Here is a 225,850-nt window from a genome sequence, read left to right as displayed (position 1 = left end):
CAGGAGATGGCCGACCGTCTGCCCGGGATGGCGCCCGATGAAGTACAGCGCGCGATGATGGGCGCGGCCGAGCTGGCGGTCCTTGAGCTGCTGGTCGGATTCGAAGGTGAAGTCGCGATAGGCATAGAACATCAGCTCGATGCCCTGGCGCAGCTCTTCGTCGCGAAGGAAAAGGGGGTTGGCGGGGGCTCGTGATTCCACGCAGTCTTTATAGTGCGGGCGCGCCGCGTTGACACCCCGCGAGAGCGGATGTTACGGCGCGAGCCTCCTTCCAGAAATTTTCCGAAACCGTGCGAGGGCGCCATGCTGACCGTTCACCATCTCGGCATGTCGCAATCCGAGCGGATCGTCTGGCTGTGCGAGGAGCTGGGCCTTCCCTACGAGCTGAAGATCTACGGCCGCGACTCGGTCACGCGGCTCGCGCCGCCGGAATACAAGGCCCTGCATCCGCTCGGGGCGGCGCCGGTGATCGAGGACGGCGACGTGCTGCTGGCCGAATCGGGCGCCATCGTCGAGTACATCGTCGCGCGGTACGGCAAGGGCCGGCTGGTCCTGCCGGCCGACCATCCCGACTTCGCGCAGTTCCTCTACTGGTTCCATTTCGCCAATGGCACGCTCCAGCCGGCGACCGGGCGCAACATGATCCTGGGACGGCTCGATCTTCCGGCGGACAACCCCCTGATCAAGGCGATGAAGGGCCGTCTCGATCTCGCCCTCGGCCTGGTCGAGGCACGGCTCGGAAAGGCCGATTACCTGGCCGGGGCGCAGCTCACGACGGCCGACATCATGGCCGTCTTCTCGCTCACCACCATGCGCAACTTCCTGCCGTTCGACCTCGCGCCCTATCCGGCGATCCGCGCCTATTTGCAGCGCATTGCCGCCCGCCCCGCCTACCAGCAGGCGATGCAGAAGGGCGATCCCGGGATGCCTCTCCTCCTCACCTGAAAATCATGGGTGAAAAACGCGCAGGGTCAGTGTGATTGACAAGGTCAGTAATATTGACCTATTTAGACCAATAGTTGTTCTGGGGATGGCCTCAGAGACCTATTTGGAATCAATCGAGAGAGGATATCGCAATGTCCTTAACCATGGATGACCGGGACGGTGTGATCTGGCTGGACGGCAAGCTGGTGCCGTGGCGCGAGAGCCGCATGCATGTGCTGACCCACGCGCTCCACTACGGCTCGGCCGTCTTCGAGGGCGAGCGCATCTACGATGGCCGCGTCTTCCGCCTCTCCGCCCACAGCGCCCGCCTGATCCGTTCGGCCAACCTGCTCGACTACGACCTGCCCTGGTCGCGCGAGCAGATCGACGAGGCGACCCGCGCCGTCGTGAAGGCCAACGACCTCACCGCCGGCTATATCCGGCCCATCGCCTGGCGCGGCTCGGAGGTGCTGGGCGTGTCGGCGATCGGCACGACGGTCCATCTCGCCATCGCCCCGTGGGCCCAGGAAGGCCGCCTCTCGGTGCAGGCGCGCGATGCCGGCATCAACGTGACCATGGCCAGGTACCGCCGGCCCTCGCCGGAGACCGCGCCCGGCCACGCCAAGGTGGCGGGTCTCTACGTGATCTGCGGCATCGAGAAGGACCGCGCGCTGAAGGCCGGTTTCGACGATGCGCTGATGCTCGACTGGCAGGGCCGCATCGCCGAGACGACCGGCGCCAACATCTTCCTGGTGATCGACGGCAGGCTGGTCACGCCGACGCCGCACAACTTCCTCGATGGAATCACGCGCCGTGCGGTGATGGGCATGGCGCGGACGCGCGGCTGGACGGTCGAGGAACGCGACGTGATGCCGGAGGAACTGGGCAAGGCGAGCGAGGTCTTCCTGTGCGGCAGTGCCGCCGAGATCGTGCCGGTCGGTTCGATCGATCAGCATCACTTCCAGGCGGGTCCCGTCGCCAAGACCCTGATGGCCGACTTCCAGAAGCTGGTGCGCGCGCCCGACAGCGAAGGCTTCGGCGAAGCCACGCACCTGATGACGCCGGCGTCGTCGCTGGCGGCCTGACCTGCGCCGTTTAAGGATCGTAAACGGCGACGAAGAAAACGGCTTCCCACCCTTCGGCCCGCAAGGTCCGGCGTCGGGAGGCGAACCAGCAGTGGACGCGGCCATGGGCGATGCTTCGGCCTAGCTCATGGCCTCGCCGCAGATGGCCGATCCGCAGTGTGGATCGGTCGGGCAACTCGGCCTCGGCGCGGACCGCATCCTCGCGATCGGAATTGCCGGGTTCGGGGATGAGGCGGATCTCGGTACCGGGCGGCAGGTCGCCGATCGCTTCGGAGTCGCTGGAAATGGACGAATAGAAGCCACGCCAACCGCGGGGCAGCGCCGCGGCCGCTTCCTTGTCTGTCTGCAGGGCCGCCAGAATGCCGTCCCGCGCATCCGGAGGGAGTTCGCGCAGCTTGATCCCGGTCGGCACGGTCATGGGACGGTCTACCCCCAGGCCATTGCGAAGTGCGCGGACGACCGGCCGAAACAGCCAGCCGACGAAGCCAAGGACCAGTTGGAAGACAAGGCCGACGACGTTCCCGAAGACGGTAAAGATGGCCTCGAACAGCGTGCCGATACTACAATCTCCATAGGCAGCCATGAATCATAGGCTATGCCACTCCGCTTGACATCGGGGCCTGCGATCCCCTTTTCTCGATGACGTCCGAGGGGTGCCCGGTCTCCACGCGGGAGGAGGGCTGAGACGGCCACGCGGCCGAACCCTTTGAACCTGATCCGGGTCATGCCGGCGTAGGAACGGGAGCAAGCGTTGGATCGGCCTGTCGTAACAATCATCGGAGCTGGCGTCGCAGGTCTGGCCTGCGCGACGGAGCTTGCCGACCGTGGGGTCACCGTCGAGGTGCTGGAGCGCAGCGCCCGTCTGGGCGAAAGCGCCTGTTCCTGGATGGCCGGGGGCATGCTGGCACCGTGGTGCGAGCGGGCGACCACCGACGAGATCGTCGCCCGTCTGGGCGAACCATCGATCGACTGGTGGCGGCGCCACTATCCCGGCACCGTCAGCCAGGGCAGCCTGGTGCTCACGCCGCCGCGCGATGCCGCCGATCTGACGCGCTTCGCGGCGCGGACCGAACGCTACGAGTGGATCGACGGCGACCGCATCGCGGCTCTCGAACCCGATCTGGCGGGACGCTTCCGCCGTGCACTGTTCTTTGCCGATGAAGCCCATCTCGAACCGCGCAAGGCGCTGGCGTCGCTGGCGGCGGGTCTCAAGGCGCGAGGCGTTCCGATCCGCTTCGGCGTCGAGGGCACGCCTTCGGCGGGCGACTCGAGGTTCCTCGTCGATTGCCGCGGTCTGGCGGCGCGCGATGCACTGTCCGACCTGCGCGGCGTGCGCGGCGAGATGCTCGTGGTCCGCACCCGCGACGTGTCGCTGTCGCGTCCGGTGCGGCTGCTGCATCCGCGCATCCCACTCTATATCGTGCCGCGCGGCGACGGCGTTTTCATGATCGGCGCCACCATGATCGAGAGCGAGGAACGCCGCGCCGTCAGCGTGCGTTCGGCCATGGAGTTGCTGAACGCGGCCTATACGCTTCACCCGGCCTTCGGCGAGGCCGAGATCGTCGAGCTGGGCGCCGACCTGCGGCCGACCTTTCCCGACAACCTGCCGTGCCTCCGGCGCGATGGCCGCGTGCTGCACGCCAACGGTCTTTTCCGGCATGGTTTCCTGCTCGCGCCCTGGCTGGCGCGGCAGGTGGCCGACGCCGTTCTTCTGGAGACGAGAGATGCGGATATTCCTGAACGACGACATGCATGAGGTCTCGCCCGGCACGCTGGCCGCGGCGCTGGAAAGTCTCGGCTATGGCGGCCGCAAGATCGCGACGGCGGTGAACGGCCGCTTCGTCGCCGCCGCCGCGCGTCCGCGCACCGAGCTGGCCGACGGCGACAAGATCGAAGTCGTCGCGCCGATGCAGGGAGGATGACCATGTCGTCGTTCTACGGCGTCGAGCTGAAGTCGCGGCTGTTGCTCGGCACCTCGCGCTATCCCTCGCCGGCGGTGCTCGAACGTGCGGTCAAGGCGTCGGGTGCGGACGTCGTGACGGTGTCGCTGCGCCGCGAGAGCGGTGCGGGGCGGGCCGGTCAGGCCTTCTGGTCGCTCATCCAGTCGATGGGCGTGCGCGTGCTGCCCAACACGGCAGGCTGCCATTCGGTGAAGGAGGCGGTGACGACCGCCCACATGGCGCGCGAGCTGTTCGACACGCCCTGGATCAAGCTCGAGGTGATCGGCGAGGCCGACACGTTGCAGCCCGACGTGTTCGGCCTGGTCGAGGCCGCGCGCATCCTGTCCGAGGACGGGTTCGAAGTGTTCCCCTACACGACCGAGGATCTCGTGGTCGCCGAGCGGCTGGTCGAGGCGGGCTGCCGGGTGCTGATGCCGTGGGGCGCGCCGATCGGGTCGGCGCGCGGCCTGAACAATGTCTATGGGCTGCGTTCGATGCGGGCGCACTTCCCCGACATTCCGCTGGTGGTCGATGCCGGGCTGGGTGTGCCCTCGCATGCCGCGGCGGCGATGGAACTGGGCTACGACGCGGTGCTGCTCAACACGGCGGTCGCCGAAGCGGGCGATCCAGTCGAGATGGCGCGTGCTTTCGCGCTGGGCGTCGAAGCGGGTCGTGCCGCCTATCTTGCGCGCCCGATGGAGCCGCGCGACATGGCCGTGCCGTCGACGCCGGTGATCGGCAAAGCGGCGCTTGGAGACTGAAGAGATGCTCGATCCGTTCTATCCCGTGGTACCCGACTCCAGCTGGGTGTCGAAGCTGGTGCCCGTCGGCACCAGGCTCATCCAGCTGCGCATCAAGGACCAGCAAGAGGCCGAGATCCGCCGCCAGGTGCGCGAGGCGAAAGCCGTCTGCGCACAGCATGGGGCCGACCTGATCGTGAACGACTACTGGCAGGTCGCCATCGACGAAGGCTGCGCCTGGGTGCATCTCGGCCAGGAAGACCTGGTCGATGCCGACGTGAAAGCGCTGCGCCGTGCCGGCATCAAGATCGGCGTCAGCACGCACGACCATGCCGAGCTCGACAAGGGACTGGCCATCGATCCCGACTATGTCGCGCTGGGGCCGATCTGGCCGACCAAGCTGAAGCAGATGCCGTGGGCGCCGCAGGGCACCGAGCGTCTGGCCGAATGGAAGAAGATCATCGGCGACCGCCCGCTGGTCGCGATCGGCGGGCTGACGCTCGAACGTGCGCTGCTGTGCCTGAAGTCGGGCGCCGACATCGCCTCGGTGGTTGGCGACATCGTGAACCATGCCGATCCGATCGGTCAGGCCAAAGCCTGGATCGCGGCGACGAGAAGGCCGTGACCAACCGCTACGCCCGCCAAGCCGTGCTGCCGGAGATCGGCGACGCAGGACAGGCGCGCCTCGGCGCCGCTTCCGTGCTGGTGGTCGGGGCGGGCGGTCTCGGCTGCCCGGTGCTGCAGTATCTCGTGGGTGCCGGCGTCGGGCGTCTCACGATCGTCGATCACGACACGGTCGAGGAGACGAACCTGCATCGCCAGCCGCTCTACGGCATGGCCGATATCGGCAAGCTGAAGGCCGAGGCGGCGCGCGCGACGCTTCAGCGGTTCAATCCGCATGTTCGTATCGATGCCGTCGCGGAGCGCCTGACGCCGCAAAACGTGGCACGGCTGGTCGCCGATGCCGACATCGTGGTCGACGCCGCCGACAGTTTCGCCGTGACCTACATGCTGAGCGACGTCTGCTTCGCGGCGGCGAAGCCGCTGGTGAGCGCCTCGGTGATCGGCATGACCGGCTATGCCGGCGTCTTCTGCGGCGGCGGCCCCAGCTATCGCGCGGTGTTTCCCGAGGTCTCGGTCGACGGCGGCACCTGCGCTACGGTGGGCGTGATCGGCACCGCGGTGGCGATGATGGGCAGCCTGCAGGCGCACCTCACCCTGCATCATCTGCTCGGCCTCGAACCCGCCGTGCTGGGCCGGGTCGTCACCTTCGACGCAAAGCGCGTGGGCTTCGGCGGGTTCGGTTTTGCCGGCAGTCCCGAACCCGAGGATCAGGTGGCGTTCATCGCGCCCGATCAGGTGCGATCCGACGACATCGTGGTCGACCTGCGCGGCCTCGACGAAGCGCCGGTGTCGCCCTTCGCGGGTGCGCGGCGGCTGGTCGTCGACACGATCGACGAACTGGGCACGCCGTCGGGCCGGGTCGTGCTGGCGTGCCGCAGCGGCCAGCGCGCGCTGATGGCGGCGGACAGATTGCGCGAGCGCGGTGTCACGAATCTTGCTCTAGTTGCCTTGGGCTGAAGCGCCCAAGCCGATAGGAGTTTCGTGTGGCCGATCCCGTTCCACCGACCATGGAAGAAGCGCGCCGCCACCAGATGTATCCGGTGCTGACGGCCGCGGAGCTGCGGCGCATCGCGCGCTTCGGCAGGAAGCAGCATTTCAGGGCCGGCGAGTTCCTGGCACGGACGGGCGGGAGCAGCCCGGGCATGTCGGTCATCCTCTCTGGCAGGATCGCGATCCTGGGCCATGACGGGCTGGGTCACGTGTCGCCGATCGCCGACATGGGGCCCGGTGATTTCGCGGCCGAACTCGCCGAACTCGCGGGTCAGCCGGCGATGGTCGACGTCCGGGCCGAGGAAGATGTCGAGGCGCTGATCGTGCCGCACGATCAATTGCGCGCCCTGATGGTCGCCGATGCCGACCTCGGCGAACGCATCATGCGGGCGCTGATCCTGCGCCGCGTGCGCCTGATCGAGGCCAACGTGGTGGGGCCCATCCTGGTCGGCGAACTCACGCAGCCGGGGATGATTCGCCTGCAGGGATTCCTGACGCGCAACGGCCAGCCGCACACCATCCTCGATCCCGAGACCGATCCCGACGCGGCGAAGATGATCGAACGTCTGTCGCCCGACGCCGACGAGTATCCTCTCGTCGTCTGTCCCGACGGCACGATCCTGCGCAATCCCGGCGAACAGGAGCTGGCGCGCTGCATCGGCCTGCTTCGGGAAAGCGCCGAGCCGCGCGTCTACGACATCGCGATCGTGGGCTCCGGCCCGGCCGGCCTGTCGACCGCCGTCTATGCGGCGTCGGAGGGTCTGTCGGTGCTCGTCGTCGAGACCCGCGCCTTCGGCGGCCAGGCCGGCGCCAGCGCGCGGATCGAAAACTATCTCGGCTTCCCGACGGGAATCTCGGGTCAGGCGCTGACCGCGCGCGCGTTCGTGCAGGCGCAGAAATTCGGCGCGCAATTCGTCATCCCGCTCGAAGTCGCGCGACTGGAATGCGGCGGCGGGCTTTCGCGGCCGATGACGTTGGAAATGACCGACGGCTGGAAGGTGCAGGCGAAGACCGTCGTGATCGCCTCGGGCGCGCGCTATCGCAAGCTGTCGCTGCCCAACCTCGGGGACTTCCTCAATCGCGGCCTGTGGTACTGGGCCTCGCCCATCGAGGCCAAGCTCTGCGCCAATGCCGAGGTCGTCATCGTCGGGGGCGGCAACTCGGCCGGACAGGCGGCGGTCTTCCTGTCGGGCCATGCCGCGAAAGTGTGGATCCTGGTCCGCGGCAGCGGTCTCGCCGAAACCATGTCGCGCTACCTGATCGATCGCATCGCGTCGGCGCCGAACATCGAGGTGCTGGCCGAGACGGAGATCGTCGAACTCGTCGGGACCGAACAGAGCGGCTTGCGCGGCGTGACCTGGCGGCACCGTCCCAGCGGGACCGACACGCACCGGCCGATCCGTCACGTCTTCCAGTTCCTGGGCGCCGAGCCCGCGACCGAGTGGATGCAGGAGTGCGGCATCGATGTCGACAGGACCGGCTTCATCCGCACCGGGGCCGATGTCGAGGCCCCCTGTCCCAAGCGTCCGCCGCTCGCCTACGAGACGAACGTGCAGGGCGTCTTCGCGGTCGGCGACGTGCGCTACGGCTCGGTGAAGCGGGTGGGCGCGGCGATCGGCGAGGGCGCGAACGTGGTCGCCCAGATCCACGGCGTTCTGGAGGCGATGGGGGAGGCGGCAGAGAAGGCGCCATAGGAGGTAGATCCGTCGTCTCGACCGGAGCACCGAAGGTGCGGAGTGGAGCGCCGCACACAAGAGACCTTCTTCCCACCAAAGCAGGCCAGTCGTTGAGAGAAGCTCTCTCCACTCCGCCGCGCTTTGCGCGGCTTCGGTCGAGACCACGGGCTTTACAGTGCTACTTCTTCTCCCAGCGGGCGGCCGCCGCGTCGTCGCCTTCGTGGGCGCCGACCCATTGCTCGCCTTTCGGCGTGTCTTCCAGTTTCCAGAAGGGCGCCTTGGTCTTCAGCCAGTCGACCAGGAATTCGCAGGCCTCGAAGGCGGCCTCGCGATGCGGCGAACCGACGGCCACCAGCACGATCCGCTCGCCCGGCTCCATGCGGCCATAGCGGTGCACGATCAGGGTGGCCTCGAGCGGCCAGCGGCGGTTGGCCTCGGCTTCGATCTCCTGCAGCGCCGTCTCGGTCATGCCGGGATAGTGTTCGAGCGTCAGCGCATCGATCCTGTCGCGATGATAGCCCTCGCGCACATGCATCTCGCGCACGAGGCCGACGAAGACCGCGAGTCCGCCGATGCGCTTGTTGCCGTCGGTGAGGCGGGCCAGCTCGGCGCCGACGTCGAAGTCGGTTTCCTGGACTCGCACGCTCATGAAATCACCCGCCGGTGAAGGGCGGGAAGAAAGCGACTTCGCGCGCGCCGGCGAGCTTCACGTCGAAGGTCGCCGTGCGCTGGTCGACGGCGGCGCCGAACGCGGCGCCTTCGGCCAGCGCCTCGGCATGGCCCGCGCTGCGGCTGCGCAACCAGACGATCAGATCGCCCACCGTGTCGATCTCCGCGGGCGGCGTCACCTCTTCTTCGGGGACTCCGACGGTGCGCTTCATCCAGGCGAAATAGCGGATCTTCACTTCGGGCCGCCCGACGCGGGAGTGTCTTCCGCCATGTGGCGCAGGCCGGTGCGCAGATAGTCGTAACCGGTGATGAGGGTGAGGGCTGCGGCGATCCAGATGAGTACGATGCCGGCTTGAGTGACCCAGTGCGCGGCCGAGTCACCGACCAGCAATGCGGCGATCGCCACCATCTGCACGGCCGTCTTCCACTTGGCGAGGGCGCTGACCGGCAGGCCGACCCGCAGTTCGGCCAGGAACTCGCGCAGGCCTGAGACCAGGATCTCGCGGGCCAGGATGATGAGGGCGGCCAGCACGTTCAGACCGGCCAGCGTGCTGTTGTCGACCAGCATGACCAGGGCGGCGGCGACCAGCAGCTTGTCGGCGATCGGATCGAGGAAGCGGCCGAACCGCGAGATCTGGTGATAGCGTCGCGCGAAATATCCGTCGAACCAGTCGGTCACCGCCGCGGCCACGAACAGCGCCATCGACAACCACTGTGCCCAGCCACGATCGAGCCAGAAGCAGGCGACGACCAGCGGGATCGCGACGATGCGCGACAGGGTGAGCATGTTGGGCAGATTGAACAGCATCGCCCCGACCTTACCGGCCGCCTCGGAAGTGGTCATGGATTTTCTGGGCGAGTGCACTGGAGATTCCGGGCACCGACTTGATGTCTTCGAGGGTCGCGCCCGAGACCGCACGGGCGCTGCCGAAATGATTGAGCAACGCGCGCTTCCGCCCGGCGCCGATTCCCGGCACTTCGTCGAGCGCCGAACGCGTCAGGTCTGCCGCACGGCGCGTGCGGTGAGTCCCGATCGCGAAGCGATGCGCCTCATCGCGCAGTCGTTGCAGGAAGTAGAGGACGGGATCGCGCGGCTCGAGCGAGAAGGGCGGCTTGCCCACCATGAAGAACCGCTCGCGACCCGCGTCGCGGTCCGGGCCTTTGGCAATGCCGACCAATGCAATGTCCTCGAGGCCGAGTTCGCTCATCACGCCGCGCACGGCTTCGAGCTGGCCCTGGCCGCCGTCGATCAGCAGCAGGTCCGGCCAATGCTCGTCGTCGCGCTCGGGATTCTCCTTGAGCGCGCGTCCGAAGCGGCGGCTCATGACCTCGCGCATCATGGCGAAGTCGTCGCCCGCGGCGCCTTCGGTCTTGATGTTGAACTTCCGGTAGGCGTTCTTGTTGAAGCCCTCGGGGCCCGCGACGACCATCGCGCCGATCGCCGCCGTCCCCTGAATGTGACTGTTGTCATAAATCTCGATGCGTTCGGGCGGCGCGTCGAGCCCGAACACGCGGGCCACGCCCTCGAGCAGCGTGCGTTGCGTGCCGCGCTCGGCCATGCGGCGGCCCAGCGCTTCACGGGCATTGTTCACCGCCTGGTCGAGCGCATCCTTCTGGTCGCCGCGTTTGGGCTGTCGGATCTCGACCTTATGGCCGGCCGACAAGGCGAGCGCGCTCTCCATCAACTCGCGCTCGGGCACGTCGTGGCTGGTCAGGATCAGCTTCGGGGCCTGCCGTCCCTCGTAGAACTGGCCCATGAACGCTTCCAGCACCTGGCCCTCGTCGAGCTCCTTGCCGTGGCTCGGGAAGTAGGCGCGGTTGCCGAGATTCTGGCCGGCGCGCAGGAAGAAGACCTGGACGCAGACCTGACCGCCTTCGGCATGGGCGGCGAAGATGTCGGCCTCGTCGATCGACGGCAGGCTGATCGACTGGTGCGAGGTGATCTGGGCGAGGGCGCGGATGCGATCGCGCAGGATGGCGGCGCTCTCGAACTCGAGATTGGCGGAGGCCTGCTCCATCCGCTTCGACAGGGTCTGCTGGATCTCGCGGTTGCGGCCGCCGAGGAAGCCGCGAACGTCCTCGACGATGGCCTCGTATTGCGGCTTGTCGATGCGGCCGACGCAGGGCGCGGTGCAGCGCTTGATCTGGTACTGGAGGCAGGGCCGCGTGCGCGTCGAGAAGACGCCGTCCGAACAGGACCGCAGCGGGAAGGCGCGCTGCAGGGCGTAGAGCGTGCGGTTGACCGCGGTGGCCGAAGCAAACGGTCCGAAATACTCGTTGCCGGGTTCGCGCGTGCCGCGATGCTTGGCGAGCTGCGGCCATTCGGTGTCGCGGCGGATGACGATGTAGGGGAACGACTTGTCGTCGCGCAGCAGGACGTTGAAGCGCGGCCGGAAGCGCTTGATCAGGTTGTTCTCGAGGAGCAGCGCTTCGGCTTCGCTGTCGGTGACGGCGAACTCCATGGTCCGCGTCGCCGACACCATGCGGATCAGGCGCGCCGCGAGCCGGGTCGGCTGCGTGTAGGAGGCCACCCGGCTGCGCAGCGAGCGCGCTTTGCCGACGTACAGAACCTCCCCGTCGGCCGCGATCATGCGGTAGACGCCCGGCTTGCGCGGCAGGGTTCGCACGAACTCGGCGATGATCCGCATGCCATCGGCAAGCGAGCCTTCGCTGGGGGGCAGATCGATGTCGGGTTCGTCGGTCACGGGCGCGGAGAATGGTGTTGCCGGGGCCTCCGTACAAGGCAAACGCGCCATGTGGGAAAGTCTGTGAAGAAACCCAAGGACCTTCGGACGTTACCCAAGCGTCACCATATTGACTCAATGTGAGAGGGGTGACAGTCCCCCGTCACCCCTCCGGTAGTGTGTTGATCTGGTTAGAAATTCTACGTTCTGGCCTCACCGTAGAAAAAGCTGGTCATCCATTTCGTTCCCGGTTCGATCCAATCGGTCGGTCCGCTTCGATCTGTGGATAAATTCGGTGGTTTTACAGCACCGACAGCATGCGGCCGACCAGGGGATGACGGACCACGTCGCCCTGCGTCAGGCGGACCACGGCGACGTCCTCGAGCCCGTCCAGCTTGGTGGCGATCGCGGCCAGTCCGGACAGTTCCGGCAGCAGATCGGTCTGGTCCGGGTCGCCGGTCATCACCATCGTGGAGTGCCAGCCCAGCCGCGTCAGCAGCATCTTGAGCTGGCCGTAGGTGCAGTTCTGGGCCTCGTCGATCAGCACGAAGGCGTTGTTGAGCGTCCGCCCCCGCATGAAGGCGACGGGTGCAATCTCGATCGTGCCGTCGTCGAGATTCTGGGCGAGACGCTTGGCGCCCAGCCGGTCGTTGAGGGCGTCCCATAGCGGCCGCAGATAAGGGTCGAGCTTCTCGCGCATGTCGCCGGGCAGGAACCCGAGATTCTCTCCCGCTTCGACGGCCGGGCGCGACAGGACGATCCGCGAGACGGTACCGCTTTCGAGCGCCTCGACGGCGGCGGCGATTGCGAGATAGGTCTTGCCGGTGCCGGCGGGACCCAGCGCCACGGTGAGCGGTTTGGAGTCTATCGCCTCCATCAGCAGTCGTTGGTTGTCACTGCGCGGTCGGACTTTCTTGATGTAGCTCTGGTCGCGGTCGTTGGCCGGAGTGTGGTCGAAAACGACGTTGTGAATACGGGCACCATCGATGGCGTGCAGCTTGGCTCGGCGTGCGGCGCGTTTGGCCATATTCTTACTCCGGTGTCAGGGTCAAAGGAGCGTGATCGATCGCCCAGAACAAAAAACGCCCCCGGCGAGCGGAGGCGTTGGCGATCGGTGGTCTGGCTGCAAGGTGAGGCCGTCGGGCACGCGGTGGAAGTTCCACCGGTGAACCATTTTCCGTCGGGGGACATGTCCTCGAACGGATAAAAACCCTCCTTCAGCTACCTATGAAAACCTAACGCCGATCCGACCCCTCTTCCACCACATTTATGGTGCGACACGGAAAATTCACCCAAGGGAAAGCGTTGCGTCTTCAGCGGTCGTGAGCCAGCCGGCCTGCCACATAGGTCGCCCGGACGGCCCGGTCGTCGCCCAGGATCATCTGGATGAAGAGCTGTTCGGCGAAGTCGCGAGCCTCGTCCATGCGGAAGGCGATCAGGGGCGTCGAGCGCATGTCCAGCACCACGAGGTCGGCTTCCATCCCCGGCGCGATGCTGCCGACCCTGTCCTCGAGATGCATCGCCGCCGCCGAGCCGCGCGTCGCGAGATAATAGGCATGGGCGGCCGACAGAGGATGGCGGTTGAGCTGCGCGGCCTTGTAGGCCTCGTTCAGCGTCTGCAGGATCGAGAAGGACGTGCCGGCGCCGATATCGGTGCCGAGGCCGACACGGACCGGCCGGTCGGCCTGCTTGGCACGCGCGATGTCGAACATGCCGCTGCCCAGGAAGAAATTCGAGGTCGGGCAGTGGGAGATCGCGGCATCGGCGGCATGCAGGCGCTTCAACTCGTCCTCGCCCAGCCAGATCCCGTGCCCGAACACCGCGCCCGGGCCGCACAGACCGTGATGATCGTAGACGTCGAGATAGCTGGCGCGGTCGGGGAACAGTTCGCCGATCCAGGCGACTTCGGCCTGGGTCTCCGCGATATGGGTCTGCATCAGGCAGTCGGGATGGTCGCGCCACAGCGCCCCGGCGGCGGCGAGTTGTTCGGGGGAACTCGTGCCGGCGAAGCGCGGCGTGATGGCATAGAGGAGGCGCCCGCGGCCGTGCCATTTGCGGATCAGCGCCAGGGAGTCGTCGTAGCCCGTCTGGACGTCGTCGCGCAGCCCCTCCGGGGCGTTGCGGTCCATCAACACCTTGCCGGCGGCGAGCCGCAGGCCGAGCGCTTCGGCCTCCTCGAACAGGATATCGGCTGAATGGGCGTGCACGGTGCAGTAGACGCAGCTGGTGGTGACTCCGTTGCGCAGGTTCTCCTGCAGGAAGGCCCGGGCCACACGCCGCGTATAGGCGCGGTCGGCGAACTTCAGCTCGGTCGGAAAGGTGTAGCGGTCGAGCCAGTCGAGGAGCTGGGCGCCATGGCTCGCGATCATCGGCGTCTGCGGGAAATGCACATGGGTGTCGATGAAGCCCGCCGAGATCAACGAATCCTTGCCGAAGTCCCTGATCTCGATGCCGGCGGGCAGCAGCGGGGCGATGCGCGCGGCGGGGCCGAAATGGGTGATGCGCCCGTCCTGCATGGCCACGATCGCATCGGGCTCATGGACGAGGGTCCGTTCGAGGCCGTCGCGAAACGGATCGCCGGTGAAGGTGAGGGCGGGGCCACGGATGGCGGTCGGTCGGACAGGCGCAGGCATCGACGCGACGTTCGCACCGAACGGCAAAGCGGGAAAGGCCTGTGCTAGAGGAGACGTCTGCAACGGGAGATCGGCGATGAGTGAGATCGTGTGGCGCGGCATGACGCGGGCTGAACTCGACAAGGCTTACGACAACACCAATGCCGTGGCCGATTCCGGTCCGCGCCGCGACGGGTGGATCGAGCGCAGCGAGCGCTTCCGCGCGCTGCACGCCGAGGGGCTGGATCTCGCCTATGGCCCGCGGCCGCGCAACAAGCTCGACCTGTATCGCTGCGGCAGTGCAAAGGCGCCGCTGTTCGCCTTCATCCATGGCGGCTACTGGCAGCGCAACAGCAAGGAGATCTTCGCCTGCATGGCCGAGGGGCCGCTGGCGAACGGGATGGATGTCGCGTTCCTGGGCTACACCCTGGCGCCGGAAGTCACCTTGTCGGCCATCGTCGAGGAGATCGCCGAGGCGGTGCGCTGGCTGCGCCGCGACGGACCGCGTCACGGCGTGGCGCAGGACCGGCTGGTCGTTTCGGGCTGGTCGGCGGGCGGCCATCTGACGGCGACGACGCTGGCCATGGACGAGGTCGATGCGGGCCTCGCCATCAGCGGCATCTACGACGTCGAGCCCTGCCGCCTGAACTACCTCAATGAGAAACTGAATCTGACGGCGGAGGAAGCGGCGCGCACCAGTCCGCTCCTTCACCTGCCGAAGAAGAGCGCGCCGGTCGTGTTGGCCTATGGCACTGCCGAGCTTCCCGAACTGCAGCGCCAGTCCATCGCCTATCACGAAGCGCGGCGTGCCGCGGGTCTGCCGAGCGACGTGCTGCCGCTCGCCGGCCTCAATCACTTCTCGATCATGGACCAGCTGGAGGCCCGCGACGGGGCGCTCGCGACGGCGGCCGCGCGGTTGGCTTCTCCGTCTGATTCCTGACGAAAAAGAGGCGTTTTCCGGGCGTTTTCCGCCACTTGCGCGCGTGTCCTATGACGCGGCGTCACATCCCTTCCGGGCGCTCCAATGGTATTTTGGGCGCTCTGGGAGGTGAATAATGACCGTCGATCGAGAGGCAACCGTCGTTGCCCCGAAAGGCGAGCGGGAGCTCCGTTCAAAGACGACAGATTGGCTGGCGCGCATCGTCCTGGTGACGGTATCGGTCCTGGTGTCGCTGGCGCTTCTCGAAGCGGGATACCGGCTGGTGCTGTGGGGACCGGAAGGGCTCGTGCGTTGGCCGAACCTGGCTCACCAGCGCATGGGGACCGGCCCCGGCGGCGAGAGGTGCCAGTATGCCTACGATGCGGCGATCGGCTGGACGTCGCCCTCGAACTGCACGTCGCCGACCTACAATTCAGATGCCGAGGGCTTTCGGCATGCCTCTGCCCAGGCGTCTCTTGCCGAGCCACCCATCCTCGTCACCGGCTCGTCCTTCGCCAAGGGCGACGAGGTGAAGGATGACGAGGCGTGGCCCGCCTATCTGCAAGACATGATCGGCCGGAAAGTGGTGAACGCCGGCGTCAGCGGATATGCGTTCGACCAGACGGTGCTGGCCACCGAGAAGCTGGTGCCCAGGGTGAAGCCGCTCCTCGTCGTCGTGAGCTTCACGCCGGGCGATATCCAGCGCGCCGAGCTGCAGGTCGCCTGGAGCCGCGAGAAGCCCTATTTCACGGTGACCGACGGACAGCTGGATCTGCGAAATGTCCCGGTTCCGGGCAGGCCGGGCGCGCCGGTGCCCCTGCCTGCCGTAGCGGAATGGCTCGGATGGTCGGCGCTGGCCGACCTCGTGGTGCAGCGCCTCGGCATCCAGCAGGGCTGGTACTTCACCGAGGTCCGGGCCGTGCCGCGCGGCACCGGGGAGACGATCGCCTGCCGGCTGATGCCGAGACTTGCCGCCCTGGGCGTGCCGGTCGTCGTGATGGCGCAGTACAGTCGTGGCTACTGGAACAACGATGGCCCGCACGGAACGGCGCATCATCGATCCGTCCGGAAGGTGCTGGACTGCGCCGCTGCGGCCGGCCTCATTCCGTTCGACGTCTCCGATACGCTGAAGGCGGCGGTCGACGCCCACGGCACCGACGCGCTCTACCGCTCCGATCATCATTCGGCCGAGGGCAATCGCGTGATCGCGGACCTCGTGATGGGCGAACTCGTCAGTCGGCGGCTGCTCACGCAGGCGGCGGACCGCTGAAGCCTGTGACGAAGCTCGGCAACGCTCGACCGGTTGGCGGGTTAGCGAGGTCCTGACCTTTCAAGAAGGACCCGAGCCATGGATCACAGCAAGCATGTCCGCCTCGCGAGCAACGAACTGACGGCGGATACTCTCGTCGACGCCACCATCTACGGACCCGGCGACGAGAAGATCGGCACGGTCGCCCATCTCCATGGCGCCGGCGCGACGGCCCAGATCGTGATCGACGTGGGTGGCTTCCTGGGCATCGGCGCCAAGCCGGTGGGTGTTCCGGTGGGCGACCTCGAATTCATGCGCGACGAGGATGGCGACGTCCATGCCGTCACGAACTGGACGAAGGACCAGATGAAGGCGATGCCCGAGCATCGGGATCGCTGAGCCATCGGCCTGAAGAGCTTACAGGTCCTTTCACCCACAAAAGACCTGGAGCACGAAAGGCGTTTGAATGCAGTTCGGGATGGGGATTTGCGCCGGAAGCCGCCGCCTCTACCGTTGAGCTGAAGAGGTGGATCCGGCGCGAAGCGTGAGCACGAGCGCGCGAAGAAGTGCGAATGTCTCGGTCTGGGCCTCGCTCAGCTCGTGCTCATGCCATGCGCTCTGGATGACCACGACGATGCGTGTCCCCGGATGGATGTAGATGAACTGTCCAAAGGCGCCGAGAGCCATGAAAGCGCCGGCATGCAGCCCGGTCGGCAGATGGGGCAAAGACCACCACTGATAGCCGTAACCAAGAGGAGAAACAGGCAGAATACGGCCGAACGCAGTCGGGGCTCCGTCAGGTTGGCCTGCGCGGTCGCGCCAACCGGGTGGCAGCACGCGCCGACCGATGAACGACTCGCCGTCATCGAGAACGAGCTGTGCGAAGCGTCCGATGTCACGGAGTCGAGCCCGTACCCCGAACCCACCCAACTCCATGCCGTTTTCGCTGTCGAGAAGCCAAATTCCGTCGGCTTCCATGCCCGCTGGCTGCCAGATGGTCGCAGCGCAGTAGTCAGAGAGCGTCTGTCCCGTGGCGGCGACGATCAACGCTCCGAGGAGATAGCTCTCCAGGGTGGAATAATTGAACATGCGGCCCTGCGCATGGGCGCGCGGCAAGCCGCACGCGACCTCGAGGAGGGCACCCGCTCGACCGCTCGAAAGTGCCTGATGCAATTGTCCGTTCGTGTCGCGCGCGCCGGCATTCTCGTCCCACGCCACGCCTGAGCACATACGCAGCACGTTGCGCAGGGTGACCCCTTCATCGGCCGAACCGCGCAGGCGCGGCAGATACACGTCGCAGGGATCGTCGAGGCTGCCGATGGCGCCGTCGTGAAGCGCGGCGCCGCACAGCGTCGATGTGATAGACTTTGCCGTGGAGAAACTGCTCCAGAGGCTCTCCGGGGTACGTCCAAGGCCGTAGCGTTTCAGGGCGATCGAGCCGTCCTTTAGGACCAGAAGTCCGGATACCCGGCAACGATCCATGTAGTCGTCGACGCTGACGCGGTCGCCACCACTTTTCCAGCTCAATGCCGTGAGAGGGAGATCGTACCGAGGCAGGGGTCGCGCGCTATAGCCACCCCGGATGACGCGTCGAGGCAACTCGTCGCCAGGAAAACGGGCATCTGGAATCTGGTTCATGCCGGCGACGCTCCACATCCTGTCGATGTCTCGCCGTACCATTCGCTATCCCAGCGGCTGCCGCAACGTCGCCGAGGACAAGCTTCCAAGTCAAAAACGACTGCCGATCAATTGACGCGCTGCATACGCCTTTTCGGACTTGCACGAGTGTGGGTGCCCGACAAAACGAAGGGCCCAGCCGTTGCCGGCTGGGCCCTTGTTTTATTTGGTGGAGCCAAACGGGATCGAACCGTTGACCTCTACAATGCCATTGTAGCGCTCTCCCAGCTGAGCTATGGCCCCGAAATCCTTGGGAAGGCGCGAGGTTATAGTTCCAACCTCGCGCGCTGGCAACAGGCTCTAGCGGTCGCCTTCGCCCTTATCGTCGACCTCGACTTCGACCTCGACCTCCAGATCGTCCTCGTCGTCATCGAGATCGTCCGCCGACAGCGCCTCGTCGCCGTCGACATCCGGCAAATCGTCACCGTCCAGATCGTCGACCTTCTTCTTCGCCGCCGCTGCCTTGGCCGCCGCTGCGGCTGCCGCCGCTGCCGCCGCCGTCGCTGCGGCCGCGCCGCGGCCGCGGCGGACCTTCACGAAGTCCTCGCGATCGTGCTCACGCCCGCACTTGGGGCATTTGATCGGGCTCTTGCCCAGGTCGTAGAAGCGCGCTGCACAGCTCTGGCAGGTGCGTTTGGTGCCCCAGCTCGCTTTGACCACGCTCAATCTCCTGCAAATGTGCTGGAATCGGCCAAAAGGGCCGCGAGGGAGCGCGTATGTCACGCGTCTTTCACCCTGTCAAAACCAAATTCCGGCATGCTACGACGGCCGCGCGTTGCAGGTCCCCTGCCGCCCAACTCTGTCGTGGAGACTTCCCTGTCCGACCATGCCGCTCCCGCGAAGCTGATCGCCCGTCCCGTCGACCGGTTGCAAGGCCGTGTCCGGGCGCCCGGCGACAAGTCGGTCTCCCACCGCTCCCTGATGTTCGGCGCCCTGGCGCTGGGAGAAACGAACATCACCGGCCTGCTGGAGGGAGAGGATGTGCTCGCCACGGCCGCTGCCCTGCGCGCGCTCGGGGCGAAGGTCGATCACGAAGGCGGCGGCGCATGGCGCGTGCGTGGATTCGGCGTGGGCGGGGCGCGCGAGCCAGACAATGTGCTCGACCTCGGCAATTCCGGGACCTCGGCCCGTCTTCTGTCGGGCATCCTGGCCAGCCACCGCTTCACCAGCTTCATGACCGGCGATGCCTCGCTGCGCCGCCGGCCGATGCAGCGGGTCATCGCGCCGCTGACGCAGATGGGCGCCCGCTTCGAGGCGCGCGAGGGCGGCCGCATGCCGCTGGCGATCGTGGGCACCGACGAGATGGTGCCGATCGAATATCGCCTGCCGGTCGCTTCGGCCCAGGTGAAGAGCGCCATTCTCCTCGCCGGCCTCAATACGGCAGGCGAGACGACGGTGATCGAGCCCGAAGCCACGCGCGATCATACCGAGCGCATGCTGCGCCACTTTGGGGCCGAGGTGCGGGTGGTGCCGGCCGAGGGCGGCGGCAAGCGCATCACCGTCGTCGGCTGGCCCGAACTCAAGGCGCGCGACATCGTGGTGCCGGGCGATCCCTCGTCGGCGGCCTTCGCCGTCGTGGCGGCGGCGATCCGGCCGGGCAGCGACGTGACGGTCGAGAATGTCGGCCTGAACCCGCTGCGCGCCGGCCTCTACGACACGCTGCGCGAGATGGGGGCCGACATCACCGCCGAGAACGCCCGCGAAGTCGGCGGCGAGCCGGTGGCTGACCTGCGCGTGCGCGGCGGCGAACTGCGTGGCGTCGAGGTGCCCCCGGAGCGGGCGCCGTCGATGATCGACGAGTATCCGATCCTGGCGGTTGCCGCGTCCTGCGCCCGCGGCACCACGCGCATGCTGGGCCTGGCCGAGCTGCGCGCCAAGGAAAGCGACCGGCTGGCCAGCGTCTCCGCCGGGCTTGCGGTCAACGGCGTCCGCCACGAGATGGGCGCCGATACGCTGTTCGTGCACGGCACCGGAGAGGTGCCGGCCGGCGGCGGGACGGTGGTCACGCACCTCGATCACCGTATCGCCATGGCCTTCCTGGTGCTGGGCCTGGCCTCGCGCGACGGTGTCGCCGTCGATGACGGCTCGCCGATCGACACGAGTTTTCCGGGCTTCGCCAGGCTGATGGGCGATCTCGGTGCGAGGATCGAGGCGGCGTGACGAACGGGCCTGTCATCGCCATCGACGGGCCGGCAGGTGCCGGCAAGGGCACCCTCGCGCGACGGCTGGCGGACCATTTCGGCTTGCCCCATCTCGATACCGGGCTGCTCTACCGCGCGGTCGGGCTGAAGGCCGAAAGGACCGGGCGCCCGCCGGTCGAGATTGCCGGCAGTCTCGATCCGTCGGACCTCGCCGATCCCGAGTTGCGGACCGACGTGGCGGGCCAGGCCGCATCGAAAGTCGCCGCGATTCCGGAGGTTCGGGCCAACCTGCTGGATTTCCAGCGGAAGTTCGCGGCCCAGGCGACGGGGGCCGTGCTCGACGGGCGGGACGTCGGGACCGTCATTTGCCCCCACGCATCGGTGAAATTATTCGTGACCGCCAGCGTCGAGGCGCGGGCGGAGCGGCGGTTCCGGGAGTTGCGCGCCAAGGGGGTCGACACTATAAAGCCGCGCGTTCTTGCCGAGATGGCGGAGCGGGACCGTCGCGACAGCGAACGGGCGGCAGCACCACTCAAAGCCGCACCCGATGCTTACCACCTCGATACCAGCGACATGGATGCCGATGCGGCCTTCGCCGCCGCCTTGGCGTTCATGGAGAGCAAGGGCTTTCGATCCTCCGGGCCGTAAGTCGCCGCCGGCGGATCGAAGACTTTCAGCGGCGGCTGCGCCGGAACGTGTCGTTCCTGCGTCGGTGTTTCACAAGGCAGTGGATCCGCCGGACTTAACCGGTTGGCCGACGGGCGGCAGCGTTTCGCCCGGGATCGATGAAGGAGAGTTCTGAATGGCTAAGGGCAGCGCCCTGCGTACCCCGAACGACGCCGCCAGCGCGGAGTTCGCAGCACTACTCGAAGAATCGCTGGGCGGTTCGTCGAGCTTCGAAGGCACGGTCGTCAAGGGCCGCGTCATTCGCATTGCCAACGATTTCGTCGTGGTGGATGTCGGCCTCAAGTCCGAGGGCCGCGTCGCACTGCGTGAGTTCTCCAACGGTGGCGCCGGCGCCCCCGAGGTCAAGGAAGGCGACATCGTCGACATCTTCGTCGACCGTATGGAGAACAAGGAGGGCGAAGCCGTCCTCTCGCGCGACAAGGCTCGCCGCGAAGAGGCCTGGACCGTCCTCGAGAAGGCTTTCACCGATCAGGAACGTGTTATGGGCACGATCTTCGGCCGCGTGAAGGGTGGCTTCACGGTCGACCTCTCGGGCGCCGTGGCCTTCCTGCCGGGCAGCCAGGTCGACGTGCGCCCGGTGCGCGATGTCGGCCCGCTGATGGGCCAGGCCCAGCAGTTCGCCATCCTCAAGATGGACCGCCGCCGCGGCAACATCGTCGTGTCGCGCCGCGCCGTCATGGAAGAGACCCGCGCCGAGGACCGCACGCGCCTGATGGGCGCGCTGTCGGAGGGCCAGGTGCTCGACGGCGTCGTCAAGAACATCACCGACTACGGCGCGTTCGTGGATCTGGGCGGCGTCGACGGCCTGCTCCATGTCACCGACATCGCCTGGAAGCGCATCAACCATCCGTCGGAAGCCCTCACCATCGGCCAGCAGGTCAAGGTGCAGGTCGTCCGCTTCAACCCCGAGACGCAGCGTATCTCGCTCGGCATGAAGCAGCTGATGAGCGATCCGTGGGACGGCGCGGGTGCCAAGTACCCGGTCGGCCTCAAGCTCAAGGGCCGCGTCACCAACATCACCGACTACGGCGCGTTCGTCGAACTGGAGCCGGGCGTCGAGGGTCTGGTCCACGTCTCCGAAATGAGCTGGACCAAGAAGAACGTGCACCCCGGCAAGATCGTCTCGACCTCGCAGGAAGTCGAAGTGATGGTGCTGGACGTCGACATGTCCAAGCGTCGCATCTCGCTCGGCCTGAAGCAGTGCATGGCCAACCCGTGGGAGAGCTTCGCCGACAAGTTCCCGGCCGGTACCGAGATCGAAGGCGAGGTTCGCAACATCACCGAGTTCGGCCTGTTCGTGGGCCTGCCCGGCGACATCGACGGCATGGTCCATCTCAGCGACCTGAGCTGGGACAAGGCAGGCGAAGAGGCGATCCGCGACTTCAAGAAGGGCGACCAGGTCAAGGTCAAGGTCCTCGACGTCGACATGGACAAGGAGCGCATCTCGCTCGGCATCAAGCAGCTGGCCAACGATCCGTTCGAGAAGGTCGGCGCGGTCGCCAAGAAGGGCGACGTGGTCACCGTCATCGTTGCCGGCATCCAGGACAACGGCATCGACGTCACGGTGCAGGACGGCATCCCGGGCTTCATCCGCAAGACGGAGCTCAGCCGCGACCGCTCCGAGCAGCGTCCCGACCGTTACGCGATCGGCGACAAGCTCGATGCCAAGATCACCAACATCGACAAGGCCTCGCGCCGGGTCGTGCTGTCGGTCAAGGCGCGTGAACTCGACGAGGAGAAGAAGGCGATGGCCGACTTCGGTTCGTCCGACTCGGGCGCCAGCCTGGGCGACATCCTGGGCGCCGCTCTCAAGAAGCGGGCCGAGGCCGACGACGACGAAAAGTAAGCCGTTTTCATCATGGTTTACGGCAAGGCCGACCCGCAAGGGTCGGCCTTTTCTTTTGCTTTCAAGGACTTAGGCTTGACGACACCGTTATCCAGTTTAATATCAAGGACTTACCGGTATTTCTCTGGGCCTGAAGCGCCTGCCATGGAAACGCGATGACCAAGTCCGAGCTGATTGCGCGCCTGGCGGCCCGGAATCCGCATCTCTACCAGAGGGATGTCGAGCGGATCGTCGCGACCGTGTTCGACGAGATCTCCAAGGCTCTGGCATCCGGTCACCGGGTCGAGCTGCGCGGTTTCGGCGCGTTCTCCGTGAAGAAGCGCGATCCGCGCACCGGTCGCAATCCCCGTACGGGCGAGCAGGTCTCCGTCGCCTCCAAGCGCGTCCCTTATTTCAAGACCGGCAAGGATCTGCGCGACCGGCTGAACCGGGAGGCCGCGCGGGCCGCCGGCCTGCTGCCGCCCGAACCGGCGGATGACGACAAGAAATAGCCTCGTGAAATAGTCGCGGGCCGATCGTCTGCCTCGCGCCGTGGGGGCGCGGTGTGGCATGCTCCGGGCCGCATGAAAATCCTCTCCCGTGCCCTGTTCCTGCTCTTCATCCTGATCGGCGTCCTGGTCGCGGTCAGCAACGCGCAGCCCGTCCAGCTCGCGCTGTGGCCGTTGCCGCATATCATCGTGATGCCGGTCTATCTTCTGGTCATCGCCATGCTGATGCTGGGGGTCCTTGCAGGACTCAGCATGGGCTGGTGGGCCGGCCGGCATCACCGCCGTCGCGCCCGGGAGGCTGGTGGCGAGGCCGCGCGGCTCGATCGCGAAGTCGCCCGCCTGCGCGCCGCACAGTCGGCGGCACAGCCGGCTGCGCCCGTTGGCCCGGCGCCGCGCGACCAGCGCGCCCTGGAGCGCCAGAGCGCCCTCGTGGCCCCCGAACTCGGCACGCGGGCCACGCGCGGCCCGTTCTCGTGAAGGTTCTGTCGGCGGCCGAGATCGACGCCGCCCTGGACGACCTCGCCCTGATCGACCGGCTCGACGCCCTGTTCCGGGCGGGCTGCGAGATGCCGGTGCGGCATCATCATCCGATCCGGGAGCCCCTGGGCGCCGGATCGTCCGATGCGATGCTGCTGCTGATGCCGGCCTGGACGACTGCCCAGCCGGGAGGTGCCTCCGGCCGCGTCGGGGTCAAGATCGTCACCGTATTCCCCGACAACGGCAAACGCTCGCTGCCTTCGATCTACGGCCAGTATCTGCTGCTCGATGGCAGCACCGGCGCCACCCTGGCGCTGCTCGACGGCACGATGCTGACCAAGCGGCGCACCGCCTGTGCCTCGGGCCTCGCCTCGAGCTACCTGTCGCGGCCCGATGCCGAGCGGCTGCTGATGATCGGGACCGGCGCCCTGGCGCCCGAACTGATCCGCGTGCATGCCAAGGTGCGGCCGATCCGCGAGGTGATGATCTGGGGCCGTACGCCGACTCAAGCCGAGTTCCTCGCGGCTAGACTGTCGGCATCGCTGCCGGTCGCGGTCGGCCGACCGGTCAGCGTGCGGGCCGTCGGCGACCGACGCGCCGCAGTCCAGGACGCCGACATCATCTCCTGCGCCACGCTCTCGAAGGAGCCCCTGGTCGAGGGCGACTGGCTGCGCGCGGGCCAGCATGTCGACCTGGTGGGCGCCTACACGCCGCAGATGCGGGAAAGCGACGATCGGGCCGTACAGCGCGCCCGCCTCTACGTCGACACTCGTGGCGGGGCGTTGAAGGAAGGCGGCGATGTCGTGCAGGCGATCGCCAGCGGTTCGATCACCGGCGAGGCCGTGCTCGCCGATCTGTTCGAACTGGCGCGCGGCGAACGAAGCGGCCGCGCCGCCGGCGACGCCACGTCGATCACCCTGTTCAAGTCGGTCGGCGCCGCGCTCGAGGATCTAGCCGCCGCCGAGCTTGCCGTGGAAATGGCGGTCGACGCTACGGCTCGATAAGCGCGCCCGACTTCTTCAGCGCCTCGATCTCCTCGGCACCGACACCGGCCTCCGCGAGAACCGCGCGCGAGTCCTGTCCCTGCAGCGGGGCCATGGTGCGGATGGACGGCGGTGTCCTGCTCATGGTCATCGGCGGTTCGACCATCATGATCTCGCCCTCCGACGGATGCGGATACTTCTTGAAGAGCTTGCGCCAGACGAGGTGCGGGTCCTCGAACAGGTCGGCCGGCTTCGACACCGGGGCATTGGGAATCTGCGCCTGGTCGAGCAGCTTCACCCACTCGCCGGTGGTCTTCGAGGGCGCGATCGCCTCGACCATCGCGTACATGTCGCCGATATGCATCGAGCGGGCATTGATGGTCGAGTAGCGCGGGTCCTGCAGCACCTCGGACCGGCCGACCAGCTCGAAGAAGTTGCGCCAGTGCTTGTCGTTGTAAGGCAGGATCGCCATCCAGCCGTCCAGGGTGCGATAGGGCTTGCGGGTGCGGGCAAGCAGGCGGGTGTAGCCGACCTCGCCCTCGTCGCTGAAGGTCCGCTCCCACAGATGCTCGACCATCAGCCAGGCCGACATGGTCTCGAACATCGGGACCTCGACGAACTGGCCCTCGCCGGTGCGTTGACGATGCATCAAGGCCGAAAGAGTCGAGAAGGCGAAGGTGAGGCCCACCGTCTTGTCGGCGATGATGGTCGGCGGATAGCGCGGGACGTCGTCGCCCGCCGCGCGGCCCATCAGGTCGGCGATGCCGAAGCGGGCCTGGATGGCATCGTCGTAAGCCGGCAGTTTTCCGTAAGGACCGTCCGCCGAATAGCCATAGGCGCCGACATAGACGATGTCGGGCTTCACCTTGCGGATCTCTTCGTAGCCCAGGCCCAGAGCTTCGATGGCCTGAGGCCGCAACGCGTGGACGAAGGCATCGGCCGTCGCGACCACCTTGAGCAGGGCAGCGCGCGCGTCCTTGTTCTTGAGATCGAGGCAGAGCGAGCGCTTGTTGCGATTGACGTAGAGATAGGTCGGCCCCATGCCGGGTGTCTTGCCGGGCTTGCCGATGTGACGCACCGCATCGCCTTCCGGTGCCTCGACCTTGATGACGTCGGCGCCCTGGTCGGCCAGCAGCATCGTGCCGTAGGGGCCGAGGATGATGTTGGTGAGGTCGACGATCCTGATGCCTTCGAGCGCGCCGGGCATTTTTACTTCCTTGTTGTGAATGGTGTGCGGTCACACTGCCACCGCCTCGCCCGCGCGTCATCGTTGCTGCCATTGCGCCGCAGAATGCGGACGGAAATCATTGAAGCCGTTGGGATAATGCCCGGTGACCGTGAAGGACTCCTCGTTCACGGGAACATCCGGTTGCAGGCGGCGCGGAAATTCCCCCATTTCCACACTCGGACAAAGAGGCACATGTGACCGTTGTGCGACGAGCCGCGGCAGTGTAGCCAAGGGACAGCGAGCCGGGGGGGCGATGCGAAGCAACGTTGCAAAGAAGCAGCACGAGCCTAAGGCGGCCTCGAGCAGCGCGGCCTCCAGGCCTTATCGCATCGAAGACCAGATCGGCTACCTGCTGAGGCGCGCCCACCAGCGTGCCAGCGCGATCTTCCAGGTCGGTATCGGCGATCCCAACATCACGCCGACCCAGTATTCGAGCCTGGCGAAGCTCGACGAATACACCGAGCTGTCGCAGAATCTTCTCGGCCGTCTCGTCGGCATGGACAAGGCCACCATGCAGGGCGTGGTGCGGCGGCTGAAGGAACGCGGTCTCGTCGATTCGCGGCCCGACCCCGGCGACGCGCGCCGTACCCTGCTCAGCCTGACGACGGAAGGCCAGAAGCTGGTGAACAGGCTGCTGCTCAACGGGCCGGCCGTCTCGCGCGAGACGCTGAAGCCGCTCAATCCTCAGGAACAGAAGCAGCTTCTCGATCTTCTGTCGCGAATCATCTGAATCCGACTCATTCGTTTGACTCGCACGTGGCCTGTGTCATCGTACGTACACGAACGATATGGGCGCCTATCTCCGACCCCGAGGCCTTGAAGAGGCACTCCAGGCACTGACCCGGCCTTTCACTGTGCTGGCCGGCGGTACCGACTTCTATCCCGCGCGCGTTGGACGCGCCGTCACCGAAGACATTCTCGACATTGCAGGAATCGCGACCCTGCGCGGGATTTCCGAGACCGAGACCGGCTGGCGGCTGGGCGCCACGACGACCTGGAGCGAGCTGGTCGAAGCGCCGTTGCCGCCCCTGTTCGACGGTCTGAAACAGGCGGCGCGCGAGGTCGGCGGCCGGCAGATTCAGAACAGCGGTACGATCGCGGGAAATATCTGCAACGCCTCGCCGGCCGCCGATGGCGTGCCGGCCTTGCTGGCGCTCGATGCCGAAGTGGAGCTGGCGAGCCGGGATGGCACACGCCGCCTGCCGCTCGCGTCCTTCATCACCGGCGTGCGCAAGACGGCGCGGCAGCCCGGCGAACTTGTGGTGGCGCTGCACGTGCCGCGTCCGAAGCATGCCGCGCGGAGTGCGTTCCTGAAGCTGGGCGCACGGCGCTACCTCGTGATCTCGATCGCCATGGCCTCGACCTTGGTCGAAGTCGAGGACGGTAAGGTCAGCGCGGCCCGCGTCGCCGTCGGCGCCTGTTCGCCGGTGGCGCAGCGTCTGCCGCTGCTGGAGCAAGCGCTGATCGGTGCCTCGTTCGACGCGACGCTCGGCGAACGGGTCGAGCCGTCCCATCTCGCGCCCTTGTCGCCGATCGACGATATCAGGGGCAGCGCGGCGTATCGCGGCGATGTGTCTTTGGTCCTGCTGCGGCGGCTCTTGGCGAAGGTCTCGGCATGAAGCTCGATTTCACCCTCAACGGTCGCGAGGTGAGCTGGGACGGCGCGCCGGTCACGCGACTCGCGGCGGCTTTGCGCGACGATCTCGGTCTCACCGGCACGAAGATCGGCTGCGACGCCGGCGATTGCGGCGCCTGCACCGTGCTGTTGGACGGACGCCAGGTCTGTTCCTGCCTCGTCGCCATGGGGCAGGTCGAGGGCCGCAGCGTCGAGACCGTCGAAGGTCTGTCGGCCGGCGAAGATTCGATGGCCGCGCTCCAGCAATCGTTTCTCGATCATGGCGCGGCCCAGTGCGGCATCTGCACGCCCGGCATGCTGATGGCGGCGCAGGAGCTGGTGCGACGGAACAGCAAGCCGACCCGTGCAGAGGTCGAGGATTTCCTGGGCGGCGTGCTCTGCCGCTGCACCGGCTACGGCAAGATCGTCGATGCGGTAATGGATGTCGTCGCCCCGGCGCCGGCGACCGCGCCGCTCGCCGGCGAGGCCGTCGGCGCCCGTATCGTCCGGGTCGATGGTCCGGCCAAGGTGACGGGGCGCGACGTGTTCGGCGCCGATGGCATTCCCGCTGACGCGCTGTGGATCCGCGTGGTGCGCTCGCCGCACGCGCGGGCGCGCTTCGAGCTGGGCGATCTCGAGCCGCTGCGGCGCCGCCTCACCGCAGTGCTGACGGCCGCGGACGTGCCGTTCAACGGCTACGGCATCTATCCCGACATCAAGGATCAGCCGGTGCTGGCGGACGGGCATGTCCGCTATCGCGGCGAGGCGGTCGTCGCATTGGTCGGCGAGCGCGCCGAGGTGCTGGCGATCCGCGACGACGAGGTGCCGATCACCTGGAGGCCCGAGCCGCCTTTGTTCGGCGTCGATGCCGCGATGGCGGAAGATGCGCCGCTGGTGCAGGCCGACAGGCCGGGCAACCTGCTGCTGAAGGGCGGGGTGAAGCGCGGCGACGTGGCCGCCGGATTCGAAGCCTGTGCGGCCGCGGCCGAAGGCACGTTCGAGACGGCGTTCGTCGAGCACGCCTATGTCGAGCCCGAGGCCGGCTGGGCGCGCCGGGTCGGCGACCGGATCGAGATCCACGCCACCACCCAGACGCCCTACATGGACCGTGACGAGATCGCCAACCTGATGCGGCTGAAGCCCGAGGCGGTGCGCATCGTGCCGACCGCCTGCGGCGGCGGCTTCGGCGGCAAGCTCGACCTTTCTGTTCAGCCGCTGATTTGCATCGCGGCGTGGAAGCTGAAGCGGCCCGTGGCTTTGGCCTACACGCGGCCCGAAAGCATGGCTGCCAGCACCAAGCGTCACCCGGCGCGGGTGACGGCGCGGTTCGGCTGCGATGCCGAGGGCAAATTGCTGGCCTGCGACGTGACCGCCCTGTTCGACACCGGCGCCTATGCCTCCTGGGGCCCAACCGTCGCCAACCGCGTGCCGGTGCATGCGATGGGGCCCTATGCCATTCCCAACGTGCGGACCTGGGGCGAAGCCTATTTCACCAACGGACCGCCGGCCGGCGCCTTCCGCGGCTTCGGCGTACCGCAGGCGGCCATCGCCCATGAAGCGATGATGGACGAACTCGCCGACAGGCTCGGCATCGATCGGCTGGAGTTCCGACATCGCAATGCCTTGCGCGCCGGCGACACGACCGCGACCGGCCAGACGCTCGCCCATTCCGCCGGCCTCGCACAGTGTCTCGACGCGCTGCGGCCGCATTGGCGAAAGGCGCACGAGGAAATCGCCGCTTTCAACGAGAGGGGCGGCTCGTACCGCCGCGGCATCGGCATCGGCTGCATGTGGTACGGAATCGGCAACACCTCGATGTCGAACCCCTCGCGCATGCGCGTGGGTCTGTCGCCCGGCGGCACCTTGACGCTCTACAGCGGCGCGCTCGACATCGGCCAGGGCAGCAACACCATCATGGTGCAGATCGCCGCCGATGCGGTCGGTCTCCCCGCCGAGCAATTCAAGCTGGTGACGGGCGACACCGATCTCACCGCCGATGCCGGCAAGACCTCGGCCTCGCGCCAGACCTTCGTGTCGGGCAAGGCCGCCGAAAAAGCCGGGCAGGATCTGCGCCAGCAGATCCTGCGGCTGGCCAATGCCGGTCCCGACGCGGTCCTGTCGCTTGAGGGCGCGACGCTCTCGGTGCGCGATGGCGACGAGGTGCGGACGATCGATCTCGCCACGACAGGGGCGCTGATGGGCGAGGGCACCTTCGATCCGCCGACCACGCCGCTCGATGCCGACGGGCAGGGCGTGCCCTATGCGACCTATGCCTTCGCCGCGCAGCTGGCCGAGGTCGAAGTCGATATCGAGCTGGGCACGGTCAAGGTCCTGCGCATCGTGGCGGCGCACGATGTCGGTTGCGCCATCAATCCGACCCTGGTCGAAGGACAGATCCAGGGCGGCGTGGCGCAGGGGCTGGGCCTCGCGCTGATGGAGGAATATCTGCCCGGCCGCACCGAGAACCTGCACGACTATCTCATCCCGACCGTGGGCGACGTGCCCGAGATCGAGTGCCTGCTGATCGAGGATCGCGAGCCGCTCGGTCCCTCGGGCGCCAAGGGAATCGGCGAGCCGGCGCTGGTGCCGACGCCTCCGGCCATCCTCGGCGCGGTCCATCACGCGACCGGCGTGCGCGCCCGCCGCGTCCCGCTGCTGCCGCACCGCCTGCGCGAGGCCATCGTCTCACTCAAGGGAAAGCTGCCATGAGCGACGATATCTCGCTCTCGGAGGCCGAACGCAGCGCCGGCATCGTGCGCTGCGACGCCTGTCCCGTCCTATGCCGCATCCGTCCCGGCCGCGCCGGCGCCTGCGATCGTTATGCCAACGAGAACGGCGCGCTGGTGCGGGTCGATCCGCTGGTCCTGCTGGCCAAGCCCGATCTCGCGCGCGTCGCCTTCATCGAAGGCAGCGAAGGCTGGCGTGGCGAGCTGGGCAAAGGGGAAGGCGCCTTCGTCACCGGCATCGGCGCCACCACCACCTATCCCGACTACAAGCCCGCGCCCTTCATCGTCTCCTCGAAGCAGGACGGCGTCGACATGGTCACGGTCGTGACCGAGGGGATCTTCAGCTACTGCGGCGTCAAGGTGAAGATCGACACCGACCGCTATCTCGGGCCCGAGCAGGCCGCGGTGCGGGTGAAGGGCGAGGCCGTGGGCCACGTCACAACGGCCGAGTACGGCTCGCAGATGCTGTCGCTGGGCGGCGTCCACCATCTCACCGGCGGCAGCAAGAAAGAAGGCGTCGTCACCTGCGACACGCTGCTGGCGCTGTGCAATCGCGAAGCCGTCGAACTCACCATCGACGGCGGCTCGACCGTGATCGTGCAGGCCGACCGGCCGCCGGTGGTGAACGGCACCCTCGAGGAGCGCATGCGGGTCGGCTGCGGCTCGGCGGCGATCGGCATGTTCGCGCCGCAATGGAAGGACCATGTCGACGAGGTGATCGTGGTCGACGACCACATCACCGGCGTGCTGAGCGAGCACCAGGGCGGCGTCTTCCTCGACATGAAGCCGGCCGGCATCCGCGTGCGCGGCCGGCGTTCGACGCCGGGCCGCTACTTCCAGGTGGCCGAGCCGGGGATGGGCTGGGGCGGCACGAATGTCAGCGACCCGCTCGAGATCATCGAGAAGATCGATCCCAAGCAGGCCTGGCCTGGGCTCAAGCTGCTGATGGTCTCCACGACCGGCGAGCATTCGGCCTGGTTCACGCTGGACGGTGACTTGAAACCGCAGCCCGCCGAGATGCCCGCGCCGGTGCGTCACGTCGTGGAACGCATCGCCGAGAATTGCGAGCCCGCGCTCTGCACCGTCCTGTTCATGGCCGGCGCCGGCGGTTCGCTGCGCGCCGGCGTCACCGAGAACCCGGTGCGGCTCACACGCTCGGTGCGCGACACGCTCACCAAGGTCACGCTGGGCGGCGTGCCGGCCTTCATCTGGCCGGGTGGTGGCATCACTCTGATGGTCGACGTGGCGCGCATGCCGGAGAAATCCTTCGGTTATGTGCCGACGCCGGCGCTGGTCGCGCCCATCGAATTCACCCTGCGCGCCGACGATTATGCGGCGCTGGGGGGCTACGCGTCGCGCGCGGTCACGCTGGAAGACGTGCTGGCCCACCACAAGGTGCGGATCGAATGAGCGCCGTCGCCGCCCGTTTCGCCGACGGACGGCTGCATCTGCAGCACGGGCCGATCGATCTCATCGTCGAAGCCTTCGGCGCGGCGGACGAAGTCGAGCGGGCTTATGCGCAGGCCATCGATCGCTTCGGCGACATCCTGCCGACCCTGGTCGGCGAGCTGACCTTGCTGCGCCGGCCGGTCGGGGAGGCTTATCCGCTGCTGCAGGGGCCGGTGGCGCGCCGCATGGCCGAGGCCGTGTGGCCGCATCGCGCTCGCTACATCACGCCGATGGCCGCCGTTGCCGGCGCCGTCGCCGACGAGATGCTGCAGGCGCTGGTCTGGAGCCGCACGCTCGACAAGGCCTATGTGAACGATGGCGGCGACATCGCGATCCATCTGGCGCCGGGCCAGTCCCTGCGCGCCGGCATTTTCGCGCAAGCCCTCGACGGTGTGGCACTTTTGACGCACGAACGGCCGGTGCGTGGCATCGCGACCTCGGGCCGGGGCGGACGCTCCTTCTCGCTGGGCATCGCAGAGTCCGTGACCGTGCTCGCCGCCACGGCGGCGGCGGCCGATGCCGCGGCGACCATGATCGCCAACGAAGTGAATGCCGATCATTCTTCCATCGAGCGCCGGCCCGCCCGTGAGCTCGATCCGGACAGCGATCTCGGCGAGCTGCCCGTGACGGTCGCGGTCGGCGACGTGCCGCCGGAGATCGTCGAGGCAGCCCTTGCCCGCGGCCTGATGGAAGCGCGGCGGCTCAGGCTGTGCGGCCTGATCGATAGCGCGGCGCTGTCACTCGAAGGACAATGGCGAATCGAGACAGGCGGCACGCCGCTTGCTCTGTCGGAGGCGGGATGAGCGATCTGGTGAAAGTGCGGAAATACGTGGCGACGGTCGAGGAGACGCTCCACGACTTCGGGCCGGCGCTGGCGCGCCCGGCGACCAAGGCGGTGGTCGGCGGCGTCATTGCCAATCCCTATGCCGGCCGCCACGTGGCCGACATCCAGCCGATGATGAAGGCGCTGGAGCCGCTCGCGGTCGATCTCACCGAGCGGGTGATGAAGATCCTTGGCGCCAAGGGCTCCGAGCTGGAAGCCTATGGCAAGGGCGCCATCGTCGGCCTGAACGGCGAGCTGGAACATGCCGCCCTGTGGCACCAGCCCAGCGGCTTCGGCATCCGCCATGCGATGGGCGGCGCCAAGTCGATCGTGCCCTCGACCGTGAAGGTCGCGACCGCCGGGGCGCGCATCGACATTCCGCTGCATCACGTCACGGCGGCCTATGTGCGCAGCCATTTCGACGCCATCGAATTCTGCGTGCCCGACGGGCCGCGTCCGGACGAGATCGTGTTCATCGTCGCCGCCGCGATCGGCGGTCGGCCCCATGCCAGGGTCGGCGGGCTGACGCCGGACGGAATCAAGCTCGGGGACGGCCAGCGATGAATGAGGACGCCCTGTCGTCGGCCCTGAAGGTGATGGACGACTATATCGGCGGCCTCAATCGCCATGACGAGCCGGCGGTCAACGCCGCCTGCAACTTCCCGCATGTCCGGCTGGCCGGCGGCAAGGTCGTCGTCTGGCCGAACCGTGGCGACTACAAGCTGGGCGATTTCGTCGCCCGCGCCGGCGACGGCTGGCATCACAGCACGTGGGACGAGCGCACGCCGATCCATGTCGGCCGCGACAAGGTCCATCTCAAGGTGAAGTTCAGCCGCTGGCGCGAGGACGGTTCGCTGCTCGGCGTCTTCGAGACGATCTACATCGTGACGCTTCAGGATGGGCATTGGGGAATACAGGCACGGTCGAGCTTTGCCGACTGAGCGCTTGTGGGAGAGGGGCCGGCCTCGCTAGGGTCGGTTCACAGGGAATGTTTCACTTATTCAGGAGGGGGATGTCATGCTGACCCGCAATCGCCTGCTCGCCGGCACCGCCGCGCTCGTGGCGCTGTCGCTCGTCGGACCGGCCGCCGCGCAGGCGCCGATCAAGATCGGCGAGCTCAACAGCTACAAGGTCTTCCCGGCCTTCCTCGAACCCTACAAGAAGGGCATCGAGCTGGCGGTCGAGGAGGTCAATGCCGCCGGCGGCGTGCTGGGCCGCAAGATCGAGGTGGTGAGCCGCGACGACAACGGCAATCCCGGAGATGCCGTGCGCGTCGCCGAGGAACTGCTGAGCCGCGAGGGTGCGTCGTTCCTGATCGGCACCTTCCCGTCGAACGTTGGCCTGGCGGTCGCCGATTTCGCCAAGCAGCGCAAGGTTCTGTTCATCGCCGCCGAGCCGCTGACCGACAAGATCGTCTGGGACCAGGGCAACGCCTATACGTTCCGCCTGCGCACCTCGACCTACATGCAGACGGCGATGCTCATTCCCGACGCCGTCAAGCTGAACAAGAAGCGCTGGGCGATCGTCTATCCGAACTATGAGTACGGTCAGTCGGCGACCGCCGCCTTCAAGAAGCTGCTGAAGGAGAAGCAGCCCGACGTCGAGTTCGTGGCCGAGCAGGCGCCGCCGCTGGGCAAGATCGATGCCGGCGCCGTGGCGCAGGCCCTGGCCGACGCCAAGCCCGATGCGATCTTCTCCTCGCTGTTCGGTCCCGACCTCGCGAAGTTCGTCCGCGAAGGCCAGACCCGCGGCCTGTTCAAGGGCGTCGAGGTCTTCAACCTGCTGGCCGGCGAGCCGGAATATCTCGATCCGCTGAAGGAGGAATCGCCCGAGGGCTGGTACGTCACCGGCTATCCGTGGAGCGAGCTCAAGACGCCCGAGCACACCAAGTTCCTCAACGCCTACCAGGCCAAGTTCAAGGACTATCCGCGGCTGGGTTCGGTGGTCGGCTATGCGACGGTGATGTCAGCGGCCGAGGCGATCAAGAAGGCGGGCTCGCTCGACCAGGAGAAGCTGGTCGCGGCGATGAGCGGCCTGAAGCTGATCACGCCGTTCGGCATGATCGAGTACCGGCCCATCGATCATCAGTCGACCATGGGCGCCTATGTCGGTCAGATCGGCGTGAAGGACGGCAAGGGCTATATGAAGAACTGGCGCTTCGTCGACGGCAAGGACGCCCTACCGAGCGACGCCGACGTCCAGAAGATGCGGCCGAAGAACTGACGGTGACGCAGTCACCGTCATCCCGAGCGAAGTCGAGGGATCTCGCCTGATGCAGGCGAGGTCTCTCCGCTCCGCGCTTCGCGCTTCGGTCGAGACGACGATCTAAGCCGTGACACTCGCTTCCATCCTCATCCAGCTGCTGAACGGGCTGGCGGCGGCGGCGTCGCTGTTCCTGGTGTCGGCCGGCCTGTCGCTGATCTTCGGCGTCACGCGGATCGTGAATTTCGCGCACGGCTCGCTCTACATGCTGGGGCTCTACGGCGCCTATTCGCTGATCGAGTTCTTTGGCCGCACGCCGCTCGGCTTCTGGGGCGCCGTCGTGCTGTCGGCGCTGGCGGTCGGCCTTGTCGGCATCCTGATCGAGGTGCTGGTCCTGCGGCGTATCTATCGCGCGCCCGAGCTGTTCCAGTTGCTGGCGACCTTCGCGGTCGTGCTGGTCATCAAGGACATCGCGCTCTTCACCTGGGGCGCCGAGGATCTGGTCGGCCCGCGCGCGCCGGGCCTGTCGATGGCGGTCGAGATCATGGGGCGGCGGATTCCGGCCTACGACCTGCTGCTGATCGCCATCGGCCCCATTGTGCTGGGGCTCGTCTGGCTGCTGCTGACGCGCACGCGCTGGGGCGCGCTGGTGCGGGCGGCGACCCAGGATCGCGAGATGGTGGGGGCGCTGGGTGTCGACCAGGCCAAGCTCTTCACCTCGGTCTTCTTCGTGGGCTCGGTGCTGGCGGGCCTGGGCGGCGCGCTGCAGATCCCGCGCGAGCCGGCCAATCTCGAACTCGACCTCGCCATCATCGCCGACGCCTTCGTGGTGACGGTGGTGGGCGGGCTGGGCAGCATCGGCGGCGCCTTCCTGGCCGCCATCATCATCGGCGTCGCCAAGGCCTTCTGCATCGGCATCGGCACGATGACCTGGTTCGGCTTCGAGGTGTCCTTCTCCAAGCTCACCCTGGTGGTCGAGTTCCTGATCATGGCTTTGGTGCTGGTCGTGCGGCCCTACGGGCTGCTGGGCAAGCCGCAGGCCGCGCAGCGGGCGGCCGAGCCGGCGCCCCGGCTGCAGGTGCCGTCCTGGACCTTCGCGCTGGTCTGGCTGGGGCTGCTCGCCCTCGTGCCGTTGGTCGCCGACCGCTACACCACGATCCTGCTGACCGACATCGTCTGCTTCGCACTGTTCTCGGTCTCGCTGCATTTCATCATGGGGCCGGCCGGCATGGTCTCGTTCGGCCACGCCGCCTATTTCGGCATCGGCGCCTATGCGGCGGGCCTGCTGATGAAGCGCTTCGGCCTGCCGATGGAAGCCGCGCTCCTGCTGGCGCCGCTGGTCGCCGGCCTGTTCGCCATCGTCTACGGCTGGTTCTGCGTGCGCCTGTCGGGCGTCTATCTCGCCATGCTGACCTTGGCCTTCGCGCAGATCAGCTGGTCGATCGTGTATCAGTGGGATTCCGTCACCGGCGGCAGCAACGGCGTGTTCGGCATCTGGCCGCCCGCCTGGCTGGCCGGCAAGACCGCCTACTACTATCTGGCGCTCGTCCTGTGCGGCGCCGGCATCGTGTTCCTGTGGCGCGTGCTGTTCTCGCCCTTCGGCTATGCCCTGCGGGCCGGCCGCGATTCGCCGCTGCGCGCCGAGGCGATCGGCATCGACCTGCGCGGATTCCAATGGGCGGCCTTCGTGCTGGTCGGTGCGCTGGCCGGCCTCGCGGGCGCGGTCTACGCCTTCTCGAAGGGCAGCATCTCGCCCTCCAGCATCTCGATCGCGCAGTCGACCGACGGGTTGATCATGGTGCTGCTGGGTGGCGTCGAGACGCTCACCGGCCCGGTGGTCGGCGCGGCGATCTTCACCTGGCTGCGCGACGTGGTGGCCCGCAACACCGAATTCTGGCGCGCCGTGATGGGCGGCGTGATCCTGCTGATCGTGCTGCTGTTCCCGCAAGGACTCGTGGGCGGCCTGAAGGCGCTGGTCGCGCGCTGGCGGGAGCAGCGGGCATGAGCCACGCGATTCTCCAGGTCGAAGGGCTGCACAAGGCGTTCGGCGGTGTCCAGGCCGTGGCCGACGTGTCCTTCGCCGTGTCGGCCGGCGAGATGCTGGCGCTGATCGGGCCGAACGGGGCGGGCAAGAGCACCTGCTTCAACATGCTGAACGGCCAGCTCACGCCCGACTCCGGAATCGTACGCCTCGAAGGCCGCGACATCGTCGGCCTGCGTCCGCGCGCCATCTGGCGGCTGGGCGTCGGCCGCACCTTCCAGATCACCGCCACCTTCGCCTCGCTCAGTGTCCGCGAGAACGTGCAGATGGCGCTCTATTCGCATGCCGGCCGGCTGCGTTCGCTGCTGTCGCGCTTTGGTGCGGCGTTCGCTGCCGAAGCCGATGCGCTGCTCGACCAAGTCGGCATGCTCGACCAGGCGGAGCGGACCTGCGGCGTGCTGGCCTATGGCGACCTGAAGCGGGTCGAACTCGCCATCGCGCTGGCCAACCAACCGCGCCTGCTGCTGATGGACGAGCCGACCGCCGGCATGGCGCCCAAGGAGCGCGTCGCTCTGATGGAGCTGACGGCACGGCTGGCGAAGGCTCGCAACATTGCGGTCCTGTTCACCGAGCACGACATGGACGTGGTCTTCACCCAGGCCGATCGCATCATCGTGCTCGACCGCGGCGTCCTCATCGCCGGCGGCACGCCGCCGGAAGTCCGGGCCAACCCCAACGTGCGCGCGGTCTATCTCGGGAGCGCGCATTGACCGCGTCGCCGATGCTCGAGGTCAAGGACCTGCATGCCTTCTATGGCCGCGCCCATATCCTGCACGGAATCTCGCTGGAGGTGCGCGCCGGCGAGGTCGTGGCGCTGCTCGGCCGCAACGGCGCGGGCAAGTCGACGGCGATGAAGGCGATCATGGGGCTGGTGCCGCCGGCGCGCGGCGAGGTGAGCTTCGCCGGCCAGCGCATCGAGCGCCTGGCGCCCTACCGGATCGCGAGGCTCGGCCTGGGGTACGTGCCCGAGGAGCGGCGCATCTTCACCGAACTGTCGGTGATGGAGAATCTCGAAGTCGGCCGCCAGGCGGCGCGGGCTGGTGTCCCCACCTGGACGGAAGACAAGCTCTTCGCGCTGTTTCCCAACCTCGCCCGCATGCGCGAGCGGCCGGGCGGGCGCATGTCCGGCGGCGAGCAACAGATGCTCACCATCGCCCGTACCCTGATGGGCAATCCCAGCTGCGTCCTGCTCGACGAGCCGTCGGAAGGGCTGGCCCCGATCATCATCGAGGAGATGGCCAATTCCATCCGGGCGCTGAAGGGCGAGGGCGTGTCGGTGATCCTGTGCGAGCAGAACCTGCATTTCGCGCTGGGCGTGGCCGACCGCGCCTACATCATCGAGAAGGGCCAGATCCGCTTCGGCGGCTCGATGGCCGAGCTGGCCGCCAACGACTCCCTCCGTGAACAATATCTTTCGGTTTGACCCCATGGCGTCCAAGAGCAGTTTCACCGTCGGCATCGATGTCGGCGGCACCTTCACCGACCTGCTGGCGATCGATCCGGCCACCAACGAGGTGAAGCTCGCCAAGGTGCCGACCACCGTCGACAACCAGGCGATCGGCTTCATGGCGGCGCTGGCGGCGGCGGGGCTCGATCCCGCGCTGCTGCAGGCCGTAGTGCACGGCACGACGACGACCACCAATGCGGTGCTCGAACGCAAGATCGCCAAGGTCGGGCTGATCACAACGAAGGGCTTCCGCGACGTGCTGGAGCTGGGCCGTCGCACGCGCCCTCAGGCTTACGGCTTGCGCGGCACCTTCACGCCGCTGATCGACCGCGAGGTGCGGCTCGAAGTGCCCGAGCGCATGGACGCCGACGGCAAGGTGCTGACGGCACTCGACGAGGCTGCGGTCGCCGGGGCCGCGAAGGCGCTGCTGGCGGCGGGCTGCGAGGCCGTCGTCATCCATTTCCTGCACAGCTACATCAACCCGGCGCACGAGCGCCGCGCCGCCGAGATCGTGCGCGGCCTGTGGCCGAATGCCTATGTCACGGCGGGCCACGCCATCCTGTCGGAGTATCGCGAGTACGAGCGCGGCGTGACGGCGGCAGTGAATGCTTCGGTGCAGCCGGTGCTCGACCGTTACCTGTCGCGTCTGCGCACGGAGCTGAAGGCCAAGGGCTACGACCGCGACCTGCTGGTGATGCAGGGCAATGGCGGCACGATTTCCTCGCAGCTCATCGCCGAGGCGGCGGTGAACACGGTGATGTCCGGCCCGGCCTCGGGCGTGATGGCAGCCGCCTATACCGGCCGCGCTTCGGGCCATCCCAACCTGATCACCTACGACATGGGCGGCACCTCGACCGATGTCGGGCTGATCGAGAATGCCGTGCCGCAGGTCTCGGGCGAGCTCGAACTCGAATATGCGATGCCGATCCACGTGCCGATGGTCGACGTGCACACGATTGGTGCCGGCGGTGGCTCCATCGCCTCGGTCGATGCGGCGGGCATGCTGCGGGTCGGACCGGAGAGCGCCGGTGCGCGGCCCGGTCCGATCTGTTACGGCCGCGGCGGTTCAGAGCCCACGATCACCGACGCCAACCTGGTGCTGGGCCGGCTCAATCCCGACAAGCTTCTGGGCGTCGATCATCCCGTAACGCTCGATCATGTGCGCGGGCTGGTTCTGGAAAAGGTGGGGAAGCGACTCGGCCTCGATGCCGAGTCAGCGGCCGCCGCGATCCTGCGCATCGCCAACGACCGCATGGCCGGCGCGGTGCGCCTCGTGTCGCTGTCGCGCGGCCACGATCCGCGCGACTTCGCACTGTTCGCCTTCGGTGGCGCCGGTCCGCTGCACGCGACCGCGCTGGCGCGCGAACTCGGCATTCCGACCGTGCTGGTGCCGGTGCGACCCGGTATCACCAATGCGCTGGGCTGCGTCGTGGCCGACCTGCGCCACGACTATGTGCGCACGGTGAACAAGCCGCTGTCCGCGGTCGACGACGCCACGGTGGCGCGCATCTATGCCGAGCAGGCGAGCGAAGGCGAGGCCACGATCGCGCGCGAGGGCGTGCCGGTGCGCGAGCTGCGCCGCGTGCTCTCGGCCGACATGCAGTTCCAGGGGCAGAGCCATATCCTGTCGGTCGGCGTCGACAGTGCCGACATCGGAGTCGCCGGTCTGAACAAGGCTTTTGCGGCGGCCTACTTCCGCCGCTTCGGCATCGAGCTGCCGGAGATTCCGCCGGTGCTCGTCAACCTGCACACCGCCGTGATCGGCGTGCGGCCGGAAATCTCGCTGGCCGCGCTGGCCGCCACCGAGCGCGCGCCGACGCTCGCGGCCGCGAAGCTCGGCACCCGCCGCGTCTGGTTCAGCGACGGCTGGCACGAGACGCCGGTCTATGCCCGCGAGAAGCTGCCGCTCGATGCCACGTTGGAGGGCCCGGCAATCCTCGAACAGCTCGATTGCACAACCGTCGTCGAACCGGGCGACACGGTCCGGCAGGACGGGCTCGGCAATCTGTTGATCTCGGTGAGCCGCCACGACACGATCCAGACCTCTGCAGGGTAGGAATATCGATGGCGTTTCGCTTCGTGCATGCGGCCGATATTCATCTGGATTCACCGCTTCGATCGCTGGCGCTCCGCAATCCCGAGCTTGCCGATCTGATCGGAAACGCGACGCGCCAGGCCTTCACCGGCATCATCGATCTGTGCCTCGCCGAGGAGGTCGATGCGCTCTTCCTTGCGGGCGATCTCTACGATGGCGATCAGACGTCGATGAAGACGGCGCGCTATTTCGCCAATCAGCTTCATCGCCTGGACCAGGCGGGTATCCGGGTCTTCATCGTTCGCGGCAATCACGATGCGCTGTCGCGCATCACCAAGGAACTGGTCCTCCCCGAGTCGGTCAAGGTCTTCAGCGGCCGCGCCGAGGCCATTGCCATCGAGGGTGCGGCCGGCAAGCCTCGCGTGGTGATCCACGGTATGAGTTTCGCGCAGCCTCACGCCCCGGACAGCCTGCTGCCGCGCTACAAGTCGCCCGTCGAGGGGGCGGTGAACGTCGGAATCCTGCACACGAGTCTGGCCGGGGCGCCCGGCCACGATCCCTATGCGCCATGTAGTGTTGCCGAGCTGCGCGCGACGGACTTCCGCTACTGGGCGCTCGGCCATGTTCACAAGCGCTTCGTCGCGGACGGTCCCTGTACCATCGTGATGCCCGGCAATCCGCAGGGCCGCGATATCAACGAGGCCGGCGCCAGGTCCGTCACCCTGGGCACGATCGCCGATGACGGTTCGATCCGCATCGAGGAGCGGTACACGAGCGTCGCGCAGTTCGAGAGGGCCGTCGTCGACGCGAGCGGCATAGCCGAATGGCGTGACCTGATCGGGGCGATCGCCAAGGCGATGGAAGGAACCCGGGCAAGTGTCGCGGCGGGTCACCTGGTGGTCCGGTTGAAGATCGTCGGAAAGACCCCGCTGGCGTGGCGGATCCGCAGCGATCTCGATCTCCTGAGGGCCGAGGTGGAGCACCGCGCCGCCGCGATGGGCGCGTGCAGCGTGGAGAAGCTGGAGATCGAGTGCCAGCCTTCGGGCACGCTCCCGGTGTCATCGGGCGATCCGATCGCGGAATTGCGCCGGCTGATCGAGAGCGAGATCGTCCGCTCCGATGCGTTCCAGCGAGAGGCCCTCGAGATCGGCGAGGAGCTGAGGGGGCAACTGCCCCAGGAATGCAGGCATCTCCTCGGCGCCGACGAGGCGGGTCTCAGGGACTTCGTCCTGTCGCTGGCCCAGGACGGCGCCGACGATGTGCTTGCCCGGCTTCATGCCCAGGCCAAAGCCGGAGAGGGCTGATGCGCCTGAGGCGACTCGACCTCACGCGCTACGGCAGGTTCACCGGGCGCAGTATCGATTTCGGGCCGGCGGAGGAGGGCGCGCCCGATCTGCACGTCATCTACGGTCCGAACGAGGCGGGGAAGTCGACGGCGTTGGCGGCTTTCCTGGATTTTCTGTTCGGGATCGAGCCGCGGTCGCGCTTCAACTTCCTTCATCCCTATCCGACGATGCGCATCGGCGCAGCGCTCGAACTCGCGCGCGGCCCCCGGGAACTGGTCAGGGTGAAGCGAGCCCAGAACAGCCTCCTCGACGCCGGCGACCAGCCGGTCCCGGAGGCGCTCATCCAGGCCGAGCTGGGCAACATCGATCGCGACTCCTACCGGACGATGTTCTCGCTCGACGACGACACGCTGGAAAAGGGCGGCGAAAGCATCCTCGCGAGCAAGGGCGATCTCGGGCAGCTGCTGTTTTCGGCCAGCGCCGGCCTGTCCGATCTGGGCCGCAACCTCGAGGAGATCCGCGGCGAAGCCGACAGGTTCTACAAATACCGCGCCCGGAGCGGAGAGCTGGCCGATCTCAAGGCCCGGCTGGCGACGTTGCGGGCCGAACGAGAGAAGATCGACACCTTCGCCGCGCAATATGCCCAGCTGGTCGCGACGCGGGACAAGGCCTTCAGCCTGTACAACGACGTCCTGGGAGAACGCGCCGGGATCGCTGCCCGATGCGGCGAGATCGAGCGACTGCTGCTCGCCCTGCCGCGCCTTGGAGCATTGCGAGACATCCGCCAACGTCTCCTGCCGCTCGCCGATCTTCCGGAGATTCCGCGCGACTGGGCGGAGCAGCTGCCCGGGATGCAGAAGGATGAGATCGCCCTGGAGACGCGGGCTCAGGCCGCCGAGGATGAAGTCGCGAGGCTGGAAGGTGAGCTGGCGGCGATCGTCGTTGATCAGGCCGCTCTCGCCCTGACCCAACGGTTCAGCGGCCTCTCCGATCTCCGGGCCCGATACGTCACGGCGACCAAGGACATTCCGGAGCGTCGGCTGCAGTCGCGGGAGGTCGATCTCGTCATCTCCGGCATCCTCGAACGGATCGAACGCAAGGACGAGCCTGAGCCGGGCAGGCTGTTGCTGGGTGCGTCCATCGCGGCGTCCTTGCGAGCGTTGATCGAGAGCTGGTCGGGAATCGAGGTCGCCCTGAAAGCCGCCGAGAACGAACTCGACGCTGCCAGAGACCGCGTGGAGGAAGCGCGGGTCCAGCTCGAGGAGGTTGGAGGCGCCGGCGAGAGGGAACGCAACCCGTCGAGCCTTGCCGCCACGCTCGGTCCGGTCGTGGCGGCCCTGCGGGCCGACGATCACCTGGCCCGGCGGCGGCTTGCCGACCGCGCGCATGCCACGCATCTGCGAGCGCTGGACGAGCGACTGCGGGACCTGCACCCCTGGTCGGGCGATGTCGAGCAGCTGGCGGCGTTGAAACTGCCGGACGTCAGCAGCATCGAGCGCTGGAAGAAGGAGACCGCGGCCGCGCAACGGCAGGTCGACCGGCACGAGGACGATATCGAGCGCCTGACCGCCGAGCGCGACAGGATCAAGGCGGAGCGCGACGCGCTGGGTGTCACCGGCGTCGTCGGCGATCAGGAAGCAAGCGAGGTCCGCATGGCGCGGGAGCGCGCCTGGGCCAGCCATCGACGGACCCTCGACGAAGCCTCGGCCGACACGTTCGAGGCGGCTCTGCGTCAGGACGACATCGTGACGACGACCCGGCTCGGACACACGACCGACCTGGTCAAGCTGCAGGAGGCGAGTCGCGCGTTCGTGGTGGCGGAGCAGGCCCTTGGGCGCGCCGTGGGGCTGCGCGATGCGGCGGCGGCGGTCTTGCAGCGTGTGGCCGACGAGATCGCGGCGGCGCTCGGCGCTGCCTCCCCGGCGCTGCCGGTCACGATGACCTTGCCGCAGCTGGAGGCCTGGCTGTCGCGGCGCGCCTCGGCCCTGGACGTGCGAGCGAACCTTCTCTCCGCGCAACACGACAGGGAACAGGCGGACTCGGACGCGAGGGTGGCGCGCGACAGGCTCACGGTGGCCCTCGTCGCCAGAGGCATTGCGGTCGAAGCGGAGACAAGCTTCGAGGGGCTTCTCGAAACGGCGCAGGGTGCGATCGATCGGGAGGGTGAACTCGAGAACCTGCGGACGGCGCTGGCCGCGCGCCAGCGCGAGCTGCAGCGGCGCGAGCGCGAGGTGGAGAAAGTTGCTGCCTCGAGGAACGAGTGGACGGATGCCTGGCAGGCTGCATGCAAGCGATGCTGGTTGGGCGATGCCGAGCCGATGCCGTCGATGGGCGCGGTTCGCGAGATCCTGGCGGCCTTGGTCGAGTTGCGCCCCGCTCTCGAAAAGCGCGCGGGGTTCGCTGACCGGATCGAGAAGATGGAGAACGACCAGGCGGCGTTTGCCGTGGAACTCGAGGCCATGGCCGGGGAGCTGGGCGTTGCCTCGGCGGGGCTCTCACCCCTCGATCTCGCCCGCGAGATCCAGCGCCGCGTCGATGCGGCGCGCGCGGCCGAGGCGGAGCGTATCGGCAAGAAGCGCGACCTAGAGGCGGCGCTGGCAAAGCAACGCGCTCTGGCCGAGGACGTCGCCATCCACGCGCGGCTCAAGGCCGAACGGACCGGGTTCTTCGGCGTCCAGTCGCTCGGCGAGGTGGCTGTGAAACTGCAGGCCATCGAAAGAAGGAGCGGGCTGCAGGAACAGTACGATGCGGCGGTCCGCGACATTGTCGCGATGCTGCAGGTGGCGACGATCGACGAGGCGGAACGGCTGCTCGATGGTCTGGAGCGAGGCGCCCTCGAAGCCGAGCTGGCCGCGTTGAAGCCGCGGTCTGCCGATCTGGATCAGCGCAGCCGCGATCTCTTCTCCGAGCACAGCAAAGCCGTGGACGCCGTCGAAGCCGTCGGAGGCGACGACGCGGTCGCTCGCATCGAGGAGCAGCGACGGACGACGCAGCTCGATGTCGAGGACAAGGCGTTGCATTACCTGCGGTTGAGGCTGGGCTCTGCCGCGGCCGAGCATGCCCTGCGGGCCTATCGCGAACAGCACCGCAGCTCGATGATGGCGCGCGCGTCGGATGCTTTCAGGACGATCAGCCGCGGGACCTATGAGGGCCTGGCCACGCAGCCGGACAAGGACGGAGAGACGCTGATCGCCGTTGGCGCGGACGGTCGTTCGAAGATGGCGATGGAGTTGTCGAGAGGCGCCCGCTTCCAGCTCTACCTGGCGCTCCGGGTCGCCGGCTATCACGAGTTTGCCCGGTCACGCCCGTCGGTGCCGTTCGTCGCCGACGACATCATGGAGTCGTTCGACGATTTCCGCGCGGAGGAGGCCTTCCGCCTGTTCGCCGACATGGCCGGGGTGGGGCAGGTGATCTACCTCACCCATCATCGCCACCTGGCGGAAATCGCCCTGCGCGTCTGTCCGACGGCCCGCCTTCACCACATGGAAGCGTGACCGCCGGGTTTGGCCGCTTGCTGATTCCCCCTTCCTGCTCAAGAGTGACGCCGCTGAGTTTGGGAGGAAAAGAAAAGTGAAAATTACCGACGTCGTCTGCCACATCCTGAGCTGCAAGGTCGACAAGCCGTTCGTCTCGGCGCGCGGCTGGGTCTATGGCACGCGCTCGACCTGCCTGGTCGAGATCTCGACCGACGAGGGCATCACCGGCTGGGGCGAGTGCTACGGGCCGGCGGCCGTCGCCAAGACCTTCGTCGAGACACAGTACAAGGCGCGCGTGGTCGGTCGAGATCCGTTCGACGTCGAGGCGATCTGGGAAGACCTCTACAACAGGATCAAGGACTACGGCACGACCGGCATGGCGATCTCGGCCATCTCCGGCATCGACATCGCGCTGTGGGACATCATGGGCCGCGCCGTGAACAAGCCGGTGCACAAGCTGATCGGCGGCGCCTATCGTACCGAGGTCATTCCCTACGCGACCGGACTCTACTTCATCGACATGAACCGCCTGATCGACGAGGCGGTCGAGGAAGCGCTGGAGTTCAAGAACGACGGCTTCCAGGCCATCAAGATGAAGATCGGGCTGGGCGACCTGAAGCTCGATGCCAAGCGGGTCACGGCGGTGCGCGAGGCGATCGGCCCGGACGTGAAGCTCGCGGTCGATGCCAACCACTGCTTCTCGGTGCCCAACGCCATCAAGCTCGGCCGCATGCTCGAGGATCAGGACATATTGTGGTTCGAGGAGCCGATCAGCCCCGAGGATCATGACGGATACATCGAGGTGACGCGCGCGCTCGACATGGCGGTGGCCGGCGGCGAGAACGATTTCACGCGCTGGGGTTTCCGCGACGTCATTGCCCGGAAGGCGATGGACATCGTGCAGCCCGACCTCTGTGCCGCCGGCGGCTTCTCGGAATGCCGCAAGATCGCGACCCTGGCCTCGGCCTTCGGCGTCGAATGCGTGCCGCACGCCTGGGGGTCGGCCATCGGGCTGGCCGCCACGGTTCAGTTCCTCGCCGCGCTGCCGGACCAGCCGCCGGCCTTCCGCCCGATGCCGCCAATGCTAGAGTTCGAGCAGACGCCCAACCCGCTGCGCGATCACCTGGCGCAGGAGCCGATCGAGCAGAAGAAGGGCATCGTCAAGGTCCCGACGGGCCCCGGCCTCGGCATCGAGATCGATCGCGAGGTGCTGAAGAAATACAAGGTCGCGTAGCTGGGGGCGCGTCACTCCCGTGACGCGTCTTCGCTTGCTGCAACAATGACGCGCCACTGGAGTGGCGCGCCCCCAGCGGGGAGGACATCCATGAAAATCGTCGACGTAAAGGCCTATCCGACCAGCTATCGCGTGCCCAAGGAGCTGCAGGTGTCGCTCGGCATCGGCACAATGACCAAGCGCGACTGCGTGATGGTCAAGGTGACGACCGAGGACGGGATCGTGGGCTGGGGCGAGAGCCATCATGCGCGCTCACCGGGCAGCATCGGGCACCTGATCAACACGACCCTGAAGGGCTTCGTGGTCGGCATGGACGCGACCGACACGGTCGGCATCTGGGCCAGGATCTACAAGTTCCAGCTCGGCAGCCACGGCATGGGCGCGGCCACCGCCATGGCGATGAGCGGCCTCGACCAGGCGCTGTGGGACATCAAGGGCAAGGCCGTGGGCTGGCCGCTCTACAAGCTGCTGGGCGGTGCCAACCGGCCGGTACCGGCCTATGCCGGCGGCATTTCGCTGGGCTACCAGGCGCCGGAGTCGCTGGCCGACGAAGCCGAACCCATGGTCGCTGCGGGCTACAGGGCGCTGAAGCTCAGGGTCGGCGACAGTGTCAGGAACGACGTCGCGCGCATGACCGCGGTGCGCAAGCGCTTCGGCGACGACATGGTCCTGCTCACCGACGCCAACACCGGCTACACGGTCGAAGACGTGCGGCGCGTGATGCCGGCGATGGACGAGCTGGGTATTTCATGGCTGGAGGAGCCGTTCCCCGCGCACGACCACCGCTCCTATGCGATGGCCAAGGGCTGGGGCGTGACTCCGCTGGCGGCCGGCGAGAACCACTACACGCGCTTCGAGTTCCACCGCCTCATCGAGGACGGCAACATCTCGATCCTGCAGCCCGATCTTTCCAAGAGCGGCGGCATCACCGAGGTCCAGCGCATCGCGGCCGCCGCCTCGATGTGGAAGCTGCCGATCCATCCGCACAGCTCGATGACCGGCCTCAATCACGCCGTGTCGATCCACTTTCTGGCGTCGATCGACAATGGCGGCTACTTCGAGGCCGACCTCTCGGTGGCCAACAAGTTCCGCGACGAGCTGGGCAGCGCGCCCTGGGAGATCGGCCAGGACGGCACCGTCCGCCCGCTCGACAGACCCGGCATCGGCGTCGAGATCGACGAGGACTTCCTGATCGCCCACCCCGTCATCGAGGGGCCGGGTTACGTCTGAACTCATCGGAGCGCGCCACTCCAGTGGCGCTCATGATCATGATTGCGCCACTGGAGTGGCGCGCTCCGCTGAAGGGTTACGTCACAGGAATTAAATCCGACGCCTTCTCCGCGATGGCGTTGGTCGCGGCGTAGGTGTTGCCCGAGACCATCGTGGGCATGCAGGAAGCGTCGGCGATCCTCAGCCCCTCCAAGCCTATCACGCGCATGCTGAGCGGATCGACGACCGCCATCGGATCGGTGCCGAGCTTGGCCGTGCCCACGGGGTGATAAGTCGTCGAGCCGGTGGCGCGGGCATGGGCCATCCATTGCTCGTCAGTCTGCACCGCCGGTCCCGGCAGGTTCTCCTCGATCACATACTCCTTGAGCGGCGAGGTGTTGATCAGCTTGCGCAGATACTTCATCGCCGCCAGCAGAGCGTCGCGATCGTGCTGGACCGCCAGATAGTTCGGCTGGATCTCGGGCTTGGCTGCGGGATCCGAACTCAGCGCCTTCACGTGCCCGGTGCTCTCAGGGCGCAGCTGTGAGCAGCCCAAGGTCATGCCGGGCACGGAATCGAGCACCGAGGTGCCGTAGCTGCCGGGCGCGTAGCTCGCCGGCGCGAAGTAGAGCTGCATGTCGGGCGTCTCGAGGCCCGGCCGCGTCTTGAAGTAGCCGCCGGCATGGCTGGGGCTCGCCGCCAGCAGGCCCTTTCGCGTGAAGGCATAGCGGATCACTTCGCCGACCAGCCGCAGCCCGTGGCTGCGCTCGTTCAGCGAGCCCGCGCCCTTCACCAGCGCCGAGACACGCACGGCATAGTGGTCGCGCAGGTTGCGGCCGACGCCGGGCAGAGCGTGCTCCACCGCGACTCCGATAGTCGTGAGGTCCTCGGGATGGCCGATGCCGGAGATCTGCAGGAGCTGCGGCGTGTTGATGGCGCCGCCGCTCAGGATCACGTCGCGACGCGCGCGGATCGTTTTGGTCTTGCCGTCCTGCCGATAGGTGACGCCGACGGCCTTCCGGCCCTCCAGGTCAATTCGCTCGACGAGCGCGTGGGTAATGACCTTCAGGTTCTGCCGGACCATGGCGGGCCGCAGATAGGCATCGACGGGGCTCCAGCGCCGGCCGCGCTTCATCATCTGCTGATAGAGCATCGTGCCTTCCTGGTTGCCGCCATTATAGTCGGGCGAGCGCTTCAGCCCGAGCGCCTCGTTGGCCGCCATGAAGGCATCGGATAGGTCGTGCGGATCGCCCTGGTCCTCGATGCTGAGGGGACCAGCGCGGCCACGCACGGCGTCGCTGCCGCCGACGCGGCTTTCGGCGCGCTTGAAGTAGGGCAGCAGGTCGTCCCACGACCAGCCGCGACAGCCGAGCTGCGCCCAGGTGTCGTAGTCCGCCGACTGGCCGCGCACATAGAGATGGCCGTTGATCGAGCCCGAGCCGCCCAGCACTTTTCCGCGCGGAAACCTGATCTTCCGGCCATCGATATACGGGCCGGGTGCGGTCTCGTAGCCCCAGTTGAGATTGTCGTTGTAAACTGTCTTGTTGAAGCCGGCCGGCACCTTGATCCAGATATGGTTGTCCTTGCCGCCGGCCTCGATCACCGCGACCGTATGCTTGCCCGACGCGGACAGGCGATTGGCCAACACGCAGCCCGCGGCGCCGGCGCCCACGATGACATAGTCGAATTCTTCCATTTTTATTCTCCCTCTTGTCGTCCTGAGGTGGTGTGATTGCAGGCGAAGGGCGGCTTGAGCGGCTGCTCTCCAAGAGGGAACTAATACGGGGTCACGGCGAGGTGCCCCAAGGGCCCACTTTAAGAGGAGAGCAGCCATGGAGAGCGTAGCCGGTCTGGACGTTGGGGTGAAGAAGAGCGCGCTTTGTTTGGTGACGAGGGATGCGGCGTCGATGAGGCCGGTGTGTCGTCACCGGACGGCGACGGATCCGTCGTCGATCGGGACCTGGCTGGCCTCGCAAGGTGTGGTCCGGGTCGGGCTGGAGGCGGGAGCGCAGTCGTCGTGGCTGGCCCGCGAGCTTGAGCATCGCGGCTTCGAGGTGACGGTGATGGAAGCGCGCCGTCAGCGGGCCTTCGGAGCCTACAGCAAGGTCAAGACCGACGAACGCGACGCCCGTTTGATCGGCGAGGCGCTTGCGACGGGTCTGTACACGCGGGTGCATGTTCGGTCGGTGTGGTCGCAGGAGGCGCGGGCGCTGCTGGGGGCGCGCCTGCAGCTGAAGCGCCAGGTCCAGCAGGCGCGGCAGTTCGTGCGCGGTCATCTTCGGGCAATCGGCAGGTGACCGGCAAGAAGTGGTTGGTGGCGGCGGAAGCGGCCGTGACGGCGCGCGGTGGCGTGCTGGGGCTTTCGCTGACGGCGATGCTGGAGGCCTGCCACGCTCTGGGCAAACAGGTGTCGGTTCTCGACAAGGAGATCCGGCGCCTGGTCCGCCAGGATGCGCCGTGTCGGCGGATGATGACGGCGCCGGGCGTCGGGCTGCTGTCGGCGCTGGCCTTGCGCGCCAGCCTCGACGATGCCGAACGCTTTGGCCGCTCGGCGGAGGTTTGCCCTTATCTCGGCCTGACGCCATCGCGCTGGCAAACCGGCAAGACCGATCACCGAGGGCCCATCACCAAGCAGGGCGACAGCCTCGTTCGGGCCTATCTCTACGAGGCGGCGACCTCGCTACTGGAGCGCCAGAAGCGCGACTGTCCGCTACGCCGCTGGGGCCTTGCGCAACAGGAACGTCTGGGCAAGCGCCGCACCCGGGTCGCGGTGGCGCGCAAGCTGGCGGTGCTGATGCACAGGCTCTGGCGCTCCGGCGAAACCTTCGACTGGAACCGCGGCATGGAGGCCAGCAAGATCCACTGATCAGAGTTCAACCCTTCGGCGGCTCTCCAAAGAGGGTCGCCGGTCGAATGGGCTGCGCGAGCGGCCCGCGCTGGAGGGCCCAACCCGTGCTGCGCTCTGTCGAGACCTTCACCGGTCATCACGCTCCTGAGCTCGGACCCTTCCACGCACTTACCATCTTGCTGGCACAGACCGCGTACAGAAGCTTGTAGCCGCAAGCGTGGCCCGTTCGACGATCTTCCTCTTGACCGCAATCACAGAAGCGCAGCGAAGGACCTAGCGGAGCGGCCAGGCACAGTTGGCGATAGCTCAGTCCCGGTCGAACGCGAGATCCTTCGCTGCGCTCAGGAAGTCATGAAGGTCGCTCTTCCTAGGCAGCCACCACGAGGGTCGATGCCAGCTGGCGCACCGATTTCACCATTGCCATGGCGACCAGCTTGCCGGTCTTGCGGTTCTCCTCGCTGACGGCCACGTCCTCCATGAAGGTGAAGCGACCGAAGGCGCCCTTCGCTTCCAGCTCGACGATGTGTGTGGTGATCGTGGGATCGGCCACGATGACCACACGCGTCCTGTCGAGACCGAGGCCGGCAAGGGCGGCGGCGGCCGAGATGTTCACGTTCTGCGGATAGAGCCGCGCGCCCTCCCGCACCGGCCCGTCGAACACGGTGTGCGGCGCCTTCAACGCGTCGAGATCGACCAGCGTCTCGGCGATCGTGCCCTTCCAGGCCGACGGGTCCTTGCGCACCGTGACCGTGACACTGTCGATTCCGCCGACCGCGGCACTGCTCAGTATGTCGAGCGCACCGATGCCGCCCGAGGGCAGGATGAGCCTTGCACCGTTGGCCTTCGCCGCCGCCAGCAGCCGGTCGAACAGCGCCGTATCTGTGAAGGCCCCGACCGACGTCACCAAGAAGTCCGCGCCGCTCTCGAGCACGCGCTGTCCGTGCATGCGGACCGCCTCGTGCCCGGCGCATTCCGCCACCGCATCGAAATCATGGGCAAAGAATCGGTCGGGCTCGTGCGTCAGCACACCTTCCTGTCGTGGCCGGCGCACCAGGACGGAGACCAGCTCGATGTTCTCGAGGCCGGCGGCCTCGACATGCTTGCCGATGGCGCCGTAGCCGATCAGACCCAGTTTCATTGGCCGAGCTTCACGAGAGGCGCGCCTCCACCCAGCGGGCCCAGGCGATGAGCTGATCGTCGTCGCGCAGCGGCGCGATCAACTGCACAGACAGCGGCAGGCCGAACGGGCCGGCATTGAACGGCAAGGCAATGCAGGGTGTGCCTAACAGGGTCCAGAAGCGATTGAAGATCGGATCGCCGGTGTAGCCGAGGCCTGCCGGGGCCTCGCCACGGGCGGCCGGCGCCAGCAGGAAGTCGAAGCGCTCCCATACCTGGGCGAGATCGGCCAGCGCCCGGCGCTTGCGCTTCATGGCATCGGCGAACTGGGCCGAGGTGACGCTGTCGCCCACCTCGAGGCTCGCGGTCAGGCTGGGCGACAAAAGGTTGGGGAAGCGGGCGCGTTCCGGCCCGTAGTGCCGGGTCGCTTCCTTGGTCATCACCCGGTTGTGCGCGGTGATCAGCGGTCCCCAGCTCTCGGGCATTTCCCAGTCGCGCACCTTGGCGCCGCCGGCCCGCAGGGTGCGGGCGGCGAGCTCGATACTCTTCCTGTTGTACGGCTCGGCCTGGTCCCACCACAGGGTGCGGCAGAAGCCGATGCGTGGCGCATGCAGCGGCGGATCGGCCGGGGCATGGCCGTAGGCGGCGCGGATCAGCGCCAGGTCGTTGGCCGTGCGGGTGAAGAAGCCCAGCGTGTCGAGGCTCTTTGCATAGGTCTTGATGCCGGTCGTGTCGGCCCAACCGTAGGTCCCCTTGTAGGCCACGACACCGTTGAAGGCGCCGGGACGGATTACCGAACCCGAGGTCTGCGTGCCGTACCCGATGGGCACCATCGTGTCGGCGACCGAGGCGGCCGAGCCCGAGGAGGAACCGCCCGGCGTATGGCGCAGGTTGTGCGGATTGTGCGTCTTGCCGGCATGGGCGCCGGCGAATTCCGTCGTCACCGACTTTCCGAGCACGATGGCGCCGGCGTTCACGAGCTGTGTCACGCAGGCGGCGTCACGGCCCGCGACATGGTCGCGATAGATCGGCGAGCCGCAGGTGGTGGGCATCGTCTTCGTCGAGATGATGTCCTTCACGGCGAGCGGGATGCCGTGCAGCGGTCCCACAGGCCTCGCCCGCTTGTCGAGCATGTCGGCGCGCTTCCGCGCTCCCTCGGCGTCGAGCGCCTCCCAGGCGTGGACCTGGCCTTCGCGCAGCTCGATGCGGTCGAGGCAGGCTTCGACGAGATCGCGCGCGTTGAGGCGCTTCTGCGACATGCGCAGGACCGCTTCGCTCGCCGACAGCCTGTTGGGCGATTTTGCCATTCGCTCGTTCCCCATCTTTATCAGCTCGTTCCGGGCATGATGACCGAGCGGCCGGCGGATGGGTAGCCCATGCGGGCTCGCAGGCTGGCATGCCGATTGCTGCCGGGAGTCCATATCCCAGGAGGGCTCCATGGACATCGGTGTATTCATTCCGATCGGAAACAATGGCTGGCTGATCTCCAAGACGTCTCCCCAGTACATGCCGAGCTTCGATCTCAACCGGCAGATCGTGCAGAAGGCCGAGGGCTACGGGCTCGATTTTGCCCTGTCGATGATCAAGCTGCGCGGCTTCGGCGGCGAGAGCGAGTTCTGGGATCACAACCTGGAATCCTTCACCCTGATGGCGGGGCTCGCCGCAGTCACCGAGCGCATCCGGCTCTATGCCTCGGTCGCGGTGCTCACCATCCCGCCCGCCATCGTCGCGCGCATGGCCTCGACCATCGATTCGATTTCGCACGGAAGGTTCGGCGTCAACATCGTGTCCGGCTGGGCCAAGGACGAATACGAGCAGATGGGCCTGTGGCCGGGCGCGGCCTATTTCGGCTACCGCTACGATTACTCCACCGAGTTCGTGACGGTGATGAAGGAGCTCTGGGAAACCGGCACGTCCGACTTCAAGGGCAAGTACTTTCAGATGTCGGACTGCAAGCTCAGCCCTCGGCCGAAGGAGCCGATCAAGATCGTCAGCGCCGGCCAGAGCCCGCGCGGCATGGAGTTCGGGGCGACCTACTGCAACTACAACTTCACCCTGGGCAAGGGCGTCAACACGCCCACCGCCCATGCGCCGACCAACCAGCTGATGGTCGAGGCGGCCGCGAAGACCGGCCGCGACGTCGGCAACTATGTGCTGATGATGGTGATCGCCGACGAGACCGACGAGAAGGCGATGGCCAAGTGGAAGCTCTACAACGAGGGGGCCGACATGGGCGCGATGGCCTGGATGTCGGGCCAGGCCGACGCGGATCCCAATGCCGCCGAGGGCGGCACCGCCAAGGCGATCTCCGCGCCCGAGGGCGCCATCAACTTCAACATGGGAACGCTGGTCGGCTCCTATGCCAGCGTGGCGAAGATGCTCGACGAATGCGCCACCGTGCCCGGCACCAAGGGCATCATGCTGACCTTCGACGACTTCCTGGCGGGCATGGACCAGTTCGGCCAGCACATCCAGCCGCTGATGAAGTGCCGCAGCGACCGCCTGGTCAAGGCCGCCGCCTGAGGACGGCTCCTCCGCACACCTGCTACCATGGTCGCCATGACGACCATGGAAAGTTCTCAGCGCTGGCGACAGCACGGCCCGATGTCGGCCCCCGGCGCCGGATCATTGACCTTCGACGGATTGCCCGTCGATGTCGCAGCCCTCTGCCGGATCGTGCAGGGCGTGCTGATCCATTCCGACTGGCTCACGGCTTACGGCGTGAGCGAGGCCCAGTTCCGCACGGTCTCGCGCGAGACCTTGCCGCTGTCCGGCCGGCTCAGGCAGATCGCCGATCTCGATGGGTCCTCCCTGACGGTGGAGCGGGCGCCGGACCGGCGCGCGGTCGGCACCTGCCGCGACTACGCGTTGATGCTGTGCGGCATGCTGCGCCAGCAGGGCGTACCGGCACGCGTCCGATGTGGCTTCGCGGCCTACTTCAAGAGGGCGTGGGAGGATCACTGGATCTGCGAGTATCGGTGCGAGGGGCACTGGCACCGTGCGGATGCCCAGCTCGATTCCATCATCGCGCCGAGTCTGGGCATCGGCTTCGATTTAGCGGACCTGCCGGACGATATGTTCATCACCGCCGGTGAAGCGTGGGGGCGTTGTCGTGCGGGCAGGGCCGATCCCATGGATTTCGGACATGGCGCGCAGGCGAGCGGCCTGTGGTTCGTGCGAGTGAACGTCGTGCGCGACCATCATTCGGTGAACGGGCGCGAGACGTCGGATTGGGACACGTGGCGGCAGGCGACGGCGGCGCACCACTTCCTATCCGAGGCCGAGTGCGCCGCAGCCGACGCATTGGCCGCCCATCCGGAGACGCCGACGGCCGAACCGCTTCCCCCGTGGCTCGGCCGCTGAGCTGACCGGGATCAGTGCTCCTTCGTCGTCGGCGGCAGTGCCGCTGTCGGCGCTGCCGGCTTGACGCCCATCCAGCCCTTCACGGTCTCGCGGAAGCGCTGGAAGGCCACGTAGAGGCCCGGGATCACGAAGATGCCGAGGAACGAGGCCGCGATCATGCCGCCGAACACCGCGGTGCCGACGGCGCGCTGGGTGGCGGCGCCGGCGCCTGAGGAGATGACCAGCGGCACCAGGCCCAGGATGAAGGCGAACGAGGTCATCATGACGGCGCGGAACCGCAGGCTGGCAGCCGTCGTCGCCGCGGTGACGACGTCGGCCCCCTTTTCGCGTTCCGCCATCGCGAACTCGATGATCAGGATGGCGTTCTTGGCGGCGAGCGCGATCAGCACCACGATGCCGATCTGGGCGAAGATGTTGTTGTCGAGCCCGGCGATCAGCAGCGCCGTCACGGCGCCGAACAGGCCGACGATGACCGACAGCAGCGCCGCCACCGGGATCGCGGTGCTCTCGTAGAGGCCGACCAGGAACAGGTAGGCGAAGACGACGGCGAGGCCCAGGATGAAGCCGGTCTGACCGCTGGCCGCCTTTTCCTGCAGCGCCGTGCCCGTCCATTCGAAGCCGTAGCCGGCGGGCAGGGTGCGGGTCGCGAGCTTCTCCATGGCGGCGATGGCGTCGCCCGAGGAGTAGCCGGGCGCGGGCGCTCCGTTCACCACGACCGAGCGCAGGTTGTTGTAGCGCACGACCGAGGAAGGCGCGGTGACCATCTCGATGTTCGCCACCGCCTGCAGCGGCACGAGTTCGCCGCTGGCCGCGCGCACCCGCACGCGGAACACGTCGTTCACCTTGCTGCGGTCGGTGGCGTCGGCCTGGACCTTCACCTGCCAGGTGCGACCGAACAGGTTGAAGTCGTTGGTGTAGGCGCCGCCCAGCGAGGTCTGCATCGCCGAGAAGATGTCGGCGATCGATATGCCCAGCGCCTGGGCGCGTTCACGGTCGAGCTTCAGGTTGATCTGCGGCGTCGAGGCGCTGTAGGTCGTGTAGACGCCGGCCAGTTCCGGCACTTCCTGCGCCGAGATCATCACGCCGCGCGCCACGGCGGCGAGGTCGGTGGGCGCGGCGCCGGAGAGCGACTGCACCACGAACTCGAAGCCCGACGAATTGCCGAGACCCATGATGGGCGGCAGGTTGAAGGCGAAGACGTTGGCGGAGGCGATCTGGCTGAAGGCGATGTTCAGCTCCTTCAGGGCCTGGAACACCGAGAGCGAGGCGTCCTTTCTCTGGTCGAACGGCTTCAGTTCGACCACGACCAGCGCCCGGTTGGGCAGGGCCAGGCCGTCGATCATGCTGTAGCCCGAGACGGTGAAGACGCTCTGCTTCCAGGGCTTGTCCGCGATGGTCTTCTCGACCTCGGCGACGGCCGCGAGGGTGCGGTTGGTCGAGGCCGCGTCGGGGAGCTGCACTTCGGCCATGAAGGCGCCCTGGTCCTCGTCGGGCAGGAAGCCCGAGGGCACCATGGAGCCGATGCCGCCGGTCGCGGCGGCGAAGCCCACGACCAGCAGGAGGGCCACGATGCCGCGCCGCGCCAGCGGCGTCACGAGCTTGGTGTAGCCGTCGCGCGTCCTGTCGATACGGCCCTGCATCCAGCCCATCACGCCCGTCGGCTTCTTGCGGTGGCGCAGGATCAGCGAGCACAGCGCCGGCGACAGCGACAGCGCGTTGATCGCCGAGATGATCATCGAGACCGACACGGCCACGGCGAACTGGGCGTAGAGCTGGCCCGAGATGCCGGGGATGAAGGCGGTCGGGATGAACACCGACAGCAGCACCAGGGTGATGGCGATGATCGGGCCTGTGACTTGGCCCATGGCCTTTTCGGTCGCCTGGGCGACCGTGAGCTCGGGCTCGTGCTCCAGGATGTGCTCGACCGCCTCGACGACCACGATGGCGTCGTCGACCACGATGCCGATCGCCAGCACCAGCGCCAGCAGCGAGATCGTGTTGGCCGAGTAGCCCAGCGCCAGCATGACGGCGAAGGTGCCGATCAGCGCCACCGGCACCGCGATGATCGGGATCAGGGTGGCGCGCAGGTTGCCGAGGAAGATGAAGACGACGATGCCGACCAGCACGAAGGCCTCGACCAGCGTCTTGATCACGCTCTTGATCGTGGCCTGCACGAAGACCGTCGTGTCGTACATGACGTTGTACGCGACATCCTCGGGAAAGCGCGGCTCCATCGCCTTGATCGCCTCGCGCACGCCCTGGGCGGTGGCCAGCGCGTTGGCGCCGGGGAGCTGGTAGATCTGGATGCCGGCCGCGGCCTGGCCGTTGTAGCGGCCGAGCTGGTCGCTGGTCTTGGCGCCGAGTTCGACGCGGGCGATGTCCTTGACGCGGACCAGCGCGCCGTCGGACTTGGCGCGCACGACGATGTTCTCGAACTCCTCGACGGTGACGAGGCGGCCCTGGGTGGTGATGTTGAGCTGGAAGCTGACATCGTCGAGCAGCGGCGCCGCGCCCACCAGGCCGACCGCGGCCTGGACGTTCTGGGCCTGAACCGCCTGCACCACCTCGTTGGGGGTGATGTCGAGGCTGGCCATGCGTTCGAGGTTCAGCCAGATGCGCATGGAATAGTCGAGCGCGCCGAACAGCGTGGCGTCGCCGACGCCGGGCACGCGCCGCAGCGTGTCGAGCAGGGTGATGGTCGTGAAGTTCGACAGGAAGAGCGCGTCGCGCGAGCCGTTGGGCGAGTAGACCGCCACGACCTGCAGCAGCGCCGAGGACTGCTTCTTGGTCGTGACGCCCAGCCGCTGCACCTCGGGCGGCAGCAAAGCGAGCGCCTGGTTGACCCGGTTGGTGACGTTGACGGTGTTGAGGTCGGGATTGGAGCCGACCTCGAAGCTGATGGTGAGCTGGTAACTGCCGTCGCCGCCCGACGTCGACTTCATGTAGATCATGCGCTCGACGCCGTTGACCTGCGCCTCGATGACCTGCGCCACGCTTTCCTCGACCGCCTGCGCCGACGCGCCGGGATAGGTCGCGGTGACGCGGACCTGCGGCGGCACGATGTCGGGGAACTGCGCCACCGGCATCGCCGTCATGGCGATGATGCCGGCGATGGTGATGACGGTCGAGATGACGAACGCCAGCCGCGGCCGGCGGATGAACAGCGACGAGATCGTCATGGCTTACTGCTTCTGCGTCGAGGCAGAGGGAGGCGCCACGCTGGGATTGACCGTCATGCCCGGCCGCACGCGCTGCTGGCCCTGCACGATCACCCGCTCGCCGGCCTTGAGACCCGAGGTGACGGCGATCATGCCGTCGCGCGAGACGCCCGTCTTGACGCGCTTCTGCTCGACCACGTTCTTGTCGTTGACGACGAAGAGATAGGCGCCGGTCTGGTCCTGGGCGATGGCGGCCTGCGGCACGGCCACCGAGGTCGGCACCTGCTCGCCCTCGATGATGACGCGCAGGGTCTGGCCGTCGGTCAGCATGCCGTCCGGGTTGGGGAAGGTGGCGCGGACGATCTGCCCGTCGGTCTTGGCATCGACCGTGTTGTCGATGAAGTCGATCTTGCCTTTTTCCTTGTAGATCGAGCCGTCGGCCAGGCGGATGCGCACCACGATGCCGTTGGGATCGGTCGCCTGGTCGCGCCGTGCGTCGAGCAGCTCGCGCTGCGTCACCGGGAAGAGCACCCGGATCGGGTTTTCGCTGACGACCGTCGCCAGCACGCCCGATTCGGGGCTCACCAGATTACCCGGCGAGAAGGCGGCGCGACCGATGCGGCCGTCGATCGGCGACTTGATGTCGGTGTAGGAGAGCTGGAGTTCGACGTCGCGGAGCTGGGCGCTGGCATCCTCGACCTGCGCCTTGGCCTGCAGCTGCTCGGAGAGCCGCTGGTCGTAGGTGACCTGGGTGCCGGTGTTGGTGCGCAGCAGCTCGGCGGCGCGCTTCAGCTGAAGCTCGGCATTCGCCAGCGCCGCGCGCGCGGCATCGAGCTGGGCCTTCTTCTGGTCGACGGCCGCCTGGTAGGTCTCGGGTTCGATGGTGAAGACGACCTGGTCCTTCTTGACCTGATCGCCATCCGCGAACTTGCGCGGGCCGAGGAAGCCCTTCACCCGGGCGCGCAGCTCGACCTTGTCGACGGCGGCGGCGCGGCCGATGAACTCCGCCTGGTCGGCGATCGGCTTCAGTTCGGCGGCCTGGACGAGAACGGCGGGGGGCGGGGCGCCCGGCTGCTGAGCGAGGGCCGGCGCCATGCTGCAGGCAGCCCAAAACGCCGCAGCGACGAGCATCGAAGCCGTCGAACGTCGGTCTCTCATCTTGAAGTCCCCGCTCAAAACTTTCGGCGGAACAGTGCCTTAATTCGCCCAAATCGTCACGGCAATTCAGGTCGAGATGGGCCTTGCAACACAGCGCGTGATCGGAGAGGAGTCGGGAATGGCGGCATGGCGGTGGTTGGGTATCGTTCTGGCGGCGGCATGTGCCGTCGCGTCGTTCAACGCTGCCGCACAGACGCCGTCGCAGACGCCCGCCCCCTCAAACGGCAGTCAGGCGCAACGCGGTTCCTTCACGAACCCCGCCGAATACGACAGCTACATGGCGGCGCTCAACACCAAGGACCCGGCGCGCCGGGCGCAGGCGATGGAGGTCTTCATCGCCTGGTATCCGGGCAGCACCCTCCGGCTGGACGCCCATGAGCAGGCGATCTCGGCCTGGCAGGCGGCCAACCAGCCGGCCAAGGCCGATGTGCTGGTCGCGCGCCTGCTGCAGGTCGATCCGGACAATGTGCGCGCGCTGGCCAACCGGGCCTATGTCGGGCGCCTCAAGGCCGCGGGCGGGGACACCTCGGCGCTGGCCGCGGCTGTCACGGCGGCGGAGCGCGGTCTTGCCGTGATGCCCAAGTGGCAGAAGCCTGCTTTGCTGGACGATGCCGGCTTCGCGCAGGTCAAGGAGCAGATGGCCGGCGTCTTCAACGGCGTCCTGGGCTTCGCGGCGCTGCAGGCCAAGGATTACGACAAGGCGCGTGAATACTATCGCCTGGCTGTAGAAGCCGATCCGGCCAATCTGCAGGACGTCTATCAGTATGCGGTGGCCCAGCTCGAGGGGTCGCCGGTCGATGCGCTGGGCTTCTGGTACGGCGCCCGCTCGATCGCCATCGCCAGGGCCGCGAAGAACGATCCCGCCGCGCAGGACATCGATCGCTACGTTCGCTCGCGCTACAGCGTCTATCGCGGCAGCGAGGAGGGGTGGGATGGGATCGTCTCGCGCGTCGCCAACGAGACGGCGCCGCCCGCCAACTTCAAGAAGTCGATTCCGCGGGCCATGACGCCGCCGGATCGGGCGTTGGAGATCCTCGAAGACAACGAACCCGCCAAGCTCTCGCCCGCGCAATGGGTGCTCGTGCTGCGCCATCGCGACGTCAGCCCGGCCAACAAGCGGGCCGCCGAGGCGGTCTGGAAGGCGCTTGGCGACAAGCAGCAGGGCGGCCAGCGGCTGAAGCTTCCGTTCAAGGTGATCACGGCCACGCCCGAGCGCATCGAAGGCGCCATCACCGACGAGGCTCAGGCCGGCGATGTCGTCGAAGTCGACGTGACGATGATGCGTCCGCTCAGTCCCCTGCCTGCCGTGGGGTCGAAGATCTTCATGTTCGGCACGCTGAGCGACTACAGTACCCAGCCGTTCCTGTTCCGCCTGACCCGCGCCGAACTGGCGCCAGAATCGCTGCCGGTCGCCGGCGGTCCCTGCGCCGATCCGCGGCCGCAAATGTGCACCAAGGACTATCGTCCGGCGTGCGGCCAGCTGCGCGACGGGACGCGCAAGACCTACGGCAACGCCTGTACCGCCTGCAGCGATCCGCAAGTCGTGACCCAGGGCGCCGGCGCCTGCCCCTGACATTCTTTCACCTCCCCCGTCGTACGGGGGAGGCTGGCAGGGGAAAGCAACGCAAAGAATTTGGATGTGGGCGAGGTCAGGATCTGTGGCCTTTCCCCTCCGGCGCTTCGCGCCACCTCCCCCGTGTCACGGGGGAGGAAAGCTGCTGATCGAGGACGACCTTAGTGAGCCATCAGCAGCGGCACGCGGCAGGACGAGATCACCTTGCCGGTGGCGCCGCCCAGGCCCAGGAAGCTCATGACCTGGCCGCGGCCATAGGCGCCCATGACGAGCAGGTCCGAGCCCTTGCCATGCGTGTAATCGAGCAGGGCGCGGCCGCGTGCGCGGCCCGACACGGCGCCGGGATCGATCGCGTCGATGGTGGTGTTGATGCCATGGCGGCCGAGATTGCGCGCGAGATACGAGGCGCCGACATCCTCCGCCTTCGAGCCGACGATCAGCAGCGTCACGTTGCTCGCCTTTGCCAGGAACGGCAGGGCGTATTCGACGGCGCGGGCCGCCTGGAAGCTGCCGTTCCAAGCCACGATGATCGACGCGAAGGCGCCGGTGCCGGCATTCGGCGGTGCGATCATGACGGGCCGGGCGCATTCGTGGATGGCGGCCTCGACGGTGGCGGGCGCCACGTTCTCGGGGTCGGAACCCGGACGGCCCAGGACCAGCAGGTCCGAGCAGCGGCCCATCGCGACCAGCGTGTCGAGCGTCGCGGTCTCCGCGGCGGTGTAGGTCGAGCCCGCACGGGCGGCGAGAAGTTCCTTGTAGGCGCGGTCCGATTCCTTGGCCCGCTCCTCGAGGCGCTCGTCGTCGAGATTCATGATCAGCGGCATCGCCTCGCCACTCATGGCAAGGCCGCCGATCGCGCCGCCCGCCGGTCCGACCGGCAGATGCAGCGCGTCCACGCTGGCGTCGAACAGGGCGGCGACCCGGGCGGCCAGCCGGAACGACATCGCGGCATCGGGACCGCCTTCGGACACGGCCAGAATCGACTTCAACATGGAATACTCCCCCAAGGATCTTCAGGACGCGCGATTAAGGAGCGGCGGCGCCCCTGGTGCAAGCCAAGTCTTTCGGTCGGCGGCTCAGCTTCGCGCCGCCTGCGCGAGGCTCGTCATCAGCTCTGCAACACCGCCCAGTTCCTGGCCGGCATTGCGTGCGCCCCGGAGGACCTCGTCGATCGATCGTCCGTTGGCCAGCGACGCGGCGCCCCAGAGCAGCGCAGATCGCATGCCGCTCTTGCAGAACGCCACGACCCTTGTGTCGCCTTCTGCCAGCAGGTCGGCGAAGGCGCGAACCTGATCGGGCGTCGCGCGTGGGCCGGAAAAGGGCAGGTCGAGAAATTTCAGCCCGGCTGATTGGGCGGCCGTACGCAGGTCGTCCGTCTTGGGCTGGCCGAAGAAAGCCTCGCCGTCGGGCCGATTGTTCACGACGGCGGTGAAGCCTGCCGCGGCGATGTCCTTCATGTCCTTTGGATCGAGCTGACCGGAAACGGATACCCGGTCGTCGACCGGCAACAGGGAGAGGCTCATGTCGATAATTCCCGCTTACGGATCCAATGGATGAACGGCAGGGCCAGAAGGACCATCCAGAGCTTGCCCAGGACCTGACCGGCCAGATACTCGAGGCTGCCGAAGGCGAGCCAGAGGAAGAGGATGCTGTCGGCGATCAATCCGACGACGCTGGACGCCAGCACGGCAAGGACCAGGCCGCGCGATTGCAGCGGCGTGTAGACCGCGAAGTCGGCCAGTTCGGACAAGAGGAAGGCCGTGGCCGAGGCAACGAGAAGCTGCGGCGGCGCGACGGCTCCCGAAAGGGCGGCACCTGCCACGATGGCGGTGACGGCGACGCCACGGCCGAGCCGGCGCTGCACGAGATCGCGCAGCACCAGCGCCAGCCCGATCATCAATACCCCCGATGGCGCCATCAGCGGCTTGTCGCCCGGGCCCCAGGGCCATACCGGCACGAGGCAGGGGCCCTGCGGCACGCAGACGGCGCCGACATTGCCGATCATCCAGTTGGCGAGCGGAATGCAGGCGATGAAACCCAGGAAGTAGGACAGGCCTTCGAGCTTGGCCCGCTTGGACGAATTCATGCCCGCGCTCCTAGCAGGTCCGCACCACCACTGGAACCCTGGGGAACCTGCCCTCAATGGTTGCGTTAGAGCGCACACAATCCAGGAGACACTCATGCAGCCCCTCGCCCGCCGCTCGGTTTTGTTCGGCGTCGCCGCCTTTTCGGCCCTCCCTGCCACCGCCGCGTTCGCCGTCAACGCGCTGCCGGACGCCCGCTTCGTGGGCTTTGCCCAGGAATTCAACGACTTCGAAATCGCCTCGGGCCGTCTCGCGCTCGCCAAGTCGACGAACGAGAACATCCGCGGCTTCGCGGCCCGCATGGTGGCCGACCAGACCGAGGCGGCGCAGTACCTGAGCAAGTCGCGTCAGGAAGCGGGCGTTTCCTACGCGCCCGATCCCGCCAACGCGCCGGGCTGGACCGCCACGCTGCAGCGCCTGAACGTGCTGCAAGGTGTCGAATTCGACACCGCCTATGCCAACGCCCAGCTCGCGGCCCATATCGATGCCAACGCGCAGTACGGCGCCTACTCGCAGGACGGCGGCAACGGCGCTCTCCGCCGCTATGCCCAGGGCCAGCTCCCGAAGATCCAGCAGAACCTGACCGGCGCGCGTCAGCTGGCGGGCGGCCGCTAGCACTTCGCTAGATCGAGGGCGTGCCCTCGCGCCACGCTACGAAGCCCCGCTTGCGCAAGGCGCAGGCGGGGCATTCGCCGCAGCCGTATCCCCATTCATGCCGGGGCCCCCGCACGCTGTCGTAGCAGGTGTGGGTGTGTTCCAGGATCAGGTCGACCAACGGCTGGCCGCCCAGTTCGTTTGCAAGTCCCCACGTCTCGGCCTTGTCCAGCCACATCAGCGGCGTATGCAGGACGAAGGCGCGATCCATGCCGAGATTGAGCGTGACCTGAAGTGCCTTGATCGTGTTGTCGCGGCAGTCGGGATAGCCAGAGAAATCGGTCTCGCACATGCCGCCCACCAGGTTGCGGATGTTGCGCCGCCAGGCGACGGCCGCGGCGAAGGTGAAGAACAGCAGATTGCGGCCGGGCACGAAGCTGTTGGGCAAGCCGTCCTTCTCCATCGCGAAGGCGACGTCCCGCGTCAGTGACGTGTCACTGATCTGTCCGAGCACGCCCATGTCGATGAAATGGTCTTCGCCCAGCCGGTCCGCCCAGTGCGGAAAGCGGCGCCGGACCTGCTCAAGGACGATAAGTCTTTGATCGAGCTCGATTCGGTGCCTCTGACGGTAGTCGAAAGCGACCGTCTCAACATGCGTGAATCGTTCTAGCGCCCAGGCCAGACACGTGGTGGAGTCCTGTCCACCGGAGAAGAGGACGAGGGCAGATCGGGCATCGTTCATGAGGGGCTTTATCGCCCGCCACCTCTCTCCGCGCTACAGCGTAGGCTTGTGTACCGGACCCATCACCACGGAAGGGGGGAACCCATGTTCGTCTCCGATATCCTGTCGCTCAAGGGCGGTCTCGTTTACACGGTCACACCGGGCACCTCGGTCGGCCAGATTTCCCAGCAGCTCAGCACGCGTCACATCGGCTCGGTGCTGATCCTCGATGCCGACGATTCGATCGCCGGCATCGTTTCCGAACGCGACCTCGTGCGGGCCTTCGCCACGCACGGCGCCGCTGCCCTCGACCTCGAGGCACGCTCGGTCATGACCCGCGATGTCGTGACCTGCGATCCCGACGATTCGATCGAGCATGTCATGCAGCTCATGACACGCGGTCGCTTCCGTCACCTGCCGGTCGTCCGGCACGGCGAACTGCTGGGCCTCGTCTCGATCGGCGACGTGGTGAAGGCCCGTCTCGAAGAGGCGCAGCACGAGACCGAGGCGCTGCGGGCCTATATCGTCGCGGGCTAGCGCCGCGCTTAAGTTCGCAATCGATCTCCGCTAGGGTCCCGGCCGGACCCTGGGCGGAGAAGGCATGTCATTACCCCTGCAAGGCAAGGTCGCGCTGGTAACGGGCGCGGGCAAGAATATCGGCCGCACGATTGCGCTGACCCTGGCGCGCGACGGTGCGGCGCTCGTGGTCAATGGACGCTCGGACAAGGCGGCGGTCGACGCCGTCGTGGCCGAGATCGAGGCCGCCGGCGGCAAGGCGCTGGCCGCGATGGGCGACGTCTCCGATCCGTCCGTGCCGCCGCGCCTCGCGGCCGAGGCGGCTGCGAAGTTCGGCGGCGTCGACATTCTCGTCAGCAACGCCGGCCTGCGCCGCCAGACCTCCTTCCTCGACATGTCGTTCGACGAGTGGCGCGAGATCATGTCGGTCGCGCTCGACGGCGCCTTCCTGCTGGGCAAGGCGATCGTGCCGCAGATGGTGGCGCGCGGTGGTGGTGCCTTCGTGGCGCTGTCCGGCATCTCCACCCATGTCGGCACGCCCAACCGCTGTCACGTATCGGCCTCGAAGTCGGGTCTCGAAGGCCTGATGCGGGCGCTGGCGGTCGAGCTGGCGCCGCACAGGATCACCTGCAATGCGCTGGCGCCGGGCGCCATCGACACGACGCGCGGTGCTGCGGCGGGCGCGCGTCCGGCCGTGAACCGTCCGATTCCGCTGAAGCGCTTCGGCACGGTCGAGGAGATCGCGGCCATGGTCCGGCTGCTGGTCGGGCCGGAAGGCACCTTCATCACCGGCCAGACGATCCACGTGAACGGCGGCGAGTTCCTGACATGAGAAACCTGATCACCGACGTGCCGGGTGTGCTGGTCGGCAACGCCCAGGACATGCGCGCCGCCACGGGCGCCACGGTCGCGATCTTCGAACAGGGCGCCGTCGCCAGCATCTCGACCTTGGGCGGGGCGCCGGGCGACCGGATGGGCACATCGCTCGAGCCCGAGATGGTGGGCCAGGCGATCGATGCCGTCGTGCTGTCGGGCGGCTCGGTCTACGGCCTCGACGCCGCGGGCGGCGCCTCGGCCGTGCTCTGCCAGCGCGGGCAGGGCCGGACCTTCGGCGGGCTGGCCATTCCCGTGGCGGTGCAGGCCATCCTGTTCGACCTGATCAATGGCGGCGAGAAGGACTGGATGCGCGAGCCGGTGAAGCACGAGCCGCCATACTGGAACCTGGGCCGCGACGCGGCGCTGGTGGCGGCGCATGACTTTGCGCTCGGTACGGCGGGTGCCGGTGTCGGCGCCACCACGGCGGGACTGAAGGGCGGCCTGGGTTCCACCAGTGCGAAGACCAGCCAGGGCTTCACCGTCGGCGCGCTGGTTGCGGTCAATGCGGTGGGCTCGGCCACGATCGGCAGCGGTCCGCATTTCTGGGCGGGCGCCTACGAGCAGGGAAACGAGTTCGGCGGCCTCGGCTGGCCGGCCCGGCTGCCCGACGATGCGCTGAAGCTGCGCTTCAAGGGACAGCCTTTGCCCGTCACGGCGACCACCATCGCGCTGGTGGCGACGGATGCGACGCTCACCAAGGCGGAGTGCAAGCGGCTTGCCATCATGGCGAACGACGGACTTTCCAGGTCGCTGCGCCCCGTGCATGCGCCGAACGACGGCGACACGGTGTTTGCCGCCGCGACCGGCAAGGCGGGCCGGGGCGGTGAGCCGCCGGTCCTCACGGAACTCGGCACGGTGGCGGCCGATTGCCTGGCGCGGGCCGTGGCGCGCGGCGTTTACGAGGCGACGGCGCTGCCTTTCGCGAATGCCGTGCCCGACTGGAAGACGAAGTTCGGAGGGCGTGGGACATGAGCTACCTGATCGTTTTCGTCGGCGCCGGCATCGGTGGCGCCGCGCGACACGGGATGAACATCTGGGTGGCGCGCCTTCTGGGCTCGCACTTTCCCTGGCACACGCTGGTGATCAACATCTTGGGGTCCATCGTGATGGGCCTGATCACCGGCTGGTTCGCCGAACGGGTCGGTGCGGCCGGCCACCTTCGCCTGTTCCTCGCGACGGGTGTGATGGGCGGCTTCACGACCTTCTCCGCCTTCTCGCTCGACGCCGTGCTCCTGTGGGAGCGGCATGAATACCTGATGGCGGGCCTGTATGTCGGCAGTTCGGTCGCCGGCGCCATCGCGGGCCTCGCCGCCGCGCTGTGGATCATGGGCAAGGCGCTGGCGTGAGCCAGCCGCAGGGGTTCGACGTCGTCGTCCTGGGCGGCGGCGCCGCGGGATTGATGTGTGCGATGCGGGCGGGCCAGCGCGGCCGCAAGGTCCTGCTGCTCGACCATGCCGAGAAGGTCGGCAAGAAGATCCTGATCTCGGGCGGTGGGCGTTGCAATTTCACCAACCTCGACGCGCGGCCCGAGGCCTTCCTGTCGGCCAATCCGCACTTCTGCAAATCGGCGCTGGCGCGCTACACGCAGCACGACTTCATCGATCTGGTGAACAAGCACCGTATCGCCTGGCACGAGAAGACGCTGGGCCAGCTCTTCTGCGACGGCTCGGCGCGCCAGATCGTGGCGATGCTTCTGGACGAATGCGCGGCGGTCGGCGTCGACGTGCGGGTGGCGCACACGATCACGCGCGTCGAGAAGTCCGACCGCTTCACGGTGATGACGGACCACGGCGATTTCACCGCGGCCTCCGTCGTGCTGGCGACCGGCGGCCTGTCGATCCCGAAGATGGGCGCGACCGGCTTCGCGCACGAGGTGGCGCGCCACTTCAAGCTGCGTGTCACCGACACGCGGCCGGGCCTCGTGCCCTTCACGGCGCGCGTACCGGACATCGCCGGCGTATCGCTCGACGTGGTGGCGAGCGTCGGCCGCACGCGCTTCCGCGAGGCCATGCTGTTCACCCATCGCGGCCTCTCGGGGCCCGCGATCCTGCAGATTTCCTCGTACTGGCAGCCGCGCCAGGAGATCACGGTCGATCTGCTGCCCGACAGCGACGCGGCCACCTTCCTCAAGGGCCGCAAGCGGCTCAGGCCCAAGGCCGAGCTGCGCAATATCGTGGGCGACCTGATGCCCGATCGCCTCGCGCAGGCGCTGGCGCCGGAAGGCGTGATCGGCGAGCGGCGCGACAAGGACCTCGAAGCCCTGGCGGCCGAACTGAAGGCCTGGCACGTCACGCCCACCGGCACCGAGGGCTACGCCAAGGCCGAGGTGACCGTGGGCGGCATCGACACCAACGAGCTTTCTTCGAGGACGATGGAAGCGAAGAAGGTGCCGGGCCTGTTCGCGATCGGCGAGGCGGTCGACGTCACCGGCTGGCTGGGCGGCTACAATTTCCAGTGGGCCTGGTCGTCGGGCTGGGTCGCAGGCGAGGCAGCCTGACTCATCCCTTGTAGGCGACGAGCAGCGCGCCCGCGGCGATCAGCGCGACGCCGGCCCAGTTTGCACCCGAAAGCTTCTCGCCGAGGAAGAGCACGCCGAACACGGCCACCAGCACGATGCTCAGCTTGTCGATCGGCGCGACCCGGGCAGCATCACCGATCTTGAGGGCGCGGAAGTAGCAGATCCACGAGCCACCGGTCGCCAACCCGGACAGGATCAGGAACAGGTAGGTCCGCTGCGACACCGAGGCGAGCGGCTGCCACTGGCCGGTGCCGACGAGGATCACGCCCAGCACGCCCAGGATCACGATCGTGCGGATGAAGGTCGCGAAATCGGAATTGACGTTCTCGATGCCGACCTTGGCGAAGATGGCGGTCAGGGCGGCGAAGGCCGCCGACAACAGCGCCCAGAATTGCCAGGAGTTGAGGAGATTGGATTGCATGTTCGACTCCTGCAGCGTTGCGTCAGTGACCGAGATAGCTGCGCCGCAGATCGGGATCGCGGGCGAGGTCGGCGGCGCTGCCGGACAGCGCGATGCGGCCGTTCTCCAGCACATAGGCGCGATGGGCGATCGCGAGCGACTGCACGACGTTCTGCTCGACCAGGAGGATCGCGAGGCCTTGGCCGTTGAGACGGCCGATCAGGCCGAACATCTCCTCGACCAGGAGCGGCGACAGGCCGAGCGAGGGCTCGTCGAGGATCAGCAGCCGGGGCTCGCCCATCAGACCGCGGCCGATCGCCAGCATCTGCTGCTCGCCGCCCGAGAGAGTGCCGGCGGATTGGGTGAGGCGCTCGCGCAGACGCGGAAAGGTCTCCAGCACCCGCTCCAGGTTGGCGGCACGGTGGGGCTTGCCGCGGCGATAGCTGCCGAGTTCGAGATTGTCGCGCACCGATAGGGTCGGGAAGACGCGGCGGCCTTCCGGCACCTGCACGAGGCCCGCTTCGACGATGCGCATGGAGGAGACGCCCGTGATCTCCTCGCCGTCGAAGCGGATCGAGCCGCCGCGCGGCCGGTAGAGGCCGGACACGTTGTTGTTGAGCGTCGACTTGCCGGCGCCGTTGCTGCCCAGCAGCGCCACGATCTCGCCCGCGCCGACCGTGAGGTCGACGCCGCGCAGCACCTCGATGGCGCCGTAACCCGCGCGCAGGGCCGCGACCTCAAGCACGCAGCACCTTGGCGGCGCCGTGGCCGAGATAGGCTTCGATGACGGCTTCGTCGTCGGCGATGGCCGCCGGCGTGCCTTCCGCGATCATGCGGCCCTGGTTCAGCACGTAGACGCGCTCGGCCAGCGAGGTCACCGCCTGCATGACATGCTCGATCAGCAGGATGGTGACGCCGGAGGCGCGGATGTTGCGGATGACGCCCACGATCTCGACGATCTCCGTCGGGTTGAGCCCGGCCATCACCTCGTCGAGCAGCAGGAGCCGCGGCCCGGTCGCCAGGGCGCGCGCGAGTTCGAGACGCTTGCGGCCGGCGACGGTGAGGTCGGCGCCGCGCTGGTCGAGCTGGTCCCTCATGCCGACCAGGGCCGCCACCGCCTCGGCTTCACGCGCTGCGAGACGGCGGTCGGCGGTGTGGAGATAGGCGCCGACCATGATGTTCTCGCGCACGCTGATGCCCGCGAAGGGCTGCGTGATCTGGAAGGTGCGGACCATGCCGGCGGCGCAGATGCGATGCGGCGCGAGCCCGCCGATCGGCTTGCCTTCGAAGGAAACCGTGCCCGCGTCGGGCCGGTGAAAGCCGGCAATGGTCGCGAAAAGCGTCGTCTTGCCCGCGCCATTGGGCCCGATCAGGCCCACGATCTCGCCGCGCGCTACATCGAGCGAGGCGCTGTCGACAGCCTTGAGGCCGCCGAAGGATTTCGAGATCTCGCGCACCTCAAGCATGGCGCAGCTTTCTGCGGAACAGGCTCATCAGCCCGTCGGGCAGTCGCGCCACGATCAGGATCAGCATGATGCCATAGACGACGAGGCTGAGCGGCTGGACGTTCTTGAGGGCCGGTACGACACTGGCCAGCCAGCGCGTCACCTCGTTGATGCCCATCAGGGTGAAGGAGCCGATCAGCGGCCCGAAGATCGTGCCGGCGCCGCCCACCATGCTGACCAGCAGCATCTCGACCGACTTGTCGACGCCGAAGGCAATGCCGGGATCGATGTAGAGGTATTTCTGCGCATAGAAGGTCCCGCCGGCCGCGCACATCGCGCCCGACAGAGTGAGCACCTTCACCTTCTCGGCGAAGACATCGATGCCCAGTGCCCGCGCCGCATCCTCGTTCTCGCGGATCGCCACCAGCCGTGCGCCGAAGCGGCTGCGCGTGAGCTGCCAGGCGATCAGCAGCGAAACGACGCAGAGCAGCAGGGCGAGGTAGTAGATCCAGATCGGATCCTTGAACTGGAAGTTGATGGGCCGCGGGTCGGCCTTGATCAGCATGCCCAGCCCGCCCTTGGTGAAGGGCACCGAGTTGGCGAGGATGCGGAAGACTTCGGCGAAGGCCAGCGTGATCAGCGCGAAGTAGGAACCGCGCAGCCCGGCCCGGAAGGAAAGCACGGCGATCATCCAGCCGACCGCGCCGCCCGCGGCCATGGCGGCGAGCCAGGCGACCCAGGGATTCCAGCCGTAGCTCACCTGCAGGATGGTCGAGGTATAGGCGCCGGTGCCGAAGAACACGACATGGCCGAACGAGGTCTGGCCCGCGAAGCCGCCGGCGATGTTCCACGACTGGCCGATGAAGGCGGTGAACAGGATCAGCATGCCCAGGGTGACGAGGTAGTTCGGCACCAGCAGCGGCCAGGCCAGCGCCGTCGCGAGGCCCAGAACGCACAGGAGGGCCGCGCGGCTCACGCCTTGCTCCCGAACAGGCCGGTGGGCTTCAGCAGCAGGATCAGGATGAAGATCAGGGAGATGCCGATCTGGCCGAGCTGCTCGCCCAGGAACAGGCCGCCCAGCGATTCGGTGATGCCGATGATGAAGCCGCCGACCGCCGCGCCGGCGAAGCTGCCCATGCCGCCCAGCACGACGATGGTGAAGGCCACGAGCACGAAGGCATGGCCCGACGAGGGCGTCACGTAATAGGTCGGCATCAGCAGGCAGGCCGCGGCGCCGAGGCAGGCGATGCCGATGCCGTAGGAGACGGCGAAGACGTTGTCGACATCGATGCCGACCAGGCGCGCGCCCTGCCTCTCTTTGGCGACGGCGCGGATCGCCTTGCCCATGTCGCTCTTCGCCATGTAGAGGCCGAGCGCCGCGCAGATCACCAGCGAGGCGCCGAACGAGATGATCTTGGGCAGCGGCAGGAAGGCGGCACCGATCTCGACGAAAGTGCCGGCGTAGGGAACGTCGATGGTCTGCGTGTCGCCGCCGAAGAACAGCAGCGCGACATTGTCGATCACGATCGAGAGGCCCAGCGTGATCAGCAGGATGTTCTCGTCCCGGCCGTGATTGTAGCGGCCGATCAGCAGGCGGTAGAGCACGAAGCCGAAGCCGAAGGCGCCGGCGATCACCACCGGCAGGGCGGCATAGGGATCGATGCCGATGAGGCGCCAGAGATAGAAGACGGCATACATGGCCAGCATCAGCAGGCTGCCATGGGCGAAGTTGATGATGTGCAGCACGCCGTAGATCAGCGTGAGGCCGACGGCGACCAGAACATAGATGCCGCCGGCCAGAAGGCCGTTCAGGACGCCCGCGAGGAGAAAGGCGGGGTCGAACACGTCCCTTAGCTTCTTTCGGTTACAGGTTTACTCCTCATCCTGAGGAGGCCCGAAGGGCCGTCTCGAAGGATGGGTAGCAGACGCGGTGCTCGTGCCCACCCTTCGAGACGCTCACTGCGTTCGCTCCTCAGGGTGAGGTCTTTCTTGGGGAGTCCGATACGATTCGATATCACCCGGAAGCCTTCAGAGCTTCGGCTTGGGAAACACCGCCTTGGCCGAGGCGAATTCCTCGGGGGCGATCACCTCGATGTCGCCCTTGAGCGACTGCATGGTGGCCGGCCGCCCGCCCTGGTTCTGGCCGTCGACGAACTTGGTCGGCCCATAAGGCATCAGCTCGGCCTTGAAGGTCGAGGCGGCCAGCGCCGCGATCAGCTTCTCCTTGTCGGCCGAACCCGCATGCTCCAGCGCATCGGCCAGCAGCATGACGTTGGTGTAGGTGAGATAGACCTCGAAGGTGAACAGCGCGCCCGTGGCCTCGACGCGCTTCTTCAGCGCCTGGGCCTGCGGGCTCTTCGGGTTGTACCAGTGGTTCACGTCCATCATGTACTGGGAGACGTCGGGCATCTCCTTGACGAACTTGTAGTTGAAGCCGCCGCCCAGGATCGAGAAGAAGCCCGCGACGTTCACCTTCTGCTGGTAGAGGGTGCGCGCCAGCAGCATGTATTCGTTGCCGTAATTCGACATCATGACGATGTCGGGTGCCAGCGAGCGGATGCGCAGCGCGATATTGTCGAAGTTGCGCGTCGGATTGTCGTGGGCGATCAGCTCCTTCGCCGCGATGCCGATCGAGGGCAGCTTGCCGGCCAGCAGCTTGGCCGTGCCGGTGCCGAATTCGCCCGATTCGTGGACGATCACCGCCGTCTTGGCGACGTTGTTGGCGGCCTTGTTCAGCGCCCCCAGCGAGGCGATGCCGTCGTCGACGCAGACGCCGAAGCCCGGCTTCAGGCGGAACACGTTCTTGAGGCCGCGACTCATCAGCAGGTCGGAGGCGCCGACATCGACCAGGAAGGGCGTGCCGTATTTCGCGGCGGCCTGGCTGGCGGCGATGCCGACCGGGCTCTGGAAGCAGCCGATATAGGCGGCCACGCCCTGCTCGTTCATCTTCTCGACTTCGCTGACGCCGACCTCGACCTTGGACTGGCTGTCGCCCAGCAGCGCTTCGAGCTTCGCGCCGCCCATCGACTTGATGCCGCCCGCCTTGTTCACGTCCTCGATGGCCATCGTGCCGCCCAGCCGGCTCTGCTGGCCGTTATAGGCGACGAAGCCGGTGACGGGATGGATCAGGCCCACCTTCACGGCGGCGGGCTGGGCGCCGGCCACGCCGGGGGCGCCGATGGCGCCCGCCAGGGCCGTGCTGCCGGCCAGGAAGGTCCGGCGTGAAAGCGCCTGCGTCCGTTGCGTGGTCATCAAACCCTCCCGGCAGATCAACGAGCGAAGATCGAGCGTATGTCGGCGATGCTATCCAGAACCAGAATCTTCTTGCGTATGTCGTCGGCGACTTCGTGAGGCAACATCCGTGCCGCGAGCGAGAAGTACTTCCCGGTCAACTCGTCCCGCGAGTAGGGATCCTGATCGTCGCCGCGATTGGCCTCGACGGAGGCCGAGAGCGTGCGGCCGTCGCGCAGCCGGACGTCGACCCGCGCCGGGCGGAACTGCGGCAGCTTCGCCGTCATCGCCTTGTCCTCTGTCACGAAGACGCGCCTAGCGAGAGTCTGCACCCGCTCGTCGCGCAGGGCATCCCAGGTGAAGTTCTCGACCCGCGAGGAGCCGCGCACCAGGCGCGTGGCGACCGCGAAGGGCACGGAGAATTTGCCGGCCAGCGTGTTGCGCGGCGCCTGGTCGTCGAGCTCGGCGGCGTAGAGATAGCTCGCCACATCCACACGCTCGACCGCATCCGCCGCGACGGCTTCCTTGGCGAGCAGGAGGTCGAGCGCATCGAGCGCGCCGTGATTGTAGCGGCAGCAGGAATGAAGCTTGAAATAGTTCTGGTCGATCTGCCAGTCGCGGCCCAGCCCGTCGATCATGCGCGCCGTGTCGAAGCGCTCGGAGACAACCTTGCCGAACACGCTGGACAGGCCGTCGCGCTCGCCGATGAAGCCCGCCTCGACGAGATCGATCGCCATCAGCGCCATGCGGTTCGATATGCCGGCATAGGCGTTCCGCACCGTGCCGCCCTCCAGCATCGTGCGCTTGGAGCTGGCGAGGGTCAGCGAGGAGGCGACGTTGATGGTCTCGCGGATTCGCGCCGCGTCGTAGCCCAGCAGCTTGGCGACGGCGGCCGCGGCGCCCACCGTGCCCCAGGTGCCATGCGGGTGCATGTCGGGCCGCAGCGAGGCCGCGATGCCGATGCGCGCGCCGACTTCGTAGCCCAGGACCAGCGCCTCCATCGCGGCCTTGCCGGAGAGACCCTTGATCTCGGCCATCGCCCAGACGGCGGGCAGGGCGTGGATCGAGGGATGGCCCTTGGCGAAGCGGTTGCCCTCGTCCATTTCGAGGAAGGTGCCGGCGGTGCCGTTCAGGAAGGCGGCGGCGGCCGACACGGCCGTCCTGCCGGTGCCCATCACCGCAGCCTCGCCGACCGGGCTGACGGTCAGCTTCGCCGTCAGCGCCTGCATCTCGGGTTCGGCCGCGCCGCCCACGATGGCGCCGATCGTGTCGAGGATGACGTAGGAACTCTGCTCGACCGTGGCGGCCGGAAGCTGGTCGAAGCGGAAGTCCGCGATGAACGCCGCGAGCGTATCGAGCCAGAAGGCGGTCACGCGCTCAGCCCATCATCGTTTCGCGATAGTGCTTGGCCACGTCGCCCGGCGTTGCCTGCCAGACATTGCCGAAGCGCTCGACGCGGCGCAGCGCTTCGTCGAGATATTTGATGCGATGCGCCATGCCCATCAGCCAGGGATGGATCGACAGATTGAACACCTGGCCGCCCTCGCGATGCAGCAGCTCGAAAGCGTCGCCCACGATGTCGGGATAGCGCGTGGTGTTGATGCGCCGCAGCCAGAGCTGCTGCACGTCGTCCCATTCCGGCTGGTTCGGCAGCGAGACGAACTTCCGGCCGTCGCCGACATGCATCGCATAGGGCTGGTCGTCGTTGGGCCAGTCCAGAACGTAGTCGAGGCCGGCATCGGCCAGCAGCTTCGGCGTGCGCTGGCTCTCGCCGAATTCCTGGCCGAGCCAGCCCTTGGGCGCCGCGCCGGTCGCCTGCTCGATCGCGGCGATCGAGGTTGCGATCTCCTGCTTCTCCTCGGCCTCGCTCATCTTCGAGCTGATCATGCGGTTGGCCGACACGCCGTGACCGATGATCTCGTAGTTCCGCTTGCGGAACTGCTCCATCAGGAAGGGATAGCGTTCGGCCGCCATCGCATTGACGGCGACGCCGGCGCGGATCTGGTAGCGATCCAGCACGTCGAGGACGCGGAAGATGCCGGTACGGTTGCCGTATTCGCGCTGCGTCCAGGTGCGGTAATCGGGATGGTAGGTGCCGAACTCGCCGGTGAAGCGGCTGTCCTTCACGACGCCGTCCGGCGGCAGCAGCTCGTAGTATTCGAGATGGAGCACGACGTAGAAGGCGACGCGGGCGTTGCGCGGCCAGTTGAGCTTGGGCCGCTTCGGATAGGGAGCGTAGTCGTACCAGGGATTGTCCATCCCGGCGGGCAGCGGCGGCGGGTTCTTGGGAACGGTGGTCATGTCACGCCTCCTTCCCGAGATGCTGCTGATAGGGTTTCAGCCCGTTGGCGACATACCAGTCGAGGATCTCCTCGGCGGTGCAGACCCAGGCATCCTTGTGCTGGCGGATATAGGACAGCGCGCGGTCGAGATGCTTCAGCCGGTGCGGGGCGCCCATCATGTAGGGATGCAGCGCGAGGCACATGACGCGGCCATTCTCGCCGCCCTCGCGATAGACCGTGTCGAAATGGTCGATGATCATCTGGGCAAATTCTTCCGCCTCGACCGGCTGGCGGTAGATCATCGCGTCGTTGAGATCCATCGAGTAGGGCACGTGGATCAGCGGCCCGTGCTTGGTCGCGAGCGGCGTCGGCTGGTCGTCGTGATAGAAGTCGCAGAAATACTCGAGGCCGGCCTCCTTCACGAGGTCCGGCGTGTTCAGCGTGTTGGAGACGGCCGGCGAGAACCAGCCGCGCAGCTTGCGGCCGGTGAGTCGCAGATGGGTCGCCTTGCTGTGCTCGATGACCTCGCGCTCTTCCTGCTCCTCGTAGCCCCAGTGATAGCGCGTGTTGAAGTAGCCGTGGCTCATATATTCCCAGCGGCGCGCTTCCATGGCCTCGAGGATCTCGGGATACATCTCGATCACCGACATCGAGAGCGAGACGGTGCAGCGGATGCTGTGCTTGTCCAGCACCTCGAACATGCGCCACAGGCCGACTCGGTTGCCGTAGTCGCGGCCGCCATAGCCCAGCACGTCGGGATGCGGCATGCGCGGCCACGGATTGCGCACGCGCACCTCGGCCGGAATATATTCGTAATGCTCGATGTTGGGGCAGACCCAGACCGCGACGCGGGCATTGTTGGGCCAGGAGAGCTTCGGTCGTTCGACGATGGGGGAATAGCCGAATCGATAGGGGTCCATCCGGGCACTTTCTTTCTTGGGTTGGCATGACGAGTGCAACACGTGTTGCGTTGCACTTCAACGCCCAGCATCCTGTTCGCATGGCGGATAACGTTCGGTTCACCCTCAATGACAAGCATGTGGAGATCGTCGGCGTTTCGCCGGTGACGACCCTGCTCGACTGGCTGCGCGACCATCGCGGCCTGCGCGGCACCAAGGAGGGCTGCGCCGAAGGCGATTGCGGCGCCTGCACCGTGGTGCTGGAACGCGAGGGCCGGCGCGACGCGGTCAATTCCTGCATCGTCCTGCTGGGTCAGCTCGACGGCCAGTCGGTGCGTACGGTCGAAGGGCTGCGCGGCGTCGACGGTGGGCCGCACCCGGTCCAGACGGCGATGGCCGAGGCCGATGCCACGCAATGCGGCTTCTGCACGCCGGGTTTCGTGATGTCGGCGCTGGCCCATGCGAGCAACGGCGGCACGGCCGACCCTGAAGCGATCCACGAAGCCCTGGCCGGCAATCTCTGCCGCTGCACCGGCTACCGGCCGATCGTCGAGGCGATGACCCGGATCGCCGGACTTGCCGTCGAGCCGCCGCCGGCGCCTCTCCTGTCGCCGAGAACGACGTCGACCGCCTTCGATGGCGCCTTCTTCGCGCCGCGCAGCCTCGACGAACTTCTGGCCCTGCGTGCCGCCCATCCCGAGGCGTTTCTGCTGGCTGGCGGCACCGATCTCGGCCTGCTGGCCAGCCGCGAGCGCAAGCCGCCGAAGGCGGTGATCCATCTGATGCACGTGCCCGAGCTGGCGGCGATCTCTGCGACCGCGGACAAGATCACGATCGGCGCCGCCGCCACCTATGAAGCCGCCGCGCCGACCCTGATCGAGGCCTTTCCCGCCCTCCGACCCTATCTCTCGCGGCTGGGGTCGCGGCAGATCCGCAACATGGGCACGATCGGCGGCAATATCGGTACGGCCTCGCCGATCGGCGACATGCCGCCGGTTCTGCTGGCGCTGGAAGCCAGCCTGACCCTGGTGTCGAAGCGGGGTACCCGCGAAATCCCGCTCGACGCGTTCTTCCTCGACTATCGCAAGACCGAACTGGCGGCGGACGAGATCATCCAGAGTCTTTCGATGCCGCGCCTGTGGGCGGGCGAGACCTTCCACTGTGACAAGGTGAGCAAGCGCCGCGACCAGGACATCTCGACCGTCGCCGGCGCCTACCGCGTGCGCATCCGCAACGGCAGGATCGAGGATGCGCGGCTGGCCTTCGGCGGCATGGCGGCGACGCCGCGCCGGGCGCGGGCGGCCGAGGCGGCCCTGCTGAAGGACGGGTTTGCGGCCGCGATCGAAGCGATCGAGACCGACTTCAAGCCGCTCGACGACTGGCGCGGCTCGGCCGCCTATCGCCGGCAGGTCGCGGCCAACCTGCTGCGGCGGCTGGAGCTGCGCCTCGCCGAGCCGGGACGGGTGCTGGAGGTCGAGGCGCTATGAGCGGCAAGGTCCACGTCGCGCGCCGCCACGACAGCGCGTTGAAGCATGTCACCGGGCAGGCCCTCTATATCGACGACATGCCCGAACCGCCGGGCACACTGCATGGGGCCCTGGTCTTGAGCCGGGTGGCGTGCGGACGACTCGTGACGACCGATTTCTCCGCAGCGTCGGCAATGCCGGGCGTGGTGGCAGTGCTCGGCCCCCACGACATTCCCGGCCGCAACGACATCGCGGCCATCGGCAAGAACGAGCCGCTGTTCGCCGTCGACCGGGTCGAGTTCGCGGGCCAGACGCTGGCGATGGTCGTTGCCGAGAGCCTCGACGCCGCGCGGGCGGCCGCCGAAAAGGTCGTCGTGGAGATCGAAGCCGAGGAGCCGGTCCTCGACATTGCGACGGCGCTCGCCCGCGAATCCTACGTGCAGGCACCGGCCACGATCGTGCGCGGCGATCCGGAGGCGACTCTGGCCGGCGCGCCGCATCGGCTCACCGCCGAATTCAGCGTCGGCGGGCAGGAGCATTTCTATCTCGAGGGCCAGATCGCCTTTGCGTTGCCCGGCGAGGACGGCGACATCACCGTCCATTCCTCGACCCAGCATCCGACCGAGGTCCAGCATGTCTGCGCCCGGCTGCTGGGCTGGGACTTCAATCGCGTGACGGCGGTGGTGCGCCGTCTGGGCGGCGGCTTCGGCGGCAAGGAGAGCAATGCGTCGTGGGTCGCGGCGGCGGCGGCGGTCGCGGCCAACCATACCGGGCGGCCGGTGAAGCTTCGCCTGCCGCGCGAGGTCGACATGCTGACGACCGGCAAGCGCCATGGCTTCGACTATCGCTATACGGTGGGCTTCGACGGCGAAGGCCGCGTCCTGGCGCTCGACGCCGTGCTGGCGGCCGATGCCGGCTGGAGTCTCGACATGACTCCCGGCGTGGTGACGCGGGCGCTCACCCATACCGACAACGCCTACTGGATCCCGCACTTCCGGGCTGTCGGCTATGCCTGCCGCACCAACAAGCAGTCGAACACGGCGTTCCGCGGCTTCGGCGGGCCGCAGGGCGTGGTGGTGATGGAGGATGCGCTCGACCGCATCGCGCACCATCTTGGCCGCGATCCGGTCGAGGTGCGCGCGCTCAACTTCTATGCCGAGGGCCGGGACGAAACGCCCTACGGCCAGACGGTCGACGAGAATCATCTGGAGCGCTGCTGGGCCGAAGTGAAGGCCGGCGGCGAACTGGAGCGGCGGCGCGCCGAGATCGATGCCTTCAACGCGGCCAACCCGGTGCTGAAGCGCGGGCTGGGATTCTTCCCGCTGAAGTTCGGCATCTCCTTCAACCTGCCGCACATGAACCAGGCGGGCGCGCTGGTGCATGTCTATACCGACGGCTCGATCCGCCTGAACCATGGCGGTACGGAGATGGGGCAGGGGCTTTTCATCAAGGTGGCCCAGGTGGTGGCCGAGGTGTTCAAGGTCGATGTCGACCGCATCCGGCCCTCCGCCACCTCGACCGCCGAGGTGCCCAACACTTCGCCGACCGCGGCCTCGACGGGGTCCGACCTCAACGGCTGGGCGGCGTGGGACGCGGCGAACACGATCCGCGAACGCATGGTGGCCTATGCCGCCGAGCATTTCGGTGTGGCCGAAGCCGACATCGAATTCGCCGAGGGCAACGTGCGCATCGCCAGGCCCGGCAGCAATCAAGTGCTGAGCTTCGGCGAGCTCGCCAAGCTCTGCTGGCTCGGTCGCGTCTCGCTCTCCGCGACCGGCTACTACAAGACGCCGAAGATCCATTGGGATCCCGTCGCGATGCACGGCCGGCCGTTCTTCTATTTCTCCTTCGGCGCGGCCATGGCGGAAGTCGCGATCGACACGCTGACCGGCGAGAGCCGCGTGCTGCGCGCCGACCTCGTCCAGGATTGCGGGCAGTCGCTCAATCCCGCCATCGATCTCGGCCAGATCGAGGGCGCCTTCGTGCAGGGCCAGGGCTGGCTCACCTGCGAGGAACTGTGGTGGGACGCCAAGGGCCGGCTGCGTACGGCAGGGCCGTCCACCTACAAGATTCCCGGCAGCCGCGACGTGCCGCCGGTGTTCAACGTGAAGCTGCTCGCGAACGCCCCCTCGCGCGAGTCCACGATCTTCCGCTCCAAGGCTGTCGGCGAGCCGCCGCTGATGCTGGCGACCGCGGTCTGGACCGCGCTCAAGGACGCGATCGGCGCGGTGGGGAACCGCAGGACGCCCGTGAGGCTCGACGCGCCGGCTACGCCCGAGCGCGTGCTCGCGGCGGTCGAGCGGGTTCGGCAGGGGGCGTAAACAGCCGCTCCATGAGCTGGACCAGGGTGCGGTCCATCTCGCGCCTGGCGGCTTTCTCGTCCCTGGCTTCGGCGATCCAGAGGGCCGCTTCGTTGAAGGCACCGGACAGCAGGAAGGTGATGGGCTCGACGTTGAGGCTGTGGTCGGGCCGTGCGGCGAGGACAGCGGCAACGCCCTCGCGCAGCGAGCGCAGGCCGTGCGGCGCATCGATCTCGCGCCAGCGATGCCAGCCCAGCACGGCGGGCGCATCGATCAGATAGATGCGGCGCACGGCGGGATCGAGACAGGCATCGAGGAAGGCGCGCGTGCCCTCGATCAGTGCCTGCAGGGGATCGCCAGCGGGCTCGGCCCTCTTGTCGATCGCCGCTGCGATTTCGCTCGCGACTTCCTCGACGATGGCCTCGAACACGGCGCGCTTGTCCTTGAAGTGATAGTAGAGCGCGCCGCGCGTCACCTTGGCCCGCTGCACGATCTCCTCGGTCGCCGCAGCGTCGTAGCCGGAGGCGGCGAAGATCAGCCGCGCCTCGCGCATCAATGTCGCGCGCGTGACGGCCAGCCGCTCCGCCTGGGTCCGGGGTCTTGACATACATACAACCTGTATCTAAATCGCCAACATACCGATTGTAGGTAAATGGCCACAGAGGAGAGGGCAATGCAGCTCAGGGAGTTCTACACCGTGCTCTGCACCGACGACGTCGCCGGCACCGCCGCCTTCTGGGAGAAGCATTTCGGCTTTCGCCGCGCCTTCGAGGCCGACTGGTACGTCCATCTGACCGGCACGGTCCCCGACAAGGCGAACCTCGCGATCCTCGACTATCGCCACGAGACGATTCCTCCGCCGTTCCGCAAGAAGGCGTCGGGTGTGCTTGTGAACGTCGAGGTGGACGATGTCGATGCGCTCTACGCAAGGGCGCAGGCAGAGGGGCTCAAGATCCATCTGCCGCTGCGCGACGAGCCTTTCGGCCAGCGGCACTTCGTCACCGAGGATCCCAACGGCATCGCCATCGACGTCATCAAGCCGATTCCGCCCAGCGCCGAGTTCGCCCGGCAATACGCGCCGGACTCGCTGCCCCGCTGATCGATGGATATGGTGTCGCCCGATTTCTGAGCATTCGGGAGGACAAGATGGACGTACGTATGGATGGCCGCGTGGCGGTGATCACCGGCGCGAGCACCGGCCTGGGCCTCGCCATGGCCAAGGAATTCGCCGCGTCGGGCGCGTCGGTCGCGCTGCTGGCGCGCAAGCAGGACGCGCTGACCGCCGCCAAGGCCGAGGTGCAGAAGGCGGCCGGCAAGGCCAACATCAAGATCGAGGCCTATTCCTGCGACGTCGCGAAGGCCGGGCCCATCGCCGACACCTTCAAGAAGATCGAGGCCGAATTCGGCAAGGTCGACATCGTCGTGAACAATGCCGGCATCAGCCACGCCAAGTCGTTCGAGACGGTGACCGACGAGGACTGGCAGGGCGACCTAGACCTCAAGCTGTTCGCCGCCATCCGTCTCAGCCGCGCGGCGATCCCCGGCATGCGCGAGCGCAAGTGGGGCCGCATCGTCAACGTGCTGAACATCGGCGCCAAGGCGCCAACCGCCAACTCGACGCCGACCAGCGTCAGCCGCGCCGCGGGCCTGGCGCTCACCAAGGCGATGAGTCAGGAGCTGGCCAAGGACAATATCCTCGTCAACGCGATGCTGGTGGGCCTGATCGAAAGCGACCAGTGGGCGCGCCGTCACAAGGGGCCGGCCGGCGAGGGCAAGACCTACGAGGAGTTCCTGGCCGGCATGGCCAAGGGCCGCATCCCGCTCGGCCGCATGGGCAAGGCCGAGGAATTCGCCCGCATGGCCTGCTTCCTCTGCTCCGATGCCGGCTCCTTCATCACCGGCGTCGCCATCAACGTCGACGGCGGCGCAAGCCCGGTGGTCTAGGAAGCGACAATCAGCACCAACCTCATGCTGAGGAGGCTGCGCAGCAGCCATCTCGAAGCATGGGCACGAGCACTGCGCCTGTTGCCCATCCTTCGAGACGCACGCCTACGGCGTGCTCCTCAGAGTCTGGCCGGAAATGAATTGAATCGATTCAAGCACTTACCTCATCCTTATATGAGCGCTGAACGGTCAAGGGGCGGGTTGGATTTTTTGTCCCTCAATCATCGGACCGTCTCGGGGATGGAAGCTTGAGAGTGCCGCGCGCGAGCGCGGCGCTGGAAGGGGTGCGTGGAGGGGCGGCCTTCGGCGCGTTGCGTTGGAAGTCTGGGCGTCTGGCCAATGCACGTTGTGTCGACGGCATCACCTTATATCCGGTCGGGCGTCGCTGCGCCCCGCACCCAAATCCCTCATGCACGGTCGAGGTCTTGCCCAGGAAACGATGAGACCCTTCTGAGACAGCGGTACCGCATGGTCCATGGATGAGGACGGTCATCATCAGCTTCCTGCGCAACACACCGGGCCGCCGCCGTTCAGCGGCCGGCCGGTGCGGCAGCTCGCAGCCTGGCGCCCTCGGGCACCAGGCCCTGGGTGAGGAAGCGCCACAGCGCCACCATCAGCTTGCGCGCCAGGGCCACAATGGCGATGCGTCTGACACGGCCTTTTTGATCGCCGACGCGGCTCGTGAACCACAGGCTCAAGGTGCTGGCGGGCTGGTAGCGCAGCCATAGCCATGAAAGCTCGATGGCCAAGGTCCGGGCGCGGGCGTTGCCGGCCTTGCTGATGCCCTGCTCGCGCGAGCTCTGGCCGCTGTCGAACGGCGTCCCGGCCAGGCCAAAATAGCCTCCGACCTGGCGCCGGTTCTGGAAGTCGCGCCAGAATACCTCGTTGACCAGCGTCTCGCCGCCGACCGGCCCGACGCTCTTCAGGCTGATCAGCTGGTTGACCTGGCTGGCCCGACTGTCCGGCGCCGCGGCGGCACGCTCCGCCGTCATCTGGCTCTCGACTTCGGCAATCTGCTCGCCGACCTGCACCAGACGGGCGTGCTCGCGCTGGATCTCGGCCGCCAGGTTGGCCGGCACGGCGCGGCCGTCGCCGGTCCGAAGCTGGGCAAGCTGCTCGAGGAAGCCTTTGCGGCGCGGATGCACGTCGCGGATCCCCTGGCCATGCAACAGACCCTTGATGCGGTTGACATGGGCGGTGCGCTCGCCGATCAGCCGGTCCCGCTCGCGCGACACCCGACGGGCGTCTTCCTGCTCGGGGGTCGGCGGATGAACCACGCTGCAGACCTTCGGCTCGCCACCCTCGTGGCGGATCAGCACCCGCATCAGACGCTCGAGGTCCAGACGGTCCGTCTTGGCCTGCCGCGCGCGCCGCGGCATCTCGATGCTCGACGGATCGAGCACCCGATTGGCGACGCCCTGCCCGGCCAGCCAACGATCGAACCAGAAGCCGTCATAGCCGGCCTCGTAGCAGCTCACCACACGCACCGGCCGGCCATGCTTCTCCGCATGGGCGCGCTTCTTCGAGATCAGCTGCCACACCGCCGCCGTATCGCCGCCAGCCACTTGGTGGCGGCTCATCTTGCTCTCGCCGGACATCACCATACCGATCAGCCACTTCGACTTGCTCAGTTCAAACGCCACGTACAACGTGGCATCCTTCTCGCCGGCGGCGGGGGTGTCTATGGGATGTGAAGACGTCATAACTTCTCCGTAGGTTCGGTTCTCGCAACTCCAAACCTACCTCTCGACCTCTCGTCGCCACATAGAATCTGAGGAGGTCGCGCAGCGACCGTCTCGAAGGATGGGCAACAAACGTGGTGCGTGTGCCCACCCTTCGAGACACATCGCTGCGCGATGCTCCTCAGGGTGAGGTCATTGGGGCTATTCATAGCCTCTTGTTTTAGCTGCATTCACTTCCGGCCAGACTCTCAGGTTGAGGTGGTGCGGGTGAACTCGCAGCGCAAAGTTTAGCGCCTGTTCCCCGCTGGCGTCACGTTCCAGTGGCGGCGCAGCTCGTCGAGGTCGTGCTCGACCCAGTCCCAGACACTCCATTTCGGATCGAACAGGTCGGTCGTCATCTCGGCGCCGCGCGCCCAGGCATGCCAGAATTCGTCGGGATCGAGGCCGCCCTTGCCGGCATGGCCCACGTCGTTCAGCTGCTCGCCGAAGTGAAAGAAGAAGATCACCGGCAGGATGTGGCCGCTCATCGGATTGATCGGGTGCATGCCGGCGGTGAAGGTCGAGACGAGCAGCTCGCCGCGCGCGCTGGTGTCGTAGCCCGAGATCACATGCGTCGAATCGTGCGCCGTGCCGAAGGCGGCGTTGAGCGCCGCCGGATCGCCGGGGAACGGGTAGCCGTTCGTCTTGTCGAAATCCCAAAGCGCTTTGCCGAAACTGTTCTGCGGCAGCCGGCCCAGCGCCTCGTAGCGCGCGAGCAGGGCGGGATCGGCGTTGGCGCCGGCATAGGGCCGGATCCACAGGTTCGGATCTAGGCCTTCGGACGAACGGCTGAGGACGCTGTCGAAGTTCTTGCGCCACATGTCGGCGGCGGCCCAGGCGAGATGACCCGAGGCCGCCTCGACGAGGTCGGTGAGATAGTCGGCCTCGATGTCGAGGGCGCGGGAATATTCGAGCACGCGCCGGAGCTTGCCGCGTTCGAGCGTGCCGTCGACCATCGCCATGATGGCGAGATACTTCACCGCCTCTTCCGCCAGCGCGCGATCCTTCAGCGTCGCGACGAGGTCGGCCGGTTCGACCGGCGGCAGGGTGCCGAGGTCGACGAGATCGCGGCGGCGCAGCAGATAGTGGCCGGCCGCCAGGATGCTGGCCGTGTCGGCGTAGCTGAGCGCCCGCCCGCCGGCCAGCGCCACCTGGCGCATGGCGCCCAGGATGGCGTCGCTCTCGCGATGGCCGACGGCGCGCACGCTCTCTAGCGCAGCGGCTCGAGGATGCTCACATAGTTAGCGACGGCGGCGCCGCCCATGTTGAACACGCCGCCGAGTTTGGTCTTCGGCAGTTGCAGCCCTTCCGGCGCGGTGCCCGAGAGCTGCATCGCCGACATCACGTGCATGCTGACGCCGGTGGCGCCGACCGGATGGCCCTTGGCCTTGAGGCCGCCCGAGACGTTGACCGGCAGCTTGCCGTCGCGCTCGACCCAGCCTTCGTGGATGGCGCGCTCGCCTTCGCCCGGCGCCGTCAGCCCCATCGCCTCGTATTCGATCAGCTCGGCCGAGGTGAAGCAGTCGTGGCTCTCGACGAAGGAGAGGTCGAGCAGGTCGAGATGGGCGGACTTGAGCGCCCGCTGCCAGGCGAGCTGGGGCCCCTCGAACTTGATGATGTCGCGGCGGCTCATCGGCAGGAAGTCGTTGACGTGCTCGGCGGCGCGGAAGGCGATCGCCTGCTTCATGCCGAGCGCCGTGCCGACGTCGGTCAGGATCACCGCCGCCGCGCCGTCGGTGACGGGCGAGCAATCGGTGCGCTTCAGCGGGCCGGCAACGAACGGGTTCTTGTCCGACGGCGTGCGGCAGAACTCGTAGGCGAACTCCTTCTGGAAGTGCGCATAAGGGTTCTTGGCTCCGTTCTTGTGGGCCTTGACCGCGATCTTGGCGAGCGCGTCGGACTTGTCGCCGTAGCGCTGGAAGTAGGCCGAGGTGATCTTGCCGAAGATACCGGCAAAGCCCGCCTCGATGGTCGCTTCCTCGGCTACATAGGAAGCCTTGATCAGCACTTCGCCGGCCTGCGTGGAATTGAGTTCGGTCATCTTCTCGACGCCGACCACCAGCACGAAGCGCGCCTTGCCGGCCGCCAGCGTGTTCAGACCCATATGGATCGCGGCCGAGCCGGTGGCGCAGGCATTTTCCACGCGGGTCGAAGGCTTGAAGCGCAGGTCGGGATGGGCCTGCAGCGCCAGGGAGGAGTGGAACTCCTGTCGCACGAAGCCGCCGTTCATGTTGCCGACGTAGATCACGTCGACGTCCTTCGGCTCGATGCCGGCATGGGCGATCGCCTCGGAGGCCGCCTTGACGATCAGCGACTCGCTGGTCTCGCCGTCGAGCTTGCCGAATTTGCCGTGGGACCAGCCAACGATGCACGCGGTCATGGGATGTCTCCTTGGTTCGTGGCGGCGACCCTAGACGCGGCCGTAGGGCCGGTCGAGAGGGTGCCATTATGTGCATATACACTTATACGCCGGACCGGATCGCGCAAGAGGGCGATGCAGGAGCCTCCGCGCGGTCAGCGCGGCGCCCAAATTCCGCCGCGCGGCGGGTATTGACTGCACCCCTCAACCGGAGCCTCACTGGTACATGGCCGACCTTCCGCCTCCCGAGCGTTCGACCCCCGCGCAATCCACGCCGCGCTGGCCCTGGATCATGGGCGGGCTGCTGGGCGGGTTCTTCCTGCTCGCGGCGGGGCTGGGACTGGGCTGGTACCTGTTCTACCGTCCGATCGTGAACGTAGCGGTCCAATTGCCCGCGCCGCCGGCGCCCCCCGCACCGGCCGGCCCCGATGCGGCGCAGGTCAAGGCGCTCGAGGAGCAGATCGAGAAGCAGAAGCTCGCGAACAAGCAGATCGAAGACCAGATCGCGACCCTGAAGGACCGTCTGCGCGCCGATGTCTGCACGGCCAAGGACCCCGCGGGCAAGGCGCCCCCGGCCGCGACGCCCGCGCCGGCCGGGCAGAAGACATGATTTGAAGACCAGAACGTAACAAAAGAACGGTTGCTCATCACAGGAGCTGGCCTCAATCTGCCTTTGAGATGAAAAATCGGGGCGGGAGAGCGTGAGGCTGGCTGTAACTCGATGGCGGGGAGCGGCGTCGGCGGCCACCTTGGCCCTGTTGACGGCCGCCTGCGACCTTAAGCAAGCAGCCGTGCTCGACCCGAAGGGGCCGGTCGCGCTCGCCGAGCGGAATCTCCTCTTCGACGCCTTCTGCGTGATGATGCTCGTGATCGTTCCGATCATCGTGCTGACCCTGTGGTTCGCCTGGAGGTATCGCGCCTCCAACACCAAGGCGGTCTACACGCCCACCTGGGCCAACTCGGTCAGGATCGACGCGCTCACCTGGCTGATCCCCGCCGTCATCGTGATTGCCGTGGCCGTCCTGCTATGGCGCAGCACCCATCGGCTCGATCCCTACCGCCCGCTCGAATCCAAGGAGCCGCCGATCGACATCCAGGTCGTGGCCCAGGACTGGAAGTGGCTGTTCATCTATCCCGAGCAGGGGATCGCCGTGGTGAACCAGCTCGCCTTCCCGGCGGGCCGGCCGGTCAGCCTGCGCATCACCTCCGACACGGTGATGAATTCCTTCTACGTGCCGCAGCTCGCCGGCCAGATCTACGCCATGGCCGGCATGCAGACGCGGCTGCAGATGCTGGCCGATCAGCCCGGCACCTTCGTCGGCCGCAACAGCCAGTACAGTGGCGGCGGTTACTCGGACCAGCATTTCGAGGTCCAGGCGATGAGCCAGGCCGATTTCGACGCCTGGGTGGCGCGCGCCAAGCAGGGCGGCACGCGGCTGGACGACACGACCTACCCGGCGCTGGCCGCCAAGAGCCGTGCCAACCCCATCACCTACTATTCGGCGATCGAGCCCAAGCTGTTCGATTCGATCATCGACAAATACAGGCACAGCGGCCACGCGCACTCCGCGCCGGTCCGGAGATAGCGGATGTTCGGCAAACTGACGATCGAGGCCCTGCCGTTCTACAGCCCCATCGCCGCGGGCGGCGCCCTCGTCACCGTGGGCGGCGCGCTGCTGGTGGCCATCGTGCTGACCTGGCTCAAGGCCTGGAAGTATCTGTGGACCGACTGGCTGACCAGCGTCGACCACAAGCGCATCGGCGTCATGTACGTCGTGCTGGCGCTGATCATGCTGCTGCGCGGTTTCGTCGACGCCATCATGATGCGCACCCAGCAGGCGATGGCGCTGAACGGCGGCGGCTACCTGCCGCCCGAGCATTTCGACCAGATCTTCAGCTCGCACGGCACCATCATGATCTTCTTCATGGCGATGCCGTTCATGACGGGGCTGATCAACATCATCGTGCCGCTGCAGATCGGCACGCGGGACGTGGCCTTCCCGTGGCTCAACGCCGTCAGCCTGTGGCTCAGCGCGGCCGGTGCTGCACTGGTCATGGTTTCGCTGGTGATCGGCAAGTTCTCGACCGCGGGCTGGACCGGTTATCCGCCCTATTCGGGCATCGAGTACAATCCCGGCGTCGGCGTCGACTACTGGATCTGGGCCATCCTGATCAGCGGCGTCGGCTCGACCATGTCGGGCATCAACTTCATCGTGACGATCCTGAAGCGCCGCGCGCCGGGCATGACCCTGATGCGCATGACGCCCTTCGTCTGGACGGCGCTGGTCGCCTCGGTGCTGATGGCCTTCGCCTTCCCGGCCATCACCGTGGCCAGCGGCCTGCTCGCCCTCGACCGCCTCGCCGGCATGCACTTCTTCACGAATGCGCATGGCGGCAACATGATGAACTACGTCAACCTGTTCTGGATCTGGGGCCATCCGGAAGTCTACATCCTGATCCTGCCGGCCTTCGGCATCTTCTCCGAGGTGGTGTCGACCTTCTCGCGCAAGCGCCTGTTCGGCTACGAATCGCTGGTCTATGCGACGGCGGCGATCGGCGTCCTGTCCTTCACCGTCTGGCTGCACCATTTCTTCACCATGGGCTCCAGCGCCGGCGTCAACGCCTTCTTCGGCGTCATGACGATGATCATCGCCGTGCCGACCGGCGTGAAGGTGTTCAACTGGCTGCTGACCATGTATCGCGGCCGCATCGACTTCCACCCGTCGATGATGTGGAGCATCGGCTTCATGGTGACCTTCGTGATCGGCGGCATGACCGGCGTGCTGCTGGCCATCCCGCCGGCCGACTTCCTGATGCACAACACGACCTTCCTGGTCGCGCACTTCCACAACATGATCATCCCGGGCGTGCTGTTCGGCTACCTCGCCGGCTACATGTACTGGTTCCCCAAGGTCTTCGGCTTCGCCTTCCACCGCGGCTGGGGCCTCGGCGCCTTCTGGTGCTGGATCATCGGCTTCTATCTCGCCTTCATGCCGCTCTACCTGCTCGGCCTGAAGGGCATGCCGCGCCGCATGGAGACCTACAACGACCCGACCTGGCAGCCCTACCTGCTGGTCGCCATGTCGGGCGCCGTGATCGTCCTGTGCGGCATCGGCTGCATGGTGATGCAGCTCTACGTCTCGATCCGCGACCGCAACAAGACGCGCGACCTGACCGGCGATCCGTTCAACGGCCGCACCCTGGAATGGTCCACGTCCTCGCCGCCGCCGCCGTACAATTTCGCGGTGCTCCCGACGGTGAGTGACCGCGAGGCCTTCCTCGAGATGAAGGAGAAGGGCACCGCCTACCAGCGGCCGGCCGCCTACGACGCGATCCGCATTCCCTCGAATACGCCGATCGGCGTGATCCTGGGCGCCTTCGGCTTCGTCCTGGGCTTCGCCATGGTCTGGCACATCTGGTGGCTGGTCCTGGCGTCCGGCCTCGTCATGTTCGCCGCCGTGATCGTGCGCTCCTCCAACGACGATCAGGAGTTCACCATGTCGGCGGCCGAGGTGAAGGCCATCGAGGACGAGCGCTTTCGGGCCATGGGGAGCCGGCCATGAGCGTCGCCCCCATGACTGAGCACGAGCGGGAAGAGATCGAGGTTCACGAGCAGCGGGCGCTGGGCTTCTGGCTCTACCTGATGGGCGATGCCGTGATCTTCGCCCTGCTGTTCGCGACCTACGCCATCATGATCCCCGGCACCGCCGGCGGTCCCACGGGCAAGCAGTTGTTCGAGCTGGACAACGCCGCCATCGAGACCGCCCTGCTGCTGATCTCCAGCATGACCTTCGGCTTCGCCAGCCTCCAGGTGAAGGCCGGCAATCGCGGCGCCGTGCTGGCATGGCTGGCGATCACCTTCGTGCTGGGCGCGGGCTTCGTGTTTCTGGAGGTGCGCGAGTTCGCCGGCATGATCGCCAGGGGCGCCGGTCCCGACCGCAGCGGCTTCCTCTCGGCCTTCTTCACGCTGGTGGGCACGCACGGCGTCCACGTCACCATGGGCCTGATCTGGATCGTGGTCCTGGGTGCCCAGGTCGCGCTCAAGGGGCTCTCGATGCAGGTCGCCTCGCGACTGCATCGGCTCGGCCTCTTCTGGCACTTCCTCGACATCGCCTGGGTCGGCATCTTCTCCATCGTCTACCTGCCGGGATTGCTGTGATGGAACGTCCGGAAACCTCGCACGGGCTGCGCTCCTACCTGATCGGCTTCGTGCTGGCGGTCGTCCTGAGCGCCGTTCCGTTCTGGCTGGTCTACACGCACGCTCTGCCGCCGCAGCGCACGCTGCTCGTCATCGGCATCGCCGCGGTGCTGCAGGTGCTGGTCCATCTGCGCTTCTTCCTGCACATCAACTTCACCACGACGCCGCGCGAGAACATCCTGGCGCTGGTCTTCACCTGCATCCTGCTGTTCATCATGGTGGGCGGCAGCTTCTGGATCATGTTCGACCTGCACAGCCGCATGCTGCTCTAGCCGGCGGCGCCCGCCATGGCACAAGTCAAATCGAAGATGACGCCGATTCTGGTGTGGGAGTGGATTCTGGTCCTGTCCCCCATACCGGTGATGGTGCTCGCCTATGTCGTCCTGGCGAATACGGCGCTGGCGGAGGGGGCGGTCGGCTTCACCGAGAAGTCGCTCGACGGTCTGTGTGCCGCGGGCCTGCCGGCCTTCTGGTGCCGTCTCGCCAAGCCCGCGACCCTGCTGACGGCCGTCCAGTTCCTGAGCTTCCTCTGGTTCGTGGCGATGTCCGTCTACCTCTTCTGGAGGGTGCGCTTTGCGCCCTACGCCAAGCCGGCGAACTACGTGCCCGGCGCCGCCTCGCTCTTCGAGATGGCGAGCTGGGCTGTGATCTGGCTGTTCATGCTGATCGGCGGCCAGGTCTTTCCCTATCGCGGCACGACCCTGGCGGAGCCCAGCCTGCTCTTCGGCATGCTGGGCCTCAGCCTCGGGCTGCTGTCGCTGCGCATGCTGGCGGTCAGCTTGCGGTTCCGGCACTAGGGCCGTCGGTTCGTCCGGCGCTAGAACGACTTTGCGATGCCGAGGATGACGCGGCTGGCGCAGTTCTGGGTGCCGAGGCAGTCCTGAACGCTGAGGTTGGTGCCGGTGTAGACGGCGGAGAGGTCGAAGCCGTAGACGGAGAGGACGAGGCCGAGCTGCCAGTCCCAGTAGTTGTCGTTGGGGATGCCGTAGTTGGCGAAGCGCTCGACATACTGGTTGCCGATGGTGCCGAAGGCCTTGAAGGCCACGTTGTCGTTGACGTGGAGGAACGGCATGGGAACGGTGAGCGAGGCCCACTTGTACCAGGCGTTGCCGGAGTTGGCGAAGAAGTTGGGGCTGTAGCGGACGGCGGCGCTGAGCTGGGCGACACCGAAGTCGTAGCCGGCGACGAGGCCGAACTCGTTGAAGTCGTAGAACAGGCTCGAGGGGGCGCTGAGGTAGTTGTAGCGGATGTAGCCCAGGTCGAAGGTGAGCTTGTCGTCCATGAGCTTGAGCCTGAGACCCGTGACCAGGTCGATCTCGGCGGTGGTGCCGGTGCCGGGGAAGTTCACGTTGGAGCCCCAGCCGCCGACATAGGCGCTGAGCGGGACCTTTTCGCTGACGGTGGGGGTCTCGTAGCCGAGCGACGCCTGGACGGCGATCTGGCGCTGGGTCTGCGAGATGCCGCGATAGGAGTAGTCGTTGAGGACGGCGAAGCCGGCGGTGAAGTTGCCGCCGAACGGAGCCTTCCAGGTCTCCTTCTCGGGCGCCGCCGGCGTGGCTGCCGCATCGGGCGTGCCCTGAGCCGTTTGTCGATCCTGCGTGACCGTCACGCCCTGCGGATCTGTCGTGCTCTGCGCGTATGAAGCGCTCGACACGAACATCGCAATCATCGAGATCAAGCTTCTGCCGATCATCTTTTGTCTCCCCTGATGTCGGCCGCACAGAACGCCTTCCAGGCCTAGGAAATCCAGAAGAGTGGCAAGGGAAACCCATAGGATTCCCATAAAGACCGAAGCGACTGCCGGCGGCGGAGGGGCCTCTTCATGAAGCTGTTCAGGGACCCGGGCGTCACGCGCCGCAAATTCCTATGAATTTCCTATGCGAGCGGCGCGCCCGCCGGCTCGAAATCCTATGCCTGGAATGCCTTCTATGCTGCCGAAGGAGACTTCCATGCTCGACATCCTGTTCTTCGGCGGCGGACTCGTCCTGTTCTGCCTCCTGATCGCCTACGAACGCCTGTGCCACAGGCTGTGAGGCGATCATGACGTTCGATTACCTGCTCGGCGGCGGCCTTGCCGCCCTTTTGCTCGTCTATCTGACGGTCGCGCTGGCGCGGCCGGAGAAGTTCTGAGGCGGTCATGACTCTCAACGGCTGGGCGCAGATCGCGCTCTTCTGCGGCCTCGTGCTGCTGCTCACGCGGCCACTTGGCGGCTATCTCGACAATGTCATGGCGGGGCGGCGTACCCTGCTGTCGCCGGTGCTGCGGCCGGTCGAGCGCGGCTTCTATCGTCTGGCCGGTATTGATCCGGCGGAGGAACAGAGCTGGTGGGTCTATGCCCGCGCCATGGTGGTCTTCCATATCGTGGGCTTCGCCTTCCTTTACCTGCTGCTGCGCCTGCAGGACCTGCTGCCGCTCAATCCGCAGGGCATGTCCGCCGTGCCGCCCGACCTCGCGGGCAACACGGCCGTGAGCTTCCTGACCAACACCAACTGGCAGAGCTACGGCGGCGAGACGACGATGAGCTATCTCTCGCAGATGGCGGGCCTCTCGGTGCAGAACTTCCTGAGCGCCGCCACCGGCATCGCGCTGGCCGTGGCCCTGGTGCGTGGCTTCGCGCGCGCCGAGTCCAAGGGCATCGGCAACTTCTGGGCCGACATGGTGCGCGCCACGCTCTACGTGCTGCTGCCCTTCTGCCTGCTGCTGACGGTCTTCTATGTCTGGCAGGGCGTGCCGCAGAACCTGTCGTCCTATGTCGAGGCGACCACGCTCGAGGGCGCCAAGCAGACCATCGCGCAGGGGCCGGTGGCCTCGCAGCTTGCCATCAAGATGCTGGGCACCAATGGCGGCGGTTTCTTCAACGCCAACTCCGCGCATCCCTATGAGAATCCGACGGCGCTCTCGAACCTGGTGCAGATGCTGTCGATCTTCGTGATCGGTGCGGCGCTCACCAACCTGTTCGGCCGTGCCGTCGGCGACGAGCGCCAGGGCTGGGCGATCCTGGCCGCCATGAGCGTGCTGTTCCTGGCCGGCGTGGTCGTCTGCTACTGGGCCGAGGCCGGCGGCAATCCGCTGATCGGGGCGCTCGGTGTCGACAATGCCGCCGGCAACATGGAAGGCAAGGAGGTGCGCTTCGGCGTGTCCCTGTCGGCCCTGTTCACGGTGATCACCACCGCCGCCTCGTGCGGCGCGGTGAACGCCATGATCGACAGTTTCATGCCGCTGGGCGGCATGATCCCGCTGATCAACATGCTGCTGGGCGAGATCATCATCGGCGGCGTCGGCGCGGGCCTCTACGGCATGCTGCTGTTCGCCATCCTGGCGATCTTCCTGGCCGGCCTGATGGTCGGCCGCACGCCCGAGTATGTCGGCAAGAAGATCGAGGCGCGCGAGGTGAAGTTCACCATGCTGGCCATCCTCTGCGTCCCGCTGGCGGTGCTGGGCTTCACGGCGCTGGCCGCCGTCGTGCCGGCCGGCCTGGCCGGTCCGGCCAATGCGGGCCCGCACGGCTTCAGCGAGATCTTCTATGCCTATACGTCGGCGGCGGCGAACAACGGCAGCGCCTTCGGCGGCCTGACCGCCAACACCGTCTTCTACAACGGCACGCTCGCCGTCGCGATGATGGTCGGCCGCTTCGCCATCATCATTCCGATGCTCGCGGTCGCGGGGTCGCTCGCGTCCAAGCGCAAGGCCGCGATCTCGGCCGGTACCTTCCCGACCCATGGCGGTCTGTTCGTCGGCCTGCTGGTCGGCGCCGTGCTGATCGTGGGCGGTCTTACCTTCCTGCCGGCCCTGGCCCTTGGCCCCATCGCAGAGCATTTCGCTCTGCTGGCCGGCTCGCTGTTCTAACGAGGCGTCATCATGAGTAAACGTGACAAGTCGCAGTCGCTCCTCGACCCCGCGATCCTGAAACCGGCCCTGCTGGACAGCTTCGCCAAGCTCGACCCGCGAGAGCTGGTGAAGAACCCGGTGATGTTCACCGTCGAAATGGTGGCGCTGGCCGCCACCGTCCTCACCGTGCGCGACGTCGCGACCGGCGTGGCCGGGAGCGGCTTCCAGATCCAGATCGTGGTCTGGCTGTGGATCACCGTCCTGTTCGCCACCTTCGCCGAGGCGGTCGCGGAAGGCCGCGGCAAGGCGCAGGCCGACACGCTGCGCCGCATGCGCAGCGAGACCATGGCCAAGGTGCTGCTGGGCGTCGGCGACACGTTCGAGCCGCGGCGCGCGCATACCTTGAAGGTCGGTGAGAAGGTGCTGGTCGAAGCCGGCGACCTGGTGCCGGGCGACGGCGAGATCATCGAAGGCGTGGCGACGATCGACGAATCGGCCATCACCGGCGAGTCCGCGCCGGTAATTCGCGAAGCCGGCGGCGACCGCTCGGCCGTCACCGGCGGCACGCGCGTTCTGTCCGACCGGATCAAGGTCCGCATTACCGCGGAAGAGGGATCGAGCTTCCTCGATCGCATGATCGCCCTGGTCGAAGGCGCCGCGCGCCAGAAGACTCCCAACGAGCTGGCGCTCAGCGTCCTGCTGGCCGGTCTCACGTTGATCTTCGTGCTGGCGGTCGTGACCATCCCGAGCTTCGCCACCTATGCCGGCGGCGCGGTCTCCGTCGTCGTGCTGATCGCGCTGTTCGTCACCTTGATCCCGACGACCATCGGCGCCTTGCTGTCGGCCATCGGCATCGCCGGCATGAACCGGCTGGTGCGCTTCAACGTGCTGGCGACCTCCGGCCGTGCCGTCGAGGCGGCGGGCGACGTCGACACGCTGCTGCTCGACAAGACCGGCACCATCACGCTCGGCAACCGCCACGCCACGCAGTTCATCCCGGTGACCGGCGTCACCGAGGACGAGGTGGCGCGGGTGGCGCAGCTGGCCAGCCTGGCCGACGAGACCCCGGAAGGCCGCTCGATCGTCGTGCTGGCCAAGGAGAAATACGGTCTGCGCGGCGTCGACGTGGCCGAGCTGCACGGCCAGTTCGTGCCCTTCACGGCGCAGACCCGCATGAGCGGCGTCGACCATGAAGGCGCGGTCATCCGCAAGGGCGCCGTCGATTCCGTGATCGAGCATGCGCGCTCGCTCGGCATCACGCCGCCGGTCGAGGAGGTGAACCGAATCGCCACGACCATCGCCAAGGAGGGCGGCACGCCGCTCGGCGTGTCGCGCAACGGCCGCATCCTGGGCGTCGTCTACCTGAAGGACATCGTGAAGGGCGGCATCCGCGAGCGCTTCGCCGAGTTGCGCGCCATGGGCATCCGCACCGTGATGATCACCGGCGACAATCCGCAGACGGCGGCCGCGATCGCAGCCGAAGCCGGCGTCGACGATTTCCTCGCGCAGGCCACGCCCGAGGCCAAGCTGCGCCTGATCCGCGAGGAGCAGGCCAAGGGCAAGCTGGTGGCGATGTGCGGCGACGGCACCAACGATGCGCCGGCGCTCGCCCAGGCCGATGTCGGCGTCGCCATGCAGACCGGCACCAACGCCGCGCGCGAGGCCGGCAACATGGTCGACCTCGACAGCGACCCGACCAAGCTCATCGAGATCGTGGCCATCGGCAAGCAGCTGCTGATGACGCGCGGCGCGCTCACCACCTTCTCGATCGCCAACGACGTGGCGAAGTACTTCGCCATCATCCCGGCGATGTTCATCGCCTTCTACCCGCAGCTCGGCGTGTTGAACGTCATGGGACTGGCGACGCCGCAGAGCGCCATTCTCTCGGCGATCATCTTCAATGCGCTGATCATCGTGGCGCTGATCCCGCTGGCGCTGCGCGGCGTGCAGTACCGCCCGAGCGGCGCCGCCGCACTGCTGCGGCGCAATCTGCTGATCTATGGCATCGGCGGCCTGGTCGTCCCCTTCGTCGGCATCAAGCTGATCGACGTCGTGGTCGCGGCCACCGGCCTCGCCTGAGGCGAGCTTGTCAGATGCATTTGCCCACCCTTCGAGACGCGGTCCTTCGGACCGCTCCTCAGGGTGAGGTGGTTTGTAGTGTCAGAGAAAACCTCATCCTGAGGAGGCCGCGAAGCGGCCGTCTCGAAGGATGGGCCAGGAGAAGAACATGCTTCGTCATTTCCGTGCTTCGCTCGTCATGCTGGTCCTCATGACCGTCCTGCTGGGCATCGCCTATCCGCTCGCCATGGTGGGTGTTGCCGGTGCGGCCTTTCCGGGCCAGGCCGGCGGCTCGCTCGTCCAGAAGGACGGCAAGATCGTGGGCTCGAACCTGATCGGCCAGTCCTTCACCGGCGAGACCTATTTCCACGGCCGACCCTCGGCGACGACCGATACCGATCCCGCCGATTCGACCAAGACCGTTGCGGCGCCCTACAACGCGGCCAACTCGGCCGGCTCGAACCTCGGCCCGACCTCCAAGGCGCTGATCGAGCGCGTCAAGGAAGACGCCGACAAACTCGGCAAGGGCGTGCCGGTGGATCTGGTCACCACTTCGGGCAGCGGCCTCGATCCGCACCTCTCGCCCGAGGCGGCCGCCTGGCAGGTGGCGCGCGTCGCCAAGGCGCGGGGCCTGCCGGAAGCCCAGGTGCAGGCGCTGGTGGCGCAGCAGACCGAGGGCCGCATGTACGGGCTGCTGGGGGAGCCGCGGGTCAACGTGCTGCAGCTCAACCTCGCCCTCGACGCGCTGCCCAAGCGGTGACATTGATTCGGCTGCATGGCCAACGCCGTTGACGATCTGCGGCCCTCGCCCGACGCGCTCCTGAAGGCGGCGGAGAAGGAGTCGCGCGGCAAGCACAAGATCTTCCTCGGCGCCGCCCCCGGCGTCGGCAAGACCTGGGAGATGCTGTCGGCTGCCCATCGCCGCCTGCGCGAGGGTTGCGACGTGGTGGTCGGCGTCGTCGAGACGCATGGCCGGGCGGAGACCGAGGCGCAGCTCAAGGGGCTCGAGATCCTGCCGCGCCGCTCCGTCGACTATCGCGGCCGCACCATCGGGGAGATGGATCTCGACGCCATCCTGAAGCGACGGCCGGCCCTGGTCCTGGTCGACGAGCTCGCCCACACCAATGCCGAAGGCAGCCGGCACCCCAAGCGCTACCTCGACGTCGAGGAGCTGCTGGCGGCCGGCATCGATGTCTATTCGACCCTGAACGTCCAGCATATCGAGAGCCTGAACGACGTGGTGGCCCGCATCACGCGCATCCGCGTGCGCGAGACGGTGCCGGACCATGTCGTCGATGCCGCCGACGAGGTCGAGCTGATCGACCTGACGCCGGCCGACCTGATCGCGCGCCTGGCCGAGGGCAAGGTCTATGTCCGCGATCAGGCGCAGCGCGCGCTGCGCCACTATTTCTCGCCCGGCAACCTGACGGCGCTGCGCGAACTGGCGCTGCGTCGCACCGCGTTGCGCGTCGACGAGCAGATGCGCAGCTACATGCGCGAACATGCCATCGCCGGCCCCTGGGCGGCGGGCGAGCGGGTGATCGTCTGCCTCGATCCGGGGCCGGGGGCTGCCAACGCCGTGCGGGCGGCGAAGCGTAGCGCCGATGCGCTGGATGCCGAGTTGATCGCGCTCTATGTCGAGACCGACCGTCACGCCACGCTCTCGGAAGCCGAACATGCGCGCCTCGCCGAGGCCCAGCGTCTGGCGGCCCGGCTGGGGGCCGAGATCGTCACCTTGCCCGGCCGGTCGGTCGTCGAGGAGATCGTGGCCTTCGCGCGCTCGCGCAATGCCACGCGCGTGGTGGTCGGCAAGTCGCGACGCTCGCGCTGGTTCGAGTTGCGCCACGGCTCGGTGGTCGACGAGCTGATACGCTCGGGGTCGGGCCTTGCCGTCGAGGTGGCGCCCTCGGCCGATGGTGAGCAGAAGGCCGGCCCGCGCGATTGGCTGCGCGACGTGCCGCTGACCCCAGGACCCTATCTCGAGGGCAGCCTGGCGACCGCCGTGGCGACCGTCGCCGGCGTGCTGATCGATCGCCTGATCGTGCTGCCCAACATCTCGCTGGTCTACGTGCTGCCGGTGCTGTTTTCCGCCGCACGCCACGGGTTGGTGCCGTCGCTCTGGGTGTCGGCGCTGAGCGTGGCCTGTTTCAACTTCTTCTTCCTGCCGCCGCTCTACCAGTTCACGATCGCCGACCCGGCGAACGTGATGGCGCTCTTCCTGTTCGTCGTCGTGGCGGTGATCGCGAGCGCGCTGGCGGCCCGGACGCGCACGCAGACGGAGTCGGCGCGCCGCGAAGCGCGCACCACCGCCGGGCTCTACGCCTTCAGCCGCAAGATCGCGGGTGTCGTCGAACTGTACGATCTCCTCTGGATCGTGGTTTCGCACCTCGCTCGCCTGCTGCAGGCCGAGATCGTGGTGCTGATGCCGGAGGAGGGCCAGCTCACCACCCGCGCCGCCTTCCCCCCCGACGGGGCGCTGAGCGACGCCGATCTCGCGGCGGCGCGTTGGTCCTGGGATGCCGACCGGCCGGCGGGCCGCGGCACCGACACCTTGCCGGGCGGGCGCTGGCTGTTCGTGCCCATCCGCACCAGCCGTTCGGCGATTGCCGTGATCGGCGTGCTGCCGAACAAGGAGGGCCACGAACTCTCATCCGGCGAACGCCGCCTGCTCGAGGCTGTCGGCAACCAGGCGGCCGTCGCGATCGAGCGCGTGACGCTGGCCGGGGACATCGACCAGGCGCGGCTGGGAGCCGAGCGCGAGCGGCTGCGCTCGGCGATGCTCACCTCGGTCTCGCACGATCTGCGCACACCGCTGGCTTCGATCATCGGATCCCTGTCGAGCCTGCGCAGCTTCGGGCAGCGTTACGATGCGGCAGCGCGCGAGGAGCTGCTGGCGACGGCGCAAGGCGAGGCCGAGCGGCTCGACCGGTTCGTCGGCAATCTGCTCGACATGACGCGCCTCGATGCTGGCGCCATCGTTCCCAAGCGGGAGGCCGTCGAAGTGGGCGACCTGATCTCGACCGCGCTGCGCCGCGCCGCGCCGCTGTTGGCCGGCCACGAGGTCGCCAGCACCGTGCCGCCGGCGCTGCCTTCCTTGCCGCTCGACTTCGTGCTGGCCGAGCAGGCCCTGTTCAACCTGCTCGACAATGCCGCCAAGTACTCCCCGCCCGGCGGCCATCTCTCGGTGGAGGCAAGGCTCGCCGGATCGAGGGTCGAGATCATCGTGCGCGACGAGGGGCCGGGTATCGCCGAGGCCGACCTCGAACGCATCTTCGAGAAGTTCTATCGTGCCGAGTCGGGAGATCGGCGCCGTGCCGGCACGGGACTGGGGCTTGCCATCGCCCGCGGTTTGGTCGAAGCCATGGGCGGCACGCTCACGGCGCGCAATCGAAATGATCGAAACGAGCCCGGCGGGGCGGAATTCGTGATGGAATTTCCGGTTTCTCAAAATGACGGCTGACGGCGCCACCATCCTGATCGTCGAGGACGAGCCGCCGATCCGTCGGCTGCTGCGCACGACACTGGTGGCGCACGACTACCGCATCCTCGAAGCCGGAACGGGCGCCGAGGCCCTGCAGGCGATGCGGCATCACCGGCCGGATCTGGTGCTGCTCGATCTCGGCCTGCCCGATCGCGACGGGCTCGAGCTGATCGCCGACATCCGCAGGCTGGCGCCGGTGCCCATCGTCGTATTGTCGGGCCGCGGCGACGAGTCGGCCAAGGTGGCCGCCCTCGATTCCGGCGCCGACGATTACGTAACCAAGCCGTTCGGCGCGGAGGAGTTGATGGCACGCCTGCGCGCGGCGTTGCGTCACCGGCTGCAGCAGCAGGGGGCCGATCGCGGCTTTGCGAGCGGCACGCTGAAGGTCGATCTGGTGCGCCGGCTGGTCGAGCGGGACGGCGAGGCGGTGAAGCTGTCGCCCAAGGAATACGACATCCTCGAACAGCTCGCGATCCATGCCGGCAAGGTGCTGACCCATCGTCACCTGCTGCGCGAAGTGTGGCGCGACGAGGCGGTCGATCCGCAGTACCTGCGAGTCTATATCCGCCAGCTTCGCCAGAAGATCGAGACCGATCCGGCCTCGCCGCAACACGTGCTCACCGAGCCTGGGGTCGGCTACCGGTTGGTCTGAAGACGAGCCGGCCCGCCGTGTGATCGAACGAAACCACGTCGAGACCCGCGCTGGCCGCGCGGTCGCGGACGGTGGCAAGTCCCGTGCGGCAGGCGCACTCCGTGCCTTCGACGATCACGCGACCGCTTGCTCCGGTGCGGCGGCGCGCGGCCTGCAGCGCCTCGCAGAGTTCGTCCTCGCTGGCGACGTCGACGATCCAGGCGAGGTCGGCGGCTTCGCCATCCGGTGCGACCGTGTCCGGACGCAGGCTCCGGACGCATTCGCAGCCGCGCCGCATGAGAGCCAGAAGGAGCGGCAGTGTGTGATGGCCGATGACGGCGACGCTCGCCGTGGGCGGCAGGTGTGCGACCGCCATGATCTGATCGACGAGAGCTTCCGACGGGTCGTCGGGAGCGGAAGACGGGATGTCGAGCATATGAATTCCTCCGGGACGCCTCCGATATGGCGGAGGGACCCGTAGGAATTCGAGAGGGCCGGACGGCGGCCGGCATAGCCCCGGCATATAGACGGGACCGTCCGCGGCGGGACTACTTCGCGACCTTGGCGCCCGTCGCGACGTTGATCACGGAGCCGTCTTCCAGGCTCAGGCGATAGATCTCGCGCAGGACGTTGCCGGCGAAGCCCAGCTCCACGATCGACACCGTCTTGAATGCGGTGGGGATGCCGTCGGGCAGGATCTGGTTGAACTCGGCCGCCGTCTGGTTGAAGGCCGCCTGGATCTCGGGCGTGAACTTCGCCATCGAGTAGACCAGCGTGTTGTGCGGATTGTGCGGGCGCAATTCCTTGCCGTCCTTGACGGTATTGAGGCCGCTCACGCCGACCGTCTGCACCAGTTCCTTGGCGGCGTCGCCCATCACGCCATAGACCGGGCCGGTGACTCGCGGCAGCGGACCGTCGCGCAGCGGCGTCAGCGCGGTCGTGGCGATGGTGTTGAAGGCCATCATCGCTTCGAAGCTCGCGCCTTCCTTCACGATGCCGAGGTCGAGCCACCAGGGATGGCCGGCGCCCTTGGCGGCTTCGGTCGTATAGAAGGTCTTGAGCGTGACGTTGAGGACCGGCGGCAGCTTCGGCACTGCCTTCAGCATCTTCTCCGGCGTCGTCGGATCGGCGCTGTGGATGTGCAGCACCGTGACGTGCGGGATGTTGAAACGCAGCGCCTCGTCGATGAGGTTGGCGTTCAGCAGCTTCTCGCGCAGCAGCCCGCCGATCGTGAGGGACAGGAGATCGTTCACGTCCTTCGGCAGCGTGTAGACCAGCCCGAAAGTACGCTTGTGCTCGCGAAAGGCCGGGGAGGCGAGCGAGCTGTTGTCGATCGCCCCCTGGGCCAGGGCGGGTTGAGCGGCCAGCAGGGCGGAGCCCGTCAGGACAAGGGCGGTCAGCCCGCCGGCAATCTTGATCTTCATCGTTTTTCCCCAAGTTACGCAGACGCACACTAAGTGCAATTTGCGTGCCTGCTGACAAGGGGAATTCAGAAAGCGCACTCCGCGCGCATGGCCGGGGAGATCGGATCGGCCGGCATGTTGAGCTTGCAATGATAGTCGAAGGCCGCCCGGTAGGGCGCGGCGATGCGGGCCTTGGCCTGGATCGGCAGGACGAAGCGCGATCCGCGGCGGTCGATCTGCTGGCGGCCGTAGCCGATGTTGGTGCCGTCGGGGAAATAGGCGTCGAAGAAGGAGTGCCCGGCCGTCGACGTGAATTCGACGGTCAGCACGGCCCCGTCGAGACAGTCGAAGCGCGGCCCGCTCTTCAGCACGCCGGTTTCGGTGTTCTTTCCGGCCGGGCCGGAAACGGTCCAGTTCGAGGTCGAGCCCGTCTTCGAGGTCTCGGCCTTCAGCACGCCGCAGGTCAGATTGCTCGGCGGAGGCGGGCTTGCGGGCTTACCTGCGGTTTGCGCGTGCGCAGGTCCGGCAAGCAACACCGCCGTCACCGGCAGCAATAGGTTCAACTTCATTTGGGAAGACCGTCCAGCGCCTTCTTTGCATCGGCATCGTTCTGGGCCGCTGCCTGTTGCAGCCAGACCTTGGCCTTTGTCGCATCGGCGGTAAGCCCCGCACCACCCTTGGCCAGCAGGAGGCCGAGCTTGCGCTGGGCTTCTGCAAGACCGGCCAGTGCGGCGCGCTCGTACCAGTCCGCCGCCTGCACGCCGTCATGCGGGAAGCCCGCCTTGGCCGGACTCATCGGGTCGTAGAAGGATGCAAGCTCGAGCTGGGCGGCGGCGTTGCCCTGTTCGGCGGCCTGACGGAACACCAGGAAGGCCGATGCAAAGTCGTCTGCCTTGGCAAAGTCCCGCGCCTTGGCCAGCATCGCCTCAGGCGTGGGCTTGGTCGCGAGATATTCGGCGACCGTCTCGCGCACCGACTTCGAGGGAGGTTGCGGGGCCGGCGGTTGCAGGGGCGTCGGTGTGGGCGGCGTTGCGGCGACGACGACGGGCTCCGGCGGATGGAGGTGATTGGTCCAGTAGTAATAGCCACCGCCCACCGCGAGCAGGATCGCGACGGCGGCGATCATCCAGCCGGTCGCACTCGAGCGCTTCGGGAGATCGGCCAGCGGGTCGCGCGCGGCCCTCAGTTCGGGGCGAGGCGGCGGTGGCGGCGGCGGTTCGGGTGCCACCTCCAGGGGCGGCGGCAGGTCCGGTTCGGGCTCCGGCGGCGGCGGCTGCCGGCGACGCAGCCGCACCGTGTCGTCGTAGGCGCCCGAGGCGCCGGCGGCGCCGGACGTCAGCATCGTGGGCCAGGCCACGACGGTCGTGCCGACGACGCCGATGTCGGGCTCGCGCACGCGCAGCCGGACGGTCGCGATTCCCGCCAGCCGGTCGCAGATCTCGGGACCGAGATGGAATTCCAGGGTCTCGCCGTTGCGCCTCACCTCGTCGGGCATCAGCCAGGTCTCGGTGCGCCGCCAGCCATCGTCGGCCAGGTGCGTATCCGGCCCCTGCTGGCGCTGGATCGAGAGGGTGAGGCCGTCGGGCGCGGCGTCGAGTTCGCTCACGCGCAACAGCGCGTGGCCGGGTTCCGGCATCGGGGTGATGGTCGCGCGAACGGGCATCGAGATGCTCTACGCCGCCACGGTGCGCAGGATGGCGCCCAGCCGGTCGTTCTGCTCCGGCGTGATCTCGCGTCCGCCTTCGTAACCGACATTGTCCATCGCGAGCTGCAGGAAGGCGCTCATCCAGTCCTTGCAGTAGTCGGCATAGATCGGCGCCGGGTTCTCGCTGAGCTGCGGGATTCCGTCGATCGTGATCGTCGGCTGCTCGAACACGCGGCGCACCGGCGCGTTCGGCGGCAGGCCGGGCCGCTGGTCGAGCGGCAGCTTGTCGAAGCCCAGAGCGCTCACATAGCCGTTGAGCGCCGAGGAGGCGGTGCGCACCTGGCGCTCGGCGATCTCCTCCCACTTGGCGTTGGCGGCATTCTCCAGCTCGCGCACTTCGTGGGAGAGCTGGTCGATCAGCTTGAGACGATGGGCGCCCACGATCAGCTCGTCGATCAGCCAGCCGAGATGCTGGCGGTCGACGCCGAAATGCGAGAGCGCCTTCTCGTCGGCGCCGACGCGGCGCATGTTCTCGAGCCAGTATTCGGCGGCCTCGCGGGCGAAGCGCTCCGCGCGATCCTCGATCACCCCGGAAGGCGGCGGCGCGCGACCGGGCTCCTCGCCGAACACATCGGCAAAGATGGCGCCGATGTCGACCGCGGCGCCGGTCGACTGCGCGGCGGCGGCCGGGTTCTTGCCGTTCTTGCCCGTACCCTCGTCGGACGGCCGTGCCGTGGCGATGCGGAAGTAGATCTCGCGCAAGGCCGTGTCGGCGACCTGAAGGGCGCCGACGAGTTCGCCGAAGAGCTGCTGCTGGATGACGTTCGCCAGGCCGCGCAGCACCGTGCGGACGAGGTCGCGCTTCTTGGCTCGCGCGTCGCCGTCGGAGGCGCTGTGGAAGCCCGCGAGACGGTCGACCAGCCGGCGCAGCTGGATCTCGAGCTGTCCGCGCACCTGGGCGCGTTTGATCGCGGGGTCGCACACCGGGATCAGACTCTTCACCAGGTGCGCCACACCGCCGTCGTTGGCACGGAATGCCTCGTCCCAGGCGAGCGCAGGGTCGGCGAAGTGGCGGCGCACATCCTCGTTCTCGACGAAATGGCGACGCAGCTCGCCCGCACGCTGGGCGAAGGAATCGGCGATGCCGATCTCGCGGCCGCCGTCATAGTCCATCAGCCGCTCGTCGATGACGGTCGGATTGCGCAGCCAGAAGCTGTTGTCGAACGGCTTGCCGTTCCAGTTGAGCGGCCACTCGCCGCGGAAGTTGTTGACCAGGGAGTTGCCGAGGCGCGCGCTCCAGCGCAGGCGGCGCGATTCCTCGGTCTCGCCGGCCTTCTGCTCGAACTCGCGGTCCATCTTGGTCAGCACGAGGAACAGCGCGTTCTTCTGCTTGGCGCGGTCCGCCGGCGTGGCGCCGATCGTCTGGTCGATCCACGCCGTCATCATGTCGGAGAGGTCGCGGACCTCCTGATTGCCGTCGGGGATGCACAGCAGGATGGCGCTGAGCTCGCGCTCGGCCGAATAGCGCTGGAAGAGATAGGCGACCTTGCCGCGCAGCAACAGTTCGCGCAGCGGGTTGGCGCCCTCGGCGACGCCCTTGGTCTTGGCGACGTCGTCCAGGTTGGCGAGCTTCAGCCGCGACCGCGCACCCGGGAAATCGAGCAGGTCGGTATGATCGAAGAAGTCCCACGGCTTCTCGTCGATCGCCACGTTCAGCTCGGCGGTGAGCGCGCAGACCAGCGAACGCGGCAGGCGGGCGTCGGGCGAGGACCGGCCGTCGGCCTGCTTCGGTCGCACCAGCAGCGGATCGTCGGCATCGGTGCCCAGGCGATCGAGCGTCAGCACGTCGACGATGCTCTTCTCGCGCGGGATCAGCGCGTCCATGCCGAGCAGCGCTTCGGGCGCATGGCCGAGCTTCTGCAGGCCGTCATAAAGCGTGAGGTAGAGGTCGGTGAAGGGCTGGAAGTCGTACCACAGCACCGACCACAGCCGGGCGCGGTCGGGGCCCGACAGGCGCGGCGCGAGATCAATCGCCTCGCGCCAGTAGTCGGTCCGCAGCTCGGCGGTGACGCCGGCGAAGAAGGTGTCGAAATACTCGATCAGGTCGAGCACGTCGTCGGAATCGAGATCGCCGACCGGCTGCGGCTGCGCCTTGGCGCGCAGTTCCGACAGGCGCTTGCGGATCGCCGCGCCGTCGGGACCGACGAACTCGGCCTTCTGATGATCGAAGTCGAGCAGGAAGGAGTTGCCCAGGATCTTCACGATGTCGGTCTGCGTGAGCAGCCGCACCCTCACCGGGAACTCGGGCGAGCCGTCGCTGAGGCCGAGGCCGAAGCGCGTGACCAGGCCGGTCGACTCGCGATTGCCCGGCGGGTTGATCTCGCGCAGGAAGTCGTAGGTCTTGTCCGCGAAGCGCGCCTGAAGCGGACGGCCGTCGCGGCTCGCCAGGATCGACACGAGATACGACTTGCCGGCCTGGCTGGGACCGAACACGCCCACGCACATGCGGCGACGCGCGGCGCGCGCCAGCTTGCGGCTCTGGTTGCGAACCTTCTGCAGCTCGCTCACCAGCGACGGCGCCTGTTGTGCCACCGTCGGCGACTGTTCCGACGCGCTCCTGAGCCACGCCACGCCCTCGTTCGCGGCGACGGCCAGCGCCTCGCAGTCCTGGGCCAGCTTGAGATCGACTGTGTCCATGTCCTCTAACCGGTCTTGAGCATGCCCGTGTCGAGCCAGTAGCCCTCACGGCGCGGCAATGTCTGAAGGCGGAGCGTCAGGCGGTCGAGTGCGACGGCACGTCCGTCGCGGTTCGTCACCTGGCGCAGGCGGAAACGTTCGACATCCCCCGAGTCCTTGTCTTTGGGCTTCACCCTGGCGAGCGCGATCCGGAACGGCGTCTCGCGCGCATGGCGCTCGGCATATTCAGGCTTCGCGAACTCCAGCGCGTAGAGCCGCGCCGCCGGCCAGCGCACCAGGTCGAGCTGTCGCGCGCCCAGCCACATGGGCCCGCGAAACTCGAAGGCGACTTCCGGCAGTTCGAACTCGCGATTGTCGAGATCGACGTCGCGATAGATGAGATCTTCCTTCTGCAGGCGGCCGCCGCCATCGAGCTTGCCGATGAACCGGGCGATGCTCTTGGAACGCAGGAGGTCGGAGCGGAAGGAGAAATCCGGAAGCTGCGACTGCGCCAGCGCCGCGATCATCGCGCCGACCGCAACCGTGGTCTTGGGATCCTCGACCCGCAGGCGCGCGTCGCGGAACGGATACCAGGCACCGACGCGATACTCGTGCAGCGAGATCACGCGCTCCGGCGGCAGCGGCAGAAGCTCCATCACCAAAGCGCGGATGCCGGGCAGGCGCGAGGGCCGGCCCGACAGCAGCAGCACGTCGCAATCGTAGGCGTGGACGATCTCGGCGAGCGGCGCCAGCACGCGGCCCATCTCCGCCCGGACCGTCTTGTCGAGGCCCGGCAGGTCGACCGGGAAGATCACTTCGCGCAGATCGAAGTTCTGGGCGCCGCGCTTGCGCGCCGCCTCGTTCACGAAGGTGACGACTTCCTCGGACGGCCTTGCGCCCCCCGGAAAGAAGGTTTCGTAGGCGCGCGGCTCGGCCGCGACCACACCCGACGTCGGATCGTAGGTTTCGGCCGCGCGCAGGAACTCGAGCGCGAGCGGATGGGCGATCTGCAGCGCGAACTGCTGGCGCAGGTTGCGCTGGATCACGTCCTCGCCACCGCGGTCGCCGCCCACCAGCTCGGCCATCAGGTCGCCGGGATTGCCGATGCCGGCGGCACGCAAGGCCGCCTCGATCGGCGGCAGGACATGACCCTGGACCACGCGCAGCAGGATGTCGTCGCCGGCGACGTTGAAGCCCTCGCGGAACTTCTGCTCCGGCAACAGCGTGACGGAGGTGCCGGCACCTTCCAAGCGGTAGGAGTTGATGATCAGGTCGGTCGTGCCGCCGCCCACGTCGATGCTCGCGATGTTGAGCACGTCCTCGGGCGGCTTGCCGCGCGGCTTGCGCGTGATTTGGAAGAAGCGCCGCGCGTCGCCGCCGAAATTGCGCGCGACCTCGGTGTAGAGATAGACGAGCTGCGTGCAGCTCGCTTCGTCCCAATCGGTGAGCACGCGCGGCGCCGGCGCCGCCGGATCGTCGAGCTTCCAGCCCATCATCATCCAGACGAGGTCACGCGCGGCTTCGGCGCGCTTGCGGAAGATCAGGCGTTCGGCCAGCGGCATGCCGGTCGGCAGGGTGAGCACGATGCGGCGCAGGCGGCGCGGCGTCTCGGCATGGGCGCGCCGGCCGCGTTGCTGCGGCGAATTCATCAGCATCAGTGCCTGCAGCAGAACCTCGGTCAGCACGAAGGTCATCACCGAGGAGCGCGAATACAGCGGCTCGAACACCGGCAGGTGGTCGGCCGAATCGGCGTCGGGATCGACCAGGTGCAACGGCTCGCCCTTCTGGTTCACCAGTTGGGCCATCGGCCCGGCGGCGGCCGGCATGGGCGTCTGGTCCTGCGCATAGGCCACGTTGAAGCGCCATTCGCGGGTCTGCGGCTCCTCGTCCCACAGATAGCGCTTGGGGCTCGACATCCCGGTGTTGCCCTCGGTGCCGCGACGGCGCGCGGCCAGCCGCGTCGCCTCGGGACCGACCCGCGTCATGGTCGGCCAGACGAAGGCATCGGCGCGACCGCCGAGACGCGAGAGATGGTTCTTGCCGAACCAGGCCTGCGCGAACTCGACGCGCGATTCGAAGGGGCGCGTATGGACGACCTCGGGATGCGAGAGGTCGCGCAGCGCGAGCTCGTAGGAATCGTTCAGGTTGACGCCCAGTTCGCCCGCCGCCTCGATCAAGAGGCCGCAGGTCCGGGAGTTGCCGACGTCGAGCACGAGATCCACTTCGATCGCGCCGCGGCCCGGCCGTTCGGCATCGCCCACCAGCTTGACCGGCGGAAAGTGCGCCGCGGCGGCGAGCAGGCCGAGGAAGGCGAGATAGCGCGCGGTTGCCTCTTGCGGCTTCTGCTTGATGTCGCTCTCGATCTCTTCCGCGGTCGCGCGCGGATGCAATTCATGGAACAGCTCGTCGAGCCACTGCACCATCCAGCCCTGGCGCAGCAGCCAGTGGTTGGCGCGCTGCTGCGGCGCCAGCGCGAACAACGCGCCGGCGGTCACGTCCTTGGGCGAGGGGGCGAGATAGGCGCGGCCCTCGGCTTCGGCGATCAGGCCGGTGTCGAAGGCCAGCACCGCGCGATAGCGGTTGCCCTGCTCGTCGCGATAGCCCGAGCCGTAGCGCGCCTCGAGATCGACCACGCGCACGCGCGCCCAGTCGGCCGGGCCCTCGCGGAACTGGCTGTTGGGCCGCACCTGGAGGAACGGGACCGGCACCCACTTGTCGAGAAAGGGCGCGAGCGCATCCTTGGCGGTGATGACGAGGTTCGGATCGGCGGCGCGACGGCGCCCGTTCTCCACCACCTCGTACTGGCCGCGGCCCTCGTCGAAATCGAGTTGCACCAGATCGTCGACCGCGTTCGTGGCCGCGGCGTCATGGAAACCCCATTCGCGCACCTTGAGGCGCACGGGATCGAAGCCGAAGTCGAGGAACTGGATGCCGGAGCGGGCAATCAGCGTCGTCGGGCTGGGATAGCTCGGCAGGCGGGCGAGGTCGCTCATGTCAATCCAGTACGGCCATCATCATGCACATGTATGTAGGGTCTCAGCGCCCGATCTGCACCTTGTAGCTGCGCGGGTCGCCGGGCTGGCTGCCTTTGCATTGTGCCGCGCCGTCGGCGCCGATCTCGCAGTTCACGGTGTTGCGGGCGTAGGTCTTGCCGTCGCTGCAGCGCGGGTTGCTCTTTTCCTCGATCACCAGCTTGGTGCCGTCCCAGCGCGCCTCGGCGGGCGCCTCGCAGGTGGCGCCGTTCTTCTGGGTGAACGACACCTTGCCCTTGCCCTTGTCGTCGAGCGTGTAGGAGGGACGCAGATCCTTTTCGCCGCTCGCGGTCGCAAGGCCGGTGCGCGAACGCCAGTCGCCCTTCAGGAAGGCAAGGTCCTGCTTCTGCTTGGCCTCGGGCGGCACGACCATCGGCTTGGGCTCGTCCTTCTTGGTGTTGGCGGCCTCGTTCTTCGGATCGTTGGGCGCCGCGGCGTTCTTGTCCTTGTTCTGCTCGTCGGGTCCCTTCGCGTCGGCCCCCTTGGGCTCCGGCTTGTTCGGATCCTTGGCGTCGTGGGCCGGATCGTTGGCGGCCATGGCGGGATCGGGCCCGGCGCCGCGCTCGATCGGCAGTCCGCCGGCCGACCCGGCGATCACACCGCCCGGTCCGAGGACGCCGGCGGCGCAATCGCCGCCGCGGCGTGACAGCTCGTCGGTGAGGCGCGCCAGTTCGAGACGCAGATCTTCGTTGTCCTGCACCAGGGTCGCGACGCGGACCTGCTGCAGCTCCGTGGGCTGGCGAACGGCAAATCCCAGCGCCTCTTCGCGCGCCTTGGCCTCGATATAGGGTTCGATGCGCGGCAGATAGGGCCGCACCAGCCAGGCGAGCAACGCCAGGATCAGCATCAGCACGACGCCCAGCAGCAGCCACTGCCACCAGACGGTCCGTGGGCCTGCGACGGTGGCAATCGCCGGGGCCGAGGCCATCACCGCCTCCGGCCGTCCGGACGAAACGGCGGCGGCGCGGGCCGTGGCCGTTGCCGCCATCATGGGAGGCGGGCTCGCCAGGAATACGCCCGGCAGGGCCGCATCGGCGGTAAATCCCCAGAAGGTCATCACCGGGCGTCCGTTGACGACGTAGAGCGTTTCCTCGCCCGGCGCGGTGAGGGCGTGACGCAGCAGGCGCGCGAAATTGCGCTCGGCGTTCGAGCGCTCCATCGCTTCCATCTGGGTCGCGAGGCCGGCGATCTCGCCGTGCAGCCGCTGCACCTCGTCGAGAATCTGGCGGCGCTCGGCCTCGCCGAGATCGCTGAGGCGCTTCACCTCTCCGTCGAACGGCGCGTACCAGTCGATGGTGCGACCGCTCGGCTCGGCCTCAGGCAATGCCAGGAGATCGGCATGCTCGCGCGACAGGCGCGCGGCGATGGCGGCACGCAGCTGTCCCGCCGCGCGCCAGACCGGATCGCCGGCGAGCCCGAGCGCGCGATAGCGTTGCAGCGGCTCACGGGCGAGGAGAGGACCTGCGGCCATCTCAGCTCCTCACCGTCTGCTGCCGCGCGGGCAGGAAATGGCATAGTTCCAGCGCGTACCCCATTGCTCACCCGTTACGATCACATCGACGGAATAATCCCCGGCCACCGGATTCCAATCGAACCCGAAGCCGCCGCGGCCGCTGCGCGGGCCACCGGTTCCGGCGATGTTCTGACCACGATACATGACCTTGATGTCGTCGGGCCGCACGAAGAGCTGGTAGTTCAGCGCGACGAAGCCCGGCTTGTCGCCCAGATAATGTTTATTGCGTGTTACGCCCTCGCCGCCGGAATCACCCGACCAGTCGCAGGGCAGCTGGCCCGGCGGCGGCCGATTGACCGGCGGGGCGGAGGCCTGCTGCGGCGGCTGAGGCTTGGGAGCGGGCGGCGGCGGCTTCGGCGGCTCGACCTTGGCCACGGGCGGCGGCGCCGGCGGCGGCTTGGGCGGCTCGATCGGCTTGCACTGTTCCAGCTTGTCCTTGAGCTGGGCTTCGAGCGAGGCCAGTTCGGCCTTGAGCTTGCCTTCCTCGTCGGCGGCCGATTCGAGAGCGGCTTTCAGCAGCGGCGTCGGATCGGGCGGCGCTTCGGGAGCCGGCGGCGCCGGCGTCTCGAACGTGGCCACATTCAGGGACGGATCGACCGGCACGCAGGTTCGCAGCAGCCACGACGTCAACAGCAGGAGCAGGAGGAGCAGCAATCCGAACAGCAGGGCCCTGACCCAGGGTGCCCAGCCGACGATTTGCGTGGCCGGCAACATCGCCGCGCCCGGTGCGCTGCCGAACACGGCCTGGGCGCGTGCCTGCGGCGGGGCCGCTGCGGGAACCGTCGCCAGCTGGAAGGCCTGCAGGCTTGCGGCGGCATCTTCTTCGTAGCCCCAGGCGACGATCACCGGCTGTCCGTCGACGACGAACACGAAATCATCCGAGGGACGCGACGTCGACAGTTCGAGGGAGCGGCCGATCAGTCGGGCTTCCTCGCTGGTCTGCGAGCCCATGAGCTGCGTGCCCAGCGACCGGATGGCGGCGAGCCGCTCCTCGACAAGGCGCAGGACCTCGGCGCGTTGGTCGTCGCTCAGGTCCGCGAGGCGCTGCACGGTCCCGCCGCGCGTCGCGTACCAGTCGATGCCGTCACCCGACTCGCGAAGCTGCGGATCGGCCAGCAGGTCGGCCGGACCGTCGCCCAGGCGACGCCGTATGACGGACAGCAACTGGCTGGCGACCGCATGCAGCGGTTCGCCCCGCACGCCCAGAGGGCGCACGCCCAATCGCGTCGTCATCAACAGAGTGGGGCGTTCGCCCATGGAGGCCTGAGGTCGGACTTATGATTGCTGGCTGAGGCATCATAACATCGTTCGAATCCGGCGGGTTTATGTCGGATTGAACACCGAACCACGGTGAATCAGCCGGGACTGAGGAAGGCCGCTCCGCCGGCTGCCTCGATTCGCACAATCGGTGTCGCGAAAACGGCCGAAAGCCTCTCCGGGTCCAGCGTCTCCCGGGTCGGTCCCAGATTTGTCACACGGCCATTCTCGACGATGCCGACACGATCGGCATAGCGGGCCGCCATGTTGAGGTCGTGCAGGACCGCCAGCACGCCCAATCCGCGGTCGGCGCGCCGCCGCGCGCTGGCAAGGGCTGCATGCTGGTGCGAGAGATCGAGGCCGGTGATCGGCTCGTCGAGCAGCAGGAACGGCATGGCAGTGGGGTCGGCGTCGCACTGGGCGAGCACGCGGGCGAGCTGGATGCGCTGGCGTTCGCCGCCGGACAGAACGGTGTAGGGACGATCGGCGAAGGGAAGCGCCTCGGTTTCGGCAAGAGCCCGTTCGGCGAGCGCCTGCATCTGTCGTTCCGACAGGCTGCCGCGAAAGGCGAGCAGGCCCAACATGGCGATCTGCAGGCCGGTGAAGTCGAAGGCCACCGACGAATGCTGCGGCAGCACGGCGCGGCGGCGCGCCAGCTCCATTTTGTTCCAGTGCGGCAAGGACCGTCCGTCGAGCAGGATCTTGCCCGCGCTCAGGACGCGATCGCCGGCGAGAGCATTCAGCAGGGTGCTCTTGCCCGCGCCGTTCGGTCCGATGATCGCCACGAACTCGCCGGGAGCGACGTCGAGCGACACCTCGCACAACAGCGTCTTGGCGCGCGCGCGCACCTCTATGCCGATGGCCTGCAGCAGCTTCATAGCCCGCCTCGCGCGGCGCGGCTGGCGAGCAGCCACAGGAAGAACGGACCGCCCACCAGGGCCGTGAGCACGCCGATCGGCAGCTCGGCCGGCGAGACCAGGGTGCGGGCCAGCGCATCGGCCAGCACCAGGAAGGCGCCGCCGAACAAGGCGGCCGCCGGCAGCAGGGTACGATGCGAGGGGCCGAGCAACAGGCGGACGATGTGCGGCGCGATCAGGCCGACGAAGCCCACGATGCCGGAAATCGCCACGCCGGCGCCGACGGCCAGCGCGACCTGCGCCACGAGTCGCCGCTTCAGCCGCTCGACATCGACGCCGACATGGCCGGCCTCGCGTTCGCCCAGCGCCAGAGCGTCGAGCAGGTGCGCTGTCGGCAGCAGCGTCGGCACGCTGACGAGGAGGATCAGCAGAGCGGGCATGATCGCCACCCAGGTGACGGAGCCGAAGCCGCCCATCGTCCAGAAAATCAATGTGCGCAGCTGCTGGTCGTCGGCCACGAACACCAGCATGCCGATGCCCGCCGAGGTGAGCGCATTGATGGCGATCCCCGCCAGCAGCAGCGTGCCGACCAGTGTCACGCCTTCGCGCGCGGCAATGCGATAGACGACGATCGTGGCGGCAAGGCCGCCAAGGAACGCGGCGAGCGGCAAGCACCAGGGCCGCAGGTCGGGCGGCACGATGTGCATCACCCTCTCGCCCAGCACGATCGTCGATACGGCCGCGAGCGCGGCGCCGCTCGACACGCCCAGCAGGCCGGGATCGGCCAGGGGGTTGCGGAACAGGCTCTGCATCGCCGCACCTCCGGCCGCCAGCGCGGCGCCGACGGCGAAGGCCGCGAACACGCGTGGCGCGCGAATGGCGTAGAGGACGGCCGCCGTCGTGTCGTCGAGCGGTGCGCTCGACAGGCCGACGGCCGACAGGATCTGGCCGAAGCCCACGGGGAAGGCGCCGATGCAGAGGCTGGCCACCACGCTCGCCAGGGCAGCGAGCGCGAACAGCGGGATCGGACGGCGCAAGGCGAGTGCCGTCACGGTGCCCGGGCGAGGTCTGGATGCAGCGCCACCGCCAGTTCGGTGGCCGCTTCGGGCGTGCGTGGACCGAAGCCCAGCAGGAGCAGGGTATCGAACTCGATGATCCTGCCGGCCTTGCCGGCCGGCGTACGGTTGAGCGACGGCTGGTCGAGAATGGCCTGCTTGCCGCCCATCGCCTCGACGGTCTGGCGCGTCACCAGCACGAAGTCGGCGCGGGACGCGATGACCGATTCGGGCGTGAGCGGCCGGTAGCCGGAATAGCCGTCGACTGCGTTGGTGCCGCCCGCCAGCTTGATGATGCCGGCGGCGGCGGTGTCGCGGCCGGCGGCCTGCGGCGCGCCGCCGGTCATCGACAGCAGGAACAGCACGCGCGGGCGATCGGCCGTCTTCGCGAGCGCCGCGGCCAGCGACGCCATGGCCTGTCGACCCTTGCCGATCATCGCGTCGGCTTGCGCCGCCTTGCCGGTCACCTTGCCGACGGCGGCGATCTTGGCGATCACGCTGTCATAGTCGTAGAGGTCGGGCAGGATCATGATCTCGATGCCCGTCGCCTTGAGCTGGTCGAGGGCGCCGGCCGGTCCGGCCGCGGTCGTCGCGATGATCAGGGTCGGCTTCAGCGACAGCAGGCCCTCGGCCGACAGCGCGCGCATGTAACCGACCTGCGGCAGCTTCCGGGCGGCCTCGGGGTACAGGCTCGTCGTATCCACGCCGACCAGCAGCTCCTCGGCGCCGAGCGCATAGACGATCTCGGTGATGGAGCTGCCGACTGCCACGATGCGCGGCGGCTGCTGTGCGGCCGCCGGCAGAGTGGCAGCCGTTGCCGCGCCGAGGGCCAGGCCAAGGGCGGTGCGCCGCTTCATCACGAGGCCGCCTGCTTCTCGACCCGCGCGACGATGGCGCGCCACGCCTCGAGTTCCGGAGCGCCCGGCTTTCGCGCACCGAACATCAGCAGGATGTTGCGGTTGTGGGCGTCGAACGCCTCGATCGAGGTGACGATGCCGTCCTCGGTGGGCTTGCGCACCGAGAAGACGCGGGCGATGCCGCCTTCGCGCAGGTGCAGGTTGAAGTCCGGATCGAGGACGTTGAACCAGCCGTGCGCCTCGACCAGGCGCTTCACCGGACCGGTGTGGATCTGGATGCAGCCATGGCTGCCGACGAAGACCATGATCGGCGTGCCGTCGGCGGCGGCCGCTTCGAAGGCGGCACGCAGCGCGCGCACCGGCAATTCGCGGGCGAGATCCTCGCCGACCAGACGCAGCGCCTGCACGCGACCGACCTTGAACTTGCCCAGCATGCCGAAGAACTCGTGCGTGTCCTTCATGGCGAGCCAGGCGGCGCGCAGACCCTCGACATCGATCTCTGCGTCAGGACGGTCGATCGTGTCGGCCGTGCGTGCGACGATCTTCATGTCGTCCGGTGTTGCCGTGTAGCGCGCGATCAGCGCGTCGAAGGCCGGACGGTCGGTTTCTTCGGTCGCGTAGATCTTGTGCACCGCGTCGCCGGCGCCGTCGAAGAACTGCAGGCTGAGACGTTCGCCCTGCTTCAGCGGTTCACGCACGGCAAAGCCGTGCTTCCACGAGCCGAGGAACAGGCGCAGGTCGATGTCGGGTCCGAGCACGATCCCATGAGGGCCCTTGACGTCCACGCCCTCGAAGCGGCCATGGCGTTCGTGCACGCAATGCTCGTTGCGCGTCAGGCACATCACGCGGCCGACTTCGGGCATGTCGTTCAGGATGCCGCGCCAGTCGGCCTTCAGCGGCGTCGCGGTCCTGCCGACACCCAGGGCCACCAGTTCGGCTTCGCTGACGCCCAGGGTCGCGGCCGCGTCGCGAATTCGCAAGGCCGGCTTCTCGCCGCGCAAGGCGTTCCAACGGGCGGCAAGGTCTGAATTGGCGGGTGAGAGCATGGGCTGTCCTTTCAACGAAGATGAAAACGAACGGGGATTTCCACCCAGGCGGCGACCGGACGGCCGTCGCGGATGGCGGGAAGAAAATGCCAGCCGCGAACGGCGGCGAGCGCGGCGCGGTCGAGCAGGGGAAAGCTGCTGCTGCGCCACAGCACGATCTCGGCGGCGGCGCCGTCGGGTTCGAGGCGAACCCGCACCAGCACCTCGCCTTGCTGGCCCAGCTCGATGGAGCGCGGCGGATAGACGGCCGGCGTGGGAGGGATCCGGTAGCGCGGCCTGCCCTCGAACACGATGAGCGACGACGAGGAGGCGGCCTGCTGCTGCGTGATGCTGGCATTGCCCGCGTCGGGCGAGGGCGCCTTCGTGACCGCGGCCTGTGTCGCCGGACGCGGTGCAGCCGCCGGCTTGGATTGCGGCGGCTTGGGCTTGGGCGGCTCGACGGGTTTCATCTCCGCGGCGGTCGGCGGTGGCGGTTCGTCCGGCGGAGGGAGCTCGAGCTTGATCTCGGGTTCCGCGGCGGCGACCTCCTGTGGCGGAGGCGGCGGTTCCGGCTCGGGGGCCGGTGTCGCTTCTGCGTGGTCCACCGGCGGCGTGGGAAGATCGGGTTGCTGCTGCGGTTCGGTGGTGTCGGGTTGGTCGGCTTCCGCCGCAGGCCCGGCCATGGGTGCCGCCAGCGAGAGTTCGACCATCAGCGCCGGTTGATCGTCGTTGGCGCTGCTGCCGGACGTGCCGGCGAGAAGAAGGGGGACGATGGCCAGCCCATGCAAGGCAAGCGACAACGCCACCGGCACGCGGGGACCGCGTGCCGGTGGCGCCGGCAGTCGCTCGGCAGAGAGGGCTGCCGGGACTACCATTTCGCCAGGAGGTTGACGCCGAAGTACCGGCCGGGCTGGGCGTAGAGATCGAGCTGCTGATTGGTCGACGAGAGGCCGATCGTGTCAGGCGCGTTCCAGTACTTGGCGTTGGTGATGTTGAACGCGCCGGCATTGATCTTGAAGTGGTCGTTGAAGACGTAGCCGACGGTGGCGTCGAGATTGAAATAGGCCGGCGCCTGGAAGTAGGTCGGATTGCTGACCTGGGTGTGCGCCGCTGCAACGGTGCCGATCAGCTGGGCAACGACGCCTTTGTCGAAGCCGTAGCGGATGCGGGCCTGCGTGGTCCACGGGGATACCGAATCGACCGGCAGGCCTGTCTTCGTGTCGGTGCCCTGCGCGAAAGCCGTCCAGCCGGCGACCGCCCATTCCGGCGCGAAGCGGTATTCGCCGCGCGCCTCGATGCCCCATATCGTCACGTTGGTGAGGTTGACGTACTGGTATTGCGTGACCGCGCCCACCATGCCGACGACGGTGGTTTCGATGAAGTTGTTGTAGAGGTTGTAGAAGCCGGTGAGCTGCCAGCTCGATCCGTCCTCGTACTTGCCGCGGAAGCCGACCTCGAAGGAGTTGGCCGTTTCCGGCTTCAGGTTGGCGTTGGGCAGGATCTGGTAGAACGACGCGGCATTGGTGAAGCCGAAGTTCGCATTGTCGTACGGCGGGGCGCGGAAGCCAGTCGCGTACTGGAAGTAGCCGGAATAGGTATCGTTGAAGTGATACAGCAGGCCGAGCTTGGGCGAGGCCGAGACATAGGTGGTGGCCGAGGGCACGGCGTCGAGCGTGGCGCCCGTCGAGTTCCAGAAGTACTTATCGGGATTGGGCGTCATGCTGTAGTAGTCGAGGCGCACCGCCGGCGTGATCTTCAGGCGCCCGCCCAGGGCGCTGATCTCGTCCTGGACGTAGATGCCGGCCTGGACCGTGTCGGTGTCGGGGAAATTCTTGTTGGGATAGGTCTCGCCGCCCACCGAGTTCGTGGTCGCCCCGGTCGCCAGCGTGATCTGCGTGCGGTTGCGCGGCCGGGTCGTCGTCGTCCAGGAGAAGCTCGCCCCGTAGGTGAAGAAATTGTCGAGGCCGCCGATCTCGCGATCGGTGTGCATCTGCAGTTCGCCGCCGGCGACGTTCTGCGTGTAGTAGAACTGCGAGGTGCGGGCATTGGTCGGAACGACGCCGGTGGTCCCGCTGCGCAATGTATAGGTGTCGGCCTGCGAGTAGACCGAGTTGAAGTAGGCGAGGAAGCTCAGCCGGTCGACGAAGCCGATCGGTGCGTTGTGCTCCCACTGGGCGCTTATCCGGTAGGTGTTGGTATAGTCCCGGCCCCACTCGTCGTAGACCCTTGCGAACAGGCTGGGGAAGGTGCCGATGGCGGAGAGGACGTTGGTGCTCTGGATGCTCTGGTTGTAGGATCCGGTGAGCCGGATCGTGTCGACCTCGGTGGGCTTGATCACCAGCTTTGCGAAGAAGTTGTTGTTGGACCAGGTCGTCGGGTTCGGGCTGACCGTCGTCTGCGCCGGCTGGAACTCATGGCCGTCGCGCCTCGTATAGATGCCCATGAACTCGACGTTGCCCGAGCGTACCGCGCCGGTGAACGACTCGGAGAATTGCTGGTTGGCGCCGCTATAGGCGGCCTTGGCGCTGGCATAGACGTCCTTGCCGTCGCGCATGTAGTCGCCGGGATCCTTCGTCGTGTAGGCCACCACGCCGCCGATCGCGTCGGAACCATAGAGGGCGGAGGCGGGACCGCGGATGATCTCGACCCGCTTGATGTCCTCGAGGTCGGGCTGCTCGCGCGAGTAGGTGCCCGCGCCCTGGTTGCTGTCGGGGAAGTCGGGCGTGCGCATGCCGTCGACCATCAGCAGCACACGGTTGCCGCCGATGCCGCGGATCACGAAGTTCTGGAAGCCGGCGCGTCCGGGATTGTTGCCGACGGTGACACCGGGCTCGTTGCGAACGAGGTCGCGGACGTCCTGCATGTTCTCGCGATCGATGTTCTCCGTCGTGATCACCGAGACGGTGGCCGGCACGTCGTCGAGCGGTCGCCGGCTGCGCATCGCGGCCGTCGTCACGGCGTCGAGCTGCGTGGGCACGGCCTGGGTGGCCGGCGGCGCCTGCGTCGGATCCGAGGCGGGAGGTGTGGTGGGTGTCTGTGCCCAGGCGGGCGTGGACAGAGGCGCGCAGATGGCGGTTGTCGCCATCAGCGCGTAGACGATGCGCAGCTTCATTGGAACCAGGTCCCCCAGGAAAAGGACGCCTGGCTCGCGGGATCCTTTTCGGGACCGGCTGGCTGGGCAGTTTGACCGAGGAGGGATGGCCCCTCGGGGTCTTCGAATCTATTTCGTCAGGATGAGTTTGTTCGAGGCGGTGAGGCGCAGCCGATAGAGTTCGGCGCCGTGGCGAATCATGAGTTCACGCCGTCCCTGCAGGAGCGCGGCGCTCTCAACGGCGGGAAGCGTGACCTCCAGCCTGTCGCTCTGCGCCTCCGACACCCGAAGGGGACGGGTCATCTGGTTCATGTCGCCTCTCGCTTCCTCTTTTTGTATTGCGAACGACTCTTAATTGCATAGACTGACCGAACAGTCAAGGTCCTTCAACACGGGTGAGACCATGGAAATCGTTCAGGAACAGAGGCTTGGCGCCGTGCATCGCAAGCCCAGAGAGGGCTGCGGCAGGACCGATTGTGCCTGCGCGCTGCCCGTGAGCGAGCGGTTCGTGCTGTGGGCGCTGCGCCAGTGGCAGCAGGACCGCGCGCTGCCCCACGAAGGCTCGATCCTTCATCGCGGTTTCAAGGTCGCGGGCGTGCTCGACGCCCTGCCGGATTTTGCGATCGCCATGGACGCCTTCCTGTTCGGCGCACGGCGCGCCATGGAAATCCACCGGCCGACCTGCTCGAGCGTGAGCCGCGACGAAGCGGTGCTGGTGGCGCTCTGCGGTCTCGCCCAGGCCGATCACGACCGTCCGCTGCTGGCGTCGCTCGACATCATGATGGCGCCCACCGCGTCGCGCGTGGCTGCGATCCGTCTGAAGGCCTTTGCCGTCGCCCTCGCCGGCGCAGGCCTCAGGATCGCTCCGGCCGCCGGCGCCGCTGGCGGCCGTCTCAATTGAAGGCCCCTGCCATGACCGCGCCCATGCCCGATCGCCTCTGCGATCTCCAGCACGCCATGCGCGTGATCGCCGAAGCCGTCGACGGCCTGCCCGCCGAGTGCCGCGACCTCGCCGGCAATGCGTTGCTCAATGTCGCGGCCGAGGCCGTGGCCCAGGATGTCGGCTGCACCGAAGCCGGCCGCATCTTCGCGCGCCTGGGCGACCTCCTGGCGCGCGGTCTGCAGCCGCCGGCCCGCGAGGCGGTTTCGCTGTCCGGCTTCGATGCATGACGACGGACTTCGCCCGCACCATCCCGATCCTCGCCTCCCTCGACATCGCCGCGACCAGCGCCTTCTATGTCGACTGGCTGGGCTTCACGGTCGGCCATCAGGACGACAACTACCTGATCGTCAAACGCGACGACATGGAACTGCATTTCTGGAAGACCGAGGATCGCCGGTTTTCCGAGAACACCTCCTGCTACATTCGCGGCGGCCAGGTCGCCGCGCTCCACGCGGAATACTCGGCGCGCGGCGTGCCCGGCCTGTCGCCCTTCCTGGTGCGGCCCTGGAACATGAAGGAGTTCCACATCCATGACCCGCACGGCAACCTGCTGAAGTTCGGTTGCGGCGAATGGTGAGGGCCAGGGTCCTTCGCCCTTACAGCGACCTGCCCGCCTCATCCTGAGAAGCCGGGCGCAGCACGGCGTCGGTAAACGAAACAAACGAAATAAACGAATCATTCGAAGCCAGAGTCGCACCCTCGGAACAGGTATCCGGGTACCGCATGCAGGCCGTGTTTTTCGGCCGGTGCCTGCAAAAACCCGTTTCCACAGCCGCTAGATCTCGATGCGGCTGCCCAGTTCGACGACGCGGTTGGTGGGCAGGCCGAAGAAGTCGCCGGCGCTGGCGGCAAACCGCGAGAGAGCGAGGAACAGCTTCTCCTGCCAGCGCGGCAGCAGCGGCTTGCTCGCCTCCATGTAGGTGTTGCGGCCGATGAAATAGGACGTTCGCATCGGGTCGAACGGTATGCCCTTGTCCTCGAGGAGCACGAGCGCGCTCGGCACGTCGGGCTGCTCCATGAAGCCGTAATGCAGCACGACGCGATGCACGCCCTTGCCGAGATGGGTCACCTGGCTTCGGCCTTCGGGCGACACGAAGGGGATATCGGGAACCTCGATGCTCAGCAGCACGACGTGCTCATGCAGCACCTCGTTGTGCTTCAGATTGTGCATCAGCGACCGCGGCGCATTGGTCGACGTGGCGGTCAGGTAGACCGCGGTGCCCTGCGGCCGGTGCACGCGCGCCGGATTGATGCTTTCGAGCAGTGTTTCCAGCGGGAGTGCCTCCGCTTGCTCGTGTCTGGCCACGGCCGCCCGGCCGGTCAGCCAGGTCCACATGCAGAGGAAGATCACCGCGGCGATCGCCAGCGGCACCCAGCCGCCGTCGAGGAACTTCAACATGTTCGAGGACAGCAGGGCGAGGTCGAGCGTCATGAAGCTGCCGAACACCAGGATGCTGAGCGGCCAGCCCCAGTTCCAGCAGCGCACGGCCAGCACGAAGACGAGGGTGCTGGTGATCAGCATCGTGCCGGTAACGGCGATGCCGTAGGCCGAGGCGAGGTTGGTTGACGACTTGAACGCCATGATCAGGATCACGACGCCCAGCATCTGCAGCCAGTTGACCACCGGCAGATAGACCTGCCCGAATTCGCTGGCCGAGGTGTGCCGGATGTGAACGCGGGGGCTGAGGCCCAGCAGGGCCGCCTGCTTGGCCATCGAGAAGGCGCCCGAAATGGTGGCCTGCGAGGCGATCACGGTGGCGGCCGTGGCCAGACCGACCAGCGGATAGAGCGCCCAGTCGGGAGCGAGATTGAAGAACGGATTGGCCAGCGCGCTCGGGTCGCTCAGGATCAAGGCGCCCTGCCCATAATAGTTGAGGAGCAGGGACGGCAGCACGAGGCCCAGCCAGGCGAGCCGGATGGGCTTGGCGCCGAAATGGCCCATGTCGGCGTACAGCGCCTCGGCGCCAGTAATGGCCAGCGTGATTGCGCCCAATGCGATGAAGGCCACGATCTTCTGGCGCAGCGCGAAGGCCACCGCATGGTGCGGCGACAGTGCTGCCAGAACTTCCGGCCGCTGCACGATCTGGTGCGCGCCCAGCACTGCCAGCAGGATGAACCAGATCAGCGTCACCGGGCCGAACCATTTGCCGATGCCGCTGGTGCCGAAATGCTGGACCGAGAACAGCGCGACGATGACGCCGATTGCAATCGGTATGACCATGGGCTGGAAGGCCGGGGTGGCGACGGTCAGGCCCTCGACGGCGCTCAGCACCGAGATGGCGGGTGTCAGCAGGCAGTCGCCGTAGAACAGCGCGGCGCCGGCAATCCCCAGCATGAGATAGAGGCGGCGGCGCCAGGGCGAGGAGATGTTCGCCTGGCTGGAGACCAGCGCCATCAGCGCCAGTACGCCACCCTCGCCCTTGTTGTCGGCGCGCATGACCACGGCCACGTATTTCAGCGTGACGACGACGATCAGCGCCCAGGTGATGAGCGACAGCATGCCCAGCACGTTTTCGGGCGTGGGCTGTATGCCCGTGTATTCGCTGAAGCACTCCTTGACCGTGTAGAGCGGGCTGGTGCCGATATCGCCGAATACGACTCCCAGGGCGGCCAGGGTCAGCGCCGCCCGGCGCCGCCGGCCGGCGGGTTCGATCACAGTGCCGCTGGCGGCCATTGTTTGGTCAAGTCTCCCCTTGGACAATTGATCCTAGCCGCGAATTCCGGGACGCTGCAGCCCAGAAATCGTAACAAAGGAGGAATCCATGACGGACAGCGAGAATTACAGGAAGGGCAGCGCAATGCGCGCCAGCCTGATGGGGGAGAAATTCGCCGCCGACATGAACAAGTCGGTCTACGACGACCCGATGATGCAGAAATTCGGCGATTACGCCCGCGAGGCGGTCTTCGGGATGCTGTGGTCGCGCCCCGGCCTCGACCTCAAGACCAAGACGCTGATCTGCGTCATTTCCGACACCGCCCAGGCGCGATGGCCCGAACTCGCCATCCATCTGCGGATGGCCCGCCGGCAGGGCTGGACGGAGGATGAATTGTCCGAGGCGCTGATGCATCTTTGCGGCTATATCGGCCTGCCGTCGGTGCGCGAGGCGCTGCTCACCGCCAAGGAAGTGTTCGAGGAACTGCGCAAGGAAGGCTGAGGCCGATGATGCTGATGACGGTGAGCGATCTGCCGCTCGAGAGGATCGCGCGCGGCAAGGTGCGCGATGTCTATGCGGTGGATGCAGACCGGCTGCTGCTGGTCGCGACCGACCGGGTGAGCGCCTATGACGTGGTGATGGCCGAGCCCATCCCGCAAAAGGGCGCCGTGCTGACCCAGGTCAGCGCCTGGTGGTTCCGCCAGCTGGGCGATCTCGTCGATCATCACATGATCTCGGCCGACGCCGACGAGATCGTCGCCGCGGTGCCCGCCCTGAAGGGCCATCGTGCCGAGATCGCCGGGCGCGCCATGCTCTGTCGGCGCGGCACGGTGTTCCCGATCGAATGCGTGGTCCGCGGCTACATCACCGGTTCGGCCTGGCGCGAGTATGCCAAGGCGGGGACCCTAGCCGGGGAAACGCTGCCGAAGGGGTTGAAGGAGAGCGGCCGCCTCGATCCGCCGATCTTCAGTCCGGCGACCAAGGCCGAGAGCGGCCACGACGAAAACATCACCATTACCGAGATGCGCAAGGCGCTGGGGGCCGAGGTCACTGCCGAGCTCGAACGGCTGACCCGCCTCGTCTACACGCGCGGCCGTGACGTCGCCCTGAAGCAGGGCATCATCATCGCCGACACCAAGTTCGAGTTCGGTCGCACCGCCGATGGCAGGATCCTGCTGATCGACGAAGTGATGACTCCGGATTCCTCGCGCTTCTGGCCGCTCGACGGCTATGCCGAAGGAAAGCCGCAACCCAGCTTCGACAAGCAGCCGCTGCGCGACTGGCTCGACGTCGAGCGCCATGCCGGCCGCTGGAACGGCGAGGCGCCGCCACCCAGGCTTCCGGCGGAAGTCGTGGAGGCGACCAGCAAACGGTACCTCGAAGCCTACCGCCGGCTGACCGGCGCCGAACTGTCGGTTTCGTAAAGAAGGAAGCCGTCGTCTCGACCGAAGCACCGAAGGTGCGGAGCAGAGAGACCTTAGCTTCCCCGTAAAGCCGTAAAATCGTGGAGAGAAGATATCTCCACTCCGCGGCGGAGCCTGCCCCGAGGCTTCCGAGGGGCGCTCCGGTCGAGATGACGGAGCATTGGGGATCAATGCGAATGGGCAAGAGCTTGCGGGGCAGGGCCGCCCCGCAAGCATTGCCTTCCGACTACTGCGCGCTGCGCGCCAGACGCGCGCTGCGCACGACGATCCGCTCGCGCACCCACAGGAAGAGCGCGGCCAGCGGCAGCCAGCCGATCCAGCGCAGGCCTTCCATCAGGTATTCGCCCTGGGTGGTCGCCGTCAGATAGTCGGCCTGAACCTTCCAGACGCTGGCAGCGACTTCGAAGCCCAGCATCCAGATCAGGATGGCCGGCAGCAGCACCGTCAGCGGCTTCATCTGCTCGCTGAGACGTTCGGCGTACCAGGGCGCCAGCGCGATCGAGAAGGCCAGCACGGCGAGGATCAGCTTGGCGGCCGGATGGGCCTCGAACCAGCTCGCCAGCATCGGCTCGCGGGTGATCATGCCGTAGGCGGTCCAGCACAGCACCGCGCCGCCCACCAGGATCACCGACGGATAGCGGTCGACCAGCTTGATCACCAGCTGGCTGCCCCAGACGATGATCGGCACGCTGATGGCGAGGCCGATCAGGATCAGCAGGATCGAGCCGTGCGAGGCGCCGCCGATGGCCAGCACGTTGTCGATGCCCATCACCGCATCGGCGATGATGATCGTGCGCACCGCCGCGGCGAAGCTCGCGACGGGCGCTTTGACGAGGTGGTTCTCCTCGGCATTCTCCTGGGGGGTCAGCAGCTTGCGGGCGATCCAGACCAGCGCGAGGCCGCCGGCCAGCATGAAGCCCGGCACGGCCAGGATATAGACGACGAGGATGGCCATCAGGGCGCGGATCGCGATGGCGCCGAAGGTGCCCCAGAAGATGACCTTCTTCTGGCTTTCCTTGGGAAGATTGCGTGCGACGAGGCCGATGATGAGGGCGTTGTCGCCCGCCAGCACGAGGTCGATCAGAATGATGGCCAGGAGCGCGGAAAAGAATGCGCCCGAAAACAGTTCGAGTTCCATGAAAGTCTCCAACAACACGTGAATGCGTGCCGACACCGCGTTCTTCCGTGGAAGAGCGGTCGACGGCGTTTTCAACCAGTCGTCAGAGTTTGATCGGCACCTTCTCGACGCCGCCGGAGGGGGCGGGCTCGAGCGGCCGGAAGTAGGCGCCGGCCAAGATGCGCAGCACCATGATTCCCACGGCCATCACGCCGCCGGCCAACAAGAGTTCCAGCAGATGCCAGTGGCGCATCGCCAGAATCGAGAACTCTCCGCCGAAATCGAAGAACGCGAATTCCAGTCCCGCCTCGCCGAACCAGGTCGGGTCGACCGCATCGCCGAACGAAGCCAGGATCATGCAGACCACGATCGACGCAACGAACAGTTCGCCGCTCGGAGACACGGTCCGGACGGCGTTGGCGGCGCGGTGCGATCGATGGATCAGGCGCATGATCAGCGCAATTTCGAGCGTGGCCGGCCGCAGATCAAGGGCAAAGCGACAGGGAAGTCCGAAATTTCGCAGACCGGCTCAGAACTTCAGGCGTTGCAGCCTCAGGGCGTTGCCGATCACGCTGACAGAACTCAGCGCCATGGCGGCGGCCGCGAAGACCGGGCTCAGCATGACTCCCAGGACCGGATAGAGCACGCCTGCCGCAATCGGCACGCCGGCCGCGTTGTAGACGAAGGCGAAGAACAGGTTCTGGCGAATGTTGGCCATGGTGGCCCGGGAAAGCTGGCGGGCGCGGGCGATGCCCAGCAGGTCGCCCTTCACCAGGGTGATGCCGGCACTCTCGATGGCGATGTCGGTGCCGGTGCCCATGGCGATGCCGACATCGGCGGCGGCCAGCGCCGGCGCGTCGTTGATGCCGTCTCCGGCCATCGCGACGACGCGGCCCTCGGCTTTCAGCCGCTGGACGATCCGCGCCTTGTCCTCGGGCAGAACCTCGGCCTCGATGTCGTCGATGCCCAGCCGGGCGGCCACTGCGGCGGCGCTGCGCCGGTTGTCACCGGTCAGCATGACGATGCGCAGGCCGGCGGCGCGCAGGCGCTCGAGCGCTTCCGGGGTCGTTTCCTTGAGCGGATCGCTCACCGACAGCAGCCCTGCCGCGACGCCGTTTACGGCGAGCAGCACGACGGTGGCGCCATCCTGGCGCAGCGCATCGGCCTTCGCGTCGGCGGCGGCAACATCGATGCCGGCTTCGCGCAGGAAAGCGGCGTTACCCAGCAGCACGCCGCGGCCCTCGACCGTCCCCGACACGCCCTTGCCGGCGGGCGAGGCAAATCCTTCGACGTTTGCCGTCTCCAGTCCGCGCGCGCGCGCGCCTGCCAGGATCGCGGCGGCGATAGGATGCTCGCTGCCACGCTCGAGGCTGGCGGCCAACCGCAGGATCTCGTCTTGCGACAGAGGGCCGAGCGACTCCACCGTTGCCAGTGTCGGCTTGCCCAGCGTCAAGGTGCCGGTCTTGTCGATCACCAGCGTATCGACCTTCTCCAGCCGTTCGAGCGCCTCGGCGCTGCGGATCAGGATACCGGCGGCGGCGCCTCTTCCGACGCCGACCATGATCGACATCGGCGTGGCAAGGCCAAGTGCGCAGGGGCAGGCGATGATCAGCACCGAGACCGCCGCCACCAGCGCATAAGAAAAGGCCGGCGCCGGGCCCCAGATCGACCAGGCGGCGAAGGCGATGACGGACACGGCAATCACCGTCGGCACGAACCAGCCCGCGACGACGTCGGCCAGGCGCTGGATCGGCGCGCGGCTGCGCTGCGCCTCGGCCACCATCTTGACGATGCGCGACAGCATCGTGTCGCTGCCGACAAGCTCGGCCTTCATGACGAAGGTGCCGCTGGCGTTCACCGTGCCGCCGATCACCCGGGCGCCGGGCGCCTTGGAGACCGGCATGGGCTCGCCGGTGATGCTCGATTCGTCGACCGATCCGGTCCCCTCGATCACCGCGCCATCGACAGGGACCTTCTCGCCGGGCCGCACGCGCAGCCGGTCGCCGACTGCGATCCGGTCGATCGCCACTTCGGCGTCGTTGCCCGCCGCGTCGATGCGCAGGGCGGTGCGCGGCGCCAGTCCCAGCAGGGCCTTGATGGCGCCGCCGGTCGCGTCGCGCGCGCGCAGTTCGAGGACCTGTCCGACCAGCACCAGCACGACGATGACCGCGGCCGGTTCGAAATAGACCGGCACCGATCCGTCGGCGCCGCGCAAGCCGGCGGGGAACAGTCCGGGTGCCACGGTCGCCACGACGCTGTAGATCCAGGCGACGCCGGTGCCCAGCGCGATCAGGGTGAACATGTTGAGGTGGCCGGTCCGCACCGACTGCCAGCCGCGCACAAAGAACGGCCAGCCGGCCCACAGGACCACCGGCGTCGCGAGCGCCATCAGCAGCCACGGCAGGACGCCGTGCGGCAACAGCCCGTGCAGGCCGAACACATGCCCGCCCATGTCGAGCGCCACCAGCGGAGCGGCCAGGGCGCCGCCGATCCACAGGCGGCGAGTCATGTCCGCGAGCTCTTCGTTCGGCCCGTCGTCGAGCGAGATCTCGGCAGGCTCCAGCGCCATGCCGCAGATCGGGCAGCTTCCCGGGCCGACCTGTCGGATCTCGGGATGCATCGGGCAGGTGAAGATCGCGCCCGGGGCCACCGGCGCCGCGGGCGGTGCTTCCTCGGGCTTCAGGTAACGCGCGGGCTCGGCGGTGAACTTCTGCAGGCACTTGGGATTGCAGAAGTAATAGGTCTGCCCCTCGTGCACGGTCGTGTTCTTCGCCCCCTCGATCTTCACCTTCATCCCGCAGACGGGGTCGATGGCGATGGCCGGGTCGGCGGCGGGAGCGGTGCCATGGGAGGCGTGGCAGCAGGCGTGGGTCATGCTTGCCATGTATACCCTACGGGGGTATGGTTCAAGGATGGACGAAAAGCTCAAGAAGTCGCAGCTCGCCCGCCTCAGCCGGATCGAGGGCCAGGTGCGCGGCGTGGCGCGCATGATCGAGGAGGAGCGGTACTGCATCGACGTGCTGACGCAGATCCGCGCGGTGCGCGCCGCGCTGGACAAGGTCGAGCAGGAGACGCTGGGCGATCACCTGCAGCATTGCGTGGCGCATGCCTTCCATGCCGGCTCGGAGAAGGACCGGCAGATCAAGATCGACGAGATCCTCGAAGTGCTGGACAGCCGGCGTCGCTGACATGACCGGGCTTCGCTCTTTCCTCTGGTTGCTCGCGCTGGTCGCCTTCGCCGTTCCCTCTCTGGGAACGCGCACGGCACCGGTGCAGGCGGCTGCGGAGCGGGGAGCGGACCACGCGGCCATGACGGATTGCGGCGAGCACAAGCCACCGCCACCGGACGAGTGCCCGTCGAAGGGCACGGCCAAGCATGTCACCGGCGATTGCTGCCCGGCCATGGGCGGCGCCGTCGCTCTGCTGCCCGCCGACGCACCGGCGGCCATCGGTCCGATGCCCGAACTGCATCGCGTCGCGGCAACTCGTAACCTGACCGGCCTCGCGCCGGCGAGGGAGCCGCCGCCACCCCGAGCCTGAACCGAAGCTCTGTTCGCTTCCTTTCAGTTTCGGGAGATTTCCATGTCGTTTCGACGATCGTTCGCCAGTCTCGCGCTGCTGGCCTTCTGTCTTGCTGCGCCGCCGGTATTCGCCGGCACCTACGATCTCGTCATCGATCGCACGACTGTCGCGATCGACGGCCAGACGCGCCGCGTGTTTTCCATCAATGGCGAGATCGCCGGTCCGACGCTGCGCTGGACCGAAGGCGAGGACGTGACGGTGAACGTCACCAACCGCCTGCAGGAGGATACGTCGATCCACTGGCACGGCATCCTCGTGCCGTACCAGATGGACGGGGTGCCGATGGTGAGCTTTCGCGGCATCCGGCCGGGCGAGACCTTCACCTATCGCTTCAAGGTCCGGCAGGCCGGCACCTACTGGTATCACAGCCATTCCGGCGGACAGGAGCAGGAGGGCCTGTACGCGCCCATCGTGATCGCTCCGGCGAAGGGCGAACGCGAGAAGGCGGTGCGCGACTATGTCGTGATGCTCTCGGATCAACATCCGATGTCGCCGGGCGCGATCCTGCGCAAGCTGAAGCAGGAGCCCGGCTACTTCAACGACCGCAGGCGCACCTTGCCCGGCCTGATGCGCGACCTCGCGGCGGCGAAGACGACCGAGGAGAAACAAGCCGTCATCTCGAGCCGCCTGATGTGGGGCGAGATGCGGATGGACCCGACCGATCTCGCCGACGTGACGGGCTACACCTTCCTGGTGAACGGCCGCGGTCCCACCGACAGCTGGACCGGCCTGTTCAGGCCGGGCGAGAAGGTGCGGCTGCGCTTCGTCAACGGCTCGGCAATGACCCTGTTCGACGCGCGCATCCCCGGCCTGCGGATGACGGTCGTGCAGGCTGATGGCCAGGATGTGAAGCCGGTCGAGGTCGACGAGTTCCGCATCGGCGTCGGCGAGACCTACGACGTCATCGTCGAGCCGAAGGACGATCGCGCCTACACGATCGAGGCGCAGTCGATCGACCGCCGGGGCTTTGCCCGCGGCACGCTCGCACCGCGCGACGGCATGATCGGACCGGCGCCGGTGCCGCGGCCGCCGGCGCTGCTCGGCGAGGCCGACATGGGGCACGGCACCGTGTCGGGCATGGACCATTCGAAGATGGATCACGCGAAGATGGGCCATGCTGCATCGGCATCGTCCGATCTGTCGGGCCTCGTCCACGTGCCGCCGGTCGATGCGCCGGCCGGGTCCAAGGTTCTGTCCTACGCCGACCTGCGCCGCGTTGACCGCTCGTACCGGCTGCGGCCCCCCGACCGCACGATCGACATAAGACTGACCGGCAACATGGAGAAGTACTTCTGGTCGTTCGACGACAAGAAGTACTCCGAGAACCCGGTGATGAGCTTCACGCAGGGCGAGACGGTGCGTCTGGTCTTCCGCAACGAGACCATGATGAATCATCCGATCCATCTGCACGGGCTCTGGATGGACCTGGAGAACGGCGCCGGCGAGGACCGGCCGCGCAAGCATGTGGTGATCGTCCCGCCCGGCCGCACGGTGAGCGTCACGGTGCGTATGACGGAGGCCGGCCGCTGGCCCTTCCATTGCCATTTCCTCTATCACATGATGACCGGCATGTTCCGCGAGTTCGTCGTGGCGCCGTCGGCAGTGCCGGTGGTCGACGACGTCGCGCCCGCGGATGAACCGGTGGCGCGACCCTCGAGACCGGTGCCGCGGCCGGCGACACCTGCGCCAGCTCCGGCACCCGCACCCGCGATGGGAGGTGGCCATGGCCAGCACCATCACTAGGCTGCTGAGCGCCTCGGCCCTCCTGCTTGCGGCCGCACCCGTGCAGGCGATGGACGACCAGGACATCTTCTGGCGTTTCGACGGCCGTGCCGAGAAGCGTGTCTCCTCGATCGCGCCGGCGACCGAATGGGCGGCGTCGGCGTGGATCGGCGAGGACCGCAACAAGCTGCGCCTGTCGAACACCGGCATCGTCGGAGACAACGGTCACATCGACAACGAAGGCGGCACCCGGGGCATCGACAGCCGCTTCTTCTACAGCAGGCTCATCTCCGACTTCTGGGACGCCAAGGCGGGCGTACAGTTCACGGTATTCGACGAGGGTGTTACCCGCTCCGGGTTCCTCGCGGGTGTCGAAGGGCTCGCGCCCTTCGGCGTCCATGTCGATCTGGTGGCCGGTGTCAGCCAGACCGGTGTGGTGAGTGCGCGGCTCGAAGCATCCTACGACGCGTTGTTGTCGCAGAAGCTGATCGCCACGCCCTATCTCGAGGCGATGGTCGCCTCCAAGGACGATCCTGTCATCCAGTTCGGCAGCGGATTGGCGCGCTTCGAACTGGGGTTGCGGCTGCGCTACGAGATCACGAAGGAGGTGGCGCCCTATATCGGCGTCGCCTTCGAGCAGTTCACCGGCAACACCGCGAACTTCGTCGCGGCATCCGGCGAGCCGACATCGCTCGTTCGGGCGCTCGTTGGCCTGAAGGTCTGGTTCTGACACCAACGCGTGGCATGCAAATTGCTGCGTCGTTCCCGGGAAATTCGGGGACGACCCAGGGGGTTCGCATGTTCCATCGTTTGGTGTCCGGTCTGGCTCTCGCGGCCGCTTTCGTCTCCGTCGCCGCGGCGCAAGACCTTCCGAAGAGCCAGTTCAAGGTGATCGGGCTCAACAGCCCGACACCGGTCTCGATCCACGACGAGCTGCCGTTCTGGCGCAAGACGATCCCCGAGGCGTCGAAGGGCGCGATCACCGTCGACGTCACGCCGCTCGACCAGATGGGCATCGACGACAAGACCATGCTGCGGCTGCTGAAGCTCGGTGTCATGGACTTCGCCGCCATGGACATCTCCAAGATGGCCGGCGACGACCCGCGTTTCGAGGCGTGCGATCTCGCCGGCCTTACGCTCACGCCGGCCAAGGCGCGCGAGGCCTGCAACGCCTATCGTGCCGTGATCGATCGCCAGATGCAGAAGAACTGGAATGCCAAACTGCTCGCCTTCGGCGGCAACACGCCCCAGGTCTTCTGGTGCCGCGACGTACTGGCCGGCCTCGAGGGCCTCAAGGGCAAGAAGATTCGTGTTTTCAACAACACGATGCGCGACTTCCTGAGCGGTGTTGGCGGGACCGCCGTCAGCATGGCCTTCGCCGAGGTCGTGCCGGCGCTCAACAACGGCGTGGTCGATTGCGGTGTGACCGGCAGCCTGTCGGGCAACACCGCGGGTTGGGCGGAGGTCACCAAGTCGATCTACCCGATGTCGCTAGGCTGGAGCATCAACGTGCTGGCGGTCAACCTCGACACCTGGAAGCGGCTCGATCCCAAGATGCAGGCCTTCCTGACCGAGCAGTTCAAGTCCTACGAAGACAAGATGTGGAAGACGATCGAGACCACGACTGCCGAGGCCGACAACTGCAACACCGGCAAGCAGCCCTGCACCATGGGCAAGCTTGCCAAGACCACCATCGTCCCGGTCAAGCCCGAGGAGATGGAGGCCCACAAGAAGCTGGTCGAGGGCGCAGTCCTCGCCGGCTGGGCCAAGCGCTGCGGGGCGGCGTGCGCGAAGGAATGGAACGAGACCGTCGGCAAGACGCTCGACCTCAAGGCGCCCGCGCCTTAACCGGCGGCTTCTCACATGATCGGTGTCAGGCGCTTCGCCCAGTGGGGCCTGTGGTTCGGCGGCGCGCTGGTTCTCCTGGCCGCGGTGCTGATCGGCATCGACGTGCTGATGCGCAAGTTTCTCGCGCTGTCGATCGGCGGCGCCGACGAGCTGGCCGGTTACTCGCTCGCGATCGGGACGACGTGGGGGCTGGGCGCCGCCCTGCTCGATCGCGCCCACATCCGCATCGACTCCTTGTATGTCCTGTTCCCGCAGAAGCTGCGGTTAGCGCTCGATCTCGTGGCCCTCGTGCTGTTCACGGGGTTCTTCGCGCTGACCCTGTGGCACGGGTACGGGGTCATGGCTCAATCCTGGACGTCGGAATCGCGCAGCCAATCCGCCCTCGAGACGCCCACCATCATCCCGCAGTTCCTCTGGCTCGCCGGACTGGTGGCCTTCGTCGCTGTGGCGTTGATCCTGCTGGTGCAGGCCCTCCGGTTGGGCGCCGCGGGCGACCTGAACGGCATGGCCCGTCTGATCAGCACGCGCTCGGCCGAGGAGGAGGTGGAGGAGGAGATCCGCGACCTCAAGGATCGCCAGGTTCGCGAGGGGAGAAATTGACGTGCTGATTGTCACGCTGCTCATCCTCATCGGCCTGCTCGCGCTGGCCATCCCCGTCGCAGCCGGTCTCGGCATCCTCGGCCTGTCGCTGTCGGGCCTCTACTCGAAGCTGCCGCTGTCGCTGGCGATGGGTGAGATCGCCTGGGGCACGTCGAACAACTTCCTGCTCGTCGCCATCCCCTTCTTCGTGTTGCTGGGCGAGATTCTGCTGCGTTCCGGCATGGCGGAACGCATGTACAATGCTCTCGTGCTCTGGGTGCCCTGGCTGCCGGGCGGCCTCATGCACTCCAACATCGCCGCCTGTGCGATGTTCGCGGCGACCTCGGGTTCGAGCGTGGCGACGGCGGCGACCATCGGCACCGTGGCGCTGGGTGAGGTCGAGAAGCGCGGCTATTCGGAGCGCCTCTTTCTCGGCACCATCGCAGCCGGCGGGACGCTGGGAATCCTGATCCCGCCCTCGATCAATATGATTGTCTATGGCGTGCTGACCGAAACGTCGATCCCGAAGCTCTACCTTGCAGGCTTCATTCCCGGTCTTGTGCTGGCCGCGCTGTTCAGTCTGACGGTGCTGGTGATCTGCCTCATCCGTCCCGCACTGGGTGGCAAACCGACCTCGACGAGCTGGGCTCAGCGCATCGCCGCGTTGCCCGACCTGATCCCGCCCCTGGTCATCTTTCTTGCCGTGATCGGCTCCATCTACGCCGGCTGGGCGACGGCCACCGAGTCGGCGGCGCTGGGCGTGATCGCCTCGATCGGTATTGCCGCGGCCTATCGGCGTTTGACGTTTCGCACGCTCCTCAACGCCTTCGAGGGAACCATGCGCACGACCGCCATGATCATGGCGATCCTGCTTGCGGCCTATTTCCTCAACTTCGTCATCACCTCGATCGGCCTCACCGGGCAGGTGAACCGGTTCATCACCAGTCTCGGCCTCTCGAAGGTCCAGCTCCTGATCGTCGTGGTGCTCTTCTACTTCGTGCTCGGCATGTTCATGGAGACGCTGTCGATGATGGTGGCGACGGTGCCGATCATCGCGCCGGTCATGATCGGGGCCGGCTACGATCCGATCTGGTTCGGCATCATGATCATCATCCTGATGGAGCTGGCCATGATCACGCCGCCGGTCGGCATCAACCTCTATGTCGTCCAGGGCCTGCGCAAGAAGGGCCGGATCGACGACGTGATCATCGGCACGTCGCCCTTCGTGATCACCATGCTGCTGATGCTGGTGGTCCTGTCGATCTGGCCGCAGATTGCGCTGTGGCTGCCGCAGATGGCGGCGACCTAAGTCGCCGCCGCCAGCGTAATCACGATGTTGCCCGCGCTGTCGCGCTCGGCGCGGGCGCCGGGCGGGACGACGCAGGTCGTGTCGTATTCGTCGATGATCAGCGGCCCGGTCTGCGCCACGGAGAGATCGAGGCGACTCACGACCGGTGTCTCCCTCCAGCCGTGACGGTCGCCGAACCAGGCGCGGCGCGAGGCCTGGCCCTTCGCCTCGACCCGGCTCGGTCGCACGTTCTGCGGCACGCCGCTGCCCTCGCGCAGGCCTGCACCCACCAGCTGGATGGAGACAAGCTCGACCGGCTCGTCGGGGCCGGCGCGGTGGCCGTAGGTGCGCTGGTGCTCCTGGCCGAAGGCTTCCTCGAGATGCGTCACCATGCGGGCGTCGATCGGCCCATCGGGCACCGGCACGGTGAGCTCGTAGCTCTGTCCCTTGTAATGCAGCGCGGCGGAACGCTTCAGCCGGGCGCTCGTGCCTGTGAAGCCTTCCTCGGCGAGTTGCCGGTCGGCCTGTTGGGCCATCGCCGTCCAGGCGCGGTCGATCTCGCCGAGATCGGCCTGGCGCAACAGGCGCCGGAAGGTCCGCGCATAGTGATGCTCGACATCGGCGTAGAGCAAGCCGAAGGACGAGAAGAGGCCGGCCGACGGCGGCACGATCACGCGAGCAATGCCCAGTGCGGCGGCCATGCCCGCCGCGAACAGGGGCCCGTTGCCGCCGAAGGCGAACAGCGAAAACTCACGCGGATCGCGGCCGCGCTCGGTCGACACCGCCTTGATGGCGCGGATCATGTTGGACGCCGCGATCAGGTGCGCGCCGTAGGCCGCGCGCTCGACCGTCATGCCGAGGGGCTTGGCGATCTTCTCCTCGAACACCGCGCGCGCCTTCTCGGCATTGAGCTTCACCGCGCCGCCCACCAGATGGCCGGGATTGATATAGCCCAGCAGGACGTTGGCGTCGGTGATGGTCGGCGCCTCGCCGCCCTTGTCGTAGCAGACCGGGCCGGGGAAGGCGCCGGCGCTCTCCGGTCCCGCCTGCAGCGCGCCGCCGGGATCTATCCAGACGTGGCTGCCGCCGCCCGCGCCCACTTCGGCGAGGTCGATGGCAGGAACCTTGAGCGTGTAGCCCGCGCCGGTGAGCAGGCGCGAGCCGATCATGATGCCGGCGCCGACGGCATATTCCTGGGCACGCGCGACCTCGCCATCCTCCACCATCGAGGCCTTGGCGGTGGTGCCGCCCATGTCGAAGGTGATGATCTTCTCAAGCTTCTTGGCGCGGGCCAGCGCCTGCGCACCGACCACGCCGCCGGCCGGACCCGATTCGATGATATTCATCGGCCGTTCGGCGGCGGCGGCGTCGGTGGTCAATCCGCCGTTCGACTGCATCAGCAGCAGGCGAGCGGGAATGCCGGCACTGTCGAGTCCGCGGCGGAGCGCGTGCAGGTAGGTCGCCACGATCGGCATCACGTATGCGTTGATGACGGTGGTCGACGTCCGCTCGTATTCCTTGATCTCGGGCAGCACCTCGCACGACACGCTGAGCGGCAGGTGCGGCGCCTTCCGGAGGACGATGTCGCGCAGCATCAGCTCGTGCGCCGGATTGGCGAAGGAGTTGAGCAGGCAGATCGCGATCGCCTCGACCTTTTCGGCCAGCAGTTCATCGACAGCGCGCTCGGCATCCGCCGGATCGAGTGCCCGGTCGACGCGGCCGGCATGGTCGACCCGCTCGTCCACCACGCGGCGCAGATAGCGCTCGACCAGCGGCTCGGGCTTGGTCCAGGCAAGGTCGTAGAGCTTGGGCATGCGCAGGGTGCGGATCTCCAGCACGTCGCGGAAGCCCTTGGTCGTGATCAGCCCGACCCTCGCGCCCTTGTGTTCGAGGATCGCATTGGACGCGACCGTGGTGCCGTGGCGGATCTCTTCGATGGCGCCGCCGTCGAGCCCGGTCTCGCGGAAGACCTCGCTCAAGCCGTCGACGATCGCCTGGGCATAGTTGCCGACGCTCGACGAGATCTTCTTGGTATGGATGGTGCCGTCGGAGCCCAGCAGCACGATGTCGGTGAAGGTGCCGCCGATGTCGACACCGACGCGATAGGAAACGGTCATTGGCTTGGCTCATGGCTGGGAGCGCGCCACTCCAGTGGCGCATCTTTCTCCCGTTGCAAAACTTGAGCACCACTGGAGTGGCGCGCTCCCCGCAAAGACATGAGAGCTATTCGGCGGCCCGGGCCAGCGGGGCCGGGTCGTGCCATTGCACCTTGGGCGTCTCGGTCCAGCCGCGCGCCTTCGCGATCCCGGCGCGGCGTTGCTCCGTTGCGGCCGTGTCGACCGTCCATGCGGTGGTGTCGATCACGACGCCGTAGTCGGCGAGTGCCTTCGCCGGCGAGAGCAGTTCGTTGCGCACGTCGCGCAGCACGGCGGCAGCATCGCGCTCCAGCGGATCGCCCCAGCCACCGGCCCCGGCCAGAACGTGGCGGAAGATGTCGCCGCCCTTGACCGTCATGGTGAGCTTGGACGGCAGCAGCCGGTTCTCGCCGTCGGGATTGAGGTAGTTCTCGGACGGACCCCCGGGACTGCCGCCATAGAGGCCGAACGGCCGGTGGTCGCGTCGGTCGGAGCGGACCTGCAGCATGCCTTCGGCTTCGAGGAACTTGTAGTCGCGCCGGAACGGCACGCCGCCGCGATATTTCCCGGCGCCCGCCTTGTCGGCCACGAACTCGTAGGCCAGCAGCTGGATCGGCTGCTCGGCCTCGGTGACCTCGATGGAATGCGAGGCCATGTTGGCGAACATGTGCGAGTTGCCGTCGAGCCCGTCGGCGAAGGGGCGGGCGCCCCAGGCGCCGCAGGTGAAGTCGACATAGACGAAGGGCTTGCGCGCCGCATCGTAGCCACCGATCGAGATGCCGGTGTTGCCGCCGTCGCCCGCCGCCTTCACGCGATCGGGCAGCATCATGGCCAGCGCGCCGAACATGCAGTCGGTCATGCGGAAGCCGGTCAGGCCGCGCGCGGCGCAGGCCGCCGGCAGGACGCCGTTGCCCACGGTGCCCGGCGGGCAGATGACTTCGATCGCGCGGAACACGCCCTCGTTGTTGGGGATGCCCGGCGGCAGCACCGATCGCACGCCGGTATAGGAGGCGGCCTTGGTGAAGGAGAGCGTGTTGTTGATCGCACCCTTGACCTGCGGATTGGTGCCGGTCCAGTCGACCACCATGTGGCCGCCCTTCTTGGTGATGGTGACGAACAGGCGGATCGGCTTGCCGTAGTCGACGCCGTCATCGTCGATCCAGTCCTCGAAGCTCCATTCGCCATCGGGCAGCTCCTGGATCGCCGCCCGCGTCAGGCGCTCGGCATAGTCGATGACCTCGTTCAGATAGAATTTCGTTTCTTCTGCCCCATGGCGTGAGACCAGTTCGGCGAACTGCTTCTCGCCGATATGGCAGGCCGCGAGCTGGGCCCGCAGGTCGCCGAACAGCTGGACGGGCAGGCGGACGTTCTTCTCGATGAACGTCATGATGGTCTTGTTGAGGACGCCCCTGTCGTAGAGCTTCATCGGCGCGATGCGCAGGCCCTCGGCGTAGATCTCCGTCGAATCCGACGCGTTAGAGCCGGCGACGCGGCCGCCGACATCGATGTGGTGGCAGACGGTGCAGGCGAAGGCCAGCCGCTCGCCCTCATGGAACAGCGGCTTGATCACGAAGATGTCGGGCAGGTGCATGCCGCCATCGAACGGATCGTTCATGATGAAGACGTCGCCCTCGGCCATGTCATCCTTGAAATGGCGCATGATCGATTCCATGGCGGTCGGCACCGAGCCGAGATGGCCCGGCAGGGTCAGGCCCTGGGCCGCGAGCTTGCCGTTGGCATCGGCGAAGCCCGTCGAATAGTCCATGTTGTCCTTGAGCACGCCGGAATAGGTCGTCCGGAAAACGGTGAGTGCCATCTCGTCGGCGATCGAGAAGATGGCGTTCTTGAAGAGCTCCAAGGCGATCGGATCGGACACCGGCACGTCGTCTTCCTCCCGAAATCTGCTGCCTTCATTTGGCGAGCCTCGCCATGCAATTTGCAAGCCGCTTTGCCTGCCGAAATCCGGCTATGCATCCCAGGGGTCCGACCGGTCGCATGGGCGAAGTCGCTCGCGCCGCGCTAGACTGCGCACCCCTCCGAAGGAAACGCTCGATGCCCAAGACCAAGATTGCCCTCGCCTGCCAGGGAGGCGGCAGCCAGACCGCCTTCACCGCCGGCGCGCTGAAGGCGCTCTGTCACGCCCAGGGCCAAGGCCGGCTGAAGGACGAGTTCGAGTTCGTCGGCATCAGCGGCACCTCGGGCGGCGCCGTCTGTGCCACGCTGCTGTGGTACTCGTTCATGAGGGGCGAGCGGCCGGTCTGGAAGCGCATGATGGATTTCTGGGCGGAAAACACCGCCCAGGGCCCGATCGAACACGCGATCAACAGCTTCATCGTCGAATCGGTCCGGTTGGTGAACGCGGGGGTGATGCCGACGCTTCAACTCAGCCCGTCGTCGCCGCTCATGCAGTCGATGATGGAATTCATGACGACGGGACAGCGGACGGGCTTCTCCGACTTCCGTGGGCTTCTGGAGAAGCACATCGACTTCGCCGAGATTGCCTCGTGGGGACCGCGGCCACAGCGGCCGATCCTCATGCTGGGCGCCGCCAACGTCACCAGCGGCGCACTGGCAAAGTTCGTGTCTTCACGCGAGCCCATCCGGGTCGAGCATATCCTGGCCTCCTGCGCGGTTCCGAACATCTTTCCCGCCGTGCAGATCGGACAGGATGCCTTCTGGGACGGGCTCTTCTCCGACAATCCGCCGGTCGAGGAGCTGATCCGGCCGCGCTCGGTCGGCGAGGCCAACATTCCCGACGAGATCTGGCTGATCAAGATCAACCCGACCGCCAGCCGGCGGGTGCCTTTGAAGCCCGGCGAGATCGTCGACCGGCGCAATCAGCTCGAGGGCAACATCTCGCTGTTCCAGCAGCTCGGGCACCTCGAATTCATGAACGACCTGATCCTTGCCGACGCCTTCCGGCCCGAGTTCCTGAGCCGATTCGACATCAAGGCGCCGGTCCGCATTCCGAAGTCGTTCCACACGGACGGTGCCAAGCCCTACCACATTCCCTGCATCGAAATGCCGGCCGAGCTTCAGGACATGCTCGACTTCGAGGGCAAGATCGATCGTGGCTCCGAGAATATCGGTCGCCTGATCGCCGAGGGCGAAAAGGCGGCGGAAGTCTTCCTGAAGGCTCGTGCAGAAGCCGTCGCCGCATCTTCCCTCGGCGAGAACCAAACCGCCGGGCAGGCGGCCCCGAACGGCGACGGATTCAATGAGCTTCCGATATCGCGCTGGCGCGATCCGCCGGCCCGGTCTGAATAAGGGCTTGCTTACTGGGGCTCGATTTTCGCGATCTTCACGTACTCGGCCCACTTGGCGCGCTCCTCGCGGTCCTGCGCCGCACATTGTTCGAGCGTCAGCGGCTTGGCGGTGAGGGCGAATTCCTCGGTCAGGCGCTTGTTGTTCTCGGGCGCGGTGATGGCCTCGTTGATCAGTGTGTTCAGCCGCTGCTGGATCGGCAGCGGCGTCGCCTTCGGCACGGCGATCGCCAGGAAGCCGGAGCTCGTAAAGCCGGGGTAGGTCTCCGCGAGGGTCGGCACGTCGGGATAGAGCGGGCTGCGCTGGGGCAGCGAAACGGCGAGTGCCCGCGCCTTCTTGTCGACGACCTGGCCGCGCCCGGCGGTCAGGTCGACGAACATGAAATTGATGGCGCCGCCGTAGAGGTCGTTCCAGGCATTGCCGATCGCCTTGTAACCCACTCCCTGCCAGTCGACGCCGGCGCGCTTGCCCAGCACCTCGGCCGGCACTTGTGAGCTCGCGTTGAAGTAGCCGAAGTTGAGCTTGCCGGGTCGCGCCTTGGCATCGGCAACCAGTTCCGCGAGCGTCTTGTAGGGACTGTCGGCCGGCACCACGAGGAAAGTGCCGGAGGAGCCGATGATGCCGACGACCGAGAAATCCTTCTCCGGATCGTAGCCCGGATTTTTGTACATGTGGACGTTGGCAGCGTTGGTCGAGGTCGTGGCCAGCATCAGCGTGTAGCCGTCCGGCGGCGCGACCTTCACCGACATCGCGCCGACGATTCCATTGGCGCCCGGCTTGTTCTCGACGACGAAGGGTTGGCCGGTTTTTTCCTCGATGTACTTGCCGACGAGACGCGCCGTGATGTCGCCCGAGCCGCCGGGCGCAAAGGGCACGATGATTCGGATGGGCTTGTTCGGATAAGTTTCGGTCTGCGCAGCGGCGGGCAGGGCGGCGAGAAGCGGGAGGGCGAAGAGGCTGCGGCGAGACAGCGACGTGCGAAATGTGTCCATGGGAGTGGAGTTTAGCGCATGCGCTCCGGATGGACAGCGCGGCGCTTGCAGCCCTACTTTGCGCCCATGTCAAAATCAGGTCGGCCGCCGCTCGACGGCATTCGCGTCATCGATTTCTCCCGTGTGATCGCGGGGCCCATGTGCACCCAGATGCTCTCCGACATGGGGGCCGAGGTGATCAAGATCGAGAATCCCGACGGCGGCGACGACACGCGCAAAGGCGCTGGCCCGCGCGCCGGTGGCGCCGATGGCGAGAGCCACTTCTTCATGACCTACAACAGGGGCAAGAAGAGCGTCGCGCTGGACTTCACCAAGCCTGACGGCCAGGCGATCGTGCACAAGCTGCTCGCCAATGCCGATGTGCTGGTCGAGAACTTCCGGCCGGGTGTGCTGAAGAAGTACGGCTTGGACTATGCCAGCCTCGCGGCCAAGTATCCGAAGCTGATCTATCTTTCGATCTCGGCCTACGGACAGACCGGGCCGCTGTCGGACCGGCCGGGCTACGATCCCGTGCTGCAGGCCGAGTCGGGCATGATGAGCGTCAACGGCGAGGCCAATGGCGAGGGTCTGCGTCACGCCATCGCCATCGTCGACACGATGACGGCGATCCACTCGGTGGCTGCCGTCAACGCCGCGCTCTATGCGCGCCGCGACACCGGCAAGGGCCAGCAGATCGACCTCGCGCTCTACGACACCGCGCTCGTCTCGCTGGGCAATATGGGCTCCTACTATCTGATCGGCGGCGAGCAGCCGCGGCGTGCGGGCAACGGCCATTTCGCGTCGGCGCCCAACAGCTCGTTCGAGACGGCAAACGGCAAGATCTACATGGCGGTCGCCAACCAGAAGCTGTTCGCCGACACGGCCAAGGCGCTGGGCCATCCCGAATGGGTGAGCGATCCGCGCTTCGACACGGTCGCCAACCGCGTGGCCAACAAGCCCGAGCTGACGCGCCTCATGGAAGAAGTGCTGACGACCGACACCAAGGAGAACTGGGCGCAGAAGCTGCGTCACCTGCCGGCCGGCCCGATCCGCACCATGAAGGAGGCGCTGGACGAACCGGAAGTGAAGCGCCGCGGCATGCTGAAGACCTACAAGCACAGCCGGGTCGGTGACGTGCCGCTGATCGGCTCGAACTTCCACTTCTCCGACACGCCGGTCGACGACACGCGACCGCCGCCGGCACTGGGCGAACACACCGATCAGGTGCTCAAGGAACTGGCGGGCCTCGGCGCGGCGGAGATCGCGACGCTGCGCGAGAAGAAGATCGTCGGCTGAAATCCCATGTCGTCCCGGGCGAAGTGAAGGACCTCACAGAACGACCAGATGCCCCCTGGCTGGCGTGAGATCCTCTGCCTTCAAATCAGGATGACGGGAATCCTCACCTGTCGAGCCAGGTCTTCAGGATCAGGTTGGTCTCCTCGGGCTTCTCCATCGTGACGAGATGGCCGCACTGGTCGACGACCACGAGCGCGGCGGCCGGGATGGCCTTGGCCATTTCTTCCGACAGGAACAGAGGCGTCGCCGCATCGTCGCGGCCGCAGACGACGATGGTCTGGCACTTGATGCGCGGCACGTCGGGTCGCCGGTCGGTGCGGATCGCCGCCAGCTCTTCCTGGCGCTTGTAGATCTCCACGCCGATCTCGCCGCACATCGTCATCACCTCGTCGACCAGCGGCTTGTCGGGCAGACGATAGGCCGGGATGAAGCGCGTCATCTGCATGCCGAGCACCAGATCGAAATGACCTTCATTCGCGAGGCGGATGCGGGCGCGACGGATCGCGCGCTCGGCCTCGCTCTGGCTCCTCATGCCGGTGTCGAGCAGAGCCAGCTTCGTCACGCGGTCGGCGGCGAACTGCATGATCTCGACCGCGAGCATGCCGCCCAGCGACAGGCCGGCCAGCGCGAACTTCTCCGCCGGCATCTGGTCGACGACCCAACGGGCGGCGCTTTCCCAACTGTCCCAGATGGAGAGCGGCGCCTTGCGCCAATCCGGCACGACGATCTCGGCCTGCCCTGAAAGGGCTGCGACCTGGGCGGCGAACAGGCGCGGCGAGCACAGCACACCGGGGACAAGCAGCAAGGGTGTCTTGGTCATTCGTTTCCTCCGACGTGAAGCGTAGCGCAGACGATTCGTCTGCGGTACCAATAGGCCATGGCCGCCGCCTCCGTTCGCGACATCCGTCTCGACCTGTTCCGCGGGCTCGCACTGTGGTTCATCTTCCTCGACCACATTCCGACCAATATCGTGAGCTGGCTGACCGTCCGCAATTACGGCTTCAGCGACGCGACCGAGATCTTCGTCTTCATCTCCGGCTACACCGCCGTCATCGCCTACAGCCGCATGCTGGAGGAGGAAGGATGGCCACGCACCGCCGCGCGCATCTATCGCCGCGTCTGGCAGCTCTACGTCGCCCATATCCTGTTGTTCGTGGCCTTCTCCGCCCAGATCGCCTGGGTCTCGATCGCTCGCGACACGCCGGCGCTGATCGAGGAGATGGAACTGCTGGGCCTCGGCCAGAACCCATATCGCGCCATCCTCGAAGCAGCCCTGCTCAAGTTTCGGCCCGTCAATCTCGACGTGCTGCCGCTCTACATCGTGTTGCTGGCCGTCTTCCCCCTGGTCCTGCCGGTGGTGGTGCGCTGGCCCTGGGTCGTGATCGGGGTTTCCTTCGCCTTTTATGCGGCGACCTGTCACCTGAACTGGAATCTGCCGGCCTACCCCGACGAGAAGGTCTGGTACTTCAACCCCTTGGCCTGGCAGGTCGTCTTCCATGTCGGGGCGGCCTGCGCGGTATTCGGCCCGGGACTGTCCCGGCTCGACCGGTATCGCGGCCCGCTGACCACCCTGGTGGTCGCTTTCCTGCTGTTCGCGGCCTTCATAGCCCTGTCCTGGCAATATAATCCGCTGGAACGGCTGGTGCCGGTCTGGGTCGCCCGGGTCATTTATCCGATCGACAAGACGAACATCGACATCCTGAGGTTTCTGCATTTCCTGGCGATCGCCTGGCTGGTCCGGATCGCCGTGCCGATCGATGCCCCGGCCCTGAAATGGCGAATCTGGGAGCCACTTCGCAGATGCGGCGAGGCTTCCTTGCTTATATTCTGCATCGGGACCTTCCTGGCGCTGAGCGGCCAGGTGATCGTTAGCCAGTATGAAGATTCGATCTTGTCGCAGATTCTTGTGAGCATCGGGGGGATCGCCATCATGTGCGTGGCCGCCTACATCGCCGCCTGGTTCAAGCGCGGGAATGCGCGTGCGGCGGCGGCTCGCGCGCGGGTGGCGACCGGGGCTTCCAGGTGAAACACACAATCGCCGTCCTGATCGCGACTCTCATGCTCGCACTGGGCGGAACGGCTCACGCGAACTCGATGACGCTGTGCCGCGCCCAGCCGGCCATGCTGGCGCTCGGCACGACGCTGCCGGTCTCGCGCAAGGCGATCGCCGAGCGCAAGCAGCTCCGCATCATTGCCCTGGGATCGTCCACCACCGCAGGCTATGGGGTGTCGAACCCCGCCTTCGCCTATCCGACGCAGCTCCGCATCGGACTGGAGAAGGCGCTGCCCGGGATCGACATCGAGGTGATCAACCGTGGCATCGGCGGCCAGGACGTCGAGGAGATGGCCGCCCGGATGCGCACCGAGATGGAGGACAACCCGGCCTCCCTGGTGATCTGGCAGACCGGGACCAACGCCGCCATCCGCCACATGCCGCTCGACAAGTTCGACAAGACGCTGCGTGAGGGTCTGAAGCTCGGCACGTCGTTGGGCGCGGATTTCATCCTGATGAATCTGCAGTACGTGCCCGCCGTTGTCGCTGTCGCCGACAAGGAGGCCTACGAGAAGGTCATGGCGGGTGCAGCCAAGCAATACTCCGCCGGCCTGTTCCGCCGTTACGACATCATGCGCGGCTGGTACGATGACGGTATGCCTTATGCCCAGTTCGTGCAGCTCGACGGGCTCCATCTCAACGATTTCGGCCAGAAGTGCATCGGCAGGCTGCTGACCCGCTCGATCGTGGATGCGCTGAAGGGGCCCTGACAAGAGGACGCAAGATGCCTCGTCGCTTCGTCGATCTTTCGATCTACCTCGAGAACGATGTGATCTCCGATCCGCCGCCGTTCGGCCCGAAGATCCAGTATCACAAGCATGCCGATACGGCCGGCCAGATCGCCGGCTTCTTCCCCGGCTTGAAAAAGGAAGACCTGCCGGACGGCGCCGGTTGGGCGGTCGAGAACGTCAACCTCTCGACCCACAACGGCACCCATCTCGACGCGCCCTATCATTTCCATCCGACGATGAACAAGGGCGAGCGCGCCATCACCATCGACGAGGTGCCGCTCGAATGGTGCTTCCAGCCCGGCGTGAAGCTCGACTTCCGCGACAAGCCCGATGGCCACGTCATCACGGCCGCCGAGGTCGAGCGGGAGTTGCAGCGGATCGGCCACGAGCTGAAGCCGCTGGAGATCGTCGTCGTCAATACGCGCGCGGGCTCGCGCTACGGCAACGACGACTACGTCAATTCCGGTTGCGGCATGGGCTACGACGCCACGATCTACCTGCTGGAGAAGGGTGTGCGGCTGACCGGCACCGACGCCTGGAGCTGGGACGCGCCGTTCTATTTCACCGCCCAGAAATGGGCGAAGGACCACGACCCGTCGATCATCTGGGAAGGCCACAAGGCCGGTCGCGACATCGGCTACTGCCATCTCGAGAAGCTGCACAATCTCGAGGCCTTGCCCGGCGACGGATTCACCATCGCCTGCTTCCCGCACAAGATCCGCGGCGCCTCCGCCGGCTGGACCCGCGCGGTCGCGATCTTCGAGGAGTGACGCGCCGTGCGCGTCATCCCGAGCCTTTGCGACGGATCTTAGCTACCCAAGAGTCGCCGGCCGGCGCGCGAAGAGAAGGGCGAGGCCGAGAGCCGCGATGAGACCGCCCGCGGCCGTGCGCAGGCGGCGCAGCATCGTCGGTCGGCCCATCGCGACCGAACGGGCGCGCGACACCAGCGTCGCGACAACGACATCGACCGTTGTGTTGAGGGCCACGGAGATCAGGCCCAGCATCATGAATTGCAGCCATACGGGGCCAGTCGACGGATCGACGAACTGAGGCAGCAACGCGAGGAAAAAGGCCGCTGTCTTGGGATTGAGCGCTTCGACGAGGATGCCCTCGCGGAAGGCTCTGGCCGCGCCCGTCGTCGCGACCCGGACCTCGAAGGGAAGGCGTGCCTCCCGGATCGCCTTGATCCCGATCCATACGAGATAGAGGGCGCCGGCAAGCTTCAGGATCGCGAAGGCCTCGGCGCTCGCCATGACAAGCGCCGATACGCCGGCCGCACCGGCTGCGACATGGACCAGTCCGCCCACCCCCGTCCCGAAGCTGGAGGCCAGGCCCTCGGCTCGGCCACCGGCCAGCGTACGCGCCGCGACGTAGAATATGCCGGGCCCCGGCGACATCGCGATCGCCGCGGCCGTTGCGAAGAAGAGTGCGAGGGTCGCGAAATCCCTTGCCGCTTACGGCAGCGGGTCGGGCTCGCCCGGCGGCAGCGGCACTTCGAAGACGTTGAGGGTCATCGACACCAGCATGTAGTAGCCGCACACGCCCACGAGATCGACGACACCCTTCTCGCCGAACGCGTCGATGGCGCGCTTGTAGTTCGTCGGCGCGACCCGGTTGGTCTCGAGATACTCGGTGACGAAGTCGTAGACCACCTTCTCGATGTCGCGCTTGAAGGGCGGCGTGGCGCGCAGGCGGACCGCCTCGATGATGTCTTCCGGCAGACCGGCTTCCTTGGCGAGACGCGCATGCGCATAGAACTCGAACTGCGCCTTGAAGTGCCGTCCGACCAGGCAGATCGCGAGTTCCGACAGGTCGCGGGGCAGCGAATTGTTGAAACGGCAGTATTCGCCGAGCTTCTGGGCGCGGTCGGCCAGCACCGGGCTGCGCAGCCAGGGCTCGAAGGGGCCGCGCAGGCCGCCGCGGGGGCCGGACATGATCGCGTCGGCGACCTTCTTCTGTTCGGGATCGAGCTTGTTCGTGTCGAGCGGAGCCAGACGCGGCATGGCGTTTCCTCTGTTCTGTCTTTTTCGAAGGGTTAGAGCGGACAACCGGCGTCGGCGACGCGGTTGGCATCGGCATTGTCGAAAATGTGGTTCACGATCGACAGGCCGGCCTGCATTGCGGCGCTGGAGCGGACGCTGCAGGACGCGGTGGCGGTCCACAGCACCTTGCCGCTGTTGGATTCGTAGAGCGTGAGCGACACCCGCAGCGTCGAGCCGGAGGGCACCGCCGGAATCGTGTCGCGCGGACCGATCCGGTTTGCCGGCAGCGCGAGACGCGGATTGGCGCCGGTCTCGTAGTCCTGGCTCTGGAGCATCGGTATCTCGCGGTCGGCGCCGCCGGACAGGTCGAAATAGCTGACGTCCATGCGCATAATGTTGCCGCCGCTGAAGCCCACCTGGTTGCCGCGCTGGGTGAGGCGGACCATGACCTGGCGGCGCAGCTCGCGCGCCAGGTGAGTGTCGGAGGTGAGCTGCACGGCGATCTTGGCCTTGGGAATCTTCTGGAACGCCTTGATCTCCAGCTCGCCCAGCTTCGGCCCGGCGCCCACGCCATATCCCTGGGCGGAGGCCGGTGCGGCAAAGCAGAGCGCCGAGAGCGCGACAAAGGTGGCGGCGATACGCATTCGTCTTTCCCCTAACGTCCCTCGACCGCCGTCAGCCTGCTCCAGCCGGCTTCGTCCCGGTCGAGCATGCGCTTCAGCGATTCGAAATGCAGGAAGGCCTGCTGCGCCTCGCCCGCGATCTGCCTGGCCGTATGTTCGGCCATCGCCTCGTCGATATTGTGCAGCTCCCGGCCGGTCTGCATGGCCAGCACCTGCACCATCGCCGCACGTTCGAGGTAATAAAGGTCGTCGTAGGCTTGGGCAACGGTCGGCCCCGAAACGATGACGCCGTGGTTTCGCAGGAACAGGATGTCCTTGTCGCCCATGGCCCGGCACATGCGTTCGCCCTCGTCGTTGGACAGCGCGACGCCGCCATAGGCCTCGTCGTAGGCGATGCGTCCCCAGTAGCGGAAGGCGTTCTGCGTGCACATCTCGATGCGGCCATCGCGGATCGAGGTCAGCGCGGTCGCATAGGGCATGTGGGTATGCAGCACGACCTTGGCGCGCGGGTTGCCGGCATGGATGCGCGCGTGGATGTAGAACGCCGTCGGCTCGACCGGGTACTTGCCCTCGATGATGTTTCCGTCGCCGTCGGCTATGACGATGTCCGACGGGGTAATCTCGGACCAGTGCAGGCCCTGCGGATTGACGAGGAACAGCTCCTCGCGGCCGGGCACGGTCATGCTGAAATGGTTGCAGACGCCCTCGTTCAGCCCGTGCCGCGCGGCGGCCCGCAGCGCCGTCGTCAGGTCGATCCGCGCCTGGGTGACCGGGTCGTTCGCCAGCATTAAAAAGGCTCCATCGAAGAAGGGCTCGGCTGCGGGCGATGATGCGGCTAAGCGCATATGTGGCCAAGCAAAATCGCGCCTGCCGGGAGACGCCTGGATGAACGTTCTGTTCGGTTCGCCGGTGGGAGCCTTGCTGGCGCGGCCATGGGTCGATCCGGTGGGGCTGTACGGACTGCAACGCTGGTATCTGCCGCTCTCGCGATTGTGGGCCGCGGCCAATCTCGCCGGGATGGATGTCGCCCGATTCCGCGAGGAAATCGGGCTGGCCCTGCCGGGTTTCTGGTCGGAGGCCCGATTGCGGAGCCTGCTGGCGCGCCATGGACGGGCGCAGGCCCGTGCAGACGAGACGCGCGCGGCGTGGGAGACCGGCCTCTTCGATCCGGCGGGCGAGGGCGATCCGGAGCGGTTGGAGGGTCAAAGGCGTGCTGCCGCCACGACTCATCTCGCGACCCGGGCACTCTTCTATCCGCTGCTGTTTCCCCGGCGGCCGCCTCTTGCGCGCTGGCGGATCGACGCGCCGGAGCAGGTCGAATGCGAGCTCGGTCCCGTGCTGGACGACGCTTCCGCCCTCTATGTCGCGCCGATCGCTGTCGAAACCCTGGCGATATCGCGCGACTTCGTGCGGGACGGCATTCGCGAATACTGGTTGCGTGCGCCGACGCCGTCGGCCCGGCTCCAACGGCGTGACGGCAGTGAAATACTCTATGCCCGCGTCGCCGAACCTGTCGGTGGGACAGGCGACACCTTGATTTTCGGCAACGGCCTCTGTGTCGAGTCCGAGCTGATGTCGATGGACCGAGGCCCTGGCCCCCAACTCGCCGCGATGGGGTGGAGGGTCATCGAGCCGGTTTCGCCCTATCACGGTCTGCGGGCGATGCCGGGTTTCTATGGTGGCGAGCCGTTCTTCGCGGCAAGCCCGACGAGTTCGATGGATCTCATTGCCGGGCAGGCGATCGAGTCGGCGCTCCTGGCCGCGTGGGCCCGTGAGCGGTTCGGCGGCAAGGTGGCACTGGCGGGCATATCGATGTCGTCGTTCGTGGCGCAGTTGGCCGCCAGCCACTGTCATCTCTGGCCGGTCGAAGCGCGCCCCGACGCGGCGATCCTGATCAGCCATTCGGGACGTGTCGAGGACGTGACATTCGGCGGCGCACTGGCTGCCATGCTGGGCCTTGATCGGGCATTGGTCGAGGCTGGCTGGTCACGCGACAGCCTGGCGCGGTTGTCGCGGGCGATCGATCCTGCGGAAACCCCGGCGTTGCCGCCGTCGCGTATCGTTTCAGTGTTGGGCGAGACCGACCGCTGGGTCCCCTATGACGACGGTCTCGCGCTCGCGCGACGCTGGCGGCTGCCGGAGGAGAATGTCTTCCGCTACCGGCTGGGCCATCTCGGCATGCCCATTCAGCTCACGCGAGACCACGCTGCCTTCGCGAGGCTCAGACAGGTGCTGAAGGAAGGGTAGGCACGGTCTCCGAGATCTCGCGCACCAGCTTGGAGCGGACGGCGCGGCCGAAATGGTCGAAATTGTCGGCCACGATCAGGAACGAGCCCGGACCGCCGATCACGCTTTCCTCGTAGTATTTGTCGAGGGTGAGGTCGGGTGGGCGGCCGAAATTGTTGCGGTTCATCATCACCGGCAGGCCGTTCACGACGATGCCCTGCGACACGAGCTTGTCGCGCACGATCTCGGCCGGCGGCCCGTCGTTCGTGCGGCCGTCGCCCGAAACGTCGATCACGCGGCGCCGGGCGGAGAAGGGCGAATTCTCGAAACGCTGACCGGCATGGGCGAGGGCGGCGCCGACGGCGGTCCAGCTCTGCGAGGTGCGCGGCGCTTCGGCGAGCTTGTCGGCAAATCGGCGGGCAGCCCCCGGACTGTCGATCACCGTCCAGTCGAGCACGACGGTCTGGAAGTGCGCGCCCGCCCACTCGGTGTAGCAGATCGCGATCCGCCGGTTCTCGCCCGAGAGGATGGCATCGACGACGCGGTCGTTGGTGAGCGCCTCGATATAACCGCGGCGCTGGAGCTCGGCTTCGACCTCGTCGATCGATCGCGAGACATCGACGGCCAGCACGAGCTGCAGGTCGACCGGCGTCTGGGCACGCGCCGAGCTCGCCGTCGCCAGCGCCGCCATGGAGCCTACGAGCGCCGACCGTCGCCTCATGCCCACCTCCGTCGAAGGCGGGAAGCATAACACCGTCGCGTCCGGCGCAAACAAAAACGCCGGAGGAAATCCCCCGGCGTTCAGGTCGACCCTCAGGTCTATTGCCAGAAAGGCCTATTGATCGTCGTCGAAGCCGCGCTTGCGCGGTTCGTAGTCGCGCTCGCGACGCGGACGGTCCGGAGCGCCGCCGGTGTAGCGACGGACAGGCTTGCCGAACTCGCCGCCGGGAGCGCCCTCGGCCGGAGGAGGAGGAGCGCTGGAGAAATCGGCGCGGCGATCCCGCATCGGGCCGCCATCGCCGGCGCCAGGGCCGGCGCCGCGGTAACCACCGCCACCGCCGCCGCCATAACCACCACCGCCGCCTTCACGACCGCCGCCGCCGTAGCCGCCACCGCCGCCGCCGCGATAACCACCGCCGCCGCCGCCTTCACGGCCGCCGCCACCACCGTAGCCGCCGCCACCACCGCCACCGCCGTAGCCGCCACCGCCGCCACCACCGCCGTAGGGCGGACGCGGGCCGCGCGGACGGAAGCCGCCGCCATCGCGGCCGCCACCGCCGCCGCCGCCGCCAAATCCACCACCGCCGCCGCCACCGGGCTGACGCTCGACGGCTTCACGGACCGCGATCGAGCGGCCATCCAGCAACGCGCCGTTCATGGCCTGCATGGCCGAGGCGCCTTGGTCATCGGTTTCCATCTCGAGGAACGCGAAGCCGCGGCTGCGGCCGGTCTCGCGATCCACGATCACTTTCGAAGATGTAACGGTGCCGAACTGAGAGAAGGCTTCAGACAGACGCTCAGACGTGACCGAATAGGGCAGGTTGCCCACAAACAATTTGCGACTCATTCAAGGCTCTGGGCTAGAGGAAGGATCGAGCGGAGTCCGGCGCGCGCTTGCTGGACGGATGCGTCCAAGCGTTTCGATGACCTTTGACAGATGACCAAGTAGCTCACGGGAAGACGTTGACCGGTATCGCGCTCCGCGACTGGGTGCCGAGACTCTTGATGATGCTCGTCGGCGGGTGTCGCAATGCAGCACTTATGCGCTGATTCAAGCTTTGAGTCCACCGCGTCGCGGGGTTGAGACGCAACGAAGCACGGCACACAATCGACGGGAATTCGGGAGGGATTTGAAGTGATCGTCGACCATCGAACCTATGAACTGCAGCCGGGCCGCCTGCGCGACTTTCTCGCGCTCTACGAAAAGGAGGGCCTGCCGGTCCAGCTCAAGCATCTCGGCAACCTCGTCGGCTACTACACGACCGAGGTCGGCAACGTGAACGAGATCGTTCACATGTGGGGCTATACCGACCTTGCCGACCGCACGAAGCGCCGCGCGGCGATGGCGGCCGATCCCGCCTGGCAGGCCTATTTGCAGAAGAGCCGAGATTATATGAAGCACATGAATAACAAGATATTGGTGCCCACCACCTTCTCACCCACGAAGTAAGGGAAAGATCTCCAACATGGCTACCGCATACCCGCGCCGCAGCGGCGCGCAGGTTCTGATCGACCAACTGCGTATCCACGGCACCGACACGATCTTCGGCGTGCCCGGCGAAAGCTACCTGGCCGCCCTCGATGCGCTTTACGCGCAACGCAATTCCATTCGCTATGTAATTTGCCGCCAGGAAGGCGGCGCCTCCTACATGGCGGAAGCCTATGGCAAGCTGACCGGCAAGCCCGGCGTCTGTTTCGTCACGCGCGGCCCCGGCGCCACCAATGCCAGCGTCGGAATGCATACCGGCTTCCAGGATTCGACGCCCATGATCCTGCTGGTCGGGCAGGTCGCGCGCGAACAGGCCGAGCGCGAGGCGTTCCAGGAAATCGACTATCGCCGCATGTACGGCCAGATGGCCAAGTGGGTGACCCAGATCGAGGACGCCCGCCGCATCCCGGAGATCGTGAGCCAGGCCTTCCATCGCGCCATGAACGGCCGGCCCGGTCCGGTCGTCATCGCGCTGCCCGAGGACATGTTGGTCGACGAGGTCGAAGTCGCCGATGCCGGTCCCTACAAGGTCGCGCGCGGCGCGCCGGCGCCGGAGGACATGGCGACGTTCCGCGAGCTGCTGGCCGCGGCGAAACAGCCGCTCGTGATCCTGGGCGGCGGCGGCTGGGACGCCAAGGCCTGCGACGACATCCGCGCCTTCGTCGAGGCCAACCACCTGCCGGTGACGACGGCCTTCCGCAACCAGGACCTGATCGACAACCGCCACGACAATTTCGTCGGCGATCTCGGCCTCGGCGTGAACCCGCCGCTCGGCAAGCGCATCAAGGAAAGCGATCTCATCATCGCCATCGGTCCGCGTCTCGGCGAGGCCACCACCGGCGGCTACACCATGTTCGACCTGCCCGTGCCGGCGCAGAAGATGGTGCATGTGCATGCCGGCGCCGAGGAGCTGGGCCGCGTCTATCAGGCGACCCTGCCGATCAACTCGGGCATGTCGCAGTTCGCCGCCGCGGCCAAGGCGATGAAGCCGGTCGATGCGTCCGCGTGGAAGGCGGGCGTCGCCGCCGCGCGCGCCGACTATCTGAAGAACATCGAGCCGACGCCGCAGCCCGGTTCCGCCAACCTTGCGGAGATCGTGGGCTGGCTGAACAAGCGTCTGCCCGACGACGTCATCGTCACCAATGGCGCCGGCAACTATGCCGGCTACGTCCACCGCTTCTTCCAGTATCGCGGCTTCCGCACCCAGCTCGCGCCGACTAACGGCTCGATGGGCTACGGCGTGCCGTCGGCCGTGGCGGCCAAGATCGCCGCGCCCGGCCGCACCGTCGTGTCGTTCAGCGGCGACGGCTGCTTCCTGATGAACGGGCAGGAGTTCGCGACCGCCGTCCAGCATGGAGCGAACATCGTGTTCATCGTGGTCGACAACGGCATGTACGGGACGATCCGCATGCACCAGGAGCGCGAGTATCCGACGCGTGTGCATGGCACCGAGTTGAAGAACCCGGACTTCGCCGCCTATGCCCGGGCCTTCGGTGGCCACGGCGAGACGGTCGAGCGCACCGCGGACTTCGAGGCGGCGTTCGAGCGCGCGCTCGCTGCCGGCAAGCCCTCGATCATCCATGTGAAGACGGATGCCGAGGCGATTACGTCGCGCATCACCATGAGCAAGCTCCGCGAGCAGGCGCTGGCGAAGCAGAAGCACTGACTTGAGAAAGCGAAGCGGCCGGACGCAAACCCGATCGACGGGCTTGCGTCCGGCCGTCGCCGCCCTTATAGAGGCGGTCCGTGGAGATTTGAGCCGACCGGCTTGCGACCACGTTAAACATCGCTAAAAGGTCGGAGGTGCTCGCAAAGCCCCCGTCCTTCCAGGTCGGGGGCTTTTCGTTTGCGTTGCCGGAGGGGCGCGCGGCGAGACAGGAGAGTGAGATGGACGGTTCGATTCCCGTGAAGAAGGCGCAAGCCGACGTTTCGAAGTGGCGTACCCAGACCCAAGCGGTGCGCGGCGGTCAGATCCGCAGCAACTTCGACGAGACGTCCGAAGCGCTCTTCCTGACCTCGGGCTATGCCTATTCGAGCGCCGAGCAGGCCGAGGCCACCTTCAAGGGCGAGGCCGAGCACTATCAGTATTCGCGCTTCGGCAATCCGACCGTCACCATGTTCGAGAACCGGCTGGCCGCGCTGGAAGGCGCCGAGGCCTGTCGCGCCACCTCGACCGGCATGTCCGCTGTGTTCTTTGCGCTGCTGGCGCTGCTCAAGTCGGGCGACCGCATCGTCGCGGCCCGCCAGCTCTTCGGATCCTGCCACTACATCGTGACCGACCTGCTTCCGAAATACGGCATCCAGAGCGAGCTGGTCGACGGTGGCGATCTCGCCCAGTGGGAGAAGGCGCTGGCCAAGCCGACGCAGGCCGTCCTGTTCGAATCGCCGTCCAATCCGATGCTCGACATCGTCGACGTGAAGGCGGTGTGCGACCTCGCCCACAAGGCCGGCGCCAAGGTCGTGCTCGACAACGCCTTCGCCACGCCGATCCTGCAGCGGCCGCTCGAGTTCGGCGCCGACGTCGTGGTCCACTCCGCCACCAAGTACATGGACGGCCAGGGCCGCACCCTGGGCGGCGCCGTGCTGGGCTCGAAGGAGTTCATCATCGACAAGCTGCAGCCGATCATCCGCAACACCGGCCCGTCGCTCAGCCCGTTCAATGCCTGGGTCCTGGTGAAGGGCCTGGAGACGCTGGGCCTGCGCGTCGAGCGCCACTGCGCCAATGCCCGCCGCGTCGCCGATGCGCTGGCCGCCCATCCGGCGATCGGCCGCGTGCTCTATCCCGGCCGTCCCGACCATCCGCAGCATGCGCTGGCAGCCAAGCAGATGTCCGACTTCGGCGGCGTCGTGACGTTCGACGTCAAGGCCGGCAAGCCGGCGGCGTTCGCCGCGCTGAACCGCCTGCAGATCGTCGACATCTCCAACAATCTCGGCGACGCCAAGAGCCTGATCACCCATCCGGCGACCACGACTCACATGCGCATCGGCGCCGAGGAGCGCGCGAAGCTCGGCATCACCGACGGCACGGTTCGCCTCTCGGTCGGCCTCGAGGATGTCGAGGACATCGTCGCCGACCTCGTGCAGGCGCTGGACGCCTGACGCCGGCAGTCGGGGCAAGGAATGTCGCTTTCGTCCGACCTGTGGGCGGCAAATTCCGACCTGGCCTCACGCATCCTGTCGCACGGTTTCGTGCGCGGGCTGCGTGACGGCTCGCTGCCGATCGAATGCTTCAAGGGCTATGTCGCGCAGGACGCCTATTTCCTCGAAGCCTTCGCGCGCGCCTACGCCTTCTGCCTCGCCAATTCGCGCTCGCGCGAGGATCTCTACGGGTTCGCCGGCCTGATCGCCGGCGTCCTGCAGGAGCTCAAGCTCCACAAGGGCTATGCCGAACGCTGGCGGGTCGACCTCGACGGTGTCGCTCCGATCGAGTCGACACGCGCCTATGTCGACTTTCTTCTCGAGACGGCGCGGCACGGCAATCTCGGCGAGACGATCGCGGCGATGACGCCGTGCATGCGGCTCTACGCCTTCCTGGGCCGTTCGCTGTCCGCGAACAGCGTGGCCAAGCTCTATTCGGAATGGGTGAAGACCTATGCCGATCCGGGCTTTGAGGCGCTGGCCGCCCAGCTCGAAGCCCTGCTCGATCTCCATGCTCAGGACACCGAGGCCGTGCGTGCCAACTACCGCCGCGCCATGGAATTGGAGCTCGGCTTCTTCGCCGCCCACGTCTAGCGGGCGTTGGCAAGACCCGCCGGGAAATATCCGCGGTACCAGGGTACCTGTGAGAGGGGGTGCGACTCTCGTTTCGACTGTTTCGTTTATTTCGTTTGTTTCGTTTATTGGCGCAGGATCCGGCTTGGTCGACGGCCTGTCAGAGCGGCGCCAGTCTCTCCATCGAGCGGTCGAGGGCGCCGTGCAGGTCGGCGGTCAGCTTCGCGCCCATCGCCGTCCGCACTTCCTGCTCGGCCTCGGCCCACAGCGGCAGCGCGCGCTTGAACAGGGCGCGGCCGGCCGGCGTCGCGACCAGCTCGTGCCGGCGCTTGTCGCCCGCGGCCGCCCGCTCGATCACGCCCGAGGCCAGCAGTGGGCGCAGGTTGCGCGTCAGGGTGGTGCGATCGGTCGCCAGGAGATCGGACAGTTCGGTGATGCTGACGGGACCGCGCGCGATCACATGCCCCAGGAGCGAGAACTGCGAGATGCGCAGGCCGGTCGGCGCCAGGTGCCGGCTGTAGATCTGCGTCACCCGCCGCGCCGCGCTGCGCACGCGAAAGCAGGTGCACTCGGCGGGCGACAGGCGGACCGGAGAAGAATCGGCTGTCATGGACCCCAGACTATCGCCGCTTCTTGCATCGGCAAAGCCTCAATGTGTATATGCACATAAATTCGCAATGGAGACGGGCATGGCGGCAGAGGCGGGATATGGCGTGGTGCCGATCGAGCAGGCGCGTACCCTGGACGGTCTGGACCTGTTCAAGGGCCTGCTGGAGGGCCGCTATCCGGCGCCGCCGATCTCACGGGCCCTGGGTTTCAACCTGCTGGAAGTCGAAGCCGGGCGGGTCCTGTTCGGCTACACGCCGGTGTTCGACCATTACAACCCCCTGGGCACCGTCCATGGCGGCATCGCCGCCACCCTGCTCGACTCGGTGATGGGCTGCTGCATCCACACGATGCTGAAGGCCGGCAGCGGCTACACGACCGTCGAAATCAAGGTGAACTACGTGCGTGCCATGACCGACAAGACCGGTCCCGTCCGGGCCGAGGGCAAGGTGATCAACGTCGGCTCGCGCATCGCCACGTCGGAAGGCCGCCTGACCGACGCCGCCGGCAAGCTGCTGGCCCACGGCACGACCACCTGCCTGATCTTCCCGATTTAGCCTATTCTGGCGGCATGCAGAATGCCGCCGCCGAACAGAGACTCCTGAAACTCTCCATCGCCGTCACCGTCGTGGTGGCGACGTTCGGCGTGCTGTTCGGCCTGCTGTCGGGATCGATGTCGATCCTGTTCGACGGCGTCTTCTCCGCCATCGACGCTGCCATGTCGGGGCTGGCGCTGTTCGTGTCGCGCCTCGTCACCCGCGTCGCCGAGAACCGGCGCTTCCAGTTCGGCTACTGGCATATCGAGCCGATGGTTCTGGCCTTCAACGGCGGCACCCTGATGCTGCTCTGCTTCTATGCCTTCCTGAACTCCATCGACAGCCTGCTGGCCGGCGGCCGACAACTCGATTTCGACTGGGCCATGGCCTATGCCGTCCTGGTCTGCGCCGCGTGCTTTGCCATGTTCTTCTACGAGCGCCGCCTCAATCGCCGCATCGGCTCCGATTTCGTGCGGCTCGACGCGCAGAGCTGGCTGATGACGGGGTCGATCACCTCGGCGCTGTTCGTGGCCTTTGCCCTCGGCGATTGGTTGAAGGGTACGGCCTACGGCCATCTCGCCCCCTACGCCGATCCGGCGGTGCTGGCGCTGCTGACGATGGTTCTGGTGTTCGTGCCCATCCAGACGGTGCGCCGGGCGCTGCAGGAAATCCTGCTGATCACGCCGCCGGAACTCGACGCGCGGGTTCGTCAGGTGATGGACGAGGTGATCGCCCGTCACGAATTCAAGACCTACACCTCCTACGTCGCCAAGGTCGGGCGTGCCCAGTTCATCGAGATCCATATCGCCGTGCCGCCGGAGTCGCCGATCGACAGCGTGGGCGAGGCCGACGGCATCCGGCGCGAGATCGCCGAGGCGATCGGCGGCGCAGGTCCGAACCGCTGGCTCACGATCGACTTCACCGCCGACCCGAACTGGCTGTAGACGGGTTTGACCTTTTGCCCGGAAACTCCCATGTCAGAGGCCGGAAGGATTCGCCCGAGCATGTATAAAGCCACAACCCGTGCCATCCAGGTGACGGTCGAACCGCAATATCTGCCCGACCAGTCGGAGCCGGCGAAGTCGCAATATGTCTGGTCCTACACGGTGCGCATCGAGAACAAGGGCGATGTCGCCGTCCAATTGCGCAGCCGGCACTGGAAGATCACCGACGGGCTTGGCCGTCTCCAGGAGGTCAAGGGCCCCGGTGTCGTGGGCAAGACGCCGTTGCTGCGCCCCGGCGAGGTGTTCGAGTACACTTCCGGAACACCTCTTTCCACGCCATCCGGTATCATGGGCGGTACGTATCAGATGGTGGACGAGGCGGGCGTGAAGTTCGACATCGAAGTTCCGACCTTCTCGCTGGACACGCCGACAGCGCAGCGCAGCCTCAACTAGGCTGTGCGAATCAAGGGGAGTAAGACGATGAACAAGATGGCGAAGCCGCGCGAGATCGTTTCGCTCGCCACCGGCCTGTCACGGCCTTCGCGCGAGGAAGCGGAGGCCGCCGTCCGCACGCTGATCCGCTGGGCCGGCGACGACCCCGGCCGCGAGGGCCTGGCCGGTACGCCCGACCGCGTCGTGCGCTCCTACGAGGAGTTCTTCGCGGGCTACGACCAGGATCCGCGCGACATGCTGCAGCGGACCTTCGAGGAGGTCGAGGGCTACGACGAAGTCGTGGCGCTGCGCGACATCCGGCTCGAGTCGCACTGCGAGCATCACATGGTGCCGATCATCGGCAGGGTCCATGTCGGCTACCTGCCGGACAAGCGCGTGGTCGGCATCAGCAAGCTCGCCCGCGTGGTCGATGCCTATGCCCATCGCCTGCAGATCCAGGAGAAGCTCACGGCTCAGATCGCCAATACGCTGCAGGAAGTGCTCCAGCCGCGCGGTGTCGCCGTCGTCATCGAGGCGGCGCACCAGTGCATGACGACGCGCGGCGTCCACAAGTCCGACGTCACCATGGTCACCAGCCGGATGCTGGGCGCCTTCCGGAACAATGGAGAGACACGGCGCGAATTCCTGAGCATGATCGGTCGCACGTCCATTTAACCGCAACGCGCCCCGAGTAAGACAAGGACACCATGGCCGGAGAGACCGTCAGTTCCATCGACATGCTGCGAAAGCTCGTGGCATTCGATACCACCTCGCGCAATTCCAACCTCGCGCTGATCGAGTACGTGCAGGGCTACCTCAAGGGCCACGGCGTCGAGTCGAAGCTGGTGCCCAACGAGGACGGCTCGAAGGCCAATCTGTTCGCAACGGTCGGTCCCAACGTGCCGGGCGGCGTCGTGCTGTCGGGCCACACCGACGTCGTGCCGGTCGACGGCCAGCCCTGGGTCACCGATCCGTGGACGCTCACGCTGAAGGACGGCAAGTATTACGGCCGCGGCACCTGCGACATGAAGGCGTTCTATGCCATCGGCCTCGCCATGCTGCCGGAGATGCTGAAGGCCCCGCTCAAGAAGCCGATCCACTTCGCTCTCTCCTACGACGAGGAGATCGGCTGCTTCGGCGCGCATTCGCTGGCCGCCCGCATGGCGACCGAGGTGCCGAAGCCCCGGGTCATCATCATCGGCGAGCCGACCATGATGACCGTGGTGCATGCCCACAAGGGCAGCCAGAGCTACGTCACCAAGTTCACCGGCTTCGAGGCCCATTCCTCGATGACCCATCTCGGCGTCAGCGCCATCCATTTCGCCGGCGAGTTCATTCACTACCTCAACACGGTGCAGGAGGAGCTCGAGGCCGCCGCTCCGAAGGACAGCGAGTTCATGCCGGCCGCCGCGACCTTCAACGTCGGCACCATCATCGGCGGCACCGCGGGCAACATCCTGGCGCGCGAGTGCGAGGTCCTTTGGGGCTATCGCGAGCTGCCGACCCGGCCGATCGAGGAACTGGGCGAACGCGCCAAGAAGTGGCTGAAGGAAGAGCTGCTGCCGAAGATGAAGGCCAAGCATCCCGCGGCCGGCATCGAGACCGAGTTGCGCGCCTCGACCCCCGCCTTCTCGCCCGAGGGCAATGACGACGCCAAGGCCCTGGCCGGCAGCTGGTCGGGCTCCAACACGGTCGGCGCGGTGGTCTATGCCACCGAGGCCGGCATCTTCCGCAAGGTGCTGGGCGTGCCGACGGTCGTGTGCGGCCCCGGCGACATCGCCCAGGCGCACCAGCCGAACGAATTCATCCTGGCCTCGCAGATCGACGCCGGCGAGGAGTTCATGAAGCGCATGCTGGAGTGGTCCTGCCGGGACTGACTGTGAGGAGGTCGTGCCGCACCTGATCGCCGTCGACTGGGGCACGAGTTCGCTGCGCGGCGCCCGTCTCGACGAGGCGGGCCGCGTGCTGGAGGAGAAGAGCGCGCCGCTCGGGATTCTCAACGTCCCGAACGGCGATTTTGCCGGCGTGTTCAACTCCCTGTTCTCGGACTGGATGAAGCCGGCGGGGAGCGTCTGTCTGATCTCCGGCATGGCCGGCAGTCGGCAGGGCTGGGCCGAGGCCCCCTATGTCGCCTGTCCGGCCGGACCCGAAGACCTCAAACGCCACCTGCACTGGATCGAGCCGGGGCGCATCGCCCTGGTGCCCGGCCTCAGCGTCGAGCAGGGCGCGGTCCCCGATGTGATGCGCGGCGAAGAGGTGCAGATCTTCGGCGCCCTGCGGCTGGCCGGCCTCGCGGATGGGCTGTTCGTCCTGCCGGGCACGCACAGCAAATGGGCCACCGTGCGGGACGGGCAAGTCACCGGCTTCCGAACCTACATGACCGGCGAGGTCTACGGGCTGCTCGGCCAGCATTCGATCCTCGCCCGAACCCTCGATGCGGAGGCGCCGCTCGACGAGGCTATGTTCCGGCGCGGCGTGACACGCGCCGCCGAGGACGAAGGCCTCCTGCACAACGCGTTCGGTGTACGCGCGCTGGCCTTGTTCGACCGCCTGTCGCCGGCCCAATCGGCAAGCTACCTCTCCGGCCTGCTGATCGGCGAGGAGCTGCGCGCGCAGCGGCTGCCGGCCGGCCGCGAGGTCGTCGTCATCGGCGCACCGGCGCTCACGGCGCGCTATGCTCTGGCGCTGGGACAGAAGGGCGCGACGGTGCGCCGCTTCGGCGCCGAGGCGACATGGGCGGGCTTGAGGGCTTTGCAGGGATGACCATCATCGACAGGTTCGAGGCGGCGATGCGCGAGCTGCCGCTCGTCGCCATCCTGCGCGGGGTGAAGCCCGCCGAAGCACCGGCGATCGGTGAGGTGCTGGTGGAGGCAGGGTTTCGTCTCATCGAGGTACCGCTCAACTCGCCGCAACCCCTCGACAGTATCGCGGCGTTGCGCAGGCGCTTTCCCGACGCCGTCATCGGCGCCGGTACCGTTCTGACGGCCGTGGAGGTGAGGGATGTCGCGTCCGCGGGCGGCGAACTCGTCGTCGCGCCGAACTTCGATCGCGAAGTCGTCGAGGAGACGGTTCGCCTCGGTCTGGCGAGCCTGCCGGGCATCCTGACGCCCACGGAAGCCTTTGCCGCGTTGAAGGCGGGCGCGCACGGGCTGAAGCTCTTTCCCGCCGAACTGGCATCGCCTGCCGCCGTCAAGGCCCTGCTGGCGGTCCTGCCGAAAGGCACGCCGTTGATCCCGGTCGGCGGCGTCGGCGCGGACAACATGGCTGTCTGGCGCGCAGCCGGCGCCGCGGGCTTCGGCCTCGGCTCGTCGCTCTACAGACCGGGCGACGATGCGGCGACGGTGCGCGTCAAGGCGACCACCATCGTGTCGGCCTGGAGCAACCCTGGAAAGCCCGCGAAGGCATGAAGGGTAACTCGCGACGCAATAGTTGTTGCACGACAATCTCCGCTCCTCTGTTGCAAATGCACAGGCTCTGAGGCCACTTTCGCATCGCCTGGAGGTGGGGAGAGGCTGCATTGAACGCGTCGCGTTGCGGGAGGCGCCGGAGGAGCGCGAGAGGGAAGGCCAGCAGAGCCCGGCTGTCGGCCCTGGCCCTGGCCGGGGTCGTATCGTCGATCACGACGGCGTCCGCGCAGGACACGCGCTGGGACTCGATTCTCTCCAACACGAACTGGTACGTGCCGATTCCCAACCTTGTCGCTTACGCCAGCGGCAACCGAAGTGACATCACCAATCCCTTCGCGATCGGAGACCAGACCCTGTGGTCTCTGGGAACCGTCACCAACGGCTCATTCACAGGGATTAGCGCGGCAAGGTTTGCCATAGGTTCGACGGTCACGCCGCCCACGTTCGCTTCCATGCACGGCCTGGTTACCGAGGCGGGGCAGATCCGGATCGAATTCACGTCTCCGGACAGCGCGACCATCGTGGGCATCGGGCAGATGCGCGAGATCGGCGGCGTGCCGCTGATGGAAATGCAGATGATCACCGGCACCTCGCTGCTGGTCACCCATTGGGCCTACATGGCGCCCTACAATCCGGCCGTGTTCACACCGCCCTCGCCGACGCAGTTTGTGAGCGCAGACGTCACCTCGCCGGAATGGCGCTGGACCGCCGGCACGACCTGGCAGGTGTCGAGCCCCACGGTGTTCGGCACGGCTGCGCCCGGCACTTTCAAGATCAAGGGCTACAGCAACGGATACTATTGGGGCGTGGGGGCGGCACCGCCCGACAGTGTCGTCGGCAACTTCACGGTGCTGGGCTCGATGACGCCCGAGGGAAACGTCCTGTTCAGCCTGCTGTTCGGGGCGTCGTTCGACAGTCTTTCGGGCCAGATCACCGGCGATGCCACGACCGGCATTATGGCCCTTCGGGCGTATACCCTGTCCGGCCCGGTCGGCGCTCCGACGACGGCCAGCATCATGCCGGTTTCGACCATTGCCGCGGGTCAGACCTACTTCCTGAGCAATGTCGGTTCGACGGTCATCCCGGCCTTCACCGGCGGCACGCTCCAGATCGATGACGCCAGTGGCGTCTACACCCAGAGTTTCCTGGTCGACGGATCGGCGACCAATCGCCTCGACCTGCGCGGCAACTCTGCCGTCCTGAGCGGCGTGCTCTCCGATGCCGTGCCGGGTACACCGGGCAACCTCATCGTCGCCAATAGCGGCATCGGGGGAATCGTCACCTTCGCCGGGCACAACACCTATACGGGGCTCACGACGATCGATCCCGGCGCCACCCTGTCGGTCGACGGCTCGATCGTCTCGCCGGTCTCGGTCAAGGGCACACTGCGGGGCACCGGCGCGATCTGGGGAGCCACCACGGTGCAGAGCGGCGGCACGCTGGCGCCGGGCAACAGCCCGGGGACGCTCACCTTCGGCGCGCCGGTCACCATGGCGGCGGGCAGCACGCTGTCCCTCGACATCGACGGTCCGGGGAGCGGCACCGGGGCCGGTAATTTCAGCCGCGTGGTGGTGATGGGCGCGGGCAATGGCTTCACCGCCGGCGGCACGTTGCAGCCCGTCCTGCGCGGCATCACCGGCGCCGCGACGAACAGTTTCACGCCGGCCATCGGGCAGCAGTTCATGGTCGTCGTGGCTGAAGGCGGCGTGCAGGGAAGTTTCGCGGGGCTCACCCAGCCAGCGGGCCTGGCGGCGGGAACGCGGTTCGACGCCCTCTATGCGCCGTCTTCCGTAACGCTGGTGGCGACGCCCGCGGCCTACGGCAATCTCGGTGCCGCCGGCCTGCCTCAGACCTCCAACCAGGTCTCGGTCGGACAGGCGCTCGACATCCTGCGTCCCGCCGCGGGCGTTCGTATGTACGGCCTGGCACAGTCGCTTTTCGCGCCGCTCTACAGCCTGCCCGCCGCGTCGATCTCGCAGGCGCTCGATCAGCTTTCGCCCAGCCTCTATGGCGACTTGATGCTGTCGGCGCGCCAGGGCTTTTATGGATTTGCCGATCAGGTGACCCAGCGGCTGGGCACCCGTCGGGCCGGGCAGGGCGGCCTGCAGAACGTTGCCATGGCCTGTGGCGATGCCTGTGGGGGGCTGCCCAACGCTGCGCCCAATACGGTGGCCGGGCCGCTCGGCACGACAGCGTGGCTGTCAGGCTTCGGCCAATGGACGCAGGTCGCGGCGGCCGCCGCCCCCGGCTTCCAGTCTTCACTCGCCGGCGTGATGGCCGGTCTCGACATTGAACTGGCGCCCGGCTTCGTCGGAGGTGTTGCCGTCGGGGGCGGTAGCGCCAACAGCTTCGCCGGCAATGGCGCGACCGCTCTCGGATCGGCCCTGCAGGCGACGGTCTATGGCGAATACGCCACGGGGGCGTTGTTCGTCCGCGGTCTGGCGTCCTACCTGCGCTTCGACCAGACGACGACCCGTCCACTGGGGGCCTGGAGCAGCGTGTCGCGGGACAGCCTCGTCACGACCGGCGTGGGGGGTGAGATCGCGGCCGGTTTGCGAATGGCGTGGGAGGGGTGGGCGGTGGAGCCCACGTTGGGGCTCGCCGCAGCCGGGTTTTCCTCGCCGGCGACGGTCGAACAGAACGCCAGCGGCCTCGCCCAACAGATCGATGGGCAGTCGCTGACCAGCGTGCGCGGAGCCCTGACGCTGCCGGTGAATCGGACCCTCTCGTTGGCCGACCAGCGTTCTCTAGCCTTGCGGGGAGTGCTGGGTTGGGCGCACGAATTCGCGGACGTATCGGCGACGACCCAGGCGGCCTTCGCCGCCGCGCCGGGCGTGCCTTTTTCGACGACCACGGCCCCGATCTCACGCGATTCGGTGCTGGTCGGGCTCTCCGCCGATTACGCCTTCGGCGACGGCATGGCCTTCTTTGCAGGCTGGCAGGCCGCGATCGGCTCGTCCTCGATCGCGCAGACACTTCGCGCGGGGCTGCGTGTGACGTGGTAGAGCGTGGCCCTCGAACACGATGACCCGATACCGGGAGTAAATCATGATCCGCACAATCGTCTGCACGTCTCTGGCGCTGGCTTTGATGGCCACTACGGCTCAGGCCGAAGTGTATTGCCGGGCGGAGGGCATTCCGCGCGGTTGCGTCTGGGCGCCCCATGGCGCCGGTGCGCCGGGTGTCGGCGTGGCCCCGGGTGTCGGTGCCGGGGCTCCAGGAGTGGGCGTTGCGCCGGGTGTCGGCGTCGGCGCCCCCGGTGTGGGCGTCACGCCCGGCGTCGGCGCGGGGGCTCCCGGCGTCGGCGTGGCCCCGGGAAATGGGGTCGACGGAGAAGTGAACCGGGGTGGTCCGGTCAATCGCGCGGGCCGTCGCTGACGCGGCCGGCCATCCTGTGAGGGGTGGCCGCCTCGTTACCTTCGGGTAACTCAAATGCCAAAATCAGAAGGCTGGCTGAATAGCTCTTGTATTTTAGAACATTCAAGATATATCTTGAATATGTTCAAACATACAAAGAGTGAAACAATGCGATCTTCTCATCATCATCATCACCATCACGCGCATGGCGAGGCCCATCGGCATCATTTCGGTCGGCGCGGCTTTGGCCGGCCGGGCCATGGCTGGGACGGCGACACCAGCGACAGAGGCGGCGGCCGCGGCCGCCACCGGGTCTTCGATTCGAGCGAGCTGCGGCTGGTGCTCCTGAAGCTGATCGCCGACGAGCCGCGGCACGGCTACGAGCTGATCCGCGCCATCGAGGAGCTGACCGGCGGCAGATACGTGCCGAGCCCCGGCATGATCTACCCGACGCTCACGATGCTCGACGAAATGGGCCACATCGCCGCGACCAAGTCGGAAGGCGCGCGCAAATCCTTCGCGGTGACGCCGGACGGCACCGCCCATCTCGTGGAGCGCAAGGCGGAGGTCGACGCATTGTTCGCGCGGCTCGCGGAACTTGCCGGGCTCCAGGAGCGCACCGACTCGGCGCCGGTGCGCCGGGCGATGAACAACCTGCGGGAAGCGCTGATCCATCGCCTGGGCCGCGAGGGCGTGCAGAAACAGACGGTCCACGACGCGGTCGCCATCATCGACGAGGCCGCGCAGAGGATCGAACGTCTATGAGTACCGCCAGTATCGCGCGCGTGCCGACGGCGAACGGCAGCCGCTACCTCCAGCAGCTTTGCAAGCACTGGAGCCATAATCTCGAAGTCGAGTTCACGCCGGACCAGGGCAGGGTCGTCTTTCCGCGCAACGCCCGCGGCGCCGACTGGCCGGGGGACGCCACCCTCCAACTGGTCGCTCATGCCGATGTGCTGGAATGCCGCCTCGAGGCCAGTGCCGAGGGTCAGCTCGAAGCGCTCAAGGGGGCGGTCGCGAGCCACATCGATCGCTTTGCCTTCCGCGAGGCGCCCCTCGCCTTCGAGTGGCGCGATGCGTGACAAGCCGCGCGCTTGTTAAGGCCGGGACGGGCTTGCACATTCCGCGCGAGTGCAGCCCGAGGACCCCATGTCGACCCTTCCTGAAGACGTCTTTACCGAACCCGAGGATTTTTCAGCCGACACGCTGGCCAACCTGGGGCCGCTGGCCCGCCTGGCCGGCGAATGGGAGTCCGACAAGGGCATCGACATCGCGCCCAAGGCACCGGGCCCCGAACAGCGCGGCTTCCGCGAGCATATCCGGATGGAGCCGATCGACCCGCAGCCCAATGGACCCCAGCTCCTCTACGGGCTGCGCTACCACATCCACATCAACACCGACGAGGAAGCCATCACCTTCCACGACCAGGTCGGCTACTGGCTCTGGGAGCCGGCCACCGGCCTGATCATGCAGTCGATCGCCATCCCGCGCGGCCAGGTCGTGCTGGCGGGGGGAACCGCGAAGCCCGACGACAAGACCATTTCGGTCGAGGCCAAGCGCGGCGATACCCGCTTCGGCATCTGCTCGACCACCTTCCTCGAGCAGGCGTTCCGCACCGACTATTACCGCATCGACATCACCTTCAACGATGATGGCAGCTGGTCCTACGTGACGCGCACCGACCTCGCGGTCCGCGGCAAGACGCCGGCCTTCAACCACCGCGACACGAACACGCTGCGGCGGGTCTCGGCGCCGGCCCAGAACCCGATGGTCGACCGGCTGAAGAGCGGCAAGTTCGACTGACGGGCGGCTACTTCAGCTTCAGGCCGACCACGCGCACCAGGCCGTCCGGCATGGGCTTGTAGCCCTCCAGCCGGTCGATGTGCGCGATCAGGATCTGCGGGTGATAGAGGTAGAAGATCCAGCCCTCGGCCAGGAATTTGGCGGCGATCTTCTCGTAGATCGCCTTGCGAGCGGCGGGATCGGTGACGGCGCGCGCTTCCTGGTGCCAGGCGTCGATCTCTTTGTCGCAGTACTTGCCCATGTTCTGCGGCGCGCCGCAGGTCTGGTAGATCACCGAATTGCCGTCGGGGTCGCTGCGGCCGCTCCAGGTGTTCATGTAGATCTGGAAGTTGCCGTCCTCGCCCTGCTTCAGCGCGGTCGCGACCTCGGTGACGCGGATCTTGAGGTCGAAGCCGGCCTCGGCCGCCATCGATTGCACCACCTCGGCCACCGCCCGCGTCTCGGGCGTATTGCTGACCATGAAGTCGAGCACGAGCGGTGTCGTTACGCCCGCTTCCTTCAACAGCGCCCTGGCCTTGGCGAGGTCGCGCTTCGGCACCGGGAATTTCTGCTGATAGTAGGAATTCTGCGGACTGACCCACTGGTTGCCCGGCACGAACTCACCGTTGAACACGACCTGGTTGATGGTGTCGCGGTCGAGCGCCAACTCGAAGGCGTGACGCACCCTCGGGTCCTTGCCCAGGGGGTTGTCGGCCTTGGGACCGTTGGCGACATTGGCGAACAAAGCGAACCAGCCCAGCGACACCGCCTTGCTGAGCTTGAGCTTCGGCGCGTCGCGCACCGTCTTGATGTCGGTGGCCAGCACGCGCTCGATCAGGTCGAGGCCACCGGAACGCAGGTTGGCCAGTCGCACGGTCGCATCGACGATCGGCAGGTAGGTGATCCTGTCGATGAAGACCTGGTCCTTGTTCCAGTAGTCGGGGAACTTCTCGACGACGATGCGGTCCTGTTGCACCCGCTCGACGAGCTTGTAGGGACCGGCGCACACCGGCCTGAGACCGAATTTGTCGCCCGCCGCCTCGGCGGCCTTGGGCGACATCATCATGCCGGCGCGATCGGTGAGCTGGGCCAGCAGCGGCGAGAAGGGCTGCTTCAGGTTCAGCTTGATCGTGAGTGGATCGACGACCTCGACGGTGTCGATCGTGCCGATCTCGGGCTTGCGGAACGAACTCTTCATGTTGAGATGGCGGTCGAGACTGTACTTGGCCGCCGTCGCGTCGAAGAGTTCGCCGTCGTGGAATTTCACGCCGGGCCGGAGCTTGATGATGACGGTCTTGCCGTCGGCTGAGGTCTCATGGCCGAGCGCGAGCTGCGGCACGATCGCCAGCTTCTCGTCGATGTCGAACAGCTTGTCGCAGATCGAGGCGAAGACGATGCGCGCGGTGTAGGTCCGCGAGAGGGTGGGGTCGAGAACGTCAGGATCGTCGCCCAGCCCGATGCGCAGATGGCCCTGCGCCGAAGCGGCGGTCGCCGCCAGACAGAGTGTGGAAGCAACGACGAAGCAGCGAGCGATCTGTCCCATGATCCCCTCCGGTCTGTTCCGGAGCGGGAGGGTGCATACGCCGTGCCAGATTCTCCCGGCCCGCTATTTCAGTTTGAGGCCGACCACCCGCAGCAGCCCATCCGGTACGGGGCGGAATCCTTCGAGCCGGACCGTGTGGGTGGCCAGGTTCTGCGGGTGGAAGAGGTAGAAGATCCAGCCCTTGTCGAGGAAGCGTTCCGTGACCTTGCGGTAGATCGCCTTGCGCGCCTCGAACTCGGTGGCGGCCCGCGCTTCCTGATGCCAGCCGTCGAGTTCCTTGTCGCAGTATTTCCCCATGTTCTGCGGCGCGCCGCAGGTCTGGAAGACCACCGAATTGCCGTCGGGATCGCTGCGACCGCTCCAGGTCAGTGCATAGACTTGGAAGTCGCCATCCTCGCCCGCCTTCAGGGCGGTCGCTACTTCGACGACGCGCAGCTTCAGGTCGAAGCCCGCTTCCGCGACCAGCGACTGCACGACCTCGGCGATGGCGCGCGACTCCGGCGCGTTGTTCACCATGTAGTCGAGGCTGAGCCGGCCGGTGATGCCGGCTTCCTTCATCAGCGCCTTGGCCTTGGCGATGTCGCGCTTGGGGATCGGGAAGTCTTTTTGATAGTAGGGGCTCTGCGGGCTGACCCACTGGTTGCCCGGCACGAACTCGCCGTTGAACACGACCTGGTTGATGGCATCGCGGTCGAGCGCCAGCTCGAAGGCGCGGCGCACCCGCGGGTCCTTGCCCAGCGGATTGTTCGACTTGGGCCCGTTGTCCTGGTTGATCATCAGACCGAACCAAGCGAGCGAGACCGAGTTGGCGAGCTTCAGCTTGGGATCGGCGCGCACCGTCGGGATGTCGGTCGCCAGGATGCGCTCGGTGAGGTCGATGCCGCCGGAGCGCAGGTTGGCCAGGCGCACGGTCGTATCGATGATCGGCAGGTAGGTGATCTTGTCGATGAAGACCTGGTCCTTGTTCCAGTAGTCGGCGAACTTCTCGACGACGATGCGATCCTGCTGGACTCGCTCGACGAATCTGTAGGGGCCGGCGCAGACCGGCTTGAGGCCGAACTTGTCGCGCGCCGCCTCCGCCGCCTTGGGCGAGACCATCATGCCCGACCGGTCGGTGAGCTGGGCCAGCAGCGGCGAGAAGGGCTGCTTCAGGTTGAGCTTGACGGTCAGCGGATCGACCACATCGACGCTTTCGACGATGCCGATCTCGGGCTTGCGGAACGAGCCCTTCATGTTGAGGTGGCGTTCGAGACTATACTTGGCCGCGGCCGCGTCGAGCGGCTCGCCGTCATGGAACTTCACGCCGGGGCGAAGCTTGATGAGAACCGTCTTGCCGTCGGCCGACGTCTCGTGCCCGAGCGCGAGCTGCGGCACGATCGCCAGCTTCTCGTCGATGTCGAACAGCTTGTCGCAGATCGAGGCGAAGACGATGCGCCCCGTGTAGGTGCGCGACAGGGTGGGATCGAGCACGTCGGGATCGTCGCCGATGCCGATCCTGAGATGCCCCTGCGCCGAGGCGGTGCTTGCCGCCGCACAGAGCGCCAGTGTCATGAGAAAGCGATGAGCCGTCCGCCGCATGTTGCCCTCCGTCCTGACCGTCCCGGGACTCCAGCACGCGCCGTGCCATGCGGCCGAGCGAAGCTCGGCCGTTGGTGTTTCAAAGAAGGCGAAAGGTCCCTCACTTCGTTCGGGATGACACCATTTTTTTGATCGGCGGACCGCGCAAGTCCAAATAAAATTGTCATCCTGAACGAAGTGAGGGACCCGTAGGGTTTCTCTACCGAACCTCGAATCCCATCTTCGCCAGCGCGGCGCGCAGCGTTTCGCGGCCGTTCATCGCCTTGATCGGGCCCAGCCGGTTCAGCACCCGCTGCGTCCAGGTCGCGGCCTGCAGCTCGTGGCGGGCCGAGAACTTGCTCATCTCGGCGTCATAGGCGACGCGCAGCGCCTCTTCCTTGCTCGCGTCGTAACGCTCGGTGTGGAGCACGACCGCCTGCGGCAGGCGCGGCTTCACCTCGCCCTCGCCCTTTTCCGTGGCATATCCGACGCAGAGGCCGAACACGACGACGGCCTGGGGCGGCAGGCCCAGCAGCTCGGCAACGCGGATCGGGTCGTTGCGCATGGCGCCGATATAGACCGTGCGCAGGCCCATCGACTCTGCCGCAACGACCGCGTTCTGGGCCGCCAGTGCCGCGTCGATCGAGGCGACCATGAAGGTTTCCAGCCAGGGCATGGTCTCGAACGGTGTCTTGGTCGCGTTCGAGATGCGCTGATTGCGCGACATGTCGGCGATCCAGGCGATGAACAGCGGGCACTGCTCGATATGCTTCTGGCCGCCGGCGATCTCGGCCAGCACCTTCTTCTTGGCGGGATCGGTGACGGCGAGCGCCGACCACCACTGCATGTTGGAGCTGGTGGCAGCCGACTGGGCGGCGGCGATCATGCTCTCGAGCGCGCCGGCCGGCACGGGATCGGGCTTGTAGCTGCGCACCGAGCGATGATCGAGCATCGTGGCGATGGTCTCGTTCCACGGTCCGGCCGCGGGCAGGGTGTCCGCGCCATAGCGGCGGGCGAGGGCTTCCGTCTTGGGAGGCGTGGCGGGCGTCAGGGAATCCATCAGGCAATGCTCTCGGGTTTGCGGCGGGTGATCGCGGTGATCAGCGCCAGGAAAATGAAGCCGGTGACGATCATGAAGATGGCGCGCGGCTCGCCATGGTCCATCAGGGACCCGTAGAGCAACGGGGCGATCATGCCGCCCAGGTTGAAGCCGGTGCTGACGAAGCCGAACACCTTGCCGAACGAGCCGGGCGGCGTGACGGCGCGCACCATCATGTCGCGCGACGGCTGGATGATACCGTTGAGCAGGCCGCCGACCGACATCAGAGCGATCAGCGCGAAGCCCGGCATGTTCACCCAGGCCATCAGGATCGCCATGGTCGAAGTGCAGGCGAAGCCGATGGCCGCCACGCGCTCATGGTGCGGGGTACGGTCGGCGATGATGCCGCCCAGCAACACGCCACCGGCGCTGCACAGCAGGAAGCCCGACAGCGCCACGCTGGCCACCGAGAAGGGCGTGCCATGGATCTGCGCCATGCCGACGACGGTGAAGGTCTGGATGCCGCCATTGGCCATGGCGAGGCAGAAGAAGAACAGCAGGTTGCGCAGGATCGGCGCGCTCAGCAGGAGGTCGAGCCCGACCTTCTGGCCGCTGTCCTTGGCCGGCTGCTGCCCGGGCTTGTGCACGACGCGCGGCAGGATGCTGCCCGCGACGATCAACACGAGGGCCGTCGCGATCGACAGGCCGCCCACGAACAGGAAGGCGCCGCGCCAGCCCCACAGGGCCGCACAGGCCAGCGCCAGCGCCGGCGTCACCCCCGAGCCGAGATAGCCCGCGAAGGTATGGATCGAGAAGGCCTTGCCGATGCGCTTGTGATCGATGGTGGCCGACAGGATCGAATAATCGGCCGGGTGATAGACGGTGTTGGCGAGCCCCAGGAAGCCGTAGGCGATGACGAAGAACCAGTAGCCGGGCAGCAGCGCGGCCGCCGCGACGGCGACGCCGCCCAGGATCAGACCTCCGGTCAGCATGGCGCGCGGGCCGACCCGGTCGACCAGGAAGCCGGCCGGCGTCTGCAGCAGGGCGGAAGCGGCGTTGAACGCCGTGAGCGCGAAGCCGATCTCGACGTAGCTGACGCCGAACGCCTCGCGGACTTCGCCGAACAGCGGCGGCAGCAGCATGATGTGCACGTGGCTCACGAAATGCGCCAGGGCGATCAGCGCGATCACCTTGTATTCGCGCACCTTCTTCGCATCGGTGCCGGCCTCGCTGGCCGGCAGGTCGAAAGAGTTACTCGTCGACGACATTGACGCCCAAAGTCCCTATGTCTGAGATCTCGACCTCCAGCCGGTCGCCGGCCTTCATCCACAGTGGCGGCTTGCGGCCGGTGCCGACGCCGTCGGGCGTGCCGGTCGCGATGATGTCGCCCGGCTCCAGCCCGGTCACGGTCGAGAGATATTCGATGATGGTCGCGACATCGAAGATCATGTGATCGGTCGTGTCGTGCTGCACCACGCTGCCGTTCAGCCGCGTGGTGAGTTCGAGCCGCTGCGGATCGGCGATCACATCGGACGTGACCATCCACGGTCCCAGCGGCCCGGTGGCCGGGAAGTTCTTGCCGGCGAAGACCGAATGCTTCTGGAAGTCGCGCACGCTGCCGTCGATGAAGCAGGTATAGCCCGCGATCACCGAGAGGGCGCCGGCGCGCGGGACGTGCCGGCAGCGCTCGCCGATCACGATAGCCAGCTCGCCCTCATAGTCGAAGTGGGTCGAAGCACGCGGCCGCACGATGTCGCCGCCGTGAGCCACGAGCGTATTGTGAAGTCGCGAGAAGACGCTGGGCACGGTCGGCATCTGGCGTCCGACCTCGCCGACATGGCTGGCATAGTTGAGGCCGACGCAGAGGATCTTGCCGGGATCGGGGATCACCGGCAGCAGCTCGACGTCCTCGAACGCGAGAGTGGGCGCGGCGCCTTTCAGGGCGGTGCGAAGTTCGTCGAGTGCTTTCGCCGCGATGACGTCGCGCAAGCCGGACCAGCGCCCGTTCGTGCGCGCCGACAGATCGACGATGCCGCCGTCGACGGCCGCGCCGAATTTGTTCGCGCCCGCATGGCGAAAGCTGACCAACCGCATAGGGACGGACCCTAGGGTGATTGCAGCAGCTTCGAAAGACCTTTGGAGAGTTTGAGGCTGTCCACGGCGCCGGGCTTCGCAAGTGCACCATTGGCGGCTTTCGCCAGCTTCTGCAGCGCGAGCCCCTCGGCCATCGAGATGGCGCAGGCCACACCGTCGAGAAGAGGGGCATCGACCATGTGCTTCAGCTTTGCTGCAAGCCCGGCCAGCCCCGCGCCGCCCAGGATGACCACGTCCGCGCCATCCTCTTTGACGCAAGCGCTGCAGCCTTTTGCCAGCAATTCCATGGCGGCAGTGGGGTTACGCGCGATGTCGGCACCGGTCGGCGCCACGGTGCGCACCGAGGCGAGGCGCGAGGAGAGACCATGGCCCGCCACGAATTCCTCGAGCATCGACTTCCAGCGCTCGCCGCCGGTGACGATGGAGAAGCGGTTGCCCATGGCGCAGGCCTGCAGGATCGACGCATCAGCCATGCCCACGACCGGCACCGGACTGACCTCCTTCAGGGCGGCGAGGCCGGGATCGCCGAAGCAGGCCAGCACGACCACGTCCTTGGGCCCGCGATCGTTGGCATAGGCATCGAGTGCGGCGTGGCTCGCGATGGCATAGGCCGCGCGCGAGGCGATGTAGCGCGGACCGAAGGAGCCGGTGAGCGCCCGCAGGCGCGTGCCCTTGGAGGCAAAGCCCTTCGCCGTCTTGAGGACGAGGTCGGTGATCGACTTCGTCGTGTTGGGATTGATCAGCAGGATGTTCGTCATGGTCACGTCCGCATGGTTTCCGCGAGGCGCGCGGCATCGTGGTTCTCGCCGATCGACAGGGCGCAGATGCGCGAGATGTGGGTGAGCGGCAGGCCGCTCTCTTCGGCCCAGGCATTGATCTGCGCCTGGGCGAGCTTCTGGTCCTTCTTGGACGTCCCCTTCTCGCTGATCGGCACGCCCGCGTCGCGCAGGCACATCAGGAGATCGCCGGTCAGGATGAAGGAATCGCGCCCGAGGAAACGCAGCAGGTATTGTCCGGAGAAGCCGCCGAGGCGGGAGCCGCGCTTGGCGAAGACTTCCAGCAGGCCGATCTGGTCGTCGGCCGGCCAGGCGGCGAGGAACTTGCCGAAGCTGCCATGCTCCGCCGCGATGTCGGTGACGAACTTCGCATTGTCGCGCACCGAGCGGATGCTGGTCGGATTGCGCACGATGCGGGTGTCCCGCGTCAGGCCCTCCCAGAATTCGGCCGGCTGGAACAGGAGCCGCTTGGGATTGAAGCCGAGGAAGGCCTCCTCGAAGCCCGGCCACTTCTTGTCGATCACGCTCCACACGAAGCCGGCGCAGAACACGCGGCGCGCCATCTCGGCCAGCACGCGATCGTCCGTCAGCTTGGCCAAAGCCTTGTTGTCGCGTTTCTTCGGCAGCAGGGCCGCCAGCGCCTTCTCGCCGCCCTTGCGCCGGGCGGCGCGCGCCTGGATCGACTTGAAGCTGACCCTTGCCACCACAGCTACTCGAGCCAGCCGTCGAAGAAGTCGAACACGGTGGCCTTGAACATCGGATGGCCGATACACGAGAAGTGATCGCAGCCCGGCAGGGTCACTGCCTTGGCGCCGGGAATGGCGTCGGCCAGGCCCTGCGGCGGGCCGGCCAGCTGGTCGCGGGCGCCGGCGACGACGAGGGTCGGACGCCGGATCGCCATCAACGAGTCGCGGGTGAGCGGCAGGCGCGGTCCGCGCGAGCAGGCGGCCAGCGCCAGCCGGTCCTCCTTCTGCTCGTCGGCGAAGTGGCGGAAGCTCTTGAGCATGGGGTCGGCGATCTCGTCGGGGCTGGCGGCTTCCATGGCCTCGGCCATCGCGCCTTCCGCGCGCGGCGGATCGAACAGTTTGCCGCCGACGCCCGCCACCACCAGATGATCGATGCGGCCGGGATCGAGCAGGGCGGCTGTCAGCGCGATGTGCGAGCCCATCGAGAAGCCCAGCACGTGCGCGCGCTCGACGCCGGCATGGTCCATCAATGCAAAAACATCGCGGGCCATCGCCTCGCGATCGTACAGGGCCGGATCGTGCGGCTTGGCGCTCTCGCCGTGGCCGCGATTGTCAAACGCGAAACCGCGGAGTCCCTTGGCGGCGAGGGCGTCGTACCAGCCCATGCGCTTCCAGTTCTCGGAACGGTTGGCGGAGAAGCCGTGCACCAGCACGATCGCCTTGCGGTCATCGGCGGAACCGAATTCGTCGTAGGCGAGGTCGAGCCCATCGGAGGTGAAGTGAGCCATGACTTTCCCTAACAAGTGCCATGAACTGCGACAAGGTTGATCGATCTGCCCAAGTGTCGGACAACCGCGACAACGAAAGAGGAAACGCATGACGGGACATCACGGGAAGATCGGCAAGACTGTTCAGGAGTCACAGCCCCACTGGCCGGAAGCCCCGAAGCGGCCGAAAGGCGCCCCGAACATCCTCGTCATCCTGTTCGACGATGTCGGCTTCTCCGACTTGGGCTGCTACGGCTCACCGATCGAGACACCCGTGATCGACGCCCTCGCCAAGCGCGGGCTGCGCTACACCGGCTTTCATACGACGGCGATGTGCTCGACCACGCGGGCCGCCCTGCTGACCGGCCGCAACCATCATTCGGTCGGCGTCGGCTGCCTCGCCAACTTCGATTCGGGCTATCCCGGCTATCGCGGCAAGATCAGCCGCGAGGCCGGCACCATCGCCGAGATGCTGCGCCCGCACGGCTATCGCAACTACATGCTGGGCAAGTGGCACGTGACGCCGCTCACGGAGTCCGGCGCGACCGGCCCGTTCGATGGCTGGCCGCTGGGCCGCGGCTTCGACCGCTATTACGGCTTCATGGACGCCGAGACCGATCAGTTCGCCCCCGAGCTGGTGCGCGACAACACGCCGGTCGATCCGCCGGGCACTTTCGCCACCGGCTATCATCTCACCTCCGACCTGGTCGACCAGGCGATCCGCTATCTCGCCGACCATACCGCCGACAATGCCGAAACGCCGTGGCTCACCTGGCTGGCCTTCGGCGCCTGTCACGCGCCGCACCAGGCGCCGTTCAACCTCGTCTCCAAATACGATTCGATCTTTGCCGAAGGCTGGGACGCCGAGCGTGAAAAGCGCCTCGCGCGCCAGATCGAGATGGGCATCGTGCCGAAGGGCACGCAGCTGCCGCCGCGCAACGATTCCGTGCGGCCATGGGCCGAGATTGCCGAGCCCGAGCGCCGCCTGTTCACCCGGCTGCAGGCCGCCTACGCCGCCATGCTCGACCATGCCGACCAGCATATCGGCCGCCTGATGGCCTTCCTCGAGAGCAGCGGCCAGCTCGACGACACGCTGGTCATCGTCATGTCCGACAACGGCGCCAGCCAGGAGGGCGGCCCGTTCGGCATGATCAACGCCATGGGTCCCTACAATCTCCGTCGCGAATCGCTCGAGGAGAAGATCGCGCGCATCGAGGATATCGGCGGCCCCGACACGCACTCGAACTTCCCGTGGGGCTGGGCGATGGCGGCCAACACGCCGCTGCGCCGCTACAAGCAGAACACCCATGGCGGCGGCATCCGCGATCCGCTGGTCATGGCCTGGGACAAGGGCATCCCCGCGCGCGGCGAACTGCGCCATCAGTTCTGCCATGCCAGCGACCTGGTCCCGACCCTGCTCGACGTCGTCGGCATCAAGCCGCCCAAGGCGATCAACGGCGTGAAACAGATGCCGCTCGAAGGCACCAGCTTCGCCAGGAGCCTCAAGAATGCGAAGGCCAAGTCGAAGGCCAAGCCGCAATATTTCGAGATGTTCGGCCATCGCGGCCTGGTGCAGGACGGCTGGAAGGCCGTCTCCTACCATCCGCCGGGCGCCGACTTCGCCAACGACAAGTGGGAACTCTACCATCTCGACCAGGACTTCAACGAGACCAACGATCTCGCCGAGAAGGAGCCGGAGCGGCTGAAGGCGATGATCGACGAATGGTGGCGGCAGGCCGAGGCGCACAAGGTGCTGCCGCTCGACGACCGCTTCGCGCCGCGCTTCGCCGACAATGCCAAGCGTTTCCACGGCCCGCGCAACCGCTTCGTCTTCCACGCCGGCATGGGCCATGTGCCGACCGACGTGGCGCCCGACGTGCGCAACCGGACCTACACGATCGAGGCCGACGTGCAGGTCGACGGGGCGATGACCGAGGGCGTGCTGATCGCCCATGGCGACGCCACCACCGGCTATTCGCTCTACATGAAGGACGGCAAGCTCGCCTACGACATGAACATCGGCGGAGAGCATCACCTGATCGTCTCCGACCGGCCGGTACCGGCGGGCAACCGCAAGCTCGCGGTCCAGATGCGGCGCAACAAGGGGCGCAACCTCGCCACCCTCCTGATCGACGGCGAGCCGGCGGGCAGCTTCGACACGCAGAACGGCTTCGTCAGCTTCATCTCCTGGTCGGGCCTCGACATCGGCCGCGACCGGTCGAGCCCGGTGTCGCATTACGAGGCGCCGTTCGCCTTCACCGGCAAGCTGCGCAAGGTCACCGTACTCATGGACGACGACCAGGTGCTCGACGCCGAGCAGGCAGCCGCGGCGGCGCTGGCGCGCGAGTGAGCGTCGCCTCGCCGGGGAGGGGTGTCGACAGCGCCTATGCGTGGCGGCTGGCGCTGGTCTCGATGGCCTGCGTCGCGCTGGGCGGCGGCGGCATCTACCTGCCCATGGTCGGCCTCAAGGAGATGGCGGCCGATTTCGGCGACCAGCGCGCCGTGCCGTCCTTCGCCTACATGGTGGGCTTCTTCGGCATGGGCGTGGGTGGCGTCTTCATGGGCTGGCTGGCCGATCGTACCAGCCCGCGCGTACCGCTCGTCATTGCCGGTGTCTGCATCGCACTGGGCGGCTGGGTCGCCTCGCGCGGTGGAGAGCTTGCCCTCTATGCCGGCTATGCGGTGCTGCTGGGATTCCTGGGTAATGCCGGCACCTTCACGCCGGCGATGAACAACGTGCAGGGTTGGTTCGACAAGCGGCGCAACATGGCCGTCGCGCTCATTTCCATCGGACCGGCGGTGGCCGGCTCGGTCTGGCCGCAGGTCTATCGTCTGCTGCTGCCGGAGATCGGCTGGCGCGACACGCTGCTGGTCTACGGCCTGTCGGCCGGCGGGCTGTTGCTGCTGGGCGCACTCTACGTTCGGGCGGCGCCGACCCTGCGCGGTCCGGGCGGACGGCGGCGCGAGGAGAAGGTGCACCTGCCGCTGCCCTCTTCGACGATCATGCTGCTGCTGTCGGCGGCGGGCTTCTGCTGCTGCACCGCCATGGCGATTCCCTTCGTTCACATGGTCGCCTTCTGCGGCGACCTGGGCTACCCGGCGGCACGCGGCACCGAGGCGGTGTCGCTGGTGCTGCTGTCGGCGATCGTCGCCACCTTCGTCATGGCGCGGCTGGCCCAGCGCATCGGTCCCTTGCCTGTCAGCCTGCTCTGCTCGGTGATCCAGATCGGCTCGCTGGTCGGCTTCCTCTATGTCCGCGACATCAACGGCATCTATGCGCTGTCCCTGCTGCACGGCATTCCCTTCATCGCCATCGTGCAGGGTTATGCGCTGAACCTGCGCTTCCTCTACGGCCCGACGATCGCCGGCTGGCGACTGGGCGTGGTGATGCTGTTCGCGATGGCCGGCATGGCGTCGGGCGGCTGGCTGGGCGGCTTCATCTTCGACGCGACGCTGTCCTACACGTCGGCCTTCCAGTCGGCGCTCGCCTTCAACCTGCTCAACCTGATGCTGCTGGGCATCCTCTATACGGCCCAGCGACGTCGGCACATTGTGGGCTTGCCTTAGCTTTCATCTCCTCCCCCGTAAGACGGGGGAGGAATAGAGAGTTAGATGACCTTGCGGGCCTTGAGGCCCTCTATCTGCGCAGGAGTCAGGCCCAGGCCGCCATACACCTCGTCATTGTGCTGGCCGATCGCCGGGCCGGCATGGCGTACGGCGCCCGGCGTTTCGGAGAAGCGCGGCACCACGCCCTGCATGCGCACCGAACCCAGCTCCGCGTCAGGCACGCTCACGATCGCCTGACGCGCCGCGAACTGCGGATCGGCGAACACGTCGGCGATGTCGTAGATCGGCGAGAAGCCGACCTCGTGACGGGTGAACGTCTCGCGCAATTCGGCGAGGGTCAGCTTGCCGATGGCAGCACCGACAATCTCGTCGAGCTCGCGGTAGTTCTTCACCCGCGCCGGATTGAGGGCAAATCGCGGATCCTCCAGCAGGTGCTTCAGGTCCAGCGCCGCGCACAGCCGCACGAAGATGCTCTGGGTCGAGGCCGCGATCGACGCCCACTTGTCGTCGGCCGTGCGATAGACATTGCCCGGCGCGGCATACTGGCTGCGGTTGCCCGACCGCGTGCGCACGGCGCCGAGCTGGTCGTATTCGATGGCCAGGAATTCGAGCGTGCGCATCATCGCCTCGGTGGCCGAGCAATCGATCTCCTGGCCGCGCCGCTCGGGATGCTGCGTGAGATCGTGCAGGGCGGCCAGGATTCCCACCGCGCCGAACAGGCCGGCGACGGCATCGGAGATCGGATAGCCGAGATGCAACGGCCGGCCGTCCTCCTCGCCGCAGATCTGCGTGAAGCCGCTCATCGCCTCGAAGATCCGGGCGAACCCCGGCCGCCCCGCATAGGGACCGTCCTGGCCGAAGCCGGTGACCCTGAGGATCGTGAGGCGCGGATTGAGCCCCTGCAGCCAGGCCCGCGTGATCCCCCAGCCGTCGAGCGTGCCCGGGCGGAAGTTCTCCACCAGCACGTCGGCGTCGGCCACCAGCTTGGCAAAGAGATCGCGGCCTTCGGGCAGGCGAAGGTCGAGCGTGATGCCCTTCTTGTTGCGGTTGGTGACCTTCCACCACAGCGGCACGCCGTCCTTGTGCGGCGCCAGCGCGCGCAGCGAATCGCCGACGCCCGGTATCTCGACCTTGACGATCTCGGCGCCATAGTCGCCCAGCAGACCCGCCGCGAAAGGGCCGGCCACGACCGTCGAGATATCGAGGATGCGCAGCCCTTTGAGCGGGCCGGCGGCTTCGGGGCGATCGGTTTTCATCGGGCGTTTCCTCGTGGGCGAATATCGGGCCGGCGCGCATGCGGAGCCGTCAAGGCAGCTAAACCGGCTTTGCGCGACAGGGAAGGCAGACAGGACGCAGCGAAGGCTGGCACAGTGGTGACTGGAGGCAATGCATGAGCAACGAACTTTGGCGTCTTACCGCAGTCGAGGCCGTTTCGCGTCTCAAGAAGAAGGAGATTTCGCCCCTCGACCTGGTGGAGGCTTCGGCCGCGCGCATGGCCGACGTCGAGCCGGCGGTGAACGCCATGCCGACGCTCTGCCTCGATCGCGCGCGCGACCATGCGAAGCGGATCATGGAAGGCACCGCCAACGAGGCCGAAGGCGAGGCGGGCTGGCTGGCCGGTCTTCCGGTCTCGATCAAGGACCTGACCGATGTGGCCGGCGTGCGCACCACCTACGGCTCGCCGATCTTCGCCGACCATGTGCCGGAGAAATCGAACCCGCTGGTCGAGCGCATCGAGCGCAAGGGCGGCATCGTGATGGGCAAGTCGAACACGCCGGAGTTCGGCGCCGGCGGCAGCACCTTCAACGAGGTCTTTGGCCGCACGCGCAATCCCTGGAACACCTCGCTCACCTGCGGCGGCTCCACCGGCGGCGGCTCGGTCTCGGTGGCGACCGGCGAGGTCTGGCTGGCACACGGCTCCGACCATGGTGGCTCGCTGCGGCGGCCGGGCACCTACTGCTCGACGGTCGGCCTCCGCCCGTCGGCGGGTCGCGTGACTCGCGGCACCTCGAACAACCTCTATTCGCCGCAGTCGGTGCAGGGGCCGATGGCGCGCAACGTCGCCGACCTGGCGCTGTTCCTCGACACGATGTCGGGCTTCTGCCCCCTGGATGCCATGACCTTCGACGCCCCGGCCGTGTCGTTCAGCGCAGCCGTGGCCAGTCCGGTCTTGCCGAAGCGCGTCGCCTTCACCATCGACTTCGGCGGCCGGTTCGAGGTCGACCGCGAGATCCGCGAGATCTGCACGAAGATGGCGCAACGTTTCGAGGAGCTGGGCTGCATCGTCGAGGAGGTTTCGCCCGATTTCGGTCCGGTCGACGAAGTGTTCATGGCCTTCCGCAGCCAGCAGTTCCTCGTCGATCGCGAGCTGCAGATCCAGCAGTACCGCGACAAGTTCAAGCCCGACATCATCTGGAACACAGAGCTTGGCCAGAAGCAGACGACGAGCCGGCTCGCCTGGGCCGAACGCGAGCGCGCGGCGCTGTACCGGCGCATGTTCGCCTTCTTCCAGACCTACGACCTGCTGGTGACGCCGGGCGCGCCGACCGCCGCCTTCGACGTCAACCTGCGCGCGCCGGAAACCATCGCCGGCAAGAAGCTCGAGAACTACATGTCGGGCTCGACCCTCAACTCCGCGATCACCGTGACCGGCAGCCCGGCGATCGCCGTGCCCTGCGGCTTCGACAGTTTCGGGCGGCCGGTGGGCCTGCAGCTGGTCGGCAAGCCGCGCGGCGAGGCGGCGCTCCTGCAGGCCGCGGCGCTTTACGAGAAACTGGTCGGATTCGATCGGCTGCTCCCCATCGACCCCAGGCCGGGAACCGTGCCACCCTCCTCCCCATAAAACGGGAGAAGGGGGAGAAACGATGCGGGTCGTCATTACCGGCGCGAGCCGTGGAATCGGTCGAGCGACCGCGTTGAAACTGGCCGCCGACGGCGCCGAAGCCATGACGCTGTGCGACGTGGCCTATCTCGACGAGCTCGAGGCGCTGGCCACCAACCTGCGCACCTCGGGCTGCACGGTGCGCACGCTCAAGGCCGACATGGCCAAACCCACGGAGCCTGCCAAGGTGATCGCCGCGGCGGTCAAGGCGATGGGCGGCATCGATGCGCTGGTGGGCAATGCCGGCATCACCGCGCCCGCGAAGCTGGTCGATCTCGACCTCGCGACCTGGGATCGGGTCTTCAACATCAACCTGCGCGCCAACTGGCTGCTGGCAAAGGCGGCCCATCCGCATCTCAAGCGCTCCAAGGGCGCCATCGTGATGCTGGCTTCGATGGCCGGCGTCGTGCCGCAGCTTCCGACCGGCGCCTACAGCCCGACCAAGGCGGCGCTGATCATGCTGACCGAGATGATGGCCCAGGAATGGGCGCCCGACGGCATCCGCGCCAACGCCGTCTGCCCGGGCTTCGTCCATACCTCGATGACGGACGCGATCTACAGCAAGCCGGCGCTGGCGCGCGGGAGGGCCAGGATGGTGCCGCTCGGCCGGGTCGCCAAGCCGGGCGACATCGCCGACGCCATCGCCTTCCTGCTGGGACCGCAGGCCAGTTACATCACCGGCCAGTCGCTGCTGGTCGACGGTGGCCTCGTCCATTCGGTCCTCAACCATGTGCCCGGAGTCGCGGCGACACCGAAGTCGAAGTAGAGGGCTGCCGACGTTGACAGCGGAAGCGGCAGCCTTCTTGCTTACGGTTCCGGCAGAGCGCGTCGCAGCGGTGCCGCGCTTCCGTTAGATCCCTAGCTCCCGCGAGGACCGCCATGGGCATGTTGAGCGACGAGGAACATGACGGGTTGCTGCCGGCCCGGCTGGCCGGCAAGGCGACCCCGGTGCCGACCCAGGTCGTTTCCAGCGACGAATTCCTGCCGGTGCCGCAGACCGAACAGCAGAAGAAGGTCGAAGCGCGCATGAATGCGCTCGGCGACGAGTTTGGCCGGAAGAACGGCCTGTCGCGCCGGCGCTTCTTCCAGACCGCCGCAGGCATGGCGACGGCCTTCGTCGCCATGAACGAAATCTACGGGCCGCTCTATGGCGCCTCGCCGGCCGAGGCGAAGAGCGTCGACCTCGCGCAAGCACGGGCCGATGGGCTGAAGGATCAGTTCGTCATGGACGTGCACACGCACTTCCTGCGCGACGACACGCGGCTCGAAGGCTTCGTGCGCGGCCGCGAGGCCGTAGGCAAGGCGGGATGGAATCCCGGACTCGTCGACAGGCCGCAGACGATCGACGATCTCAAGTATCCGAACTGGTTCAAGGAGATCTATCTCGACAGCGACACCAAGGTGGCGCTGATCAGCGGTTCGGCGTCGGAAGATCCGCGCGACTGGTTCCTGACCAACGAGATGAAGGCCGAGGCGCGCGAGAAGGTGAACAAGGCGGCCGGCTCCAAGCGCTGCCTGTCGCACGCCATCTTCACGCCCGGTTACGACGGCTGGATGGACGAGGTCGACAAGTGCATCGCGACGCTGAAGCCGGATTCCTGGAAGGGCTACACGGTCGGCGACAACACCAACAAGGACCTGGCGCGCCATCCCTGGCGCATGGACGACGAGAAGCTCGTCTATCCCTTCTATGAAAAGATGCTGAAGGCCGGCAACGACATCGTCTGCGTGCACAAGGGCCTCTATCCGCCGTCGGTCTCGCAGCGCTGGCCGCATCTCACGCAATACGCAACGGTCGACGATGTCGGGAAGGCGGCCAAGGACTGGCCGCAGATCCGCTTCGTCATTTACCACTCGGCCTTCCGCTGGACCGGCGCCCCGGGCGCTGCGGCGAGTGGCTACGACCAGTTCGAGAAGACCGGCCGGGTCGACTGGACGACCGACCTGGCGGAAATTCCCGCGAAGTACGGCGTCGGCAACGTCTACGCCGACCTCGGCCAGATCTTCGCCCAGACGACGGTGACGGAGCCGCGCCTGTGCGCGGCGCTGATGGGCATGCTGATCAAGGGCATGGGCGTCGATCATGTCGTCTGGGGCACCGACGCGGTTTGGACCGGCGCGCCGCAATGGCAGATCGAGGCGCTGCGTCGCCTCGAGATTCCCGAGGACATGCAGAAGAAGTTCGGCTTCGCGCCGCTGGGCGGCGCCGACGGCGCGGTCAAGCGCGCGATCTTCGGTGAGAATTCGGCCAAAATGTACAAGTACGACATCAAGAAAGCCGCCTGGCGCGACGACCGCTTCGCCGCGATCAAGTCGGACTATGAGCGTGCGGGCCGCGAACCGTCGAACCTGCGATATGGGTTCGTGGTTCCCTCGTGACGCGATACGGCATCGTCGGTTTCGGACGGATCGGTCGACGGTTGGCGGTACGCATGCCGGGCGTCGCCGCGATTCTGGTGCGGCCCGCGCACGTGCAGGAGGCCTCTGCGATCGTGGGCAGCGCGGCGGTTTGCACGTCGCTCGACCAGTTCATCGCGCGCCGGCCCGCGGTTGCGATCGAGTGTGCCTCCGCATCGATGCTGGCCGAGACGGGATCCCTGTTGCTGGCCCAGGGCATCGACCTGATCCCCCTTTCGCTCACGGCCTTCGCCGATCAGCGGATCGAGGACGGGTTGATCGAGGCTGCCGAAGCGGGGCCGGGCCGCCTGGAGATCGCGCCCGGTGCGATCGGGACGCTCGACCTGCTGGCGACGGCGCGCGAGGAGGGGCTGAGCCGCGTGATCTATCGTCAGCTCAAGTCACCCGCCATGTGGCGATTGACGCCGGCCGAACGGCTGGCCGATCTGGCATCGATCGAGACGCGCCGCGTCTTCTTCAAGGGCAGCGTGCGCGAGGTCGCGCGTCACTTCCCCAACAACTTGAACACATCGGTCGGCGTCGCGCTGGCCGGGCTCGGGCTCGATCGAACGGAAGCCGAGCTGGTGGCTGATCCGGCGATCAGCGAGACCGGCCATGAACTGGAGATCCAGGCGGCACCGGGTAATGTCGTTCTGAAAGTCGGGGGACGCGACGTGCCGCCCGACGGCGACCCGATCGACTACACGACGTTCAGCCTGATGAGGCTGCTGAAACGCCGGGAAGCGCGGATGGCGATCTGATGGAAGACTCCGTTTCCTTTCTGCGCCAGCTCATTGGCGCCCAGACGGGCGGCGAAGCCGCCGTTCAGAGCGTCGTTGCCGACGCGGCACGCGCTCTGGGCTGCACCGTCGAGACGGTGCGCTACAAGCCCGGCGACGTGCCCATGGTCGGGGAGTTCGCGGCGAGCCGCGCCATGGTCGAGGGCGAGCGCGAGAGTGTCGTCGCGACCTTCGAGGGTGCCGGGGAGGGGCGCAGCGTCATCTTCTTTGCCCATCCCGATGGCGAGCCCCTCGCCGGGCTCGACGCATGGCGCCGCGATCCCTTTGGCGGCGTCGTCGACGGCGGCCGGATCCACGGCTGGGGCGTGGCGGACGATCTGTCCGGCGTGGCGATGATGATCGACGGGTTGCGCGCACTGCTCGCCTCCGGTCGCCGGCCAGCCGGAGACGTGATCCTGGCCAGTACGCCCAGCAAGCGTCACGCGCGCGGTGTGTCGGCCCTGCTCCATGGCGGACTGAGAGCGGATGCGGCCGTCTATTGTCATCCCGCCGAATCGGGTGTGGGCATGCGGGAGATCAAGGCCTTCTGCCTGGGCCAGCTCGACTTCCGCATCACCGTCGAGGGAAGGCCGCCCGCGACCCAGGAGATCAGCCATCTCGCCTTCGCCCATCAGGCCGATAATCCGGCCGACACGCTGATGGAAATCCATTCGCGTCTGAAGGCGCTGGCGGACCGACGGGCCGAGACCGCTCGCCATCCGCTGCTGGAACAGGCGGTCGGCCGCTCCTCCAACCTGCTCATCTCTTACATGGCTGTCGGTACGCCCGGCACTCACACGCGGATCGCGTCGCACGGCCTCATCGAGGGGGCGCTTTCATTGCTGCCGGGCGAGGACATGAACCGTGTCCAGGCGTCCGTCGAAGAGGCCGTGAAGGGCCTGGCGCGCATCGACTGGGTGTCGGGCATATCGGGCGCCGAAGTGCCGACGGACAGCCCGCTCTATCGCATCGTCGCCGACGCCATCGTGGCGACCACCGGCGAACGGCCGCACGTCAATCCGCTGCACACCGCGAGCGACATCCGCAATCCGATCGTCCAGGCTGGCATCCCGACGATCGGGCTGGGGCCTCTCGGTGGCGATCTCACGCAGAACGGCCTGCACGATGAATGGGTCGACGTCGAAGACTATCGGCGGGCGGTCGAGGTCGTGTCGGACATCATTGTCGGCTGGTGCGGTACGGTCTGAAACATCCCGGGACAAGGGGGGATTTCGGCGTCAAAATTGCATGCGATCGTGGGGATCGTGTTCCGGGGGAAATCATGAACAATTTCAATGACATCAAGCTGCAGCGCCGCGGCCTTCTCGGCGCCGCTGCCGCCGCATCGGCAATGACTCTGGTTCCGGGCGCGCTGCGCGCCCAGCCGAAGATCGCGCCGCCCACCCTCATCAAGGCCGGTACGCTGATCATGTCGATCAATCCGACATTGCCGCCCCTGCAATATGTCGACGACAAGGGCCAGCTGAAGGGTATGCGGGTCGAACTCGCCGACGAATGCTGCAAGCGGCTGGGCCTTGCGCCGGAATATATCCGCACCGAATTCGCGACCATGATCCCCGGCCTCGCCGCCAAGCGCTGGGACATGATCAACACCGGCATCTTCTGGACCGAAGAGCGGTCCAAGCTGATGTACATGGTGCCGACCGAGCAGGCGGCCATCAGCTTCCTCGCCGCCAAGGGCAATCCGCTGGGCCTCAAGACGGTGGACGATCTTGCCGGCAAGCGCATCTCGGTCGAGCTGGGCGGCATCGAGGAGCGGCGCACCCGCGAAGTCGCCGAGATGGTGGCCAAGAAGGGCCTGAAGCCCATCACCGTCATGACCTTCAACAACTTCGCCGAGGCCTTCCAGGCGCTCAAGGCCGGTCAATCCGACGCCGCCACCAGCATCGATGCCACGGCGATGTTCATGCAGCAGCGCGGCGACTTCACGCGCGCGATCAGCGGCGTGTTCCCGCAGATTGCCTGCTTTGCCTTCGCCAGCAAGGCGCTGGCCGATGCCGTCGTCGGCGCGCTGAACGACCTGAAGAAGGACGGGTTCTACGACAAGCTGCTCGACCAGTACGGCGTGCTGAAGATCGACGAGGCGACCTTCTCCATCAAGGGGCCGGGGCCCGCCTAGCGCCCCGCGGTGCCGGCATGAAAGTCTGGAACTGGGAAGGCTTCTGGGGGTACTTCACCAACCTCTACCTTCTCGAGGGGGCGCTGTGGACGATCGGCCTCACGATCAGCACGCTCATCCTGGGCGGAATCCTCGGCCTCGTGCTCGCGGTGATGCGGCTCAGCAAGCACAAGGGGCTGGTCCGCGCGGCGCAGACCTATATCTGGATCTTCCGCGGCACGCCGTTGCTGGTGCAACTCATCATCATCTACACCGGCCTGCCGCAGCTCGGGCTGGTGCGCTTCTCGGTGCTCGAATCGGCGATCCTCGGCCTGGCGCTGAACGAGGCGGCCTATCTTTCGGAGATCCTGCGCGGCGGCATCCTGTCCGTCGCCAAGGGGCAGACCGAGGCGGCCAGGGCTATGGGGTTGAAGCCGCACCAGATCTTCCGGCTGGTCGTGTTGCCTCAGGCCTTGCGCGTCATCATCCCGCCGCTCGGCAATTCGGTGAACGGCCTGCTCAAGACCACGTCGATCGCTTCGGTGATCTCGATGGAAGAGGTCCTGCGGCGCGGTCAGATCCTGATGCAGCAGAAATTCCAGGTGCTCGAGGTCTTCATCGTCGTGGCCATCATCTACCTGGCGATGACCACCTGCTGGGACTTCGTGCAGCGCCGCATCGAGGCCTATTACGGCAAAGCCTATGGGGCCGCGGTCGATGGCCAGCTGGCACGTGACGATCGCTGATCTTGGCGCTGACTCTTCTCCTCGATTTCCTCCCCCGACTTACGGGGGAGGGCAGGGAGGGGGAGGGCAACCCGATGATGGTCGATTGGAGAGCGTTCGGACCCGTGGCTTTCCCCCACCGGCCTTCGGCCACCTCCCCCGTATGACGGGGGAGGAAAGTTGCGCTCGGAGTGGCGCGCTCCATCCCGCACTAGGCGCGGGCGCGCGCCGCCTCTTGGGGCAGCACGCCCATCTGGTGCAGCACGTCGCGCAGCGCGGGGAGTTGCGCCTCGGGCAGCGGCAGGCGCGGCGCGCGCGGCGGGCCCATCGGCATGCCCATCATCTCGAAGGCGGCCTTGGTGCCGGAGACGTAGCGCGGGCCGCCGACCCACCAGAGCAGCGGCGTCATCTTCATGTAGAGCGCGAGGGCGGCATCCATGTCGCGCTTGTCGGCGACCAGCTCGAACAGCTCGGCCGACCAGCGCGGAATCACGTTGGAGCAGACCGCGACCCAGCCTTCCGCGCCCAGCCAGAAGGATTCGTAGCCAAGGACGCCGGCAAAGACCGTCATCTTGTCGCCGGCGAGGCGGATGATGTCGCGCACGCGCGTCGGATCGAGCGTCGATTCCTTGACGTAGAGGCAGTTCGGGATCTCGGCGATGCGCGCGATCAGCTCCGGCTGCATGTCGACGTTGGCCGTCGCCGGATTGTTGTAGACCATGATCGGCAGCGAGATCGCGTCCGCCACCTTCTTGTAGTGGGTGAAGAGTTCGTCGTCGGTCGGCACGCTGTAGAAGGGCGGGATGATCATCACGCCGTCGGCGCCCATGGATTCGGCCTCGCGGCTGGTGCGGATGACCTCGTCGGTCCATTCCGCGCCGGTGCCGATCAGCACCGGGACCCGCCCGGCCGCCTGCTTCACCACGATCTCCACGATCTGGCGGCGCTCGTCCGGCGTGACGCTCAGGAACTCACCGGTGCTGCCCAGCGGGATCAGGCCGTGGATGCCCTCGGCGATCTGGAAGTCGACCAGCCGGCGCAACGCCGCCTCGTCGACCTTCCGGCCGTCGGCGGTGAAGGGCGTGATCAGGACGGTGTAGGTGCCGCGGAACTTCTTCATGCTGTGCCTCCGGCAACATTGTAGACCTTTTGCATGCGCCTGAAACATCCCGACATGCGGCCCACGGGCGCGCCCATTCGACTCTCCTTCGACGGGCGCGAGATCGCGGCGTTCCAGGGAGAGACGATCGCCGCGGCGCTGGCGGCGTCGGATGTCGTCGCCGTCCGGGAGGCCCGCTCCGGTGCGCCGCGCGGGCCCTTCTGCGGCATGGGCGTCTGCTTCGACTGCCTCGTCACTGTGGATGGCCGCCCGAGCCAGCGGGCCTGCCTCACCAAGGTCGAGCCCGGCATGAAGGTGTGCTCCTCGCCGCTGGCGGACTTGCCGACAGAGACGAGGACGGAAGCCGCAGCGGCCGAAGAGGTAACCTGCGACGTGCTGGTGGTCGGCGCCGGTCCGGCCGGGCTGGTCGCGGCCCGCGCGTTGGCCGTGGCGGGGGCCTCCGTCGTGGTTCTCGACGAGCGCCTTCATCCGGGCGGGCAGTACTTCAAGCCGTTGGCGCCGTCGCACGAGGCTGATCTCGCAACCCTCGATCGCCAGTTCCGGGATGGCGCGGTGCTGCGCCAATCGACGCTGGCGGCGGGCGCTCGGATCCTGAACGACGCGACTGTCTGGGCGGCCTTCTCGGTCCAGGAAATCGCCGCCGTCGTGGCGGGCCAGGCAATGCTGTTTCGGCCCAAACGCCTGGTGCTGGCGACCGGCGCCTACGAACAATCGCTGCCCGTTCCGGGATGGACCTTGCCGGGCGTGATGACGGTCGGCGGCTTGCAGACGCTCGCGCGTTCCTATCGCGTGGCGCCGGGCCAGCGCATCGTGATTGCGGGCAACGGCCCGCTGTGCCTGCAGACCGCGGCGGAGCTGATCGACGGCGGCGCGAATGTCGTTGCGGTGCTCGAGGCGGCGCGGCGGCCTGGTCTCGCGCAGTGGCGCGCGGTGGCGCGAGCCGCCGCGGCCGATCCCTTTCTCATCGCGCAGGGAGCGCGCCTTGCGGGGCGGCTGGGCAATCTCCTCCATTGGGAGGCCAGGGTGACGCGGCTGTTGGGCGAGGATCGCGTGCGTCGAGTCGAAGCCGGCGCCTTCGCGATCGACGCCGACATCGTGGCGCTGGGTTACGGCTTTGCCTCCTCTTCGGAGATTGCGCGCTCGCTGGGCTGTGCCCATCGATTCGTGGCGCGTGGCACCGGGTCGATGGAAACGCTGACGGATGGTGAGGGCCGTTCGAGTCTGCGGGAAGTGTTCGCGATCGGCGACGGCGCGCGGTTCGGCGGCGCGCAGGCGGCGATGGCGCAGGCAACCATTGCCGCTGCTTCCATTGCCCGGGATCTTGGTCTTGAGGGCATCAGGAGCGACGAAGCCCGACGGACGTTGAGCCGGTCCCGTCGCTTCCAAGCGGCCTTGTGGCAGCTGTTCGACGCACCGCCGCTCGATCCCGCAACGATCGAAGACGCCGCCATCATCTGTCGTTGCGAAGAGGTGACGGCGGGCGACCTGCGGACCCTGATCGCGGCCGGCCACGATTCGCCCGCTGTCCTGAAACGCAAATGCCGCGTCGGCATGGGTCGATGCCAAGGGCGCTATTGCGCGTCGCTGGTGGCCCGCCTGACGACGAGCGAGGTCGGGGAGTTCGACCTGTTCGCGCCGCGGCCGCCGGTCAAGCCCGTGCCGATCCGCGCGCTGACGGTGGAGCAGGGTGAGTGGGGCGGCCACAAGGAATTCGTGCCGCCGGACATGTCGCGGCCGCGCGAGAGCGAACCTCTGGCGCCCGAGACGGTCGACACGCTGGTGATCGGCGGTGGCGTGGTGGGCTCGTGTCTTGCCTACTGGCTGGCGCGCGAGGGCATCGAGACGCTGGTCGTCGAGCGCGACGAGGTGAATCTCCAGGCCTCGGGCGCCAATGCCGGCAGCCTGCATGTCCAGCTCCTGTCGTTCGACTTCGGAGCCAAGGCCCAGGCCGGCGGCGGTCCGGCAGCGGCCACCTTGCCCTTGGGCCCGGCCTCCGTGGCGCTGTGGCGCGAGATCGCGACCGATACCGGTCAGGACCTTGAAATGAAGGTCATGGGCGGGCTGATGCTGGCCGAGACCGCGCGCGACGTGGAATTCCTCAAGGCCAAGATCGCGATCGAGCGGCAGCATGGTGTCGAGGCCGAGTTGATCGGCGCCAACGAGCTGCGCCGCCTCGAGCCGGGCGTGAGCGACGTGGCGATCGCCGCCGAATGGTGCCCCGGCGAGGGCAAGATCAATCCGCTGCTGGCCACCTATGCCGTGGCCGAACGGGCGCGTGCCCTGGGCGCCCGCTTCCGCCGCGGCAGCGACGTGCAGTCGATCGAGCGCACCGGGCGCGGCTACCGTGTCGTCACCAGCCGCGGCGAGATCGCCTGCCGGCGCATCGTGAACGCCGCCGGCGCGTGGACGCCGCAGGTTGCCGCGCATCTCGGCGTGACGGTCCCGGTCAAGGGCGCGCCCCTGCAGATGATCGTGACCGAGCCGGCGCCGCCCACCATCGAAAAGCTGATCGCCCATGCCGACCGCCATCTCACCCTGAAGCAGATGGCGTCGGGCGCCTTCCTGATCGGCGGCGGCTGGACGGCGGGTCTCGACGAAGGCCAACGCCTGTCGCGCGCGCTGCGCTCGAGCGTCGAGGGCAATCTCTGGATCGCCAGCCGCGTCATCCCCGCGCTCGCCGATCTCCACGTCGTGCGCATCTGGGCCGGCATGAACGTCAACGTCGACGGCGCGCCGATCCTGGGCGAAGTGCCGGGCCTGCCGGGCTTCTACAACTGCGTCGGTTCGAACGGCTACACGCTGGCGCCGGTGCTCGCACGCCTGACCGCCGAGATGCTGGCCGGCCGCAGCACGAGCCTGTCCGTGGCGCCCTATTCGATCCAGCGCTTTCACTGAGGAGGCCTTCGCATGGAAACCTCGACCAGGACGGCGCGCCAGCTCTACGAGGCGCTGAAAGCCCATCCGCAGCGGCGCCGCTTCGGCTTTGGCGTCAAGCCCGCCTTGGTGAACGTCGATCTTCAGAACGCCTACACGCGGCCGTCCGAATTCGCGACGGCCTACGAGACCGATCCGCGCCAGATCGAGCATGTGAACCGGCTGGCACGGTTGCTGCGCTCTCGCGGCTGTCCGGTGATCTGGACTTACGTCGCCTATCTCGAGTCGGGCGAGGATTGCGGCGTGTGGGGAACGCGGGCCGACATGTCGGCGTCGTTGCGAAGCATCACGGCCGGCGACCGGCGGGCTCAACTCGACGATCGCTGCGAAATCGACCGAGACCACGACATCGTCATGAACAAGCGCATGGCGTCCGCGTTCTTCGAGACCAACCTCGGATCACTATTGACCTTCCACAAGGTCGATACGCTGATCGTCACCGGTGGTTCGACGTCGGGCTGCGTGCGCGCCACGGTGGTCGACAGCCTGTCGCGCAGCTTCCGCACGATCGTTCCGGAGGAATGCGTCTCCGACAAGCACGAGAGCCCGCACTTCGCCAATCTCTACGACATGATGGCCAAATACGCCGATGTCCTGCCTGTGGCCGACGTGATCGATTTTTTGGAGCGCTATGAGTCGGTGACCTAGAGTCTTGGCGTCTCAGATTGACCAAACCCACCTCATCCTGAGGAGCCACGCGCAGCGTGGCGTCTCGAAGGATGGGCAACAGGCGTGGTGTGTGTAGCCCATGCTTCGAGACGGCTGCTGCGCAGCCTCCTCAGCATGAGGTCGGTCTTGGGCGAAGCGATTCTTTTCTGCAGAGAATGCGTCAATTGAAGATCGACGGATCGATCAGCGGCCGGCCGCGCGGGCGGGCGGCTTCGGGGCGGTCGCATTTCTGGAACTGGCCGCGGCCGGCGGAGCCGCTCATGCGGCCTTCTTCCATCACGACTTCGCCGCGCGACAGGGTCATCACCGGATAGCCGGTGAGTTCGCGTCCCTCGTAGGGCGTGTAGTCGCAATTGTGGTGGAGGATCGAGTTGGTGAGGCTCACCCGGCGCTCGGGATCCCACAGCACGATGTCGGCATCCGAGCCGACCGCGATCGTGCCCTTGCGCGGGTGCAGGCCGTAGATCTTGGCGGCGTTGGTCGAGCTCAGCGCCACGAACTGCTGCAGGGTGATACGGCCCTTGTTGACGCCTTCGGAGAAGAGCAGCGGCAGCCGGGTCTCGACACCGGGCACGCCGTTGGGAATCTTGCGGAAGCTCTGGGCCGCGCCCGGCAGCTTCTTGCCGCGCACATCGTCGAACTTGAAGGCGGCATGATCGGACGACAGGACCTGGAAGGTGTTGGCCGAGAGGCCGGTCCAGATGTGCTCCTGGTTGTCGGTGCCGCGCGGCGGCGGCGAGCAGACGCACTTGGCGCCTTCCTCGCCCGGCTTCTCGAAATCCTCTTCACTCAGGAACAGGTATTGCGGGCAGGTCTCGCCATAGACACGCAGGCCGCGCGCCTGGGCGCGCTGGATCTCGTGCATGGCTTCCTTGGCCGAGACATGGACCAGCAGCATCGGCACGTCGAGCAGCTCGGCCAGCGAGATGGCGCGGTGCGTGGCCTCGCGCTCGACCACGAAGGGGCGCGAGGTCGCGTGGAACTTGGCGGCCGTCATGCCCTTCAGCTCGAGCCGCTCGGTCAGCCAGGTGATGCAGTCGGAGTTTTCCGCATGGATCATGAGCATCGCCTGCTCGCGGCGCGCCGCGGCCAGGGCGTCCAGCATCTCGCGGTCGGTCAGCTTCACGTCGTCATAGGTCATGTAGACCTTGAACGAGGTGTAGCCGTCGGCGACCAGGGCGGTGAAATCCTGCCCCATGATCTTCTCGCTGGCATCCGACAGGATCACGTGGAACGCGTAGTCGATCAGCGACTTGCCTTCGGCGCGCTTATGATACTTGTTCACGGCGTCGCGCAGCGGCTGGCCCTTGTTCTGGTAGGCGAAGGGAATGATGGTCGTCGTTCCGCCTGCCGCGGCGGCGCGGCTGCCGCTCTCAAAATCGTCGCAGAAGACCGAACCGTCGGCCGTGTCCTGGTCGAAATGGACATGCGCATCGATGCCGCCCGGGACCGCGATCAGGCCGGTGGCGTCGATCTCGCGGCGGCCCTTGTCGAGCCGTTCGCCCAGTGCCACCACGCGCCCACCGACGACACCGATGTCGCCTTTCACCACGTCCGAAGCCGTGGCAATCGTCGTATTGCGGATGACGAGATCGTACTCGGCCATGTGTCCTCCCAGGGCGCCTTTGCGCTGTAGTATAGCAAGTCCCGTGCCCGCTCCTGGTCGTCCAGTCTCCGCCTAGACCGGGGGCGCGGCCCGGTCCAAACTCGCGCCAACAACATGGGAATGGCAATGAAACGTTGGGTTGGCCCCCTGATCTCCGTGCTGGCCGCCGTCGGCCTCGGCGCGCTGGCGCAGGCACAGACCGTCGCCATCAAGCCGGCGATCGTCTTCAGCACCGGCGGCAAGTTCGACAAATCCTTCAACGAGGGGGTCTGGCAGGGCGCCGAGCGCTTCAAGAAAGAGACGAACATCGCCATCTCGGAGTTCGAGCCCAGCAACGAGACCCAGTTCGAGCAGGCACTGCGGCGCTTTGCCCAAAGGGGGCAAGACCCGATCATTGCCGTCGGCTTCGCGCAGGCGGTCGCCCTCGACAAGGTCGCCCGGGAATTCCCCAACATCCACTTCACCGTCATCGACAGCGTGGTGGACCTGCCCAACGTCCAATCGGTCGTGTTCAAGGAGCAGGAAGGCTCGTTCCTCGTCGGCGTGCTGGCGGCAATGGCCTCCAAGACCGGCAAAATCGGCTTCGTGGGCGGCATGGACATCCCGCTGGTGCGCCGCTTCCAGTGCGGCTTCGAGCAGGGCATCAAATACGCCAGCCCCAATGCCGAGCTGATCACCAACATGACGGGCACGACGCCCGCCGCCTGGAACGACCCGGGTCGTGGCGCCGAGCTGGCCAAGGGCCAGTTCGATCGTGGCGTCGACGTCGTCTATGCCGCCGCCGGCAGCACCGGGCTCGGCATCCTCCAGGCGACCAAGGATCGCGGCAAGCTGGGCATCGGTGTCGATTCCAACCAGAACCATCTGCATCCCGGCAACATGCTGACCTCGATGCTGAAGCGCGTCGATCTCGCGGCCTATGACAGCTTCAAGGCCGCCCGGAACAACGAGTGGAAGGGCGGCGTGCAGGTGCTGGGCCTCAAGGAAGGCGGCGTCGACTGGGCGCTCGACAAGGACAACGAAAAGCTCATCACGCCGCAGATGAAGGCCGCGGTCGATGCCGCGAAAGCCGCGATCATCTCGGGCCAGATCGTCGTCCACGACTATATGAGCAACAATTCGTGCAAGAGCTGACGGCCGACGCTGCCATCGAGCTTCGGCGGATCGACAAGTCGTTCGGCAGCGTGCAGGCGGTGCGCGGCGCCTCGCTGCGGATCGAACGCGGCAGCATCACCGGCATCGTGGGCGAGAACGGCGCCGGCAAGTCGACCCTGATGAGCATCCTCTACGGACTCCATCGGGCCGATGCCGGCGAGATCCTGGTCGATGGACGGCCGGTCGAGATGGCCAGCCCGCGCGATGCGATCGGCCACGGCATCGGCATGGTCCACCAGCATTTCATGCTGGTCGACAGCTTCACCGTGCTGGAGAACCTGATCCTGGGCGCCGAAGGCAGCGCGCTGCTGGCCGGCGGCCTGGCGGCGGCCCGGACGGAGCTGGCACGGCTCGCACGTGAATACGGGCTCGCCATCGATCCCGATGCGCTCGTGGCCGACCTGTCGGTGGGCGAACAGCAGCGGGTCGAGATCCTCAAGGTGCTCTTTCGCGGCGCCCGTATTCTCATCCTGGACGAACCCAGCGCCGTGCTCACGCCACAGGAGACCGACCGGCTGCTGGAGATCCTGCGCGTGCTGCGCGACCGCGGCGTCACGGTCGTGCTGATCACCCACAAGCTGCGTGAGATCCTGAGCGTGACCGACAAGGTGGTCGTCATGCGTCGCGGCGAGGTCGTGGCGGAGCGTACCACGGCTGAGACCGATGCCGAGGAACTGGCCGAACTGATGGTCGGCCGCAAGGTGCGTCTCGATCTCGACAAGGCGCCGGCCCGGAAAGGCGAGACGAGGCTGGCCGCGCGGCACCTGTCGCTGGTCGATCGTCGCGGCGTCCGTCTGCTCGACGACATCTCGCTCGACGTGAAGGCCGGGGAGATCGTGGGCATCGCCGGCGTTTCCGGCAACGGCCAGAGCGAACTGCTGCAGGTTCTCGCGGGCATCCGGCCGCCGACCGGCGGTGAGATCGAGGCCTGCGGACGCAGGGTCGATGCCGCCCATCCGGTCGATCCGGCCGAGATGCGGGATCTCGGGGTGGCCCATGTGCCGGAAGACCGGCTGCGGCAGGGGCTGGTGCCGGCCTTCCTCGCGTCGGAAACCTCGATCCTCGGCTATCAGGATCGCGAGCCGTTCTGCCACAACTACCTCATGGACGGTCCCGCCGTCGGAAAGTACTGCGCCGATCTCATGGAGCGCTTCGACGTGCGGCCGCGTACGCCGGGCCTGCGCTCGTCGAACTTTTCCGGCGGCAACCAGCAGAAGCTGATCCTGGCGCGCGAGATGGCGCGCAATCCCAAGGTGCTGCTGGTCGGCCAGCCGACGCGCGGGGTCGACATCGGCGCCATCGAATTCATCCGCCGCGAGCTGGTCCGCAGTCGCGATGCGGGCTGCGCGGTGCTGGTCGTATCGGTCGAACTGGAAGAGATCCTGTCGCTGGCCGACCGCATCCTGGTGATGTTCGGCGGCCGCATCGTGGGCGAGGTCGCGGCCGGCGAGGCCGACGAGCGCACGCTCGGCCTGATGATGGCGGGTGCCCGCGCCGCATGAGCGCCGGGCGCCGTCCATTGCCTGGCTGGGTCGAGATCGGCCTGCTGCCGCTCGCCAACATCGCGATGGCGTTCCTCGTGGTCGGCCTCATCGTCGAGGTCATCGGAGTCGATCCCTTCCATGCCCTGAAGCTGCTCGTGCTCGGCGCCGTGGGATCGTCGGAATCGATCGGCTACACGCTCTACTACGCCACCAACTTCATCTTCACGGGGCTTGCCGTGGCGGTGGCCTTCCATGCCGGTCTGTTCAACATCGGCGGCGAAGGGCAGGCCTATATCGGCGGGCTGGGCTGCGGCCTCGCCGTGCTGGCGCTCGATGGCATCCTGCCGGGCCTGCTGCTGATCCCGCTCGCCATCCTCGCCTCGGCGGCGTTCGGCGCGGCCTGGGCCGCCATTCCGGCCTGGATGCAGGCCTGGCGCGGCAGCCACATCGTCATCACCACCATCATGTTCAACTTCGTGGCCTCGGCCCTGATGGTCTACCTGATGGTGAACGTGCTGATCGCGCCGGGCTCGATGACGCCGCAGAGCCGCGGCTTCGCCGCCTCTGCCGCGGTGCCGTCGATGCAGGCCGCGCTTCAGTGGATCGGCATCACCGTCGCGCCCTCGGCGCTCAACCTGTCGCTGCTGCTGGCGCTCCTGGCCTGCATCGGCGTCTGGATCTTCCTGTGGCACACGCCGTGGGGCTACGGGCTGCGCACCATGGGGCAAAATCCGGAAGCGGCGCTCTATGCCGGCACCAACCTGAAGCGCACCACGATGCTCGCCATGTGCCTGTCCGGCGCCCTCGCGGGCGGCGTCGCGGTCAACGAGCTGCTGGGCGTGCATCATCGGCTCGTCCTCGACTTCGCCGCCGGCTACGGCTTCACCGGCATCGCGGTCGCGCTGATGGGGCGCGGGCATCCGCTCGGCATCGTGCTGGCGGCGCTGCTGTTCGGCGCTCTGCAGCAGGGTGGTGCCGAGCTCAATTTCGAGATCCCGAAGATCACGCGCGAGATGGTGGTGGTGATCCAGGGGCTGGTGATCCTGTTCTCAGGCGCGCTGGTTCATCTGCCGCGGCCCTGGCTGCAGGCGCTGTTCGCGCGAAAGGGCTGACGTGGAGGAGGCGCTCACGCTCGTCGTCGCGACGCTCGCCGCCACCCTGAGGGTTGCGACGCCGCTGGTGCTGTGCGCCATGGGCGGGCTGTTCTCCGAGAAGAGCGGCATCATCGATGTCGGGCTCGAAGGCAAGATGCTGATGGCGGCGTTCTTCGCGGCGGCCACCGCGTCGCTCACCGGATCCGCCTGGGCGGGGGTGGGCGCCGCGATCCTGGCCGCCGAGATGCTGGCGCTGCTGCACGGATTCGCCTGCATCACCCATCGCGGCAACCAGGTCGTGAGCGGCATCGCCATCAACATCCTGGCGATGGGTCTCACGGTGGTGCTGGGCACCGCTTGGTTCGGGCGGGGCGGCCAGACGCCGCCGCTGGCCGGGGCGGAGCGTCTCAACCCGATCTTCTTCCCCGTCGCCGGCGACAATATCCTGGTCTACGCGGCGCTGCTCTCCGTGCCCTTCGCCTGGTGGGTGATCGAGCGCACGCGCTTTGGCCTGCGGTTGCGCGCCGTGGGTGAGGTGCCCTTGGCCGTGGACGCCGCAGGAATCTCGGTGTCGTGGCTGCGTTACCGCGCGGTGCTGATCTGCGGCCTGTTCGCCGGCCTGGCCGGCGCCTATCTGTCGATCGCGCAGAATGCGGGGTTCAGCCGCGACATGACGGCGGGGCAGGGCTTCATCGCCCTGGCCGCCATCATCTTCGGTCGCTGGCGGCCGGTGCCGGCCTTCGGCGCCTGCCTGGCCTTCGGCCTGCTCGACGCCATCGCCATCCGCCTGCAGGGCGTGAAGCTGCCCGGCATCGGCGAAGTCCCGGTGCAACTGATCCAGGCTTTGCCTTATCTTCTGACCCTATTCCTGTTGGCCGGTTTCATCGGCCGCACCGTCGCGCCGAAGGCGGCCGGCGTGCCTTACGAGAAGGAGCATTGAGATGAACGACCTTCTCCACCTGGCGCAGCGGATGATGCTGCGCGCCCACGCCCCCTATTCGAAGTTCCATGTCGGCGCCGCCGTGCGGGCCGAGGACGGCTCGATCCATGGCGGCTGCAATGTCGAGAACGCGGCCTATCCGCAGGGGCTTTGCGCCGAGGCGGGCGCCATCGCGGCCCTGGTCGCGGCGGGCCACAAGCGCATCCTCGAATGCGTCGTGGTCGGGCCCGGCCCTGAAGTCATCACGCCCTGCGGCGGCTGCCGGCAGAAGCTGCGCGAGTTCGCGGGCGACGACGTGCCGGTGCATCTCTGCGGTCCCGACGGGCTGCATCGCACGGTGACGCTGGGGCAGCTCCTGCCGATGTCCTTCGGCCCGCAGCATTTCGGCTAGCCGTGAGCGACGCTCTCGAGCGGGCCGCGCCGGGCTTTCGACCGAAGGTCGCGGTGATTCTCGGCTCCGGCCTCGGCGGTTTCGTCGAGGAGGTGACCGCGGTCGCCACGATCCCCTATGCCGACCTGCCGGGCTTCCCGCGGCCGACGGTCGGCGGTCATGCCGGCCGGCTGGTGCTGGGCCATGTCGGCGCGACGCCCGTCGCGGTGCTGCAGGGCCGCGCGCACTACTACGAGCGCGGCCGGGCCGACGAGATGAAGGGCGCCATCGATGCGTTGGCGGGACTGGGCTGCGAGACCCTGCTGCAGACCAATGCGGCCGGCAGCCTGCGGCTCGACATGCCGCCGGGCTCGGTGATGGCGATCAGCGATCACATCAACTTCGGCGGCATCAATCCGCTGTTCGGCGTCGGGCCGGGCGACAGCCGCTTCGTCGACATGGTCGACGCCTACGATCCGGCATTGCGCACGAAGCTGATGGACGCGGCGCGGGCGGCCAACGTCGTGTGTCATGAGGGCGTTTACATCTTCTTCAGCGGGCCGAGCTTCGAAACGCCGGCCGAGATCCGCGCCGCGCGCGTGCTGGGCGCCGATGCCGTGGGCATGTCGACGACGCCCGAGACCATCCTGGCGCGCCACGCCGGCCTCAAGGTGGCGGCGTTGTCGCTGATGACGAACTATGCCGCGGGCCTGGTGCCGGGCGCGCTGGGCCACGACCAGACGCTCGCGGTGGCGGCCGCCGCGGTGGACAAGGTGCGCCTCGTGCTGCGCACCTTCCTGGAAGGCTGCGCATGAGCATGCTGCCGCAGGAGATCATCCGCCGGAAGCGCGACGGGCATGAACTCTCCGACGAGGAGATCGCCTTCATCGTGCGCGGCATCCATGATGGCGGCCTGAGCGAGGGCCAGGTGGCGGCCTTCGCGATGACCGTGTTCTTCCGCGGCATGACCGTGCCGGAGCGGGTCGCGCTCACGCTCGGGCTCGCGCGCTCGGGCATCATGCTCGACTGGCGCGACCTCGACCTGCCGGGCCCGGTGCTCGACAAGCATTCGAGCGGCGGCGTCGGCGACAAGGTGAGTCTGATGCTGGCGCCGATCGTGGCTGCCTGCGGTGGCTTCGTGCCGATGATCTCCGGTCGCGGCCTCGGCCATACCGGCGGTACGCTCGACAAGCTCTCCGCCATCTCGGGCTACGAGACCCAGCCCGACATCGCCACGTTCCGCAAGGTCGTGCGCGAGGTGGGTTGCGCGGTGATCGGCCAGACCGACGACCTGGCGCCCGCCGACCGGCGCCTCTATGCGACGCGCGACGTCACCGGCAGCGTCGAATCGATCCCGCTGCTGGTGAGCTCGATCCTCAGCAAGAAGGTCGCCGAGGGGCTGCACGGGCTGGTGATGGACGTGAAGTGCGGCTCCGGTGCCTTCTGCGATACCGAGGAGATGGCGCGCGACCTGGCCCGAAGCCTGGTCGATGTCGCCAACCGGGCCGGCTTGCCGACGGTGGCGTTGATCACAGATATGGACCGCGTGCTGGGGCGCGAGGTCGGCAACGCGCTCGAAGTCGCGGAGACCGTCGCGTATCTCACCGGCAGCGACGCGCGCGAGCCGCGTCTGCATGAGGTCACGATGGCGCTGGCGGGCGAGATGCTGGTGCTGGGCAAACTGGCTGTGGATGTCGGAGAGGGGCGGACCAAAGCCGAGGCCGTCCTGGCCGATGGCCGCGCCGCGGAGACTTTCGCCCGCATGGTTTCGGCGCTGGGCGGTCCCGGCGATTTCCTCGAACACAGCGCCCGCTATCTCGGCCATGCGCCGGTGGTGAAAGCCTGTACGGCCGAGCGATCCGGCCATGTCGCGCGCATGAATGCCCGCGAGGTCGGCATCGCCGTCGTCGAACTGGGCGGCGGGCGCCGTCACGCCGACGATGCCATCGATACAACGGTCGGTCTGACCGGGTTCGTCGATGTCGGATGCCAGATCCGCAGCGGCGAGCCGCTGTGCCTCGTGCATGCCGCCAGCGAGGCCGAGGCCGACGAGGCGATTGCCCTGATCCGCCGCGCCGTCCGCATCGAAGAGGAGGTGCCGCCCGAGAGGCCCGCGATCCTCGAACGGGTCGCGCTGTGATCGACCTCGACGCTTACGCGCGCGATGGATTTGCAGTCCTGCCGGATTTCGTGACGGGTGCCGACTGCGAGGCGCTGAAGGCGCGGGCCGCCGAACTCGTCGCCGGGTTCGATCCGGGTACGGCGCCCACGATTTTTTCGACCGTCGATCAGGCCCATGCGCGCGACTTCTATTTCCGCGAGTCCGGCGGCGACATCCGTTTCTTCGTCGAGGCGGAAGCACCCGGCCAACTGAACAAGATCGGTCACGCGCTGCACGATCTCGATCCGGTGTTCGACCGCTTCTCGCGACAGCCGCGGCTGGCGGCGCTCGCCGGATCTCTCGGCCTTGAAGAGCCACTGCTGCTGCAGTCGATGTATCTGTTCAAGCAACCTCATGTCGGTGGCGAAGTGGGCTGGCATCAGGACGCGACGTTCCTGCGCACCGAACCGCCCAGTGTCACCGGCTTCTGGATCGCGCTCGACGATGCCGACCGCGACAATGGCTGCCTGATCGCCTTGCCGGGTGCCCATCGTGGGCCCTTGCGGCAGTGGTTCGGTTATCGGGACGGGGACCTCGTCACCCGGACGATCGACGCCACGCCGTGGCCGGCCGTCGAGCCGGTGGCGCTGGAAGTCCGGCGCGGTACCCTGATCGTCCTGCATGGCCTGCTGCCGCATGCCAGCGCGGCCAACCGTTCGTCGCGGCCGCGGCAGGCCTACAGCTTGCACCTGATCGACGGCCGGGCCGATTATCCGGCAGACAACTGGCTGCACCGCCCCGACCTGCCGCTCCGAGGATTTGCGTGATACCCAAGGCCGAAATCCACTGCCATCTCGAAGGCTCGATCCCGCCGTCGCTCGCCCTCGAACTGGCCAGGCGCAACGGCCTGGTGCTGCCGCCGAACCTGCTCGACGCCAAAGGCCACTACGCCTGGACGAACTTCTGGAGCTTCCTCGACGCCTACGACCGCGTCTGCACGGCGCTCAAGAAGCCCCGCGATTTCCGCGACGTCATCTACACCTACCTCGCCGGCGCGGCGCGCGAAGGCGCGGTCTATGTCGAGATGTTCTGTTCGCCCGAACGGCCGGCCGCGCTCGGCATCTCCTACACCCAGTGGCTCGAGGCGCTGGCGCAGGGCATCGACGATGCCCGTCGGGAATTTGGCATCGAGGGCCGCATCATCATCATCTGCATCCGCCATCTCGGGCCGGAGCGGGCCGAGGCGATGGTCCGCGCCATGCTGGTCGAGCCGCATCCCTATGTCGTGGGTTTCGGGATGGGCGGCGACGAAGCCAAGTTCGCGCCGGTCGATTTCGCGCCGGCCTACCGCCTGGCGCACGAGAACGGCTATGGCTGCACCGTCCATGCCGGCGAGGTCGTGGGGCCGGAGAGCGTGTGGGCCGCGATCCGCGACCTGCCGGTGACGCGCATCGGCCATGGCGTGCGCTCGGCCGACGATCCGGCCTTGATGGAGGAGCTGGTGCGGCGCGGGATCGTGCTCGAGGTCTGTCCGGGCAGCAACGTGGCGCTGGGTCTCTATCCCGATCGGGCCTCGCATCCGCTGCACCGGTTGATCGATGCCGGCGTGAGGGTCACGCTGAACTCGGACGATCCGCCTTTCTTTCACACGACGCTCGGCACCGAATACGACCTCGCGGGTCTCGACGAAGAGCATTTGCGGCAGATTGCCCGCACGACCATCGAAGCGTCGTTCGCCGACCCGGCGACGAAGAAGCTGCTGCTGGAAAGGATATCGGGATGAGGACGCGCCCCGGTCTGCTCGCCGTCGTTCTTCTGGCGCTGCTGGCGGGCGGAGGAGTCCGCGCCCAGGAAACGCCGCCGGCCAACGACCTGCTGCTGGCGACGCTGTGGACGCAGCGCGCCGTCGAATACAGGGCCAACGCGCTCACGGTGTACGCGCTGGCGCGCATCCGCCTCGACGAGGCGCTGGCCGACAGGAACTGGACGGCCGCGCCGGCCGAGCAGAAGGGCGACTTCCAGAGCCTGCCGCCGGCCGTCGTGCTCGATGTCGATGAGACCCTGCTCGACAATTCGAAATACCAGGTCTGGATGATGCGGACGAACCAGAGTTTCAGCACCAAGAGCTGGAACCAGTTCTGCGCCGCCCAGATTTCCGCGGCGATTCCGGGCGCCGTCGAGTTCACGAAGTACGCCGACTCGAAGGGCGTGAAGGTCTTCTATGTCACCAACCGCGGCGTCGAGACCGAGAAGGATACGCGCGAGAACATGGCCAAGCTCGGCTTTCCCCTGGGCGGCAATGTCGACACGTTCCTGATGCAGGGCGAGAAGCCCGACTGGACCGGCGCCAAGAGCACGCGCCGCGCGGTGATCGCCAGGGACTATCGCATCCTGCTGAACATGGGCGACAATCTAGGCGATTTCGACGACCGCTACCGCAGCAGCGAGGCCGAGCGGGTGAAAGCCTTCGAGGCCGGCATGCCCTACTGGGGCAAGCAATGGCTGATGCTGCCCAATCCGACCTATGGCTCGTTCGACACGGCGCCGTACGGTCACGATTTCAAGAAGCCGCGCGACGAGCAGCGCAAGGCGAAGTGGGATGTGCTGGAGTCGTGGTCGGGGCCGGCTCAGCCGTAGATCTTCTTCAGCCTGTCTTCGGCCCCTTTGACGGCCTGCTCGGCCGGCATGCCCTGAACCGCTTTGGAATACATGTCGGAGATGACGTATTTCGACAGCGCTTCCGCCGCCTTCGCGTCCGGAGGACCGGCGCGGCCCGGCGCCTGGCCCAGCTTCGCGGCGGCCTTGAAGGGGGTCATCACGGGATCGTCGGTCCAGGCCGCGTGGCCTTCCCACGTCTCGGTGCAGGGGGTCGAGAAGCCCTTCTGCGAGACGAACCACCTCTCGAAGTTCTTCTCGGCGTGGATCCACTTCAGGAAGTCCTTCGCGGCCTCCTGGTTCTTGGAATACTTCATCAGCATGTTCGACTGCAGCAGGTGCATGCCGAACCGTCCGGCCGGACCCGCCGGCAGCGGCGCGTGCAGGATGTCCCGGTTCATCGGCGTGCCGTCGGCCGTCCGGTAGCGCTCGGGCCGGCGCAACGTCTCGATGTAGATCGAGGCGCCGTTGAGCGTCGCCGAAATGGACTGGGACAGGAAGGCGCGGTTGTTGCCGGTATCGTCCCAGGCGAGGCCGCGCTCGTCGCAGGCGTCCTTCCAGAAGCCCTGCATGAACTTCACTGACTCGAGCGTCGCCGACGAGTTGAGCACCACCTTGCCGGCGGTATCGACCTCCATGCCGCCCCAGGACCACAGGTAGGGGTAAGTGAAGCTGGGCGAGTCGCCGAGCGTATGGCCCAGCGTCTGTCCGATCGGGCGTCCCCTGGCCTTGAGCTTCCGCGCGACGTCGCGATAGTCCGCCCAGGTCCCGGGGAAGGAGGTCGCGCCAACCTCCTCGAACCACGACCGGCGATAGGCGATCATGTTGCCGATGACCGCCCACGGCATGGCCATGAACCGGCCGCCGGTGCTGCACATCGTCCGGGCATAGGCGTAGAGGCCGCCCTCCGCCTGCGCCACGGAGTGGGCGAGGTCGGTGAGATCGACCGCGCCGCCGGCATAGAGATAGGTCTGTTCGTTGAACGCCATGACCAGGTCGGGGCCGGCGCCGGATCTGATCGCGGCGCTGACACGCGGCTGCAGGTCGTTGCCGTTGGCCGTCTCGAGGACGATCCGGATGCCCAGCGCCCGCTCGGCTTCGGGCAACAGCTCACCGCGCAGCAGCGCGTCGGACGCGGGGACGAAGTCGACCCACTTCAGCCAGTGGACGGTCCGCTGCTGCGCCAGCGCGGGCGTACGGCCGGTCGCCAGGATGGCGGCCATCGACGCGCCGCCGCCGGCAAGCCTCAGCAGGCTACGGCGTCTGGTTCCGGCCATGGTTGGTGACGGCTATTCCAGCAGCGAACGCAGCATCCAGGCCGACTGTTCGTGAACCGTCAGGCGCTGGGTCAGCAGATCGGCCGTCGGCTCGTCGCCCGCCTTGTCGGCTACCGGGAAGATTCCGCGCGCGGTGCGCGCCACGGCTTCGTGGCCGGTAACCAGGATGCTCACCATCTCCAGCGCCTTCGGCGGCTTGGCCGGCGCGTCGGCGAGCGAGCTCAGCTTGCCGAACTGGCCGTAGGAGCCGGGGGCGGGATAGCCCAGCGAGCGGATGCGCTCGGCGATCGGATCGACCGCGTTCCAGAGCTCGGTGTACTGGGTCATGAACATCGTATGGAGCGACGTGAACATCGGTCCCGTGACGTTCCAGTGGAAATTGTGGGTCGTGAGATAGAGCGTGTAGGTATCGGCCAGCAGATGGCTCAGACCGTCGGCGATCTTCTTGCGGTCCGCTTCCTTGATGCCGATCGAGATGGCGGGTGTCTTGGCCATGGGCTGCTCCTCTTAAGTCAGGCCGTGAACCTAGCAGCGTCCGCGTCGTCGGCAACCATAGCGGAAATCAGAGAAGCTCGGGGTCGATGGTGAACAGGTCCTGCGCCTTGCCGACGCCGCGCAGGGCGAAGCGGCCGACCGAGACCAGGCGGGCGCGTTCGTCCGCGGGGAGAGCGTCGGCGAAGGTCGAGGAGACGAGGACGGGCCGGTCGACCGAGCGGCACATCGAGGCGATGCGGCTGGTCTCGTTGACCGCCGGTCCGACCACCGTGAAGTCGAGGCGGTCGAAACTGCCGATGTTGCCGTAAAAAACTTCGCCGATATGCAGGCCGATATAGGCCGTGGTGACCGGCTGCTCCGCGGCGAGGCGGCGTTCGTTCAGCTCCTTCATGCGGGCCCGCAGATTCTCCTCGGCCCGCAGTGCGCAGCGGCAGGCTTCGGCTGGATCGTCGGCGCGGAAGACCGCCAGCGTGCCGTCGCCGATCAGCTTCAGCACGTCGCCGCCCGCCTCGTGGATCGAGTTGATCACCGCCTCGGCATAGTCGTTCAGGAGCGGGATGATCTCGCTGGGCTTGGCCGTGTCGGTGATGGCGGTGTAGCTGCGCAGGTCGGAGAACCACAGCGCCGCCTCGACCCGGTCGGCGACGCCGCGCTGGATGCTGCCCTCCAGCACGCGCCGGCCGGCATCGCGTCCGAGATAGACCTGCACCAGCGTATCGGCGATGCGCGCCAGGGCGGCGCTCTTGATGGCGAGCGCCAGCGCCGGCACCAGGCGGCGCAACGCGACGACATTGGCGTCGCTGAAGCCCTCGGAATGGCGCGTCGACCAGGCCGAATAGACGCCGTCCATGTCGCCAATCTTTGTGTCGCCGGCAAAGCGGTGGATGAAGACGATGTAGTCTGTATGCCCGAGGTCCTTCATCTCCTGGATGATGCTGAAGTCCGGCGCCTCGCCGAAGCCGATGCGGCGGCGCAGCTCCTCCTCGCCGGTCTGCAGCAGATGGAAGAACGGGCTGCGTTGCCAGGATTCGGCGGCGGGGCCGCCCTGATCGGTGCGGGCATAGTCCGTGGCCGCCTCTTCCTCGACGGAATCGTCGCGCCAGCGGTAGATGCGGCCTTCATGGACGGGATGCAGCGTGTCGATGAAGGACAGCGCGCGCGAGACCATGAGGCCGGCCTCCCGGCACTTCTCACAGAACTCGCGCAGGAGCTGACCCTCGTCCAGGCCGTCGAGGCCACGGCGAACGATCCAGTCGAGCAGGATATCGGTATCGAGGAGGGTCATGAGGCAATTGCCCCATCAACCCACGCGATCGCGGAAATGACAAGCCGCGCGATGGCCGGGCGAGACCTCGCCGAACGCCGGATACTCGGCCGTGCAGATATCGGCCTTGAGCGGGCAGCGCGGATTGAAATGGCAGCCCGGGGGTGGATTGAGCGCGCTGGCGATCTCGCCGCGTGCCTTGGCGTCGGCGCTGATCGCGGCCCGGTGGAACGGGTCGGGGATCGCGGCGATCAGGGCGCGCGTATAGGGGTGGCGCGGATTCTCGAAGATCTCCTGCCAGCCGCCCTGCTCGACAATGCGGCCGAGATACATCACCGCCACGCGGTCGCTCACATGCTCGACCACGCCGAGATCGTGGCTGATCATGATGTAGGACAGGCCCATCTCATCCTTGAGTTCGAGCAGGAGATTGATGATCTGGGCGCGGATCGAGACGTCGAGCGCCGACACCGGCTCGTCGCACAGCACCAGCTTGGGCTTGAGGATCAGGGCGCGGGCGATGCCGATCCTCTGGCGCTGGCCGCCCGAGAATTCATGCGGATACCGGTCGGCCTGCTCGGGCCGCAGGCCGACCTTGGCCATCATTTCGATGACGCGCGCCTCGACCTCGGCCTTGTCGGTGATGCCGTGCAGGCGCAGCGGATCGGCGAGCGTGCGGCGCACCGTCTGTCGCGGATTGAGCGAGGCGTAGGGGTCCTGGAAGACCATCTGGACCGTGCGCGCCATCTTCATGCGGTCGGGCGGCGTGGCGCCGGAAATCTGCTGGCCATCGACGTTCATCGTGCCGCGGGTCGGCGGCAGCAGGCCCATGATGGCGAGCGCGAGGGTGGACTTGCCGCAGCCGGATTCGCCCACCAGGCCCAGGCACTCGCCGGGCTTCACGTCGAGCGTGACGCCGTCGACCGCCTTCAGGGTCTTGATGCCGCCGGCCAGCGCGTTGCCGACCTTGAAGTGGACCGCCAGGTCGTCGAGCGAAAGCAGGGACTCAGCCATGGTGATGGCACCTTACGAGGCCGTCGGCCGGCAGCGGCGTGGCCTCGGGCACGATCGTGCGGCAGACATCGGTGACGGCGGGACAGCGCGGATTGAACCGGCAGCCGGCCGGATAGTTGGCGATCGAGGGCACGACGCCCGAGATCTCGCGCAGCTTCTGGCGACCGCGACGGGCGCGTTCGCCGAGCCGCGGCAGCGAATCGATCAGGCCCTGCGTATAGGGATGGGTCGGCGTGGCGAAGATGGCGTCGGCCACCTGGCTCTCGACGATGCGGCCGGCATACATCACCGCGACCCGCTTGCACATGTTGGCGACCAGACCGAGATCGTGGCTGATCATCAGCACGGCCGTGCCCTTGGCGGCGCAAAGTTCCGCCATCAGGTCGATGATCTCGGCCTGCACCGTGACGTCGAGCGCCGTGGTCGGCTCGTCGGCGACCAGCAGGTCGGGCCCGCAGGCCAGCGCGATGGCGATCATCACCCGCTGGCGCATGCCGCCCGAGAGCTGGTGCGGATAGTCCTTGATGCGTCGCTCGGGCGACGGCACGCGGACCTGGCGCAGCGCGTCCTCGGCGCGGTCCATGGCCTCGTTCCAGCTGGCGCCCTGGTGCAGCACGAACATCTCGGCAATCTGCCGGCCGACCGGCGACAGCGGATTGAGCGCCGTCATCGGCTCCTGGAAGATCATGGCGATGCGCTTGCCGCGCAGGCGGCGCATCTCGGCGGCGGAGACGTTCTGGATCTCCGTTCCGTCGAGGATGATCTTGCCGCCGGCCAGCGACAGCGGCCGGCGCAGCAGGCCCATCACCGACAGCGCGGTGATGCTCTTGCCGCAGCCCGATTCGCCCACCAGCCCGAAGGCTTCGCCGCGGCCGATCTCGAACGAGACGTTCTCGACGGCATCGTAGGTGACGCCGTCGCCGGCCAGCGCGATGCGCAGGTTCTCGACCTTGAGAAGGGGCGTCGTCATGCGCGGGCCCTCATCCGCGCCGTGTCGTCGACTGCGGGTCGAGATAGTCGCGCAGGCCGTCGCCCAGCAGGTTGAGGCCGAGCACGGTGAAGAAGATGGCGAGGCCGGGGAACACCGACAGCCAGGGCGCTGTGGTGATCTGGTCGCGCGCCTCCGACAGCATGCTGCCCCAGCTGGGGAAGGGCGGGCGGATGCCGAGGCCGAGGAACGACAGGGCCGCTTCGGCCAGGATGGCGCCGCCCATGCCCAGGGTCGCGATCACGATCAGCGGCCCCAGGATGTTGGGCAGGATCTGGGTGAACATGATGCGCAGGTCGCCATAGCCCAGGATGCGCGCCGCCTGGATGTAGCCCTGGCTTTTCAGCGACAGGACCTGAGCGCGGGCGATGCGACAGGAATAGGACCAGCTGGTGAGGCCGAGCGCGATCACGAGGCTGACGAGGCCGGGGCCGAGGATCGCCATGATGGCCAGTGCGAAGACCAGCGACGGGATCGCCAGCATCAGGTTGGTGAGGCCGCTCACCAGATCGTCCCACCAGCCGCCCCAGTAGCCGGCGGTGAGCCCGAGGGTGACGCCGATCAGGCTGTTGCAGATCTGGCTGATGATGCCGACGCTCAGCGACACGCGGGCGCCCCAGACGATGCGCGAGTAGATGTCACGGCCCTGCGCATCGGTGCCGAAGGGAAACTCCCAGCAGGGCGGGATCTCGGCGTTCATCAGGTTGGCGTCGAGCACCGGATCGGTCAGCGCGATCCACGGCGCCAGGAGTGCGGAGGAGATGGCGATGGCGACCAGGCCGCCGCCCACCCACAGGGAAGCGCCGCCCTTCAGGCGCAACCGGGGAAGCTTGAGGGCAATGCTCATCGGTACCGGATCCGGGGGTCGATCACGACATAGGCGATGTCGACCAGTGTGTTGATGACGAGGAAGAACAGCACGATCATCAGGATGCAGCCCTGGACCGTCGGCATGTCGCGCTGGAACACCGAGTCGACCATGAGCGAGCCGACGCCCGGCCAGGCGAACAGCTTCTCGACGACGACCGCCTGGCCCATCAGCGAGCCGAACTGCAGGCCGACGATGGTGATGACGAGGACCAGCGCGTTGCGCAGCACATGCCATTCGACGACGCGGCGCTCGCTCATGCCCTTGCTGCGTGCGGTGCGGACGAAATCGGCGTTGAGCACGTCGAGCACCGCGGCGCGCGTGGTGCGGGCGAGCAGGGCCATCGGCCCGACCCCCAGCGCGATCGCCGGCAGGATGAGGTTGCGCAGGCCGCCATCGCCGTAGCCGAAGCTCGGCAGCCACTGGAGCTTGAGCGCGAACAGATACATCAGCATCAGGCCGAACCAGAACTGGCTGAGCGAGAGGCCGGATATGGCGCCGACCATGGCGGCGGTATCGACCAGGCTGCCGGGCTTGAGCGCCGCCAGGAAACCCAGCGTGACGCCGACCAGGATGGCGAAGGTCATCGCCGCGAGGACCAGTTTCAGCGAGGGCCAGATGCGTCCGGCCAGCATCTTGGTCACGGGTTCGCGGGTTCGGAACGAGGTGCCGAGGTCGCCAACCGCGGTCGCGGCCACATACTTGGCGAAGCGTTCGATCAGCGGATCGTCGAGCCCCATCTCCTTGCGCATGCGCTCCATGACCGCGGGGTCGATGGTGGAGCGGCCGTCCTCGTTCATGCCCGAGATGAAGCTGCCCGGCAGGACGGAGAAGAGCAGGAAGACGAGCGCCACGACGGCGAGCATCGTCGGGATGATGTTGGCGAGGCGGCGGCCAAGGACGAGGAGCATTGCGAGGATTCTAAAGGTCCCTCGCTCGTGCCCGGCATGACAAAGAGGCTGTCATCCCGAGCGCCGCGAGGGACCCTTAACTTTCTGTGTCGCCGGTTACTTGGCCGGGGAGCTGGCGTCGACCCAGATGTTCTCCGGGTACTGATGCGTGATCTCGGTCGGGTTGGGCTGCAGACCGTGGACCCACGGCTGGAAGGCCAGGACCGCCTTGTTGTAGTTGAAGAACCAGACCGGCGCCTCGTCGTAGAGCAGGTTGTTGGCCTTCTTCAGGATCTCGTCGCGCTTGGCCATGTCGCCTTCCTGGGCGGCATCGTCGAGCAGCTTGTCGAAATCGGCGTTGTTGAAGCCGGTATAATTGCAGGCCGTGCGGGGCGTCTTGGAGTAGTAGCAGCGCAGGGTCGCGAGCGAGTCGGGCCCGGTCAGGCTGGACGCGATCAGCGACTGGTGGTCGCCCTTCATCAGGATCTCGGTCAGCACCGTGACCTCGACCAGCTTGGGCTTGGCCTTGATGCCGACCTTCGCCAGCATCGGGATCACCGCCTCGACGATAGGCAGGCCCCAGCTCTCGTTCTGGCTGGTCGTCCATTCGAACTCGAAGCCGTTGGGGTAGCCCGCCTCGGCAAGGAGCTTCTTGGCCTTTTCCGGATCGTAGGGGTAGGGCTTCACGGTCTTGTCGAAGGCCGCCGACGAGGGCGGCAGCCAGCTGGTGGCGCGATAGGCCTTGTCCTTGACCAGGCGCGAGATGATCAGGTTGGAATCGATCGCGTAGTTGATCGCCTGGCGCACCCGCTTGTCCTGGAACGGCTTGATCGAGTTCAGGTTCATGTGCATCGAGCGCGTGAACATCTCGGCCACTTCGAGGATGCCCTTGGAGAGCTGCGGATCGGCGCGATAGGCGACGTACTGAGCCGGTCCCAGGATCGAGGTGTCGATCTCCTTGTTGCGGAAGGCGACGTCGCGGGCCGCGGCCTCGGCCATGATCAGCACTTCGAGCTTGTCGAGGTAGGGCTGGCCCGTCTTGTAGAACTTGTCGAAGCGGTCCATCGAGACGCGCGAGCCCGGGATGTGTTCCTTGAACTTGAACGGGCCGAGACCGACCGGATTGGAGGCATAGTTGCCCTTCTCGACCTCCTCCTTGGGCAGGATCGCGGTCGAGCCGCCGAAGAAGTAGTAGCCGGGGTCGACACGGTCGGTGATCGTCATCTCGAGCGTGTAGTCGTCGATCTTCTTCAGGCCGGAGATTTCCTTGGCGGTGCCCTTCTCGACATCGACCGCGCCCTTGATCAGGCGGACATAGCGGGCGCCGGGATAGCCCTTGCTGCCGTCCATGATGCGGGTGAAGGAAAAGATCACGTCGTCGGCCGTCATCTTGCGGCCGTTATGGAAGAAGGTGTCGTCACGCAGCTTGTAGGTGTAGGTGAGGCCGTCGGCCGATACGGAGACCGACTTGGCGAGCTCCAGCGACAGCTTGTTGGCGGCGGTGTCCCAGTTGTAAAGCGAGCGCTGCAGGGCCTTGCCGACGATGTCGTCCTGGGCGCGCGGCGTCACGTGCGGGTCGAGGCTGCCGAAGCTCGCGGCGTAGGGCGCGGTCATCCGAAGCGTGCCGCCCTTGCGCGGCGTCTCCTGCGCGTTCGCCGTGCCGGCGCCGATGACGGCGATCGCAGCGACCGCGAGCCATGCCAGTTTACGCATCAACCATCCCCCTCGTGAACATTCTCGTTGGACCGCATTCCATCTTGCCTTGCCGCTCCGTGCAAGAGGAATGCCTAAGCCGGCCGCAACCATGTCGAGAGAGTCGCATTACCCGCGCATGCTGGTATCCGAGATCATGACCCGCGAGGTCGAGACGATCGCGCCCGACGCCTCCCTCCAGGCGGCCGCCGAGGCCATGGAGGCGATGGTGTCGGTTCGCTACCTGTCTGTGATGGGAAACGCCTGGTCGGGACGATTACCGACCGCGACATCGTCGTACGGGCGGTGGCGGCCGGCTGGTCGCCGGTCGACGCGCTGGTCAAGGACTGCATGACCGAGGATGTGGCCTATGCCTACTGCGACGAGGCGACCGAAGAGGTCCTCGAACGCATGAAAGTGCTGCAGATCCGGCGTCTCGTCGTTCTCGACCGGGACAAGAACCTGGCCGGGATCGTGGCCCTGGGCGACATCGCCACCGAGCCGGATGCCGCCGCGGAGGCTCGAGTCGGCGCCGCCATGGCCGAGATTTCCGAGCCGTCGCGGCCGCTGAAGTAGGCCTCTACGCCGGGACGCAGTAGCCGTCGCGGCGGGGATCGCAGCCGCCGGTGAAGATGCCGGTTTCGGGATCGACCGCGACGCCCTGCATGCCGCCCACGCTCCAGGTCCATTCCGGACCGGTCGTGACGTTATGGCCGAGCTTGCGCAGGTCCGCATGAACCTCCGGCGACAGGCGCGATTCCAGCAGCACGGCGGCGCCATCGGTGAGGCGGCCGCGGGGCGCCTCGATCGCCTGCTGCAGCGGGAGGCCGAAATCGACGTGCTGGACCATGGCCTGCGGCTGGGTCTGCAGGATGCCGTAGCTGCCCGGTGTGCCCAGCGCGAGGATCGGAGCGCCGTCCTTCGTCGAGATCGAGGGCGCCATGCACATCGGGAGCTGCTCGCCCGGCTTCACGCGGTTGGGGCTCTGCGGGTTCACGTCGGCCCAGTAGAGGAAGTTGTTGAGGCAGAGGCCGGTGCCGGGCACCACGACGCCGGACCCGAACACGCTGCCCAGGCTCTGCGTCAGGCAGATCAGGTTGCCGTCCCGGTCGGCGATCGAGAACGACGTGGTGTGGCTCTCGTCGGTCGGCGAGACCGGTTCGTGCGGCGGCGTCCACTGCTCGGTCGGGCCGATCACCGGTTTGCCGTCGCGCACGCGGGCGCGCAGCGACTCGACATGGGCGTCCGACAGGATCTCGGCCAGCTTTTGCGGCGACGGCACGCCGGCGGCAATGCGGACGCCGGCAGCGAGGCGGACGGCGCGCAGCACGGTGTCGACATGCTCCGTCGAATTGCGCTTCATTGCGGCCAGGTCGAAGCCTTCCAGGATGCGCAGGGTCAGCAGGAACTGGAAACCCTCGCAGGGCGGCGGCGGCACGTGGACGGTACGGCCGCGATAGGTGACGGAGACCGGGTCCCGCCAGGTCGCCTTGGCGGCCAGCAGGTCGTCCATCACCATGCAGCCGCCCAACTCGGTCAGCCGGTCGAGGATCTTTTGGCCCAACGCGCCGCCGTAGAGCAGGCCGGGGCCTTCAGTCGCCAGCGCCTCGAGCGTCCGGGCGAGATCGGGCTGCTTCAGCACGAAGCCCGGCTTCACGGTTCCGGCGCCGCCGGTATAGACGCGCGACCATTCCGGATGCAGCGCCTTGTGGCCTGCGAGGTCGCCCGCAATGGCCTGCATTTCCTCGAGGTTGAATTCGATCAACTGGAAGCCGTCGCGCGCGAGGGCGATCGCCGGTGCGAAGAGCTCCGGCAGCTTCTTCTTGCCATGGCTGCTGTTCAGCTCGCACCAGCCAGCGAGATTGCCCGGCGCTCCGACCGCCAGCGCACCCCGTTGGAGCTGCGAGCGGTTGTTGAGCTTGTCGATGGGGAAGTTCTTCGAGATCGGTCCCACGAAGTCGAGCGTGCGGACGCGCTTCTCAGCGGCAATGTAGCAGGTCGCGACGCCGCGGCCGGCGAGCCCGGACATATAGGGTTCGACGACGTTCAGCGCGGCTGCCGTCGCAACCGCCGCATCGAAGGCGTTGCCGCCGTTCGACAGGATGCGCGCGCCGGCCGCCGCCGCCAGCGGATGAGCCGCCGCCACCATGCCGTGCCGCGATGCGATTGTCGGACGCCTGCCGTGTTGCAGCATGAGATCTCCCTTTGAAGCCGGCGGATCGTGCCGCCTCTTTCGCGCTTCGACCAGCGGCAATTGCGCATCGGTGCTGCCGCCAGCATAAAGGTCGGCATGACAATCGGCCGGCGCAAAGCCCTCACGATCCTCGCCGCAGCATCCGCCGCTGCATCTCCTGCACGCGCTCAATCATGGCCCACGAAGCCGCTCACCATCGTGGTGCCCTATGCGGCGGGAAGCGCCACCGACACGTTGGCGCGTCTCATGGCGGAGCAACTCGCACCGCGCCTCGGCCAGCCGGTGATCGTCGACAACAAAGGCGGCGGCAACGGGTCGATCGCCGCCAACTACGTGGCCAAGTCCGCGCCCGATGGCTACACGCTGATGATCGCCACGGCCGCCACCCATGCCGGCAATCCCAACCTGATGAAGTCGGTGCCCTACGATTCGCTGGTCGATTTCGCGCCGGCGGGCTTCTACGGCTTCATCCAGTTCGTCCTACTGGTGCGCGCCGATGTCGGCATGGACACGCTTGCCGACTTCATCAAGCGCGCCAAGGCAAAGCCGGCGCTGACGTCCGGTGCCGGTACGCCGTCGGCCCGTGTGATCACGGCGACCCTGGCGGAGCGCATCGGCACGGAGATCACCTACGTGCCCTACAAGTCCGCGCCGCAGGCGCTTGCAGACCTGCTGTCCGGCCAGATCGACATGACCTTCGCCGACGTGGCCATCGCCGTGCCGCAGGTGAAGGCGGGCAAGGTGAGGGCGCTGGTGATGGCTTCGGACTCGCGCTCGCCCCTGCTGCCCGAGGTGCCGACCTTCCAGCAAGCGGGGCTCGGCCAGTTCGCGCTCGACGCCTGGTTCGTGATCATGGCGCCGTCGAAGACGCCGCCCGAGATCGTGGCGCGGATCGACAAGGCGGTGCAGGAGATCGTGACCGATCCCGAGGTGATCAAGCGCCTGCGCGGCATCTCGTTCGAGCCGCAGCGCAAGGCACCGGAGGACGTCCGCCCCTTCATCGCGTCGGAAATCGAGAAATGGGGCCGGCTCTCCAAGGCCGCCGGCATCGAGAAGGAATGAAATGATGGAGAAGAAGCGCCTCGAATTCGGCTGGTTCCTGCCCACCGCCGGCGACACCACCGCCTATGGACTGCCGAGCGCGCAGGTGCCGCCGTCGCTCGAACTGTTCGACAAGATCGTTGGTGCTGCCGAGGCGGCGGGCTTCGAATACATGCTGGTGCCGGTCCAGACCGCCTGCTGGGAGGCCTGGATCTCCAGCGCCATGATGATGGCGCGTTCCAAGACGATGCGCATGCTGGTGGCGGCGCGGCCGAGCTACATCAATCCCGTGCTGCTCGCGAAGATGATCACCGCCTTCGACCAGCTCTCGGGCGGGCGCATCTGCATCAACCTGATCGCCGGCCAGAGCGAGGCCGAGAATGCCTCCGAAGGCATCAAGTGGGGCAAGGAAGAGCGCTACGAGATCATGGACGAGGAAGTCTCGATCCTTAAGGCGCTGTGGACCACGAAGGGTCCGGTGAACTTCGACGGCAAGTTCTATCAGCTGAAGGGCGCGCAGATCCGGCCCTATCCGTTGCAGCAGCCGCACCCGCGCTTCTATCTGGGCGGTGGCTCGAAGCAGGCCTGGGAGATTTCCGCCAAGCACTCCGACGTGCATCTCTTCTGGGGCGACACCTACGAGCGTATCCGCGCCAACATGGAAGAGATCAAGTCGATGGCGGCGCGCCACGGCCGCGAGAAGGAGATCGGCTTCGGCATGCGCCTGCAGGTCGTCTGCCGCCAGACCGAGAAGGAAGCCTGGGACTTCGCCCATGGACTGGTCGAACATGCGAGCGAGGCGCAGAAGGCCTTCGTGAAGGAACGCTTCGCCACCTCGGAGGCCAACCGCCGCGTGCGCGAGCTGGCGGCGATCGGCGAGACCATCGAGCCGCATCTGTGGACCGGCATCACCCAGGTCCGCCCCGGCGCCGGCATCGCCATCGTGGGCGATCCCGAGCAGTGCGCCGACACGTTGCAGAAGTTCATCGACCTCGGCTGCCATTCCTTCTGCCTGTCGGGCTATCTGCACGACGAGGAGGCGGAGCGCTTCGGCAAATGGATCATGCCGATCCTGCGCCAGCGTAACCCGGGGCGCATGCTGGCGGCTTAGTCGCCGCTGGGTGCACGGATACGAGCAAGGATCCCTCACTGCGTTCAGGATGACACTATTGCTGGGGGTCGGCGTGGTGCGCCGATGAAGAAAACGGTGTCATCCCGAACGCCGTGAGGGATCCTTCTTCTTCTCAAAGCGTGAGCTGCCATGGCCCAGCCGACCCTGCCGGATTTCAGCGCCCGCCAGCTCGAGGCAGTCCTCGACGTCGGCGAATACGGCAGTTTCATCGCGGCGGCGGCGCGGCTGCGCATCTCGCAGCCGGCGCTGACCCGCACCATCAAGCGGATCGAGACCGCGCTGGGCGTTCGCCTGTTCGAGCGCAGCACGCGCCACGTGCAGATCACGCCGGCCGGCCGCGAGTTCGCGGCGGTGGCCGAGCGCATGCTGAACGATCTGCGCATCACGGTGCGCTCGTCCGCGAGGTCGCCGAGGAACAGCGCGGCCGGCTGGCGATTGCCAGCATCATGTCGGTGGCGAGCGGAACCCTGCCGCTCCTGCTCGCGGCCTATCGCGCCGACCGGCCCGGCATCGAGATCCATGTCCAGGAAGGCGTGCATGGCAGCGTACTGGAAGCGGTGCGCAGCGGCATCGCCGATATAGGCCTTGCCTATGTCGACGAACTGCCCGATGCGATGTCGGGCGAGGCGCTGCAGCGCGAGACCTTCTGCCTCGTCGTGCCGCGCCGCCATCGGCTGGCCAGCCGTCCCACCGTCACGCTCGCCGAACTGCGCGACGAGCCATTGGTTGCGCTGCCGGGCGATTCACGGACCCGCCGGACGATCGATGCCGCCGCGTCGGTCGCGGGGGTCACGCTGCGCCAGATGACGACGGTCAGTCAGTTCGCGACCTTGATGGGCTGCGTGCGGGCGGGCGTCGGTCTCGCCATCGTCCCGACCGGCGCGACGGGCCACTTCCTGGGGCGCGACCTGCGCGCGGTCCGGCTCGGCGAGCCGAAACTGTCGCGCCGCCTCGGCATCGTGCTGTTGCGCGAACGCGAGCCGTCACCGGCGGCGGCCGGTTTCCTGGCCCTGGCGCGGCGATCGTGGCCCAGGCCGGCCACGCGTTGATACGCGAAATGGAATAATCCAGGCTATCAGCTTGCGGTTGGCATAGGCGCGCAGAAGTCTATCCTGCCAGGAAGCCGGCCGGCGTCATGTGCCCGGAGCGGTGGAGGAAACAGCGTGCAGTTTGCATCCCGATCCTATTCGGCCGACAGCATTTCGGCGGTCCAGGAGCTCTATCATTCCAACGGCTGGACCGACGGTCTGCCCATCGTGCCGCCGACGCGCGAGGCGGTTCAGGAATGCCTGGAATGGGTGATGATGCCGCCCGACCAGCTGATCGGCATCGAGCCGGTGCGCGGCCTCGCCATCACCGCCGAGAAGCTGGCGATCAACGCCGTCATGGCGGGCTGCCTGCCCATGCACTTCCCGGTCGTCGTGACGGCCTGGACCGCCATGATGCAGGAAGAATTTCTGATGCACGGGGCCACGGCGAGCACCGGCGGCTGCGCGGTGCTGGTGATCCTGAACGGACCGATCCGGCTCGAGATTGGCGCCAGCGGCTCGTTCAATGCGCTCGCCAATTCGGACCGGGCGACGGCGGTCATCGGACGCGCCATCCGGCTCTGCCTGATCAACCTGCTGGACGACCGGCCGGGCGTGATCGACCGGTCGACCCTCGGCCATCCCGGCAAGTTCAGCTACTGCGTCGCCGAGGACGAGGAGGACACGAGCTGGCTGCCGCTGGCCGAGCATCGCGGCGTGCCGAAGGGCGCGTCCTCCGTGACCGTGCTGGCGGCCGGTGCACCGCGCCAGCTCATGAACGAATGGACGACCAAGCCCGAGGAGATCCTGGAAACCTTCGCGGCCGAGATGCGCGCCAACATGCGCCATTACTCGATCCATCCCGGCAATTACGCGCTGATCATTCCGAAACAGCTGCGCGAGCATCTGCAGGCCGGCGGCTGGACCAAGGCCGACATCGCGACCTTCATCCATGAACGCGCCCGCATCCACCGCCGCGAATGGGCCGATGTCGGCAAGGGCGCCGTCGTCCGCGACCGCGGCGACAGCGTCTACACCGCGATGGATTCGCCCGACCAGCTTCTGGTCGTGGCCGCGGGCGGACCGGCCGGCGGCTTCGGCGCCGTCATCCCGCCCTGGCTCGGCAACAAGAGCCATGCCGTGACGTTGCCGATCGGCGTCTGCGTCGATTGCGAACCTCCCAAGAAGTAAGAGGAAACACATGTTCGAAGTTCTCGATCCCACGCCCGGCACCGCCCCGCCGGCCGGCCAGCTCGCCCCGCGCCTCGACACGCTGGAAGGCAAGACGATCGGCTTCATCTCGAACGGCAAGGAAGGCACCAAGGGCTTCTTCAGGCACCTCGATCAGATCCTGCGCGAGGAATACGGCGTCGCCCAGGTGGTGAGCCGCACCAAGTCGAACTACAGCGCGCCGGCCGATCCCCACATCGTGGCGGAAATCAAGGGCTGGGATGCCGTCGTCTCCGGCCTGGGGGATTGAGGCAGCTGTTCATCGTGCAGTCTGCACGACTCAGTTACCGCTGAAAGACTGGACGTTCCCGCGTTCAGCGTGATGACGACCCGGTTCGCCAGTGCCGCCGACATGATGAGCCGCGTGCTCGGCATGCCGGGCTATGCCTTCGCCCAGATCGGCCATCCGGTCAGCAGCGCCACCGACGACCAGCTCCGCGCCATGGCCCGCACGGCCATCGAGCAGGGACTGGCGATGCTGGTGCGGCCCAAGGCCTGAATTCCCCACTCGGGCAACCCCGGACGACTTTTTGCGTTGTCCGGGGAACCACAGGGGAGTTTGCGGCATGAAGCCGATGGCAATTTTGGGCGTCCTTCTGATCGCGATCGGCATTGCCGGTCTGGCGATCGACAATATCTCCTTCACCGAGCGCAAGACCATCGTCGATGCCGGCCCGCTCAAGGTCACGGCCGACGAACAGCGCACCATCCCGATCCCGACCATCGCCGGCATCGTCGCCGTGATCGCGGGCGCCGGTCTGCTGTTCATGGGCCGCGCTGCGCGCGGCTAACGCTTCGTCAGCCCAGCGGCCAGGTGAAGCGGATGTTGTTCTTTGCGATTCCGTCGAGAACGACTTGCTGGCCACCGGACTTCATCATCCATTCCAGACGATGATCGCGGTACTCGCGTCGGATTTGTCCCGACGCGAGCCGCTCGTGTGCGCTGGCCATGCCTGATGCGGCGGCTTCGAACTCCTTGAAGGTCGTGGCGACCGATGGGCGTTCGATGAGCCGGTCGCGCCATTCCGCCAGAGTTGAGCCGGCGGGCGTTCCCAGCCCGTAGAAGAACGAGCGGTTCAGGTAGGGCGCCACGCTGAGGTCGGCCCAGCCGAAGTGGGCGCCGTTGAACCAGGGCCGATCACCAAGCTTGTCCGAGAGCCAGGCCTGCAACTCGGCGGTCTGCCGCGCCGCCGTGGCCTTCATCTTCTCCGCCTGCTCGCCCTCGGCCCGCTTGAACCAGCGGATCTCGCTCAGGCCCCAGTTCACCGCCTCGTAGAGCGTGTCGCAGAGATCCTCGATCATGCGCGCTTCGGCGCGTGCCGCCGGATCGCGAGGCAGCAGGGGTGGGGAGGGATACTTGTCCTCGAGATATTCGAGGATGATCGTCGAATCGAAGATGCGCGCTTCGCCGTCGATCAAGGTCGGGACCTCGTTGCGGGGGCTCGCCGCCGCGAACGCTCCGCCGGCCGTGCCGCTGCCCAGCGCGGCCGGCGTCTCGACCGTGAAGTCCAGACCCTTCTCGCGCATCGCGATCTTCACCTTCTGGGCATAGGACGACAGCGGGTGTTCATAGAGCAGCATGGCGCTCACTTCGCTTGAGGAATCTCCATGCGGACCGCGATGGCGGCGCTGGCGATCACCGCCGGGTCGTTGTTCTCCGGATCGGCGATATCGAGGCCGCCCTTGACCACCTTCACGGTGACGATGCCGTGCGGCAGAGAGGCCTTCACCTTCTCCGCGTCGACCTTGTCGGGCTGCTGCACGCCGATCGTGACATCGACGAACATGCCGGTCTTGGTGTCGATCTTGAGGGTCCGGATCATCGCGAGCGAGGAATGGTGCAGGGCGTCCTGCACGGCGCGCAGGGCGGCCTTGGTGTAGTCGCCCCCATGCAGGTCGTTGCCGGTGCCGAGTTCGAGGATCACGCGCTTGGCGGTCATGGTCTTGGCTCCCTTACAGGTCGAGCCGGACGATGGCGGCCGCCTGGGCGATCACCGTCTTGTCCGTGCCGGCTTCGTTGTCGATCTCGAGGCCGCCCTCGACCACCTTCACCGTGCCCGTGCCGTGCGGCAGGACCGCCAGCACTTGCGCGGTGTCGACCTGGTCGGGCTGCGGCACGCCGATCAGGACCTCGACCACCATGTCGTCGCTCGACTTGCCGAGCGCCGTCGCGACGGTGAGGGAGTTGTGCCACAGCGCGTCGCGCAGGGCCCGAACGGCGGCCTTCGTATAGTCGCCGCCCCGGATATCGGTGCCCATGCCGATCTCGAGGGCCACCTTCTTCAACGCCATGGCTTTCTCCTGTTCAGGGCTTCGCGAGCCCGGCCTTGATGAGCAGCGGTTTCACGTCGGCATAGTACTTCTCGGCGAAGGCACGGAACTCCGCGGGGTTCTTGTCCCACGGCACCTGGATGAACTTCGCGAGATATTCGGTCACCTTCGGTTCGGTCGAGGCCTGCTTGAAGGCTTCGTAGAGTGTGTTGACGATCTCCGCGGGCATGCCCTTGGGGCCGAGCAGGCCGTAGGGGCTCTGGCCCACGACGTTCACGCCGAGCTCGATCATCGTTGGCACGTCGGGATAGCGCGGGATGCGCTTCTCGGTCGCGAAGGCCAGGATGCGGCACTTGCCGTCGTCGACGAAGGGCGCCCACTGGGCGGCATCGGCGATGAACTGGATCTCGCCACTCATCAGCGCCTGCATCCATTCCGCGCCGCCCTTGTAGGGCACGTGGGTGAACTTCGCGCCGGTCGCCTGCTCGACCTCGATCATCATGAGCTGGCCGGTGCCGCCGACGCCCGAGGTGCCGTAATTGTACTTGTCCGGGTCCTTCTTGCCGGCGGCGATCATGTCCTGGAAGGTCTTCCACGGAGAATCGGAGCGCACGACGATGCCCATCGTGTAGCCCGACAGGCCGGTGATGTAGGTGAAGTCGGTCAGCGGATTCCAGTTGGTCTGCTGATAATGCGGATAGCGCAGCGTGTTGATGCTCATGACGGCCAGCGTGTAGCCGTCGGGCTTGGCGTTGAGCAGCATGGCCGGCGCCAGCGTGCCGGCCGCACCCGGCTTGATGTCGATGATGATCTGCTGACCCAGGATCTTGCCCACCGCCTCGGCCAGCAGGCGCATGTGCACGTCGGTGACGCCGCCCGCGGCGAAGGGGTTGTAGATCGTGATCGGCTTCTCGGGCTTCCAGCGGGGCTGGGCGTTCGCCAGCATTGGCGCGGTGAGCGCCGTCGCACCGGCGAGGGCGGCAAAGCGGCGGCGGTTGATCGAGACCGGCTGGGACATGAACGCTCCTCCTGCTTCATTTTTCTTCGTGTCGTGCACACGGCGAAACGGCTGCACGAGGCAGCCGTCCGTTCGTTCCATAGCGTTTCGGCGAAGGCGCGTTAAGCGCTACTTCCGGCGTGCGGCGTCGATGCTCCACGGGCCGGGGCCGGCCGCGGCGATGTAGAGGAAGACGAAGCAATAGAGGACGGCAAGCTCGCCCTTGTTGAGGATCGGATAGAAGCCTTGCGGGGCGTGGGCCATGAAGTAGGCCACGGCCGTCATGCCGGACGCGAGGAAGGCGGCGGGGCGGCTGAACAGTCCGATGATCAGCAGGATGCCGCAGACGAACTCGATCATGCCGGCATAGCCCGGCATCGACATGAGGTTGAAGTTGGCCGGGACGACGCCTGCCGGAAATTTCAGCAGCTTGCCAGTGCCGTGCTGCAGCAGGAGAAGGCCACTCATGATTCGCAGGATGCTGAGCAGGCGTGGCGCCCAGGCAGCACCGAGAGCGTCAAAGTTCATTGCGGAAATCCCCAAAATAAAAGTGCACTTTGCCCATCCTGAAGGCGGCTCGGGCTTTCGACAAGCGGTTGCTCGGTAACCCGGTCACCATCTCGTCAGTAGTCCTCGCACTTCGCCCGGGCTTTGCTATGATCCGGTTACGATCGGTCGAAAGAACCGGCAGAAGTACAAGCAATAAGCGGCCCGAGGCCGCGCGCGTGGAGGAAATATGGCGACGGTCGAGGTCCGCACCGTGCGGAAGGCGTTCGGGCCTGTAGAGATTCTACATGGCGTCAGTGTCGACATCGCCGATGGCGAGTTCGTGGTGCTGGTTGGCCCCTCCGGGTGCGGCAAGTCCACCCTGCTGCGCATGCTGGCGGGGCTGGAAAACATCACGTCGGGCGAGATCGCGATCGGCGGGCGGGTGGTCAACACCGTGCCGCCGAAGGACCGGGACATCGCGATGGTGTTCCAGAACTACGCGCTCTATCCGCACATGACCGTCTACGACAACATGGCCTTCTCGCTGACGCTCGCGAAGGCGCCGAAATCCGTGATGGACGAGGAGGTCGGCCGGGCCGCCAGGATTCTGGGCCTGGAGCAGCTCCTGCATCGCTTCCCGCGCCAGCTCTCCGGCGGCCAGCGCCAGAGGGTCGCGATGGGGCGCGCCATCGTGCGCAACCCGCAGGTCTTCCTGTTCGACGAACCGCTCTCCAACCTCGACGCCAAGCTGCGCGTGCAGATGCGCTCGGAGATCAAGGAGCTCCACCAGCGGCTCAAGGTCACGACCGTCTACGTCACCCACGACCAGATCGAGGCCATGACCATGGCCGACAAGATCGTGGTCATGAACAACGGCCATATCGAACAGATCGGCGCGCCGCTCGAACTCTACGACCGGCCGGCCAACCTGTTCGTCGCGGGCTTCATCGGCTCGCCGGCCATGAACATGGTGAAGGGCACCGTGTCGAACGGCGCGCTCCGCATGGAAGACGGCACGGCCTGGCCGTTGCCCGCCAACGGCAGCCGTCCGGCCGACGGTCCCGCCGTGTACGGCGTGCGGCCCGAGCATCTCATGCTCGATCCCGGCGGCATTCCGGCCACCGTCCAGGTGGTCGAGCCGACCGGATCGGAGACCCAGGTCTTGATGAAGATCGGCGGCCAGCCGGTGATCGGGGCCTTCCGCGAACGCGTTACGGCGAAGCCCGGCGAGATCCTGCCCGTGAGGCCCGATCCCGCCCTGGTCCATCTGTTCGACCAGCAGTCGGGCCAGCGCCTCTGAGAACGGGGAAAAAAAGACAGACGATAATCAACAAAGGAGGAAACAATGGCGTTCATCATCAGGCGGCGTGAGTCGATCATTCTCGGTGCCGCAGCGGCGGCGATGGCGATGGGCCGCGCGGCCAACGCCCAGTCGGAGATTCCCAAGGCCGACGTGCCGGCGCCCAAGCTGCCGATCGAGAAAGGCGCCACGCTCCGCCTGATCCGGCCGGCGCGCTTCGTGGAGCCCGACGAGGTCATCTTCCGTGCCAATAGCGCCAAGTTCGCCAAGGAGACCGGCGTCGAGGTCAAGGTCGACTTCGTGGGGTGGGAAGACATCCGCCAGCAGACCGCCGTGTCGGCGAACACCGGTGCCGGCCCCGACGTCGTCCTGGGCTGGGCGGAAGATCCGCACATCTACGCCGACAAGGTGGTCGAACTCAGCGACGTCGCGGAGTATCTCGGCAAGAAGTACGGCGGGTGGATGTTCCTCGGCGAGAAGTTCGGCAAGAGAGCCAAGACCAACAACTGGATCGGCCTGCCGATGGGCGGCACCGGCGGCCCGCTGGTCTACCGCGCCTCGGCGGTGAAGGAAGCCGGCTTCGACAAGGTGCCGACCACGCTGCCCGACCTGCTGAAGCTCTGCCAGCAGCTCCAGAAGATCAAGAAGCCGGCCGGTTTCGCGCTCGGCAACGCGGTGGGCGACGCCAACGGCTTCGCCAACTGGATGCTGTGGGCCCATGGTGGCGCGCTGGTCGACGAGGACGGCAAGGTCATCATCAACAGCAAGGAAACGGTGAACGCCCTCAACTACGTGAAGGAGCTCTATCCGACCTTCATCCCGGGCACGATGTCGTGGAACGACATCAGCAACAACCGGGCCTATGCGTCGAACGAGCTGTTCTTCACGGCCAACGGCGTGTCGATGTACTTCGCGCTGAAGAACGATCCGGCGACCAAGGCGATCGCCGACGACACCGAGCACGCGCTGCTGACCCAGGGCGTGGCGAGTTCGACACCGATGAGCGCCACGGTGTTGAACGCGATGGTGTTCAAGCACACCAAGTTTCCCAACGCCGCGAAGGCCTATCTCACCTTCATGATGGAGGCCGAGCAGTACGATCCGTGGCTGACCGGCTGCCTCGGCTACTGGGCGCATCCGCTCAATGCCTACGACAAGAGCAAGGTGTGGACGAGCGATCCCAAGATCGAGATCTATCGCAACACCATGAACAACCGCTTCTGGAGCGGCTACAAGGGTCCGATCACCCAGGCCGCCGGCACGGTCGCGGCCGAATACATCCTCGTGCAGATGTTCGCCTCCGTGGCCTCGGGCCAGGCGACGCCGGCCGATGCCGCCAAGGAAGCGGAGCGCCGCACGCGCCGCTACTACCGCTAAGGCGCAGTTCGGAAACGGCGCGACCGACCGACGGTCGCGCCGCTTTCCCGCTCTCCGGAGGGAAGATGACCGTCGCCACGATGACCGACTGGAACCGGACCCGCATACAGCAGGGTTGGCTGGCGCGCCTGTTCGACAACAAGGCGTTCCTGATTTTCATGTGCCTGTTGCCGGCCTGCGGCCTGCTGATGGTGTTCCTCACCTATCCGCTGGGCCTCGGCATCTGGCTGTCCTTCACCGACACCAAGATCGGCGGTACCGGCAAGTGGATCGGCCTCGATAATTTCGAGTACCTGCTGGAGGATCCGCAGTTCTGGACGGCGGTGTTCTACAGCGTCTTCTACACGGCCGTCGCGACGTTCGGGAAGTTCGCGCTGGGCCTCTGGCTCGCGCTGCTGCTGAACCGGCACCTGCCGATGAAGAACCTGCTGCGCGCCATCATCCTGCTGCCGTGGATCGTGCCCACCGTGCTGTCGGCGCTGGCCTTCTGGTGGATCTACGATCCGCAGTTCTCGATCATTTCCTATCTCGCCACCGACGTGATCGGCATCCGCGACAAGCCCTTCGACTTCCTGAGCACGACGTGGCCGGCGCGCTGGTCGCTGATCGCCGCCAATATCTGGCGCGGCATTCCGTTCGTGGCGATCTCCCTGCTGGCCGGCCTGCAGACGATCTCGCCGTCGCTCTACGAGGCCGCCCTGCTCGACGGGTCCACGGCCTGGCAGCGCTTCCGCTACATCACCTTCCCGCTGCTGCTGCCGATCCTGGCGATCGTGATGACCTTCTCGATCATCTTCACGTTCACCGACTTCCAGCTCGTCTATGCGATCACCCGTGGCGGGCCGATCAACTCGACCCACCTGATGGCGACGCTCGCCTTCCAGCGCGGCATCGCCGGTGGCGAGCTGGGCGAGGGCGCGGCGATCGCCGTCGCCATGATCCCGTTCCTCGTGTTCGCCACGCTGTTCAGCTACTTCGCACTCGCGCGCCGCAAGTGGCAGCAGGGAGAGGCCAATGACTAACGTCGCCACAGAGGCGCTGACGCCATCCAATGCCACCGCGCCTCCCGACGACATGGTCTGGGAGAGCCGCGGCCGGCGCATGGTGACGATCTACGTCCCGCTGCTCTGCTTCGTCGTCATCCTGCTGTTCCCGTTCTATTGGATGGCGATCACGGCCTTCAAGCCGAATGCCGAGCTGTACGACTACAAGACCTACAATCCATTCCTGATCGGCAGCCCGACGCTCGATCATATCTACAAGCTGCTGTTCCAGACGGCGTATCCGAAATGGCTGCTGACCACGATGGGCGTGGCCTTCTGCGCGACCTTCCTGTCGCTGTTCTCCAGCGTGCTGGCGGCCTACGCCATCCAGCGCCTGCGCTTCAAGGGCAGCCAGTATGTCGGTCTCGGCATCTACCTCGCCTATCTGGTGCCGCCGTCGATCCTGTTCATTCCGCTG

General features: G+C 67.0%; 216 protein-coding genes, 1 tRNA gene, 1 pseudogene and 2 riboswitches (2 of these 220 cut by a window edge). Of the genes and pseudogenes, 128 read left to right on the top strand and 90 right to left on the bottom strand.

The features are described from left to right. Positions 1-201, bottom strand: the 5' portion of a protein-coding gene (locus ACP15H_RS22340) for a MarR family winged helix-turn-helix transcriptional regulator (protein WP_425068334.1). 297 nt of this gene lie to the left of the window's left edge; only the first 201 of its 498 coding nucleotides appear in the window; it begins with the start codon at positions 199-201; its stop codon lies beyond the left edge, outside the window. A gap of 102 nt (positions 202-303) precedes the next feature. On the opposite strand from ACP15H_RS22340, the gene ACP15H_RS22335 reads away from it, so the two are divergent. Both ACP15H_RS22335 and ACP15H_RS22330 read left to right on the top strand, forming a co-directional pair. Further along, positions 304-945: a glutathione S-transferase family protein gene (locus tag ACP15H_RS22335; protein WP_425068333.1), complete on the top strand. Its 642-nt coding sequence runs from the start codon at positions 304-306 to the stop codon at positions 943-945. A gap of 143 nt (positions 946-1,088) precedes the next feature. Continuing rightward, on the top strand, positions 1,089-2,009 hold the full coding sequence (locus tag ACP15H_RS22330; protein WP_425068332.1) for a branched-chain amino acid aminotransferase: 921 nt from the start codon (positions 1,089-1,091) through the stop codon (positions 2,007-2,009). 10 nt (positions 2,010-2,019) lie between these two features. On the opposite strand, the gene ACP15H_RS22325 is transcribed toward ACP15H_RS22330, so the two are convergent. Beyond that, the gene (locus ACP15H_RS22325) at positions 2,020-2,592 is read right to left on the bottom strand and encodes a hypothetical protein (protein ID WP_425068331.1); all 573 of its coding nucleotides are present in this window, start codon (positions 2,590-2,592) and stop codon (positions 2,020-2,022) included. A gap of 56 nt (positions 2,593-2,648) precedes the next feature. After that, a riboswitch (TPP riboswitch) is annotated at positions 2,649-2,765 on the top strand. Between ACP15H_RS22325 and thiO the strand changes: the two genes are divergently transcribed. From thiO to ACP15H_RS22295, 6 genes are all read left to right on the top strand, one after another. Then, the gene (gene thiO / locus ACP15H_RS22320) at positions 2,761-3,765 is read left to right on the top strand and encodes a glycine oxidase ThiO (protein ID WP_425068330.1); all 1,005 of its coding nucleotides are present in this window, start codon (positions 2,761-2,763) and stop codon (positions 3,763-3,765) included. Its footprint overlaps the riboswitch before it by 5 nt. Then, complete coding sequence (thiS, locus tag ACP15H_RS22315; RefSeq protein ID WP_422008515.1) at positions 3,734-3,931, top strand: sulfur carrier protein ThiS; 198 nt, start codon at positions 3,734-3,736, stop codon at positions 3,929-3,931. Before thiO ends, thiS begins: the two co-directional genes overlap by 32 nt. Positions 3,932-3,933: 2 nt before the next feature. Then, positions 3,934-4,710 (top strand): thiazole synthase, encoded by a 777-nt coding sequence (locus ACP15H_RS22310; RefSeq protein WP_425068329.1) that lies wholly within the window; start codon positions 3,934-3,936, stop codon positions 4,708-4,710. Between the two features lie 4 nt (positions 4,711-4,714). Then, positions 4,715-5,314 carry a thiamine phosphate synthase gene (locus ACP15H_RS22305; RefSeq protein ID WP_425068328.1) on the top strand — a complete coding sequence of 200 codons (600 nt, stop codon included), beginning with the start codon at positions 4,715-4,717 and terminating at the stop codon, positions 5,312-5,314. Further along, on the top strand, positions 5,311-6,270 hold the full coding sequence (locus tag ACP15H_RS22300; protein ID WP_425068327.1) for a ThiF family adenylyltransferase: 960 nt from the start codon (positions 5,311-5,313) through the stop codon (positions 6,268-6,270). Before ACP15H_RS22305 ends, ACP15H_RS22300 begins: the two co-directional genes overlap by 4 nt. Positions 6,271-6,296: 26 nt before the next feature. After that, positions 6,297-7,997 (top strand): FAD-dependent oxidoreductase, encoded by a 1,701-nt coding sequence (locus tag ACP15H_RS22295; RefSeq protein ID WP_425068326.1) that lies wholly within the window; start codon positions 6,297-6,299, stop codon positions 7,995-7,997. A 160-nt stretch (positions 7,998-8,157) separates the two neighbouring features. Here the strand turns inward: ACP15H_RS22295 and ACP15H_RS22290 are convergent, their stop codons facing one another. From ACP15H_RS22290 to guaD, 6 genes are all read right to left on the bottom strand, one after another. Continuing rightward, positions 8,158-8,628 (bottom strand): molybdenum cofactor biosynthesis protein MoaE, encoded by a 471-nt coding sequence (locus ACP15H_RS22290; protein WP_425068325.1) that lies wholly within the window; start codon positions 8,626-8,628, stop codon positions 8,158-8,160. 4 nt (positions 8,629-8,632) lie between these two features. Continuing rightward, positions 8,633-8,884: a MoaD/ThiS family protein gene (locus ACP15H_RS22285; RefSeq protein ID WP_425068324.1), complete on the bottom strand. Its 252-nt coding sequence runs from the start codon at positions 8,882-8,884 to the stop codon at positions 8,633-8,635. Continuing rightward, a complete protein-coding gene (gene pgsA / locus ACP15H_RS22280; RefSeq protein WP_425068323.1) occupies positions 8,881-9,492 on the bottom strand; it encodes a CDP-diacylglycerol--glycerol-3-phosphate 3-phosphatidyltransferase in 612 nt (203 codons plus the stop codon). Before pgsA ends, ACP15H_RS22285 begins: the two co-directional genes overlap by 4 nt. Continuing rightward, on the bottom strand, positions 9,467-11,353 hold the full coding sequence (gene uvrC / locus ACP15H_RS22275) for an excinuclease ABC subunit UvrC (protein ID WP_425068322.1): 1,887 nt from the start codon (positions 11,351-11,353) through the stop codon (positions 9,467-9,469). Before uvrC ends, pgsA begins: the two co-directional genes overlap by 26 nt. 280 nt (positions 11,354-11,633) lie before the next feature. After that, positions 11,634-12,359 (bottom strand): PhoH family protein, encoded by a 726-nt coding sequence (locus ACP15H_RS22270; RefSeq protein WP_425068321.1) that lies wholly within the window; start codon positions 12,357-12,359, stop codon positions 11,634-11,636. A 286-nt stretch (positions 12,360-12,645) separates the two neighbouring features. Beyond that, on the bottom strand, positions 12,646-13,965 hold the full coding sequence (gene guaD, locus ACP15H_RS22265) for a guanine deaminase (RefSeq protein WP_425068320.1): 1,320 nt from the start codon (positions 13,963-13,965) through the stop codon (positions 12,646-12,648). Positions 13,966-14,041: 76 nt separating this feature from the next. On the opposite strand from guaD, the gene ACP15H_RS22260 reads away from it, so the two are divergent. The 3 genes from ACP15H_RS22260 (at position 14,042) to ACP15H_RS22250 (ending at position 16,511) form a co-directional block, all read left to right on the top strand. Next, entirely contained in the window at positions 14,042-14,884 is an 843-nt protein-coding gene (locus ACP15H_RS22260; RefSeq protein WP_425068319.1) for an alpha/beta hydrolase, read from the top strand. A 115-nt stretch (positions 14,885-14,999) separates the two neighbouring features. Next, positions 15,000-16,133, top strand: coding sequence for a hypothetical protein (locus ACP15H_RS22255; RefSeq protein ID WP_425068318.1), 1,134 nt, complete (start codon positions 15,000-15,002; stop codon positions 16,131-16,133). 78 nt (positions 16,134-16,211) lie between these two features. Beyond that, on the top strand, positions 16,212-16,511 hold the full coding sequence (locus ACP15H_RS22250) for a PRC-barrel domain-containing protein (RefSeq protein WP_425068317.1): 300 nt from the start codon (positions 16,212-16,214) through the stop codon (positions 16,509-16,511). A gap of 108 nt (positions 16,512-16,619) precedes the next feature. On the opposite strand, the gene ACP15H_RS22245 is transcribed toward ACP15H_RS22250, so the two are convergent. From ACP15H_RS22245 to ACP15H_RS22235, 3 genes are all read right to left on the bottom strand, one after another. Then, positions 16,620-17,750 (bottom strand): serine hydrolase domain-containing protein, encoded by a 1,131-nt coding sequence (locus ACP15H_RS22245; protein WP_425068316.1) that lies wholly within the window; start codon positions 17,748-17,750, stop codon positions 16,620-16,622. A 206-nt stretch (positions 17,751-17,956) separates the two neighbouring features. Further along, a tRNA-Ala gene (locus tag ACP15H_RS22240) sits at positions 17,957-18,032 on the bottom strand. Positions 18,033-18,089: 57 nt separating this feature from the next. Beyond that, positions 18,090-18,449 (bottom strand): TIGR02300 family protein, encoded by a 360-nt coding sequence (locus ACP15H_RS22235; protein ID WP_425068315.1) that lies wholly within the window; start codon positions 18,447-18,449, stop codon positions 18,090-18,092. A 156-nt stretch (positions 18,450-18,605) separates the two neighbouring features. Between ACP15H_RS22235 and aroA the strand changes: the two genes are divergently transcribed. From aroA to ACP15H_RS22205, 6 genes are all read left to right on the top strand, one after another. Then, positions 18,606-19,949, top strand: coding sequence for a 3-phosphoshikimate 1-carboxyvinyltransferase (gene aroA, locus ACP15H_RS22230; protein ID WP_425069952.1), 1,344 nt, complete (start codon positions 18,606-18,608; stop codon positions 19,947-19,949). After that, the gene (locus tag ACP15H_RS22225) at positions 19,946-20,578 is read left to right on the top strand and encodes a (d)CMP kinase (RefSeq protein WP_425068314.1); all 633 of its coding nucleotides are present in this window, start codon (positions 19,946-19,948) and stop codon (positions 20,576-20,578) included. Before aroA ends, ACP15H_RS22225 begins: the two co-directional genes overlap by 4 nt. A 154-nt stretch (positions 20,579-20,732) precedes the next feature. Continuing rightward, on the top strand, positions 20,733-22,463 hold the full coding sequence (gene rpsA, locus ACP15H_RS22220) for a 30S ribosomal protein S1 (RefSeq protein ID WP_425068313.1): 1,731 nt from the start codon (positions 20,733-20,735) through the stop codon (positions 22,461-22,463). Positions 22,464-22,618: 155 nt separating this feature from the next. Further along, positions 22,619-22,954: an integration host factor subunit beta gene (locus ACP15H_RS22215; RefSeq protein WP_425068312.1), complete on the top strand. Its 336-nt coding sequence runs from the start codon at positions 22,619-22,621 to the stop codon at positions 22,952-22,954. A gap of 72 nt (positions 22,955-23,026) precedes the next feature. Beyond that, on the top strand, positions 23,027-23,428 hold the full coding sequence (locus ACP15H_RS22210; protein WP_425068311.1) for a lipopolysaccharide assembly protein LapA domain-containing protein: 402 nt from the start codon (positions 23,027-23,029) through the stop codon (positions 23,426-23,428). Next, positions 23,425-24,432 carry an ornithine cyclodeaminase family protein gene (locus ACP15H_RS22205; RefSeq protein WP_425068310.1) on the top strand — a complete coding sequence of 336 codons (1,008 nt, stop codon included), beginning with the start codon at positions 23,425-23,427 and terminating at the stop codon, positions 24,430-24,432. Before ACP15H_RS22210 ends, ACP15H_RS22205 begins: the two co-directional genes overlap by 4 nt. On the opposite strand, the gene ACP15H_RS22200 is transcribed toward ACP15H_RS22205, so the two are convergent. Beyond that, positions 24,419-25,618, bottom strand: a complete 1,200-nt coding sequence (locus ACP15H_RS22200; protein WP_425068309.1) for a CaiB/BaiF CoA transferase family protein — start codon at positions 25,616-25,618, stop codon at positions 24,419-24,421. The two genes, ACP15H_RS22205 and ACP15H_RS22200, sit on opposite strands and share 14 nt — an antisense overlap. 274 nt (positions 25,619-25,892) lie before the next feature. Here ACP15H_RS22200 and ACP15H_RS22195 point away from each other — a divergent pair, with 274 nt between their 5' ends. The 16 genes from ACP15H_RS22195 (at position 25,893) to ACP15H_RS22120 (ending at position 47,203) form a co-directional block, all read left to right on the top strand. Further along, positions 25,893-26,369, top strand: coding sequence for a MarR family winged helix-turn-helix transcriptional regulator (locus tag ACP15H_RS22195; protein WP_425068308.1), 477 nt, complete (start codon positions 25,893-25,895; stop codon positions 26,367-26,369). 58 nt (positions 26,370-26,427) lie between these two features. Next, positions 26,428-27,258 (top strand): FAD binding domain-containing protein, encoded by an 831-nt coding sequence (locus ACP15H_RS22190; protein ID WP_425068307.1) that lies wholly within the window; start codon positions 26,428-26,430, stop codon positions 27,256-27,258. Then, complete coding sequence (locus ACP15H_RS22185) at positions 27,255-29,963, top strand: molybdopterin-dependent oxidoreductase (protein WP_425068306.1); 2,709 nt, start codon at positions 27,255-27,257, stop codon at positions 29,961-29,963. The genes ACP15H_RS22190 and ACP15H_RS22185 overlap by 4 nt, the downstream gene beginning before the upstream one ends. Next, positions 29,960-31,390: a 6-hydroxynicotinate reductase gene (locus ACP15H_RS22180; protein WP_425068305.1), complete on the top strand. Its 1,431-nt coding sequence runs from the start codon at positions 29,960-29,962 to the stop codon at positions 31,388-31,390. Before ACP15H_RS22185 ends, ACP15H_RS22180 begins: the two co-directional genes overlap by 4 nt. Beyond that, positions 31,387-32,232, top strand: a complete 846-nt coding sequence (locus ACP15H_RS22175) for a UPF0280 family protein (protein WP_425068304.1) — start codon at positions 31,387-31,389, stop codon at positions 32,230-32,232. Before ACP15H_RS22180 ends, ACP15H_RS22175 begins: the two co-directional genes overlap by 4 nt. Beyond that, positions 32,229-32,816: an amino acid synthesis family protein gene (locus ACP15H_RS22170; RefSeq protein ID WP_425068303.1), complete on the top strand. Its 588-nt coding sequence runs from the start codon at positions 32,229-32,231 to the stop codon at positions 32,814-32,816. Before ACP15H_RS22175 ends, ACP15H_RS22170 begins: the two co-directional genes overlap by 4 nt. After that, a complete protein-coding gene (locus tag ACP15H_RS22165; RefSeq protein ID WP_425068302.1) occupies positions 32,813-33,193 on the top strand; it encodes a hypothetical protein in 381 nt (126 codons plus the stop codon). Before ACP15H_RS22170 ends, ACP15H_RS22165 begins: the two co-directional genes overlap by 4 nt. Positions 33,194-33,269: 76 nt before the next feature. After that, on the top strand, positions 33,270-34,475 hold the full coding sequence (locus tag ACP15H_RS22160) for an ABC transporter substrate-binding protein (protein WP_422008465.1): 1,206 nt from the start codon (positions 33,270-33,272) through the stop codon (positions 34,473-34,475). 109 nt (positions 34,476-34,584) lie between these two features. Then, positions 34,585-36,459: an ABC transporter permease gene (locus ACP15H_RS22155; RefSeq protein ID WP_425068301.1), complete on the top strand. Its 1,875-nt coding sequence runs from the start codon at positions 34,585-34,587 to the stop codon at positions 36,457-36,459. Beyond that, a complete protein-coding gene (locus ACP15H_RS22150; protein WP_425068300.1) occupies positions 36,456-37,205 on the top strand; it encodes an ABC transporter ATP-binding protein in 750 nt (249 codons plus the stop codon). The genes ACP15H_RS22155 and ACP15H_RS22150 overlap by 4 nt, the downstream gene beginning before the upstream one ends. Before the next feature lie 11 nt (positions 37,206-37,216). Further along, complete coding sequence (locus ACP15H_RS22145; RefSeq protein ID WP_425069951.1) at positions 37,217-37,918, top strand: ABC transporter ATP-binding protein; 702 nt, start codon at positions 37,217-37,219, stop codon at positions 37,916-37,918. A gap of 4 nt (positions 37,919-37,922) precedes the next feature. Continuing rightward, positions 37,923-39,998: a hydantoinase/oxoprolinase family protein gene (locus ACP15H_RS22140; protein ID WP_425068299.1), complete on the top strand. Its 2,076-nt coding sequence runs from the start codon at positions 37,923-37,925 to the stop codon at positions 39,996-39,998. 8 nt (positions 39,999-40,006) lie between these two features. Further along, on the top strand, positions 40,007-41,281 hold the full coding sequence (locus ACP15H_RS22135; RefSeq protein ID WP_425068298.1) for a metallophosphoesterase family protein: 1,275 nt from the start codon (positions 40,007-40,009) through the stop codon (positions 41,279-41,281). Continuing rightward, complete coding sequence (locus ACP15H_RS22130; RefSeq protein ID WP_425068297.1) at positions 41,281-44,757, top strand: AAA family ATPase; 3,477 nt, start codon at positions 41,281-41,283, stop codon at positions 44,755-44,757. The genes ACP15H_RS22135 and ACP15H_RS22130 overlap by 1 nt, the downstream gene beginning before the upstream one ends. Before the next feature lie 76 nt (positions 44,758-44,833). Then, a complete protein-coding gene (locus ACP15H_RS22125) occupies positions 44,834-45,973 on the top strand; it encodes a mandelate racemase/muconate lactonizing enzyme family protein (RefSeq protein WP_425068296.1) in 1,140 nt (379 codons plus the stop codon). A 90-nt stretch (positions 45,974-46,063) separates the two neighbouring features. Continuing rightward, positions 46,064-47,203, top strand: coding sequence for a mandelate racemase/muconate lactonizing enzyme family protein (locus ACP15H_RS22120; RefSeq protein WP_425068295.1), 1,140 nt, complete (start codon positions 46,064-46,066; stop codon positions 47,201-47,203). A 76-nt stretch (positions 47,204-47,279) separates the two neighbouring features. Here the strand turns inward: ACP15H_RS22120 and ACP15H_RS22115 are convergent, their stop codons facing one another. Further along, the gene (locus tag ACP15H_RS22115) at positions 47,280-48,878 is read right to left on the bottom strand and encodes a GMC family oxidoreductase (RefSeq protein WP_425068294.1); all 1,599 of its coding nucleotides are present in this window, start codon (positions 48,876-48,878) and stop codon (positions 47,280-47,282) included. Positions 48,879-49,014: 136 nt separating this feature from the next. Between ACP15H_RS22115 and ACP15H_RS22110 the strand changes: the two genes are divergently transcribed. Both ACP15H_RS22110 and ACP15H_RS22105 read left to right on the top strand, forming a co-directional pair. Then, positions 49,015-49,479, top strand: a complete 465-nt coding sequence (locus tag ACP15H_RS22110; protein WP_425068293.1) for an IS110 family transposase — start codon at positions 49,015-49,017, stop codon at positions 49,477-49,479. Next, a complete protein-coding gene (locus tag ACP15H_RS22105) occupies positions 49,476-50,048 on the top strand; it encodes a transposase (protein WP_425068292.1) in 573 nt (190 codons plus the stop codon). Before ACP15H_RS22110 ends, ACP15H_RS22105 begins: the two co-directional genes overlap by 4 nt. Positions 50,049-50,397: 349 nt before the next feature. On the opposite strand, the gene ACP15H_RS22100 is transcribed toward ACP15H_RS22105, so the two are convergent. After that, complete coding sequence (locus ACP15H_RS22100; RefSeq protein WP_425068291.1) at positions 50,398-51,168, bottom strand: aspartate dehydrogenase; 771 nt, start codon at positions 51,166-51,168, stop codon at positions 50,398-50,400. A gap of 10 nt (positions 51,169-51,178) precedes the next feature. Continuing rightward, positions 51,179-52,453 (bottom strand): amidase, encoded by a 1,275-nt coding sequence (locus tag ACP15H_RS22095; protein WP_425068290.1) that lies wholly within the window; start codon positions 52,451-52,453, stop codon positions 51,179-51,181. 130 nt (positions 52,454-52,583) lie between these two features. Between ACP15H_RS22095 and rutA the strand changes: the two genes are divergently transcribed. Continuing rightward, complete coding sequence (gene rutA / locus ACP15H_RS22090; protein WP_425068289.1) at positions 52,584-53,669, top strand: pyrimidine utilization protein A; 1,086 nt, start codon at positions 52,584-52,586, stop codon at positions 53,667-53,669. 36 nt (positions 53,670-53,705) lie between these two features. Continuing rightward, positions 53,706-54,509: a transglutaminase domain-containing protein gene (locus ACP15H_RS22085; RefSeq protein WP_425068288.1), complete on the top strand. Its 804-nt coding sequence runs from the start codon at positions 53,706-53,708 to the stop codon at positions 54,507-54,509. Positions 54,510-54,520: 11 nt separating this feature from the next. Here the strand turns inward: ACP15H_RS22085 and ACP15H_RS22080 are convergent, their stop codons facing one another. Both ACP15H_RS22080 and ACP15H_RS22075 read right to left on the bottom strand, forming a co-directional pair. Then, positions 54,521-57,688 carry an efflux RND transporter permease subunit gene (locus ACP15H_RS22080; protein ID WP_425068287.1) on the bottom strand — a complete coding sequence of 1,056 codons (3,168 nt, stop codon included), beginning with the start codon at positions 57,686-57,688 and terminating at the stop codon, positions 54,521-54,523. Between the two features lie 3 nt (positions 57,689-57,691). After that, the gene (locus tag ACP15H_RS22075; protein WP_425068286.1) at positions 57,692-58,762 is read right to left on the bottom strand and encodes an efflux RND transporter periplasmic adaptor subunit; all 1,071 of its coding nucleotides are present in this window, start codon (positions 58,760-58,762) and stop codon (positions 57,692-57,694) included. A 181-nt stretch (positions 58,763-58,943) separates the two neighbouring features. On the opposite strand from ACP15H_RS22075, the gene ACP15H_RS22070 reads away from it, so the two are divergent. Continuing rightward, entirely contained in the window at positions 58,944-60,398 is a 1,455-nt protein-coding gene (locus ACP15H_RS22070; RefSeq protein WP_425068285.1) for a hypothetical protein, read from the top strand. Positions 60,399-60,559: 161 nt separating this feature from the next. On the opposite strand, the gene ACP15H_RS22065 is transcribed toward ACP15H_RS22070, so the two are convergent. The 3 genes from ACP15H_RS22065 to ACP15H_RS22055 form a co-directional block, all read right to left on the bottom strand. Further along, positions 60,560-61,390: a universal stress protein gene (locus ACP15H_RS22065; RefSeq protein ID WP_425068284.1), complete on the bottom strand. Its 831-nt coding sequence runs from the start codon at positions 61,388-61,390 to the stop codon at positions 60,560-60,562. An 84-nt stretch (positions 61,391-61,474) separates the two neighbouring features. After that, positions 61,475-61,921, bottom strand: coding sequence for a TIGR01244 family sulfur transferase (locus ACP15H_RS22060; protein ID WP_425068283.1), 447 nt, complete (start codon positions 61,919-61,921; stop codon positions 61,475-61,477). Next, on the bottom strand, positions 61,918-62,484 hold the full coding sequence (locus ACP15H_RS22055) for a VUT family protein (RefSeq protein ID WP_425068282.1): 567 nt from the start codon (positions 62,482-62,484) through the stop codon (positions 61,918-61,920). The genes ACP15H_RS22060 and ACP15H_RS22055 overlap by 4 nt, the downstream gene beginning before the upstream one ends. A 94-nt stretch (positions 62,485-62,578) precedes the next feature. Between ACP15H_RS22055 and ACP15H_RS22050 the strand changes: the two genes are divergently transcribed. Then, a complete protein-coding gene (locus ACP15H_RS22050) occupies positions 62,579-63,097 on the top strand; it encodes a DUF4142 domain-containing protein (protein WP_425068281.1) in 519 nt (172 codons plus the stop codon). A gap of 7 nt (positions 63,098-63,104) precedes the next feature. Here the strand turns inward: ACP15H_RS22050 and queC are convergent, their stop codons facing one another. Further along, positions 63,105-63,818 (bottom strand): 7-cyano-7-deazaguanine synthase QueC, encoded by a 714-nt coding sequence (queC, locus tag ACP15H_RS22045; protein ID WP_425068280.1) that lies wholly within the window; start codon positions 63,816-63,818, stop codon positions 63,105-63,107. Between the two features lie 84 nt (positions 63,819-63,902). On the opposite strand from queC, the gene ACP15H_RS22040 reads away from it, so the two are divergent. From ACP15H_RS22040 to ACP15H_RS22020, 5 genes are all read left to right on the top strand, one after another. After that, positions 63,903-64,334, top strand: coding sequence for a CBS domain-containing protein (locus ACP15H_RS22040; protein ID WP_425068279.1), 432 nt, complete (start codon positions 63,903-63,905; stop codon positions 64,332-64,334). A gap of 64 nt (positions 64,335-64,398) precedes the next feature. After that, the gene (locus ACP15H_RS22035; protein ID WP_425068278.1) at positions 64,399-65,145 is read left to right on the top strand and encodes an SDR family NAD(P)-dependent oxidoreductase; all 747 of its coding nucleotides are present in this window, start codon (positions 64,399-64,401) and stop codon (positions 65,143-65,145) included. Next, complete coding sequence (locus ACP15H_RS22030) at positions 65,142-66,161, top strand: P1 family peptidase (protein WP_425068277.1); 1,020 nt, start codon at positions 65,142-65,144, stop codon at positions 66,159-66,161. Before ACP15H_RS22035 ends, ACP15H_RS22030 begins: the two co-directional genes overlap by 4 nt. Further along, positions 66,158-66,535, top strand: coding sequence for a fluoride efflux transporter CrcB (gene crcB / locus ACP15H_RS22025; RefSeq protein WP_425068276.1), 378 nt, complete (start codon positions 66,158-66,160; stop codon positions 66,533-66,535). Before ACP15H_RS22030 ends, crcB begins: the two co-directional genes overlap by 4 nt. Next, positions 66,532-67,686 carry an NAD(P)/FAD-dependent oxidoreductase gene (locus ACP15H_RS22020; protein WP_425068275.1) on the top strand — a complete coding sequence of 385 codons (1,155 nt, stop codon included), beginning with the start codon at positions 66,532-66,534 and terminating at the stop codon, positions 67,684-67,686. The genes crcB and ACP15H_RS22020 overlap by 4 nt, the downstream gene beginning before the upstream one ends. Before the next feature lies 1 nt (position 67,687). Here the strand turns inward: ACP15H_RS22020 and ACP15H_RS22015 are convergent, their stop codons facing one another. From ACP15H_RS22015 to ACP15H_RS21975, 9 genes are all read right to left on the bottom strand, one after another. Further along, the gene (locus ACP15H_RS22015) at positions 67,688-68,128 is read right to left on the bottom strand and encodes an EamA family transporter (RefSeq protein WP_425068274.1); all 441 of its coding nucleotides are present in this window, start codon (positions 68,126-68,128) and stop codon (positions 67,688-67,690) included. Positions 68,129-68,150: 22 nt separating this feature from the next. Further along, on the bottom strand, positions 68,151-68,852 hold the full coding sequence (locus tag ACP15H_RS22010; protein WP_425068273.1) for an ABC transporter ATP-binding protein: 702 nt from the start codon (positions 68,850-68,852) through the stop codon (positions 68,151-68,153). Further along, positions 68,845-69,573 (bottom strand): ABC transporter ATP-binding protein, encoded by a 729-nt coding sequence (locus ACP15H_RS22005; protein ID WP_425068272.1) that lies wholly within the window; start codon positions 69,571-69,573, stop codon positions 68,845-68,847. Before ACP15H_RS22005 ends, ACP15H_RS22010 begins: the two co-directional genes overlap by 8 nt. Further along, entirely contained in the window at positions 69,566-70,528 is a 963-nt protein-coding gene (locus tag ACP15H_RS22000; protein WP_425068271.1) for a branched-chain amino acid ABC transporter permease, read from the bottom strand. Before ACP15H_RS22000 ends, ACP15H_RS22005 begins: the two co-directional genes overlap by 8 nt. Continuing rightward, on the bottom strand, positions 70,525-71,397 hold the full coding sequence (locus ACP15H_RS21995) for a branched-chain amino acid ABC transporter permease (protein ID WP_425068270.1): 873 nt from the start codon (positions 71,395-71,397) through the stop codon (positions 70,525-70,527). The genes ACP15H_RS22000 and ACP15H_RS21995 overlap by 4 nt, the downstream gene beginning before the upstream one ends. 183 nt (positions 71,398-71,580) lie before the next feature. Next, on the bottom strand, positions 71,581-72,804 hold the full coding sequence (locus ACP15H_RS21990; RefSeq protein ID WP_425068269.1) for an ABC transporter substrate-binding protein: 1,224 nt from the start codon (positions 72,802-72,804) through the stop codon (positions 71,581-71,583). A gap of 17 nt (positions 72,805-72,821) precedes the next feature. Continuing rightward, a complete protein-coding gene (locus ACP15H_RS21985; protein WP_425068268.1) occupies positions 72,822-74,156 on the bottom strand; it encodes an MmgE/PrpD family protein in 1,335 nt (444 codons plus the stop codon). A gap of 4 nt (positions 74,157-74,160) precedes the next feature. Next, positions 74,161-75,084, bottom strand: a complete 924-nt coding sequence (locus tag ACP15H_RS21980) for a polysaccharide deacetylase family protein (protein WP_425068267.1) — start codon at positions 75,082-75,084, stop codon at positions 74,161-74,163. A gap of 1 nt (position 75,085) precedes the next feature. Continuing rightward, complete coding sequence (locus ACP15H_RS21975; RefSeq protein ID WP_425068266.1) at positions 75,086-75,985, bottom strand: polysaccharide deacetylase family protein; 900 nt, start codon at positions 75,983-75,985, stop codon at positions 75,086-75,088. A gap of 80 nt (positions 75,986-76,065) precedes the next feature. On the opposite strand from ACP15H_RS21975, the gene xdhA reads away from it, so the two are divergent. Continuing rightward, on the top strand, positions 76,066-77,451 hold the full coding sequence (gene xdhA / locus ACP15H_RS21970; protein WP_425068265.1) for a xanthine dehydrogenase small subunit: 1,386 nt from the start codon (positions 76,066-76,068) through the stop codon (positions 77,449-77,451). Next, positions 77,448-79,751, top strand: a complete 2,304-nt coding sequence (gene xdhB, locus ACP15H_RS21965) for a xanthine dehydrogenase molybdopterin binding subunit (RefSeq protein WP_425068264.1) — start codon at positions 77,448-77,450, stop codon at positions 79,749-79,751. Before xdhA ends, xdhB begins: the two co-directional genes overlap by 4 nt. Here the strand turns inward: xdhB and ACP15H_RS21960 are convergent. Then, complete coding sequence (locus ACP15H_RS21960; protein ID WP_425068263.1) at positions 79,699-80,337, bottom strand: TetR family transcriptional regulator; 639 nt, start codon at positions 80,335-80,337, stop codon at positions 79,699-79,701. The genes xdhB and ACP15H_RS21960 overlap by 53 nt on opposite strands. Before the next feature lie 66 nt (positions 80,338-80,403). On the opposite strand from ACP15H_RS21960, the gene ACP15H_RS21955 reads away from it, so the two are divergent. Beyond that, positions 80,404-80,829: a VOC family protein gene (locus ACP15H_RS21955; protein ID WP_425068262.1), complete on the top strand. Its 426-nt coding sequence runs from the start codon at positions 80,404-80,406 to the stop codon at positions 80,827-80,829. A gap of 47 nt (positions 80,830-80,876) precedes the next feature. Continuing rightward, positions 80,877-81,674, top strand: coding sequence for an SDR family NAD(P)-dependent oxidoreductase (locus ACP15H_RS21950; protein ID WP_425068261.1), 798 nt, complete (start codon positions 80,877-80,879; stop codon positions 81,672-81,674). 530 nt (positions 81,675-82,204) lie between these two features. Here the strand turns inward: ACP15H_RS21950 and ACP15H_RS21945 are convergent. From ACP15H_RS21945 to ACP15H_RS21935, 3 genes are all read right to left on the bottom strand, one after another. Beyond that, positions 82,205-83,377: an IS110 family transposase gene (locus tag ACP15H_RS21945; RefSeq protein WP_425064641.1), complete on the bottom strand. Its 1,173-nt coding sequence runs from the start codon at positions 83,375-83,377 to the stop codon at positions 82,205-82,207. A 266-nt stretch (positions 83,378-83,643) separates the two neighbouring features. After that, positions 83,644-84,600: a hypothetical protein gene (locus ACP15H_RS21940; RefSeq protein ID WP_425068260.1), complete on the bottom strand. Its 957-nt coding sequence runs from the start codon at positions 84,598-84,600 to the stop codon at positions 83,644-83,646. Between the two features lie 5 nt (positions 84,601-84,605). After that, on the bottom strand, positions 84,606-85,775 hold the full coding sequence (locus tag ACP15H_RS21935) for an acetyl-CoA acetyltransferase (protein WP_425068259.1): 1,170 nt from the start codon (positions 85,773-85,775) through the stop codon (positions 84,606-84,608). Between the two features lie 205 nt (positions 85,776-85,980). Here ACP15H_RS21935 and ACP15H_RS21930 point away from each other — a divergent pair, with 205 nt between their 5' ends. The 6 genes from ACP15H_RS21930 (at position 85,981) to ACP15H_RS21905 (ending at position 90,749) form a co-directional block, all read left to right on the top strand. After that, positions 85,981-86,364 (top strand): hypothetical protein, encoded by a 384-nt coding sequence (locus ACP15H_RS21930; protein WP_425068258.1) that lies wholly within the window; start codon positions 85,981-85,983, stop codon positions 86,362-86,364. A 91-nt stretch (positions 86,365-86,455) separates the two neighbouring features. Next, positions 86,456-87,340, top strand: a complete 885-nt coding sequence (gene cyoA, locus ACP15H_RS21925; RefSeq protein ID WP_425068257.1) for a ubiquinol oxidase subunit II — start codon at positions 86,456-86,458, stop codon at positions 87,338-87,340. A 3-nt stretch (positions 87,341-87,343) separates the two neighbouring features. After that, the gene (cyoB, locus tag ACP15H_RS21920; RefSeq protein WP_425068256.1) at positions 87,344-89,317 is read left to right on the top strand and encodes a cytochrome o ubiquinol oxidase subunit I; all 1,974 of its coding nucleotides are present in this window, start codon (positions 87,344-87,346) and stop codon (positions 89,315-89,317) included. Beyond that, positions 89,314-89,913 (top strand): cytochrome o ubiquinol oxidase subunit III, encoded by a 600-nt coding sequence (cyoC, locus tag ACP15H_RS21915; RefSeq protein ID WP_425068255.1) that lies wholly within the window; start codon positions 89,314-89,316, stop codon positions 89,911-89,913. Before cyoB ends, cyoC begins: the two co-directional genes overlap by 4 nt. Beyond that, positions 89,913-90,224: a cytochrome o ubiquinol oxidase subunit IV gene (gene cyoD, locus ACP15H_RS21910; protein ID WP_425068254.1), complete on the top strand. Its 312-nt coding sequence runs from the start codon at positions 89,913-89,915 to the stop codon at positions 90,222-90,224. Before cyoC ends, cyoD begins: the two co-directional genes overlap by 1 nt. A 15-nt stretch (positions 90,225-90,239) precedes the next feature. Next, positions 90,240-90,749: a hypothetical protein gene (locus ACP15H_RS21905; RefSeq protein ID WP_425068253.1), complete on the top strand. Its 510-nt coding sequence runs from the start codon at positions 90,240-90,242 to the stop codon at positions 90,747-90,749. A 20-nt stretch (positions 90,750-90,769) separates the two neighbouring features. Here ACP15H_RS21905 and ACP15H_RS21900 read toward each other — a convergent pair whose 3' ends face one another. After that, a complete protein-coding gene (locus ACP15H_RS21900; RefSeq protein WP_425068252.1) occupies positions 90,770-91,645 on the bottom strand; it encodes a TorF family putative porin in 876 nt (291 codons plus the stop codon). 347 nt (positions 91,646-91,992) lie between these two features. Between ACP15H_RS21900 and ACP15H_RS21895 the strand changes: the two genes are divergently transcribed. The 6 genes from ACP15H_RS21895 to ACP15H_RS21870 all read left to right on the top strand — a co-directional run bounded on the left by ACP15H_RS21895 (position 91,993) and on the right by ACP15H_RS21870 (position 99,972). Next, positions 91,993-92,082, top strand: a complete 90-nt coding sequence (locus tag ACP15H_RS21895; RefSeq protein ID WP_425068251.1) for a potassium-transporting ATPase subunit F — start codon at positions 91,993-91,995, stop codon at positions 92,080-92,082. Between the two features lie 7 nt (positions 92,083-92,089). Beyond that, positions 92,090-93,799: a potassium-transporting ATPase subunit KdpA gene (kdpA, locus tag ACP15H_RS21890; RefSeq protein ID WP_425068250.1), complete on the top strand. Its 1,710-nt coding sequence runs from the start codon at positions 92,090-92,092 to the stop codon at positions 93,797-93,799. A gap of 12 nt (positions 93,800-93,811) precedes the next feature. Further along, the gene (gene kdpB / locus ACP15H_RS21885) at positions 93,812-95,860 is read left to right on the top strand and encodes a potassium-transporting ATPase subunit KdpB (RefSeq protein ID WP_425068249.1); all 2,049 of its coding nucleotides are present in this window, start codon (positions 93,812-93,814) and stop codon (positions 95,858-95,860) included. Between the two features lie 148 nt (positions 95,861-96,008). Further along, entirely contained in the window at positions 96,009-96,599 is a 591-nt protein-coding gene (gene kdpC / locus ACP15H_RS21880; RefSeq protein ID WP_425068248.1) for a potassium-transporting ATPase subunit KdpC, read from the top strand. A 15-nt stretch (positions 96,600-96,614) separates the two neighbouring features. Then, on the top strand, positions 96,615-99,299 hold the full coding sequence (locus ACP15H_RS21875) for an ATP-binding protein (RefSeq protein ID WP_425068247.1): 2,685 nt from the start codon (positions 96,615-96,617) through the stop codon (positions 99,297-99,299). Next, positions 99,289-99,972, top strand: a complete 684-nt coding sequence (locus ACP15H_RS21870; RefSeq protein ID WP_425068246.1) for a response regulator — start codon at positions 99,289-99,291, stop codon at positions 99,970-99,972. The genes ACP15H_RS21875 and ACP15H_RS21870 overlap by 11 nt, the downstream gene beginning before the upstream one ends. Here ACP15H_RS21870 and ACP15H_RS21865 read toward each other — a convergent pair. The 15 genes from ACP15H_RS21865 to hemP form a co-directional block, all read right to left on the bottom strand. Then, positions 99,938-100,387 (bottom strand): hypothetical protein, encoded by a 450-nt coding sequence (locus ACP15H_RS21865; RefSeq protein ID WP_425068245.1) that lies wholly within the window; start codon positions 100,385-100,387, stop codon positions 99,938-99,940. The two genes, ACP15H_RS21870 and ACP15H_RS21865, sit on opposite strands and share 35 nt — an antisense overlap. A gap of 112 nt (positions 100,388-100,499) precedes the next feature. Then, positions 100,500-101,375, bottom strand: coding sequence for a hypothetical protein (locus tag ACP15H_RS21860; RefSeq protein ID WP_425068244.1), 876 nt, complete (start codon positions 101,373-101,375; stop codon positions 100,500-100,502). A gap of 65 nt (positions 101,376-101,440) precedes the next feature. Then, positions 101,441-101,923, bottom strand: a complete 483-nt coding sequence (locus ACP15H_RS21855; RefSeq protein ID WP_425068243.1) for a hypothetical protein — start codon at positions 101,921-101,923, stop codon at positions 101,441-101,443. Further along, a complete protein-coding gene (locus ACP15H_RS21850; protein ID WP_425068242.1) occupies positions 101,920-103,017 on the bottom strand; it encodes a tetratricopeptide repeat protein in 1,098 nt (365 codons plus the stop codon). Before ACP15H_RS21850 ends, ACP15H_RS21855 begins: the two co-directional genes overlap by 4 nt. 9 nt (positions 103,018-103,026) lie before the next feature. Then, positions 103,027-105,696 carry a virulence factor SrfC family protein gene (locus ACP15H_RS21845; protein WP_425068241.1) on the bottom strand — a complete coding sequence of 890 codons (2,670 nt, stop codon included), beginning with the start codon at positions 105,694-105,696 and terminating at the stop codon, positions 103,027-103,029. Positions 105,697-105,701: 5 nt separating this feature from the next. Then, positions 105,702-108,668 carry a virulence factor SrfB gene (locus tag ACP15H_RS21840; RefSeq protein ID WP_425068240.1) on the bottom strand — a complete coding sequence of 989 codons (2,967 nt, stop codon included), beginning with the start codon at positions 108,666-108,668 and terminating at the stop codon, positions 105,702-105,704. A gap of 43 nt (positions 108,669-108,711) precedes the next feature. After that, positions 108,712-110,178 (bottom strand): SrfA family protein, encoded by a 1,467-nt coding sequence (locus ACP15H_RS21835; protein ID WP_425068239.1) that lies wholly within the window; start codon positions 110,176-110,178, stop codon positions 108,712-108,714. Positions 110,179-110,187: 9 nt separating this feature from the next. Beyond that, positions 110,188-111,453, bottom strand: a complete 1,266-nt coding sequence (locus tag ACP15H_RS21830) for a hypothetical protein (RefSeq protein WP_425068238.1) — start codon at positions 111,451-111,453, stop codon at positions 110,188-110,190. A gap of 122 nt (positions 111,454-111,575) precedes the next feature. Continuing rightward, on the bottom strand, positions 111,576-112,355 hold the full coding sequence (locus ACP15H_RS21825) for a heme ABC transporter ATP-binding protein (protein WP_425068237.1): 780 nt from the start codon (positions 112,353-112,355) through the stop codon (positions 111,576-111,578). Beyond that, positions 112,352-113,386: a FecCD family ABC transporter permease gene (locus ACP15H_RS21820; RefSeq protein WP_425068236.1), complete on the bottom strand. Its 1,035-nt coding sequence runs from the start codon at positions 113,384-113,386 to the stop codon at positions 112,352-112,354. Before ACP15H_RS21820 ends, ACP15H_RS21825 begins: the two co-directional genes overlap by 4 nt. Then, on the bottom strand, positions 113,383-114,246 hold the full coding sequence (locus ACP15H_RS21815; protein WP_425068235.1) for a heme/hemin ABC transporter substrate-binding protein: 864 nt from the start codon (positions 114,244-114,246) through the stop codon (positions 113,383-113,385). The genes ACP15H_RS21820 and ACP15H_RS21815 overlap by 4 nt, the downstream gene beginning before the upstream one ends. After that, a complete protein-coding gene (locus ACP15H_RS21810) occupies positions 114,246-115,292 on the bottom strand; it encodes a hemin-degrading factor (RefSeq protein WP_425068234.1) in 1,047 nt (348 codons plus the stop codon). The genes ACP15H_RS21815 and ACP15H_RS21810 overlap by 1 nt, the downstream gene beginning before the upstream one ends. 11 nt (positions 115,293-115,303) lie before the next feature. Further along, positions 115,304-116,146 carry an energy transducer TonB gene (locus ACP15H_RS21805; protein WP_425068233.1) on the bottom strand — a complete coding sequence of 281 codons (843 nt, stop codon included), beginning with the start codon at positions 116,144-116,146 and terminating at the stop codon, positions 115,304-115,306. Continuing rightward, a complete protein-coding gene (locus ACP15H_RS21800) occupies positions 116,140-118,383 on the bottom strand; it encodes a TonB-dependent hemoglobin/transferrin/lactoferrin family receptor (protein WP_425068232.1) in 2,244 nt (747 codons plus the stop codon). The genes ACP15H_RS21805 and ACP15H_RS21800 overlap by 7 nt, the downstream gene beginning before the upstream one ends. Before the next feature lie 108 nt (positions 118,384-118,491). Next, positions 118,492-118,665 (bottom strand): hemin uptake protein HemP, encoded by a 174-nt coding sequence (hemP, locus tag ACP15H_RS21795; protein WP_425068231.1) that lies wholly within the window; start codon positions 118,663-118,665, stop codon positions 118,492-118,494. A 100-nt stretch (positions 118,666-118,765) separates the two neighbouring features. Here hemP and ACP15H_RS21790 point away from each other — a divergent pair, with 100 nt between their 5' ends. Genes ACP15H_RS21790 through ACP15H_RS21780 form a run of 3 tightly spaced genes read left to right on the top strand, consistent with a single transcriptional unit; the run spans position 118,766 to position 119,882 of the window. After that, complete coding sequence (locus tag ACP15H_RS21790) at positions 118,766-119,263, top strand: hypothetical protein (protein ID WP_425068230.1); 498 nt, start codon at positions 118,766-118,768, stop codon at positions 119,261-119,263. 11 nt (positions 119,264-119,274) lie between these two features. Next, positions 119,275-119,532, top strand: a complete 258-nt coding sequence (locus ACP15H_RS21785) for a hypothetical protein (protein WP_425068229.1) — start codon at positions 119,275-119,277, stop codon at positions 119,530-119,532. After that, positions 119,529-119,882, top strand: coding sequence for a bleomycin resistance protein (locus tag ACP15H_RS21780; RefSeq protein WP_425068228.1), 354 nt, complete (start codon positions 119,529-119,531; stop codon positions 119,880-119,882). Before ACP15H_RS21785 ends, ACP15H_RS21780 begins: the two co-directional genes overlap by 4 nt. A 198-nt stretch (positions 119,883-120,080) precedes the next feature. On the opposite strand, the gene ACP15H_RS21775 is transcribed toward ACP15H_RS21780, so the two are convergent. Then, positions 120,081-121,979, bottom strand: coding sequence for a potassium transporter Kup (locus ACP15H_RS21775; RefSeq protein WP_425068227.1), 1,899 nt, complete (start codon positions 121,977-121,979; stop codon positions 120,081-120,083). 88 nt (positions 121,980-122,067) lie between these two features. On the opposite strand from ACP15H_RS21775, the gene ACP15H_RS21770 reads away from it, so the two are divergent. Next, positions 122,068-122,460, top strand: a complete 393-nt coding sequence (locus ACP15H_RS21770) for a carboxymuconolactone decarboxylase family protein (RefSeq protein ID WP_425068226.1) — start codon at positions 122,068-122,070, stop codon at positions 122,458-122,460. Between the two features lie 5 nt (positions 122,461-122,465). Then, positions 122,466-123,383: a phosphoribosylaminoimidazolesuccinocarboxamide synthase gene (locus ACP15H_RS21765; RefSeq protein ID WP_425068225.1), complete on the top strand. Its 918-nt coding sequence runs from the start codon at positions 122,466-122,468 to the stop codon at positions 123,381-123,383. 226 nt (positions 123,384-123,609) lie between these two features. On the opposite strand, the gene ACP15H_RS21760 is transcribed toward ACP15H_RS21765, so the two are convergent. The 3 genes from ACP15H_RS21760 to ACP15H_RS21750 form a co-directional block, all read right to left on the bottom strand. Further along, positions 123,610-124,521 carry a TerC family protein gene (locus ACP15H_RS21760; RefSeq protein WP_425068224.1) on the bottom strand — a complete coding sequence of 304 codons (912 nt, stop codon included), beginning with the start codon at positions 124,519-124,521 and terminating at the stop codon, positions 123,610-123,612. An 82-nt stretch (positions 124,522-124,603) separates the two neighbouring features. Continuing rightward, positions 124,604-124,951, bottom strand: a complete 348-nt coding sequence (locus ACP15H_RS21755; RefSeq protein WP_425068223.1) for a hypothetical protein — start codon at positions 124,949-124,951, stop codon at positions 124,604-124,606. A 78-nt stretch (positions 124,952-125,029) separates the two neighbouring features. Next, on the bottom strand, positions 125,030-127,384 hold the full coding sequence (locus ACP15H_RS21750) for a heavy metal translocating P-type ATPase (protein ID WP_425068222.1): 2,355 nt from the start codon (positions 127,382-127,384) through the stop codon (positions 125,030-125,032). Positions 127,385-127,412: 28 nt separating this feature from the next. Here ACP15H_RS21750 and ACP15H_RS21745 point away from each other — a divergent pair, with 28 nt between their 5' ends. From ACP15H_RS21745 to ACP15H_RS21715, 7 genes are all read left to right on the top strand, one after another. After that, positions 127,413-127,688: a metal-sensitive transcriptional regulator gene (locus ACP15H_RS21745; protein ID WP_422018000.1), complete on the top strand. Its 276-nt coding sequence runs from the start codon at positions 127,413-127,415 to the stop codon at positions 127,686-127,688. Between the two features lies 1 nt (position 127,689). Continuing rightward, positions 127,690-128,040: a hypothetical protein gene (locus tag ACP15H_RS21740; protein WP_425068221.1), complete on the top strand. Its 351-nt coding sequence runs from the start codon at positions 127,690-127,692 to the stop codon at positions 128,038-128,040. 42 nt (positions 128,041-128,082) lie between these two features. Then, entirely contained in the window at positions 128,083-129,825 is a 1,743-nt protein-coding gene (locus ACP15H_RS21735; RefSeq protein ID WP_425068220.1) for a copper resistance system multicopper oxidase, read from the top strand. After that, entirely contained in the window at positions 129,806-130,534 is a 729-nt protein-coding gene (locus ACP15H_RS21730; RefSeq protein WP_425068219.1) for a copper resistance protein B, read from the top strand. The genes ACP15H_RS21735 and ACP15H_RS21730 overlap by 20 nt, the downstream gene beginning before the upstream one ends. Positions 130,535-130,602: 68 nt before the next feature. Continuing rightward, positions 130,603-131,652 carry a TRAP transporter substrate-binding protein gene (locus ACP15H_RS21725; RefSeq protein ID WP_425068218.1) on the top strand — a complete coding sequence of 350 codons (1,050 nt, stop codon included), beginning with the start codon at positions 130,603-130,605 and terminating at the stop codon, positions 131,650-131,652. 15 nt (positions 131,653-131,667) lie between these two features. Beyond that, positions 131,668-132,252 (top strand): TRAP transporter small permease subunit, encoded by a 585-nt coding sequence (locus tag ACP15H_RS21720; protein ID WP_422017990.1) that lies wholly within the window; start codon positions 131,668-131,670, stop codon positions 132,250-132,252. A 1-nt stretch (position 132,253) separates the two neighbouring features. Beyond that, entirely contained in the window at positions 132,254-133,540 is a 1,287-nt protein-coding gene (locus tag ACP15H_RS21715; protein WP_425068217.1) for a TRAP transporter large permease, read from the top strand. On the opposite strand, the gene ACP15H_RS21710 is transcribed toward ACP15H_RS21715, so the two are convergent. Then, positions 133,537-135,636: a hydantoinase/oxoprolinase family protein gene (locus ACP15H_RS21710; RefSeq protein WP_425068216.1), complete on the bottom strand. Its 2,100-nt coding sequence runs from the start codon at positions 135,634-135,636 to the stop codon at positions 133,537-133,539. The two genes, ACP15H_RS21715 and ACP15H_RS21710, sit on opposite strands and share 4 nt — an antisense overlap. A gap of 106 nt (positions 135,637-135,742) precedes the next feature. Beyond that, positions 135,743-137,536, bottom strand: a complete 1,794-nt coding sequence (locus tag ACP15H_RS21705; protein WP_425068215.1) for a hydantoinase B/oxoprolinase family protein — start codon at positions 137,534-137,536, stop codon at positions 135,743-135,745. A gap of 170 nt (positions 137,537-137,706) precedes the next feature. Here ACP15H_RS21705 and ACP15H_RS21700 point away from each other — a divergent pair, with 170 nt between their 5' ends. Continuing rightward, on the top strand, positions 137,707-138,921 hold the full coding sequence (locus ACP15H_RS21700; RefSeq protein WP_425068214.1) for a patatin-like phospholipase family protein: 1,215 nt from the start codon (positions 137,707-137,709) through the stop codon (positions 138,919-138,921). Between the two features lie 8 nt (positions 138,922-138,929). On the opposite strand, the gene ACP15H_RS21695 is transcribed toward ACP15H_RS21700, so the two are convergent. Continuing rightward, a complete protein-coding gene (locus ACP15H_RS21695; protein ID WP_425068213.1) occupies positions 138,930-139,910 on the bottom strand; it encodes a Bug family tripartite tricarboxylate transporter substrate binding protein in 981 nt (326 codons plus the stop codon). A gap of 66 nt (positions 139,911-139,976) precedes the next feature. Here ACP15H_RS21695 and ACP15H_RS21690 point away from each other — a divergent pair, with 66 nt between their 5' ends. Next, positions 139,977-141,185 carry a CaiB/BaiF CoA transferase family protein gene (locus ACP15H_RS21690; RefSeq protein ID WP_425068212.1) on the top strand — a complete coding sequence of 403 codons (1,209 nt, stop codon included), beginning with the start codon at positions 139,977-139,979 and terminating at the stop codon, positions 141,183-141,185. Positions 141,186-141,288: 103 nt separating this feature from the next. Here the strand turns inward: ACP15H_RS21690 and ACP15H_RS21685 are convergent, their stop codons facing one another. Continuing rightward, positions 141,289-142,005, bottom strand: coding sequence for an alpha/beta fold hydrolase (locus tag ACP15H_RS21685; RefSeq protein ID WP_425068211.1), 717 nt, complete (start codon positions 142,003-142,005; stop codon positions 141,289-141,291). A gap of 57 nt (positions 142,006-142,062) precedes the next feature. Here ACP15H_RS21685 and ACP15H_RS21680 point away from each other — a divergent pair, with 57 nt between their 5' ends. Genes ACP15H_RS21680 through ACP15H_RS21670 form a run of 3 tightly spaced genes read left to right on the top strand, consistent with a single transcriptional unit; the run spans position 142,063 to position 144,739 of the window. After that, positions 142,063-143,211 carry an OpgC domain-containing protein gene (locus ACP15H_RS21680; protein WP_425068210.1) on the top strand — a complete coding sequence of 383 codons (1,149 nt, stop codon included), beginning with the start codon at positions 142,063-142,065 and terminating at the stop codon, positions 143,209-143,211. Next, a complete protein-coding gene (locus ACP15H_RS21675) occupies positions 143,208-143,948 on the top strand; it encodes an SGNH/GDSL hydrolase family protein (RefSeq protein WP_425068209.1) in 741 nt (246 codons plus the stop codon). Before ACP15H_RS21680 ends, ACP15H_RS21675 begins: the two co-directional genes overlap by 4 nt. A gap of 14 nt (positions 143,949-143,962) precedes the next feature. Next, the gene (locus tag ACP15H_RS21670; RefSeq protein WP_425068208.1) at positions 143,963-144,739 is read left to right on the top strand and encodes a cyclase family protein; all 777 of its coding nucleotides are present in this window, start codon (positions 143,963-143,965) and stop codon (positions 144,737-144,739) included. A 42-nt stretch (positions 144,740-144,781) separates the two neighbouring features. Here the strand turns inward: ACP15H_RS21670 and ACP15H_RS21665 are convergent, their stop codons facing one another. The 4 genes from ACP15H_RS21665 to ACP15H_RS21650 are packed head-to-tail and all read right to left on the bottom strand — an operon-like array spanning position 144,782 to position 147,362. Then, positions 144,782-145,366, bottom strand: a complete 585-nt coding sequence (locus ACP15H_RS21665) for a LysE family translocator (RefSeq protein ID WP_425068207.1) — start codon at positions 145,364-145,366, stop codon at positions 144,782-144,784. Positions 145,367-145,423: 57 nt separating this feature from the next. After that, positions 145,424-145,972, bottom strand: coding sequence for a carboxymuconolactone decarboxylase family protein (locus ACP15H_RS21660; protein ID WP_425068206.1), 549 nt, complete (start codon positions 145,970-145,972; stop codon positions 145,424-145,426). Between the two features lie 32 nt (positions 145,973-146,004). Beyond that, positions 146,005-146,595, bottom strand: coding sequence for a hypothetical protein (locus tag ACP15H_RS21655; RefSeq protein ID WP_425068205.1), 591 nt, complete (start codon positions 146,593-146,595; stop codon positions 146,005-146,007). Positions 146,596-146,606: 11 nt separating this feature from the next. After that, a complete protein-coding gene (locus ACP15H_RS21650) occupies positions 146,607-147,362 on the bottom strand; it encodes an aldolase (protein WP_425068204.1) in 756 nt (251 codons plus the stop codon). A 97-nt stretch (positions 147,363-147,459) separates the two neighbouring features. Between ACP15H_RS21650 and ACP15H_RS21645 the strand changes: the two genes are divergently transcribed. After that, positions 147,460-148,821 (top strand): hypothetical protein, encoded by a 1,362-nt coding sequence (locus tag ACP15H_RS21645; RefSeq protein WP_425068203.1) that lies wholly within the window; start codon positions 147,460-147,462, stop codon positions 148,819-148,821. Here the strand turns inward: ACP15H_RS21645 and ACP15H_RS21640 are convergent. Further along, a complete protein-coding gene (locus ACP15H_RS21640) occupies positions 148,796-149,521 on the bottom strand; it encodes a DUF1194 domain-containing protein (protein WP_425068202.1) in 726 nt (241 codons plus the stop codon). The genes ACP15H_RS21645 and ACP15H_RS21640 overlap by 26 nt on opposite strands. 114 nt (positions 149,522-149,635) lie before the next feature. After that, positions 149,636-150,367: an RNA recognition motif domain-containing protein gene (locus ACP15H_RS21635; protein WP_425068201.1), complete on the bottom strand. Its 732-nt coding sequence runs from the start codon at positions 150,365-150,367 to the stop codon at positions 149,636-149,638. Positions 150,368-150,655: 288 nt separating this feature from the next. Here ACP15H_RS21635 and ACP15H_RS21630 point away from each other — a divergent pair, with 288 nt between their 5' ends. From ACP15H_RS21630 to ACP15H_RS21615, 4 genes are all read left to right on the top strand, one after another. Further along, positions 150,656-150,970 (top strand): NIPSNAP family protein, encoded by a 315-nt coding sequence (locus ACP15H_RS21630; RefSeq protein ID WP_425068200.1) that lies wholly within the window; start codon positions 150,656-150,658, stop codon positions 150,968-150,970. Positions 150,971-150,986: 16 nt separating this feature from the next. Next, complete coding sequence (locus ACP15H_RS21625; protein WP_425068199.1) at positions 150,987-152,675, top strand: thiamine pyrophosphate-binding protein; 1,689 nt, start codon at positions 150,987-150,989, stop codon at positions 152,673-152,675. Positions 152,676-152,745: 70 nt separating this feature from the next. Beyond that, positions 152,746-152,822: riboswitch (SAM riboswitch) on the top strand. Between the two features lie 74 nt (positions 152,823-152,896). After that, on the top strand, positions 152,897-154,108 hold the full coding sequence (gene metZ, locus ACP15H_RS21620) for an O-succinylhomoserine sulfhydrylase (protein ID WP_425068198.1): 1,212 nt from the start codon (positions 152,897-152,899) through the stop codon (positions 154,106-154,108). Between the two features lie 21 nt (positions 154,109-154,129). Then, positions 154,130-154,741 (top strand): TenA family protein, encoded by a 612-nt coding sequence (locus ACP15H_RS21615; protein WP_425068197.1) that lies wholly within the window; start codon positions 154,130-154,132, stop codon positions 154,739-154,741. Between the two features lie 139 nt (positions 154,742-154,880). Here ACP15H_RS21615 and ACP15H_RS21610 read toward each other — a convergent pair whose 3' ends face one another. Continuing rightward, entirely contained in the window at positions 154,881-155,330 is a 450-nt protein-coding gene (locus tag ACP15H_RS21610) for a MarR family winged helix-turn-helix transcriptional regulator (RefSeq protein WP_425068196.1), read from the bottom strand. Positions 155,331-155,409: 79 nt separating this feature from the next. Between ACP15H_RS21610 and ACP15H_RS21605 the strand changes: the two genes are divergently transcribed. The 12 genes from ACP15H_RS21605 (at position 155,410) to ACP15H_RS21550 (ending at position 165,805) form a co-directional block, all read left to right on the top strand. Next, entirely contained in the window at positions 155,410-155,883 is a 474-nt protein-coding gene (locus ACP15H_RS21605) for a PaaI family thioesterase (RefSeq protein ID WP_425068195.1), read from the top strand. A 14-nt stretch (positions 155,884-155,897) separates the two neighbouring features. Next, positions 155,898-156,806, top strand: a complete 909-nt coding sequence (locus ACP15H_RS21600) for a cation diffusion facilitator family transporter (RefSeq protein WP_425068194.1) — start codon at positions 155,898-155,900, stop codon at positions 156,804-156,806. Positions 156,807-156,866: 60 nt separating this feature from the next. Then, the gene (gene apaG, locus ACP15H_RS21595; protein WP_425068193.1) at positions 156,867-157,259 is read left to right on the top strand and encodes a Co2+/Mg2+ efflux protein ApaG; all 393 of its coding nucleotides are present in this window, start codon (positions 156,867-156,869) and stop codon (positions 157,257-157,259) included. 27 nt (positions 157,260-157,286) lie between these two features. Then, complete coding sequence (gene folE / locus ACP15H_RS21590; RefSeq protein ID WP_425068192.1) at positions 157,287-157,913, top strand: GTP cyclohydrolase I FolE; 627 nt, start codon at positions 157,287-157,289, stop codon at positions 157,911-157,913. Positions 157,914-157,945: 32 nt separating this feature from the next. Next, entirely contained in the window at positions 157,946-159,115 is a 1,170-nt protein-coding gene (argE, locus tag ACP15H_RS21585; protein WP_425068191.1) for an acetylornithine deacetylase, read from the top strand. Positions 159,116-159,128: 13 nt separating this feature from the next. Further along, entirely contained in the window at positions 159,129-160,001 is an 873-nt protein-coding gene (locus ACP15H_RS21580; RefSeq protein ID WP_425068190.1) for a 2-dehydro-3-deoxygalactonokinase, read from the top strand. A gap of 26 nt (positions 160,002-160,027) precedes the next feature. Beyond that, positions 160,028-160,645, top strand: coding sequence for a 2-dehydro-3-deoxy-6-phosphogalactonate aldolase (locus ACP15H_RS21575; protein WP_425068189.1), 618 nt, complete (start codon positions 160,028-160,030; stop codon positions 160,643-160,645). A 452-nt stretch (positions 160,646-161,097) separates the two neighbouring features. Continuing rightward, positions 161,098-163,650, top strand: coding sequence for an autotransporter outer membrane beta-barrel domain-containing protein (locus ACP15H_RS21570; RefSeq protein ID WP_425068188.1), 2,553 nt, complete (start codon positions 161,098-161,100; stop codon positions 163,648-163,650). Between the two features lie 43 nt (positions 163,651-163,693). Further along, a complete protein-coding gene (locus ACP15H_RS21565) occupies positions 163,694-164,023 on the top strand; it encodes a hypothetical protein (RefSeq protein WP_425068187.1) in 330 nt (109 codons plus the stop codon). Between the two features lie 147 nt (positions 164,024-164,170). Beyond that, entirely contained in the window at positions 164,171-164,767 is a 597-nt protein-coding gene (locus tag ACP15H_RS21560) for a PadR family transcriptional regulator (RefSeq protein WP_425068186.1), read from the top strand. Continuing rightward, positions 164,764-165,084, top strand: a complete 321-nt coding sequence (locus ACP15H_RS21555; RefSeq protein WP_425068185.1) for a DUF2218 domain-containing protein — start codon at positions 164,764-164,766, stop codon at positions 165,082-165,084. The genes ACP15H_RS21560 and ACP15H_RS21555 overlap by 4 nt, the downstream gene beginning before the upstream one ends. A 67-nt stretch (positions 165,085-165,151) precedes the next feature. Continuing rightward, positions 165,152-165,805, top strand: a complete 654-nt coding sequence (locus ACP15H_RS21550) for an FABP family protein (RefSeq protein WP_425068184.1) — start codon at positions 165,152-165,154, stop codon at positions 165,803-165,805. Positions 165,806-165,812: 7 nt separating this feature from the next. Here ACP15H_RS21550 and ACP15H_RS21545 read toward each other — a convergent pair whose 3' ends face one another. The 8 genes from ACP15H_RS21545 to ACP15H_RS21510 form a co-directional block, all read right to left on the bottom strand. Further along, complete coding sequence (locus ACP15H_RS21545; protein ID WP_425068183.1) at positions 165,813-167,327, bottom strand: ABC transporter substrate-binding protein; 1,515 nt, start codon at positions 167,325-167,327, stop codon at positions 165,813-165,815. Positions 167,328-167,390: 63 nt separating this feature from the next. After that, on the bottom strand, positions 167,391-168,905 hold the full coding sequence (locus ACP15H_RS21540; protein WP_425068182.1) for an ABC transporter substrate-binding protein: 1,515 nt from the start codon (positions 168,903-168,905) through the stop codon (positions 167,391-167,393). A gap of 199 nt (positions 168,906-169,104) precedes the next feature. Then, positions 169,105-169,944, bottom strand: a complete 840-nt coding sequence (locus tag ACP15H_RS21535) for an NADPH-dependent oxidoreductase (protein ID WP_425068181.1) — start codon at positions 169,942-169,944, stop codon at positions 169,105-169,107. After that, on the bottom strand, positions 169,944-171,191 hold the full coding sequence (locus tag ACP15H_RS21530) for an MFS transporter (protein WP_425068180.1): 1,248 nt from the start codon (positions 171,189-171,191) through the stop codon (positions 169,944-169,946). Before ACP15H_RS21530 ends, ACP15H_RS21535 begins: the two co-directional genes overlap by 1 nt. Next, complete coding sequence (locus tag ACP15H_RS21525) at positions 171,175-172,017, bottom strand: fumarylacetoacetate hydrolase family protein (protein ID WP_425068179.1); 843 nt, start codon at positions 172,015-172,017, stop codon at positions 171,175-171,177. Before ACP15H_RS21525 ends, ACP15H_RS21530 begins: the two co-directional genes overlap by 17 nt. Positions 172,018-172,028: 11 nt before the next feature. Next, on the bottom strand, positions 172,029-172,775 hold the full coding sequence (locus tag ACP15H_RS21520) for an aspartate/glutamate racemase family protein (protein WP_425069950.1): 747 nt from the start codon (positions 172,773-172,775) through the stop codon (positions 172,029-172,031). 2 nt (positions 172,776-172,777) lie between these two features. After that, a complete protein-coding gene (locus ACP15H_RS21515; RefSeq protein ID WP_425068178.1) occupies positions 172,778-173,497 on the bottom strand; it encodes a DNA-3-methyladenine glycosylase I in 720 nt (239 codons plus the stop codon). A gap of 5 nt (positions 173,498-173,502) precedes the next feature. Then, on the bottom strand, positions 173,503-174,267 hold the full coding sequence (locus ACP15H_RS21510) for an alpha/beta fold hydrolase (RefSeq protein ID WP_425068177.1): 765 nt from the start codon (positions 174,265-174,267) through the stop codon (positions 173,503-173,505). 88 nt (positions 174,268-174,355) lie between these two features. On the opposite strand from ACP15H_RS21510, the gene ACP15H_RS21505 reads away from it, so the two are divergent. Continuing rightward, complete coding sequence (locus tag ACP15H_RS21505) at positions 174,356-176,596, top strand: arylsulfatase (RefSeq protein ID WP_425068176.1); 2,241 nt, start codon at positions 174,356-174,358, stop codon at positions 176,594-176,596. Then, positions 176,593-177,813, top strand: a complete 1,221-nt coding sequence (locus ACP15H_RS21500; protein ID WP_425068175.1) for an MFS transporter — start codon at positions 176,593-176,595, stop codon at positions 177,811-177,813. Before ACP15H_RS21505 ends, ACP15H_RS21500 begins: the two co-directional genes overlap by 4 nt. A gap of 41 nt (positions 177,814-177,854) precedes the next feature. Here ACP15H_RS21500 and ACP15H_RS21495 read toward each other — a convergent pair whose 3' ends face one another. Continuing rightward, complete coding sequence (locus ACP15H_RS21495) at positions 177,855-179,069, bottom strand: CaiB/BaiF CoA transferase family protein (protein WP_425068174.1); 1,215 nt, start codon at positions 179,067-179,069, stop codon at positions 177,855-177,857. A gap of 134 nt (positions 179,070-179,203) precedes the next feature. Here ACP15H_RS21495 and ACP15H_RS21490 point away from each other — a divergent pair, with 134 nt between their 5' ends. The 7 genes from ACP15H_RS21490 (at position 179,204) to ACP15H_RS21460 (ending at position 186,735) form a co-directional block, all read left to right on the top strand. After that, the gene (locus ACP15H_RS21490; RefSeq protein ID WP_425068173.1) at positions 179,204-180,655 is read left to right on the top strand and encodes an amidase; all 1,452 of its coding nucleotides are present in this window, start codon (positions 179,204-179,206) and stop codon (positions 180,653-180,655) included. A 22-nt stretch (positions 180,656-180,677) separates the two neighbouring features. Continuing rightward, positions 180,678-181,460: an SDR family NAD(P)-dependent oxidoreductase gene (locus ACP15H_RS21485; protein WP_425068172.1), complete on the top strand. Its 783-nt coding sequence runs from the start codon at positions 180,678-180,680 to the stop codon at positions 181,458-181,460. Positions 181,461-181,573: 113 nt separating this feature from the next. Beyond that, complete coding sequence (locus ACP15H_RS21480) at positions 181,574-183,073, top strand: amidohydrolase family protein (protein ID WP_425068171.1); 1,500 nt, start codon at positions 181,574-181,576, stop codon at positions 183,071-183,073. Further along, positions 183,070-183,852, top strand: a complete 783-nt coding sequence (locus ACP15H_RS21475) for an aspartate dehydrogenase (RefSeq protein ID WP_425068170.1) — start codon at positions 183,070-183,072, stop codon at positions 183,850-183,852. The genes ACP15H_RS21480 and ACP15H_RS21475 overlap by 4 nt, the downstream gene beginning before the upstream one ends. Further along, a complete protein-coding gene (locus ACP15H_RS21470) occupies positions 183,852-185,078 on the top strand; it encodes a M20 family metallopeptidase (RefSeq protein ID WP_425068169.1) in 1,227 nt (408 codons plus the stop codon). The genes ACP15H_RS21475 and ACP15H_RS21470 overlap by 1 nt, the downstream gene beginning before the upstream one ends. Positions 185,079-185,152: 74 nt before the next feature. After that, positions 185,153-186,010 carry an ABC transporter substrate-binding protein gene (locus ACP15H_RS21465; RefSeq protein WP_425068168.1) on the top strand — a complete coding sequence of 286 codons (858 nt, stop codon included), beginning with the start codon at positions 185,153-185,155 and terminating at the stop codon, positions 186,008-186,010. Between the two features lie 17 nt (positions 186,011-186,027). Beyond that, positions 186,028-186,735, top strand: a complete 708-nt coding sequence (locus tag ACP15H_RS21460; RefSeq protein ID WP_425068167.1) for an amino acid ABC transporter permease — start codon at positions 186,028-186,030, stop codon at positions 186,733-186,735. Positions 186,736-186,925: 190 nt separating this feature from the next. Here the strand turns inward: ACP15H_RS21460 and dapA are convergent, their stop codons facing one another. Next, positions 186,926-187,834: a 4-hydroxy-tetrahydrodipicolinate synthase gene (dapA, locus tag ACP15H_RS21455; protein ID WP_425068166.1), complete on the bottom strand. Its 909-nt coding sequence runs from the start codon at positions 187,832-187,834 to the stop codon at positions 186,926-186,928. A gap of 33 nt (positions 187,835-187,867) precedes the next feature. On the opposite strand from dapA, the gene ACP15H_RS21450 reads away from it, so the two are divergent. Together ACP15H_RS21450 and ACP15H_RS21445 are read left to right on the top strand one after the other, a co-directional pair. Then, positions 187,868-190,729, top strand: a complete 2,862-nt coding sequence (locus ACP15H_RS21450) for an FAD-dependent oxidoreductase (RefSeq protein WP_425068165.1) — start codon at positions 187,868-187,870, stop codon at positions 190,727-190,729. Positions 190,730-190,741: 12 nt separating this feature from the next. Beyond that, positions 190,742-191,416 (top strand): isochorismatase family protein, encoded by a 675-nt coding sequence (locus ACP15H_RS21445; protein WP_425068164.1) that lies wholly within the window; start codon positions 190,742-190,744, stop codon positions 191,414-191,416. Positions 191,417-191,597: 181 nt separating this feature from the next. Here the strand turns inward: ACP15H_RS21445 and hydA are convergent, their stop codons facing one another. Further along, complete coding sequence (gene hydA / locus ACP15H_RS21440; protein ID WP_425068163.1) at positions 191,598-193,043, bottom strand: dihydropyrimidinase; 1,446 nt, start codon at positions 193,041-193,043, stop codon at positions 191,598-191,600. A 126-nt stretch (positions 193,044-193,169) separates the two neighbouring features. On the opposite strand from hydA, the gene ACP15H_RS21435 reads away from it, so the two are divergent. Genes ACP15H_RS21435 through ACP15H_RS21390 form a run of 10 tightly spaced genes read left to right on the top strand, consistent with a single transcriptional unit; the run spans position 193,170 to position 202,824 of the window. After that, on the top strand, positions 193,170-194,177 hold the full coding sequence (locus ACP15H_RS21435; RefSeq protein ID WP_425068162.1) for a BMP family lipoprotein: 1,008 nt from the start codon (positions 193,170-193,172) through the stop codon (positions 194,175-194,177). Further along, on the top strand, positions 194,174-195,700 hold the full coding sequence (locus ACP15H_RS21430) for an ABC transporter ATP-binding protein (RefSeq protein ID WP_425069949.1): 1,527 nt from the start codon (positions 194,174-194,176) through the stop codon (positions 195,698-195,700). The genes ACP15H_RS21435 and ACP15H_RS21430 overlap by 4 nt, the downstream gene beginning before the upstream one ends. Continuing rightward, on the top strand, positions 195,697-196,794 hold the full coding sequence (locus ACP15H_RS21425; RefSeq protein ID WP_425068161.1) for an ABC transporter permease: 1,098 nt from the start codon (positions 195,697-195,699) through the stop codon (positions 196,792-196,794). Before ACP15H_RS21430 ends, ACP15H_RS21425 begins: the two co-directional genes overlap by 4 nt. 1 nt (position 196,795) lies before the next feature. Next, the gene (locus ACP15H_RS21420; RefSeq protein WP_425068160.1) at positions 196,796-197,716 is read left to right on the top strand and encodes an ABC transporter permease; all 921 of its coding nucleotides are present in this window, start codon (positions 196,796-196,798) and stop codon (positions 197,714-197,716) included. Position 197,717: 1 nt separating this feature from the next. Further along, positions 197,718-198,107, top strand: a complete 390-nt coding sequence (locus tag ACP15H_RS21415; protein ID WP_422031567.1) for a cytidine deaminase — start codon at positions 197,718-197,720, stop codon at positions 198,105-198,107. 2 nt (positions 198,108-198,109) lie between these two features. Next, positions 198,110-198,901, top strand: a complete 792-nt coding sequence (locus ACP15H_RS21410) for a purine-nucleoside phosphorylase (protein ID WP_425068159.1) — start codon at positions 198,110-198,112, stop codon at positions 198,899-198,901. Positions 198,902-198,903: 2 nt separating this feature from the next. Continuing rightward, on the top strand, positions 198,904-200,226 hold the full coding sequence (deoA, locus tag ACP15H_RS21405) for a thymidine phosphorylase (protein WP_425069948.1): 1,323 nt from the start codon (positions 198,904-198,906) through the stop codon (positions 200,224-200,226). Then, on the top strand, positions 200,223-201,014 hold the full coding sequence (locus tag ACP15H_RS21400) for a phytanoyl-CoA dioxygenase family protein (protein ID WP_425068158.1): 792 nt from the start codon (positions 200,223-200,225) through the stop codon (positions 201,012-201,014). The genes deoA and ACP15H_RS21400 overlap by 4 nt, the downstream gene beginning before the upstream one ends. Then, positions 201,011-201,970: an adenosine deaminase gene (gene add / locus ACP15H_RS21395; protein WP_425068157.1), complete on the top strand. Its 960-nt coding sequence runs from the start codon at positions 201,011-201,013 to the stop codon at positions 201,968-201,970. The genes ACP15H_RS21400 and add overlap by 4 nt, the downstream gene beginning before the upstream one ends. Beyond that, positions 201,967-202,824 carry a 5'-nucleotidase, lipoprotein e(P4) family gene (locus ACP15H_RS21390; RefSeq protein WP_425068156.1) on the top strand — a complete coding sequence of 286 codons (858 nt, stop codon included), beginning with the start codon at positions 201,967-201,969 and terminating at the stop codon, positions 202,822-202,824. Before add ends, ACP15H_RS21390 begins: the two co-directional genes overlap by 4 nt. On the opposite strand, the gene ACP15H_RS21385 is transcribed toward ACP15H_RS21390, so the two are convergent. The 8 genes from ACP15H_RS21385 to ACP15H_RS21350 form a co-directional block, all read right to left on the bottom strand. Continuing rightward, positions 202,815-204,119: an ABC transporter substrate-binding protein gene (locus ACP15H_RS21385; protein ID WP_425068155.1), complete on the bottom strand. Its 1,305-nt coding sequence runs from the start codon at positions 204,117-204,119 to the stop codon at positions 202,815-202,817. The two genes, ACP15H_RS21390 and ACP15H_RS21385, sit on opposite strands and share 10 nt — an antisense overlap. Before the next feature lie 12 nt (positions 204,120-204,131). Beyond that, positions 204,132-204,614, bottom strand: coding sequence for a Dps family protein (locus ACP15H_RS21380; RefSeq protein ID WP_425068154.1), 483 nt, complete (start codon positions 204,612-204,614; stop codon positions 204,132-204,134). 67 nt (positions 204,615-204,681) lie between these two features. Further along, positions 204,682-205,899, bottom strand: a complete 1,218-nt coding sequence (locus ACP15H_RS21375) for an adenylate/guanylate cyclase domain-containing protein (RefSeq protein WP_425068153.1) — start codon at positions 205,897-205,899, stop codon at positions 204,682-204,684. Positions 205,900-205,914: 15 nt separating this feature from the next. Further along, positions 205,915-206,892: an ABC transporter ATP-binding protein gene (locus tag ACP15H_RS21370; RefSeq protein WP_425068152.1), complete on the bottom strand. Its 978-nt coding sequence runs from the start codon at positions 206,890-206,892 to the stop codon at positions 205,915-205,917. Further along, positions 206,885-207,862, bottom strand: coding sequence for an ABC transporter ATP-binding protein (locus ACP15H_RS21365; protein ID WP_425068151.1), 978 nt, complete (start codon positions 207,860-207,862; stop codon positions 206,885-206,887). The genes ACP15H_RS21370 and ACP15H_RS21365 overlap by 8 nt, the downstream gene beginning before the upstream one ends. 10 nt (positions 207,863-207,872) lie before the next feature. Further along, positions 207,873-208,727, bottom strand: coding sequence for an ABC transporter permease (locus tag ACP15H_RS21360; protein WP_425068150.1), 855 nt, complete (start codon positions 208,725-208,727; stop codon positions 207,873-207,875). Next, positions 208,724-209,659 (bottom strand): ABC transporter permease, encoded by a 936-nt coding sequence (locus tag ACP15H_RS21355; protein WP_425068149.1) that lies wholly within the window; start codon positions 209,657-209,659, stop codon positions 208,724-208,726. Before ACP15H_RS21355 ends, ACP15H_RS21360 begins: the two co-directional genes overlap by 4 nt. Before the next feature lie 96 nt (positions 209,660-209,755). Continuing rightward, positions 209,756-211,351, bottom strand: coding sequence for an ABC transporter substrate-binding protein (locus tag ACP15H_RS21350; RefSeq protein ID WP_425068148.1), 1,596 nt, complete (start codon positions 211,349-211,351; stop codon positions 209,756-209,758). A gap of 126 nt (positions 211,352-211,477) precedes the next feature. Between ACP15H_RS21350 and ACP15H_RS21345 the strand changes: the two are divergent. Then, positions 211,478-211,597: pseudogene (locus ACP15H_RS21345) on the top strand (hypothetical protein); the annotation flags it as partial. A gap of 39 nt (positions 211,598-211,636) precedes the next feature. Next, a complete protein-coding gene (locus tag ACP15H_RS21340; RefSeq protein ID WP_425068147.1) occupies positions 211,637-211,906 on the top strand; it encodes a CBS domain-containing protein in 270 nt (89 codons plus the stop codon). A gap of 4 nt (positions 211,907-211,910) precedes the next feature. Here ACP15H_RS21340 and ACP15H_RS21335 read toward each other — a convergent pair whose 3' ends face one another. Continuing rightward, positions 211,911-213,524, bottom strand: coding sequence for a gamma-glutamyltransferase family protein (locus ACP15H_RS21335; RefSeq protein WP_425068146.1), 1,614 nt, complete (start codon positions 213,522-213,524; stop codon positions 211,911-211,913). 27 nt (positions 213,525-213,551) lie between these two features. Between ACP15H_RS21335 and ACP15H_RS21330 the strand changes: the two genes are divergently transcribed. The 7 genes from ACP15H_RS21330 (at position 213,552) to ACP15H_RS21300 (ending at position 218,746) form a co-directional block, all read left to right on the top strand. Beyond that, the gene (locus ACP15H_RS21330; RefSeq protein ID WP_425068145.1) at positions 213,552-214,586 is read left to right on the top strand and encodes a Bug family tripartite tricarboxylate transporter substrate binding protein; all 1,035 of its coding nucleotides are present in this window, start codon (positions 213,552-213,554) and stop codon (positions 214,584-214,586) included. Between the two features lies 1 nt (position 214,587). After that, on the top strand, positions 214,588-215,676 hold the full coding sequence (locus tag ACP15H_RS21325; protein WP_425068144.1) for an LLM class flavin-dependent oxidoreductase: 1,089 nt from the start codon (positions 214,588-214,590) through the stop codon (positions 215,674-215,676). 150 nt (positions 215,677-215,826) lie between these two features. Then, entirely contained in the window at positions 215,827-216,279 is a 453-nt protein-coding gene (locus ACP15H_RS21320; RefSeq protein ID WP_425068143.1) for a LysR family transcriptional regulator, read from the top strand. Beyond that, positions 216,165-216,746, top strand: a complete 582-nt coding sequence (locus tag ACP15H_RS21315) for a LysR substrate-binding domain-containing protein (RefSeq protein ID WP_425069947.1) — start codon at positions 216,165-216,167, stop codon at positions 216,744-216,746. Before ACP15H_RS21320 ends, ACP15H_RS21315 begins: the two co-directional genes overlap by 115 nt. A 114-nt stretch (positions 216,747-216,860) precedes the next feature. Further along, the gene (locus tag ACP15H_RS21310; RefSeq protein ID WP_425068142.1) at positions 216,861-217,916 is read left to right on the top strand and encodes a hypothetical protein; all 1,056 of its coding nucleotides are present in this window, start codon (positions 216,861-216,863) and stop codon (positions 217,914-217,916) included. A gap of 10 nt (positions 217,917-217,926) precedes the next feature. Beyond that, a complete protein-coding gene (locus tag ACP15H_RS21305) occupies positions 217,927-218,454 on the top strand; it encodes a UGSC family (seleno)protein (protein WP_425068141.1) in 528 nt (175 codons plus the stop codon). A gap of 67 nt (positions 218,455-218,521) precedes the next feature. After that, the gene (locus ACP15H_RS21300; RefSeq protein WP_425068140.1) at positions 218,522-218,746 is read left to right on the top strand and encodes a hypothetical protein; all 225 of its coding nucleotides are present in this window, start codon (positions 218,522-218,524) and stop codon (positions 218,744-218,746) included. A gap of 7 nt (positions 218,747-218,753) precedes the next feature. On the opposite strand, the gene ACP15H_RS21295 is transcribed toward ACP15H_RS21300, so the two are convergent. The 5 genes from ACP15H_RS21295 to ACP15H_RS21275 all read right to left on the bottom strand — a co-directional run bounded on the left by ACP15H_RS21295 (position 218,754) and on the right by ACP15H_RS21275 (position 221,751). Further along, positions 218,754-219,536: a glutathione S-transferase family protein gene (locus ACP15H_RS21295; RefSeq protein ID WP_425069946.1), complete on the bottom strand. Its 783-nt coding sequence runs from the start codon at positions 219,534-219,536 to the stop codon at positions 218,754-218,756. A 5-nt stretch (positions 219,537-219,541) separates the two neighbouring features. After that, entirely contained in the window at positions 219,542-219,895 is a 354-nt protein-coding gene (locus tag ACP15H_RS21290) for a Lin0512 family protein (RefSeq protein ID WP_425068139.1), read from the bottom strand. Between the two features lie 13 nt (positions 219,896-219,908). Continuing rightward, the gene (locus ACP15H_RS21285) at positions 219,909-220,247 is read right to left on the bottom strand and encodes a Lin0512 family protein (RefSeq protein WP_425068138.1); all 339 of its coding nucleotides are present in this window, start codon (positions 220,245-220,247) and stop codon (positions 219,909-219,911) included. 13 nt (positions 220,248-220,260) lie between these two features. After that, positions 220,261-221,244: a tripartite tricarboxylate transporter substrate binding protein gene (locus ACP15H_RS21280; protein ID WP_425068137.1), complete on the bottom strand. Its 984-nt coding sequence runs from the start codon at positions 221,242-221,244 to the stop codon at positions 220,261-220,263. A gap of 108 nt (positions 221,245-221,352) precedes the next feature. Continuing rightward, the gene (locus ACP15H_RS21275) at positions 221,353-221,751 is read right to left on the bottom strand and encodes a DoxX family protein (RefSeq protein WP_425068136.1); all 399 of its coding nucleotides are present in this window, start codon (positions 221,749-221,751) and stop codon (positions 221,353-221,355) included. A gap of 208 nt (positions 221,752-221,959) precedes the next feature. Between ACP15H_RS21275 and ACP15H_RS21270 the strand changes: the two genes are divergently transcribed. The 4 genes from ACP15H_RS21270 to ACP15H_RS21255 form a co-directional block, all read left to right on the top strand. Next, a complete protein-coding gene (locus ACP15H_RS21270) occupies positions 221,960-223,012 on the top strand; it encodes an ABC transporter ATP-binding protein (RefSeq protein WP_425068135.1) in 1,053 nt (350 codons plus the stop codon). Positions 223,013-223,057: 45 nt separating this feature from the next. After that, a complete protein-coding gene (locus ACP15H_RS21265) occupies positions 223,058-224,389 on the top strand; it encodes an ABC transporter substrate-binding protein (protein ID WP_425068134.1) in 1,332 nt (443 codons plus the stop codon). Positions 224,390-224,454: 65 nt separating this feature from the next. Further along, a complete protein-coding gene (locus ACP15H_RS21260; RefSeq protein ID WP_425068133.1) occupies positions 224,455-225,411 on the top strand; it encodes a carbohydrate ABC transporter permease in 957 nt (318 codons plus the stop codon). Next, positions 225,404-225,850, top strand: partial view of a carbohydrate ABC transporter permease gene (locus ACP15H_RS21255; protein WP_425068132.1) — the beginning only. Its footprint extends 456 nt past the window's final position; the window shows 447 of its 903 coding nt (coding positions 1-447); it begins with the start codon at positions 225,404-225,406; the stop codon falls past the right edge of the window. The genes ACP15H_RS21260 and ACP15H_RS21255 overlap by 8 nt, the downstream gene beginning before the upstream one ends.

It is taken from the genome of Reyranella sp., assembly GCF_965249915.1.
Taxonomy (GTDB): Bacteria; Pseudomonadota; Alphaproteobacteria; order Reyranellales; family Reyranellaceae; genus Reyranella.
Note: the sequence above shows the minus strand (reverse complement) of the source record. Positions and strands in the feature narration are given on the sequence as shown.

Coding starts and splice junctions, on each gene's coding strand:
- ACP15H_RS22335 (WP_425068333.1), top strand. CDS start 304: ATGCTGACCGTTCACCATCTCGGCATGTCGCAATCCGAGCGGATCGTC.
- ACP15H_RS22330 (WP_425068332.1), top strand. CDS start 1,089: ATGGATGACCGGGACGGTGTGATCTGGCTGGACGGCAAGCTGGTGCCG.
- ACP15H_RS22325 (WP_425068331.1), bottom strand. CDS start 2,592: ATGGCTGCCTATGGAGATTGTAGTATCGGCACGCTGTTCGAGGCCATC.
- thiS (WP_422008515.1), top strand. CDS start 3,734: ATGCGGATATTCCTGAACGACGACATGCATGAGGTCTCGCCCGGCACG.
- ACP15H_RS22310 (WP_425068329.1), top strand. CDS start 3,934: ATGTCGTCGTTCTACGGCGTCGAGCTGAAGTCGCGGCTGTTGCTCGGC.
- ACP15H_RS22305 (WP_425068328.1), top strand. CDS start 4,715: ATGCTCGATCCGTTCTATCCCGTGGTACCCGACTCCAGCTGGGTGTCG.
- ACP15H_RS22290 (WP_425068325.1), bottom strand. CDS start 8,628: ATGAGCGTGCGAGTCCAGGAAACCGACTTCGACGTCGGCGCCGAGCTG.
- pgsA (WP_425068323.1), bottom strand. CDS start 9,492: ATGACCACTTCCGAGGCGGCCGGTAAGGTCGGGGCGATGCTGTTCAAT.
- ACP15H_RS22270 (WP_425068321.1), bottom strand. CDS start 12,359: ATGGCCAAACGCGCCGCACGCCGAGCCAAGCTGCACGCCATCGATGGT.
- guaD (WP_425068320.1), bottom strand. CDS start 13,965: ATGCCTGCGCCTGTCCGACCGACCGCCATCCGTGGCCCCGCCCTCACC.
- ACP15H_RS22260 (WP_425068319.1), top strand. CDS start 14,042: ATGAGTGAGATCGTGTGGCGCGGCATGACGCGGGCTGAACTCGACAAG.
- ACP15H_RS22255 (WP_425068318.1), top strand. CDS start 15,000: ATGACCGTCGATCGAGAGGCAACCGTCGTTGCCCCGAAAGGCGAGCGG.
- ACP15H_RS22250 (WP_425068317.1), top strand. CDS start 16,212: ATGGATCACAGCAAGCATGTCCGCCTCGCGAGCAACGAACTGACGGCG.
- ACP15H_RS22245 (WP_425068316.1), bottom strand. CDS start 17,750: ATGAACCAGATTCCAGATGCCCGTTTTCCTGGCGACGAGTTGCCTCGA.
- rpsA (WP_425068313.1), top strand. CDS start 20,733: ATGGCTAAGGGCAGCGCCCTGCGTACCCCGAACGACGCCGCCAGCGCG.
- ACP15H_RS22215 (WP_425068312.1), top strand. CDS start 22,619: ATGACCAAGTCCGAGCTGATTGCGCGCCTGGCGGCCCGGAATCCGCAT.
- ACP15H_RS22210 (WP_425068311.1), top strand. CDS start 23,027: ATGAAAATCCTCTCCCGTGCCCTGTTCCTGCTCTTCATCCTGATCGGC.
- ACP15H_RS22200 (WP_425068309.1), bottom strand. CDS start 25,618: ATGCCCGGCGCGCTCGAAGGCATCAGGATCGTCGACCTCACCAACATC.
- ACP15H_RS22195 (WP_425068308.1), top strand. CDS start 25,893: ATGCGAAGCAACGTTGCAAAGAAGCAGCACGAGCCTAAGGCGGCCTCG.
- ACP15H_RS22190 (WP_425068307.1), top strand. CDS start 26,428: ATGGGCGCCTATCTCCGACCCCGAGGCCTTGAAGAGGCACTCCAGGCA.
- ACP15H_RS22185 (WP_425068306.1), top strand. CDS start 27,255: ATGAAGCTCGATTTCACCCTCAACGGTCGCGAGGTGAGCTGGGACGGC.
- ACP15H_RS22180 (WP_425068305.1), top strand. CDS start 29,960: ATGAGCGACGATATCTCGCTCTCGGAGGCCGAACGCAGCGCCGGCATC.
- ACP15H_RS22175 (WP_425068304.1), top strand. CDS start 31,387: ATGAGCGCCGTCGCCGCCCGTTTCGCCGACGGACGGCTGCATCTGCAG.
- ACP15H_RS22170 (WP_425068303.1), top strand. CDS start 32,229: ATGAGCGATCTGGTGAAAGTGCGGAAATACGTGGCGACGGTCGAGGAG.
- ACP15H_RS22165 (WP_425068302.1), top strand. CDS start 32,813: ATGAATGAGGACGCCCTGTCGTCGGCCCTGAAGGTGATGGACGACTAT.
- ACP15H_RS22160 (WP_422008465.1), top strand. CDS start 33,270: ATGCTGACCCGCAATCGCCTGCTCGCCGGCACCGCCGCGCTCGTGGCG.
- ACP15H_RS22150 (WP_425068300.1), top strand. CDS start 36,456: ATGAGCCACGCGATTCTCCAGGTCGAAGGGCTGCACAAGGCGTTCGGC.
- ACP15H_RS22145 (WP_425069951.1), top strand. CDS start 37,217: ATGCTCGAGGTCAAGGACCTGCATGCCTTCTATGGCCGCGCCCATATC.
- ACP15H_RS22140 (WP_425068299.1), top strand. CDS start 37,923: ATGGCGTCCAAGAGCAGTTTCACCGTCGGCATCGATGTCGGCGGCACC.
- ACP15H_RS22135 (WP_425068298.1), top strand. CDS start 40,007: ATGGCGTTTCGCTTCGTGCATGCGGCCGATATTCATCTGGATTCACCG.
- ACP15H_RS22130 (WP_425068297.1), top strand. CDS start 41,281: ATGCGCCTGAGGCGACTCGACCTCACGCGCTACGGCAGGTTCACCGGG.
- ACP15H_RS22120 (WP_425068295.1), top strand. CDS start 46,064: ATGAAAATCGTCGACGTAAAGGCCTATCCGACCAGCTATCGCGTGCCC.
- ACP15H_RS22115 (WP_425068294.1), bottom strand. CDS start 48,878: ATGGAAGAATTCGACTATGTCATCGTGGGCGCCGGCGCCGCGGGCTGC.
- ACP15H_RS22110 (WP_425068293.1), top strand. CDS start 49,015: ATGGAGAGCGTAGCCGGTCTGGACGTTGGGGTGAAGAAGAGCGCGCTT.
- ACP15H_RS22100 (WP_425068291.1), bottom strand. CDS start 51,168: ATGAAACTGGGTCTGATCGGCTACGGCGCCATCGGCAAGCATGTCGAG.
- ACP15H_RS22095 (WP_425068290.1), bottom strand. CDS start 52,453: ATGGCAAAATCGCCCAACAGGCTGTCGGCGAGCGAAGCGGTCCTGCGC.
- rutA (WP_425068289.1), top strand. CDS start 52,584: ATGGACATCGGTGTATTCATTCCGATCGGAAACAATGGCTGGCTGATC.
- ACP15H_RS22085 (WP_425068288.1), top strand. CDS start 53,706: ATGACGACCATGGAAAGTTCTCAGCGCTGGCGACAGCACGGCCCGATG.
- ACP15H_RS22080 (WP_425068287.1), bottom strand. CDS start 57,688: ATGACGATCTCGTCGCTGTTCATCCGCCGGCCGCGGCTGGCGTTCGTC.
- ACP15H_RS22075 (WP_425068286.1), bottom strand. CDS start 58,762: ATGGCGCCGGCCCTCGCTCAGCAGCCGGGCGCCCCGCCCCCCGCCGTT.
- ACP15H_RS22070 (WP_425068285.1), top strand. CDS start 58,944: ATGGCGGCATGGCGGTGGTTGGGTATCGTTCTGGCGGCGGCATGTGCC.
- ACP15H_RS22065 (WP_425068284.1), bottom strand. CDS start 61,390: ATGTTGAAGTCGATTCTGGCCGTGTCCGAAGGCGGTCCCGATGCCGCG.
- ACP15H_RS22060 (WP_425068283.1), bottom strand. CDS start 61,921: ATGAGCCTCTCCCTGTTGCCGGTCGACGACCGGGTATCCGTTTCCGGT.
- ACP15H_RS22055 (WP_425068282.1), bottom strand. CDS start 62,484: ATGAATTCGTCCAAGCGGGCCAAGCTCGAAGGCCTGTCCTACTTCCTG.
- ACP15H_RS22050 (WP_425068281.1), top strand. CDS start 62,579: ATGCAGCCCCTCGCCCGCCGCTCGGTTTTGTTCGGCGTCGCCGCCTTT.
- queC (WP_425068280.1), bottom strand. CDS start 63,818: ATGAACGATGCCCGATCTGCCCTCGTCCTCTTCTCCGGTGGACAGGAC.
- ACP15H_RS22040 (WP_425068279.1), top strand. CDS start 63,903: ATGTTCGTCTCCGATATCCTGTCGCTCAAGGGCGGTCTCGTTTACACG.
- ACP15H_RS22035 (WP_425068278.1), top strand. CDS start 64,399: ATGTCATTACCCCTGCAAGGCAAGGTCGCGCTGGTAACGGGCGCGGGC.
- ACP15H_RS22030 (WP_425068277.1), top strand. CDS start 65,142: ATGAGAAACCTGATCACCGACGTGCCGGGTGTGCTGGTCGGCAACGCC.
- crcB (WP_425068276.1), top strand. CDS start 66,158: ATGAGCTACCTGATCGTTTTCGTCGGCGCCGGCATCGGTGGCGCCGCG.
- ACP15H_RS22015 (WP_425068274.1), bottom strand. CDS start 68,128: ATGCAATCCAATCTCCTCAACTCCTGGCAATTCTGGGCGCTGTTGTCG.
- ACP15H_RS22005 (WP_425068272.1), bottom strand. CDS start 69,573: ATGCTTGAGGTGCGCGAGATCTCGAAATCCTTCGGCGGCCTCAAGGCT.
- ACP15H_RS21990 (WP_425068269.1), bottom strand. CDS start 72,804: ATGACCACGCAACGGACGCAGGCGCTTTCACGCCGGACCTTCCTGGCC.
- ACP15H_RS21980 (WP_425068267.1), bottom strand. CDS start 75,084: ATGACCACCGTTCCCAAGAACCCGCCGCCGCTGCCCGCCGGGATGGAC.
- ACP15H_RS21975 (WP_425068266.1), bottom strand. CDS start 75,985: ATGGACCCCTATCGATTCGGCTATTCCCCCATCGTCGAACGACCGAAG.
- xdhA (WP_425068265.1), top strand. CDS start 76,066: ATGGCGGATAACGTTCGGTTCACCCTCAATGACAAGCATGTGGAGATC.
- xdhB (WP_425068264.1), top strand. CDS start 77,448: ATGAGCGGCAAGGTCCACGTCGCGCGCCGCCACGACAGCGCGTTGAAG.
- ACP15H_RS21960 (WP_425068263.1), bottom strand. CDS start 80,337: ATGTCAAGACCCCGGACCCAGGCGGAGCGGCTGGCCGTCACGCGCGCG.
- ACP15H_RS21955 (WP_425068262.1), top strand. CDS start 80,404: ATGCAGCTCAGGGAGTTCTACACCGTGCTCTGCACCGACGACGTCGCC.
- ACP15H_RS21950 (WP_425068261.1), top strand. CDS start 80,877: ATGGACGTACGTATGGATGGCCGCGTGGCGGTGATCACCGGCGCGAGC.
- ACP15H_RS21945 (WP_425064641.1), bottom strand. CDS start 83,377: ATGACGTCTTCACATCCCATAGACACCCCCGCCGCCGGCGAGAAGGAT.
- ACP15H_RS21935 (WP_425068259.1), bottom strand. CDS start 85,775: ATGACCGCGTGCATCGTTGGCTGGTCCCACGGCAAATTCGGCAAGCTC.
- ACP15H_RS21930 (WP_425068258.1), top strand. CDS start 85,981: ATGGCCGACCTTCCGCCTCCCGAGCGTTCGACCCCCGCGCAATCCACG.
- cyoB (WP_425068256.1), top strand. CDS start 87,344: ATGTTCGGCAAACTGACGATCGAGGCCCTGCCGTTCTACAGCCCCATC.
- cyoC (WP_425068255.1), top strand. CDS start 89,314: ATGAGCGTCGCCCCCATGACTGAGCACGAGCGGGAAGAGATCGAGGTT.
- cyoD (WP_425068254.1), top strand. CDS start 89,913: ATGGAACGTCCGGAAACCTCGCACGGGCTGCGCTCCTACCTGATCGGC.
- ACP15H_RS21905 (WP_425068253.1), top strand. CDS start 90,240: ATGGCACAAGTCAAATCGAAGATGACGCCGATTCTGGTGTGGGAGTGG.
- ACP15H_RS21900 (WP_425068252.1), bottom strand. CDS start 91,645: ATGATCGGCAGAAGCTTGATCTCGATGATTGCGATGTTCGTGTCGAGC.
- ACP15H_RS21895 (WP_425068251.1), top strand. CDS start 91,993: ATGACGTTCGATTACCTGCTCGGCGGCGGCCTTGCCGCCCTTTTGCTC.
- kdpA (WP_425068250.1), top strand. CDS start 92,090: ATGACTCTCAACGGCTGGGCGCAGATCGCGCTCTTCTGCGGCCTCGTG.
- kdpB (WP_425068249.1), top strand. CDS start 93,812: ATGAGTAAACGTGACAAGTCGCAGTCGCTCCTCGACCCCGCGATCCTG.
- kdpC (WP_425068248.1), top strand. CDS start 96,009: ATGCTTCGTCATTTCCGTGCTTCGCTCGTCATGCTGGTCCTCATGACC.
- ACP15H_RS21875 (WP_425068247.1), top strand. CDS start 96,615: ATGGCCAACGCCGTTGACGATCTGCGGCCCTCGCCCGACGCGCTCCTG.
- ACP15H_RS21870 (WP_425068246.1), top strand. CDS start 99,289: ATGACGGCTGACGGCGCCACCATCCTGATCGTCGAGGACGAGCCGCCG.
- ACP15H_RS21865 (WP_425068245.1), bottom strand. CDS start 100,387: ATGCTCGACATCCCGTCTTCCGCTCCCGACGACCCGTCGGAAGCTCTC.
- ACP15H_RS21860 (WP_425068244.1), bottom strand. CDS start 101,375: ATGAAGATCAAGATTGCCGGCGGGCTGACCGCCCTTGTCCTGACGGGC.
- ACP15H_RS21855 (WP_425068243.1), bottom strand. CDS start 101,923: ATGAAGTTGAACCTATTGCTGCCGGTGACGGCGGTGTTGCTTGCCGGA.
- ACP15H_RS21850 (WP_425068242.1), bottom strand. CDS start 103,017: ATGCCCGTTCGCGCGACCATCACCCCGATGCCGGAACCCGGCCACGCG.
- ACP15H_RS21845 (WP_425068241.1), bottom strand. CDS start 105,696: ATGGACACAGTCGATCTCAAGCTGGCCCAGGACTGCGAGGCGCTGGCC.
- ACP15H_RS21840 (WP_425068240.1), bottom strand. CDS start 108,668: ATGAGCGACCTCGCCCGCCTGCCGAGCTATCCCAGCCCGACGACGCTG.
- ACP15H_RS21835 (WP_425068239.1), bottom strand. CDS start 110,178: ATGGCCGCAGGTCCTCTCCTCGCCCGTGAGCCGCTGCAACGCTATCGC.
- ACP15H_RS21830 (WP_425068238.1), bottom strand. CDS start 111,453: ATGACGACGCGATTGGGCGTGCGCCCTCTGGGCGTGCGGGGCGAACCG.
- ACP15H_RS21825 (WP_425068237.1), bottom strand. CDS start 112,355: ATGAAGCTGCTGCAGGCCATCGGCATAGAGGTGCGCGCGCGCGCCAAG.
- ACP15H_RS21815 (WP_425068235.1), bottom strand. CDS start 114,246: ATGAAGCGGCGCACCGCCCTTGGCCTGGCCCTCGGCGCGGCAACGGCT.
- ACP15H_RS21810 (WP_425068234.1), bottom strand. CDS start 115,292: ATGCTCTCACCCGCCAATTCAGACCTTGCCGCCCGTTGGAACGCCTTG.
- ACP15H_RS21805 (WP_425068233.1), bottom strand. CDS start 116,146: ATGGTAGTCCCGGCAGCCCTCTCTGCCGAGCGACTGCCGGCGCCACCG.
- ACP15H_RS21800 (WP_425068232.1), bottom strand. CDS start 118,383: ATGAAGCTGCGCATCGTCTACGCGCTGATGGCGACAACCGCCATCTGC.
- hemP (WP_425068231.1), bottom strand. CDS start 118,665: ATGACCCGTCCCCTTCGGGTGTCGGAGGCGCAGAGCGACAGGCTGGAG.
- ACP15H_RS21790 (WP_425068230.1), top strand. CDS start 118,766: ATGGAAATCGTTCAGGAACAGAGGCTTGGCGCCGTGCATCGCAAGCCC.
- ACP15H_RS21785 (WP_425068229.1), top strand. CDS start 119,275: ATGACCGCGCCCATGCCCGATCGCCTCTGCGATCTCCAGCACGCCATG.
- ACP15H_RS21780 (WP_425068228.1), top strand. CDS start 119,529: ATGACGACGGACTTCGCCCGCACCATCCCGATCCTCGCCTCCCTCGAC.
- ACP15H_RS21775 (WP_425068227.1), bottom strand. CDS start 121,979: ATGGCCGCCAGCGGCACTGTGATCGAACCCGCCGGCCGGCGGCGCCGG.
- ACP15H_RS21770 (WP_425068226.1), top strand. CDS start 122,068: ATGACGGACAGCGAGAATTACAGGAAGGGCAGCGCAATGCGCGCCAGC.
- ACP15H_RS21765 (WP_425068225.1), top strand. CDS start 122,466: ATGATGCTGATGACGGTGAGCGATCTGCCGCTCGAGAGGATCGCGCGC.
- ACP15H_RS21760 (WP_425068224.1), bottom strand. CDS start 124,521: ATGGAACTCGAACTGTTTTCGGGCGCATTCTTTTCCGCGCTCCTGGCC.
- ACP15H_RS21755 (WP_425068223.1), bottom strand. CDS start 124,951: ATGCGCCTGATCCATCGATCGCACCGCGCCGCCAACGCCGTCCGGACC.
- ACP15H_RS21750 (WP_425068222.1), bottom strand. CDS start 127,384: ATGGCAAGCATGACCCACGCCTGCTGCCACGCCTCCCATGGCACCGCT.
- ACP15H_RS21745 (WP_422018000.1), top strand. CDS start 127,413: ATGGACGAAAAGCTCAAGAAGTCGCAGCTCGCCCGCCTCAGCCGGATC.
- ACP15H_RS21740 (WP_425068221.1), top strand. CDS start 127,690: ATGACCGGGCTTCGCTCTTTCCTCTGGTTGCTCGCGCTGGTCGCCTTC.
- ACP15H_RS21735 (WP_425068220.1), top strand. CDS start 128,083: ATGTCGTTTCGACGATCGTTCGCCAGTCTCGCGCTGCTGGCCTTCTGT.
- ACP15H_RS21730 (WP_425068219.1), top strand. CDS start 129,806: ATGGCCAGCACCATCACTAGGCTGCTGAGCGCCTCGGCCCTCCTGCTT.
- ACP15H_RS21725 (WP_425068218.1), top strand. CDS start 130,603: ATGTTCCATCGTTTGGTGTCCGGTCTGGCTCTCGCGGCCGCTTTCGTC.
- ACP15H_RS21720 (WP_422017990.1), top strand. CDS start 131,668: ATGATCGGTGTCAGGCGCTTCGCCCAGTGGGGCCTGTGGTTCGGCGGC.
- ACP15H_RS21710 (WP_425068216.1), bottom strand. CDS start 135,636: ATGACCGTTTCCTATCGCGTCGGTGTCGACATCGGCGGCACCTTCACC.
- ACP15H_RS21700 (WP_425068214.1), top strand. CDS start 137,707: ATGCCCAAGACCAAGATTGCCCTCGCCTGCCAGGGAGGCGGCAGCCAG.
- ACP15H_RS21695 (WP_425068213.1), bottom strand. CDS start 139,910: ATGGACACATTTCGCACGTCGCTGTCTCGCCGCAGCCTCTTCGCCCTC.
- ACP15H_RS21690 (WP_425068212.1), top strand. CDS start 139,977: ATGTCAAAATCAGGTCGGCCGCCGCTCGACGGCATTCGCGTCATCGAT.
- ACP15H_RS21685 (WP_425068211.1), bottom strand. CDS start 142,005: ATGACCAAGACACCCTTGCTGCTTGTCCCCGGTGTGCTGTGCTCGCCG.
- ACP15H_RS21680 (WP_425068210.1), top strand. CDS start 142,063: ATGGCCGCCGCCTCCGTTCGCGACATCCGTCTCGACCTGTTCCGCGGG.
- ACP15H_RS21670 (WP_425068208.1), top strand. CDS start 143,963: ATGCCTCGTCGCTTCGTCGATCTTTCGATCTACCTCGAGAACGATGTG.
- ACP15H_RS21665 (WP_425068207.1), bottom strand. CDS start 145,366: ATGTCGCCGGGGCCCGGCATATTCTACGTCGCGGCGCGTACGCTGGCC.
- ACP15H_RS21660 (WP_425068206.1), bottom strand. CDS start 145,972: ATGCCGCGTCTGGCTCCGCTCGACACGAACAAGCTCGATCCCGAACAG.
- ACP15H_RS21655 (WP_425068205.1), bottom strand. CDS start 146,595: ATGCGTATCGCCGCCACCTTTGTCGCGCTCTCGGCGCTCTGCTTTGCC.
- ACP15H_RS21650 (WP_425068204.1), bottom strand. CDS start 147,362: ATGCTGGCGAACGACCCGGTCACCCAGGCGCGGATCGACCTGACGACG.
- ACP15H_RS21645 (WP_425068203.1), top strand. CDS start 147,460: ATGAACGTTCTGTTCGGTTCGCCGGTGGGAGCCTTGCTGGCGCGGCCA.
- ACP15H_RS21640 (WP_425068202.1), bottom strand. CDS start 149,521: ATGAGGCGACGGTCGGCGCTCGTAGGCTCCATGGCGGCGCTGGCGACG.
- ACP15H_RS21635 (WP_425068201.1), bottom strand. CDS start 150,367: ATGAGTCGCAAATTGTTTGTGGGCAACCTGCCCTATTCGGTCACGTCT.
- ACP15H_RS21625 (WP_425068199.1), top strand. CDS start 150,987: ATGGCTACCGCATACCCGCGCCGCAGCGGCGCGCAGGTTCTGATCGAC.
- metZ (WP_425068198.1), top strand. CDS start 152,897: ATGGACGGTTCGATTCCCGTGAAGAAGGCGCAAGCCGACGTTTCGAAG.
- ACP15H_RS21615 (WP_425068197.1), top strand. CDS start 154,130: ATGTCGCTTTCGTCCGACCTGTGGGCGGCAAATTCCGACCTGGCCTCA.
- ACP15H_RS21610 (WP_425068196.1), bottom strand. CDS start 155,330: ATGACAGCCGATTCTTCTCCGGTCCGCCTGTCGCCCGCCGAGTGCACC.
- ACP15H_RS21605 (WP_425068195.1), top strand. CDS start 155,410: ATGGCGGCAGAGGCGGGATATGGCGTGGTGCCGATCGAGCAGGCGCGT.
- ACP15H_RS21600 (WP_425068194.1), top strand. CDS start 155,898: ATGCAGAATGCCGCCGCCGAACAGAGACTCCTGAAACTCTCCATCGCC.
- apaG (WP_425068193.1), top strand. CDS start 156,867: ATGTATAAAGCCACAACCCGTGCCATCCAGGTGACGGTCGAACCGCAA.
- folE (WP_425068192.1), top strand. CDS start 157,287: ATGAACAAGATGGCGAAGCCGCGCGAGATCGTTTCGCTCGCCACCGGC.
- argE (WP_425068191.1), top strand. CDS start 157,946: ATGGCCGGAGAGACCGTCAGTTCCATCGACATGCTGCGAAAGCTCGTG.
- ACP15H_RS21575 (WP_425068189.1), top strand. CDS start 160,028: ATGCGCGAGCTGCCGCTCGTCGCCATCCTGCGCGGGGTGAAGCCCGCC.
- ACP15H_RS21570 (WP_425068188.1), top strand. CDS start 161,098: ATGCACGGCCTGGTTACCGAGGCGGGGCAGATCCGGATCGAATTCACG.
- ACP15H_RS21565 (WP_425068187.1), top strand. CDS start 163,694: ATGATCCGCACAATCGTCTGCACGTCTCTGGCGCTGGCTTTGATGGCC.
- ACP15H_RS21560 (WP_425068186.1), top strand. CDS start 164,171: ATGCGATCTTCTCATCATCATCATCACCATCACGCGCATGGCGAGGCC.
- ACP15H_RS21555 (WP_425068185.1), top strand. CDS start 164,764: ATGAGTACCGCCAGTATCGCGCGCGTGCCGACGGCGAACGGCAGCCGC.
- ACP15H_RS21550 (WP_425068184.1), top strand. CDS start 165,152: ATGTCGACCCTTCCTGAAGACGTCTTTACCGAACCCGAGGATTTTTCA.
- ACP15H_RS21545 (WP_425068183.1), bottom strand. CDS start 167,327: ATGGGACAGATCGCTCGCTGCTTCGTCGTTGCTTCCACACTCTGTCTG.
- ACP15H_RS21540 (WP_425068182.1), bottom strand. CDS start 168,905: ATGCGGCGGACGGCTCATCGCTTTCTCATGACACTGGCGCTCTGTGCG.
- ACP15H_RS21535 (WP_425068181.1), bottom strand. CDS start 169,944: ATGGATTCCCTGACGCCCGCCACGCCTCCCAAGACGGAAGCCCTCGCC.
- ACP15H_RS21530 (WP_425068180.1), bottom strand. CDS start 171,191: ATGTCGTCGACGAGTAACTCTTTCGACCTGCCGGCCAGCGAGGCCGGC.
- ACP15H_RS21525 (WP_425068179.1), bottom strand. CDS start 172,017: ATGCGGTTGGTCAGCTTTCGCCATGCGGGCGCGAACAAATTCGGCGCG.
- ACP15H_RS21520 (WP_425069950.1), bottom strand. CDS start 172,775: ATGACGAACATCCTGCTGATCAATCCCAACACGACGAAGTCGATCACC.
- ACP15H_RS21510 (WP_425068177.1), bottom strand. CDS start 174,267: ATGGCTCACTTCACCTCCGATGGGCTCGACCTCGCCTACGACGAATTC.
- ACP15H_RS21505 (WP_425068176.1), top strand. CDS start 174,356: ATGACGGGACATCACGGGAAGATCGGCAAGACTGTTCAGGAGTCACAG.
- ACP15H_RS21495 (WP_425068174.1), bottom strand. CDS start 179,069: ATGAAAACCGATCGCCCCGAAGCCGCCGGCCCGCTCAAAGGGCTGCGC.
- ACP15H_RS21490 (WP_425068173.1), top strand. CDS start 179,204: ATGAGCAACGAACTTTGGCGTCTTACCGCAGTCGAGGCCGTTTCGCGT.
- ACP15H_RS21485 (WP_425068172.1), top strand. CDS start 180,678: ATGCGGGTCGTCATTACCGGCGCGAGCCGTGGAATCGGTCGAGCGACC.
- ACP15H_RS21480 (WP_425068171.1), top strand. CDS start 181,574: ATGGGCATGTTGAGCGACGAGGAACATGACGGGTTGCTGCCGGCCCGG.
- ACP15H_RS21470 (WP_425068169.1), top strand. CDS start 183,852: ATGGAAGACTCCGTTTCCTTTCTGCGCCAGCTCATTGGCGCCCAGACG.
- ACP15H_RS21465 (WP_425068168.1), top strand. CDS start 185,153: ATGAACAATTTCAATGACATCAAGCTGCAGCGCCGCGGCCTTCTCGGC.
- ACP15H_RS21460 (WP_425068167.1), top strand. CDS start 186,028: ATGAAAGTCTGGAACTGGGAAGGCTTCTGGGGGTACTTCACCAACCTC.
- dapA (WP_425068166.1), bottom strand. CDS start 187,834: ATGAAGAAGTTCCGCGGCACCTACACCGTCCTGATCACGCCCTTCACC.
- ACP15H_RS21450 (WP_425068165.1), top strand. CDS start 187,868: ATGCGCCTGAAACATCCCGACATGCGGCCCACGGGCGCGCCCATTCGA.
- ACP15H_RS21445 (WP_425068164.1), top strand. CDS start 190,742: ATGGAAACCTCGACCAGGACGGCGCGCCAGCTCTACGAGGCGCTGAAA.
- hydA (WP_425068163.1), bottom strand. CDS start 193,043: ATGGCCGAGTACGATCTCGTCATCCGCAATACGACGATTGCCACGGCT.
- ACP15H_RS21435 (WP_425068162.1), top strand. CDS start 193,170: ATGAAACGTTGGGTTGGCCCCCTGATCTCCGTGCTGGCCGCCGTCGGC.
- ACP15H_RS21425 (WP_425068161.1), top strand. CDS start 195,697: ATGAGCGCCGGGCGCCGTCCATTGCCTGGCTGGGTCGAGATCGGCCTG.
- ACP15H_RS21415 (WP_422031567.1), top strand. CDS start 197,718: ATGAACGACCTTCTCCACCTGGCGCAGCGGATGATGCTGCGCGCCCAC.
- deoA (WP_425069948.1), top strand. CDS start 198,904: ATGCTGCCGCAGGAGATCATCCGCCGGAAGCGCGACGGGCATGAACTC.
- ACP15H_RS21390 (WP_425068156.1), top strand. CDS start 201,967: ATGAGGACGCGCCCCGGTCTGCTCGCCGTCGTTCTTCTGGCGCTGCTG.
- ACP15H_RS21385 (WP_425068155.1), bottom strand. CDS start 204,119: ATGGCCGGAACCAGACGCCGTAGCCTGCTGAGGCTTGCCGGCGGCGGC.
- ACP15H_RS21380 (WP_425068154.1), bottom strand. CDS start 204,614: ATGGCCAAGACACCCGCCATCTCGATCGGCATCAAGGAAGCGGACCGC.
- ACP15H_RS21375 (WP_425068153.1), bottom strand. CDS start 205,899: ATGACCCTCCTCGATACCGATATCCTGCTCGACTGGATCGTTCGCCGT.
- ACP15H_RS21370 (WP_425068152.1), bottom strand. CDS start 206,892: ATGGCTGAGTCCCTGCTTTCGCTCGACGACCTGGCGGTCCACTTCAAG.
- ACP15H_RS21365 (WP_425068151.1), bottom strand. CDS start 207,862: ATGACGACGCCCCTTCTCAAGGTCGAGAACCTGCGCATCGCGCTGGCC.
- ACP15H_RS21360 (WP_425068150.1), bottom strand. CDS start 208,727: ATGAGCATTGCCCTCAAGCTTCCCCGGTTGCGCCTGAAGGGCGGCGCT.
- ACP15H_RS21355 (WP_425068149.1), bottom strand. CDS start 209,659: ATGCTCCTCGTCCTTGGCCGCCGCCTCGCCAACATCATCCCGACGATG.
- ACP15H_RS21350 (WP_425068148.1), bottom strand. CDS start 211,351: ATGCGTAAACTGGCATGGCTCGCGGTCGCTGCGATCGCCGTCATCGGC.
- ACP15H_RS21335 (WP_425068146.1), bottom strand. CDS start 213,524: ATGCTGCAACACGGCAGGCGTCCGACAATCGCATCGCGGCACGGCATG.
- ACP15H_RS21325 (WP_425068144.1), top strand. CDS start 214,588: ATGATGGAGAAGAAGCGCCTCGAATTCGGCTGGTTCCTGCCCACCGCC.
- ACP15H_RS21320 (WP_425068143.1), top strand. CDS start 215,827: ATGGCCCAGCCGACCCTGCCGGATTTCAGCGCCCGCCAGCTCGAGGCA.
- ACP15H_RS21300 (WP_425068140.1), top strand. CDS start 218,522: ATGAAGCCGATGGCAATTTTGGGCGTCCTTCTGATCGCGATCGGCATT.
- ACP15H_RS21295 (WP_425069946.1), bottom strand. CDS start 219,536: ATGCTGCTCTATGAACACCCGCTGTCGTCCTATGCCCAGAAGGTGAAG.
- ACP15H_RS21290 (WP_425068139.1), bottom strand. CDS start 219,895: ATGACCGCCAAGCGCGTGATCCTCGAACTCGGCACCGGCAACGACCTG.
- ACP15H_RS21285 (WP_425068138.1), bottom strand. CDS start 220,247: ATGGCGTTGAAGAAGGTGGCCCTCGAGATCGGCATGGGCACCGATATC.
- ACP15H_RS21280 (WP_425068137.1), bottom strand. CDS start 221,244: ATGTCCCAGCCGGTCTCGATCAACCGCCGCCGCTTTGCCGCCCTCGCC.
- ACP15H_RS21275 (WP_425068136.1), bottom strand. CDS start 221,751: ATGAACTTTGACGCTCTCGGTGCTGCCTGGGCGCCACGCCTGCTCAGC.
- ACP15H_RS21270 (WP_425068135.1), top strand. CDS start 221,960: ATGGCGACGGTCGAGGTCCGCACCGTGCGGAAGGCGTTCGGGCCTGTA.
- ACP15H_RS21265 (WP_425068134.1), top strand. CDS start 223,058: ATGGCGTTCATCATCAGGCGGCGTGAGTCGATCATTCTCGGTGCCGCA.
- ACP15H_RS21260 (WP_425068133.1), top strand. CDS start 224,455: ATGACCGTCGCCACGATGACCGACTGGAACCGGACCCGCATACAGCAG.